Source organism: Streptosporangium sp. NPDC002721 (assembly GCF_042888905.1).
GTDB lineage: Bacteria > Actinomycetota > Actinomycetes > Streptosporangiales > Streptosporangiaceae > Streptosporangium.
Map to the genome: position 1 here is coordinate 1 of NZ_JBIAQI010000026.1, position 174,272 is coordinate 174,272.

Here is a 174,272-nt window from a genome sequence, read left to right on the forward strand (position 1 = left end):
TTCAGCGCCGATGGTACTGCACCGGGGACGGTGTGGGAGAGTAGGTCACCGCCGGACAATCGTTTCACGTAGGGCCCTCACCGTTGGTGGGGGCCCTACGTGCTTTCATGATCTGAAGAGAGAAGGGCCTCCACCGACGGTGGGGGCCCTTTTCGCGTTAGGGGCGTTGGAGGTTCTGTGGAAACGACGGCCAGCGGGCCGGCCGGAGCCACGAGATCCCGGACCCGAGACCCTAGACGTGCAGCTCGCCGGAGAGAACGGTCACCGCGTTTCCCGCGAGTTCGACGCGATCACCCCGTACGGCCGTGCGGACCACGCCTCCGCGCTGTGAGAGCTGGGCACCCACCAGTCTGTCGGAGCCGAGCTTGGCCGACCAGTACGGTGCGAGCGCGCAGTGGGCGGAGCCCGTGACCGGGTCCTCGGGAACTCCGACCCTGGGAGCGAAGAAGCGGGACACGTAGTCGGCACCGGGGCGCGAGGCCCTGGCAGTCACGATGACCCCCCGCGCGTCGACGGCCTCCAGGGCGCGGAAGTCGGGGGCGGTGGCGAGGACGGCCTCCTCGGACTCGACCTCCACGAGATAATCCCAAACATTTTTTCCTGTCCAAACAGGTTTAACTCCGAGCGCAGTGATCAGTCCCTCTGGTGGGCTCGTCGCTTGGAGTACTTTTGCCGGGAAATCCATGCTGATTAAACCGTATTTATCCCTGGTCACGGACAGGATTCCGCTCTTCGTTGAGAATTCGAGGGTTTCTGGGACCGTTCCCGTGGAATACAGCACATGCGCCGCGGCCAAGGTCGCATGCCCGCACAGGGCCACCTCGGTCACCGGCGTGAACCAACGGAGCGGGTACGGTCCGCCGTCCTCCGCTCCGAGCAGGAAGGCCGTCTCGGAGTGCCTCATCTCCGCCGCCACGGACTGCATCCAGGTGTCAGGGACCGGATTGCCGAGTACGCAGACCCCAGCGGGGTTACCCTTGAAAAATTCATCGGTAAACGAATCGACCGTGTAGACGAGCATGACGCGATGCTAGCGGCGCCGGAGATATCGGTTGAAGTTGGGTCAGGAGATCAGGCACAGTCGGGGATCAGGCAAACCAGTGCGGTAGCCGTACAAAGTGGAAATAAGCGCTGGGCGTGTCGCATGGCGAACTTCTTGTCGTCGGTTACCGTCCAAGGTGTAGGGACAGGCCGGGTACGGCGTGGTCCTGGCGAAAGGACGAGCCGATGGGGGCAGTGCGCAAGGTGGCGACCTACCTTGGCCTGGGCGGGGCCGAGAACTATGACGAGTCCTACGACTACGAGGAAGAGGTCGAGGGCGAGGAGGAAGACTGGCAGTCCGCCTCCGAGCGTGCGGCCAAGCGCTGGCGCGCGATGAACGAGCCTTCGCGGATCGTGATGCTGACACCGATGAAGTACAACGACGCACCCGTCATCGGCCAGCACTTCCGTGAGGGGCAGACCGTCATCATGGACGTCAGCGGCATGAGCACCGCCGAGGCCACCCGCATGGTCGACTTCGTCGCCGGGCTGGCGTACGGCTGCGAGGGGCGCATCGAGCGGATCGCGGAGAAGGTCTTCCTGCTGGCCCCCGCCGAGGTGGAGATCACCAACGGTTGACGCCGCGACGGCCTCGCCGGTACGGGGCCTGAGGGGCCTGAGCGATGACCGGACCCGGTACGCGTGCGAGGCCGACTCGGCACGCGTACCGATGGCGTGATCGCGCACTGCTGACAGGCCGGGTGGTAGGCCGGTCAGCCCGCTCGGGGGCCCCGGCGGAGCAGGCGGGTGAGCTCGGCCAGGTCGGAGGTCGCCGTCTTGACCCGGCCCTCCGACTCGTGGGCGTACTCGTGCAGTGCCCACACCGCGCCCTGGGCGAGCTCCCTGAGCTCGGCGAGCCGGCTGACGACGTACGCGGCGTCCGCTCGCTCACGCTGCCGCCTGCGCCACAGCCGGTAGGCGCCTCCCGCGGCCGGCAGGAGCGCGAGCGGTGCGAGGGGGAGGACGGAAAGCACGAGCGTGACCACCAGGATCACCGGGGCCAGGGCGAGCAATACGTAGGCCCCCCAGGGGCGGCCGCGGTCCGGTGCTCCCTCGGTGGCGATCCGCTCCTCGGCGGCGCCCAGCGACTCGGGATCCGGACCCTCGGGCCTGAGTGCCACCTGGTGACCGAGGATCGGCATGGTGACCGACTCGGGGGCCTCGGCCCGGGTGGCCTCGGCGAGGCTCTCGGCCGCGGCCCGCACGATGGGCGCGGCCACGTGCAGCGCGATCGCGGCCAGATAGGGGTGGGAGCCGGGGCGCAGGTCGTCGAGCAGGTGGCGGGTGAGCGACCTCACCGGCCGTTCGTGGACGCCGGAACCCGTCAGCTGGCGGAGGACGGTCAGCGGCTCGTCCTCGCTCCACACGACGGTCGCCTCGCCGGAACGGTCGGCCTGCGCGGCGGTGACGAGCGCGAGGTCGCCCAGGCCGCCGGCCGTTGCCTCCGTACGGTCGCGTGCCTCGTCGATCGTGCCGCCGTCCGTCCGGGCCACGGGGCCGCCGACGGCGCCGTCGCCTCCCCTGCTCTCGCGGGCCGAGGTGATCTCGGCGCAGCGGTCGAGCAGGTGGGCCAGCCGGGCCGCGGCATGCACGGGGGCGGCCAGCTCGGGGAGCTCGGCGAGGTCCGCGAAGTCGGCCAGGGCCGGTGACACGGCCGTGGAGGTGGAGGGCTCGTCGGGGATCAGGGCGCGCAGCCACCGGTCGGGCTCGGACGCGGGGGACGCCGCCACCGCGTCGAGCTTGCGGAGAACGAAGATCTTGCCCGCCGGGCCGTACGCCCCGCGGGCGGCGGCGAGCCAGAGGGCCCGCTGGCCGTGGGTCACCGGGTGGTCCAGGGAGAGCTCCCCGAAGGCGGTGCCGAGCCACGAGGCGTGGATCCGGTCGCCCTGGCCGGCCACGGCGAGGGCGAGGCAGAGGAAGAGCGCGGTCCGCCGCTCGTCACGCTGCGCGGCGCGTGCGAGGGGTTCGAGTGCCTCCTCGCCGCGCATGAGCAGCACGAGCGCCTCGACGGCCGGAGCCAGCCAGTGGTCGGACGCGTCCTCGAAGTCCGCCGGCGCGCCGGTGGGGACGGTGCCGGTGGCCAGATCGGTGAGGAGCGCGTCGACACGGCGGCGCTGCTCTGTCCCGGCGTGCGAGGCGTCTGTGTGTGAGGCACCCGTGTGCGAGAGCGCGGCGTGTGAGGCACCTGTGTGTGAGGCGTCGGTGTGCGAGGGCGCGGTGTTCGTACTCACGGCCGGGGTGGTGTCCGCGTCCGCGGTCGGATCCTTGTCCGCGCTCGCCGCCGGATCCGCACCCACCGTCGCGGTCAGGCCGGTGCTCGAACCCGCGCCGAGGCCCGCGGTCAGTTCGGTGCTCAGGTTCGCGGTGTCCGTGCTCACGTTCGCGGTCAGGTCCGTGCTCAAGGCAGAGAGCTCCCCGAAGTTGTGACCGATGACCGCGCCAGCGTATTGCGCTTCGGACATCCCCGCAGGGAGGCGCGCCGAACATGACTTTGCCAGACGATCGCCTTCATCTTCCCAATAAAGACGATCATCTGGTGGACAGGTTACATGCGCTCGGGAGCAGGGACGCCGAGAAGGCTCAGGCCGGTCTCCAGAACCTTCAGGGTCAGCGCGCACAGGGCGAGCCGCGAGGCGCGGGTGGCCGGGTCGACGTCGTCCTTCAGCACCGGGCAGTTCTCGAAGAACGTGGTGAAGGCGCTTGCGGTGTCGAAGAGGTAGGAGGCCGTCTTGTGCGGCGCCGAGTTCTCCGCCATCTCCTCGACGACCGCGCCGAACCCGAGGAGCTGCAGCGCCAGGGCGCGCTCGGCCGGGTGGCCCAGCACGATCGGGCCGGTCGTCTCGGCCGGGGTCACCCCGCCCCTGCGGAAGATGGAGCGGATGCGGGCCTGGGCGTACTGCAGGTAGGGGCCGGTGTTGCCGGTCAGGGCCAGCATGCGGTCGAAGTCGAAGACGTACTCACTGTCGTGGCTGACCGACAGGTCGGCGTACTTGACCGCGCCCATGCCGACGGCGTGTGCGATCTCCGTGCGCTCGGCGTCGGGGTAGTCGCTGTCCCTGAGCACCTCGGCGGCCCTGGTCTCGGCCTCGTCGAGCAGCTCCACGAGCTTGATGGACTTCCCGCTCCTGGTCTTGAACATCTTGCCGTCGGAGCCCAGCACGCTGCCGATCTGGACGTGCTCGGCCCTGACGTGGTCGGGCAGCCAGCCGGCGAGCCTGGCCGAGTCGAACACCATCGACATGTGCAGCGACTGGGTCGCGCCGATCACGTAGAGGATCCGGTCGGCCTTGAGGTCCTGGACCCGGTAGCGGATCGTGGCCATGTCGGTGGTGCCGTAGCCGTAGCCGCCGTCGCTCTTGCGGATCATCAGGGGCAGCGGCTGGCCCTCGCGGCCGGTGTAGCCAGGCGGGAAGACGCAGAGCGCCCCGTCGCTGAGGACGGCGATGCCGCGCTCCTGCAGCTCGTCGCAGACCTGGGCGAGCACGTGGTTGTACATGCTCTCGCCGGCGATGTCGTCGTCGGTCAGCGTCACGCCGAGCTGGACGTAGACCTTGTTGAAGTAGCGGACCGTGGCGTCCATGAAGATGTGCCACAGGCGCATCGTCTCGGGCTCTTCGGCCTGCAGGGTGACGACCCGGGTGCGGGCGCGCTTGTTGAACTCGGGGTCGGTGTCGAACTTCGCGCGGGCGGCCTGGTAGTAGGCGTTGCCCTCGCCGGCCTCCAGCTGGGCGACCGCGGTCTCCTCGCCGATGTCGAGCAGGTGCTCGATGAGCATGCCGAACGGCGTGCCCCAGTCGCCGAGGTGGTTCTGCCGGATGACCTTGTGGCCCAGGTGCTCGTGGACCCGGGCGAGCGCGTCACCGACGATCGTCGTCCGCAGGTGGCCGACGTGCATCTCCTTGGCCGCGTTGGGCGCGGAGTAGTCGATCACGATGGTCCGCGAGGAGGCGGCCAGGGCCACGCCGGTTCGCGGGTCGGCCAGGATCTCGGAGGCCCCCGCGGCGATCCACTCGTCGGAGAGGGTGAGGTTGAGGAAGCCGGGGCCGCTGACCTCGACGGTGCCGGGGAACGGGTCGTCCTGGGCGTCTCCGGCCCGGCCGGTGAGGTGCTCGGCGATCTCCTGGGCGACCTCCCGCGGCGCCCGTCGCAGTCGCTTGCTCAGGCTCATCGCGACGTTCGCCTGGTAGTCGGCGAACTGCGAGGGGCGGATCAGCGGGTCTGCGTCGGAGTATTCCGCACCGAAGGCGGCGGCCAGCGCCTGCTGGACGCGCTCGGTCAGTGCGAGCTGCGGGTCGGTCATGCTCCAAGGGTATCGGCTGGCCGGTCCTGAACCGATTGGATATCACCCGGGATCGGCTCCGTACGGCGGGATCGCACGATCATGAAGACGCCCGTCAGCACGACCCCGGCGGCGACGCCGAGCCCGGCCGCGGTGAGCCCGGCCGCGGGACCGCCGAGGGTGAGCGCGAAGAACTCGCGGGCGAACGGGACGGCGAGGGCGAGCGCGAACAGCCCGGCCATGGAGGCCACGAGCACCACCCGCCACCAGACGTACGGGCGGGCGACCAGGACCAGCACCCACCAGGCGGCCACGAACAGCGTGATCACCGCGGAGGTGCGGCTCTCCTCCAGGGTGGCGGACCCGCTCTGGGCGATCCAGTACGACAGGTAGACGGCGGCGGCGCAGACGATCCCGGCGGGGACCGCCAGGCGCAGCACGCGGGGCACGAAGCCGCTCCTGGCGCGCTCGTTGCTCGGCGCGAGGGCGAGGAAGAAGGCGGGGATGCCGATCGTCAGGGCGTTGACCAGCGTGGAGTGCCGGGGGGCGAACGGGAACGCGAGCCCGATGACCCCGGTGAGCAGGGAGAGCACGATCGCGTAGAAGGTCTTGGTCAGGAAGAGCCCGGCGACCCGTTCGATGTTGGCGAGCACCCGGCGGCCCTCGCCCACCACGGAGGGGAGGCTGGCGAAGCCGTCGTCCATCAGCACGATCTGGGCGACCGCCCGGGTGGCGCCACTGCCGGAGCCCATCGCCACGCCGAGGTCGGCGTCCTTGAGCGCGAGGACGTCGTTCACGCCGTCGCCGGTCATCGCGACCGTGTGCCCGCGCGACTGGAGCGCGCCGACGAACAGCCGCTTCTGGTGCGGGCTGACCCGGCCGAAGACGGTGTTGGCCTCCATGATCTCGGCGAGCTTCTCGGGGTCGTCCTCGGGCAGGGTGCGGGCGTCCACCGCGCGTTCCCCGCCGGGGATGCCCAGGGAGGTGGCGATGGCCGACACAGACTCGGGGTTGTCGCCGGAGATGACCTTGACGGTGACGCGCTGCCCGGCGAAGTAGGCGAGGGTGTCGGCCGCGTCCGGGCGGATCCGCTGTTTGAGCACGACGATGGCGGCGGCCTCGACGGTGCCGAGGTCGTCGGGGTCGCGCAGCGAGGCGACCCGGCACAGGGCGAGCACCCGCAGGCCGGTGGCGGCGAGCGCCCAGGCGTCGTCGTACTCGGGGGTGCCGGGCGGCAGGAGGACGTCGGGGGCGCCCAGGACCCAGCCGCCGTGGTCGTCGAACTCGGCGCCGCTCCACTTGCGGGCCGAGGAGAAGGGGACCTTGGCGGTGGTGGTCCAGCCGGGCGATTCGGGGTAGCGGACCTGGACGGCGCGGGCGGTGGGGTTGGGGTCGGGGTCGAGGTTGGCCAGCGCGGCCAGGGCCTCGTCGACGGGCAGGTCCTCGCGGAGTGGGCGGACCTCGTCGAGTTCCATGCCGCCCGAGGTGAGGGTGCCGGTCTTGTCGAGGCAGAGCGTGTCGACCCGGGCCAAGATCTCGATCGCGGGCAGTTCCTGGACCAGGCAGCGGCGCCGTCCCAGCCGGATCACGCCGACGGCGAAGGCGATGCTGGTCATCAGGACCAGGCCCTCGGGGATCATGGTGACGATGCCCGCGACCGTGCCGGTGACCGCCTCGCCGACGCTCGTCTGCCTGCTGACCTGGCTCCAGGTGAGCAGGGCGCCGATCGGGATGACCACCCAGGTCACGTACTTGATGAACCGGGTGACGCCCTCGCGCAGCTCCGAGTGGGACAGGCTGAACGCGCTGGCCTCCTCGGCGAGCCTGGCCGCGTAGGCGTCGCGGCCGACCCTGGTGGCGACGTAGCGGCCTCTCCCGGCGGCCACGAAGCTGCCGGACAGGACCTCGTCGCCGGGACGCTTGTGCACCGGGTCGGCCTCGCCGGTCAGCAGCGACTCGTCCACCTCCAGGCCGTCGGCGTCCGCCACCTCGCCGTCGACCAGCAGCTGGTCGCCGGGGGAGAGCAGGACGAGGTCGCCGAGCACGACCTGCCGGGGCGGGATCTCGGCGTCGGAGCCGTCCCTGCGGACCTTGACCGGGGACTCGTTGACGATGGCGAGCCGGTCGAGGGTGCGCTTGGCGCGGAGCTCCTGGACGATGCCGATGCCCGCGTTGGCGACGATCACCAGTCCGAAGAGGCCGTCCTGCCACTCCCCGAAGATCATGATCAGCACCCAGAGCGCGCCGATCACCCCGTTGAAAAGGGTGAGGACGTTGGCCCTGACGATCGCCGAGACCGATCTGCTCGACCGGCGCCTGACGTCGTTGACCTGCCCCGCGGCCACCCGCTCGGTCACCTCGGCCGAGGTCAGCCCACGGTCCGTCACCTGCTCCACGCGTTCCCCCGTCGATCTGCTGGGACTCAGGTTACGCGGGACCGGAGAACGCGATGAGTGGGTACCACACGATACGCCGGAAATGTCACTCTGGGTGAGCGGCCCGCGGGCGGGACACGGGCCGGAGGTGGCGCACGCGGGGTGCTCACCGGAGGCGGTACGGGTGCCGAGGTGTCAGGGGCGTGCCGCGGGCGGGGGCCGCCGGAGGTGGCGCGGGTGAGGACCGGCGTGGGTGGTGTGGGCGGGTCACCAGAGGCGGTGCGGGCGGGGGGTGGAGGCCAGGCGTTCGCCGATGCGGTTCACCACGCCCTCCTGGGCCAGCCTCGCCGCGAGCACGCAGGCGGAGCTCACCCCCTTGGCGTGCGAGGCGCCGTGCGCGATGACCACGGTGCCGTTCAGGCCGAGCAGCACGGCCCCGCCGTGGACCTCGGGGTCGAGCCGCCGGTGGAGCTCCCTGATGCGCCTCTTCTGCAGCAGGCCGCCCACCCTGGCCGCCCGGCTCTCGTTGATCGTCTCGCGGAGCTCGGTGAAGGCGTAGCGGACGCTGCCCTCCATGGTCTTGAGCGCCACGTTCCCGGTGAAGCCGTCGGCGACGATGACGTCCACGGTGCGGGCGAGCAGGTCGTGGCCCTCGACGTTGCCGGTGAAGTCGAGCCCCGGGGCGGCCGACAGCAGCTCGTGGGCCCGCTTGACGAGCTTGTTGCCCTTCTCCGGTTCGCTGCCGATGGTCAGCAGGCCGATCCTGGGGTGCTCGATGCCCAGCGCGGTCTCCGCGTAGGCGGCGCCGAGGTGGGCGAACTGCACCAGCATCTCCGGCTTGACCTCGGCGTTCGCCCCGGCGTCCAGCAGGACGGTCGGGGTGGGCCTGGTCGGCAGGGCGACGGCGATGGCGGGCCTGAGCACTCCCGGCTGGCCGCGGAGCCTGAGCTTTCCGGTGGCCACGATCCCGGCGGTGGAACCGGCGGAGACCACGGCGCAGGCGTCGCCCCGCCGTACGAGGTGGCAGGCGACGGCGATGCTGGACCGTGGGCGGCGAAGGCTGGCGAGGGCGCCCTCGTCCATGGCCAGGGCCTCCTCGGCGCGGACGATCGGGATCTCGGTGGTCGCGTCGTGCCGGGAGAGCGCCTCGGACAGGGGCCGGGGGGCGCCGACGAGCACGATGGAGATCCCGTGCTCTCGCACCGCCCGCACGGCTCCCGCCACGATCTCGTCGGGGGCGTTGTCGCCGCCCATCGCGTCCAGGGCGATCGGCAGGACGCCGGGAGCGTCGGTCTCTGGCAAGCGGTCACCTCGTGCGGGATGGTTTGTCCGCATCGTAGGCGGGCTTGGGACCGGATCGTCCTGTGGGGCCGATCAGGGAGTGCCGGGGAGATTCCAGTCGCTTCTCTCCCGGGAGACGATGATCTTGCCGAAGGTGGCCCGGCCGACGACCCTGATGACCGGGCCGTCCTCGTCACCCGTGCCGCCGGAGACGCCGCGCTTGGCGAACAGCGCGCCCACCTCGTCGATGACGTGGGCGTTACGGGGGACCCTGACGATCAGCTTGCCGCAGTAGGAGTTGACCTCAAGGGTGATCTCCCGGCCCGGCAGCACCGCGTCGGACAGGTCGACGATCAGCGCGCCGAAGGTGGCCCGCAGCGCGGTGTGCCGCCCGGCGATCCAGCGCCCGCCGCGCACGACCTTGCTGAAGACGGCGGCGACCTCCTGCCGCTCGGAGGCGACCCCTCGGGCGGGCGCGGTGATGTCGGGCAGGTCGCGGGTGATGGGGACGAGGTCGTCCGTCGTGACGGCGGTGTAGGCGGACGCCAGCCGGTCGGCGTGCTCGACGCTGGTCAGGCGGCCGGTGGCGAACGCCTCACCCAGTACCGCGGCCACATGGTCGCGATCGGCGTCGGAGGCGCGCAGAACGGGGTCGTAGGACGTCATGACTGCGAGTGTACGACTATTCAAGATATATCGCGATATTCACTTGAAGAAGAAATCGTGGAGATATGGAACCGCCCACAGGACGGTTTACGTCCGGTATATAAGTGTCTCCAGACGCGCGAGGGGCGGATGAGGTTTACCGCAACGGGGACAAAAACCGAGGCAAAGGATTGGTGATCTTGAGCGAAGCTTCCAAGCGCGGGTTCCGGGCGTACACCGTGAAACACCTCGACGACCTGCTGCGCAGGGGCGGTCTGGGTGACGACGAGCGGCTGCGGATCAGGGCGGTGGCGACGGTGCTGCCCTTCCGCACCAACGCCTACGTGGTGGATCGGCTCATCGACTGGTCGGCCGTCCCCGAGGACCCCATCTATCGGCTGGTCTTTCCCCAGGAGGACATGCTGCCCGAGGCGGACGTCACCAGGCTGGCGGGCCTCCTGCGGGCCGGTGCGGGGAACGCCGAGATCCAGGCGGCGGCGAACAAGGTCAGGATGCGGCTCAACCCGCACCCCGCCGGTCAGCTCGACCTCAACGTCCCGCGCGTCGGCACGGAGCCGGTGCCCGGCATGCAACACAAATACCCCGAGACGGTGCTCTTCTTCCCCAAGCAGGGGCAGACGTGCCACGCCTACTGCACCTACTGCTTCCGGTGGGCCCAGTTCATCGGGGAGCCCGACCTGAAGTTCGCCTCCGACGACGTCGACTCCCTCGTCCGCTATCTCAAGGACCATCCCGAGGTGACCAGCGTGCTGCTCACCGGCGGGGACCCCATGATCATGGGTGAGCCGGTGCTCCGCCGCTATCTGGAGCCGCTGCTCGGCATCGAGCAGCTGGAGTCGATCCGCATCGGCACCAAGTCGCTGGCCTACTGGCCGCAGCGGTTCGTCTCCGACCCCGACAGCGACGACACGCTCCGCCTGTTCGCCTCCGTGGTCGACGCGGGCAAGAACCTCGCCTTCATGGCGCACTTCTCGCACCCGCGGGAGATGGACCTCCCGATCGTCGAGGCCGCCGTCGCGGGGATCACGGCCACCGGCGCGGTCGTCAGGACGCAGGCGCCGCTGATCCGGTCGATCAACGACGACCCCGGGACCTGGTCGTCCATGTGGCGCAGGCAGCTGACCATGGGCATGATCCCGTACTACATGTTCGTCGAGCGCGACACCGGCCCGCAGGACTATTTCGCGGTGCCGCTCGCCAGGGCCTACGAGATCTTCAGGGACGCCTACGCGAGCGTCTCCGGATTGTGCCGCACCGTGCGGGGCCCGTCGATGTCGGCCACGCCGGGCAAGGTCTGCCTGGACGGCGTCGCGGAGATCGCGGGGCAGAAGGTCTTCGTGCTCCACCTCATCCAGGCGCGCGATCCGGAGCTGGTCGGACGCCCCTTCTTCGCGAGGTACGACCCGGACGCGGTGTGGCTCACCGACCTGCGCCCGGCCTTCGCCGACCGCTTCCCCTTCGAGTCTCCCCTGGAGTCGGCCGCCCCTCAGCGGCTGTCGGCCTGACCCGCCCCCGGTGGCCTTCGCCGGCCCGCGGGTGGTGCCGGAGGAGGCCCGTGGACGGCAGGGAAACCGGCCGGTGCGCACCGGCCGGTTTCCGCCGCCTCAGCGTCCGGGGCCCCGCACGGAGGTGCGACGGGCGATCTCGGCCTGGAGTCTGGCCATCTGCCAGTGCAGCTCGATGAGCTGCTCGGTCAGCTGGAGACGCGGAATCTCTGACGGGTCCTCGACGGACAGGTGGTCGATCGCGGTGGACAGCTCTCGCATCGCGCGCCCCCACTCCATGACGGCATCCTTGGATCGAAACAACGTTCGAATCATATCGGAACACCGAACACGCTGTCAGTCCATTGCCTCCCGTGTCCCGTCCCGGGACGTACCGTGGTTCCTAGTTCTGGTATTCGGGCGTCACGTATCCGCGGGCCAGGGTGTGGGCGGTGATGTTGAAGCCCACCACGGCGGGCGGGGTGTCGGGGCCGAGGCCGAGCTTCTCCACGTCGAGGGCGTGCACCGCGAAGATGTAGCGGTGCGGGGGGCCGGGCGGCGGCGCGGCGCCGCCGTAGGCGTTGTGGCTGTAGTCGTTGCGCCCGTGCACGCCCACGCCGCCGTCGCCCGCTCCCGCGCCGGCGGGCAGCTCGGTCACGTCGGCCGGGATGTCGAACAGCAGCCAGTGCCAGAACCCGCTGCCGGTGGGGGCGTCGGGGTCGAAGCACGTCACGGCGTAGCTGAGGGTACCCTCGGGGGCGCCGGACCAGCGCAGGTGGGGGGAGACGTTCTGGCCGGTGGAGCCCCAGTCGTTGAACACGTGGGTCTCCGCCAGGCGCTCGCCGTCGCGGACGTCGTCGCTCTCGACGGTCAGCGCGGGAACCCGGGGCAGGAAGTCGTACGGAATCGGTGGCCGCGTGGACACGATTCACCTCCGATGGAAGCGTCTTGTCGGTCGCTCCTCATCCTGCCCTGCGATCGGACCCGTAGTGATCGGGCGCCGTGCGTTCGGAGGGTGTGGCGTCCGGCCGTCGTCGCTGCGCGGCGGCGGCGGTGTCCGGACGTCGTGCGTGCGAGACCGCGGGCCCGGACGCCGGGGGTCCGAGGCCGTGGTGTTCGAGGCTGTGGCGTCCCGCGGGCCGGACGGTCAGGCCCTGTCGCGGTCAGCCCTTGTTGCGGTCAAGCCTTGTCGCGGTCAGACCTTGTTGTAGGCGGCGAGGACCGTCTGCGGGTCGCCGTCCATCTTGATCTTGCCCTTGTGCAGCCAGATGACCCGGTTGCAGGTCTCCTCGATCACGTCGAGGTTGTGCGCGACCAGGAAGACGGTGCCGGCCTCGTCGCGCATCTTCTTGATGCGGTCCTGGCTCTTGCGCCGGAACTCGCGGTCGCCGGTGGCCAGGGCCTCGTCGATGAGCAGCACGTCGTGGGACTTGGCCGAGGCGATGGCGAAGCGGAGCCTGGCGCCCATGCCCGAGGAGTACGTGGACATGGGGAACTGTACGAACTCCCCGATGCCGGAGAAGTCGACGATGTCGTCGTACTTCTGTTTGACCTGCGCGGGGTTCATGCCCATCGCGTAGCAGCCGAGCACGATGTTGCGCTCGCCGGTGAGCTCGCGCATCAGCGCGGCGTTCACGCCGAGCAGGGAGGGCTGGCCGTCGGTGTAGACGGCGCCGGAGTGCGGGGGCAGGAGACCGGCGATGGCGCGCAGCAGCGTGGACTTGCCGGAGCCGTTGCGGCCGACGATGCCGATGGCGTCGCCGTGGCGGGCCACGAAGGACACGCCGCGCACGGCGTGGACCTCCTTCATCTGCGGACGCCCCTGGCGCTTGACGAGGCGCATGAGGGCGTTGACGGCGTTGCCCTTCTCCGTGTCGCTGGCCGCGCCGTACACCCGGTAGATGATGTGCAGGTCGTCCACGATGACCGTGGGTGTGCCCTCGCGCTCGTCGGCGGGCGCGGGGGCGGGTTCCGGGTTGGGATGCACCCTGACGTCCGTGCTCGGCACGGCGGGCTCCTCGGCCTTCACTCGGGACAGCTCCTCGGTCAACTCAGCCACGGCCGTACTTCTCCTCGGCTCGCCAGAAGTACCAGAACCCGCCGAGCAGAGCGAACACCGCCCAGAATACGCAGACCGCCCAGATGTAGGGGCGGGCCGGGTGGGTATGCATGAGCAGGTCCCGCATGAGCTCGATGTACGCGGCGGCGGGATTGAAGTACATGATGTCGGCGACCCACTGGGGGAGACCGGCGCCGCCCGGGCCCACGACCTTGTCCTCGATGGAGAAGAAGACGCCGGAGGCGTAGAGCCAGGTGCGCATGATGAAGGGGAGCAGCTGGTTCAGGTCGCGCGCGGTGGAGCCGAACCGGGCGAGCACCAGGCTCGCGCCGATGTTGAACATGGTCTGCAGCAGCAGCGCGACCGGGATCAGCAGCCACAGCAGGGTGAGCTTCTCGCCGGTGATGAGCACCAGCCCGAACAGCACGCCCATGGAGATGAGCAGCTGCTGGAACTCCTGGATCGTGTAGGCGAGCGGAAGCGCGGCGCGCGGGAAGTGCAGGGCGCGGATGAGCGAGAGGTTGCCGGAGATCGCCCTGGCGCCGCCGCTCACCGAGCGCTGGGTGTAGGTGAAGACGAACATCCCGGTGATGAGGAAGGCCGGGTAGTTCGGGATGCCCTTGCTCGCGCCGAGGATCAGGCCGAACATCAGGAAGTAGATGGCGGCGTTGAGCAGCGGCGTGATGACCTGCCACAGCTGGCCCAGGGCAGAGTTGCTGTACTTCGAGACGTTGCGCGACGTGGCGTACGTCATGACGAAGTGTCGCCGTTCCCACAGCTGACGCAGGTAGACGAACAGACTCGGGCGTGCGATGGCACGCCGAAGTCCGTGGCGCGCGGCGAGCTTGGCCAGCGGCTCTTGCCCCTGCGCGGGGGTGCCGTTACTCGGGCCGCCCGCCTGGGGGCCCGCGATCGCGGATTCCGGCTGGCTCATGGCAAGGACTCTATTGGATGCGAGTGGATGAAGTGCCTGCGGCGGGGGTCCGCCGCACACATTGGACGGGATCTCCGGGCAACAGGTTCCAGGGCAATTGTGTGGTTCTCCACCGTGAGACCGGGTCCTCGGCGATCACGTCAGCGCAGGCCCAGGTCAGGGTCATGGAAGGGTAACGGATGCGAGCAGTACCGGCGCGGGGGTATTTTTGGCGTGACCGTTCATGTCCTACGTGTGCCTGGATGTCGTTTTCGTACACATCCGGGATCTTGACCTCGTCGAGTTGGCAGGTATGTGACGCCGAATCGGTTCATGCGTGACCGAACTGCAACATCACAGATATAAGTCGGTGTGGAGCGGTAGGGAATAGTCGCGATCGATCGGTGTGGCGTCAGCACCCGGACCGGAACAGCGGGAAGCAGGGACCACGAGATCCTCCTTCGCGGTGCTCGGGCCACGGACCCAGTGTCGACGCAAGCCTGCAAAGGGAGGATTTACCGCAATGCGTGTTACTAAGGGTGCGCGGCTCACCGCCGGCACCGCGTTGCTCGCCCTCGCGCTGACCGCGTGCGGCGGCTCGACGCCGTCGGACGGCGGAGCGGCCGCGGGCGACCAGCCCGTGCGCATGGAGCTCGGCGAGCCGCAGAAGCTCTTCTATCCCGGTGACACCACCGAGTCCGAGGGCTCCGAGGTCCTGGCCGCCATCTTCGCCCCGCTGGTCGGCTACGACGAGAACAAGCAGGTCGTGAACGAGGTCGCCGAGTCGATCGAGTCGACCGACAACACGACGTGGACGATCAAGCTCAAGCCGGGCTACACCTGGCACAACGGCGAGAAGCTGATCGCGCAGAACTACGTCGACGCGTGGAACTACGCCGCCAACCAGGACAACGTCCAGGGCGCCAACGGCTTCTTCGCCAGGGTCGACGGCTGGGCCGACCTGAACCCGGGCGAGGGCCAGACCGTCTCCACCAAGGAGATGAAGGGCCTCAAGGTCGTCGACGAGAGCACCTTCACCATCACCCTCTCCAAGCCGTTCTCGCAGTTCAAGACGATGCTGGGCTACACGGCGTTCTACCCGCTGCCCAAGGCGGCCTTCGGCCCCGACGGCAAGGTCACCGAGGAGTTCGCCAAGAAGCCGATCGGCCAGGGCTACTTCCAGATCGACAAGCCCTACAACAAGGGCACCGACCAGACGATCGATCTCACCCGGTACGACAAGTTCGCCGGGACGAAGCCGAAGTTCACCAAGCTCCAGTTCAAGCTCTACACGAGCCCGGAGACCGCGTTCAACGACCTGGCCGCCGGCAACCTCGACGTCCACGACTCGCTGCCCCCGTCGGCGATCGCGCGGGCCAAGTCCGAGCTCGGCGAGCGCTACCTGGACGAGGCGGACGCCGGCGTCGGCTACATCGGCTTCCCGCTGCAGTACAACAAGACGTACGCGAACGTGAAGGTCCGCGAGGCCATCTCCATGGCCATCGACCGCGCGACCATCGCCGACAAGGTCTTCTCCGGCACGCGCGCCCCGGCGGACGACTTCATCAACCCGCTCCTCGACGGCTACCGCGCCGGCGCCTGCGCGGCCTGCAGCTACGAGCCCGCCAAGGCCAAGGAGCAGTACGCCGCCAACAACGGCCCCAAGACGCTGGAGCTGGGCTACAACACCGACGGCCCGCACAAGGAGTGGATCGAGGCCGTCGCGAACAGCCTCCGCGCCAACCTGGGCATCGAGGTGACGGTCAAGCCCTTCGAGAAGTTCGCCTCGATCCTCGACGAGCTCGACAAGAAGACCTACGGCGGCCTGTTCCGCATGGGCTGGGCGATCGACTACCCGTCGGCGGAGAACTACCTGACCCCGATCTTCTCCACCGTCGCGATCAAGACCGGCTCCAACTACGCCGGCTGGTCGAACAAGGAGTTCGACGAGCTCCTGGCCAAGGGCGACACCGCGGCGACGCAGGAGGAGGGCCTGAAGTTCTACCAGCAGGCCGACGACATCCTGATCAAGGAGCTGCCGTACATCCCGGTGTACTTCTACCGGACCAACGCCGCGTTCTCCCAGCACGTCAAGGGCGTCAAGATCAATCTTCTCAACCAGGTCGAGTGGACCTCGGTCGAGAAGGCCAGCTGACGATCGGTTGAGGGCCGGGCGCGAGCCCGGCCCCACCGGTCGCCCGGGACGATCTCGCGGCGCCGCGCGACCCGCCGGTCCGCGAGATCGCCCCCGGGCACCTACGGGAGATACGAATGGGCCGTTACATCCTCAGGCGCCTGATCCAGTCGATACCAGTCCTGATCGGCGCCACCCTGCTCATCTACGCCATCGTGTTCGCGCTGCCCGGTGACCCCATCGCGGCGCTGGCGGGCGAGAAGCGCATGGACCCCAACATCGTCGCCATCCTGCGGGAGCAGTACCACCTGAACGACCCGTTCCTGGTGCAGTACTGGTACTACGTCGTCGGCCTGCTCGGCGGCGACTTCGGTACCACCTTCGCCGGTGTCGGGGTCGACGAGATCATGGCCGGCAAGTTCCAGGTGACCATCAACCTGGCGGCGACCGCCCTGGTGATGGAGGCCGTCATCGGCGTGGGGCTCGGCCTGTACGCGGCGCTGCGCCACGGCAGGGCCAGCGACTCGATGATCCTCGCCTCCACCCTGGTGCTGATCTCCGTCCCCACCCTGGTCACCGGCTTCGTGCTCCAGCTGCTGCTGGGCGTGAAGCTCAAGCAGGCAGGCATCGACCTCTTCCCCGTCGCGGGCGTGACGGAGGGCTGGCGCAGCTACCTGCTGCCCGGCTTCGTGCTCGCCGGGACGTCGATCGCCTACCTCACCAGGCTCGCCAGGAACAGCCTGGTGGAGATCATGCGCGCCGACTACATCCGCACCGCGGTGGCCAAGGGCCTGCCCAGGAACCGGGTCGTCGGGCGGCACGCGCTGCGCAACGCGCTGATCCCGCTGGTCACCTACCTGGGCGCCGACCTCGGCGCGTTGATGGGCGGCGCGGTGATCACCGAGACGATCTTCAACCTGCCGGGGATCGGCCAGCAGCTGTTCAGCTCCGTGTACCTGCGCGAGCAGCCGGTGGTCGTCGGCATCGTGACCGTCCTGGTGCTGATCTACATCCTTGCCAACCTGGTCGTCGACCTGCTCTACGCCGTGCTCGACCCGAGGATCCGCTATGAGTGACACTCTCGTCCCGGCCGGAGGGCAGACCGGGAACCCCAAGCACGGCAGGCCCAGGAGGGGCGCGAAGGGTGCCAAGGCGCCCAAGGCCGCGAGCCTGTGGAGCGACGCCTGGTACGACCTGCGCCGCCGCCCGCTCTTCATCGGGGCGTCCCTCCTCATCGCCGTCCTGGTCGTCATGGCGGTGTTCCCCTCGCTGTTCACCTCGGTGAACCCGTTCGACGCCAAGAACTGCAACCTGGGCGACGCCCGGCTGGGCATGGGCGAGGCCCACTGGTTCGGCACCGACAACCAGGGCTGCGACATCTACGCCCGCACCATCTACGGCGCCCGCAACTCGATCGTGGTCGGCCTGGCCACCACCGTCGTCACCGCGCTGGTGGGCGGCCTGCTCGGCCTCTTCGCGGGGTTCAGGGGCGGCGTGCTGGACACGCTGCTCTCCCGGCTCACGGAAGTGTTCTTCGCGATCCCGTCGATCCTCGGCGCCCTGCTCATCCTGGCGGTCTTCCGCACGGGCAACGTGTGGACCGTCATGCTCGCGCTGGCCGTGCTGACCTGGCCGATGACGTACCGGATCATGAGGGCGGCGGTGATCACCGCCAAGAGCCAGGACTACGTGGTCGCGGCGAGGGCGCTCGGCGCCTCCGCGTCGAGGATCATGTTCCGGCACATCCTGCCGAACGCGGTCGCCTCGGTGATCGTGGTCGCCACGATCAACCTGGGCTACTTCATCGCCGCCGAGGCCGGTCTGTCCTTCCTCGGCGTGGGCCTGCGCTCGCCCGACATCTCCTGGGGGCTCATGATCTCCGACGCCAGGGAGCGTTTCCTGGAGGCTCCGTGGGCGCTGCTGTTCCCGGCGCTGTTCCTGAGCCTGACGGTGCTGGCCTTCATCATGCTGGGCGACGCCGTCCGCGACGCCCTCGACCCGAAGCTGCGGTAGGGGGACCCGTGAAGAAGACCTCAACGTCGGTGGTGCCGTCCAGGGAGGCGCCGGGCAGCGAGCCGCTGCTCGCCGTCGACGACCTGCACGTGGAGTTCGTGACCAGGCAGGGCGTGGTCAAGGCGGTCAACGGGGTCAGCTACTCGCTGAACGCCGGGGAGACGCTCGCGGTGCTCGGCGAGTCCGGTTCGGGCAAGTCGGTGACCGCGCAGGCCATCATGGGCATCCTCGACTCCCCGCCCGCCCGCGTCCCCAGGGGCGAGATCCGCTTCCGGGGCACGAACCTGCTCGACCTGTCCGAGGAGGCCCGCACCCAGGTGCGCGGCCGGCGGATCGCGATGATCTTCCAGGACGCGCTCTCCGCGCTGAACCCGGTGTTCACCGTCGGGTCCCAGATCGGGGAGATGTTCCGGGTGCACCGGGGCGCCTCCAAGCGCGACGCCGAGAAGAAGGCGATCGAGCTGATGGACCGGGTCCGCATCCCCGCGGCCAGGCAGCGGGTGCACGACTACCCCCACCAGTTCTCCGGGGGCATGCGCCAGCGCATCATGATCGCGATGTCGATCGCGCTCGACCCCGAGGTGCTGATCGCCGACGAGCCGACCACCGCCCTCGACGTGACGGTGCAGGCCCAGATCATGGAGCTCCTGGGCGAGCTGCGGCGCGAGAGCAACATGGGCCTGATCCTGATCACCCACGACCTCGGCGTGGTCGCCGACGTCGCCGACAAGATCGCGGTCATGTACGGCGGGCGGATCGTGGAGAACGCCCTCGTGCACGACATCTACCGCAGGCCCGCCCACCCGTACGCCAAGGGCCTGCTCGACTCGATTCCCCGGGTCGACCAGAAGGGGCAGGAGCTGTACGCCATCAAGGGCATGCCGCCGAACCTGCTCGACATGCCCACGGGCTGCGCCTTCCACCCCCGGTGCCCGTACCGTCAGGACAACTGCGTCGTCGACGCCCCCCCGCTGTACGAGATCGGCCCGACGCGCGGCAGCGCGTGTCACTACTGGAGGGAGGTCCTCGATGGCAGCCACGGGTGAGCCGATCCTTGAGGTCCGCGACCTGGTCAAGCACTTCCCGCTGACCCAGGGCGTCGTCCTGCGCAAGCAGATCGGCGCGATCAAGGCCGTCGACGGGGTCTCCTTCGACCTGCGCCGGGGCGAGACGCTCGGCATCGTGGGCGAGTCCGGGTGCGGCAAGTCCACGCTGGCCAAGCTCCTGATGGCGCTGGAGCGGCCGACCTCGGGCTCGGTGCGGATCAACGGCCGGGAGATCGCCGACGCCAGACGCGGCGACCTCAAGCGGGCCCGCCGCAACATCCAGATGGTCATGCAGGACCCGTACACCTCGCTGAACCCCCGGATGACCGTGGGCGACATCATCGGCGAGCCGTTCGAGATCCACAAGGAGGTCGCCCCCAAGGGCGACCGGCGCCGCAAGGTGCAGGAGCTCCTCGAAGTGGTGGGCCTGAACCCCGACCACATCAACCGCTACCCGCACCAGTTCTCCGGCGGCCAGCGCCAGCGCATCGGGATCGCCCGCGGGCTGGCGCTCCAGCCGGAGATCATCGTCTGTGACGAGCCGGTCTCCGCGCTGGACGTGTCGATCCAGGCGCAGGTCGTCAACCTGCTGGAGCGGCTGCAGGACGAGTTCGGCCTCGCGTACGTCTTCATCGCCCACGACCTGTCGGTGGTCCGGCACATCTCCGACCGCGTCGGGGTGATGTACCTGGGCAAGATGGTGGAGATCGGCAAGGACGTCGAGATCTACGACCGGCCCGCGCACCCCTACACCCAGGCGCTGCTGTCGGCCGTCCCGGTGCCCGACCCCGAGGGGCGCGAGCGGCGCGAGCGGATCATCCTGCAGGGTGACCCGCCCTCTCCCGCCAACCCGCCGTCGGGCTGCCGGTTCCGTACGCGGTGCTGGAAGGCCCAGGAGATCTGCGCCGTCGAGGAGCCGCTGCTGCAGATCAGGCCCGGCACCGCGCACGCGAGCGCCTGCCACTTCGCCGAGACCCACGACGTGATCCACGCGTAGGGACGCGAGGAGCGGGGTCCCGGAACGGCGGAGGGCGCGGCCCCACATGGAATTGTGGGGACCGCGCCCTGTCTGCTTCACCGCTTTACCGCGGGGTGTCCGTCCTGCTGGAGGCCGTCCTGCTAGAGGATGTCGACGCCGACGCCGCCGATGCCGACAAGGCCGCCGATGCCGACGCCGTGGCCGACTCCGCTGCCGCTGCTGATGATGTTGCCACCGCCGCCGATGGTGTTGCCGCCACGGCCCCAGCCGCCGCCGCCCCAGCCGCCGCCCCAGCCGCCGCCCCAGCCGCCGCCGCTCCAGACGCTGCCGCCGCCGCCCCAGACGCCGCCGCCGCTCCAGATGTTGCCGCCGCCGCCGACCAGGACGCCGCCGCAGCCGGACGCGACGACGGTGGGGACGACGACGGGGACGACGGTGGGGACGACGACGGGCGGGCAGACGGTGGGAAGGGCGACGACGCCGCCGCAGCAGTCGACGCTGGACTTGGCGGCCTTGGAGGCCTTGGCCATCGAGGTGGCGGCGGCCTTGGAGGCCGTCGAGGAGGTGGCGGCGGACGCGGCCGCGGCCGGTGCGATGACGGCGATGCCGACACACGCGGAGGTGATGAGAAGACGACGAATCATTGTGGTTCCCCCTGGAAGGAAATCGTCGCGGCAGTTTCCGGGGCCTCTGGAACGGCCCGTCTGCACGCGGCTACTCAAAGTAACGGGAGTGAGACTATCCAGCGACATGCTTTCTAGAGGGTCAAGAATGGTCAGCTTGTGGCAATGATCGAGGGGTTGTGACCGAACGAAACTCGGTCGATCGCCGGTTCGATCCGGGCGCTTTCGACCTGTCGCGCCCCGTCGAATTCGTTAATTGCCAGCTCAGCTCGCATGTCCGGCCGGGGGAGCCTCCCGGCGGGCGGCGGGGTGGGAAGGGCCTGTTCCAGCGGGGAACCGCCGCGACGAAGCCCGCCGGAGGTGACGGGGAGAGCGACGCGTCGCCATTTTTTGAGGGGGATCGGGAAACGTCGCGGGAATTCCGTCATGTGTAATTACAGTGGAATCGGAATTCCAGCGGGAAAGACACTTCGCTGAACGGGCCGGCGCGGAGGTCGATTTCCTCTTAAATCGCGTTTGTTGCGCATTTCAGGGTGAGGGGGAGAGGCGCACGTGGGCCCCGGGCGGCAGGCCCAGCCGCTGGGAGGCGTCGCCGGAGTTGACCGCCAGCGCCACCAGCCCGGCCGAGTCGGTGAAGGCCACGACCTCCCCGGGCGGGACCGCGGCGAAGGTCTCCCTGAACGGCACCGAGATCCGCCGCCTGCCCAGCCAGACCACCAGCGTGTCTCCCGGCGAGACGTCCAGCGTCACCAGGTCGCCGGAGCCGATCGACAGCTGGGCGTTGCCGTGCCGGTCGATCGACAGCACCTCCCCCTCGACGTAGCCCTCCTGGACGGTGGAGGTGGGCGCGGGCAGCGAGACGAGCCGCTCCAGCGGGATCTCCGGGCCGAGCTCGGACGGAGGGCATCCGATCGCCAGGTGCGCCGCCACCGGGGCGAAGAGGTCGCGCCCGTGGAAGGTCGGCGAGACCGATTCGAGGAAGAGCTCCTTGTTGGAGAGCTCGTAGGCGGCACGCGCGCCCCCGCTGGCGTGGATCGCCCACGACAGCAGCCCGTTGTCAGGGCCCAGGAACATGTGGTCGCCGGCCTCGACGGCCACGGCCCTGCGCGAGCCGCCCCCGGGATCCACCACGGCGACGTGCACGCCGGGGGGAAGGTAGGCGATCGTCTGGGCCAGGATCGCCGCACCGCGCCGCACGTCCCCCGAGGGGATCAGATGGCACACGTCAATGATTCGCGACTCCGGAGAGATTCCGACGATCACGCCGTGACATGCGGCGATGTAGCCGTCTTCCAGTCCGTAGTCGGTGAGAAGGCTGATGACAGAGGTCACATCTGGTGACTGTACGTCCCCGCATCCGTCATGAACAGCGCGAAATTCCGGACTATCCTGACTTCGGGCCGCGCGTACGCGGTGTGATCATCGCGCACCCCGAGGGAGGAGGAGGCCATGGACACCGTGCCGGGTCCCGGCGACAGCGCCGCTCCGGAGCCCGTGTCGAGGGACCTCACCGACCGGGAGCGCGAGCTGCTCGCCTTCGAGCGCCAGTGGTGGCGCTACGCGGGCGCGAAGGAGCAGGCGGTCCGCGAGGCCTTCGACATCTCCGCGACGCGCTACTACCAGTTGCTCAGCGAGCTCATCGACCTGCCCGCGGCGCTCGCCCACGACCCGATGCTGGTCAAGCGCCTGCGCCGGCTCCGCGAGGCCCGCCGCCGCGACCGCGCCGCCCGGAAGATGGGCTTGCGCCGCTGATCTCCGGGTACGACCGGTCGGGCGGGCGATCGCGAGAGCGGAGCCGGTGTGACGAGCGAGACTGCGGAGAGGGCCAGGCGAGCATGACGACGAATACGTCCGACGGGCTGAAGGCGATCGCCGCCGACCCGGCGAGGGCGGTGATCGGGCTCGACTTCGACGGCACGCTGTCCCCGATCGTCGCCGATCCCGCGGCGGCGAGGATCCACCCCGGCGGGGCCGAGGTGCTGGAGCGGCTCGGCCGCCTGGTCGGCGCCGTGGTGATCGTGACCGGCCGCCCGGCGGCCACGGCCGTGGAGTACGGCTCCCTGGCCGGTGTGCCGGGGCTGGTCGTGCTCGGACACTACGGCCTCGAACGCTGGGAGGCGGGGGCGCTCGCCGCGCCGCCCGTCCATCCGGGCCTCGACCTCGCCCGCGCCGGGCTCGTCCCGCTGGTGGCGGGGATCGACGGGGTCAGGATCGAGGACAAGGAGCGTTCGGTGGCCGTGCACACCCGGCAGGCCGCCGACCCGTGGGCGACGCTCGACGCGCTGCGCGAGCCGGTCGCCGCGCTGGCCGCCGAGGCGGGGCTGGCGGTGGAGCCGGGCAAGTTCGTGCTGGAGCTGCGCCCGCCGGGGATGGACAAGGGGGTGGCCCTGGACGCCTTCCTGCGCGAGCGGGCCGCCAGGTCGGTGCTGTTCGCCGGGGACGACCTGGGGGACCTCCCGGCGTTCGCGGCCGTGCGGGCCTCCGGGCTGCCGGGCGTGACCGTGTTCAGCGGGTCGCCCGAGATCGAGGTGGAGGCCGACATCGTGGTGAACGGGCCCCCGGGGGTCCTGAAGCTCCTCACCTCGATCGCCGACGCTGTCGAGAGCGGGGCGTAGGGCGTTCGCCTCGGGGCCGGGGTCCGCACAAGCTCGGGAGTCCTCGTCGGTCCGCGCCCGCTCGGGCCGGGGTCCGCACGCGCTCGGGAATCTTCGTAGGTCCGCGCCCGTTCAGGCGGGTTCGACGGTGCCCGGGAGTCCTTGTCCGGCCGTGCCCGTTCAGGCGGGCTCGACGGCGCCCGCCCGCGGGCGTCCGCCCGCGGTGATCAGCAGCCCTCCGACGGCCAGCCCGATCAGGGCGGGGACCATGAGGAACGCCCGCTGGGTGCCGAACCCGTCGGCGAGCGCGCCCAGCAGGAACGGCCCGATCCCCACCGCCATTCCGGCGAAGACCGAGGCCATGGCCGACGCGCGGTCCCGCCGCCCGCCGGAGGCGGCCAGCACCCGCGACAGCGCCATCGGGAAGTGCAGCGCGACCCCCAGCCCCGACACGGCCAGGCCCGCGTAGGAGAACACCGGGTTCGTGCTCACCCAGAAGATCGCCCACCCGGCGGCCGCGACCAGGAGGGCGCCGAGGAACAGCACGGTCGGGGTGATCCGCAGGGCCAGCCACGCCCCGGTCAGCCGCCCGGCCGCCATCCCGGCGGTGAACGCCGCGACCGCGGTCGCGGCCACCGCCGCGGGCAGCCCGGTCTGGTCGGAGAACAGCTTGGCCGCCCACAGGTTGAAGCAGAACTCCATCGCGACGCAGCAGAACAGCACGGCCGCGGCCAGGTAGAACCGCCAGCCGAAGCGCTCCCGGGCCTCCGTGGCGACACCGCCGGAGGCACCGCCCGGCTCGGGGATCCGTACGCGCCCCATGACCAGCGCGAGCAGCGCGGCGAGCACGGGGGTCACCAGCAGCGCGGCCCGCCAGCCGAGGGCGCTCTGCGCGGCGGCGCTGACCACGAAGGGAACCCCGATGCCGACGGTCACGCAGACGGCGTTGGCCTCGCTGATCGCCGCCGGGCCCGCGGGGCCGTGGCGGTCGTCGAGCGCGGCCATGCCCGAGTACAGGGTGATCGAGGACATCCCGCTGGCGATGCCGTAGCCGAGCAGGGTGACCGGCAGCGTGGTGGGGGCCGCCGCGACCATGAGCGTGCCGAGGCTCATCCCGGCCATGCCGGTCCAGCTGACGGCCCGGCGGCCGAACCTCCCGGTCAGCCAGGGCAGGACGAGGCCGGTGACGATGCCGCCGAGGGCCATCGCCGTCCCGTGCAGCCCGGCGACCGCCTGGGACAGGCCCTGGTCGAGGCGGAGCAGCGGGAGCGCGGCGCTGAGGCCGTACAGGTAGGTGGCGAAGACGCCGAGCTGGAGGTAGATGAGCCAGGTCGCGCGGTCGCGGATCAGCCGGACGGGCGCGATCGCGGTCACTCGGTCTCCCGTACGCCAGAAAAAGTGAAATAGCCGCAAAAACTATCTCATACCGGGTTAAAAGCACCTAAGGGTTATCACCCGAGGGCGTCGAGCTGCTCGGCGAACCAGCGGTGCGGGGGGAGCGCGGTCGCCGCGGCGGCCAGCAGGACACTCCTCCTGGCGCGCTCGTCCGAGGGCATCGTCAGGCCCTCGTGCAGCGCGGCGGCCGTGGCCGAGACGTCGTAGGGATTGACCGTCAGCGCGTGCTCGCCCAGCTCGGCGGCGGCGCCCGCCTCCCGCGACAGCACCAGCGCGCTGTGCGGCGACAGGATCGGCCCCTCCTTGGCCACCAGGTTCATGCCGTCGCGGATCGGGTTGACCAGCAGCACGTCGGCCAGCCGGTAGGCGGCCAGCGAGCGGGGGTAGTCGTCGTTGACGTTGAGGATCAGCGGGTCCCAGTCCTCGGTGGCGTACTCGTCCTCGATCTCCTCGGCGCAGCGCTGGACCGCCGCGGTGTACTCGCGGTACTCGGGCAGATCGTGCCGGGACGGGTAGGCGAAGGCGAGGTGCGTGACCCGGCCGTGCCACTCGGGGTGGGTCGCGAGGAACTGCTTGTAGGCGGTCAGGCCCCGCACGATGTTCTTCGACAGCTCCGTCCTGTCGATCCGCACGATCAGCCTGCGATCGCCCACCTGGGCGCGGAGCGCGGCCATGTGGGACTCCACGTCGGGCTCCGAGGCCCTGGTCCAGAGCGCCTTGCCGTCCACGCCCAGGCTGTGGGTGCCGATCCGGCTGGTCCTGCCCGCGTGCGTGACCGTGCGTTCCCCGCGGTCGACCCGCGCGCCGAGCACCGTCTCGCAGCAGTCCATGAACGCCCCGCCCCAGCGGGCCGTCAGGAAACCCGCGTGGTCGGCCCCCAGGATGCCCTCCAGGAGCTCGGTCGCGACGTCGTCGGGGAGCAGGTTGAAGTATTCGGGCGGCGCCCACGGCGTGTGCGAGAAGTGCGCCACCCGCAGGTCGGGGCGCTCGCCCCTGAGCATGGCCGGGACCAGGCTCAGGTGGTAGTCCTGCACCATCACCCGCGCCCCGTGCGGGGCCTCCTCGGCCAGCGCCATCGCGAACGCCTCGTTGTAGGACTGGTACGACTCCCACTCCCGGCGGAACCTGGCGTCGAAGTGCGGCCTGTTGGGGATGTCGTAGAGGAGGTGGTGGACGAACCAGAGGGTGGAGTTGGCGACCGCGTTGTAGGCGCGGTGGAAGGTCGCGGGGGGGATGTCGAGCATCCGCAACGCCCCGGTGTCGTAACCCGCCTGGTCGAGCCGGCCGCCGGGCGCCAGCCGCACGGCCCCGCGGTCGCCGTCGGACAGCGCCGCGCAGACCCACAGGACGTCGAGATCCCGCGCGACCTCCGAGAGGCCGGAGACCAGGCCGCCGCCTCCCCTGCGCATGGACAGCGAACCGTCTTCGGAGAGGGTGAAGGAGACGGGGCCTCGGTTGGAGGCCACCAGGATCGCGCTCATCGATTCTCCTTGAGCGTGGAGACCCCCAAGGTTAACCGGCACCTTGCCGGGGTGTCCTCGCTCTTCAGGTCAAGGAAGGAACGGCCTTCATCGAATTGTGTCAGTTCTTGTCAGCAGGTGAAGTGATGAGCCCCGCTGTATCACCCTTTTTGTGGCGTGGAGGGAGGGTCACCATCCGCGATCCCCGACCGTAGGATGTCCAGCGACCGTGACCGCTGATGGGGGCCCGTGATGGCGCTGGACGAGATGACCGAGGAACTGGCCCGATCGGCCGCCCAAGGTGACCACCGCGCTCTCGGTGAGCTGCTGAGGCGGATCGAGCCGGCCGTGCTCAGGCACTGCGGGCGGATCCTCCCCTTCCGGCAGGACGCCGAGGAGGCCTGCCAGGACACCCTGCTCGCGGTGGCGCGCAACATCGGCCGGTTCGAGGGCCGTGCCCGGTTCAGCACCTGGCTGCACATCGTGACCGCCAACTGCGCCAGGACCACCTACCGCTCGCTGAAGCGCCGCGCCGCCGAGCAGAGCTCGGACGAGCTGCCGCTGCAGAAGCCGGACGTCGCCCGGGTGAGCGTCATCGCCGGCTCCCGGCTCGACCTGCTCGACGCGATGGAGGCGCTGGAGGCCGAGAAGCCGGACCTGGCCCAGGCGCTGGTGCTGCGCGACATCTGCCAGCTCGACTACAACGAGGTGGCCGAGCAGCTGCGTATCCCGCTGGGCACCGCCAAGTCGCGCATCCACCAGGCGCGCAAGTACGTCCAGGGCGCCCTGGGCGACGCGTACGGCTTCTGATTCCCGAGCGGTCGCCCGGTCCCTCACGGCCAGGTCGCGGTGGGTCCGGGGGGTCTTGTCCGGGAACGGCCGGTGGGAGCCGTTCGCGAACACCCTCCGCGTGGCGCGCGGCCCTGGCGACCTCACCTGATCTAAGGTGGCGTTGCCCACGTCACGTGATCAATCGATCACGAACGGTCATCTCCCCTCGCGATCCGAAGGCCGAGGTCGAGGAGAGACCACATGTCCCGCAGACACGCCGTCACCACGGCATGCGTCCTGACGGCCACCGCGCTCGCCCTGGCCGCCCTGCCGGCCGGTGCCGAACGCGAGGTGACGGGCGCCCCGGCCGTGTCCGACGCCCCGTCCGCCGCCGTCGCCGTGCCGGTCGCGTCGGCCGCGTCGGCCGCGCTGCGACCGCCGCCGGGCATGCTGGAGGCGCTTGAACGAGACCTGGGCCTCACCCCGGCACAGGCCCAGGCCCGCCTGCTCAACGAGGCCCGCCTCACCCCCGTCGCGCTGCGGATGAGCAGGAGGCTCGGCCCCGATTTCGGCGGCACCTGGCTCCGGGGAGCCAGCGCGCAGGCCCTGGTGGTGGCCACCACCAAAGTCGAGGACATCCCCGAGATCCTCGCCGCGGGAGCCCTGGCCGAGGTCGTCCCCAGGTCGCTGGACGAGCTCGCCGCGATCAAGAGGCGGATCGACGCCGGCATGCCCCCGCAGCCGCTCGTGTCGAGCGTGCGCTTCGTCGACGTGAAGAGCAACAAGGTGGTCGTCCTCTCCTCGAAACCCGAGGTGGCCCAGACCTTCGTCCGGAGCATGGGGGTGGACACGGAGGCGGTGGTCGTGCTGCCCACCACCGAGTTCCCCCTGCCCCTGTACGACCTGGTGGGCGGCAACGCCTACTACATCGGCGTCACCACCCGCTGCTCGATCGGTTTTTCCGTCCTCAAGGGCACCCAGCAGGGTTTCGTCAGCGCCGGGCACTGCGGCAGGGTGGGCGACGCCACGACGGGCTTCAACCGCGCCCCCCAGGGCACCTTCAAGGGGTCGTCCTTCCCGGGCAGCGACTACGCCTGGGTCGCGACCAACGCCAACTGGACGGCCACCCCGAAGGTGGACAACGGCGAGGGCGGCACCGTGCCCGTCGCCGGCGCCCGCGTCGCCATCGAGGGGGCCTCGATCTGCCGGTCCGGCTCCACCACCGACTGGCACTGCGGCCTCGTCCAGCAGCGCGACGCCAGCGTCACCTACCCCCAGGGCACCGTCTTCGAGCTGACCCGCACCAACGTCTGCGCCGAAGCCGGAGACTCCGGCGGCCCCTTCATCTCCATCGACCAGGCCCAGGGCATCACCTCCGGCGGCTCGGGCAACTGCGGCCAGGGCGGCACCACCTACTTCCAGCCGATCGGCGAGATCCTCATCGCCTACGACCTGGACCTGAGGACCACCGCGGGCAACCCGCCGCCGCCGGTCACGGGCACCTGCACCGGCTTCCCGAACACCTACACCGGCACCCTGACCGCCGGTCAGTCCGCCTACCAGCCGCGGGGCAGGTATTACCGGTCGACCGTCAGGGGTGTCCACCACGGCTGCCTGGACGGCGCCGACGGCACCGACTTCGATCTGTACCTGCAGAAGTGGAACGGCAGGAGATGGGGGGTCGTCGCCACCTCCGCCGGCGCGGGCCCCGACGAGATGATCACCTACACCGGTACGGCCGGTTACTACCGCTACCGGGTGTTCGCCTCGGCCGGCTCCGGCGCCTACACGCTGGGGTTCAGGGTGCCGTGACCGCTCCGGCGGGTCGCCTCCGGCGGTGATGAGCGTGTCGCCTCCGGCGGCGATGAGCGTGTCGCCTCCGGCGGAGATGAGAGGGAAGAGTGCGAGGCTCCCGCCGGGTCCGTGATCACCGAGGATCACGGGCCCGGCGGGGGCCTCGCCCGCCTTCCGGGGCGCGTGCCGGGCGCCGCGCGACCGGCGGCCCGGCTCCGGCCGTCCGCTGGATAACACGCCATGTCTCGCACAGTGAGACAGGGAGTCAGGAGGGCGGCAGGGCGAGGTAGAGTGCTTGGGACCTGCGCGTCAGGTTTCCAACTGAATATTTGCTCATCCAGAGGGGTGGAGGGACCGGCCCTGCGAAGCCCCGGCAACCATCCCGGTTCAAGACTCGTTATCTGAACGAGGTCGGCCGGGACAGGTGCCAATTCCGGTCTGCGACCAGGGTGGTCCAGACGAAGATGAGGGAAAGGCCTCGCTTCATGGCGCTCGCAACCACTGAGAACACCACCACCTCGACCGGCCGCGCCGGCGACGCGCGTGACCCGCGCTTCGGCCCCGCCGTCGCCCTCTCCTGCCGGGAGTGCGGTGCCCGCTACGACCTCGGCCCCAGCTTCGCCTGTGTCGAGTGTTTCGGGCCCCTTGAGATCGCGTACGACTTCGGGCGTGTGACCCGGGAACGCATCGCCGAGGGGCCGACCAACATCTGGCGCTACCGCTCGCTGCTGCCCGTCCCCGAGGACGTGGCCACCAAGCCCAACATGGCGCCCGGCTGGACCAAGCTCGTCAACGCCGGCAACCTCGCCCGCGAGCTGGGCATCCGCTCCCTGCACGTGAAGGACGACTCCGGCAACCCCACGCACTCCTTCAAGGACCGCGTGGTGGCCATCGCCGTCGAGGCCGCCCGCAACTTCGGCTTCCACACCCTCTCCTGCTCCTCCACCGGCAACCTGGCCGGCGCCGTGACCGCCGCCGCCGCGCGGGCCGGGCTGGACGCCTGCGTGTTCATCCCCTCCGACCTGGAGCAGGCCAAGATCGTCATGGCCTCCGTGTACGGCGGCAGGCTCATCGGCATCGAGGGCACCTACGACGACGTGAACCGCTTCTGCTCCGAGCTCATCGGCGACGAGCTGGGCGACCAGTGGGGCTTCGTCAACGTCAACCTCCGGCCGTACTACGCGGAGGGGTCCAAGACCCTGGCCTACGAGATCGCCGAGCAGCTCGGCTGGCGGATCCCCGACCAGATCGTCATCCCCGTCGCGTCGGGCTCGCAGCTGACGAAGGTCGACAAGGGCTTCAAGGAGCTGATCCAGCTCGGCCTGGTCGAGGACAAGCCCTACAAGATCTTCGCGGCCCAGGCCGAGGGGTGCTCCCCGGTCTCCGCCGCCTACAAGGCGGGCCACGACGTGATCCGCCCGGTCAAGCCGGACACGATCGCCAAGTCGCTGGCGATCGGCAACCCGGCCGACGGCCCGTACGTCCTGGACATCGCCCGCCGTACCGGCGGCGCGGTCGAGGACGTCACCGACGCCGAGATCGTCGACGCGATCCGGCTGCTGGCCAGGACCGAGGGCATCTTCGCCGAGACCGCCGGAGGCGTGGTCGTCGGAGTGCTGCGCAAGCTGGTCGCCTCGGGCACGCTCGACCCCGACGCCGAGACCGTGGTCCTCAACACCGGCGACGGTCTCAAGACCCTCGACGCGGTGGCCGCGGAGGCCCGCCCGACCGCGGTGATTCGACCTTCTCTTGACGCATTCCGTGCGGCTATCGCCTAGAAATCGTGAAAGGTACTGAATTATGAGCGTTTCTGTGCGGATTCCGACGATTCTCCGGACTTACACCGATGGTGCCGCCGAGGTGAACGGAGAGGGGGAGACCCTGCGCGATGTTCTGCAGAAGCTCGACGCGGACTTCCCCGGGATCGGTGCCCGGATTCTTGATGAATCGGGAAAGATCCGACGTTTTGTCAACGTCTATGTCGGGGATGAGGACGTCCGTTTCGTCGACAACCTCGACACGGCCACGCCCTCCGGCGCCCAGGTCTCCATCATCCCGGCGGTGGCCGGAGGCTGATTCTCCCGCGTCCGCGTGGCCCTGACGGTCCCGCGGCCCTTCCTGGGGGCGCTCACCACTCCACGGCACCCGCCCGGCTCCTGCCGGGCGGGTGTCGTCTTTTGTGACGCAGGCTCATATTTATCGGGATAGATAGGGAATGTAACCCTTAACTAACTAATAGTGATAGTGAAAGTTTGTTCTCGTACTAAAAGCTCTCGTAAAGCGGTAGTTTGGTGCTTGACTCTGTTGCCCTACCGGTTCCCACAGGTATGGTCGGAACGATCGACGTGGCGAAGTCCGTCCCGGCGATTGAGGACTTCGCGAGAGGAATGGGCGTCGTCCTTAAGACCAGTAAGAGGAGTCGCAAGTGGCGCAGGGCACCGTCAAATGGTTCAACGCGGACAAGGGCTACGGCTTCATCGCGGTAGACGGTGGTAAGGATGTGTTCGTCCATTACTCCGCGATCATGATGGATGGCTACCGTGCTCTCGAGCAGGGCCAGCGGGTCGAGTTCGAGATCACCCAAGGGCAGAAGGGCCCCCAGGCGGAGTCCGTCCGGGCGGTCTGACGTAGCCGTTTCGTGAATTCGCAGGGAAGGGCCGGTGGATCCCGCGGTTTTCGCAGTCCGCTGGATCCTCGCCGCCTGGCCCGGCTCACCACAACCGGTGAGCCGGGCCTTCGCGCGTGACGGGACGAACGGTCACGCGGGCGCGGGCCCCGCGCGGGGCGCTCTCCGGCGGGCCGACGGTGACGTGCGGCGTACGGCGACGTGACGCGAGGCATACACCCACGTGACACGGAGTTGACGTCCCCGCCTCGCGCGGCGCAGGTCAACGGATCGTGGCTTGCACTCGACAGGGTAGAGTGCTAAACAGATTCTTGGCACTCACGCATAGAGAGTGCCAATCCTGGATCGAGGCGATGGGGCCCGCCGAACGGAGTCGTGGGCCCACATGCCGTCGCGGGCGTCGGCTCGGTCCGGTGTAAGCCACCCTTTCTCTGGGAGGTTAGCCGTATGGCAGCCAAGATGATCGCGTTTAACGAGGACGCCCGGCGCGGTCTCGAGCGCGGCATGAACCAGCTCGCGGACGCCGTCAAGGTGACCCTCGGCCCCAAGGGCCGTAACGTCGTGCTGGAGAAGAAGTGGGGCGCCCCCACCATCACCAACGATGGTGTCTCCATCGCCAAGGAGATCGAGCTCGAGGACCCGTGGGAGAAGATCGGGGCCGAGCTCGTCAAGGAGGTCGCCAAGAAGACCGACGACGTCGCGGGCGACGGCACCACCACCGCCACCGTGCTCGCCCAGGCTCTCGTCCGTGAGGGTCTTCGCAACGTCGCCGCCGGCGCCAACCCGATGTCCCTGAAGAAGGGCATCGAGGCCGCCGTCGAGCGCGTGTCGGAGGAGCTGTCCAAGCTCGCCAAGGACGTGGAGACGAAGGCGCAGATCGCCTCCACCGCCTCCATCTCCGCGGGCGACCCGCAGATCGGCGAGATGATCGCCGAGGCGATGGACAAGGTCGGCAAGGAAGGCGTCATCACCGTCGAGGAGAGCAACACCTTCGGCCTGGAGCTTGAGCTCACCGAGGGCATGCGCTTCGACAAGGGCCTCACCTCGATGTACTTCGTCACCGACCCGGAGCGTATGGAGGCCGTCCTCGACGACCCGTACATCCTGGTCGTCAACTCCAAGGTGTCCGCCAACAAGGACCTGCTCCCGATTCTCGACAAGGTCGTGCAGGCCGGCAAGCCGCTGCTGATCATCGCCGAGGACGTCGAGGGCGAGGCCCTGGCCACCCTGGTCGTCAACAAGATCCGCGGTCTGTTCCGCTCGGTCGCGGTCAAGGCGCCGGGCTTCGGTGACCGCCGCAAGGCCATGCTGGCCGACATCGGCGTCCTGACCGGCGCCCAGGTCATCAGCGAGGACCTCGGCCTGAAGCTGGAGTCCACCACCCTGGACCAGCTCGGCCGGGCCCGCCAGGTCATCGTCACCAAGGACGAGACCACCATCGTCGACGGTGCCGGCGACGCCGAGCAGATCGCCGGCCGGGTCAACCAGATCCGCGCCGAGATCGACAACACCGACTCCGACTACGACCGCGAGAAGCTCCAGGAGCGTCTGGCCAAGCTGGCCGGCGGCGTGGCCGTCATCAAGGCCGGCGCGGCGACCGAGGTCGAGCTCAAGGAGCGCAAGCACCGCATCGAGGACGCCGTGCGCAACGCGAAGGCGGCCGTCGAGGAGGGCATCGTGCCCGGCGGCGGCGTGGCGCTGCTGCAGGCCGGCGCCAAGGCCTTCGACAAGCTGGAGCTGTTCGGCGACGAGGCCACCGGTGCCGCGATCGTGAAGAAGGCTCTGGAGGAGCCGCTCAAGCAGATCGCGGTCAACGCCGGTCTCGAGGGCGGCGTCGTGGTGGAGAAGGTGCGCAACCTTCCCGCGGGTGAGGGCCTCAACGCCGCCACCGGCGAGTACGTCAACCTGTTCGAGACGGGCATCATCGACCCGGCCAAGGTGACGCGTTCCGCTCTGCAGAACGCGGCGTCCATCGCGGCGCTGTTCCTCACCACCGAGGCCGTCATCGCCGAGAAGCCCGAGAAGGCCGGAGCCGCCCCCGCCATGCCCGGCGGCGGCGACATGGACTTCTAGTCCACGCGCTTTCGAAAAAGAGGCGACCCCGTAGTGCAGGGGCCGCCTCTTTTTGTTCCCGTCCTCCTTCCGCCGTGGGCCCGGGGCTAGCCGAGCTGCGCGGGCAGCGGCCGGGTGTGCAGGACGGTCAGTGAGGTGACCGCGCGGGTCAGCACCACGTAGAGGCGGGCCAGGCCGCGAGGTTCCGCCTCGACGATGTCGGCGGGTTCGGCCACGATGACGTGGTCGTACTCCAGGCCCTTGGCCAGGGAGGCCGGGATGACCAGCAGGCGGTGGTCCTCGACCGTGTCGGGGCTCAACACCCGGTGCTCCAGGTGGGCGAGGGCCTCGGAGACGGCGCCCACCGAGGCGTCGGGGACGATGACGCCGATCGACCCCTCGCGGGCGAGCGCCTCCTCGGCGGCCCCGGCCAGCGCGACGGCCAGGTCGGGCGCCGGGCGCACCGACAGCGAGCCCGCGCCGGGCCGCAGCGACCGGGGCGCGGCCAGGTCCGGGGCGACGGAGGGCAGCAGCCTGGCCGCGTAGTCGAGGACCTCGCGCGGCACCCGGAAGCCGAGGGTGAGCTCGGTGACCGCGCCGTCCTCGAAGCCGAGATGGGTGAGGACCTCCGTCCAGGAGCGGGCCGACCAGGGCGTGGTGCCCTGCGCGAGGTCGCCCAGCACGGTGGCCGAGCCGGTGCGGCAGCGCCGCCCCAGGGCCCGCAGCTGCATCGCCGACAGGTCCTGGGCCTCGTCCACGACCAGGTGGCCCAGCGGGACGGTCCGCTCGATCATGTCGGCGAGCTCGTCCATCAGCGCGCCGTCGGCCGCCGACCACTTCGCCGAGCGGAAGGACTTGGCGGGCTTCGCCCACAGCAGCAGTGCCTGCTCCTCGGCCGTGAGGTCGTCCTTCGCGGCGGCGGCGAGGAAGGCGGGATCGCCGAACAACCGGTAGAGCACCTGCTGCGGGGTCAGCTTGGGCCAGACCTGGTCCACGAGCTGCCTGACCGGCTTGGACCTGGCCACCGCGTCCTGCACCCGGTCGTCGGGCGACTCGCCGCGCTGCTCCATCCGGACGAGCACCAGGTGGGCGAGGCGCTGGGCGAGCGTGGCGCGCCCGGGGCCGTAGCGGGTGGTGCCGCGCAGCGCGGCGACGATCTCGCGGACCTCGTGGTCGGCCACCCGGTAGCGGTTGATCCCCTTGGTGAACAGCACGCCCTCGGTGGGCTTGACGACGTGCGCCCACAGGGCGCGCCGGAGCACGGGGACGATCCTCGCGTCGCCCTTGATCGTGCTGACGGCGGGGTCCTCGGGGGCGGAGTGGTCGCCGAGGATCCCGGCGGCCGTGGTCTGGTCGACCTTGACCTCGCCCAGGGCGGGGAGCACGGAGGAGATGTAGGAGAGGAACGCCCGGTTCGGGCCGACGATCATCACGCCCGAGCGGGCGAGCCGCTCGCGGTGGGTGAAGAGCAGGTAGGCCGCCCGGTGCAGGCCGACGGCGGTCTTCCCGGTGCCGGGGGCGCCCTGGACGCACACGGTCTGCCCCAGGTCGGAGCGGACGATCTCGTCCTGGTCGGGCTGGATCGTCGCGACGATGTCGCGCATCGGCCCCGAGCGCGGGCGCTCGATCTCCTCGGTGAGGATTCTGCTCTGGGTGAGGGCGGCGCCGCCCTGGTCGAGCCGCTCGTCCTCGTAGGCGGTCAGGTCGCCGCCCTGGTAGCCGAACCTGCGGCGCAGGGCGACGCGCATCGGGTCGGACGGGCTGGCCTGGTAGAAGGCCCGCGAGACCGGGGCGCGCCAGTCGATGACCAGGGGGCGGCTGGTGTCGTCGTGGACGTGCCTGCGCCCGACGTATACCGTGCCGGGGAGGTCGTCCCCCTCCTCGCGGTCGAGGCGGCCGAAGAACAGGGGCGTGCCGGAGTGGTCGGCGAGCGCCTCGACGCGCTGGTCCAGCAGCGCCTGCAGGATCTGCTGGGAGACCCAGTCTCCGGCGGCGTCGGAGGAGAGGGAGCGGGCGTGCTCGCGCATCGCGCGGAGCGCCGCCCTGGAGACGGCCAGATGCTCGCGCTCGGCGGCGAGGATGAGGGCGGGGTCGTCGGTTATGTCGGGGGCCAATTGATGTGCGGGCACGCTGAAGCGCCTCCCATTCGATAAACGGAGGTGGTGTGGTCATCGGGCAGCGAATCGACCAGCTTAGCGGCGACCCTCTCGCGTCTCAAAAGGATTAACGCCGGACTGGGGGACGGCGCCCGCGGGTATCCCAACGGTCGTGCGGATCTCCCCTGTCATACCGGTCGTGGCCAGCCTTCTGCTGGGCGCGCTCTGGGGGCTGTCGGTGTTCGCGGGCTGGGGGGTCGAGGCCTTCTGCTCCGACCCCGGTTGCGTCGACAGGCTGGGCGGGGTGGTCAGGCTGTCGTCCCTGTTCGCGGCGGTCGCTGCCTGCTGCACGGCGGCGGCCCTGCTGTCACGAGGGCCGGGCGGCGTCGGGAGCCGTTTCACCGCCCTGATGACCGCCGCGGTGGCCGCCTGGGTGATCGCGGGAGGCATTCTCTTCGCGGGCGGCCTGATTGTCCGATAGTCACCCTGATCATTCGGCGGTCACTACGATTGTTCGGTGGTGACCATGATTGTTCGGCGGTCACTTGGATTGCTTGACACTCGTTTGGATTGCTCAGTTTTCACCCTGATTGCACGGTAAGCACCCCGCCCATCCAGCAGTCACTCCGGGCGTTCGGTAGTCACTCTGCCACTCTCCGTCATTCTCCGCAGAAATAGCGAAAAAGCGAGGCAAACATGGTGACTCCCTCAGATCATGGGGGTATGTCGCCATTGGCCGCCAGGCCTAGCGAGGGGGTGGTTTGTTTGTCGAAAGCCCGCGGGATTTCGTGGACCTGACACAAAATGACGACGTGTTCGCCAGGTGGGGTCAATCTCCGGCGAGCACGTCGTCCGCGTCGATGATCTGGTACGCGTACCCCTGCTCGGCCAGGAACCGCTGCCGATGCGCGGCGAAGTCCTGGTCCACCGTGTCACGGCTCACCACCGAGTAGAACCGGGCCCCGCCCCCGTCGGCCTTCGGCCGCAGCACCCGGCCCAGCCGCTGTGCCTCCTCCTGCCGGGACCCGAAGGTGCCCGACACCTGGATGGCCACCGCCGCCTCCGGCAGGTCGATGGAGAAGTTGGCGACCTTGGAGACCACCAGGACCTGGATCTCCTTGTCGCGGAACGCCTGGAAGAGCCGCTCGCGCTCCTTGACCTTCGTCTCCCCCTTGATCACCGGCGCGTTCAGGTGCTCGCCGAGCTCGTCGAGCTGGTCGATGTACTGCCCGATGACCAGCACCTGCTCGTCCAGGTGGCGGCGGACCAGCGCCTCGGTCACCCGCGTCTTGGACGGCGTGGTCGCGCAGAAGCGGTAGCGCTCCTCGGACTCGGCCATCGCGTAGGCCAGCCGCTCCTCGTCGGTCAGCGTCACCCGCACCTCGACGCAGTCGGCGGGGGCGATCCAGCCCTGGTTCTCCATCTCCTTCCACGGCGCGTCGTACCGCTTGGGGCCGATCAGGGAGAACACGTCGCCCTCCCTGCCGTCCTCGCGCACGAGCGTCGCGGTCAGGCCCACCCGCCGCCTGGCCTGCAGGTCGGCGGTCATCCGGAAGATCGGCGCGGGCAGCAGGTGCACCTCGTCGTAGACGACCAGGCCCCAGTCGCGCGCGTCGAACAGCTCCAGGTGCCGGTAGACGCCCTGCCTGCGGGTGGTCATCACCTGGTACGTGGCGATGGTGACGGGCCGGATCTCCTTCTTGGTGCCGGTGTACTCGCCGATCTCGTCCTCGGTCAGCGAGGTCCGCTTGAGCAGCTCCTGCTTCCACTGGTGCGCGGAGACCGTGTTGGTCACCAGGATCAGCGTCGTCGCCCTGGCGTGCGCCATCGCCGCCGCGCCCACGATCGTCTTGCCCGCCCCGCAGGGGAGCACGACCACGCCGGAGCCGCCGTGCCAGAACGCCTCGGCGGCCTCCCGCTGGTAGGCGCGCAGCTCCCAGCCGTCCTCGGTGAGCGTGATCGGGTGGTGCTCGCCGTCGACGTATCCGGCCAGGTCCTCGGCGGGCCAGCCCAGCTTGAGCAGGTGCTGCTTGATGTTGCCGCGCTCGCTCGGGTGCACCGCCACGCCGTCGTCGCCCAGGCGCTCGCCCAGCAGCGGCTGGATCTTCTTGGCGCGCAGCACCTCCTCCAGCACGGCCTTGTCGGTGCTGGTCAGGACGAGCCCGTGGACGGGGTGCTTCTCCAGGCGGAGCCTGCCGTAGCGCGACATCGTCTCGGCGACGTCGACCAGCAGCGCGTGCGGCACGGGATAGCGGCTGTGGGCGATCAGCGCGTCGATCACCTGCTCGGCGTCGTGCCCGGCGGCCCGCGCGTTCCACAGCGCCAGGGGGGTGATCCGGTAGGTGTGCACGTGCTCGGGGGCGCGCTCCAGCTCCGCGAACGGGGCGATCGCCTTGCGGCACTCCCCGGCTCTCTCGTGATCGACCTCAAGAAGCAGGGTCTTGTCCGATTGGACGATCAATGGTCCGTCAGTCACAGACTTCTCCCTTGGTCACCGCTGGTCACCGCAGGGTACGGCGGATCAGCACATGGTCGCACCCGTGGACGCCCGGAGGGTCGTCCCGCGCTCCCTGTATGCAACGGACGGGAGCGCCCGGGCAGTCCCGTCCGGCCCGCCCGATCTCCCGCGCCCGCCCTTCTACCGTGTGATCACTCCTCGCGCGTACGGTTCAGCTGGGGCCGAAGGCGCCGTTGAGGCCGGCGACGATGAAGAAGGTCACGCCCAGGACGAGCAGCACGACGTTGGCGGTGACGCTGATCCAGGTCCATCTGAGCAGGTTCCGGGCGCCGCGCGGGTCGTTGTCGACCCTGCTCAGCGCGAGGCCCGACAGGACGGTGCCGATGAGCCCGCCGAGGCTCACGAAGCAGCTCAGCGCGAGCACGAGGCTGATGACCAGGGCGACGATCGCGTGCGTCCTGACGCCCTCGACCTCGCGGGACGGCGGCGCCCCGTAACCCTGGCCGTACCCTTGCCCGTACCCCTGCCCGTAGGGCTGGTCGGCGTAGCCGGGGGTCTTGCCGTAGTCCTGGGGCTGCCCGTAGGTCTGGGATTGACCGTAGCCCTGGGTCTGGCCATGGCCCTGGGGCTGGGTCTGGCCGTAGTCGGGCTGGGCGTAGCCGGGCTGGTGACCCTGCTGGGGCTGCTCGTAGCCGTACGGCTGCCGGTCGTGACCCGGGGTCTGGCCGGGGCCCGTGGCGTAGGGGCTCTTCCAGTCGTCCGGGTTGGTGCTGGGGCCTTCGGAGTGACCGCTGCTCACTGGGGATCTCTCGCTTCTGTGGAGCTCAGAACGTAACTGTCATCACGATATGAGTCGTGAGCCGTGCGCCAGGGGTGAACGGACTCGGTCGCACCCGGGCGGACGGCGCCCGGAGGAGACCAGGAGGAGGACCCTCGCGCCTCGGCGAGCGTCCTGGTGAACGACGCTGCGGACGGCGGGCCGCCGCCGGACCGTCGGCCGGGCTCGCGGCGGACCCGTTCCGGAACCGAGACTACCTCGTGCCTCCGCCCGGCACACCGGGGCCGGGTGGGCTTCCCGGTCCGATGCGGAACCGGTAAGGCCGGTGAGGGAAGTCTCACGCGATGTCGGCTATGCCGGTGATGCGGTGCAGGGCGAAGCGGTGCACGGCCGCCCGCGTCTCGTCGTAGGCGGTGAGATAGCCGCCCTCCATCCGGGCGGGTTCGAGGATCCGGCTGGTGGCGTTGCCCTGGGAGTCGAGATAGCCGATCCAGACCTGCGACCCCTGCCGGATGGCCTCGCGAAGGGCGGTGATCGTGGCGGTGGCGGGGGAACGCGGCACCTGGCCGCCGGGGGCGGCCACCGGGGCGCGGCGAGCCTGGTGCGCGGCGTCGCCCGCCCGCACGGCGCGCACGGCGGCCGCCACCACGTCGGCCTCGTGGCCGCCGAACGTGACCGGGGAACGACCCGCGGGGGTGCCCTCGGTCCGGCGGACGTCGAGCTGGGTGACGATCACGTCGCCGTCGAGCGACTCCGCCGCCGGGGCGTAACCCATCGCGCGCAGCGAGTCGACCAGTGCCGGACGGGAGGACTTGGAGGCGATCACCGTGGGGGCGAGCCGCCGCAGCCGCAGCGGGATCGCCCGCTTGTCGGCCATCACCTCGTCGAGCAGGGAGGGGTCGTCGCACCGCACGTACGCGCTCGCCGTGCCGACGCGCATCCGGCCGTGGCGCCTGGCCACGTCGGTGACCAGGTAGCTGAGCGGCTGCGGCACGGGCGTGGTCGAGTGGCGCTCCAGCATGGCCAGCAGCTCGTCGGCGCCCTGCCCGGCGTCCAGCGCCCGCCGGATCGACCGCTCGTCGAAGCGGTAGACCGTCGCGCCGCCGGTCGACTCCACCTCGGCGGCCACCGCCAGCCACCGCCTCAGGTCGCCGGTGAGCGGGCCGGGGGCGACCGCGGTCAGGTCGGCCTGCAGGAGGACGTGGTCGAGCGGCTCGGGCAGCAGCGGGAGCAGCAGGTGGGCGGCCGACAGCGGACGGCCGGCACCAACCGCGCCGGCCGGGGTCGCGGAGCCGCCGGAGCCGCCGGGGTCGGGGAGCAGGGCGCGACCGTGGGCCGCGAGCGCCCCGAGCCCGGTGACGCCGATCTGCTCGGCCTCGCGCAACGTGAACTCCACCAGCTGGTCGCGGTGACCGCCGCGGCGCCGGGGCTGCTCCCAGGCCAGGCGCTCGCGTACCGCGTCGGGGGTCGGCGCCACTCCCGGCGTCGAGGCGAGCACGCCCAGGGTCGTGGCGCGGACCTCGGCGGCGGCCGGGCGCCGCAGGTCGGGATGCAGGGCGTTGAGCAGCCGGTCGCGCTCGTCGCGCTCGCCGATGACCCCCGGCACCCGGTCCATGGCGAGCCAGGCCGTGGCCAGCAGCACCCAGCGGTCCTCGGTGGACTTCACCCGCCAGCCGTCGTAGACGGGGGTGGGCATCCAGTCGCCGTCGACGGTGCCGCTGGCCGCGATCAGCCCCGCGGCGTACGACACCTCGATGATCAGCCCGGTCACCCACTCGGGCACGTCGAGCAGGCCCGCGGTCCGCTTGAGGTCGCGCACGGCCAGGCCGCCGCTGCGGAGCACGCCGGGCGGCTCGGCGCTCCAGCGCTCGCACAGCTCCTCCACCGCGCGGGTGAACGTGAACGCCTGCCCGGCGGCCGTGCGGTCGGCGAGCCTCCGGTCGCGCTCGGTGCCCTCGGCGAGGGGCGGGAAGGGGGACAGGTCGCGGTGAACGCGCCCGCCACGCAGGAAGAGGGCGACCTCGCGGGGCAGCACCACGGTCTCCTCGCCGGTGGCGGCGAGCAGGGCCCGGGAGAGGAGCTGCTCGATCGGCGACTGCGCGGTGGCGGCCCGCACCTCACGGCGGGCGTTGGGCACCCGGCCGCTGGACGGGCCCCAGGCTAGCTCGTTCAGCGCGGACCGCGCCTGCGGCGAGACCTCCTCGACCAGCCGTCCGACGATTTCCCCGTCGCAGAGCAGCGCGGCGAGCGTCTCCTTGGTGGCGCCCCCGGAGCCTTCCGTGTCGTCCGTGTCGCCCGTGACGTCCTGGACCAGCTCGGCCAGCCGCTCGGCGGGGTGGTGCCTGAACGCCTCCGCGGCGGGCGGGCCGAGCCCCGCGGGAGCGTCAAGCACCTCCCGCACCCCGGGTGCCGGGGCCAGAGCGCGGTCGGGCCCGTAGACCAGGGCCATGGTGCGCAGCCGCTCGACCGTCTCCTTCAGGGCGCTCTGGAACGCCGGATCCGCCGGTCCGGGAAGGGCCAGGGCCATCTGGGCGCGCAGCGACCGGTAGGAGATCGGGCCGGGCAGCACGGCCAGCGTCTCCACGACCGCGAGCGCGAACCGGTCGAGCCGGTCGAGCGCCCTGCCCACCGCCGACGGGCTGCTCGCCCGCCCGGCGAGCCCCTCCAGGTGGGCGGGGACGGGGGTGATGAGCTCGGGTCGCACGGAGACGAGAGCCCGCAACCGGTCGTCGCTTCGGCCGCGCAGCCACTCGGTGAACTCCGTGCTCATTCCGCCAATGGTAGGAGGCTTGACCGACATCGCGCGGCCTGGGGGAATTCCGGGATCCCGCGAAGAGAGCGAATCGATCACGTGATGGACGGTGAATGGGGGAAGAAGCTCACGAGCGGGACGATGTCGAGAGAGGATGGCCAGTGTGATCGAGCGTGCGGACCAGCTCGTCCTTGACTACGTCAGCAAGGCGGCCGACGCGGCCCACGGCGTGCTGCCGCCGAGGCAGCGGATCGACTTCGTCGCGGTGCTGCGCAGGCGGATCGACGCCGAGCGGGCCGGGGCGGACGACCCCGTCGTCGTGGCGAGGGTCCTGGCCCGGTTCGGTGACCCGGCCGCGCTGGTCCGCCGCGAGTTACGCCGCCTGGGGAGGGAGGCGCCCTCCCCGTCTCCCGAGGACCCACCTGGACGTCCGGAGCCACGGGTTTTCGAGGATGAGTCTCAGGAGTCCGGAAGTTCTCGGGGCTTTCGAGGCTTTCAAGGTTTTCTGGGCCTTCGGGGGGCTCAGGGCTCTCGGGGTGGCGGGGGTGGCGGGGGTGGCGGGGGTGCCGGGGGTGGCGAGGGTTCTCGGGGCTCCCGGCGCTCGCGTGAGGACTCCGGTACGGTTCCCAGGCCCCGGGGGGAGACCGCCGCCAGGGCTCACGACCGCGCCGACAGCTCCTCCGACAGCTTCGCCGGTCGTGTCTCCGGCCGCGTCTCCGGCCGTCCTTCTGACCGCTCCGCCGGTCGTGTTTCCGACAGCTCCGCCGATCGCGTCTCCGGCCGCGCCGTGGATCCCACCGTCACCTCCGCCGGTCACCGGTCGGCCGCCGTGCCGCTCGCCGCCCCCACCCCGGAAGGTCCCGTTCCCGAGGACCGCGACCACCTTCAGGGGGGGTCCGTCCCAGAGGACCGCGATCCCGCCTCCGGGAGGCCCGTCCCCGAGGACCGAGACTCCACCTTTAAGGGGTCCGTCCCCGAGGGTCCCGGTTTCGCTTCCAGGAAGGCCGTTCCCGAGGATCTCGATTCCACTTACGCGGAGGCCGGTCCTATGGATCCCGATTCCATGTCGCGAGACGCGGGCCCCGGCTTGGACGGCTCCGGCCACGCGCCGGAGGGGCCGCGATCCCCGGCCACGCCTTCTTCCTCGCCCCAGCCCTCATCGGACGAGGCGGAGACGGCCGGACGTGACCCGTCGGCCGCCCGGGAGGCGGCGCCGGGGGGTTCCGGCCTTCCGCCTTTCCGCCGCTCTGTCCGGGGGCATCCGTACGCCTCGACGGGTGCTCGCCCGGATGCCGGAGAACCGGCGCGGGGCCGTCCCGCGCCGGACCGTCCCGGATCGGAGCCGGAGCCGGACCGTCCCGGATCGGAGCCGGGACCGGAGCCGGAGCCGGACCGTCCCGGATCGGAGCCGGGACCGGAGCCGGAGCCGGACCGTCCCGGACCGGAGCGCCCGGAGCCGGACGCTCCGGATGTCTCGGCCTCGCGCGCGTCCAGGTGGGCGGAGCTGATCTTCTCGGCCCGCTCGCGCCCGTCATCGGCCGCCCCGGAGGAGGACGAGCCCGACGTTCCAGCCGGTAGCAGTCGCCCGGGGAGCGAGACAGACGCCGCGGACGAGTGGGAGGACGCGGTGGAGAGCGATCCGCCGACCGAGGAGATCCCGCCCGTACAGGACCCCCTCCCGCCGCCGGTGGCGCCGCGGGAGACGGCGGAGCAGCCCCGTGAGGCGCGACAGCCCGGAGAAGCGGAGGAACCGCGGGAGAAGCGTGAGGACGCGCCGGAGGGAGGGCGTCCGGAGGGAGGGCGTCCGGAGGGAGGGCGTCCGGAGGGAGGGCGTCCGGAGGCGCCGAGTGGGAGACCGGGAGGCGCGGAGGGGCGTCCGGGGCTTCCGCCCGGTGTGGCCAGGGGGATGCGGGAGGCCGAGGAGCGGCTGGCCAGGAAGAAGGCGCGAGCCCGGCCCGACTGGCTGCGCCGGCGACGCCCGGTCCGGTCGAGGGAGGACGTCGTCCCCGGCACCCAGGACGCTCGCACGATCCTGCTGGGCCACCGGCGCGAGATGATCGGCCTGAGCCTGCTCGCCCTGGCCGGCCTGCTGATCCCCTTCCCGCTCGCCCCGATCGCGATCTTCGCGATCCCGGTGCTGGTCTGGGCCGTCGCGGTGCTCGTCGTGATCGCCTGCGAGAACTGGCACACCTCCGACAAGGCGCTCGGGCTGGCCGCCCCGATCGTGAGCTACTCCCTCGGCGGCGGGCTGGTCGCCCTCGTGAGGGCCAGGAACGACCTCGGCACGGTGATCGACGAGTTCTTCACCATCAGCGGGCTCATGTTCATGCTCGGTACGGCGTGGGCCGTCTTCTGGCTGGCCTACCGCCTGCTCAACCCCCCGGTCCCGGTGGGAAGGGGAGTCCGCAGGCCCGGGTGACGCCCGAAGGGCCGGGCCCCGGTGGGGTGGCGGACCCCTGTGATGCCGGGGGGCCTTCCCGGTCCCCGGGGGCGAGGGCGCTCCCGGTGGCTCACCGGCCGCCGAGGCCGTCAGTCGGCCGCCGGGTCCGTCAACCGAGGGCCGGGTTCCGTCGGCCGAGGGCCTGGACCGTCAACAGAGCTTCTGGGCCGTCGGCCGAGGGCCTGGACCGTCAGCCGAAGGCTTGGACCGTCAGCCGAGGGCCTGGGCCGTCGGCCGGGGCAGCAGGCCGAGGGCGAGGCGCACCCAGGAGGCGACGAAGCGGTCGCGCTCCACGCGGCCGGGAGGCTCGCCCACGGTCTCCTCGAACAGCTGGTAGTTGATCACCGCCCCGCCGAGCACGGCACCGATGGCGGACCAGTCGGCGGAGGCCCCGGCGTATTCGGGCTGGGTGCGGAACCACATGGTGATCGCGTCGAACATGGGTTGCAGCAGGCCCTCGCGCACGGTCGCGACCAGCTCGGGGAACTGGCCGAGGTCGCTGAAGAAGACGCGCGTCAGCTCCCTCTCCTCGCAGACCTTGGCCAGCCCCAGCCCGCACAGCTGGGTCAGCCGTTCCTCGACGCCGGTCGAGGTGTCGACGACGCTGAGCTCGGTCAGGGTCTCGGTGATCTGCGCCCGGGTCCTGGCGGCGTGCTCGTTCATCGCCGCGGCCAGCACCTCGTACTTGGACTTGAAGTGCCGGTAGAGGCCACCGGCGCCGGGAGACAGCCCGGAGGCGGCCTCGATCTCGGCCACCGAGGTCGCGGCGTAGCCCCGTTCGGCGAACAGGCGTAGCGCCTCGTCGATGATCCGCTCGCGCGTCGATCTGGTCATTCTCTGCCGATACCTCCTCCGTGACCTTATCCAGTGCCGCCCGGGCCGGGTCGCACCACACCGCACCACACGCGCCGCGCCGATCCCCGCCCGTGGCGAACGAATCGAGCGGACCTCGGATGGACACGGTCTCACGGGGACCGGCCCGCGAAGTCGGGTCCATGAAGGCGGGCTCACGAAGTCAGGCGCATGAAGGCAGGTCGTCCGCTCGCCTTCCGGATAAGGAAAATCCTTTCGCGAAGGCTTCCGCAGTGAGGCGTCTCACCTACAACGCTTAGGATTAGCCATGTTTAGGGTGATTTGGCATTCTTTGAGGGCTTCTCGGAGAACCTCTTCGCGAAGCGGACAAGGAAGTGGTGAGTGACCCGATGAACTCCGTGGGATTCGATCTCGATCTGACGCTCGCCGACACGCGCGCGGGCATCGCCGCCGTTTACGACGAGGTGGCGCTGCGCACCGGCGTCCACATCGACAGCGCCGCCGTGCTGGCGAGGCTGGGGCCGCCGCTGGAGTGGGAACTGGCCAACTGGATGCCCGCCGTGGAGGTCCCCGCGGCCGCCGACGTCTATCGGGAGCTGTACCCGTCGATCGCCATCCCGGTCACCACCCTCATGCCCGGCGCGCGCGAGGCCGTCGAGGCCGTACGGCGGGCGGGGGGCAGGGTCGCCGTCGTGACGGGGAAGAACGCCCGCGACGCGGCGAGCACGGTCGAGTTCCTCGGGCTTGAGGTGGACGAGGTCGCCGGGTCGGTTTTCGGGGAGGCGAAGGGTCCGGCCCTCGCGGCTTTCGGCGCCGCCGCATATGTTGGAGATCATGTCGCTGACATCGACGCGGCGCGAGCGGGGGGAGTCGTGAGCGTGGCGGTGGCGACGGGTGTCTATCCGGCGGGAGAACTGCGTGATCACGGAGCCGATGTGATCCTGGGCGATCTGACTGAGTTCGTCGAATGGTTTGACGGCTGGCGAACCCCCGCCGCTCTCGTGTAATTCGGGTCCCAATACACGGTCGCCCTCGGCGCCCGCTGGGCATAACCTACATCCATTCCTTTTCACGACAGTCTGAACGAGGTCACCCCTGTGCCGAGTGGCAAGGTCAAGTGGTACGACGCCGACAAGGGATTCGGCTTCCTCACCCGCGACGACGGCGGTGAGGTCTTCGTGCATTCTTCCGCGCTGCCCTCCGGCGTGGATTCCCTCAAGCCGGGCCAGAAGGTCGAATTCGGCGTGGCCGAGGGGCGCCGCGGCCAGCAGGCGCTCTCGGTCCGAGTGATCGACCAGCCCCCCACCCTCGCCAAGACCGCCAAGCCCAAGGGCAAGCGCAAGAAGCCCGACGAGATGGTCGTCATCGTGGAGGACCTGATCAAGTTGCTCGACACGGTCTCCACGTCGTACCAGCGGGGCAAGCAGCCCGAGGCCGCGCACGCGAAGAAGATCGCCGCCGTGCTCCGCGCCGTCGCCGACGACCTGGACGACTGACCCCGCCGCCCGCCCGTCCGCCCGATCTCGCCCACCGCCCGGCCTTGCCCTGTCCAACGCCCGGCCTCGCCCGCCGCTCGACCCGATCTCCCGTGCGGGCTCCCGGCTCCCCGGCTCGGCCGCGCGGGTCCTTCCGTGCGCCGGATTCGTGATCCGGCCGCGCGGGTCCGGGCGTCCCTCGAACGCGCGGAGACCCTCGCGGCCCAGCGTGAGCCCGGACGTGAGCCCAAGCCATGGGTTCAAGCCGTGAGCCCATGCCGTGAGCCCAAGCCATGGGCCCGGTCGCGGGCTCAGCCGTGGGGGTTGGTGAGCGGTCTGGTCCGCTTCTCCGTCGGGGGGTCCCCGTGGTGCACGACCGCGGTGGTCGTCCCGGCGGGCCGCGGCCTGGCCCACCCCTCGGGCTCCTCGTGCTCCTCCGGTGTCGCGTCCCGCGAGGGGCGCTCCCCGTTCGTCGCGGGGTGCGGCCCGGACGGGGCGGGGCGCGGGCCCCTGGCCGCCTCGACCCTGGCGTCCACCTCACGGACCCGCCTGCGGCGGCGTACCAGCAGCCAGCCGAGCGAGCCCGCCAGCACCGCGGCCATCACGGCCAGCCCCGCCGACCCGCCCGCGAACAGCGAGAGCCAGAGCCCGACCAGGCCGCCCACCACCCAGGCGATCTGCAGGAAGGCCTCCACCACCCCGAACGTGGACGAGCGCACCTCCTCGCCGATCTCGCGCTGCACGATCGCGTCCAGCGCGAGCTTGCCGAGCCCTTGGGCGAACGCGGCCACCAGCGCGACCGCCACCGCGCTCCACAGTTGGAAGACGACGGCCGCGAGGATCGTGATCGCGGTCGTCATGGCGAGCGTGCCCAGCACGATGACCTGCGGGGAGTGGTTGCGCACCCACGAGGCCACGGCCGTGCCCGCGAGCCCGCCGACCCCGGCGGCCACCGCGAGCACGCCGATGGCGACCACCGGCGGCAGGCCGGGCAGGTTCTTGTCCTGGACGAGGAAGAGCAGGTAGAAGAGCAGGAACCCGGAGTAGAGGCGGATGGCCACGTTGGCGTGCATCGCCTCGGCCACCACCGGGCCCACGTTCAGCATCGTGCGCCAGCGGGGCGGCCGCTCCTCGCCCCCGTCGTCCAGCTCCTCCAGGTCGGGGGAGTCGATGTGGCGCGGGAGCCGTACGGCCAGCACGCCCTGGAGCAGGAAGAGCACCGTCGCCCCGCGCAGCACCCACTCGGCGCCCAGCCAGGCGCTGACACCCGCGCCGATCGGCACCGCGACACCCGCCGTGACCAGCGCGAACAGGGCGACCCGTGCGTTCGCCGTGACCAGCGCGATGTCGGCGGGCAGCACGCTCGGCATGATCGCCGCGCGGGAGACGTTGTAGGCCTTCGACAGCACCAGCACGGCCAGGGCCGCCGGGAAGATCGTGAACACGTCGCCGGGGACGATCGCCGCCGCCATCGCGAAGCAGAGCAGCCCGCGGCCGAAGAGGGTCCCGGCCATCACGAAGCGCCGCCCGGAGCGGAACCGGTCGAGGACCGGCCCGACGAACGGCGCGACCACCACGAACGGGATCATCGTGATCAGCAGGTAGAGGGCGACCTGGCCGCGTGCCTCGTTCACCGGGAGCTTGAAGAGGGTCCCGGCCAGGGCCGCGGTGACCAGGGCGTCGCCGGCGCTGTGCGCGGCGGTCAGCTCGATCAGCTGGCCCAGCCCGGTGCGGCCCGCGCCCTGCGCGTGGGTCAGCCGCCGCGCGGCCCGTCCCGCCCGCTGGGTGCCGCTGACCGCGCCCCGGCCCGCCCGCGCCGTCGCCCGGCCCGCTCCCTTTCCCGCCCGTGCCGTGCCCCGGCCCGCGCGCACGGCGGCCCGGCCCGCGGCCGCGGCGGCCTCGCCGGCCCGCCGGGAGGCCTCTCCCGCCGTCTTCCGCGCCCGTTCCCACCCAGCTGCCACGTATCCAGTCATACCCGAAGGGCGGGTGAGTTGTCCGGTGCGCTAGGTCACTCCGTGGATGATGGGATGTCCACGGTGCCGTTCGCTCCGGTCATGGGCGAGAATGAACTGTGAGCGCAGTGAGCGAGCGAGCCAGTAGGGACAGCAGCCGTCGTGCTGCGAGGCTGACGGGAGACGACTCGTGAGCCGGACTCGATCCCGCGCCGTGGTCCTTGACCAGGCGTGCGTCGCGGCCGTCGACCTGGCCAGAGCCGCGGTCGAGGAGAACGTCAGACCGGGAGAGGTGGGCGACCACCTCGGGGTCGAGGGCGAGGGCGACCGCGTCGTCACCCATTACTTCGCCTGTCTCGACCGTGCCTACCGGGGTTGGCGCTGGGCCGTCACGGTCGCCCGTGCCTCGCGGGCGCGCAACGTGACGGTCAGCGAGGTCGTGCTCCTGCCCGGCGCGGGGGCCCTGATGCCGCCGCAGTGGGTGCCGTGGAGCGAGCGGCTCCTGCCCGGCGACCTCGGCGTGGGCGACCTGCTGCCCACCTCCGACGACGACGACAGGCTCGCGCCCGGTTTCACCGAGACCGACGACGACTCCGACCACCAGATGATCTTCGAGTACGGCCTCGGCCGGGCCCGGGTGCTCTCCCCGATCGGCCGCGACCGCGCCGTGCGGCGCTGGCACTCCGGCGAGTCGGGGCCGCACACCCCGCTCGCGCACGCCGCGCCCGCCCAGTGCTCCACCTGCGGCTTCTACTGGCCGCTCGCGGGCGCGTTGCGCACCGGCTTCGGGGTCTGCGCGAACGAGTACGCCCCCGACGACGGCCGGGTGGTCGCCGCCGACCACGGCTGCGGGGCGCATTCGGAGGCTGCCGTGCTGCCGCACCAGGTCGAGCCGACCTCGCCGATCCTCGACGACCTCTCCTACGACACCGCGGAGAACGGCGCGGAGCCGGATCTGGCCGGATCGGTCGACGACACCGCCTCCGAGCCGCTCGGTCACTCCTGACCCGGCGCCGGCTCGGTCACTCCGGGCCTGGCGTCGCCCGGTCATTCCTGGCCCAGCGTTGCTCGGTCCTCCTGGCCTGGCGCCGCCGGGCCGCTGCCAACCCGGGGCACCGGGTCCATCCCGCCCCGCCGCCGTCCAGGCGGCACCCCCGGCCGTCGCGGCCGGGCGCCTCTCCCGTGGCGTCCCGGCCCTCGCGGCCCGGACGCCCGGTCGTGCGGGGCTTCGACCTTTGGAAGCATCGCCTTGACTGACATCTTCGGCACCGAACGACTGCGCTCGGCCGTCCTGGCCGCCTGGGCCGCCTCGCCCGCCCGCTTCCGCGAGGACGCCAACGCGGAGGAGGACTTCGCGCTCGGCGGCTACCGTGACCGGCTGATCGTCGAGCTCGCCCAGAACGCCGCCGACGCCGCGCTCCGCGCCGGGGTACCCGGACGGCTCCGCCTCTCGCTGCGGGAGGGCGTGCTGTCGGCCGCCAACACCGGCGCCCCGGTCGACGGTGCCGGGATCGAGGGCCTGTCCACGCTGCGCGTCTCCGCCAAACGCGACGACGCCCACGCGGCCGGCCGGTTCGGCGTCGGGTTCGCGGCCGTGGTGTCGGTCTGCGACGAGCCGGTGATCGGCTCGCTGGGTTCCGGGGTCGTCCGCTGGTCCCGTGACCAGACCGCCGCCCTGGTGGCCGCCGAGCCCGAACTGGCCAAGGAGCTGGCCGAGCGCGGCGGGCACGTCCCGCTGCTGCGCCTGCCCTTCCCCGCGGGTCCGGTGGAGATCCCCGCCGGGTTCGACACGCTCGTGCGGCTGCCGCTCCGTGACGAGGCGGCCGAGGAGGCCGTACGGGCGATGCTGAGGGAGACCAGCCCCGCCCTGCTGCTCGGCCTGCCCGCCCTGGAGTCGATCGAGGTCGACGTGGACGGCGAGACGCGGACCGTCACCTCCGAGGGCTGGAAGGTCGTCTCGGCCTCCGGGCGGTTCACCCCCGAGCAGGTGGCCGAGCTCTTCGCCGACCGCCCGACCGAGGAGCGCTCCCGGCCGCACTGGCTGGTCCGCTGGGCCGTGCCGGTCACCGGTCCCGGGTCAGCCGGGTCCGGTTCCGGGGCCACCGGGGCCGGTTCCGCGTCCGCCGGTTTCGCGGGCGGCGCCCTGGGCGGCGTCCCGGACGGTTCGCGAGGGGCGGCGGCGGACGGTTCGCCGGGAGTGGCGCCGGTCGGGGAGCCCCGGCCGCTGCCGGCCCTGGTGCCGCCCGTGGTGCACGCGCCCACGCCGAGCGACGAGCCGCTGGACCTGCCCGCGCTGCTGATCGCCTCGTTCCCGATGGCCACCGACCGGCGGCACGTCGCGCCGGGTCCGCTGGCCGACTTCCTGGTCGAGCGGGCCGCCGACACCTATCTGGAACTGCTCGCAGGACTGCCCCGCACGCCCCGGCTGCTTGACCTCGTACCCGGAATGATGGGCAAGGGCGAGCTCGACGCCCGCATCCGCCGGGCGATCCTGCGCAGGCTCCCCGACGCCCCGCTGCTCCCCGCGCTCTCCCCGCCCGCCGACCCGGCGGCCGGGGCGGGCGGTTCCGGTGCCTCGCTCCTGCTCCCCGACCCCTCCGAGGCAGCCGGAGGTGGCGCCCCCCCGGCCCCGCTCCCCGACGGCGGGGAGCTGGTCGTCTCCGGGCGGCAGGCCTCCGTGGTCGCGGCCCCGGCCGAGCTGCTGGAGCGGGTCGCCCCCATGATCCCCGGGCTGCTGCCCGCGGGGTGGCCGTCCCGGCATCCGGCCGTCACCGCGCTCGGGGTCAGCCGGGTGCAGCTCTCCGACATCGTGGACCTGCTCTCCGGCGACGCCGTCAAGGACAGGGACCCGTCCTGGTGGCGGTCGCTGTACGAGGTGCTGCCCGCCGACGACCCCGAGGCCCTCGGCGCGCTGCCGGTGCCGCTGGCCGACGGACGCCTGGTCAGGGGGCCGCGCGGCACGCTGCTGCTGACCGACGGCTCCGCGCTGGACCCGGCCGTCCTCGCCCCGCTCGGGCTGCGCGTGGTGCACCCGGACGCGGCCCACCCTCTCCTGCTCAGGCTCGGCGCGGGCGAGGCCACTCCCCGTACCGTCCTGGAGGACCCGCTGACCCGCTCCGCGGTCTCGGAGTCGCTGGACAGCCCCGATTCCGAACCGGTGGCCCAGGCGGTGCTCGCGCTGGTCGACGCGGCGGGGCTGACCGCGGGCGACGCCCCCTGGCTGTCCGAGCTGGCGCTGCGCGGCGCCGACGGCGAGCTGTACCCGGCGGGCGAGCTGCTCCTCGCCGACGGGTCGCTGGCCGGGCTGCTCGACAGCGAGACGCACTTCGGCACGGCCGCGCCCGAGCTGGTGGAGCGGTACGGCCCCCGGGTGCTCGCCGCGGCGGGGGTGCTCGACGGCTTCGCCGTGGTCAACGACTCCGACGTCATGATCGACCCGGACGAGTGCGACCACGACCTGGACCGCGAGGACGAGTGGCTGGAGACCGTCCTCGACCTGCTGCCCGAGATGGCCGTGCCTCCGGTCGCCCGGGAGTTCTCCGCCGTACGCGACCTGGAGTACGTCGCCGACTGGCCCGCGGCCCTCGCCCTGCTGTCGCGCCCGCCGCTCCGCTCGGTGCTGCACCCGCTGCGGGTCCTGGTGGCGGGGGAGATCGTGGAGGTGCCGTCCTACACCGCCTGGTGGCTCTCCACGCACCCGGTGCTCGCCGGCAGGCGCCCCACGGAGCTGCGGCTCCCCGCGGGCGACCCGCTGCTGTTCGGCCTGTACGGCGACGCCCCGGCCGTCGTCGACGAGGCCGCGCTGGCGATGATCGGCGTACGGAGCACGCTGGCGGACCTGCTCGCCTCCCACGGCGGTCCCGACGAGCTGCTCGACCTGCTGGGCGACCCCGCCGTGGAGGTCGACCGCGCCCAGCTCCGCTCCCTGTGGGTGGCCCTCGCCGGTGTCGAGCCCGCCCGCGTCGGGCCCCCGCGTGCCGTGCGCGCCGTCCTCGGTGACGCGATCGTCGCCGTCGACGCGGAGGACGGCCGCGTGCTGTCCACCGGCGCCGATCTCGGGGACGGGGATGAGGGCGCGGGTGAGCCGGTCGTGGTCGAGGCGCCGGACCTGCTGCCGCTCGTCGCGGGACGGCCGCTCATCCTGGCCCCGTTCGACCTGGCCGAGGCGCTCTCGGAGCTGCTCGACCTGCCGCTGGCGGGGGAGGAGGCCGCCGGCGAGGTGACGTCCTCGGGCGAGACGCGCGACGTCCCGCCCGCCGTACGGTCACTGCTGCCGACCGCGCCCTTGACCTACGTGGAGCACGAGAGGCTGCTGGTGGACGGTGTCCCCGCGGCCTGGCGGTTCTTCGAGGGTACGGTGCACGCCTCGGGGGTGGAGGGGCTGGCGCGCGGGCTCGCCTGGGCGTCCGGCCAGTGGGGTGACCGGCTCGCGGTGGCGGCGCTGCTGCGCGATCCGGCGGCGGTGCCGCTGCTGCTCGCCGAGGCCGACCTGGACAGCTGGACCGCCTCGACCTAGACGGACGGCCGCCCGGCGCGCGGTCCCCGCGCGCCGGGCGAGAAGTCAGTCTCGTCCCCGCCGAGAGGTACCGACGGTCACAGGATCGCGGTGGTCGGCTCGATCGGCTCCTCGGGCGGGGGCGGCGAGCGGCGGTTGCGGCGGCGCACGAACCAGAGGCCGAAGAGGCCGCCGCAGATGCCCGACACGCATGTCCAGATCCACCAGCGGTACTCGGGATCCGGCTGGGCGACCAGGAGCACGATTAGGGCGACGGCCCACAGGCCCGTACCCACAAGGATCGTGAGCGTGTCGTTGGTCTTCAACGGCTGCAGATCCGGACGTCGTGGCTGGTTCACGCGATCCAGACTAGGCGACCACGTCTCACTGTTCGCAAAACGGATTACGTCAAGACGCGAATCCGTCTCGAAAGCATCACCATCGCCAGCCGGGCCTTCCGGGGAGGGAATCCCGATGTCACTCTGCGTGAGTGAAAGATGTTAAAACCCACCAAATAAGTAGGATTGACCGTTTCTTCTTCATCTCCGACCGTGGCTCGTCCGTGGGCCGGGAGGTGCGCGGCGGGTTCGCCACGTTCTTCACGATGGCCTACATCGTCGTGCTCAACCCCTTGATCATCGCCACCGTCAAGGACGCCGAAGGCCAGTTCATCGGCGACGGGAGCACGCCCAACATCCCGCTCGTCGCGGCCGGTACCGCCCTCGTGGCCGGGCTGCTCAGCATCCTGATGGGCGTCGTCGGCAAGGTCCCCTTCGCGATGGCCGCGGGCCTCGGCCTGAACGCCTTCGTCACCTACGGCATCGCCTCGCAGATGTCCTGGGAGGCGGCGATGGGCCTGGTGTTCCTGGAGGGCGTGATCATCGCGCTCCTGGTGCTGACCGGGTTCAGAACCGCCGTGTTCAACGCCATCCCGCCCCAGCTGAAGACGGCGATCAGCGTCGGTATCGGCCTGTTCATCGCGCTGATCGGCTTCGTGGACGCCGGCTTCGTCCGCCGGGTGGCGGCCGGGCCGCCGCTGGAACTCGGCATCGCGGGCTCGCTGACCAGCTGGCCGATCCTCGTCTTCGTCGCCGGTCTGCTGCTGATCGTGCTGCTGGTGGCGCGCCAGACCAAGGGCGCCATCCTGATCGGCATCATCGCCACCACCGTCCTCGCGGTCATCGTCGAGGCGATCGCCAAGGTCGGCGCCTCGGTGACGCCGGGTCAGCCGCCGAACCCCGCGGGCTGGCAGCTCGTCGTCCCCCGGCTGCCCGAGCAGATCTTCGGCTTCAACAACCCGCTGGTGCTGTTCAGGGAGTTCGACCCGCTCGGCGCCTTCGGCTCCGTCTCGGTCATCCTGGCCCTGCTGCTCATCTTCACCCTGCTGATCACCGACTTCTTCGACACCATGGGCACGATCGTGGGCGTCGGCGGGCAGGCCGGGCTGATCAGGGAGGACGGCACCCTGCCGAAGACCCGCGAGATCCTCCTCGTCGACTCGATCGGCGCGGCGGCCGGAGGCGCGGGCTCCGTCTCCTCCAACACGACCTACATCGAGTCGGCCGCGGGCGTCGGCGAGGGCGCCCGCACCGGTCTCGCCAGCGTCGTCACCGGCGTGCTGTTCCTGCTGGCCATCTTCGTCTCGCCGCTCGTCGCCGTCGTCCCCTACGAGGCCGCCGCCCCCGCCCTGGTCGTGGTCGGCTTCCTGATGATGACCGCCATCCGCGAGATCGACTTCACCGACTACGAGATCTCCATCCCGGCGTTCCTCACGATCGTCCTGATGCCGTTCACGTATTCAATAGCTACCGGAATAGGTAGTGGGTTCGTGACGTACGTGCTGATCAAGCTGGTGAAGGGCAAGGCCCGCGAGGTCCACCCGCTGATGTGGACGGTCGCGGGGCTGTTCGTGATCTACTTCGCCCTGGGGCCGATCAAGGCCCTGCTCAACCTCGGCTGAGAAGCGGGCGGAGGCCGTGGTGATCTACATATGTGATCACCACGGCCTCTGCCTGCTTGCAGGGCCCCGACAAAGTTGAAGATCTACTCGTGGTCTTGGAATCCGGTTCTTATTCGAGAGGGGCGGCTGCCGTGGTGGTGAGGTCAGTGCCTTCCCGCCCGCGCCTCGGGTGGATGATCGCCGCGCTGACAGTGTGCGTGACGCTCGTCGTCGGTTTTTGGCCTTCTGCGGATTTGGTGGGGCGCCACGATGACGTCGTCTTGGCGGTGTCGCTTGGGCAGATGAACGGTCAGCCCGTCGCCGTCACCGTGGGTGGCGGCATGCATGACGACACCATGCGGGTTTGGGACCTGACCACGCGCGAACTCATCGGCGAACCGATAGCCGGTCAGCCTTACAGTGTCGAGACGGTGGCGGTCGGGCAGGTGAACGGTCGTCCGGTCGCCGTCACCGGTAGCGTTGTCGGCACCGTACGGGTATGGGATCTGACCACACGCAAACCAATGGGCGAACCCATGACCCGCAGCCACACCGGCAGTGTCGGGGCGGTGGCGATCGGAGAGGTGAACGGCCGGCCGGTCGCCGTCACCGCCGGAGATCTGGGCACTGAAACCCATAAGAACCCTGTGCGCGTATGGGACCTGATCACGCGCGAACCCCTGGGCGAACCGATGACCGGGCACACCGGCCCCGTCTTGGCGGTGGCGGTCGGGCAGGTGAACGGTCGTCCGGTCGCCGTTACCGGCAGCGTTGACGGCACCGTGCGCGTGTGGGACCTGACAACACGCAAACCCGTCGGCGAGCCGATGACCAGCAGAACCGGTGTCTGGGGGGTGGCGATTGGAGAGGTGAACGCCCGGCCGGTCGCCGTCACCGGCAGCGAAGACCAGAACATGCGGGTATGGGACTTGACCAAGCACACGCTCATCGGAGAGCCGGTGCCGACCGGCCACACTCACGGTGTCTCGGCGGTGGCGGTCGGGCAGGTGAACGGTCGTCCGGTCGCCGTCACCGGCGGTAGCAATGACAGCGGTGACGGCAGTGTGCGGGTGTGGGATCTGGCCACGCGCCGACCCATCGGGGACCCCATGGGTTACACCAACAGGGTCTTCACGGTGGCGGTCGGATGGGTGAACGGCCAACCGGTCACCATCACTGGAGACGGTGATGGCACCGTGCGGATGCGGGACCTGAACGTTTACACGCGATGAGCCATGATCGTCGAGGACGGGACTTTGAAAGGGTCACTGTGTCGTAGGCATCCTCGATCGCGACCGGTATCGGCGCGGGCTTCGTCACCTTCGTGCTGATCAAGGCCGTCAAGGGCAAGGCCCGCGAGGTCCACCCGCTGATGTGGACGGTCGCCGGTCTGTTCGTGATCTACTTCGCGCTCGGCCCGATCAAGGCCCTGCTGAACCTCTGAGCAGCGAACCCGAGGCCGTCATGGTGATGGTGGAACCGATCGCCATGGCGGTCTTCTCGCGTTCTTGTCCGCTGTTCGGAGAGCGGAATCGCGGCGGGCGAGAGGCCGGCGGACGATGGCGGTCGCCGATGAGGTTGTGATCTCCTGGTCCCAGATCATGTCGGCAGGACGGTGGGTTCCGTCTTTCCGAAGAGGGAGGGCAGATCCACGAGGAGGACGTCGCCACGGCGGCGTGCGATCGTCACCAGGTCGGGGTGGAAGCCCTCCGGGGAGAAGACCGCCAGCCGGGTGGAGGTGACGTCATGCCCCTGCCCTCGGAGGATCTCCTTCAGCCGGTCGAGCCGTTCGAGGTCCGCGGGGCCTCGCCGTACGAGAGTGGCCTTCGCCTCCCCGAGGAGACCCACTGTGGCGCGGCCGGACCCGCGATTCAGGGCGATGACGTCGACCTCGTGCCTGGCCCGCCCGCTTTGATCGTTGATCACTGTCGAGGCGATCGTGCTCGTTCCCGCGCGGAGGGAGGAGTCAGGGTGGCGGCGGAGCCACTCGCGTGCGCATTCCTCGAAATGAGGGCCCAGGACGCGGGAGACGAAGGTGGGCTGGGATTCGCGCCACGCCTGGGCGGATCCGCCCGTCTCGACCAGGTCACGTTTCGGTACAGTGATCAGGTTGTGGAAGCGGATGATGGGATCCGCGACGGTGATCACTGGACGGCGCTCCCAGAGCGGGTCGGTCGAATAGTCGAGATAGCCCGAACTCGTCAGCATCTCCAACGGGTGGGCCAGGGACGTGCGATCGCGTTCGATCAATCCGCCGATCTTCGTCGGACTGGTGGCGCCGGTGGCGACCGCGTTGATGATCGCGTAATGGAGCGAACTCCCGGTGAACCGCGGGTCCTCCCGCAGCAGGTACTCCGCCTCACTCCTTGAGAAGAGCGCCTGACCGGGGTTGAGAACTGTCGCCGGGATCCAGGTGTCGAACTCCTGTGGGCTCTGAGGCGAAGGTGACGAGGTCAGGTTGCGGTATCCGGGAGATCCGCCGAGCGTGGCGTGCAGTCGCAGCGCGGCCGCCGGATCGTCGACGCCCCAGTGCAGCGCGGTGGTGCTCAGGTCGAACGGCTGGAGACGCATGTCGACGGCCGCCCGTCCGCGCAGCGCCTTCGTGCCGGACAGGAGATCGTTCATCACGGACATGGCCGATCCGCAAACGATCACTCGCCCGCCCTCGTGTCCGTGACCGGTCTGCGAACGGTCGTAGAGCAGTTGGAGCAGGCCGGGAAGCTCCGGAGAGTGTGTCATCCAGCAGGGCAGCTCATCGATGACCAGCAACCCGGAAGCACCGCGTCGCCGCATGGTCAGGCTGATCGCCGAATCGAGGAGAGACTCCCAGCCGGCGTCGTCGCGGAAGAGACCGGAGCTCACTCCCGCGTACCGCGCGAGGTCGTCGGCGAACCGACGTCGCGCGGTCACCGCGCCCTCTTCTGCGACAGCGGAGACGTAAAGACCGTCCATCGCATCGGCCAGGGCGCGGAGAAGGTAACTCTTGCCGACACGCCGCCGCCCCGAGAGGACTCCCAGTCGCAGGTGAGGGTCGGGATGCGTGACGAACTCGGTGAGCATGGACCACTCCGAGTCACGGGCGAGCAGCCGGGACGGTTTAAGCATCAACGTCTCCTAATTTGTATCTTTTCAAGCATACAAATTAGGGGGAGATCGTTCATGGATCACTGAACCGGCGCCTCTTTTGGCCGGGCTGTTCTTCCGGAAGATCTGGTTTGTCAGGGCGTTCCGGAAGGGGCTGTGGCGCCGCCCGACCCGGGTCGCCGGAACGTGTATTCGTGCCGGTCGAAGTCGAGGGTCCAGGCGTACCTGTCGAGGAAGGAGTGGGAGAGCAGGCCGTCGATGCGTACGCCGCCGAAGGATGACCAGGGGACGCGCCGGGTCGGGGTGGTGGCCACGAACTGGGCGTCCTGGCGGAGTGGTCCCAGGTGGATCGGTTCGTCGACGCCGAAGTGCGGGCGGGCCGCGCGGGTCCGGGGCACGCCCCAGGAGCGGTAGCGTCGCGCGGTCGTGTAGAGGCAGGCCTGGCGGGGCGGTGATCCGTCCTCCTGGCCGAGGTGGACCAGCCCGGAGTCGATGAAGAAGTTGAGGTCCTGACGGGTGCCGAAGCCGCCGCGGGCGAACATGTAGTGGTCCGCCCACAGGTAGAAGGGGATCCGGGCGAGTTCCGGCCGGTCGCCGAGGAGCGCGAGATGGTCCGCCGTCTGCCGCGGGTCGCGGCGTCGCGACAGGAGCAGGCGCCCGCGGGGGTAGTCGACGGTGGTGAGGAACCGCTGCAGCACGTTGGTGCCGATGATGACGAGGTCCTGCTCGTCGCGCAGCGTCGGCATCGCCTCCACCGGCACGTTGGTCAGGACGACGTCGCCGAGCGCCAGCTCCCCGGCCGTCCCGGTGTAGAGGTCGGTGCGGGTCGTACCGTGATGTTCCCTGCCGTTGGGGGTGAGCCGGATGCCCAGGGCTTCGGCGCGCCCGGTCCCCATGACGAGGAACGTGCCGCCGGTGTCAAGGTGGGCGTGTACGGGGTGGCCGTCGAGCGTGGCGTCCACCGCGGGGAGATAGGGCGCCAGCGGGTGGTCGGCGAAGGGGAGGACGGTCGCCTGGCCGATCTCGCTGCTCAGCGGGCGCTCCACCCGCGACACGAGGTCGGGAGGCATCGGCCGCCTCCCCCTGCGCCGCTGTACGTGCGCGTACGCCTCGGCGGGCCGGTCCAGGTGCAGCAGGGCGTGCGCGACGGGCTCGTCCAGCTCGGTGCGGGCCGGATACCGGTGGCGGAAGGCCTCGTGGTGGGCCAGCGCCCGCTCGTAGTCCCCGCGCACGTAGCTGGTCAGGAACCCGAGGTGAGCGTGCTGCCGCTCACCGGCACGGGCGGCCAGGCGTTCGGCCTCGTCGACGTCCCCGCGCGCCCAGGCCCGCCACGCGGCGCGGGCGGGCGCTCCCCGCGCGTGCCACCGGAGGGAGGCCCGGCTCATTCCCCGACCTCCCCGGCATACGGGGCATTCTCGGCATCCCAGACGTCTTCTGACCTTCCGGCCGTCTGATCGCCTCCTGCGCTCAGGTCCAGGGTGGCCGCGATGACGGTGAGGAGCGGGACCAGCGCGTGGGCGGCGAGCTCGTACTCGCCCCGCCGTGGCTGGACGAGCAGACCTGCCGCCTGCAGCCCGCGCAGGTGGTGGTAGAGATGCCCCGTGGAGGTCGTCTCGCCGAGGACCTCCTGGAGCTGTGCTCGGGTGCGGGTCGTTCCGAGCGTCGCGGTGAGCAGCGCCAGGCGTGCCGGGCTTCCGAGGCACTCCAGCACGGTGGCGATCCCCGACCGCTCGGCGTCGACGAGATCGTGGACGGGGCGTTGCTTGGCCCACAGGTACTCGCGGCCGTCGCGGCCGACGGCTCCCGCGTACGCGATCGCGCCGGTCGCCTCCACCGGTCCGGCGGCCTGGCCGTCGGCGTCGCCGATGTGCTCGCGCAGCCGGTCGAGCAACCGCAGGGGCGCGTCACCGGCCGATCCTCCGGCCGCCCGCTCCTTCCGCCGGGTGGCCGAGGCCGCCTCCAGTCGTTCCACCCGTTCCTCCAGAGCGGCGAGCCGCTGCTCCGTCGCGTCCATTCTCACGCACCCTCAGGTCACCATCGAGAGATAATTCCGTAATTTCGGAATAGCGTACATATGGCTCTTGTGGGGGTCAACGGTTCGTGTGGCGCTCGACCGCGCGCCTCGGTACGACCGGTCGCCCGCTGTCCGGCGGAGGCTCCGTGTGACAGTGGGAGCAGGGGGAGGCGGAGGGATTCCGGGCCGGGTTGGCGATCCCCTGTCCGTCTGGCACGCTGTACGGCCCGCGCCGAGAAGGAAACCCGCTGGAGGGAATCACGTGTATACGTATATAGTTAGCAAAGGTAATGACTTACGCTAATGAACAACCCCAGGAAGGACCACGTCGCGAACCTGCGCAGCGACGCCGGTCTGGCTTCGGCTCTGCGCGTGTCACTGGCACGACTGAACAGACGCCTGCGCAGGCAGGCCGCGGTGCACTCGCTGACGCCCACCCAGCTCGCGACACTCGCCGCCGTAGAACGGCATTCCGGGATAACCCCCGGCGAATTGGCCGAGCTGGAGAAGGTCCAGCCGCCCTCGATGACCCGCGTGATCGCCGCGTTGGCCGAGCGGGAGCTGGTGTCCCGTACGCCGCACCCGACCGACCGGCGACAGGTGACCGTGGGCGTGACCGAGCAGGGCTCAACCCTGCTGAGGGAGGAGCGGCGCCTCAAGGAGGCGTGGCTGACGCAGCGGCTGAAGGAGCTGACACCCGAGGAGAGGGCGACACTCCGGCAGGCGGCTCCGATACTGGAGAAGCTCAGCCGGATCTAGCCGAACCCGAGGAACCCGAGGCCCTGGCGATCCCGCGCGACGCCGGGGCGTCCGTCGCGCCGGGCGGAGGGCCGGACGCGACGCCGTGGGCGGAATCCGGCACGAGGCCGCAGGGAGAGCCGGACAGGACGCCGCGGGCGGAATCGGACACGAGGCCGGGCCGGAAGCCCGGTGTCGGGCCTGACGGTGAGCCTGACGGTGAGCCTGACGGTGAGCCGGGCAGGGGTCCGGGCCGGAAGCACAAAGGGAAGACCGGCGGGAGGACCGGGCTGAGGGCAAGGGTCCGGCGGCGGCGTGCCGCGAGGGCCGCCGCCACCGCGAACGAGCTCCAGGCCACGGAGAGCGGCACGGCCCAGCCCGTGCCCGAGACGCGGGGCGGGATGTTCCGGTCCCTGCGCGTCTACAACTACCGGCTGTTCGCGGCCGGGGGCGTGGTCTCCAACGTCGGCTCGTGGATGCAGCGCACCGCGCAGGACCTGCTGGTGCTCGACCTGACGAACGGCAGTGCCTTCGCGCTGGGCGTGACCGTCATGCTGCAGTTCCTGCCGTTGCTGCTCTTCGGCCTCTGGGGCGGCATGCTCGCCGACCGCTATCCCAAGCGGCCGCTGCTGATCGTCGCCCAGTCGCTCATGGGCCTGTTGGCGCTCACCATGGGCGTGCTCGTCGTGACCGGCTCGGCCCAGGCCTGGCAGGTGTTCGTGATGGCGTTCCTGCTCGGCCTCATCGCCTGTGTCGAGGTGCCGACCCGGCAGTCGTTCGTCGTGGAGATGGTCGGCCGCAAGGACCTGTCCAACGCGATCGCGCTGAACTCGTCGAGCTTCAACCTGGCCCGCGTGGTCGGTCCGGCCGCCGCGGGTGTCCTGATCTACGCGCTCGGCGGCACCGGCCCGATCTTCCTGATCAACGCGCTCTCCTTCGCGGGCGTGCTCGGCGGCCTGGTGCTCATGCGCACCTCCGAGCTGACCACCCCGGAACCGGTACCGAGGGCGAAGGGGCAGCTCCGCGAGGGTCTGCGCTACGTGATGGTGCGGCCCGAGCTGCTCATGCCGATACTGCTGATCGCCTTCGTCTCGCTGTTCACGCAGTCGTTCTCGATGTCGATCGCGCTCATGGCGAGCCAGGTCTTCGGGGCGGGCGCGGCCTCGTTCGGGCTGGCGTCCAGCATGTTCGCGGTCGGCGCGCTGGCGGGCGCGCTCATGGCGGCGCGGCGGGTACGGCCCAGCAGGCGGCTGCTGGTCGGCGGCGCGGTCGCGTTCGGGCTGTTCCAGATCGTCAGCGGCCTGGCGCCGTGGTACCCCCTCTACCTGGTCTCCCTCGTGCCCGCGGGCATCGCGTTGATCTCGGTGAACACCGCCGCCAACGCCAGCGTGCAGCTCGCCACCTCGCCGGAGATGCGCGGCCGGGTGATGGGGATCTACGTGCTCGTGTTCACCGGGGGAGCCCCCTTCGGCGCGCTGCTGCTCGGCTGGATCTCGGATCTGGGCGGCCCGCGCGCGGGGGTCATGGTGGGCGGTACGCTCACGCTGATCGGCTCCGGTGTGGCGATAATGCTGACAAAGATGATCAGCAGGAGGTCGCATGCGGCTGTTCGTGGGGTTGCTACCGCCACCACCGGTGCGCGATGAGCTCGTCCTCGCCCTCGAAGCCCACCGGCCGCGCTGGCCGGGGCTCCGCTGGCTGGACCCGGAGAACTGGCATGTGACGCTGTCGTTCCTCGGGGAGGTGCCCGACCCGGTGCTACCCGAGCTGCGGGCGCGCCTCGCCGACGCCGCCACGCGCCATGCGCCGCTCACGCTGTCGCTCACCGGTGCCGGGGCGTTCCCCTCGGCCGGTCGGGCGCGGGTCTTCCTGGCCGGGCTGGGGGGCGACCTCCCCGGCCTGGCCCGCCTGGCCGACCACGTGGGGAACGAGGCGCTGGAGGCCGGAGCCGGGCAGACGGATCGCCGGCGGTTCACGCCGCACCTGAGCCTGGCCCGGTGCCGCGCCGACATGGACGTGAGCCCCCTCGTGGAGGCGTTCGGGACGTTCTCCGGCGCCGGGTGGGAGGCGGGGACGGTGCACCTGATACGGAGCAACTTCAGGGGCGGGACCACCGGCGGGACCACCGGCAGGACTACAGGCGGGACCTCCGACGGGACCTCGGGCAGGGCCGAGCCTCGCTACGAGACGGTCGAGGAATGGCATCTGACGGCACGGGCACCCCGTGGGCAGAGCTAGGCTCCAGGACGTGGATCGTCCCCGTCGCTGGCTGCTGCCCACGGTGCTCGCACTGCTCGTGCTCCTCGTGGTGATCGGCGCCCTCGTGTCCTGACCGCCCGGCGGCACCGGCTGTCCGGCGGCTACCAGGCGTAGTGCTCGGGCGCCGTCCTGAAACCGGGGAAGATCTCGTCCAGGCGGACCAGGGCCTTCTCGTCCAGCACGATCTCCAGCGCCTTGGTGACGCCGTCGAGCTGGTCGAGCGTGCGCGGGCCGATGATCGGCGCGGTGACGACCTTCTGGTGGAGGAGCCAGGCCAGGCCGACGTTCGCCGGGTCCTCGCCCAGCTCGTCGCAGAACTCCTCGTAACGCTCGATCTTGTCGCGGTGCTTGTCGAGCTGCTTGGTGATCTGCTCCGAGGCCGAACGACCCTTGTCGATCTTCCGCAGGATGCCGCCGAGCAGGCCGCCCGCGAGCGGGCTCCACGGGATCAGGCCCACACCGTAGTCCTCGGCCGCCGGGATCACTTCAAGCTCCGGTGCCCGGACGATCAGGTTGTAGTGGGACTGCTCGGAGACCAGGCCGACGCTGTTGCGGCGCCTCGCGCTCTCCTGGGCCTTGGCGATGTGCCAGCCCGCGAAGTTGGACGACCCCACGTACAGGATCTTGCCCTGCTGCTTGAGGATGTCCATGGCCTCCCAGAACTCGTCGAACGGGGTGTTCCGGTCGACGTGGTGAGCCTGGTAGAGGTCGATGTGGTCGGTCTGCATCCGCTTCAGCGACGCGTCGGCGGCGCGGCGGATGTTGAGCGCGGACAGCTGGCCCTCGTTGGGCCAGTCCCCCATCGAGCCGTAGAGCTTCGTGGCGATCACCGTCTTCTCGCGGCGCCCGCCCCCCTTGGCGAACCAGCGGCCGATGATCTGCTCGGTGACGCCCTCGCCCTTCTTCCAGCCGTAGACGTTGGCGGTGTCGAAGAAGTTGATCCCCAGCTCGTGGGCGTGGTCCATGATCGCGAAGGAGTCTTCCTCCGTGGTCAAGGGGCCGAAGTTCATCGTGCCCAGGCAGAGGCGGCTGACCTTCAGGCCTGTACGGCCAAGCTGCGTGTAATCCATACGTTCACACTAGGTACCTGGAGCGCACTCCAGGCGAGCGGATTCGCGGGGAAATCCGTGCCGGCCGGACCCGCCACGCCTGTGACGCCCGCACGCACCGCCGGGGCATGATGGCTGAATGCTGAGTAAGCCGGGGGAAGTCTTGGTTCGCGTGTTCGCGGTGGCGGGCCTGACCGCGGCCACGGTCCTCACGGGCCAGGGCGCGCGAGCGGGGGCGGTACGCGAGGCGGAGGCGGTACGGAAGGCGGAGGCGGTACGCGAGGCGGGGCACGGCGTACCGGCGGGTACCGGTCGGGCGGCGGACGGCGGGGAGCGGATCCTCTTTCGCTTCAGGGACAGCCGGATCACCGAGTCGAGCGGGCTGGCGGTCTCGCCGACCGGCAAGGACGTCTACTACACCCACAACGACAGCTCCGCGGGGCCGGTCTTCTTCGCGGTCGGCCCCGACGGGCGGACCCGCGCGACCTTCACCCTGCGGGGTGCGGCCTCCCGCGACTGGGAGGGCATGGCGGCCTCCACCGACCCCCGGACAGGGCGCGGCGTGCTCTGGTTCGCCGACATCGGCGACAACCTCGAAGGGGCCTGGCCCGACATCTCCGTGTACAGGGTGGCGGAGCCCAGCGCGCTGAGCGACGCCGTCGTCCCCGCCGTGCGCTACCGGTTCCGCTACGAGGACGGCGGGCACAACGCCGAGGGGATCATGGTGCACCCCCGGACCGGCCGCCTCTCCATCGTGACCAAGCAGTTCGCCGGTGCCGTCTACCAGGCCCCGAAGCGGCTACGCACCGACAGGGTCAACGTGCTCCGCAAGGTCGGCTCCGCGCCCATCATGGCCACCGACGCCGCCTACGCCCCCGATGGGTCGAGCTTCGTGATCCGTACCTACTTCTCCGCCACGGTCTACCGCGCGCCGGGGGAGCAGATCGCCCGGGTGACGATGCCGGAGTTGCAGCAGGCCGAGTCGATCACCTACACGCGCGACGGCAGGTACCTGCTGACCGGCAGCGAGGGAAGCCGCAGCCCGGTCTACCGGGTGCCGCTGCCCGAGACGGTTCTCGGCGTGGCGGCTCCCGAACCCACGTCCGCCCGGCGCCAGGCGGCTCCCACCCCGACCGGTGCCGCCGGCGGTCCCGAGTCCACGCCGGTCGCCAGGGTGAAGGCCGACGAGGACGGCGCCGGCGCGGACACGGGGATTCCGACCTCGGCCGTGCTCCTCTGGCTGGCCATCGCCGCGGGCGCCACCGGCGTCATCACCCTGATCGCCCGCAGAACCCGCTGAGGTACGCGGACCCACTGGGGTACGCGGACCCGCCCGGGTACCCGGCCCCGTCCGGATACTCAGACCCGCTCAGATACTCAGACCCGGTTGAGTGATCCGGCGCAAGCGGACGGCAAGCCGCTTACGCCATCCTTCGGACATGCATGACGAGAGCCCGGCGCCGAGCCTCCGCTCCCCTTCGGGAGTGAGCTGCCCTGAGTGCTCCGCCCCCATCGCGGGGACGTACGAGCGCTGCCCGCGCTGCGCGCTCCCCCTGAGGGGGCCGGTGGCGGCCGAGCTGTGGCGGCTCGACGGTGCCCTCGCGGGGCTGCGCGCCCGCGAGACGGAACTCCTCGCCCGTCGCGGCCACCTGCTCGGCCTGCTCGGACAGGAACGAGCCGAGCGGGAGGGGGCCGGGCAGGAGCCGTCCGAGCGGGAGGGGGCCGGGCAGGAAGGACGGGAGCGGGAGCGGGACCTGGCCGGTGTCCGCGGCAGATCCGCCGGGCGGCCGGAGGAGGTGTCCGGGTCCGCCGGGCGACCGGGGACGGTGTCCGGGTCCGCCGGGCGACCGGGGACGGTGTCCGGCGGGCGGCCGGGGGTGGCGCCGGAGCCGGGGAAGGACTTCTCGCCCGGGGCGGTGCAGAACCTGCTGCTCGGCCTCGGCGGGCTGCTGCTGGTCGTCGCGGCCGTGGTGTTCACGGTGGTCAGCTGGGGGAGCATGAGCCTCGGCGGCCGGGCGGCGATCCTGGCCGCCGTCACCGGATTGACCTTCGCCGTGCCCGGGCTCCTGGTGAGGCGTGGGCTCGTCACCACCGCCGAGACCATCGCGATGCTCGGCGCGGCACTGCTCTTCCTGGACGGCTACGCGGCCCGGCGGACGGGGCTGGCCGGGGCCGACGGCCTGGCCGGACCGCACTACGCGGCCCTGCTGTTCGCCCTGGTCGCGCTCGCCATGGCGGGCTACTCGCGACTCCTCCCGCTGCGACTGCCGCTGCCCGTCGCGATCGTCCTCGCCCAGTTCCCGCTCCCGCTGCTCGCTCTCGACGAGACGGCGCCGTGGATCACCGCCGCGCTCGCCGCGACGGCCGCCGCCGACGCCGCCTTCCTGGTGTTCCACATGGCGTCCCGGAGCCCCGAGCCCGGCGTCGGAGCGGCGACCACGGGTTCGACGGCCGAGGGGCCGGAGAAGACCGGGCCCGGGGTCGAGGACGCGCCTGAGGGCCCGTTCGCGGACAAGCCACAGGGAGTGACCGATGACCCGGCCAAGCACGGGCGGAGCGGCGGGTCGGGGGAGGTGTCCGGTGGGCGCGAGCCGGGGAACGCGTCCGACGAGCGCGGGTCGAAGGGCGTTCCCGGCGGACGCGGGTCGGGAGACACGTCCGGTGGGCGCGAGCCGGAGGAGGTGCCCGGTGGGCGCGGGCCGGGGAACGCGTCCGACGAGCGCGGGTCGAAGGGCGTTTCCGGTGGGCGCGGGCCGCTGACGACGGTCGCGGTCTGTTTCGGTGTGGTGTGGGGACTGGGGGTGTGCCAGGGGCTCCTGGAGTCGCTCATGAAGGCGCTGAACCCGTCCGGCGCTCCGGCGATCGTCTCCCTCAGGGAGGCCCCGCTGCTGGTCGCGCTGGCCGTGATCGGGCTCGTGGTCGCGCGGGGGGTGCGCGACACCGACCGCCTCCTGGTCGTCACCGCCTTCTCGACCCTCACGCTGACGGCGGGACTGGCGGCCCTCGCCTGGCCGCTGATGGCGCCCACCTGGTGGGCCGTACCGTACACGGCGGCGGCGCTGGTCACCGTGGCGATCATGCTGTACGCGCCCGGCCTGGACGAGCACCGGGTTCGCTCGGCCGGGGCCGTCTCCGCCGGGGTGCTGGCGGCGGCCACCGCGCTCCCTTTCACGAATGATGTGATCTTCACCCTGTTCGCCCCGTTCAACCGGCTGGGCGATGTGTGGTCGGGATCTCCGGGGTTCGCCGATGCCCGGCTGATCGAGCCGTTCCCGCAGTTCCCGATCGTGGCGGGGCTGCTGGCCGTCGCCTCGGCACTGGCGGCCGCGCGGGGGCGGGCCGCCCTGGGGTTCGCCGCGCTCGCCGCCGGGACGCTCGCGGCGGCCGTCGCGCCCGTCGCCTTTGGCTGGGGGCACGCGGTGGACCTCGCGGCCCTGTCGGCGCTGGCCGTCGTCCTCGTAACCGGTATGACCCTGTCCCGTCGATCGCGATGGGCGGGGGCCCTCGCGATCGCCGCCGGTGCGGTGTCCGCGGTGGCGACGGTCACCGCGCTCGCCGAGAGATCCGGCACGTACGCGACGCTGGGCGTCCTGCTCGTCGCGTGGGGCGCGGCGGTGTTCGCGGCCCGGGTACGCGAGGTGGCGGCGTTCTCGCTGGTCGCGGGGGTGCTCTCGGCGACCGGCCTGGTGTGGGCGGTCTCCGCCGGGACCGGGTGGCTTCCCGCCGGCGACGCCCTGGCCCTGTCCCTGGCCGCCGGTGCGGTGCTCGCGGCCCTCCTCGCCCTCCGCGGCGGCTTGCCGGCCACGCCCTCGTCCGAAGGCCCACTGAGATCCCCTGAAGGTTCACCGAGGTCGCCCGAAGGCCCGCAAAGGTCCCCCGAAGGCTCGCCGAAGGGGAGCGGTGATCCACGGCGGCTCGCCGGGCTGGTGCTGAGCGCCGTGCTGGCGGTGTTCGCGGTCGTCTCCGCGCACGCCGCCGTCACCGCGGTCCTCGGTTTCCTCCGTCCCCTCGTACGGCCCTGGACGGACGTGACAGGCCCCGCGGGCGGCTATCCGCTGCTCGGGGCGGTGGTCGGCCTCGTCGCCGTGGCGGCGGTGCTGGTCTCCTGGCAGGTCGCGCGGCGCCGGGGCGCGGCCAGGGCGGTGCTGCTCGCCTGGCCCGCGCTCCTGGTGGCGCTGCCGGTGTCGGCCGCCCTGCCGTACGGGGTGGAGCTGGGATTGTTCGTCGCCGGTACCGTCCCGACGGCGTGGACGGCGGCGCGGAGCCGCGAGAACGGGCTCTTCGGCGGGGTGGCGGCGCTGTTGACCGCCTCCGTCGCGATCTCCTGGGCACTCATGAGCGAGCCCGCGACCCTGGTCGTCCTTCCTGTCGTGGCGGTGATCGCCGTGGCGGTCGTACTGGGTGACCGGGCCAGGACGAGGGTCAGGGCGGGGGCCACGGCAGGGGCGGTCCCGGTCGCGTTCGGGAAGCGGGCGGTGGCGCCGGTCGCGGCGGGGCTGGCGACGCTGCTGGCGGGCGGGGAGGCGCTGGCGGCCGGGCTGGCGCTGGACTGGCCGGTACGGCACGCGGCGTTCGGCCTGCTCGCGGTGGCCTGCGCGGCGGCGGCTCTGGCGGGCCGGTCGAGGAGGTCGCCGGTCGCGGTCGGCGTGGAGGCCGCGGGGTACGTCCTCGTGGGAGCGGGCCTGCCGCTCGCCTCGGCCGACCTGCCTCTGGCGGGTCTCGCCTGCGCCGTGGCGGGTGTGCTGATGGTCGGCACGGCCCTGCGGCCCGATCGCCGGTGGGCCGGATACGTCGGAACGGGGTTCCTGCTGCTGGCCTCCTGGCTGCGGCTGCTCGCCTCCGACGTCAGCGTGATCGAGGCGTACACGGTTCCGTTCTCGCTGGTGCTGCTGGGGTTCGGCTGGTGGCGGGCGCGCGGCGGGGAGACGTCGTCCTGGGGCGCCTACGGCCCCGGGCTCGCCTCCAGTCTGGTGCCCGGCATGCTCGCGCTGCTCGCCGGTTCGGGCTGGCTCCGGCCGCTGCTGCTCGGCGTGGTCTCCCTGGCCGTGCTGCTGATCGGCGCCCGGTTCCGGCTCCAGGCCCCGGCGGTCCTCGGCGGGCTGACCCTCGCCGTCGTCGCCCTGCACGAGCTGGCTCCGTGGATCGCGGAGGTGGTCGTGCTGGTGCCCCGATGGGTGCCGATGGCGCTGGGCGGGCTGCTGCTCGTGGTCGTCGGCGCGACCTACGAGGCGCGCCTGCGGGACGTACGACGCCTGCGGGGCGCGGTCGGCCGGATGCGCTGACCGGTCCCCGGCACCCGGGGCTCAGCCGGGGGACTGCAGGTCGCGGCGGGCGGCGTGGTCGAGAGAGGTCGCCACGTCGGGGTCGACGGGAAACCAGGTGAAAAGACCGGTCACCTGCAGAAGGCGTTTGAGGACATCCGATACCTCGGCGAGGCGCAGCCATCCGCCCGCCTCCGAGGTCAGCCGCGCGCCACTGAGAAGTATCCGCAGCCCCGTGGAGTCGCAGAAGGTGATGCCTCCGGCGTCGATGACGATTCGCGGGCGGTAGTCGGAGACCAGTTGTTCGATGGTCTCTCTGAGCAGCTCACTGGAATTACGGTCGATGTCACCCGCGACAGTGATCACGGTGCAGTCCGCGTGCCCGTGGTGATCGACGCCGATGGAGAGTTGTCTGCTCATCGCCTCGTATCTCCACCCGGTGACGCGGTCGGTTCCGGCCGCCATCCGGCCTGATCAAGGTATACCCCCCCGTGACACCGGGGTGGGCGACGGGCGGGAGACATGTGCGTAACGGCTGTGGACCCCCCTACCCGCCCACCGTCCGTTGCCCGCCCTGGGAGCCGGTACGGGAGCCCGTCTTCCGCACGACTTCCGCACGTCTTCCACGCGCTCTCCCACCCGGCCTCCACGTGATCCCCCACGCGGCCTCCCGCACGATCTCCCGTGCGAGATCACACGATCACGCGTGATCGTGTGATCTCCTGCGGATCCCCCACCCGGTCCATGCCGAAAATGAATGACCGCATCGCTATTTACTGCCCCGACATATTCGCCTATTCCTTGACCGGCCTGGACGTATTTCCCGCATAGGCAATGACGATTAAGAACCAGGCCGGTTATCCCTTCTCTTGTGGTGAGGATTACCGCTAACTTTCGAGCATGCGCGTTCTGATAACCGGAGCCTCAGGTTTCGTCGGCTCGCATGCGGTCGCCGCGCTCCTCGCCGACGGGCATGAGCCGCTTCTTCTCATCCGCGATCCGGGAAAAACGCGCGAGGTGCTGGCCTCCGTCGGGGTGACGGGGGAGATTCCCCTGCACAGGGCCGATATCCGCGACGCGGCGGCCGTGCGGGAGGGGCTCGAACGGTGCGACGCGGTCATTCACGCCGCCGCGGAAATAGGGGTGATCGGCCGGGCCGATGACCTAAACGGTACGAATGTGACCGGAGTCAAGAACGTCCTCGGGCAGGCCGTCGAACTCGGTCTCGACCCCATCGTGCACATCTCCAGCGTCGGCGTCTTCGTGCCTCCCGCCGGGCCGGTGATCACGACCGAGAGCCCGCTCGCCACCCCCAGGAACGGATACGGCAGAAGCAAGATCTCCGCCGAGCGCTACGCCAGACGGTTCCAGGATCAGGGAATGCCGGTCACGATCGTCTACCCGGCCGGGGTCACCGGGCCGCACCAACCCTCGCTGGACGCGATGGTGGAGGGCCTGCGCGCCGGTCTGGAGCAGGGCTGGCCGATCACCGCGGGCGGCGCCAACATCGTCGACGTACGGGATCTGGCCGTCGTGCTCGCCCGCTGCCTCGAACCAGGGCGCGGGCCGCGCCGGTTCATGCTGGGCGGGCACTACCTCACCTGGGCGCAGCTGGCCGACGTCTGCGACGAGGTGACGGGGAATCGCTGCCGGAGGTTCCGGATCCACCGGTCGGTGCTGCGCGGCGCGGCGGCCGTGGGCGACGTGATGAAGCTGATCAAGGAGATCGACTACCCGCTCACCAGGGACGCCGTCGAGATGATGGTCACGATGGTCCGCACGTACGACACCCCGACCCTGGAGGCGCTCGGAGTGGGCCTGCGGCCGGTCCAGGAGACCATCGCCGACTCGCTGCGCTGGCTGGCGCAGGAGGGACACCTCGCCACCGGCAAGGTCGGGAGGCTCGCGGGGTGACGCGTTTCCCACCCCGATCGCCTCATAAGGAATTCATGGTGAATTCTCGGTGGAACCCGTAGGAGACTGCGGGGGACAGGGGAACGAGCAGGGAGGATCCGGCGATGAGGGTCGGGATCGTCGGCGCGGGAATCGTCGGGCTGGCCGTGGCCAGGGAGACGGCACTGACCCACGGGGCCACCGTGACCGTCCTCGACAAGGAGGACCGCGTCGGGGCCCACCAGACCGGGCACAACAGCGGCGTCGTCCACGCCGGGATCTACTACCGTCCGGGCTCGCTCAAGGCCACGCTCTGCCGGGAGGGCGTGGCGATGCTCAGGCAGTACTGCGCCGAGCACCGCATCCCGTACGACGAGGTCGGCAAGCTCGTCGTCGCCTCCACCGGGTCCGAGCGGCCCGAGCTGCGCAGGATCGCCGAGCGGGCCCGCGCGAACGGGGTTCCGGACATCGCCGAGCTCGACGCGCTGGCCCTGCGCGAGATCGAGCCGCACGCCGTCGGCGTGGGCGCCGTGCACTCCCCGCACACCGCGATCGCCGACTTCCCCGCCGTCGCCCGGCGCCTGGCCCTGGACGTGGAGGAGAGCGGCGGCTCGGTGCTGCTGTCCCACCCGGTGCGTGCCGTACGGGAGACCGCGGGCGGGGTGAGCGTCCTGGCAGGGGAGCGGAGACTGGAGTTCGACCGGGTGATCGTCTGCGCCGGGCTCGGCACCGACACCGTCGCGCGGATGGCCGGGGTTCCCGGGGACGTGCGGATCGTCCCCTTCCGCGGCGAGTACTACGCGCTGGCCGGGAAGGCGAAAGACCTGGTCAGGGGGCTCGTCTACCCGGTTCCCGACCCCCGCTACCCGTTCCTCGGCGTGCACCTGACCCGCAGGATCGACGGCGAGGTGCTGGTCGGTCCCAACGCGGTGATGGCGCTGGCGCTTGAGGGCTACTCCTGGCGGGACGTCGACCTCGGCGACCTCGCCCGCGTCCTGGCCTGGCGGGGCACCCGGCGGCTGGCCGCCCGGCACTGGCGGACCGGGATCAGGGAGGTGGCCGGTTCGATGGGCAAGGGGTCGTTCCTGCGGGCCGCGCGCCGCTACGTCCCGGCCCTGACCGGTGACGACCTGGTCAGGACCGCCGGGGGCGTCCGCGCGCAGGCCGTGGACGGTCAGGGCGGCATGCTGGACGACTTCGCGATCGACGTGCACGGCCGCGTCGCCCTTGTTCGCAACGCCCCCTCACCGGCGGCCACGTCGAGTTTGGCGATTGCCAGGCATATTGTGGGGTTAGCCTCAGTGTTGACCAGTTAACTGCTTTCTCATGTGGGCCGGTGAAAATAAACCAGTGACCGACTCACCCGAGGCCCGCCTGCTGATCGTCGAGGACGAGCCCAACATCCTCGAACTTCTCGCCGCGAGCCTGAGGTTCGCCGGGTTCGGTGTCAACACGGCGGGCAACGGCACGGACGCCGTCGCCGCCGTCCAACGGCACCGGCCCGACCTCATCGTGCTCGACGTGATGCTCCCCGACATGGACGGCTTCGACGTCGTACGGCGCCTGCGCGGCGGTGGCAGCGACACCCCGGTGGTCTTCCTCACCGCGCGTGACGCCACCGAGGACAAGATCCGGGGGCTGACCGTGGGCGGGGACGACTACGTGACCAAGCCGTTCAGCCTGGAGGAGGTCGTGGCCCGCATCCGGGCCGTGCTGCGCCGTACCGGCTCCGGCGACCTCGTGCCCCGCCCGCCCCGGCTCACCTTCGCCGACGTCGAGCTCGACGAGGAGAGCCACGAGGTGTGGCGCAGGGGCAAGGCGGTGGCGCTGTCGCCGACGGAGTTCAAGCTGCTGCGCTACTTCATGGCGAACGCCGGGCGGGTGCTGTCCAAGGCCCAGATCCTCGACCACGTGTGGGACTACGACTTCAGGGGCGACGTCGGGATCGTGGAGTCCTACGTCTCCGTGCTCCGTCGCAAGATCGACAATGCCGAGCCGAGGTTGATCCACACCCTGCGCGGCGTCGGATACGTGCTGCGCCTACCACCGGCCTCGTGATGCTCGACGCGACTCCCCTGCGGGTGAAGCTGATCGGCGTCATCCTGGTCCTGCTCACGATCGCGCTCGCCCTCATCGGCATCGGCAGCGTCTCGATCATGCACGGCTACCTGATCGACCGCGTCGACAGCCAGATCGACCTGACCGTCGACTCCGCGCTGCGCCGCATGAACAACCGGGGTTCCGTCGCGCTGATGGGCAAGTCGATACCGTCCGACGCCAGGTTGGAGCTCCGCGGCAAGAACGACAGGACCCTCGTCCTGCTCAGCGGCATCGACGTGGAGGGCAAGCCGGGGCCGTACGTTCCTCCCGGACAGAACGACCACCCGTTCGAGAGCGGCGACTGGCGGGTCCGGGTGACCTCGCTGGACACCGGCGGAAGCCTCATCGTGGCCGTGGACACGGGCGAGGTACGGCAGATCGTCGGCCAGCTCGCGCTGGTGGAGCTGCTCGGCGGGAGCGGCCTGGTGCTGATGCTCGCCGGGGCCGGAGTGGTGATCATCCGCAGGAGCCTGCGTCCGCTGGAGGAGATCGAGCGCACCGCGGAGGCCATCGCCGCCGGAGACCTGGGCCGTCGCGTCCCCAACGCCGACCCGCGCACCGAGGTGGGCCGCCTCGGCCGGTCGCTGAACGGCATGCTCGCCCAGATCGAGACGGCCTTCCGCGCCCGTTCGGAGTCGGAGTCCTCGGCCCGCAGCTCCGAGGAGCGGATGCGCAGGTTCGTCGCGGACGCCTCGCACGAGCTGCGCACGCCGCTGACCTCGATCCGGGGGTTCGCCGAGTTCTACCGGCAGGCGCCCGGCATCGACGCCGCGCCGCTGATGCGCCGGGTCGAGTCCGAGGCGGTCAGGATGGGCCTGCTCGTCGACGACCTGCTGATGCTGGCCAGGCTCGACCAGCAGCGGCCGATGGTCATGCGCCCGGTCGACCTGCTCGCCATCGCCGCCGACGCCGTCCACGACGCCCGCATCCTCGCCCCCGAACGCGACGTCACGCTCTCGGTGGACGGCTCCGCGCTCATCGTCTCCGGCGACGAGGTACGGCTCCGCCAGGTCGTGGGCAACCTCATGACGAACGCGCTCACCCACACCCCCGAGGGCACCCCCGTACGGGTGATCCTCTCCGGCGACGACGGCATGGCCGTGATCGAGGTCGCCGACGAGGGGCCGGGGCTCACCACCGAGCAGCGTGAGCGCGTCTTCGAGCGCTTCTACCGCGCCGACTCCGCCCGGGGCAGGCGCGCCCCCGAGGACGGCGGGAGCGGTCTCGGCCTGGCCATCGTCGCCGCGATGGTCGAGGCCCACGGCGGCCACGTCGCCGTGGAGTCGGAGCCCGGCAAGGGCTCGACATTCCGGGTGATCCTCCCCCTCGCCCCCGAATCCGACTGAACCCCGTCCTCCCGGTCCGACTGAACTCCGTCCTCCCGGCCCGGCCGGATCTTGTCCTCCTGGTCCGCCTGGATGCCGCCCTCGAATTCGGCCGGATGCCGCCCTCGAACCCGCTCGGACCGCGTTTCCTGAGCCCTGCTCGGACCGCGTTTCCTGAGCCCTGCTCGGACCGCGTTTCCTGAGCGGCCGGATCTCGTTTCCGGATCGACCGGACCCGCCTGGGGCCGGTCGACTCCGCGGGTCCGGCCGGTCACCGCCCGGGTCAGGGGGTGCCGGTGCCGGGTTCCGGCCAGCTGCTGTCGGGGAACTCCCCTCCGGTCGCGCCGCCGGGCAGGACCACCCGGTCGTTCTCGGACAGCCCGGAGGTGATCTCGACGTACTGATCGCCGCGGACCCCCGTCTCCACGACCCGCTCGGCACCCCCCTGCACGGTGACCCTGGAAACCCCGTCCCTGGTCCGTACGGCCTGGACCGGGACGTAGAGCGTCTCCGCGGACTCGGCGACGGTGACCGTGACCGACGCGGTCTGGCCCACCAGGAGGTTCGCCGGGGGCTCGTCGAACGCGATCGTGACGCCGTACCTCACCAGCCGGTCGCTGGTGGTCGCGGTGGGGTCGATCCCCGTCACGGTGCCCGTGTACCTCTCCCCCCGCCGGGTGGCCAGGGTGATCGCCGCCCGCTGTCCCGGCTTCAGGCTGCCGATGTCCGACTCGGTGAACAGCGCCTCCACCTGGAGTTCGTCGAGGTTGCCGAGGGTGAGGAAGGTGCCGGTGCCCGCGCTGTCGCCGACCGCCCCGGCCACGGACATGACGGTGCCGTCGGCGGGGGCGACGATCCGCACGCCCGCGAGTTCCTCCGAGGCGTCGGTCAGCTCCGCACGGGCCTGCTTCACGCGGTCCTCGGCCTGCTCGACGGTGAGCGCCCCCCGCCCGGCTCCGCCGTCCTGCTGGGGGACCCGCTGGGTGTTCTGCCCGGTGTTCCTGTTCGGGGACGTGCCCTTGTCCGTTCCCGCGCTCGCGCTCGGCTTCGGGGTGGGGCACGTAGTGCCGGTGGGCTCGGCGGTGGCGGTCGGCCTCGCCGTTCCGGTGGGACCGCCTGTCGGCCCGGGGTGCTCGCTCGGGCCGATCGACGGGCCAGAGGGCGGGCGCGTGGGTCCGGGGTCGGCGGTCGCGGGCGGCTCGCCCCCGTGCGGCCTCGCGGTCACGGTGACCGTCGCCGTGGCCGTCACGGTGACGGTGACCGTCGGCGCCGGCTGGGGGGAGCCGTCATCTGCCCGTACGGCCGCCGGTGTCGCGGTCGGCGCCGGGGTGGCCGTGAGCGAGGCCTGGGACCGCGCCGGTACGGGAGTGGAGGTGGGGGCAGGGGAGAGGACCGGGGCCGCCGCGAAGCGGTACCCGGCGGGGACGATCCCGCCCGCGGGGACGACCTGTACCGTCCTCGCCGATCCAGCCGACGCGGATGCGGGAGAAACCTGGGACGCCGGAGACGTTGGGAGCGTGCGCGCCGATCCGATCGGCGCGGGCGCCGGGGCCGGTGAGAGTACGCGCGTCGATCCGGTCGGTGTGGACGTGGAGGGCGGCGAGAGCGTGCGCGCGGGTTCCGGTGTCCGCGTGGGGGTGTCCGTCCCGGCCGGGGCGGGCGTGGGGGTGGCGCCCGCTCCCGGGGGCCGCGTCGCGGTGGGCTCACAGCCGGTTCGCGCGGCGGACCCCGGCCGGTCGGGGTCCGTCTGTTCCCCCGCTCGATCCGCTCGATCCGCTCGATCCGTCTGATCCCCGGTCCGGTCACCTGTCCCGTCAGCCCCCGTCCGGTCGGCCCCTGACCGATCGGCCCCCGCCTGATCCGCGGTCCGATCCGTGGCCTGATCCGGGACCTGATTCGCCGTCCGGCTCCCGTCCTGGGCCCCCGTCTGCTGCCCGACCTCGGTCGTCCCCGTACCCTCCGGCGTGCTCTCAGCTGTCTCCAGCGCCTCCTCGGCCGCCGCGAGCTGGGCCTTCGCCGCGTCGTGGCGCTCGCGCGCGGGGGCGGAGCCGATCCTGGCGAGCACGTCCCCCTTGCCGACCCTGTCCCCGGCCTTGACGTAGACCCTCGTGACCGTTCCCGATCCACCGAAGGCCAGGTCGCGGGTGCCGTCGTCCACGGTGCTGCCCGCGGCCGACACGGCGGCGGTCACCGTCCCGCGCCTGGCGGAGGCCGGTTCGACCCGGGGTGCCTGCTCGGAGCCGCCGTCGAACATGACGATCGCCCCCGCGCCCACCAGGACGAGGGCGGCCAGGGCGAGCCCTCCCGCGCGCAGGTTCTTCGGGAGATGGGTCGGTCTCATGGCGGACATCCTGGACCGTCTGATTCACGGCATGCTCACAGGCTCCTGAAGGTTTGCTGTGCATCACGAGCGGTACGACACGGTCTGCAGGAAATCTTCAGCCATCGCCGGGGTGAGTCCAAGCCTGGTGCGCCAGGGTCAGGCGCTGTGAAGCTGTCGACCAAGCGCGGAGCGCTGATCGTGAACGGGACCCTGGGGGTCCTGTTGCTGGGCGGAGTGGTGATCGCCTACTCCTCCCTCGGCGGCGAGGCCTCATCCGCCGACGCCGCGGTACGGACCGTGCCGGTGACCCGTGCCACGGTCTCCGCGTCCGTCTCCGCCTCGGGGACCGTGGCCAGCGCCCGAGCCCGGTCCCTCTCCTTCGGATCGAGCGGCACCGTCGAGAAGATCTACGTCAAGGCCGGGGACAAGGTCACCGCGGGGCAGATCCTCGCCCGGCTCGACGACGACTCGGCGCAGGAGGGCTTGGACGCGGCCGCCGCCGCCCTCGACACCGCCGACGACGACACCTCGACCGCCGCGGCCTACGCCCAGTACGTCACGGCCAGGAACACCTACCGGTCCGCGAAGCGCGCGCTGGACGGCACCGTCATCAAGGCGCCGTTCGCCGGTACGGTCACCGCCGTCAACGGCACGGTCGGCGGCTCCTCGGGAGCCGCCTCCAAGGCCGCGACGAACGCGAACAACTCGGCCAACTCGGCCAGGTCCGGAGCCTCCGCCAACGCGAACGCCTCGGGCGGGTTCGTCGACCTCGCCGACACGCGCAGCCTCGAACTCGTCGGCGCCTTCACCGAGACCGACGTCACCAGGCTCAAGGTCGGCCAGACGGCCTCCATCGGGTTCGACGCGCTCACCGGGGTCACCGCCTCAGGGAAGGTCACCCGTATCCAGCCGACCGCCACCACCAGCAACAACGTGGTCCAGTACCCGGTGACGATCTCCTTCACCGAGGTGCCGGAACAGGTCAGGCTCGGCCAGACGGTCACGGTCGGGGTCGTCGTCGAGCGCGCCGAGGACGTGCTCGCCGTCTCCTCCGCGGTGGTCTCCACGGCGGGCGGGCGGAGCACGGTGACCGTGCTGCGGGACGGCCGCCAGACGCCCGTCCAGGTGGAGACCGGGATCAAGGGCGACGCGCTCACCGAGATCAGGTCCGGGCTCGCCGAGGGCGACCAGGTGGTCCGTCCGGTGGCCACGGAGACCACCCAGCAGGGCGGCGGCTTCCCCGGCTTCGGCGGCGGCGGTCGCAACGGCGGGGGCGGTGGCGGTGGCGGAGGCGGAGGTGGCGGTATCCGCCCCGCCGGGGGAGGGAACGGCCGATGACCGTCCCCGTCCTGTCCCTCACGGACATCACCAAGGTGTACGGCAGGGGAGACGCCGAGGTCCGGGCGCTGCGCGGGGTGTCGCTCAGCGTCGACCGGGGCGACTACGTCGCCATCATGGGCGCCTCGGGCTCCGGGAAGTCCACGCTCATGAACATCCTGGGCTGCCTGGACGTGCCAACCTCCGGCGACTACCGCATCGACGGCACCGACGTCGGCTCGCTGGACGAGCGCAGGCTCGCCGTGCTCCGCAACCGGAAGATCGGGTTCGTCTTCCAGTCGTTCAACCTCATCCCCCGGATGAGCGCGCTCGCCAACGTCGAGCTGCCCATGGCGTACGGCGGGGTCGGCGCCGCCGACCGGCGGGCCCGCGCCCTGGCGGCCCTGGAGCAGGTCGGCCTGTCCGACCGGGTCCGCCACGAGCCGAACGAGCTCTCCGGCGGCCAGCAGCAGCGGGTGGCCGTGGCCAGGGCGCTGGTCACCGCGCCCGCCCTCCTGCTCGCCGACGAGCCGACCGGCAACCTCGACACCGCCTCCACCGGGGACGTGCTGGGCATCCTCGACGGGCTGAGCGTCGCGGGCCGGACGATCGTGATCATCACCCACGAGGACGACGTGGCCGCCCACGCCAAGCGGGTCATCCGCCTGGTGGACGGCCGGATCGTCGAGGACCGCCGCCAGGCCCCCGTCGACGGTCCCCCGCCCCGCCTGCCGGAAGCTCCCGAGCCCCTTACGCGAGAGACCCCCGCCGACGGCCTTCCACCCGGCACGCCGGAGACCCCCGCCGACGGGCCCCCGCCTCGCACGCCGGAGGTCACCCCGTGAGCCGGCTCGAAATCCTGAGGTTCGCGCTTCGCGGGCTGGCCGCCAACAAGCTGCGCAGCTTCCTGACCACCCTCGGCATCCTCATCGGGGTGGCGGCGGTGATCCTGCTGGTCGCCTTCGGCGAGGGGGCCTCGCAGAGCATCCAGCAGTCCATCCAGCGGCTCGGCGCCAACACCCTCACCGTCTCGGCGTCCTTCGCCGGAGGCGGGGGCGGCGGAGGCGGCGGTTTCGGAGGAGGGGGCGGTGGCGGGGGCCGGGCGGCCGGGGGCCAGAACGAGGGCCCGCGTACCCAGGCCAGGCCGCTCACCCTGGAGGACGCCAGGGCGCTCACCGACCGCGAGCGGCTCCCGTCGGTGCGGAGCGTGTCGCCCGTGGTGACCGCGAACGCGGCCGCCGCCGTCCACGAGGGCTCCGGCCACACGATCGCGCAGCTCGTCGGCACCTACCCCAGCTACTTCGAGGCCACGAACAGGCCCGTGGACAGCGGCACCTACTTCGTCAACGACGACGTGCTCGCCGCCAGGAAGGTCATGGTCATCGGGCGGACCGTGGCCGAGGCGCTGTTCGGCACGGCCGATCCGGTCGGCGAGCCGGTCAGCGTCTCCGGGGTGCCGTTCACGGTGGTCGGGGTGCTCAAGGAGTCGGGCTCGGCGGGCATGCAGGACGCCGACGACGTGGCCGTCGTGCCGCTGCCCGCCGTACAGCAGAGCCTGACGGGGTTCGGCGCGCTCGGCTCGATCATCGTGCAGGCGACCGGCGCCGACACGACCGACTCCGCGCAGGCGGAGGTGACCGCCGTGCTCGACCAGCGGCACGGCATCACCCCGGCGGGCGTCGCGGACTACCGGATCCTGAACCAGGCCACCCTGCAGGAGACCGTCAGCTCGACCGTCGGGATCTTCACCGCCCTGCTCGGCGCGGTCGCCGCCATCTCCCTGCTCGTCGGCGGCATCGGCATCACCAACATCATGCTCGTCACCGTCACCGAACGGACCAGGGAGATCGGCATCAGGAAGGCCATCGGCGCGCCCAGGAGCGCCATCCTCGGCCAGTTCCTGCTGGAGGCGACGGTGCTGAGCCTGGTGGGCGGCCTGTCGGGCGTCGCGATCGCGTTCGTCGGCACCCGCTTCACGATCGCCGGGATCTCACCGGTGCTCGTACCGTCCTCGATCGCGCTCGCCCTCGGCGTCTCCGTGGGCATCGGGCTGTTCTTCGGCGGCTACCCGGCCAACCGGGCGGCCAGGCTCCGGCCCATCGAGGCCCTGCGTCACGAGTGACCCGTACGGCATACGCGGCTTAGGCAAGGAGAGACACATGGGCGGCAACGCCGACGAGACGGTCCCGGCGGGGAGAGCACTGGAGAGTTCCCCCTTCCGGGGGGACCTGGACGACGAGCTGGCGGCCAGGCCGCCGCGCCGCCTGTCGACGCTCACCCTCGCGCTGGGCGCCGGGGTGATGCTCGTGGCGGGGGTGATCGTGGGCATCCAGGCGCAGAAGGCGATGGGCGCCCCGTCCGGCGTCCCCGCGGGCGCCGTGCGGCAGGCCGGCGCGGGTCCCGGCGGCTTCGGTGGTCCCGGCGGTGTCGGCGGCGGCCAGCAGGGCCGTCGAGGTGGCCAGGGAAACCAGGGAGGCCAGGAGGGGCGGAACGGTCAGGGAGCCGGAGGCCGGGGCGGCATGACCGTCGGCACGGTGCAGCGGGTCGAGGGCGGCAAGGTCTACGTCCAGACGGCGGACGGCTCGGTCGTGACCGTGAACACCACGGACGAGACCTCCGTACGCGTCACGAAGGAGGGCGAGGTCACCGACCTCAGACCCGGCGGCGCGGTGGTCGTGCGCGGGTCCACGGCCGACGACGGCTCGGTGACCGCGACCGCCATCAACGAGGGCGCCGGACGCCGGTGAACCGGCCACCACGGCCGGCGGAGCGTTTCCCGTGAAGGTGAACCGGCCACCACGGCCGGCGGGCCGTTTCCCGTGAAACGGCGACGCGTCACTCGCCGGGCGCGAGAGACGGTTCCTGTCAGCGACGACGCGTCGCTCGCCGGGCGTGAGAACGGGCCGGTTCCCGGGAGCGGCGCTGAGACGGTTCTCAGGAAACGTTCAGCCCTGGCTGAGCTGCGTTCCAGCGAGGTGGGCGAGCCTCGGAACGTGCTGGACAGAGTGGAAGCCCGATTGCTGGTCGTGGACGACGAACCGAATATCAGGGAGTTGCTCTCGGCCAGCCTGCGCCTGTCCGGGTTCGAGGTGGTGACGGCGGTGGACGGCCGGGAGGCCGTGCACTTCGCCGAGCGCATCCGTCCCGACCTGGTCGTGCTGGACGTGATGCTGCCCGACATGGACGGCTTCGCCGTGGCGGGGCGGCTGCGGGAGATGAGCGGGCAGATGCCCGTGCTCTTCCTGACCGCCCGTGACGCCACCGACGACAAGGTCGCCGGGCTGCGGCTGGCCGACGATTACGTGACCAAGCCGTTCAGCCTGGAGGAGGTCCTCGCCCGCATCCGGGCCGTGCTGCGCCGTACCAGGGGAGACCTCGACCTCCCGGTGCGCCTGCAGGTCGGTGACCTGGAGCTGGACGAGGAGGCCCACCAGGTGTGGCGCTCCGGCGTCCCGGTGCGGCTGTCACCGACCGAGTTCAAGCTCCTGCACTACTTCATGGTCAACACCGGCAGGGTGTTGTCCAAGGCGCAGATCCTCGACCACGTCTGGAACTACGACTTCGGCGGCGACGCCGGGGTGGTCGAGTCCTACGTCTCGTACCTGCGCCGGAAGGTCGACACGGCCGAGCCCAGGCTCATCCACACCCTCCGGGGAGTGGGCTATGTGCTGCGACCGCCCCATAGTGATTGAACTTTCAGCTGATATTCAGCTTCAGCTGACCCGTTTCTGAGCTTTGTGTGTTCCAATAGACGATGTACGACCCCCGATCACCTCGGAAGCATCCGATGGGCTCGGGCTCGCCTCCAGCTGCGGGGGAGACGAGCTCGACGCGGCCCGCGGATGAGGTCCGAGGGCTGGGCCCCACCGCTTTACCGAGTTCGCCCCCGTAACCCGGTCGAGCGGTGGGGCCAAATTCGTCTGAAGGGACGTTCGCGGTTCCGGCCCGCACGGTTGGGCGCGGCCGAGCGCGCCCAGAGGGGCGTTCGCGTTCGGCCCCCACATGGTTCGCCCCGGATTCGGCCCGCACGGTTCGGCGTGGCCGAACGCGTCTAGAGGGGCCCTCGCAGGGCAGGATCGACCGTATGGGTGACAACGACGGTCTTCTGGAGACGCTGCGGGAGCTGCGGCGGCATCTCGACCGCGAGCTGTTCCCCCTCGCGATCGGCGACGTGGCGGCCGACCGCCGGGCGCTGCGCGAGCTGACCGGCCAGCTCGACGACTACCTGATCCCGCGGCTGAGCGCGATCGACGCCCCGCTGCTCGCGGTCGTCGGCGGCTCCACCGGGGCCGGGAAGTCCACGCTGGTCAACTCCCTGGTCGCCGAGGACGTCTCCGAACCCGGCGTGCTGCGGCCCACCACGATGGCCCCCACCCTGGTCACCAGTCCCGTCGACCGCGAGTGGTTCACCGCCCAGCACATCCTGCCCGGCCTGCCGCGCGTCACCGGGAGCGGCAGGGGGGAGCCCGGCACGCTCCGGATCGTCACCGCCGCGGCCGTCCCGCCCGGCCTGGCCCTGCTCGACGCCCCCGACATCGACTCGATCGTCACCGCCAACCGCGAGCTGGCCGCCCAGCTGCTCGCCGCCGCCGACCTGTGGCTGTTCACCACCACCGCCGCCCGGTACGCCGACGAGGTCCCCTGGAGCTTCCTGCGCTCGGCCAGGGAACGGAGCACGGCCCTGGCCGTCGTCCTGTCCAGGGTCCCTCCCGAGGCCATGGGCGTGGTGCGCAAGGACCTGAACCGGCTGCTGGAGACCAACGGCCTGGGCGGGACACACCTGTTCGAGGTGCCCGAGCTGGTGCTGCCCGACGAGAACGCCCGCCTGCCGCGCCAGGCCGTCCAGCCGATCGCCGACTGGCTCGTCGCCATCGCCGCCGACTCCCGTTCCCGCGCCGAGGTGGTGCGCCAGACCCTGTCCGGCGCGCTGGAGAGCCTGTCCACCCGCGTGCCCGCGCTCGCCTCGGCGGTCGACCGCCAGCACACCGGGGCCGAGGAGCTCCGCTCGATGGCGGACGCCGCCTACGCCGTAGGGCTGGCCTCTTTCGACGAGGGCATGCGGGACGGGTCGCTGCTGCGCGGCGAGGTCCTGGCCCGCTGGCAGGACTTCATCGGGACCGGCGACCTGATGCGCTCCCTGGAGAGCCGGGTCGGCAGGTTCAGGGACCGGGTCATGGCCTTCGTCACCGGGCGGCCCGCGCCCGAGAACGAGCTGCGGAGCGCCCTGGAGAGCGGGGTGGAGGCGCTGATCAGGGCCTCGGCCGACAGCGCCGCCGAGCGCCTGCTGGAGTCGTGGTCGTCGCATCCCTCGGGGCGGGCCCTCCTCGAACGCGAGGGCGTCGCCGTCGCCGGGCGTCTCGGCCGCGCCTCCGCCGACCTGCCCGCCAGGGCCGAGGAGGCTGTCAGGGGCTGGCAGTCGTACGTGCTCGACCTGGTCCGCGAGGAGGGGGCCGACAGGCGGACCACCGCCCGCGTCACCTCGTTCGGCCTCAACGGGGCCGGGCTGCTGCTGATGATCGCGGTGTTCGCCTCGACCGGCGGCCTGACCGGTATCGAGGTCGGCATCGCCGGAGGCACCAGCGTGCTCAGCCAGAAGGTCCTGGAGGCCGTCTTCGGCGACCAGGCCGTCCGCGACCTCACCGTCAAGGCCCGCTCCGACCTGCGCGCCCGCGTCGCGATCCTCCTCGGCCAGGACGCCGACCGCTTCACCGACCTGCTGGACGCCGTCCAGCCCCCCGAGGGCACCGCCCCCGCCCTCCGCGCCACCGCCGAGGCCGTGCGCGAGCACCTGCGCGAGCTCCCCGTCGCGGACCGCAGGGCCGCCCTGCCCGCGGGGTCCGTCCCGATCGCCGTGGGGGAGTCCAGGAGACCGCCCGACGGCCTGCCACGCACGACCGGGACGGGAACGGGAGAGGCGGGCCAGGCGTGAAGCTGCTGCGACGAGAGAAGACGGTCTCGCTGGACGACCGGCTGGCGGCGCTGGCACGCGCCGCCGACCTGGCCGACGGGAGGCTGGACGCCGACGCGGTCGCCGCGGCGCGCTCGGTGATCTCCCGCGCCGGGGTACGGGCGAGCCTGTCGGTCGACCACACCGCGGTCGCGCTGGCCGGTGCCACCGGCAGCGGCAAGTCCTCGCTGTTCAACCTGCTGTCGGGCACCTCGCTCGCCACGGTCGGCGTCACCAGGCCGACCACCTCGACCGCCCAGGCCGCGCTCTGGGAGGGCGCCGGGGCTGGACCGCTGCTCGACTGGCTGGAGATCCCCCGCCGCCACGAGCTCCTCGACGCCTCCGGCCGGGCCGTTCAGGGTCCGGAGCACGGGAACGGCGGGGAACCCCGGTCCCCCCGGCCCGGCACCGGCCTTCCGGCCGACGGGACACCGTACGGAGAGGACAAGGCGGGGAGCCCGTTCGCCCTGCGGCCGTCGGGTGCCTCCGGGGCGAACACGGTGAACACGGTGAACACGGTGAACATGGTGGACGGGGAGGCCGCCGGGCTGATCCTGCTGGACCTGCCCGACCACGACTCGATCGAGCCGTCGCACCGGCTGGAGGTCGACAGGCTCGTCGAGCTGGTCGACCTGCTGGTGTGGGTGCTCGACCCGCAGAAGTACGCCGACGCGGCCGTCCACGACCGCTACCTCCGGCCGCTGGCCCGGCACCGGGACGTCATGGTCGTGGTCCTCAACCAGATCGACCGGCTCTCCCCGGCCGCCGCCGAGCGGTGCCTGAAGGACCTCCGGCGGCTCCTCGACGAGGACGGGCTGACCGGTGTCCCGGTGATCGGGGTGTCCACCCGCACCGGCGCGGGCGTCCCCGAGCTGAGCTCGCTGCTCACCTCCCGGGTCGCCGACCGGCGGTCCTGGTCCGCCCGCCTCGCCGCCGACGCGGGCATGGCCGCCGACGCGCTCCTCCAGGCGTCCGGCGTCACCCCCGGCGAGTCCCTTCCCGACGCCGCGAGCGGGCCCGACGGCCTGGCGAGGCCGCTGAGGGACGCGCTGTCGCAGGCAGCCGGGGTGCCGGTCGTCGTCGAGGCCGTGGCGAAGTCCCACCGGCACCGCTCGGTCGCCGCCACAGGGTGGCCGCCCACCAGGTGGATCCGCCGCCTGCGGCCCGACCCGCTCCGCCGCCTCCGCCTGGACGCCACGAGCCGGTCCGCCGGGGAACCGGTGATACCGGGGAAGCCGGGAGAGCCGGAGGGTCTCGTCGGAAGGACGTCGATCCCCGTCGCGACCGTCGTCCAGCGCTCCCGGATGGACACCGCGATCCGCGAGGCCGCCGGAGCCGCCTCCGCGGGACTTCCCGCGCCGTGGGCCGCCGCCGTACGGCAGGCGGCGAGGTCGCACGGGGACGAGCTGGAGGACGGCCTGGACCGGGCGGTGGCCACCACCTCGCTCGGGGTCTCCAGGCGGCCCCTGTGGTGGCGGCTGGCCGGGCTGGCGCAGTGGCTGGTGCTCGCGACGATGCTCGCCGGGGGGATCTGGCTGCTCGCCCTGGTCGCACTCGACTATCTCCGCCTTCCGAGCCTCTACATGCCGACCGCGGGAGAGCTGCCCTGGCCGACCACGCTGCTCCTCGGGGGTCTCCTGCTCGGCCTGCTGATCGCGCTGCTCTCGCGGGTGGCCGCCTGGCTCGGTGGCCGCAGGCGGGCCCGCAAGGCGGCGAAGGCGCTGCGGGCGAGCGTCGACAAGGTCGGCCGCGAGCTGGTGCTGGATCCCATGGAGGAGGAGCTGACCCGGTACCGGCACTTCACCGAGGCGGTCACGGTGGCCGGGAACGGAGCCCGCGCGTAGGCGGACGGCCTCGGCCGCGTCCGGAGCCGGCGGGGTCCCGTGAGATCACGGCGACCGGCTCCACCCCTGCCTGACCCGGTCGACAACGCCCCCGCCGCCGGTTCTCGCCGACACTCCCCGCCATCCGTCACGTGCCGCGCTCGTATGCCGTACGCGAGCCCTGAAGGGGTTGCTAGGGGGCGAACAAGGGCTGACGGGGCTGGAGGGGCGCGCCACAGTTGCGGTGACGGGGGCTGGGGCGCGCCGATGACGGCGTCGTGATTCCGCGCGGGAGGTCGATCGGACGCGAGGACGTGCGTCCGCGCCCCGCGCGCATCCCCGGTGAGCCCCACACCGCCGGCACGCCACGTGCTGCCGGCCGACGGGAGGAGCGACATGCGGCGATGGAGGAGGGCGGCCTTACTACTGGCCGTCTGCGGTGCCCTCGGCACCGGTCTGCTACCGCAGGCGGCGGGCGCGGACAGGGAGGCGGGCGCGGGGGCGGCCGTCTCGGTCATCCCGGTCGCGGGACTGGAGCGACCGGTGCGGATGGTGGTGGACCGGTGGGGCGTGCCGCACATCTACGCGGACAACACCGCCGACCTGTATCTCGCGCAGGGGTTCAACGCGGCCCGCGACCGCCTGTTCCAGATCGACCTGTGGCGCAGGCGCGGCCTCGGGCTGCTGTCCGAGGTGCTCGGTCCCGCCTATCTGAAGCAGGACCAGGCGGCCAGGCTGTTCCTCTATCGAGGGGACATGGCCAAGGAGTGGGAGAGCTACGGCCCCGACGCGAAGAAGGCGGCCACCCGGTTCACCGAGGGGGTCAACGCCTACGTCGACTGGCTGAAGCAGAACCCGGAGGCGTTGCCGCCGGAGTTCCGTGAGGTGGGGTACGCCCCCGCGCGCTGGTCCCCCGAGGACGTCGTCCGGATCCGCAGCCACAGCCTGGCGGTGAACCTGACCTCCGAGGTCGACCGCGCCCGCGCCGTCTGCGCGGGCGGCATCGACGTCGACCCGCTCATGCGCAAGCTCCAGCCCGAGTGGAAGACCGTCGTGCCCGACGGGCTCGACCCGTGCGCGCTGCCCGCGGACGTGCTCGGCACCTACCAGCTCGCCACCCAGAGCGTCGTCTTCCAGAACGGCCGGGTCCGTACGGTGCCCGAACCGCCGGGCCCCGCGCTCTCGGAGGGCAGCAACGCCTGGGCCGTCGCACCGGCGCGCAGCACGACGGGCCGCCCGATCCTGGCCAGCGACCCGCACCGGGTGATGAAGGCCCCCACGCTGCGCTACATCACCCACCTGTCGGCACCCGGCCTCGACGTGATCGGGGCGGGGGAGCCCGCGCTGCCCGGCATCTCCATCGGGCACAACGGGACCGTGGCCTTCGGGCTGACCATCTTCGGCGTCGACCAGGAGGACCTCTACGTCTATCAGCTCGACCCCGCCGACCAGGGACGCTACCGGTACGGCCAGGGATGGGAGCGTTTCGGAACCGTCACGGAGAACGTGCCGGTCGCGGGGCAGGCGGCACAGCCCACCGAGCTGTCGTTCACCCGCCACGGCCCGGTGATCAAGGTCGACCGGGAGCGGAACCTCGCCTACGCCCTGCGTACGACCTGGTTGCAGCCGGGCACGACGCCCTACTTCGGCAGCATGAAGTACATGCGCGCGCGCAACTGGAACGAGTTCACCGCGGCGATGCGTACCTGGGGCGGGCCGCCGGAGAACCAGATCTACGCCGACACCGCCGGCAACGTCGGCTGGGTGCCCGGCGGTCTGGCGCCCAGGAGGATCGGCTACGACGGCCTGTTGCCGGTCCCGGGAGACGGCCGCTACGAGTGGGACGGCTTCCATGACGGCGCCCGCCTGCCCCGTTCCTACAACCCGGCCAAGGGGATCGTCGCCTCCGCCAACGAGTTCAACATGCCCGAGAACCACCCGCTGAAGGTCGGGTTCGACTCCTGGGCCTCCCCGTACCGGCACGAACGCATCGTCGAGGCGCTCTCCGCCAAGCCGCGCACCTCGGTCGCGGACTCGACGGCGCTGCAGAGCGACAAGGTCTCCATCCCGGCCCGCAGGCTGGTACGGCTGCTCGCCGGGATCGAGAGCGACGATCCGTCGACGGCTCGGGCGCTCGAACTGCTCCGCGCCTACGACGGGGTCACGAGCGCGGACTCGGCGCGGGCCGCCCTGTTCGAGACGTGGTTCACCAGCCACCTGGAACCGGCGTTCACCCGTGAGGTCCTGCCGGAGAACGTGGCACGAATGATCTTCATCCACGACCCGCTCCTGCTCTTCGACGCCATGGACGACCCGACCCGGTGGTTCGGAAGCGACGGGACGGCGGTGCGGGACCGCATTCTCCGGACCTCGCTCGCCGCGGCCTACGACGAGCTGACCCGCCGCCTCGGCCCCGACCCCGCGGCATGGAAGTGGGGCGACATCCAGAAGCTCACGTTCGGGCACCCGACCGGCAAGGACGTGGGCCCCTTCCCGCGCGGCGGCTCCTGGCACACCGTGGAGGCGTCGAACTATCTGCCGGTCACCTACGCCCCGCTGTCGGGCCCCACGTTCAAGATGGTGCTCGACGTCGGAGCCTGGGACAGGTCGCAGGCGATCAACGCGCCCGGCCAGTCGGGGGACCCGCGGAGCCCGCACTATCGCGATCTGGCGGGGTCATGGCAGCGGGGGGAGTATTTCCCGCTGCTCTACAGCCGTGCCGCCGTGGAGCTCAACGCGAAGGACCGGTTCCTGCTCACACCGCGTCGCTAGATGACTTCCGGTGACGGCACCCGGAGACGGGCCGTCGGCTGAGATCGAGCGCCTCCCGGGTGAAGGGGGACGGACTCTGGAGAGGAATTCCGGGGTCCGTCTCTCAGGAGGCGCTCATCCGCGTCCGCTCCCACTGCCGCGCGGAACCGGTCGAGGCCGGTCGGCGCGTGACGTGGGGGGAGCGCGTCAGGAGGTGAGATTCACGTAGTAGCTCGAATAGCCGTTCATGTCGATCAGCCGGGTGCCGACGAGCCTGGCGGCGGTGCTGCCGATGTTGATGCAGGAGTCGAAGGCGTTCTGGTAGACGTACATCGGGCCGTAGGCGCCGGTCCAGACGGCTCCGTTGGCTGCTTCGGCGTAGTAGGCGGCGTAGCGGTTGTTGGTGTTGAGGACGAACGCCTCGCCACCCGGGTTGATGGGCCACCAGCCCCGGGTGCCCCACTGGCCGTAGTCGCGGCAGCCGTCGGGGCTGTAGAACATGATCGCGACCCACACCTTGGAGGTGTAGCGGTTACGGAAGTGCAGTTGCATGTCTACTCCTCCGGCTCTGTGAATCGCAGGGCGAGGGGCCTGTCGTCGATCGGGTCGTCGGCCAGGGGAGGGAGATGGTCGTCGTCGGTCCTCGCGACCACGGCGGCGCGGTCGGCCGCTCCCGGCCGCTCGTCCGTCTCGCCCGTGCTGGCCGACGCCGCGTCCGAGAACGCCACCCGGGGGTCGGGAGCGCGTTCGTTGCCGTTGTCCGGCATGTGGCTCACCTACATTCGTCGAGTTCGTAGAGTGATTGCTCGATAACATACAGTCACATCCAAGGCCATGTAAAGAATCGTTTTCATTCCCACTTGGCGTCGTGGGATCGCGGCCGGTGCGGCACCGCCGAGTCCGGCTCGGGTGGGGTCTTCGTTCCTTCTGCTATAGTGCATAACGCAATATGGAGAAAGGCATCACCATGGCGCGACGCCCCGACCTGGTCGGCCTGACCGTGCTGGCCATGCTCTCGGTGCGCGCCGCTCATCCCTACGAGCTCCACCGCTTCATCGTCGACACGCACAAGGACTACGTGACGGGGCTGCCCAGGAGCCTCTACCACGCGGTCGAGAAGCTCGCCGGTGAGGATCTGATCGTCCCGGTCGAGACCAGCAGGGAGGGCCGCCGGCCGGAGCGTACGGTCTACGAGATCACCGACGAGGGGCGCGGGGAGCTGTCGACCAGGCTCCGCGCGCTCCTTGAGAACCCCGGTCCCGACCGCCGTACGTTCACCGCGGCCGTCTCCCTCATGGGCACCCTGCCGGTGCCCGACGCGTTGCGCGCCCTGCGCACCAGGGCCGCGACGGTCGAAGGGCTGCTGGCCGGGGCGGACGCCCACCTGCGTGCCATGAGGGAGAGCGGCCTGCCCGACATCCTGATGATCGAGGTCGACTACGAGCGCACGCTGAACGAGGCCGAGCTGGCCTGGGTGCGGCGCGTCGTCGCCCGCCTGGAGTCCGGGGAACTCGGCTGGTCGGGCACCGTCAAGCAGGAACTGCTGTCGCAAATACTCGACGAACCATGAGAAGGCGGCTGCCAGGGTGCGTCAACACCCTGGCAGCCGGATATCCGAACAAGGCGCCTGCCCTGTCTGGACTCGCACCCCCAGGATAGGCGCCGCGACCACGAGGAATCGCGCCATGTCCGTGAACACGGAGATCACCGGCCTGCTCACCCGCCTTGCCGAGGCGTGGAACGCGGGCGACGCCACCGCCTACGCCGCCCTCTTCACCGAGGACGCCGACTACATCGTCTTCAACGGCACACACGTCGAGGGGCGGGCGGCCGTCGAGTCCTCGCACCGCCGGCTCTTCGACGGCCCGCTCAAGGGCTCCACCATGTCCATGCCGGACGACCGGATCAAGGTCAAACCGCTGGCCGACGCGGCGGTCCTGGTGATCTCGGGAGGCGGCACCGACCTGGCGGGCGAGCTCCGCGAGTCGATCGTCTCCTTCACCGCCGTCAGCACGCCCGAAGGGTGGCGGTTCGCCTCCTTCCAGAACACCAGGGTGGCGCGGTGACGGAGAGAAAGCTGATCACCGAGGTCGCCGGGATCGTCGAGGCGCCGGTCGCCGCGGTCTTCGACGACCTGGCGGGCGCGCTGCTGCCCGACGGCAGGCGCACCGGCCGCTTCACCGTCGAGGACCTCCCCGGTCACACCTCCACCGTGGAGGTCGTCGGTCACACCATCTCCTTCCAGGGCGGCTGGTGGTACCGGGGTGAGTGGAGCGTCGAACCGCACCCGCGGGGCGCGCTGCTCGTGCACCGGGTCCTCAACGTCGCCCGGTGGATGCGGTGGGGCGTGTCACCGGCCAACCGCTTCTTCATCGGCTTCGCCGGCAGGACGCGGCAGGGGTTCGCCGAGAGTCTCGCCCGGACAGGACAGCGCCTGGGCTGTTCGACCCACCTGGCCTAGAGCCGCGTCGACGCGGTGTCGGCCGCCGATCCGGGCGGGTCACCACCGATGGACCTCCGGGAGAGGATCTCGGCCACGTCCTGACCCTTGGACCGGCACCGCGACGACAGGACGGGAGACCCGTTCTTGTCCGGCCGAGTATCTCGGCCGGACAGGGACGTCGTGTTCATGTCCTCGCGTAGGTCCGTAACCGGGTGGGCGCCGAAAAGTGTGGAGGAACGCAAGGGCTCGATAGGGGTTCGTGTCGCGGAAAGCCCGCCTTTTACTGGGCTGCGTCCCTGAACCCTGCGTTTCCCATCAGAGCGGAGCAATCGTGTCCGGACCCCTTACCGGCAAAGTCGCGCTGGTCACCGGCGGATCGCGCGGCATCGGCGCCGCCACCGCCCAGGCCCTCGCCGAGGCCGGTGCCGACATCGCCATCAGCTATGCCAGCTCGGCCGAGCGGGCCGACCAGGCCGTCAAAGACCTCCGGACCGCCGGGGGCCGCGCCTCCGCCTACCGCGCCGACCAGGGGGACAACGCCCAGGTCGCCGCCCTGATCAACGACGTCGTCGCGGACTTCGGGCGCCTCGACATCCTGGTGAACAACGCCGGCACTCCCGCGGGCGGTCTGATCGACGATCCCTCCACCGATCACCGGGCCCTCGACCGGCAGTTCGTCGTCAACGCCGGTGGGGTGCTGGCCACGATACGTGCCGCCGCCACGGTCCTGCGCGACGGGGGCCGCATCATCACCGTCGGCTCGGTCCTGGCCGCCCGTGCCGGTTACCCGGGTGTCGCCGACTACGCCGCGGCCAAGGCCGCGGTCACCGCCTACAGCAAGGCCGCCGCCCGTGACCTGGCGCCCCGCGGGATCACGGTCAACGTCGTCCAGCCCGGTTCCATCGAGACCGACATGAACCCCGCCGACGGCCCCTACTCCGACGCCCAGCGCGCGCTGAACGCCATGGGACGCTACGGCCGCCCCGAAGAGGTCGCCGCGGGCATCGCCTTCCTCGCCGGCCCCGGCGCCTCCTTCATCACCGGCGCCGTCCTGGACATCGACGGCGGCTATCTCGCCTGAGACCCGGACGTCTCGCGGGACATCCGAAGGGAATCCCCGGTCGAGGACACCGGGCACGCTCCGGGAGTCCGGATCGCGGTGATCCGGGAGTCCGGACCGCGGTGATCCGGAAGTCCGAACCGCGAAGACCCGGGAATCCGAATCCCGGGTCTTCGCGTGTCGCGAGGCCGGGCGGAAATCGCCCGGCCGCCGTCACCGGTCAACCGGTAGCCGTCACCGGTCAACCGGTAGCCGTCACCGGTCAACCGGTCGCCGTCACCGGTCAACCGGTCGCCGTCACTTGTAGCGGAAACCGTCGAAGAAGCGGCGGAAGACGCCGCCGATGCGGGGCAGGGGCTCGGCCGGCGGTGGCGCCTGCGCGCGCTGCCTGGCGATGGGCTGGTCGTAGTCGGTCCGCGCGATGGCGTCGAGGACCTGCTGCTCGTCGAAGTCCTCGGACCCCTCGATCACCGGGACGAAGCCGACGAGCATCCCGTTGCGCATCACCTGGGCTTCGAGGCCCGCGGTACCGTCGGTGTCCCATTCCGCCTCGCGCCCGTCGGGCAGTGACACGCGTATCCCGAACTGATACACCCCGACCCTCGCCAGGTGGCCGTCTATGCCACGATCGCGCAGCGCGTCAACGATCCGTCGTGCCCGGTTCTCTTCCACCTCTCCCAGGATAGGTCGGCCGGATCGCGTCCGCTCGTACGGCCGTACGGCGCGGGCCGGTGCCGCCGGGGGCGGTAGTGGTGGCGGTTTCCGGGCGGTCGCGGAGAGCGCCCGATCCGGGAGGCCGTCCTCCCGGTGGCGGGCCTGGTACGCGCCGCTGTCGCCACTGTAGGTTCTCAGATGCCTGTATTCATTGATCTTCGTCTCGGTCGCCGAGCGAACCCGGTCGCCGAGCGAACCGGTACCCCCTCCCCCCGCACTCCGGAGTAGTCCATGCCCGCAGCACTTGAGATCCACGGTCTGTGCAAGACCTTCGGCGAGAAGGTCGCCGTCGACCACGTGGATCTGAACATCCCCCGGGGTTCCTTCTACGGGCTCGTCGGCCAGAACGGCGCCGGCAAGACGACCACCCTGTCCATGGCCGTCGGCCTGCTGCGTCCCGACGAGGGCCACGCGCGGATCTTCGGCGCCGACGTCTGGTCCGCCCCGGCCACGGCCAAGACGCTGGTCGGCGTGCTGCCCGACGGGATGGCCATGCCCGAACGGCTCACCGGCCGGGAGGTGCTGACCTACCTCGGGCTGCTCCGCGGGCTGTCGCGCGAGGTCGTCGACCAGCGCGCGGAGGAGCTGCTGTCGGTGCTGGAGCTCGACGAGGCGGAGAAGACGCTCGTCATCGAGTACTCCACCGGGATGCGCAAGAAGATCGGTCTGGCCACCGCCCTGCTGCACGCGCCGAGGCTGCTCGTGCTCGACGAGCCCTTCGAGGCCGTGGACCCGGTGTCCGCCGCGACGATCAAGACGATCCTGCGCGGTTTCGTGGCCGGTGGCGGGTCCATCGTGCTCTCCAGCCATGTCATGGCCCTCGTGGAGCAGCTCTGCGACCACGTCGCGGTGATCGACAAGGGCAGGGTGGCCGCCGCGGGGCCCCTGGACGAGGTCCGGGGCTCCGGTTCCCTCGAAGACACCTTCGTCGGCCTGGTCGGCACCTCCGACGGCGGAGTGAAGGAGCTGACGTGGCTGTCGCACTGACCATGGCCCAGATGAAGGTGGCCGTTCTCCGTAACTCGATGACGGGACAGCGGGCCGGCTTCGTCGTCATGGGCGCGCTGGTCGGCCTGGTCTTCGCGGCCGGCACGATCTTCACGGCCCTCTCCTGGCCGGAGCTGCTCCCGGCCGTCTACGCCGTCTGGATGCTGGGCTGGATCTTCGGCCCGGTCTTCGCCGGTGGCGGCGACGAGACGCTCCGCCCCGAGTACTTCACGCTGCTGGGCCTGCGACCGAGCCGCCTGGCCTCGGGACTGCTCGTGGCGGCCTTCGTCGGAGTGGCGCCCGTGATCAGTCTGCTCGCCCTGAGCGGGCTCGCGGTCCTCGGCGTACGGCAGGGGGTCGTGGCCGCGCTCGTCTCGGTCCCGGCGCTGCTGCTCCAGCTCGCGATGTTCGTCCTGCTCTCCCGGGTCGCGGTCGCCCTGCTCGGCCTGGCGCTGCGCTCCCGCGTGGGCGCGGTCGGCGCCGGCCTGACCAACGGCGTGATCCTGGCGTTCCTGGGCCAGATCTGGGTCGTCTTCATGGCGCTCGGGCAGACGGCGGGGGTTCCGCCGGTGGTGGCGACGGCGGCCCGCTACCTGCCCTCCGGCTGGGGGACGGTCGCGGTCGAGGCCGCCGCGTCCGCCGACTGGCCGCGAGTGCTGGCGGCCCTCGGCGGGATGGCGGTGCTGGTCGTCCTGCTGCTGGCCGCGTGGGCGGCGCTGCTCACCCGGCGGGCCGGGGCGTCCAGGGCGGCCACGAGGGGGCGCCGGCCGATCCGGGCCACCACCGCCTCGGGCGCCGTACTCGCCAAGGAGCTGCGTACCTGGTCGCGTGACCTGGTGCGCACGCATCAGCTGACCTTCGCCCTCGCCTACGGCGTGTGTTTCGCCGTGGCGCCGCTGCTGCTGGGCTGGACGGGGATGCTGCCCTGGGCGGGACCGGTCTTCGTCGTGATGGCCGCCGCCATGTCGGCCAACCTCTACGGCACCGACGGCACCGCGCTGTGGCTCATGCTCATGACGCCCGGCGCGAGCGACGTGCGCGGCAGGCAGCACGCGTGGCTGCTCACCGTCGCGCCCGTCGCCCTCGTGGTGACGGTCTCCCTCGCCGCGGTCACCGGCGGTCCGTGGCCCATGCTGCTCGCCGTCCTCCTCGCCATGCTGGGCGGCGGCGCGGGGCTCGTCCCCCTGGTCTCTGTGTACGGGCTCATCCCCGGCACCGACCCGCACCGGCGCGGCGGCAACCCGCTGCGCTCCACGGAGGAGGACGGCGCCGTCACCGGCATGGTGTACGCGGTGCTGGCGCTGGTGGCCCTCACCGCGGCCCCCGCGGCGATCGCGACCGGGCTGTTCGGCTGGGCGGGCGTGGCCGTCGGCGCCCTGACGGGGGTTCTCTGCTACTGGTGGTTCGGGCTGCTCGCCGAGCGGAGGCTGTCCGCGAAGGGGCCCGAGCTGCTCGACACGATGCGCACCGGCCGCAGGCCCGCCCCGAAGCCGGGCGCGGGCGGACGGCTCCCCTTCGAGTCCCTGCCGCGCGGCAAGCAGATCATCATCGGGCTCTGCTTCACGTTCGGCGCGATCCCGCTGTTCCCGCAGGGACTGCTGGCCGGCTACCTCAAGGTGACGGAGAGCCCGACGCGGGCGTGGTTCCTCGCCCTCTACCTGCCGCCGTGGCTGCAGTGGCCGACGATCGTGTTCATGGTCCTGCTGGGGGTGGGCATCTACACGACGGGTGTCGTCCTCTCCTACCGCCGGAAGGAGTCTCCCGCGGTCAGCGATGGACGATGAGCCAGGTCGCGACGGCGGTGACGGTCTCCGAACGGTTGCCGATGATGTGGGGGCGGCTGCACGGGAAGGTGATGGAGTCGCCCTCGGCGAGGGTGACGACCTCCGACTCGAAGTCGACGGTCAGCTCACCCCGGGTGACGGTCCCGACCTCGTAGCCGTCGTGCTTGAGGAAGTGGCCGTGGGCGTTGGAGATCGAGCCCGGCGGATAGGTCGACTCGAAGAACTCGACGTCGGGTGACGGCGCGGGCGAGAGCCTGCGGAAGGTGATGCCGCCGCTGAGCAGGATGGGCGCGACCTCCCACGAGCGCCGGATGGCGAACCGGCCGGCGGGGGCGGCCGGCCCCGCCGGTTCGGCGCCGGCCGCCTCCGCCGTGTCGAACACGGCCGCGAGCGGCACGCCGATCGCGGACACGAAGGCGATGAGCCTGCTGACGGACGGCCGCATCGTGCCGAGCTCGATCTGGGACACCGCGCTGGGCGAGATGCCGAGCTCGCGGGCCAGGGCCCGCAGCGACATCCCCGACCGGAGCCGCAGCTCGCGGAGCCTCCGGCCGAGGTGCTCGTTCGTGATGGCCTCGATCTCCGTACCGGGTTCCGGGGTCATGGGTGTCACGGCCTCCACACCGATTGTCACAAGGCCTTTACGCGGGCGAAATCAGGGCTCGGGCGTCAAGGCATACATTGACGACAGCTGTTAAGTGACCACTTAACAGTCCACGCCACAGCTTCTGTGACGGCCCTGGCCATGGCTCGTCACCCGGTCCTGAGCGGTCGCCACGGCTCCGCCGACACGCCATTCTCGCCGATCCTCCGAAACCGATCCTCCGAAGCCGATTCCCTGAAGCCGATTCTCCGAGCCGGCCACCGGGGCCGGCTCCCCGGGCCGATCACCCGGGCCGGTCTCCCGGCACCTTCCGCCTCGGCACACCCGCGCGCGGGACACACCGGTTCCCGCACCGTACCCCCCACGGAAGCCGACAATGACCGAACACAGCGCACCGTCCCAGCCGAAACTACACGACGTCGTCGAGGCGGCGGGCATGCCCGTCGGCGCCGGGCTCGTCAAGCCCGGCTACGACCCCCGCCTCGCGAACGAGGACCTGGCCCCGCTCCGCGAGCAGACGTGGTCCTCGTACAACATCTTCGCCTTCTGGATGTCCGACGTGCACAGCGTCGGCGGCTACGTCACCGCGGGCAGCCTGTTCGCCCTCGGGCTGGCGAGCTGGCAGGTCCTGTTCGCCCTGATCGTGGGCATCGTCATCGTGAACGTGTTCTGCAACCTGGTCGCCAAGCCGAGCCAGGTCACCGGGGTGCCGTACCCGGTCATCAACCGGGCGATCTTCGGGGTGCGCGGCGCGAACATCCCCGCGATCATCCGGGGCCTCATCGCGATCGCCTGGTACGGGGTGCAGACCTACCTCGCCTCCCAGTCGCTCATCATCATCTTCCTCAAGTTCTGGCCCGCGTCGGCGTCGCTGAACGAGGGCGGCTTCCTCGGCCTGTCCCCGCTCGGCTACATCTGCTACGCCATCCTCTGGGTCGCCCAGGCGGCCGTGTTCTGGAAGGGCATGGAGGCGATCAGGCGGTTCATCGACTGGGCCGGGCCCGCCGTGTACGTCGTCATGGTCGTGCTCGCCGTCTATCTGGTGAGCCAGGCGGGCTGGGAGAACATCAGCCTCGACCTCTCCGAGGGGGAGAACCTCGACTTCGGCGCGTCGATCCCGGTCATGCTCAGCGCGATCGCCCTCGTCGTCTCGTACTTCTCCGGGCCGATGCTGAACTTCGGTGACTTCTCCCGGTACGGGAGGTCGTTCGCGGCGGTGAAGAAGGGCAACCTTCTCGGGCTGCCGGTCAACTTCCTGTTCTTCTCGCTGCTCACGGTGGTCACCGCGTCGGCGACCGTGCCCGTGTTCGGCGAGCTCATCACCGACCCCATCCACACGGTCGAGCGCATCGACACGCCGTTCGCGATCCTGCTGGGCGGGCTCACCTTCGTCATCGCGACCATCGGCATCAACATCGTCGCGAACTTCATCTCCCCGGCGTTCGACTTCTCCAACGTGAACCCGCAGAAGATCAGCTGGCGGACCGGCGGCATGATCGCGGCGGTCGGCTCCGTGCTGCTCACGCCGTGGAACTGGTACAGCAACCCGGACGCCATCCACTACACGCTCGGCATCCTCGGTGCCCTGATCGGGCCGCTGTTCGGGATCCTGATCTCCGGCTACTACATCGTGAGCCGCCAGCGGGTCTGGGTGGACGACATGTTCACCCTCGAACCGACCGGCCGCTACTTCTTCCGGGGCGGCTACAACCCCAACGCGGTCTGGGCGACGGTGCTCAGCGGGGTTCCCGCGATCGCGTCGGTGCTGGTGCCGAAGATGCTGCTCGACCTGGGGATCACCACGATCGACGTGACCTGGCTCTCCGACTACAGCTGGTTCATCGGCTGCGGGCTCGGGTTCGCGGCGTTCACCCTGCTGGAACTGATCTCGCCGAGGATCGGCGGCCTCGGCCACGACATCGAGCGGGTGTCGGACGGCACGGCCCTGGCCGGTTGATGACCCACGTCAGCATCCGGGTGATCAATCCCAACACCGCCCGGGCCATGACCGAGAACATCGGCCGGTGCGCCCGGGCGGTCGCGGCGCCGTCCACCGTCGTCACGGCCGTCAACCCGGCCATGGGCCCGGAGTCGATCGAGAGCCACTACGACGAGGCCCTGTCCGTGCCGGGCCTGCTGGCGGAGATCGCGGCGGGCGAGGCGGCGGGGGCGGACGGGTACGTCATCGCCTGCTTCGGCGACCCCGGCCTCGACGCCGCCCGCGAGCTCGCCTCGGGGCCGGTGGTCGGGATCGCCGAGGCGGCCATGCACGCCGCCACCCTGGTCGGCCGGAGCTTCAGCGTCGTGACGACCCTCGCCAGGACCACGGGCCGGGCGTGGGACCTCGCCGGACGGTACGGCTTCGCGGGCGCGTGCCGGGGGGTGCACGCCTGCGACATCCCCGTACTGGAGCTGGACGACCCCTCCTCGGACGCGCGGGGGGTGGTGACCGCCCTGTGCGCCGAGGCCGTGGAGCGGGACGGCTGCGACTCGATCGTGCTCGGCTGCGCGGGCATGGCCTCGTTCTGCGCGGACGTCTCCCGCGCCGTCGGCGTCCCGGTGATCGACGGCGTGGCCGTGGCGACCAAGCTCGTCGAGTCGCTGGTCTCCCTCGGCCTGCGGACCAGCACCCGTGGCGAGTTCGCCCCTCCGGGCCCCAAGAGGTACACGGGCCTGCTGCGGGACTTCTCCGTCTGACGTACGAGACGACACGGGGGGAGGAGACGGCTTCGGCCGATCGGTGCGTGGAGGGAGGACGATGTCGCCGGCTCGGAGCGTGCCGGTGGTACGCCTTTCACCGAGGAAACATGACACAAGGTGTCGGGTTTTCGGGCGAGCATGGCCCCACCGGCCGACGTCGACGACGGCCGTGGACCGACCCCTACGGATGGACAAGGACTTCGATGCGCGAAACGCCAGAGGAGCTCAAAGAGCTTCAGGCCCTCCTCGACGCCTCCCTCTCCCGTTCCACCTCGCACCTCCGCTCGATCATCAACGGAGAGCACACCCTGACCGCGGAGCAGCTCACCCAGGTCCTCACCGGCATGCGCACCCTCGCGCTGTCCACCGTGACGGCGAAAGGCGAGCCGCGGATCAGCGGTGTGGACGGGCACTTCCTGCACGGAAAGTGGCACTTCGGCACGGCACGCGACGCCGCCAAGGCCCGCCACCTCGCCGCCAGGCCCGCCGTCAGCGCCGCGCACCTGCGCGGTGAGGAACTGGGCGTGTTCACACACGGCACGGTGGAGATCCTCAACCCCCGGGACGGCGAGCCGGCCGCAGACTGGCCGGACCTGCTTGCGTACCTCAAGGACTTCTACAACGACGACGCCTTCGACTGGGACAACGAGGTGGTCTACTACCGGCTGCATCCGCACTGGATGACCGTCTACACCTCCGACGTCGCGAAGCTCACCGCGGCACCCCGGTCCTGATCCGCGGCCCTGTCCTCGGCTCGGTGATCGGCGTTGATTCTCATGCCTCCGGTTTCCGTCGGTGACCGATGGAGTCCTCCGGGTCGCGAGGCCGGAAGGCTTCCCGCCGGGCATCTGTTGGGTCGGTTCAGTCGAGGTCTCCGTTCTTGATGCTGTCGGCGAAGGTGTTCCACTGGTGGGGGGTGAGGACGAGGGCGGGGCCGGTGGGGTTTTTGCTGTCACGAACGCCCCGGTGGCCGTTGGGCAGGTTGGCGATCTCGACGCAGTTGCTTCCGTCTCCACCGGAGAGAGTGGATTTACGCCAGTGGGCGCTGTGGAGCTCTTGGATCAGGTCGTCCATCGCTGGATCGCCTCCTTGATCATTTTGAGTGATTCGCGCCGGGACAGGGCGTCGGCTCGGATCTCGTTGTGCCTGAATGCTAGCTCTTTCACCTCCCCGGCCCGCTCGGTTACTCGATCTCCCATGCTCTGGGAATCGATGTAGGCAACGGAAGGCTGCCCTTTGGGCATGTCCGCGATGACGAAGCTTCCGAGCAGGCCCACGGTGCTGTAAGCCGCGTACGGAAGCAGATGAAGTGAGGTATGGGAACTTTCCCCGAGTTCCAGGAGATGCCGAAGCTGGCACTTCATCACTTCTGGACTGCCTACGGGTCTGTGCAGGATGCCTTCGTCCAGCACCGCCCAGATCTTGGGAGGCTTGGGCCGCCTGAGGATTTCCTGTCGCTCCAAACGAGCCGCTACACGTTTGTCCGCCTGTTCTGGTGTGATGCCCGGTTCGTTGCTGATCAGGGCTCGCGCGTATCCCTCCACCTGCATGAGTCCGGGAATCATCGACAGTTCCCACATGTGGAGCGCCTCCGCTTCGGGCTCGAACTCCAGCCAGGAGCGGAACCAGCGGGGGACCTGTGTGGCCATGCGATCCAGGCGGTCCAGCAGGTCGACGAGCGTTGTGCCCAGGTCGAGTGCCTCGTCCATCTGGTGGGCCAGTTTCCTGGTGGGTGCCCTGTGGCCGTTCTCCAGCATGCTCAGATGGCTTACGGCGATGGGGACCGCGATGCAGAGCTGCCTTTGAGTAAATCCAGATAAAATGCGGTATTTCCTTAGCTCTCTGCCGAACTGAACGCGCGTGGATTCATGTGAATCCGTATCGAACTCTGACTCTGATTTCGGCTCCGGCTCCGGGGTGATGCTCATTTCGGTCTCCTCTCGTTACCTCTTCAGGAGTCTCCTTCATTTTCATTGCCATGGGAATGGATATGAGGTTTTCGCGGGTTCACAGTGTTGTGAACTTGCTTCGCAGGCTGTGAACCCGCGATAAGCGCAGATCGGCTTTCTCTGTGCCTCCGCGTTTGGGACCGTGTGTCTGTCGAGCCGATGCTGTCGCGGGATGTCAGTTGGTGGCTCACGTGAGAACGGGTCGGTTCAATTCGGTCGGAAGGGTAATTCCATGAAACCGGAGACGTTCAGTGAGATTTTTCTGACCAGTGATCCCAGGGCCGCTTCCAGGGCGCGGGGTGAGGTTCGTGAATGGCTGGGGGAGGGTCATCCGGCCTACGAGAACGCACGGCTGGTCGTGTCCGAACTGGTGACCAACGCTGTCCGGCACGCCCGGTACGGGGTCGCCGGGCAGGCCGGGACTTCCGGTGACGACCCGCTGATCCTGCGGTTGCTGGCGTACGGCGGCCTGCTGCGCGTCGAGGTCGTGGACGCGGGCCTGAGCGTCGAGGAACCCCGTCTCAGGGCGGACCCGGCATGCCTCCTGATGGAGAACGGCCGGGGGCTGGCCATCGTCGGCATGCTCTCGGGCGGAAACTGGGGCTACCGCTCCCACGGCCGCGAACCCGGCCGGACCGTCTGGTGCGAGCTTCCCGCGAATCCACCGCGCTCTGACGGGGGGCTCACCGGGGAAACAGCCTCGCCGCCTCCGGATGACCTCCTTCCCGGAGCGCCGATCTCCGCTCGGCGGGGGTGACGCACCGCTCCCAGCACCCATCGGGAGCCGATGAACCACCCCCGGCGGGTAGTGGCACGCGGGTTCGTCCCCCACGAAAGAACCTGCGGCATGTGCCGCTCCAGTTCCACCTCCCCCGTTGGAGCGCCCCGCCGGGGGTTCTCCCATCCCGATGCCGGAGCCCGCTCGTGAGCCTCGTCACCGGTGGTAGCCGCCGCGATGGGGTATTGACGTCGTGCTCTTGAAGAGTGTCGTACGTCACTTCGCGATGATGACCGGTGGGCCGGTTCCGCGAACGTATCGCATTCCCCGGGAAGTGGGGTGGATGGGGTAAAGCGCTTTCCGAAAACGCGCAGGTCATGGCGCATCCATGAGGCCTCCGTTGCACGAAAAGCCCCATAAGAAGCCTTAAGGACGGGGTGGGTGATATGGAGTTGGTGCTTCAGGCGGCGTTCGGGGGGATGATCGCCGCGACCGCTCTGATGGTGGTGGTCGCGGGGCGTTACTGGCGCCGTCACCGGAACCGGTGGTCCGCTTCGAAGGGGGCGCGAACGGACGACGGGGAGTTCTTGTCGCCTCGGGAACCCGAGGACCGAGGTGACGTGCGTCGCGCGGCCTCGTACCTGCCGATGATGTTCCTGGTCTCGGCGAACGTCCGCGTCACAGGGGCGGGGTACGGCGCAGTGTCGCCGCGGTGTCCTGGAGGGCGTTCAGCAGGGGGACGAGCAGGGGATGCCGCTCGGCGCCTCGGCGTACGGCGGTGAAGACGCGGCGGCCAGCGCGACCACCGCGCTGAAGCCGTCGGAGGAGTAGGCGAAGCCTGCGTACTCGCAGGCCGGTGCGATCACGTCGTGATAGAGGTTGCCCGGATAGGGGCCGATCCAGGTCTCGTTAGACAGGTCGGTCACCGTCACCCCGCTCCAGGAGATCAGAACATTCCGAGGTGGTCGAGGAGTTTGCCGGTGGCGTCGATCAGTGCGCGTGCGGCCGCTATCGCGTGGTCCGCTTCCGCTGTTTCCACCACCTCGTCGGGGAACTCCGGATATTCGAGTTCGTTGCGCCTGCGGCGCATGGTCCCGTACGGCTCGAACGTGGGGCCGAACTGCCGGATCACGGCTTGCTGGACGGCGTAGTGGCCACCGGAGGTCGTGGCCCGTAAACCCTGTTGTGCCAGTAGGCCGGCACAGGCGAAGCGCGCCGCGTCGTAGGCGAGTGTGTAGGCGGAGTTCGGATCGGCCGTTCTGAGCCCTTCGGCGCTGGCGAGGGTGGTGGTCGCCTTCTCCAGCCATCCACTGCCGTCGGTGGCCTCGCCACGGACGCGCTGGAGTTCGCCGGAGGTCAACATCCGCTCGACGTCCGCCTCGCCACGTGTCCACCGTGTCATGGGCCGGGTTTCTCCGATCGGGTGTGGATCTCGGCGGTCAGGTCGATCACGGGGGCTGACCTGATCTGCCTGATGAGGGCGTCGGCCTCCGCGTTCCAGCGGCGGGTGGAGGCGAGGACGGGATTGACCGGCGTGCCGATGCGTTCCTGAGCACGGTCGGCGGCGGCATAGAGGGCGGCACGGTCGACCTCACCGACGACGAGTATGTCAATGTCGTGGGGGACAGGTCCTGGGTTTCCGGCATGGCGGGCGGCCCACGAGCCGAAGATGAGCAGGCGCTCGGTGCCGGGAATGCCGGCGAACTCCTCGCTGATGATCGTACGAGGTCCATATATGTAGCTCAGGATCTCGGTCACGGGCCGGAACAGCGGATGGCCGGTATTGGCGCGCAGGACGTGGGAACGCCCGATCTCGGTGGCAGTGATCAATTGAGCGTCGATGAGGCGATGAACTTCGGCGTGCAAGGTTGAGGGGGCTACGCCCAGATCTCGGGCGAGAGAGGCGAGAGTCCAGTCCTGCCGGGGCCGTAGATAGACGGCGGCCAGGATCTCCGCCTGGGTCCGAGTCTTGAAGATGGGAACGATCGGCGCCGCGACGCTTCGCATGAGCCGAATATATCTTCGGTTATACCGAACATCAATCGTCGTGATGACAGCGGGCGGGTCCACGTCGCCGAGCGTGTTGGCAGAGGAAGTGATGGTGGTCGTCACGGACCTTCAGGGTGACGAGGTTCGGTCCAGGGCCGTCGCGGTGTGCCGGAGGGCGTCCAGCAGGGGGGCGAGCAGGGGGTGCCGCTCGGCGCCTCGGCGTACGGCGGTGAAGACGCGGCGCTCGGGGCCGGGGACCGGGCGGATCACCACGCCGGACAGGTCGGTGCCGCGCAGGGCCAGGCGCGGCACCATCGCCACCCCGGACCCGGCGGCGGCCAGCGCGACCACCGCGCTGAAGTCGTCGGAGGAGTGGGCGAACTCGGGGGTGAAGCCCGCGTGCTCGCAGGCCAGCGCGATCACGTCGTGGCAGGGGTTGCCCGGGTAGGGGCCGATCCAGGTCTCGCCCGACAGGTCCGCGACCGTCACCCCGCCCCCGGAGAGGCGATGGCCCCGGGGGAGCACCAGGTCGAACGGCTCGGAGTAGAGGGGGATGCGCGACAGCCGCCGGTCGTCCTCGGCCGGGGCCCCTCGGTACTCCACGGCCACGGCCGCGTCCACCGCGCCGTCCAGGACCATGGTCAGGCTCTGGTCGCCCTCGGCGTCCAGGACGCGCACCCGGATGCCGGGCTCCTTGTCCCGCAGGACGCCGACCGCGGGCGCCACGACCAGCCCGATCGCGGTGGCGAAGGAGGCCACCTTCACCTCGCCCGCGGTGCCGGCCGTGTAGGCGGCGATGTCGGCCCCGGCCCGCTCCAGCTGGGCGAAGATCTCGTTGGCGTGGTCGAGCAGGATGCGCCCGACGGAGGTGAGCCGCACGCCCCGGCCGTCGCGGTCGAGCAGCCGGTGGCCCACCTCGTGCTCCAGGGCGACGAGCTGCTGGGAGACCGCCGAGGGGGTCAGGTGCAGCGCGGCGGCGGCCGCGGTGACCGTGCGGTGGTCGGCCACCGCACGCAGGGTCCTGAGCCGCCGCGTGTCCATCACCTCTGTATTCTCGCCGAGGTCGCCCGTGAACTGCGCCAAAGACCCGTTTGGCGGTCTTTGGCGGCGCCTGACGACAGCCAAGGCCGGGGTGCCCGGCGATATGGGGTACCCGGTGATGGGCCGGAGCCGGTGTCCGGCCCCGGTGCTCGGTCCCAGGGGGTGACCGGTGGTCAGCCCCTGGCGGCGGCGAAGGCCGCCAGGGCGCGGTCGACGTCCTCGGCCGAGTGGGCCGCGGACAGCTGGACCCGGATGCGGGCCTGCCCGTGCGGGACCACGGGGTAGGAGAAGCCGATCACGTAGACGCCCAGCTCCAGCAGGCGTTCGGCCATCGCGGCGGCCTCGGCGGCATCGCCGATCATCACCGGGACGATGGGGTGGTCGCCCGGCAGGATGTCGAACCCGGCCTCGGTCATGCCGGTGCGGAACCGCTCGGTGTTGGCGCGCAGCCTCGTCCGGGCCTCGTCGGAGCCGCTGATCAGGTCGAGGACGCGCAGCGACGCGGCGGCGATCACCGGGGCGAGGGAGTTGGAGAACAGGTAGGGGCGCGAGCGCTGGCGCAGCAGCTCGCAGATCTCCCTGCGCGCCGACACGTAGCCGCCGCTCGCCCCGCCGAGCGCCTTGCCGAGCGTGCCGGTGAGGATGTCGACCCGGTCGCGCACGCCGTGCAGCTCGGGGGTGCCCCCGCCTCCGCTGCCGACGAAGCCGACGGCGTGGGAGTCGTCGACCATCACCATGGCCCCGTACCGCTCGGCCAGGTCGCAGATCTCGTTCAGCGGCGCGACGTAGCCGTCCATGGAGAAGACGCCGTCGGTGACGATCAGCCTGCGGCGGGCGTCGGCGGACTCCTTGAGCCGCGCCTCCAGCTCGGCCAGGTCGCGGTTGGCGTAGCGCAGGCGCCGCGCCTTGGACAGGCGGATGCCGTCGATGACGCTCGCGTGGTTGAGGGCGTCGGAGATCACCGCGTCGCGGTCGTCGAGCAGCGTCTCGAACACGCCGCCGTTGGCGTCGAAGCACGAGCTGTACAGGACGGTGTCCTCCTGGCCGAGGAAGGCCGACAGCCGCGCCTCCAGCTCCTTGTGCACCTCCTGGGTGCCGCAGATGAAGCGGACCGAGGCCATGCCGAAGCCCCAGCGGTCGAGGGCCTCCTGGGCGGCGGCGACCACCTCGGGGTGGTCGGCGAGGCCGAGGTAGTTGTTGGCGCAGAAGTTGAGGACCTCGCCACCCCCCGCGACCGCGATCCCGGCGCGCTGCGGGGTGGTGATCACCCGCTCGGGCTTGAGCAGCCCGGCCTCGGCGATCTCGTTCAGGGTCGTACGGAAGTCGTCGCGGAGATTGTCGAACATCAGGCGGTCCAATCCGAGATGATCTTGCTGAGGGCGTCGTGGGAACCGGACATCAGACCGTCCAGTCCAGGATGACCTTGCCGGTCCTGCCCCCGGCGGCGGTGTCGAAGGCCGCGTCGAAGTCGCGGTAGGAGAAGCGATCGGTGATCACCGGTGAGAGGTCGAGACCCTTCTCCAGCAGCACGGACATGGCGTACCACGTCTCGTACATCTCCCGGCCGTAGATGCCCTTGAGGGTGATCATCGAGGTCACGACCGTCGCGAAGTCGACGGCGAACTCCTCGGCGGGCAGGCCGAGCATGGCGATCTTCCCGCCGTGCGACATGGAGGCGATCATGTCGCGGAGCGCCTTCGGGTTCCCGGACATCTCCAGGCCCACGTCGAAGCCCTCGCGCATGCCCAGCCCGTCCATGCCCTCCCGGACGGACGTCTCGGCGACGTTCAGCGCCAGGGTGACCCCGAGCTTGCGGGCCAGCTCCAGCCGTTCGGGGCTGACGTCGGTGACGACGACGTTGCGGGCGCCCACGTGGGTGGCCACCGCGGCGGCCATCAGCCCGATCGGCCCGGCGCCGGAGATCAGCACGTCCTCGCCGACCATCGGGAACGTCAGGGCGGTGTGCACCGCGTTGCCGAACGGGTCGAAGATCGCGGCCACGTCGAGGTCGACCGGGACCCGGTGCACCCAGACGTTGGAGGCCGGGAGCGTCAGGTACTCGGCGAAGGCGCCGTCGCGGTTGACCCCCAGGCCGACGGTGCTGCGGCACAGGTGCCGCCGCCCGGCCATGCAGTTGCGGCACTTGCCGCAGACCAGGTGCCCCTCGCCGCTGACCAGGTCGCCGGGGGAGATGTCCTCCACGCCCGGCGCCACCTCGACGACCTCGCCGCAGAACTCGTGGCCGACGACGAGCGGCGTCCGCAGCGTCTGCCGGGCCCACGCGTCGAAACTCCGGATGTGCAGGTCGGTGCCGCAGATCCCGGTGCGCAGCACCCTGATCAGCACCTCACCCGGGCCGACGGACGGCTCGGGCACGTCGGCCAGCCACAGGCCCGGTTCGGCCCTCTCCTTGACCAGCGCTTTCATAGTGGATTCCCCCTCAGCTCCGACCCTACGCACTGTGCCCGGTCGCCTTCGGGGGTGTCCATCGCGGTTTTCTTAACCCCACCCACAGCATTGCTTCACGCCCGGTCCCCGGGACTTGGAGGGTTACCCAGACATCTGACCGCAAACCGACCAGGGGACCTCGGGGGAGTCAGGAGGTGGTGCGGTGGTGGTGCTCCTCCCGCGTCCCCGTACCCAGGAGGCCGTCGCCGGGCAGGTGCGCGGGCGGCGCGTTGAGCTGGCGGGGGCCCAGATCGGCCTCGGCCGCCTCGGCGACCGCGTCGGCGGCGGCCTGCTCGGCCTGCTTGCGCTCCTCGGCCGCGGCCTCGTTCACCCTGGGGGCCTCGCGGACGGCCGACGACTGCGGCAGCGCCTCGGTGAACGCCTTGGAGACGCCCTGGATCGCGGAGGTGACCTCGCTGGGGATCACCCAGAACGTGTTGTTCGGGCCCCTGGCCAGCTCGGGAAGCACCTGAAGGTACTGGTACGCGAGCAGCTTGGGGTCGGGGTCGTTGCGGTGCACGGCCTGGAAGACCTCGTCGATGGCCTGCGACTGGCCCTCGGCCTTGAGGATCGCGGCGCTCCGGTCACCCTCGGCCCGCAGGATCGCGCTCTGCTTGTCACCCTCGGCGGTGAGGATCTGCGACTGCCGCTGGCCCTCGGCGTTGAGGATCGCGGCGCGCTTGTCCCGCTCGGCGCGCATCTGCTTCTCCATCGCCTCCTTGATGCTCTTGGGCGGGTCGATGGCCTTGATCTCCACCCGGTTGACCCGGATGCCCCACTTGCCGGTCGCCTCGTCCAGCACCCCGCGCAGCTGGCTGTTGATCGTGTCGCGCGAGGTCAGCGTCATCTCCAGGTCGAGCGAGCCGACGACGTTGCGCAGCGTGGTGACCGTGAGCTGCTCCACGGCCTGGATGTAGTTGGCGATCTCGTACGCCGCCGCCCGGGGGTCGGTGACCTGGAAGTACAGGACCGTGTCGATCTCGACGACGAGGTTGTCCTCGGTGATCACCGGCTGGGGCTTGAAGGAGACGACCTGCTCACGCAGGTCGATCATCGGGTAGACCCGGTCGATGTAGGGGATCACGAAGTTCAGGCCGGGCTTCAGGGTGGTGTGGTAGCGGCCCAGCCGCTCCACGTTGCGGGCCCGGGCCTGGGGGACGATGCGCACCGAGCGGATCACGGTGAACACGGCCAGCAGGACGACGAGCAGTCCGGCTATGAGCAGAGCGTCCATGCTGTCACTCCCGTGGATACACGAGCGCGGTCGCGCCCTCGATCTCGATGACGTCGACGGTCGCCCCGGCGGGTATCACCAGGGTCTCGTCATAGGCTCTGGCGGACCATTCCTCACCGCCGATCCGCACCCGGCCGTCCCTGCCGGTCACCTCGCGCAGGACGTAGGCGGGCTTGCCCACGAGCGCCTGGATCCCGAACCGCTGGCCGCGGGGTTGCCGCATGGTGAGATGGCGCTTGGCGACGGGCCGGACCAGGGTCACCCCGGCGACCAGGGAGGCGACGAACACCACGAGCTGGAGCGGGACCGGCAGCCCGAGCCCGGCGGCGACGGAGGTGACGAGGGCGGCGCCCCCGAGCAGGCCGAGAGCGGTGGTCAGGGTGAGGATCTCGGCGACTCCCAGGGCGACCGCCAAGATCAACCAGATAACCCAAAACTCCATGCTCCGGCCTCCTGTCTGTACAACGCGCCGGACGTCCGGGAGGTTCCTCTCCCCACGGTATGTCCTCCGCCCGATCGCCGACAGGCCCGGCTCTTACACCGGCCGCCGGGGCTACCGGGCGGGCTCGATCGTGCCCGAGACCGCGCCCAGGGCGATCACGGTCCCGCCGGGTCCCGGGGCGGTCGCGGTGATCGTGACGGTGTCGCCGTCCTCCAGGAAGGCCCTGGCCGAGCCGTCGGGCAGTTTCAGCGGTTCGGTCCCGTTCCAGGTCAGCTCGATCAGCGAGCCGCGCTCGCCGGGGGCGGAGCCGGAGACCGTGCCGCTGGCGTAGAGGTCGCCGGTGCGCAGGGCGGCGCCGTTCACGGTCATGTGGGCGAGCATCTGCTCGGGCGTCCAGTACATGTCCCGGTACGGGGGCCGGGAGACGACCTCGCCGTTCACGGAGACCTCCAGCCGCAGGTCGAGCCCCCACGGCTCCTCGCGGCGCAGGTAGCCGAGCGGCTCGGGGTCCTGCGGCCTGCCCTCGACGCGCGCCTCCGACAGGGCCGCGAGCGGGGTGATCCACGGCGACACCGAGGTGGCGAAGGACTTGCCCAGGAACGGGCCCAGCGGGACGTACTCCCACGCCTGGATGTCGCGGGCGCTCCAGTCGTTGACCAGGGTCACGCCGAACACGTGGTCCTCGAACCGCCCGGCCCGGTCGCCGAGGGCCGTGGGCACGCCGACGACGAATCCCAGCTCCGCCTCGATGTCCAGCTTGGCGGACGGGCCGAAGACCCCCGCGCCGCGCTGCCCGCAGGGCCGGGTGACCGGGGTGCCGGACGCGACGACCGTCCCGGACCTGCCGTGGTAGCCGACCGGCAGGTGCCGCCAGTTCGGCTTGAGCGGCTCCTCGTCGGGGCGGAACATCCGGCCCAGATTGGAGGCGTGCTCCAGCGAGCAGTAGAAGTCGACGTAGTCGGCCACCTCGATCGGCAGGTGCAGCGTGACCTGGTCGAGCGGGACGAGGTGCGGCTCCGTCACCGCCCGGTCGGTGCTCAGCTTGTTCTGGATCAGGGCCCGGGTGTCGCGCCAGGCGGCCGGGCCCCGGGACATGAAGGCGTTGAGCGAGCCGGTGGCGAACACCTCGTCGTGCAGGGCGCCGGCCAGGTCCAGCACGTGGTCGCCGTACCGGACGCCGACGCGGGGGGTCTCCCCCTCGTGGCGGGAGAAGACTCCGTAGGGCAGGTTCTCCAGGCCCCAAGACATCACGCGCTCTCCTCTTCTGTGTCTTCTTCGCCTTCTGTGCCGGGGGCGGGCGGGCGCCGGTCTATCAGGCACAGGGCCGCCAGGTCCTCGATCGGGGTGCGCGTGTCGCACGACCCGTACGACACCAGCAGCTCCCTGGCGCGCGTCGCGGTGTCGCCGGGCACGGCCTGGGCCAGGCGTACCAGCTCGCCGACGTCGGTCAGCTTCAGCACCGGCACCGGGTCGCGCTCCTCGACGGCCGCGCAGACCGCGAGGACGAGGTTGAGGAAGCCGTGGCGGTCCACGCCCAGCACGGGGTCGAAGTGGCGGACCGCGTTGTGCAGCCCGGCGGTCGCCTTGAACGGCACGCCGTACTTCGCGCAGTGCGCGACGAGGGCGCCCAGGTCCGAGGCGCCGGGGAAGGCTCCGGCCGTCAGCCCGCCGCAGCGGAACTTCAGGCCGGGGCCGGTGCCGTCGCGCGGCAGGGAGGCGCGGTCGTCCGGGGAGACCTCCACGAACAGCCGGGCGCCGCCGGGCAGCCGCCCGGCCAGCCGCTCCGACACGCTCCGGGGGGTCTCGCCCGGCGCCTGGCGAACCTCGACCAGCTCGACGGCGACGCCGTCGAGGGACGGGACGTCGGGGGTGTCCAGGATGAGGCCGAGCCGGATCGGGAAGGTCAGGTGGTCGCGAAGCTCCGCCAGGCGTCCGGCGGGGCAGAGGAACCGGTGGGTGAGCACCGGGTCGTTGCCCGCCAGGTCGTTCCGGTGCCGCTCCAGGGCCTCGGCCATCGGCAGGCCGGTCGGCGGGAACAGCCCGGCGTCGTCGACGAGTTCCCGGAAGAGCGGCGCCGTCGTCGTGCCTGCGTCGTTCACGTTCGCACCCGTCCCTGTCCCCGTCGTCCCCGTCGTCCCCGTCGTCCCCGTCTCCGTCCTCATGCCCCTGTCCCTACCCCGTGGCGGGCCCGTGACCGTGCTCCTCGGGCCCGAGAGGTCGTGCCCGCCTTCGTGCGGGCCTCCGAGGCCGCGTCCGTGACCGTGCCCGCCTCCGGGGCGAGGGCCGGGGCCGGGGGCGCGTCCGGGGCGAGGGCCGGGGCCGGGGGCGCGTCCGGGGCGAGGGCCGGGGCCGGGGGCGCGTCCGGGGCGAGGGCCGGGGCCGGGGGCGCGTCCGTCAACGGGCCCACGTCCAGGCGTACGCGGGGTCCTCCACCGACAGCCCGGCCGGGCCCAGGTCGAGGGGGCGGAAGGTGTCGACCATCACGGCCAGCTCGCTCGTCCGCGTGTGGCCCTGTCGCACCGCCTCGATGACGGCCTCGACGGCGCCCGGCTGCGGGCCGTGCGTGAACCCCGCCGGGTGCAGCGAGACCGAGCCCACGTCGATGCCCGACCCCCTGCGCGCGGTGTAGTCGCCCCCCGCGTAGAACATCAGCTCGTCGGAGTCGACGTTGTGGTGGTTGTAGGGGATCGGGATCGCGTCCGGGTGGAAGTCGAGCGGCCGGGGGCAGAACGAGCAGATCACGAAGTTGGGACCCTCGAAGGTCTGGTGCACCGGCGGCGGGGCGTGGGTGCGCTTCACGACCGGCTCGAAGTCGTTGATGTTGAACGCGTACGGGTAGAGGCAGCCGTCCCAGCCGACCACGTCGAACGGGTGGTCGCGGTAGACCAGCCGGGTGAGCCCGCCGCGCGTGCGGACGAGCACCGGCACCTCCTCGCCCTCGGCGATCAGGGGCTCCTGCGGGGTGCGCAGGTCGCGCTCGGAGTAGGGCGCGTGCTCCAGGAACTGGCCGTACTTGGACAGGTAACGCTTGGGCGGCCGGATGTGGCCCGCCGCCTCGATGACGAACGCCGTGACGGGGCCCCGGGGCACCCACCGGTGGATCGTCCCGGTGGGGACGACGACGTAGTCGCCCTCCCCGGCCTCGATCGCCCCGTACGTCGACTCGAACCCGACCCGCCCGCTCGCGATGTAGACGCACTCGTCGCCCATGGAGTTGCGGTAGAGCCCGCTGGCCTCCTCGCTCGCGGCGTACGACATGCGGACGTCGGCGTTCCCGGCGAGCAGCCCGCGCCCGGTGACCAGGTCACCCCCGGCGGGCAGGTCCTGGGTGCGCAGGTGGCGGGGGGAGAGGGGCACGTTGGGGGTGAGGAGCCCCCGCGACGCGTCGGGCTCGACGGCCTCGGCCTTGATGATCGCCGTGGGGAGGTGGCGGTGGTAGAGCAGCGACGAGTCGCTGGAGAACCCCTCCTCGCCCATCAACTCCTCGGCGTACAGCCCGCCGTCGGGCCGCCGGAACTGCACGTGCCGCTTGCGAGGGATCTCCCCTACGACCCGGTAGTACGGCATCCGACTCTCCCGTCTCTGTCCGTTTATCGGACGCATGCGTCCTTTATACGAACAACCATCTGCCAGGGGCGGGGAGATGTCAAACGTCGTCCCGGTACGTGTCCCTCGGTACCCCGGCGCGAAGGGTTAGCGTCTCCGTCCGGGCACGCCTGTCCGGTGAAGCACGCCTACCCGGCGCCGCGGTCCGTGTCGCGGCCGGTGCCCTCCCCGTCCGGACCGGGGGTGTCCCGGCCCAGACCCCGGCGGATCGCGATCTCCACGGGTGAGTACGCGCCGTCGGCCCGCTCCAGCTCGTACGGCGCGGCCGGCATCAGCGGAGGCTGGGCCATGAAGCGCGGCCGCGCCCCATGGTGCGGTTGCGCCGCGTGCACCAGGAACGGATGGCACAGGAAGACGTCGCCCGGGGAGCCGGTGGCGAGGGCGAGCGGCCGGTGGCCGGACGCCGCCACCAGGTCGGGCGCGAGGGTCAGCCCGCTCGCCCCGTCCTCCCCGTACTTCTCCAGCACCTCCGGCACGTCGAGGTGTGAGCCGACCCGGATCCGGGTCGGGGCGTCCTCCTCGCCGACCTCGCTGAACAGGAACAGCATCAGCAGCGCCCGGCCCCGGGAGCGCAGGTTCGTGAAATACCAGCTCTCGCCCTCCGGCAGGTAGCTCCCCTCGATGTGCCAGCCCGCGTCGTCCGGCTCCTCCTCGTGCGGGAAGCGCAGCGGGAACGAGCCCAGCGAGTAGCGCGGCACCCAGCGTCCCGCGCCGACGAGCAGGTCGTACGCGTGCTGCAGGAACGGGGAGTTGGGCGCGGCGGCGAACGGTCCCTGCGCCATGTCGGCCACCCAGTGCACGGGCCGCGTCCACGTCGCCGGATCGTCCGCGTCGCAGCCGGTCTCTCGCCACAGCAGCCGCGCGCAGTCCGCGGCCACGCGCGGCGCGACGGCGCCCTCCAGTTTCACGAAGCCGTCGTGAAGGAAGCGGGATACCAGGGTCGTGTCGTCCATGTTCCCCATCGTGCGGCGACACCGGCCCCGATCGCCCGACATTCCTCGCACCGCCTTTGTCGGGTGTTCCCTGATTCTCGCGTGCCGCGTGCCGCGTGACGGAGGGGCAGGAGGTTGCGCCCCCACGGCAACCGTCTCGAATTCCTGGAACCGCGTCCCTGAGCGCGTTCAGGGACGTTCAGGGACGCTGCTGGTAGACGTCGGGGATGCCGTCCTGGTCACGGTCGGCGGTCTCGGCCTCGTGGAGGCGCCGGTAAACACGGTTGCGCAGGCGGAGGATCAGCGCCGCCACCAGCGCCGCGATCAGGGAGCCCGCCAGGACCGCCACCTTGACGTGGGCGTCGCGCTCGCTGCCGGTCCCGAAGGCCAGCTCCCCGACGAGCAGGGAGACGGTGAACCCGATCCCGCCCAGCACCGACAGCCCGCCCACGTCGACCCAGGCCAGGTTCTCGTCCAGGTCGGCGCGGGTGAAGCGGGACACCAGCCAGGTCGCGACCATGATCCCGACGGGTTTGCCGGCCACGAGCCCGACGACGACGCCGATCGCGACGGGGTCGGTCAGGGCGGTGACCAGGCCGTCCGGGCCGCCGATGCCCACCCCCGCCGACAGGAACGCGAAAACCGGCACGGCCACCCCGGCCGAGAGCGGCCGCAGGCGGTGCTCGAAGTGTTCGGCCAGGCCGGGCCCGGCGTCCGGGCCACCCGCCCGCTCGCTACGGACGACCGGCACCGTGAAGGCCAGCAGCACCCCGGCGACGGTGGCGTGTACGCCCGAGGCGTGCATCAGCGCCCAGGTCGCGACGGCCAGGGGCAGCAGCAGCCACCAGGCGCGCACCCGGCGCCGTACCAGCAGGGCGAAGACCGCCAGTGGCACCAGCGTGCCCAGCAGCGGCAGTGGCGACAGGTGCTCGGTGTAGAAGATCGCGATGATGACGATGGCCAGCAGGTCGTCGACCACGGCCAGGGTGAGCAGGAAGGTGCGCAGCGCCGCGGGCAGGTGGCGGCCGATGACCGCGAGCACGGCCAGCGCGAACGCGATGTCGGTGGCCGTCGGGATCGCCCAGCCCCTCGCCGCGCCGTCACCGGCGCCGCTGGAGAGGGTGACGAGCAGGTACAGCACGGCCGGGACGACGACACCCCCGAACGCGGCGGCGACCGGCACCGCGGCCCGCCGCGCCTGGCGCAGGTCACCGGCGACGAACTCGCGTTTGAGTTCGAGCCCGGCCACGAAGAAGAAGATCGCCAGCAGCCCGTCGGAGGCCCAGGCCGCCAGGCTCAGATCCAGGTGCAGGGCCGCGGGGCCGACCCTGACGGCGCGCAGCGCCTCGTAGGCTCCCGACCAGGGGGAGTTCGCCCAGATCATCGCCGCCACCGCACCGGCCAGCAGCAGCGCCCCGCCGACGGTCTCCCCGCGCAGGATGTCCGCGACGCGGCGGGCCTCGTCCCACGAACCCCGGCTGAACAGGCGAGGCGTTCCGGGCGAGATGTCGTTCATCGGTGCTCCACTTCGGGGTCGGGTCAGACACTGCCGACCAGACTTCCCGGCGCACCGGCGTTCACCCTACCCGCGGGCCCACCGGGATTCGGCGCGGGGGTGCCGCGCCGGGGCCGGAGGGGCTCAGGTCAGCGAGCCGGACAGCTCCGCGGCGGCGGCGGCGACCCGGGGACCCACGGAGTCCGGGTCGAGCGGGGTGAAGGTGACCACGCCCACCGACGCCTCCAGCCAGGGAAGGCCGGGCACGGGGGCGGCGACGCCCCTCGCCCCCTCCTGGAGCTGGCCCTCGGAGACCAGATAGCCGGTACGGCCCTCGCGCAGGGCGAGGATGGCCAGTCCGGCGGCACCCCGTTCCAGCGGGTGGCGGGAGCCCTCGCGGTAGGCGACGTGCATGTTCGTCCAGGAGGGTTCGACCACCGCCACGGCCAGGCCGTCGTCGCCCTCGGCCACCGTCAGGTGCGCGGTCGCCCCGACCTCCTCGGCGAGCCTGCGCAGGGTGGGGAGGGCACCCTCCCGCAGCAGCGGCTGCACGGCCCGGGCCAGGACGAGGACCCCGAAGCCCAGGTGGACCCGCCCGTCGCCGTCCCGGCGGACGAAGCCCTCGCTCTGGAGGGTGGTGAGCAGCCGGTACACCGCCGGGCGGCTCAGCTCCAGCTCCGCGGCCAGCTCCGTGGGGGTACGGCCCCGCCGCCCGTCGGCGAGCAGGCGCAGCAGCCGCAGGCCGCGCTCCAGGGTCTGCGAGGATTCGGCCGGCATCTAGGACGCCCGCTGGGCTGGAAGCATGCCCCGATTATCGCCCGGCACCCGAGATGCCCACCGGGCCGGACCCCCGCTAGCTGCAATGTCCTGGGGTCGTTTCCCTGGGATTCTCGAGGTGTGGCCATACGCTGCCTCATCGTCGATGACAGCGATCACTTCCGCACCGCCGCCCGGGTGTTGCTCGAGATGGAGGGGATCGCCGTGGTCGGCATGGCCTCCGCGAGCGACGACGCCCTCCGGCAGGCCGGCGACGTCCGGCCGGACGTCGCGCTCGTGGACATCGATCTCGGCGAGGAGAGCGGCTTCGACCTGGCCCGGCGGCTCGTGGACGCGCGGCCCGGCACCCCGCGCGTCATCCTGATCTCGACGCACGCGGAAGGAGACTTCACGGAGATGATCGCGATCAGCCCCGCCATCGCGTTCCTCCCGAAATCAGCCCTTTCCGGGGCGGCCATCCGGGAGATCCTTGAAGGGGGCGACGGCGACGGCCCCGCGCGCGTCCCGTGACGCCGGATCCGTTCCCTCTCAGCGGGCGTCGAGGAAGGTCAGCACGGCGAGGACGCGGCGGTGGTCTTCTTCCGTCCCCGGTATCCGCATCCTGGACAGGATGCTGTGCACGTGCTTCTCGACCGTGCCCTCGGTTATCCACAGCTTGTGCGCTATGCCGGAGTTGGAGCGTCCCTCGGCCATCAGGGCCAGAACCTCCTGCTCGCGCGCGGTGAGGAGCCCCAGCGGGTCGTCCCTGCGGTGGGTCCTGATGAGTTCCCGTACGAGGCTCGGATCGACGACCGAGCCGCCCTGGGCGATGCGCCCGAGCGTCTCCATGAAGTCTTCCACGCCGGTCACCCGGCTCTTGAGCAGGTAGCCGACCCGATGGCCGGTGGCGAGCAGCTCCATCGCCTCCTCCACCTCGATGTGCGCGGACAGCAGGAGGATCCCGGTCTCCGGGAACTCCTCGCGGATCACCCGCGCCGCGTCGAGACCCTCGTTGGCGTGGGCCGGTGGCATCCGGATGTCGAGAACGACGAGATCCGGCCGGTGCAGCCGGACGAGGGCGAGGATCTCCGGCGCGTCCCCGGCCTGGCCGACGACCTCGAAGCCCGACCGCGACATGAGGCTCGCCATCCCCTCGCGGAAAAGCACATCGTCGTCCGCCAGCGCTATTCGTATTCGGTCCTCGCTCACGGCTCCCGCCCTTTCGCCATGCGTTTCTCCGTTAATTCTGGATACAGAGACGGTCACGCGGGGTTAAAGGAAAAACGCCTCGGATGCCCAGGTGGCCGTACGTGCGGAGTACGGTCGGGGAAAGCTGCCAATCCCCTTCCTGGCATGCGAGTATCTTAGTCTCTATGCGCGAACGGCTTTTGTCGTTATTGCTGCGCACAAAGCGGCCACCCCTCGTGGCGGGGATCATCTGTGGCGTCCTGTGCATCGCGGCGGAAGTCCTGCTGTCCCTCTTCCTGGAGCGCGTGACGTCGGGTGACTTCCTCGGGGGGATCTATCTGCTCGGTGTTCTGCTGGTCTCGGTCGTGTGGGGTCTGGGCCCGGGGCTGGCGACCCTGGCGGGCAGCGCCGTCGCCTTCGTCCACTTCAACCTCCTGCCCGCGTGGAGCTTCTCGTATGAGGCGAGCTGGCGCTGGACCCCGCTCCCGATCTTCCTTCTCGTCGGGGTGGTGATCAGCTCGATCGCGGCGCTGGTGCGCTCGCTGAACATCCAGGCGGACGACCGTCGTCGCGAGGCGGACCTCGCCGCGCACCTGGCCCACCTCCTGTTGCGTACGAAGTACCTGGAGGCGGCGCTGCCACCGGCCTCGCGCCTCCTGGCCGGGACCCTGGGGATACCGAACCTGGAGATCCGGCTTGGGGCGGTCCCGGCGGAGGAGCACGCGGAGGTGGTGCCGCTCATGGAGAGCGGCGCCAGGGTCGGCACGCTGGTCCTGCCCGCCGGGGTGCCCGAGCCCGTACGGAGGCGTCTGCGCGAGCGGGTGGTGCCCTCCCTGGAGGCGCTGCTGAGGGCGGCCCGTGATCGCGAGAACACCGGGGCCGTCCTGGCGTCCAACCGTGACGAGATCCGCCGGATCGCGCGGGAGCAGGCGGCGTTGCGGCGCGTCGCGACACTCGTGGCGCGGGGCATCTCCTCGGTGGAGCTGTTCAACGCGGTCGCCTACGAGATGGGGTCCCTCATGAAGGCGGACCATGTGGCGATCAGCCGCTACGACCCCGGCCACGTGACGGTGCTCGGCTCGTGGAGCTGGCGGGACGGCACGGAGAAGGTGCTGCCCCTCGGCTCGCAGTGGCCGCTCAGCGAGGTGAGCGTCTCGGCCACCGTACTGAGGACGGGGCGCCCGACGCGGAGGGCGGACTACGGCCGGAACACCGGAAAGATCGCCGGTTGGGCCAAGAAGATGGGGGTCACCTCCGCCATCGGCTCTCCCATCGTCGTCGACGGCTACCTGTGGGGCGTGATGCTCGTCTTCTCCAGCGCCCGGGAGCCGAGGTTCGAGGGCGTGGAGGAGAGCATGATGGACTTCACCGAGCTGGTCGCGACCGCCATCTCGAACGCCCAGGCCCGCACCGAGCTCGCCGCCTCCCGCGCCCGCGTCGTCGCCGCGGCCGACGAGACCCGTCGGCGCATCGAGCGCGACCTGCACGACGGGGCCCAGCAGCGCCTCGTGTCGCTCGGGCTCGAACTACGTGCCGCGGAGGCCGGGGTGCCGCCGGAGATGACCGAACTCAGGGGGCGGCTGTCCCGCGCGGTCCAGGGGCTGACCGGGGTCGCGGACGACCTGCGGGAGCTCTCGCGCGGCATCCACCCGGCGATCCTCTCGAAGGGCGGGCTCGTACCCGCGCTGAAGGCGCTCGCGCGCCGCTCCGCCCTTCCCGTGAAACTCGAACTGGCCCCCGTCCCGCCCCTGTCGAAGTGCGCCGAGGTGGCCGTCTACTACACGGTGGCGGAGGCGCTGACCAACGTGGCGAAGCACGCGAACGCCTCCGAGGTGCACGTCACCCTGGACACGGCCGGGACGACCCTCCGGCTCTCGGTCCACGACGACGGGGGCGGAGGAGCCGACTACGGCAAGGGGTCGGGGCTCATCGGGCTCAAGGACCGCATCGAGACGCTCGGCGGCAGGCTGAAGGTCGTGAGCTCCGCGCAGGAGGGGACGTCGCTGTCCGTGACGATACCGGTCGTGGACGACACCGACTGTGACGACACCGGTCGCGACTGTTCCGCCCCGTGATCACCTCTCCCCGTGGCGGTGCCGTTCCGGGACGGTGGGCGGTCCCGCGCATCGGGTTCACGCCGACGATCGGTGCCGGTCGCAGCTGGTGTCAGGGGTGTTCGGGCGACCGGTGACCGGCGAGGGGGAGGCGGAGGACGAACCGCGCGCCGCCGGTGCTGGAGTCCTCCACGTCGATGGTCCCCCGGTGGGCCTCGGCGATGTCACGGGCGATCGTGAGGCCGAGCCCGGTGCCCCCTCGGTCGCGGCAGCGGGCGGTGTCCAGCCGGGTGAACCGTTCGAAGATCCTCTCCCGGTCGGCGGCGGCGATGCCGTCACCGTCGTCGGCGACGGACAGCTCGCCGTACCGGCCGTTCCGGCACACCTCGACCAGCACCGCGTGCCTGGCGTGGCGCTGGGCGTTGTCCAGGAGATCGGCGAGGAGCCGGGTGATCTCCGCGTTGACGACGTCCGCCCGTACCCCGGGGGCGAGCCGGAGCCGTACGGGGACACCGTTCTCACGTCGCGAGACCGCGGTGCGGGCCATCTCCCCCAGATCCACGGTGACGAACGCGTCAGGCGTGTTGGCCCCCACCTTCGCCAGCACCAGCAGGTCGGTGACGATCGTCTGGAGCCGGCCGACGCCCTCCAGCGCGTCTGACAGGAGTTCGTCCAGATCCGTCTCGCCGGGATGCAGCCGCGCCTCCTCCAGGAGCGTTCTGAGACCGGCGATCGGGGTGAACAGCTCGTGCGAGGCGTCGGCCACGAACCGCCGCTGCTGGGTCAGCGACCGGTCGACCCGGCTTCTGGCGCTCTCCAGCCGGTCCAGCAGGTCGTCGGTGGCCAGGGCGAGATGCTTGATCTCGTCCGCCCTCGGAAGGCCGTGAAACCCGTTGCTCAGATCCTTGGCGCGCGGCGACATGAGGGTCCGTTTCGATATGGGGCGATCAGGGCGCTTTCGTCGGCGGCGATGGAGTTTCCCATCGGTGGCTCGACGGCCCGGGGGAGCCCGCTCGCCTCTGGACAGGTGTTCACCGCATCATGATGTCGCCTCCGCCGCCCGTCGTCTGCGCTGGCAGCCCCAGTCTGGGGCTTCATGCCAGCGGGGTCCCCGGCATTCCGGCTAGCCGCAACACCCCGGGCGCCGTCCGGGCCGGGGACGCTCGTTCCGGCACGGCTCACCTCGGCACGGTGGCGGTGTGAGGCGTGACGGCCGGTACGGGGCCGGTGGGATATATCGGAATGCTGAGGATTCCTTGACTGGGGCTGTCGAGCCCATTGTGATCTGGGTAAAGTGCAGATCGATCGTTTTGACCAGCTTCCGGGGAGTTCAGGACATGCGACTTACTCTGCGCCGGGCTCTCGCCATGGGCGCCACGCTCGCGCTCGTCGGTGTCATGACACCCGGGGCCGCGTACTCGCAGGACGACCCACGCAGCTGCAACGACCTGCTGGGAGCCGACACCCCGGCCTACGTCGTGTGCCACTGGCTGGCCAAGCCGGAGGAGGCCCTCGGGGTCGCGCTGTTCTGGGGCGCCAACGACGGCGCCAACCTCAAGGAGGCCACCCCGAGCGAGGGCAAGTTCCTCGACTGCTCGGCCGCCGGGTCGGCCTGCCCGGAGCCGCCCGGTGGCGGTTCCGAGGGCGACGAGAACTCCCCCTTCCCCGAGGGGGCCGACGACGGCGGCGCGCCCGAGTGCGAGGCCGGCCAGTCGTGCTCGGTCGACGGGCACGGCGAGGGCGGCGACGGCACGGTCGCCGGGGCCGAGCAGACCGGTGCCGTCACCCCGACGCCGACCCCCACGGGCACCCAGGACCCCGCGATCGCGGCCGCGGCGCAGACTCCCGCCGGTCAGGCGATCACCGCGGCGAAGGCCGTACAGCTGAGGGTCTGGGTCGACACCGAGCTGGCCGACGACTGGAAGGCCGGCACCGAGACCTTCACCGCCGCCGTCAAGCGCATCGGCGCGCTGGCCTCGCGCCCGGAGGTGGCGGGCATCCGGTTCACCTCCCAGCTGGGCTACAACACCACGTTCAAGACCGACGAGGAGATCACCGCGTTCGTCACCGCGGCCTCCGACGCCCTCCGCCAGGCCGCGCCCGGCAAGCGGCTGGGCATCCACACGGTGGTTCCCGAGCTCGCCTGCGGCGCGAACGAGGCCTGCAAGGCCGAGATGCGCAAGCGGTACCCGCTGCTGGCCCCCGAGAAGATCGAGTCTCCCCTGATCGCGGGCCGCGTCGACCAGCTCTCCCTGGACACCGGCCTGCTGTACGGCGGCTACGACACCTGGAAGATCGACGCCGAGCAGGCCCACCTCAACCAGTGGATCCAGGTCCGCGCCCGCTCGTGGGACGTCCTGGCCCAGGTCGCCGCCGAGGAGACCGGGCTCGTCGGCCAGGTGACCGCGGACAAGGTCGCCACCCGCCTGTCGACGCCCGTCAAGGACGGTGCCGCCCAGCAGGTGAACGTGTGGACCAGCGTCCAGAACGCCCAGGGCGCCGTGAGCCGGTTGACCGCCTGGGACCAGCTGAAGAAGCTCGTCCCGATCCAGCGCCGCCTGGCCGCCGTCTACAACCCGGCCGCTCCCGAGACGGACGTGGCCGCCGACCTCAAGAAGCTCTCCGAGGTCTTCGGCCAGATCTATCTCACGACCGCCTGATCTTCCTCCCTCGCCCCCCGGCGGGCCGCCTCGGGAGTCACGCGCTCCCGAGGTCGGTGAGGTGCTCCATCGCGGTGAGGTCGATCTCCATCGCGCTCGTCCTCGGGGGCAGGCCCAGCGCCTGAACCGTACCCGCGCGCAGCTCGCCCGCGTGACCCAGCACGGCCTCGCCGACGAGCAGTTCCAGGCAGCGTCCGGGCAGCCAGGGGGCGTACTCGGTGGGCCGGGTGACCAGCCCGGCCCCCATGATGTGCGCCGCCGTACGCGCGGCGTCGACCGCGCGGGCCCACGACGACTCCCCGGTCAGGGCGGCGGCGAGGTGGCGGGGCTGGGCGGGGATGGCGGTGTTCAGCGCGTCGAGCTGGTCGTCGGTGGGACGGCGGTCCGCCCGGGGGACGGGCGGGAGGCCGCCGCCCGCGAGGGGGACGAAGACCGTCCCCTGTTCGAAGAGCGCCGGGGCGTGGTTTCCCCGGGCGAGGTTGAGCCCCAGCGCGGCCAGCAGTCCGGGGAGGAGCGTCGTGCGCAGCGACGGCTCGCGCGGGCTGATCGGGTTCGTCAGCGTCAGCGTGGCCCGGCGCGGGTCGTCGGGCGCCAGGCCGAAGGCGTCCCACGCGGCGTCGCAGACGAAGGGGAAACACGGCGTCTCGACGTATCCCGCTCCGGCCAGCGCGTGCCCGATGCGCCGCCGCAGGTGCTGCGACCGGGGGAGCCCCGCACCGGCCTCCCGCCTTCGTACGCTCCTCGCGCCGTGGCCGCGCGCCAGCGGGATGGTCTCCATGTCGGGTACGGCCCGCGCGGCCGGTACGGCTCGCGTGGTGGCCGTGATCGCGGACGTGGTCCGGGGAAAGGGTCTGGCCCGCGGCCTGCCGGGGGCGAGCTCGTCCATCCCGAGGGGGAAGCGGACGTCGCCGTCGACGACGTCGCGCATGTCCCTCAGCCCGTGCCGGAGCATCAGCGTGCGCTCGACGCCCATGCCGAAGGCGAAGGCGCCGTACCGGTGCGGATCGACGCCGCAGGCGGCCAGCACCCGGGGATGGACCATGCCGCACCCGCCCCACTCGATCCATCCCTCGCCGCCGCAGGTCCCGCACGGGTTCGCGGACGGGGCTCCGGGGGCGCCTTCCGGAGGCGCCGCGGCGGGATCCTCCTCGGCGGTGTCGCGGCAGACGGCGCACTCCACGTCCACCTCCGCCGACGGGTCGGTGTAGGCGAAGTGGTGGGTGCGGAGCCGGGTGACCGTACCCCTGCCGAACATGGAGACGGCGAAGTGGTCGAGGGTCTTCTTCAGGTCGACCATGGTGAGGCCCAGGTCGACGGCGAGGCCCTCGACCTGGTGGAACACCGGGCTGTGGGTGGCGTCGGCCGTGTCGGGACGGAAGACGCGGCCCGTACAGACCACGCGAAGGGGCGGGGGCGTGTCGAGCATCGCCCTCACCTGCACCGGTGAGGTGTGCGGGCGCAGCACGAGACCCGACCCGCGGCCGGGGGCCGAGGGGTTCTCGACGTGGAAGGCGCGTCCGGGAGCGCGGGAGGGGTGGCGGTCGTCCATGTTGAGGGCGTCGAAGGCGAACCACCCGGCCTCGACCTCGGGTCCCTCGGCGACGCCGTAGCCGAGGTCGAGGAAGACGTCGGTCATCTGCTCGGCCATGATGGTCACCGGATGCCGGGCGCCACGCGAGTCGTACGGCGCGCTCCCGGCGCGGTCGCTGGATGCGCTCCTCATCAATTGCTTCTGCCTTCTTCCTCTGTGGGGCTGTGGGGCGCTCCCCGCCCTCTCCCCGGGCGGGCGGCTCCCGGGGCGGTCAGGCGGAAGGCGAGGGCCGCCGGATCGCCTTTCGGCCGGGACGTGACGGGAAGCGAGCGGAAACGCGGACCGTGGCGACCGGACGGCCTCACGCGCGAGACGTGAGGTCGCCTTCCGGAAGGGGAGCGGTGCGCGACAGCCGTTCGGGAACACCGGCGCTCACACGTCATTCCGAGTCTTCGCTACGCTGAGCGCTTGTGTGACTACCCAAAGTTATTGCCCGGTCAATGGTGAGTCAACATGCCACCAGATCGGCGCCGGGGTGAAGTGGGGGACGGTCCGGCCACATTCGAGAGGAATCGGCGGCCGGGACGGTGAGAGGCGGGAGCGATGTGACGGGAAACGGCGAGGCCGGACCCGATCGGGGCACCCGGCCCGGATGTGGGCGGGATGTCTCGATCGGATCCGGCCCGTCGACCGGCCCGGTACCGAGGCCCTCGGATCGGGTCCGGCTTGCCGGTCCGAGGCTGAGGTGCCCGGATCGGGTCCGGTCCGTCGGCCGGTCCGGTTCTGGAGCGTCCGGACCGGGACGGGGGTCAGCCCGCCCGGGTCTGGGCGAGGTATCCGGCGAACTCCTCCAGGGAGATGAGGCCGTCGCCGTCCTGGTCGATCCTGGCGACGGCCGCCGCGGCCGCCTCGGGGGTGATCGGCTGGCCGAGCACCTCCATGAGCCTCGTCAGCTCGGGAACCGAGATGAGGCCGTCACCGTCAACATCAACGATCTTGAAAGTCGTCGCGTAGTCGTCCGCCACGATTGCATCCGCCTTCGGCAGCAGGGAAATCAGACGCCAAGCACACTAGCGGGATTCGAGGCATGCCCCCTGGCGGAAAGCGGAGGATCCCCGTCGTTCTCCCTCGTTCAGGGCGTTCCGGTCATGACGGGGGCGCCGCCGATTCGATCGGCGGCGCCCCCTCAACCCTTCGGCCTGCCCTCCGTCAGCCCCGCGTCCCGTCACGCCGCCCTCCGCCGGCATGGACGATCCGGCTGAGGACGGTCCGGCTGAGGACGGGTGGACGCGGGTGGTTCTCAGGCTCGCGCGCCGGCCATGGCCTGGCAGGCCTCGGCGCACATGCGGCACGTGTCGGCGCACTCCTTCATCGTCGTGTCGTTGCTCATGGACATGCACGCCTCGGCGCACCTGGTGGCCACCTTCGCGCACATCGCGGCCATCTCCATCGCCATCGGCGACTGGCGCATGATCATGTCCGCGCACATGCGGGTCATGTCGGCGCAGTCCATGAGCGGGCCCATCATCGCCATGTCGGCATGCTGGCCCCCCTGCATGAGGCAGTAGGTCATGGTCTGCTCGCAACGGCTGTGGCTCTCCATGCACGCATTGATGCTCTTCTGCATTTGAGGGCTCATCTTGACCGCGTGGCTCATGCTTTCTCCCCGTTTTCGTGACCGTTCTGCTTCAACGGCCGAAGATCTCGCAACAGTGTTGTGCCCCTGTCGGACGGCCTTGCCAGCCGGGGAGTTCTGCCTTTAGTCGCTGATGGCAATAGTTTTGTGCATAAATTCACCCATCGTTTGTAGGATTAGTAGGAAAAGCCGAGACGGTCACACCACCGCGCCAGAGCCCTGGCGGGCCGGAGCGGGTCCCTTCCGCTTGGGCCGTGGCGGCCCGGTGGGCCTGCGCCTCTCCAGCTCGATCGCGAGCGGCCCCGCGACCAGCGCGGAGGAGAGCGTGCCGACGACGATCCCGATCAGCAGCGCCACCGCGAAGTCGGTGAGCGAGTCACCGCCGAGCACCGCCAGCGCGGCCAGGATGAACAGCGCGCCCAGGCCGGTGTTGACCGTACGGGGAACGGTCTGCAGGATCGCGATGTTCGTCACCTCGGCGAACGGAGCCTTCGGCCGCGCCCCCCACAGCTCGCGGACCCGGTCGAAGACCACGACCTTGTCGTTGACCGAGTAGCCGATCACGGTGAGCATCGCGGCCAGGAACACCCCGTCCACCGGCTTGCCCAGCCACGCGAACGCGCCGACCACGATCGTCGCGTCGGCCACCAGGGCCAGCACCGCCGCGAGCCCGAACGTCCAGCGGAACCGGAAGGCGAGATAGGCGAGCTGCGCGGCGAGCGCGACGCCCAGCGCGATCAGCGCGTTGCGGCGCAGCTCGTCCCCGAGGCTCGGCCCGACGAGCTCGTCGCGCTCCTTGGTGACCTGGGCACCCCCGCTCTCCAGCGCGCTCTCGATCCGCACCACGTCGGCGGGAGCGATCTGACCGGCCCGTACGGAGATGTCCTCGCCGGAGGACTGCACCACCGCGTTGGGGAACCCGGCCTCGCTGACGAGCTCGCGGGCGGCGTCGGCGGTCATCGGGGTGCTCGTGGAGTACTCCACGAGCCTGCCCCCGGTGAACTCCACGCCGAAGTCGAGTCCCCGCACCGCGACTCCCGCCACGGACGCGGCCACCAGCACGCAGGTGACCAGGAAGTACACCGCGCGGCGGCCCATCAGGTCCGGCTTGCGCGCGTTGAGCCAGGTGCGGACGCGCCCGATGTCGGACAGGCCGGTGAGCCGGGGCCGCGAGGACACGGCCTGGAGGCTCACCGCCCACTGGGCCAGGACGCGCGTGATGACCATCGCGGTGATCAGCGAGGCGATCACGCCGATGCTCAGCGTGACGCCGAAACCGCGTACCGGACCGGAGGCGAGGAAGAACAGCAGCCCGGCGGCGAGCAGCGTGGTGATGTTGGAGTCGGCCACCGCGCTCCACGCGTTGCGGAAGCCCTTCTCCAGCGCGCCCCTGAACCCCGGTTCGGCCGCGTACTCCTCCCGTGCCCGTTCGAAGACCAGCACGTTGGCGTCGACCGCCATGCCGATCGCCAGGACGAAGCCCGCCAGTCCCGGCAGGGTGAGCGTGGCGCCGAGACCCACCAGCGCCGCGTACGAGATCAGCGCGTAGCAGGCGAGCGCGAAGGCGGCGATGAGGCCCACCAGCCGGTACGTCACGACGATGAACAGCGCGGTGAGCGCGATGCCGATGACCGCGGCCTGGGCGCTGGCCGTGATCGCGGCGGCGCCGAGCGTGGGGCCGACGGTCCGCTGCTCGACGATCTCGACGGGTACCGGCAGCGAGCCACCCTTGATCAGCAGAGCGAGGTCGGCGGCCTCCTCCGAGGTGAAGGTACCGGTGATCTGGGTGGAGCCGCCGGGCAGGCCCACGTTGCACGCCACGTCCTCGTTGACCTGGGGTGAGACGATCACCTTGGAGTCGAGCACGATGGCGACCCTGCGTTTGGGGTCGCCCGCCTGGTTGCAGGCGGCCTGGCCGGTCAGCTCGGCCCACTCCGCGCGTCCACTGTCGCGGAAGTCGACGGTGACGAACCAGCCGCTGCCCTGCTGGGCGTCGATCCCCGCCTCGGCCCCGCTGACGCCCTCACCGGTGAGGGCGGCCGGTCCGATGTGCAGCGAGCCGCCGCTCTCGTCGGGCAGGATCTGCTCGCCCTTCCCCGGCTTGGTCCCGGCCGCGGGCTCGGGGACGCCGAGGACGGGGTGGAAGGTGAGCTGCGCGGTCTTGCCGATGACCTCGGCGGCCTTCGTCGGGTCCTGCACGCCCGGCAGTTCCACGATGATGCGCCGCTCGCCCGAGCGGGCCAGCGGCGCGTCCGCCACGCCCAGGCCGTCGGCCCGGCGGCGGAGCACCTCAAGGGTGCGGTCGGTGGCCGCGGCGTCGGCCTTGACGGTCGGTGAGTCCCTGGTCTCCAGGACGAGCTGGGTGCCGCCGCGCAGGTCGAGGCCGAGGCGCGGGGACATGGTCAGGGCGATGAACAGCGAGGTGGCGATGACGGCGAGCGCCGCCACCGCGCGTACCACCGGGGCACGCGACATGGGAGCCTCCACAGGCTGGGGAACTGTCCTCGGGGGTGCCGGAGGGGCCTTTCCGGAACGCCGGCGTGCCTCGCGTACGGCGGCCTCCGGGCACCCGCGGACGTCCGGGCGCACAGGCACTCGGACGTCCGGGCGCGCGGTGCTCAGACGTGCGGGCCCTCGGACGCGCGGGTGTTCAGGCGCGGGAAGGGCGGTTTCCGGTACGGGAAGTCCTTCGGCGAAGGAAGGCGCCTCCCGGCCGGCGAAGGCCGTTCTCCGATATGGCGAGGGCCCGGAGTGGCTCCGGGGCGGTTCAGCCGGCCGTGGAGGCGGGCGGCGCGCGCCCCGGCCTGACGAGCAGGGCCGCGAGCGGGCGGGTGTCGTCGTCGCGGGCCGGGTGCGAGGCCGGGCCGGAGGCGAGGGACAGGTGCCTGAGGTCAGCCGGCGGGGTCGCGAGCGGGTGGCCGCCCCCGCCCGCCAGGCCGATCCCGGTGGCGGAGAGGCCGCTGACGAGGGCGTTCCTGTGCCCGCCGTCGAAGGCCGGGCGGGACAGCCGCTGGTGATCGCCGGGGGACTGGGCGACGGCGGGATGGCGCAGGAGGGCGGCGGCGCCGCCCCCGCCCAGCCCGCCGGAGACGAGCAGCGGCAGCAGCAGGGCGAGCAGCCAGCCGAAGGGCGCGCCGCGCCTCAGCTGTCGCATGGTCTCCTCCTGGCCGTCCCGTCCACCGTAGCGCGCCGAAGGCTTGTCGATCTCTCCCGCGTCGGCCCAATGTCCGCGTTGTCTCATAAAAACGTCAAGGGAGGGTAGTGCGCACGCATGCGACTCACCTATACGGCCGATCTGTGGTGGAAGAACGCCGTCGTCTACTGCCTGGACGTCGAGACCTACAAGGACGGGAACGGTGACGGCATCGGCGACTTCCGGGGCCTGACCCAGCAGATCGACCACCTGGACCGGCTCGGGGTGACCTGCATCTGGCTGATGCCGTTCTTCCCCAGCCCCAGCCGCGACGACGGCTACGACATCAGCGACTTCTACTCGGTCGACCCCCGGCTGGGCACCCTCGGCGACTTCGTGGAGTTCATGCGCACCGCCAGGGACCGGGGCATGCGGGTCATCGCCGACCTGGTGGTGAACCACACCTCCGACGAGCACCCCTGGTTCAAGGAGGCCCGCTCCAGCCGCGACTCCCCCAAGCGCGACTGGTACGTCTGGCAGGACGAGCCGGGACCCGTCGACCCCAAGTCGATCGTCTTCCCGGACAAGGAGGACAGCCTCTGGGAGCTGGACAAGAAGACGAACCAGTACTACTACCACAGCTTCTACAAGTTCCAGCCCGACCTGAACACGGCGAACCCGCAGGTCCGCGACGAGATCGCGCGTATCCTCGGCTTCTGGATGGAGCTCGGCCTGTCCGGCTTCCGGGTGGACGCGGTGCCGTTCCTGATCGAGGGCATCGGCGGCGACCCGCACGAGTTCCTCGCCGACCTGCGCGCCTTCATGAACCGCCGCGACGGCACCTCGATCCTGCTGGGCGAGGTCAACCTGCCCTACCCGGAGCTGATGAAGTTCTTCGGCGACGCCGACAACGGCGACGAGGTCACCATGTGCTTCGACTTCATCGCCATGCAGCGCTTCCACCTGTCGATGGCCCGCCAGAACCCCGAGGCCCTGGCCGAGGCCCTGCGCGACCGGCCGGAACCGCCCGACGACTCCCAGTGGGCGATGTTCGTCCGCAACCACGACGAGCTGACCCTGGACAAGCTCACCGAGGCGCAGAAGCACGAGGTCTTCGACGCCTTCGGCCCCGACAAGAACATGCAGCTGTACGACCGGGGCCTGCGCCGCCGCCTCCCCCCGATGCTCGGCGGCGACATGCGGCGGCTCAAGCTGGCCTACAGCGTGCTGTTCTCCCTGCCGGGCACGCCGGTGCTCTTCTACGGCGAGGAGATCGGTCTCGGCGAGAACCTGAAGGCCGAGGGCCGGATGGCGGTCCGGATCCCGATGCAGTGGTCGGCCGGGGGCGGCTTCTCGCCCGATCCCAAGACCGCCGTCCCCTCGCCCACCGGCAAGTTCGGCCCGCGCAACGTCAACGTCGCCGACCAGCGCCGCGACCCCGACTCGCTGCTCAGCTGGACCAGGCTCCTGATCGAGCGCTACCGGGAGTCGCCCGAGCTGGCCTGGGGCACCTACGAGATCCTGGACGCCGGTGACGTGGCCGTGCTGGCCCACCGGGCCGACGCCGAGGGCGGCACCGTGGTCGCCGTCCACAACTTCGCCGACCGCGAGGCGAAGGTGGACCTCGTCCTCGAAAAGCTCGACGGCTGCGAGGTGCTGGTCGACCTGCTGGTGGACGGCACCCTCGACCTGCCCGCCGACGGCCGGGTGAAGTTCACGCTGGAGCCGTACGGCACCCGCTGGCTCCGCGCCTCCGTCCCCAACGCCGCACCGGAGGACACCTCGGCCAAGAGCGGGTGAGCACCGGGAAAGACCTCGCCCGGGAGCGGGGGACACCGGGAAAGACTCCGGCCGGGAGCGGGTGACCCCGCCCGGAGATCACCCCGGAACGCGTCCGGGGTGCCCGTCCGGCGCGGGCTCCCGCTCCCCGGGCCAGACGAGCATCGCGAGCTCGGCGATCCGCTCCAGGTCCCGCCGGGTCGCGCCGTCGCGGGCCTGGGTGGACATGCCCTGGACGGTGGCCGAGTAGAACAGGGCGAGGGCCTCGGGGTCGGTGCCCTCGGGGAGCAGGCCCGCCGCCACGTCCGAGGCGATGCGCGCCGCGAGCGCGGCCTTGCCCGCCTCCCTGATCCCGCGCATCGCCTCCCGCACGTCGGCCGACTCCGGGCCGACGTTGACCGCCGCGCTGAAGATCATGCAGCCTGGCGGGTGCCCGGGGTCGGTGTAGTCGATCGCGGCCTCGCGCAGCGTCCTGGCGATCGCCGCCCGCGCGGTCGGCTCCTCGGCCAGCGCCCGCGCGGAGAAGTCGTACCTCCTGTAGCGCTCGACGACCTCGTCGAACAGCTGCCGCTTGTCGCCGAAGGTGGCGTACAGGCTGGGCGGCCGGATGCCCATCGCGGCGGTGAGGGAGGCGATGGAGGTGGACTCGTAGCCGTGCCGCCAGAACTCCAGCAGCGCTATCTCCAGCACGGCGTCGCGGTCGAAGGCTCGCTTCCTGCTCACCGGAGCATTGTATAGCGGTCGCTAAAAAACCCTGCTACGGTTCCGTTTTGTAGCGATCGCTAAAAATACGGGAGGCGATGTGAGAACCGCGTTGGTGACGGGCGCGAGCAGGGGGATCGGCAGGGCGATCGCCCTGCGGCTCGGGCGTGAGGAGGTCCGGGTGGCCGTCCACTACGCCGAGGACGAGACGGCGGCGGGGGAGGTCGTGACGGCGATCACCGAGGCCGGGGGAGAGGCGTTCCCCGTCCGGGCGGAACTCGGCGTGGAGGGGGACGTGGAGACGCTCTTCGCCGCCCTGGAGAAGGAGGTGGACGGGCTCGACATCCTCGTCAACAACGCGGGGATCATCCTCCCCGGCGGCATCGCGGAGGTCACGCCCGAGGCGTACGACAGGATGTTCGCCGTCAACGTCAGGGCGCCGTTCTTCATCATCCAGCGGGCGCTGCCGCTCATGCGCGACGGCGGGCGCGTCGTCACCATCACCTCCGGCGTGACCAGGATGGCCTTCCCCGAGAGTCCCGCCTATGTCGCGACCAAGGGGGCGATAGAGGTGCTGAACCGGACGCTGGCCAAGGAGCTCGGCCCGCGCGGGATCACCGTCAACTCGGTCTCGCCGGGCATCACCGACACCGACATGAACGCGGGCTGGCTGCGCGGCGACCCGCGGGCACAGGAGTACGCGGCCGGGGAGGCCGCCCTCGCCAGGGTCGGCGCCCCGGAGGACATCGCCGACGTCGTCGCCTTCGTGGTCTCCGACGACGCCCGCTGGGTCACCGGAACCGTCCTCGACGCCACCGGCGGCTCCGGGCTCTGACGGGGCCGGGTCCCGGGCTTCGACGGAGCCCGGGGGCGTCCTGCGGCTCGGTGGCCTTCCTCCGGCCGGTGAGGAGCGTGAGCCGGGGCCCGGCCGTCGCGGCCTCGACTTTCCCCCGACACGGCCCCGTGTCGATGAACCGTCCGGACGAAGCGTGTTGGATGTCCAGCACACGGATCAGCTCGTGGACGGGGAGCCGGACAGGAGCCGGACGGGAGCCGGACGGGGGCGCGCCCGCGTGCCGGCCGACCGTCGAGGCCCGTTGATCGTAAAGACCCGCTCGCCCGGCGGCCCGTACCGCCAAGATCGGAGAGAACGCAGTGACAGCCACAGCCGCGGCGCAGCCGCAGACCTCGGAGTCGTTCCTGGCCGGGCCGCTGCCCGCGTACGTCTACGACCTGGTCGAGCTCGGCGCCCACGTCAGGGCCGTCCGCGCCGCGCTGGGGGACGTCGAGCTGTACTACGCGGTGAAGGCCAACCCCGACCCGGAGCTGATGCGGACGCTCGCCCCGCACGTCGACGGCTTCGAGGTCGCCTCGGGGGGCGAGCTCGCGCACGTGCGGGAGCACTTCCCGCACGTGCCGGTCGCGCTGGGCGGGCCGGGCAAGACGGACGCCGAGCTGTTCGGCGACGTGACCCGCCTGCACGTCGAGAGCCCCGGCGAGCTGCGCCGCCTGCTCGCCTCGGGCCGCCCGGCGGACGTGCTGCTCCGGGTCAACCTGGACCTCCCGGTCGAGGGGGCCTCGCTGGCGATGGGCGGCGGCGCCACGCCGTTCGGGATGGACCCCGCCGGGATCGCCGAGTGCGTCGCCCTGCTGGAGACCCAGGGGGCCGTACGGCTGCGCGGGATCCACGCCCACCTGGCCAGCGGGCTCGACGCGCCCCGGATGCTGGAGCTGGCCGCGGCCGTCCTGGACTACGCGCGGACGCTGGGGGTGAGCGAGATCAACCTTGGCGGCGGCATGGCCGTCTCCTACGCCGACCCCGGCGACCGGTTCGACTGGACGGCCTACGGCAGGGGCCTCGCCGCGCTCCGGCGCCCCGGCGAGACGCTCCGGATCGAGCCGGGACGCTCGCTGACCGTCTACTGCGGGAGATACGTGACGCGCGTCATCGACGTCAAGCGCGTCCACGGCGAGCTGTTCGCGGTCGTGGCGGGCGGGACCCACCACCTCCGCACCCCCGCCACCAAGGGCCACGACCAGCCCCTGGTGATGACGGAGGCCGGTGAGCCGATCACGATCGTCGGCCAGCTCTGCACCCCCAAGGACGTCCTGGCCCGCCGGGTCCCCATCGCGCTCAAGCCCGGCGACCTGGTGGAGTTCACGATGGCGGGCGCCTACGCCTGGAACATCTCCCACCACGACTTCCTGATGCACCCGAAGCCGAGCTTCCACTATCTGAGCCGGTAGGGCCGCAGGCCCGGACCCGAATACGGAAACACCTGCCGATACGCATATGCTGCGCATCGTCGTTCTCATGTGTCAGGCAGTGTGCAGAGCGTTCAGAGCGTTCGAAGCGTCGAGAGGGAGAAGCTCACCGTGTACAAGGAGTTCGCGATCGAGGCCGTGGTCTGGGTGATCCCCGTCGTGGTGCTGCTCGGGCTCGCTTTCATGATCACCAACCCGTAGGGCCACGGAGGGTCAGCGCTCGGCCAGGACGATCACCGAGTCGCCGGGGCCGAGGCGCAGCGGTCGCGACTTGTCGGGGTTGATGACGACACCGAAGTGGGGGGCCTCGTTCACGCGGTCCGCCAGGCGGTAGCCGATCGCGGTCTCGCCCCGGCGCCGGGCCGACTCGATCACCGAGGCGAAGTCGACCGGCGCCCCGGAGCGGACGTACCGCTCCGCCGGGCGCGGGTAGATCTCCGAGCCCCCCGAGTCGAAGAGCTGGCCGAACACGTCGGCCAGGTGCCGGTTCTCGGCGAGCTGGGCGAGCAGCAGGCCGATCACCGTGTCGCTGATCACGATGTCGTCGGCCCTGGTGACCTCGGCGAGGCTCCGGTTGTTCTCGTCGTGCATCTCGCTGACGATGGAGTAGCGCTCGCCGAGCGAGGACTGCATGTCGCGCAGCTGGAGCAGGGTCATCAGGGTGCGCGTGTCGGCGTGGCCGGGGCTGTAGCGGTCGTCGGAAAGCACGATCACGTGCTGGTAGAGGCCCAGGCCGAGCGAGTCCAGCGCGTAGCGGTCGGAGGTGTCGCACTCCTTGACGTTGACCGTGAGGTTGCCCAGCCCCTCGAAGCCGTTCGCCGTGTCGGGGTGGTCGGAGGCGATGTCCAGGACCGAGCCGGGCGCGACGTAACCGTCGAGATAGCGGACGATCTGGCGGCCCCGGCCGTTCCAGTTGAGGATCAGGGTGCGCTCGGCGCTGCGCTCGGTGTGCTCGACCATGACGATCGACTCCTCGTCGGCCGCGGGCATGCCCTTGGCCAGGTGGATCATCGAGTCGTCGTGGGCGATCACGATGATCTCGTCGGAGCCTGAGATCACGGTGTCCATGGGCGGGTTCAGCATGGCCGCCCCGTCGCGGCGCAGCCCGATCACCGTGGCGGTCTGGTAGGCCGGGAGCACCTCGCCGTACGTCATGCCGGTGAAGTCGGGGTCGGAGCGCAGGTAGATCTCCCCGTCGCTGAAGTCGAGCAGGTCCATGCAGACCACGGACATGCCCGACTGCCGCGACGACTGCACGATGAGCCGGGAGGCCGTGTCGTCGGAGTCGACGAGGTGGACGTCGGGGCCGCCCGCGAGACGGGCCGCGGCCATGTTGGAGCTCTCGGCGATGGCCGCCACCACCGGCGGGTGGCCGCCGGGCCGCTTGGCCAGCGCGAGCAGCGTCTTGATGACGTGCGCGTCGGGGTCCTCGCCCTGCGGGGAGAGGACGACCACCGAGCGGGCCTCGGACAGGTTCATCAGGTCGAGGTCGGTCGGCTCGGCGGGCCGCCCGGTCCGGCAGACCAGCCTGGTCCTGCCGGTGTCGCCCGCGAACTGCCGGATCTCGTCCTCCATCGCGATCTTGTCCTTGTCGGCGAGGATCGCGATGACCGACCTGCGGTCGCTCGCGTGCGCCTGGACCAGCTCGCTGATGATCGTGAAGACCTGCTCCGACCAGCCCAGGACCACGATGTGGCCGTTCTCGATGATCCGGGACCTGCCCTTGCGCAGCTCCTCGAACCTGCTCTTGAGGTCGTTGGACAGGACGCCGACCAGGGCGCTCACGATGAAGATCCCGCCCAGCGACGCGATGAACATCAGCGCCACGAACGGCGCGCTGCCGGTGTCGCTGGCCACCTTGCCGGGGCTCAGCGTGCGCATCAGCGTCATCCACAGCAGGCCGGGGGCGCCGTGGTGCTTGGCGGCCTCGTGCGGGGTCAGCCACAGTCCGAGCGCCGTGACCAGCAGGATCAGGCCGAGGGAGATGAGGGCGAGCCATCCCATCAGCGCTGTCGTGCCCCGCGACATGGTGTTGTCGAACCAGTAGCGCAGGCGTTCCCTGAACGTCGCCCTCAACACGGAATTTCCCCCCGTCGGTAAAGCCGAGTCAACAACTGTACAAAAACTACAGGTCACTCAGAGGAGGGAGGGGTGAACGGCTCGGCTGGCCACCGGGTTCGATCGCCCAACGGGCGATAGCGCGGGCTCTGGTGAAACATGTATCTAAACGCGGCGCTTTGTACTTTTTTATGCCTACAAGTCCGGCTGTGTCGGGCTTGCGGCGACCTCACCTCGTACGGGCACTGTTCGTGCGCAAGGGTTGACAGTAGTTATCGCTGATGTAACTATCGCAAAAATCTTACAAATATCTGAAAATAGATTCGAGTAACTCGAATGAAGAGCGGTAGGAAATCAGCAAGCGTCGACAAGGCATTTGAGCTCATCAGTGCCGTGTCCGGAAGCGGCCGATCCGGAATGACCCTGGGCGAGCTCGCGGCACACACCGGTGTCGCCGTCAGCACCGCTCATCGCTACGCCATCTCGCTCCTGGAACTGGGCGTTCTGGAGCGCGACGCCGCCGGAGCCTTCCGGCTCGGCGTCACCCTCATCACCCTCGCCGGGCGCTACCTGGAGGAGGACGGGCTGCGCGCCGCGGCCCAGCCGTACCTGGCCGAGCTGGTCGAGATCAGCGGGGAGACCGTCCACCTCGGGGTCCCGGTGGGCCACCACATCGTCTACGTCGACAAGGTGGAGAGCGCCAAGTCGGTACGCCTGGTCTCCCGCATCGGCAGCCGCGTGCCGCTGCACTGTACCGCGATGGGCAAGGCCGTCCTCGCCTTCCTGGACGAGCCGCGCCGCGCCGAGATCCTCGCCGTGCGGACGGAACCCCGCACGCCCAGAAGCCTCACCGGCGACGCGCTGCTCGCCGAGCTCGACTCCGTACGCGACCAGGGCTTCGCGATCGACGACGAGGAGAACGAGGAGGGGGTGCGCTGCATCGGCCTGCCGATCATGAACGCCTCCGGCCGCCCGGTGGGGGCGTTCAGCGTGTCGGCACCGGCCGGGCGGTTCAGCCTCGGCGACTGCCACCGCCTGGCGCCGGTCGCGCTCGGGATGGCCGCGGACATCGGCCGCCGCATCGGCTACGCCGCCCCCGGGACCCGCAAACTCGCCTGATCCCGCTTTTCCGCGTTCCCAGACTCACAACGCACGGCTCGCATGGAAGGAAGTGCAACGAATGTCCGCTGTCACCTCGCCGGACGCCTCCGTCATCACCGTCCGCAACCCCGGCACCGGCGAGCAACTCGGGGAGGTGGAGGCGGTGAGCGCGGAGCGGGTGGCCGCGGTGGTCGAGGCCGCCCAGGAGGGCCAGCGGGCGATGGCGGCCATGCCCGCCCACGAGCGCGCGGACCTCCTGCGCCGGGTCGCCGACCTGATCGAGGCCGAGCGGGTGGAGCTCGCCACGCTGCTCGCCGCCGAGAACGGCAAGCCCGTGCAGCAGACCCGCGGCGAGGTCGACGCCGCGATCCGGATCTTCCGCGGGTACGCGGGTGAGGCCACCAGGCTCTTCGGCCGCCAGATCCCGCTCGACGCCGTACCCGGCCTGGAGCGGCACCTCGCGGTGACGATGCGCGAACCCCTCGGCGTCGTCGCGGCGCTGGTCCCGTTCAACTACCCGGTCGAGCTGTACGCGCACAAGGCGGCCGCGGCCCTCGCCGCGGGCAACGCCGTCGTCGTCCAGCCGCCCGCCCGCTGCCCGCTGTCCCTGGTCAGGGTGGCCGAGCTCGTCGAGCGGGCCGGGGCGCCCGCCCACGCCCACCAGCTGGTCACCGGGGGCGTCCCGGTCTCCCAGGCGCTGGCGCAGCTTCCGGGGATCGCGGCGGTGAGCCTCACCGGCAGCACCGCGGCGGGCCGCGAGCTCGCCCGCCTCGGGGCCGCGACCCTGAAGAAGGTCTTCCTGGAGCTCGGCGGGAACGACGCGCTCATCGTCTGCGACGACGCCGACGCAGAGGAGGCCGCCCGCGCCGTCGTCCTCGGCCGCCTGGCCAGGGGGAACGGGCAGATCTGCTGCGCGGTCAAGCGCGTCTACGTACAGGACGGCATCCACGACGCCTTCGTCGAGTCCCTGCTCGGCCAGACCGCGAAGCTCGCCGTCGGCGACCAGCTGCTGGAGGAGACCGACGTCGGCCCCCTCATCGCCGAGGAGGCCGCCGAGCGGGTCGAGGCCGCCGTCGGCAGGCTCGTCGGGGAGGGCGCCAGGCTCGCCGCCGGGGGCGGCAGGCGCGGCGCGTTCGTCGACCCGGTCGTGCTGGTCGACGTGCCCGCCACGAGTCCCACCTTCGCCGAGGAGATCTTCGGCCCGGTGGCGCCCGTCGCCCGCTTCTCCGACCCCCTCGACGCGGTGCGGATGGCCAACGAGTCCCCGTACGGCCTGCACGCGGCGGTCTTCACCCGGGACGTCTCGCGGGCGTTCACCATCGCGCGGCGCCTCGACGTCGGCGGGGTCGTCGTCAACGGCTCGACCGCGCTGCGCGCCGAGAACCTGCCGTTCGGCGGTACCAAGGACACCGGCGGCTACCGCGAGGGCCTGCACGAGACCGTCCTCGACTTCACCCGGCAGAAGACGGTCGTCGTCATGGAGGCGTTCGGATGAGCCTGGAGCTCCGGGGCGTCCGCAAGGACTACGGCGGCGTCGAGGTGCTGCACGGGGTGGACCTCCTGGGCCACCCCGGCGAGGTCCTCGCCGTGGTCGGCGCGAACGGAGCCGGAAAGTCGACCCTGATCAGGATCCTCGCCGGTGCCCAGCCCATGAGCGCGGGCGAGATGTGGATGGACGGCGAACGGGTCGAGCTGCGCTCGCCGCACGACGCGCACGCCCGGGGCATCCGCACCGTCTACCAGGAGCTGACGCTGGTACCCCAGCTGTCGGTCACCGAGAACCTGCTGATGGGGCACTTCCCCAGGAAACGCGGCGGGCTCATCGACTGGGCGGCGGCGCACGCGCGCGCCGGGGAGCTGCTGGAGGGCATCGGCTTCGGCGCGATCGACCCGCGTACCGTCGCGGGCCGCCTCACGGTGGCCAGGCAGCAGATGGTGGAGATCGCCAAGGCGCTGGTGGACGAGCCGCGCGTGCTGGTGCTCGACGAGCCCTCGGCGGTGCTGGCCGGAAGCGACCTGGAGTCGCTGTTCGCGCTGATCAGGCGGTTGCAGGAGCGCGGCGTGCTGATCGTCTATGTCTCCCACCGGCTCGCGGAGGTCCTGGAGCTGGCCACCTCGATCGTGGTGATCAAGGACGGCAGGATCGTCGAGACGACCGAGCCCGCCCGCACGGACGAGAACGAGCTGATCCGCCTCATGGCGGGCCGCCGCCTCGAACAGATCTACCCCGACCGGCGTACCGGGCACGGTGAGATACGGCTCAGCGTCTCCGGGCTCACGCGCGGGGGCGAGTTCGAGGACGTCTCGTTCTCCGTACGCTCGGGGGAGATCGTCGGGCTGTTCGGCCTGGTCGGCTCCGGCCGCAGCGAGCTGGCCCGATGCGTCTTCGGCGCCGAACCCGCCTCCGCGGGCGAGGTGCGGGTCGTCCACTCCGGGGCTGGTTCCGCGTCTGCGTCCGGGTCCGCGTCTGCGTCCGGGTCCGCGTCTGCGTCCGGGTCCGCGTCTGCGTCCGGGTCCGGGTCTGCGTCCGGGGCCGTTTCCATCGACCGGGCGCGCGGACGGTCCGGTGCCGTCGGGTTCCGTACGCCGGCCGAGGCCATCGCGGCCGGGCTCGCGCTCGTCACCGAGGACCGCAAGCGCACCGGCCTGGTGCTCGGTATGAGCGTGCTCGACAACATCACGCTCACGACCCTGTACTCGGCCACCCGGGGCCCGCTGATCGACACGGGCCTCAGGCGCAGGAACGTCACCGACATGATCGACCGGCTGGGCATCCAGCCCCCGGGGTGCGCCTCGATGCCGGTGGTCAACCTCAGCGGCGGCAACCAGCAGAAGGCCGTGCTCGCCAAGTGGCTGCTGGCCGAGCCGCGCGTGCTCATCCTCGACGAGCCGACCCGCGGCGTGGACATGGCGGCCAGGGTCGACATCTACCGGATGATCGACGACCTCGCCCGGCAGGGGCTCGCCGTCCTGCTCATCTCCTCGGACCTGACGGAGGTGCTCGGCGCCACCGACCGGGTGCTCGTGATGAACCAGGGGCGCATCACCGGTGACCTGCGCTCGGACCAGACCACGGAGGACGAGATCCTCGCCCACTCGATCGGACTCACGGCATGACCCGTACAACCCCAGCCCCGGCGGCCCCGGCTTACGGCAGGTTCCCCAGGCTGGTCCTGGCAGGCCGGGACCTCACCGCGCAGGTCGCGTTCGTCACGCTCATCGTGGCGCTCGTCGCGGTGGCGGCGCTCACCTCCGATACCTTCCTCACCCCGACCAACCTCACCAACCTGCTCAAGCAGATGGTCACCACCGGCCTGCTGGCGTACGGCATGCTCGTGGTGATCCTCACCGGCGGCATCGACCTGTCGGTCGGGTCGGTGGTGGCCTTCTCCGGCATCGTCACCGCCGGGCTCGTCTCCGACCTGCCCATCCCGATGGCGACGTTCGCGGGCATCGCCTGCGGGATCGGGTTCGGGCTGGTGAACGGCGTGCTGGTGGCCCGGTTCGGGCTGGCGCCCTTCGTGGTGACCCTGGCGGCGCTGACCACGATCAGGGGTCTGGCGTTCGTCTACTCCGAGGTGCCGATCACCCCCGAGGACCCGGCGTTCCTCACGCTCGGCTCGGCGATGCTCGGCCCCGTCCCGCTGAGCACCGTGATCATGCTGGCCGTGTTCCTCGCGGGCGGCCTGTTCCTGACGCGCTTCCCGGCTGGTCGCTCCATCGTCGCGATCGGCGGCAACGCCGAGGCCGTGCGGCTCGCGGGCATCAACGTGCGCAGGCACGTGATCCTCGCCTACACGATCAGCGGCGCGTGCGCCGGTCTGGCGGGCGTCATCCTGGCCAGCCGGGTGGGCATCGCCCAGCCGAGCGTCGGGGTCGCCTTCGAGCTCGACGCGATCGCCGCGTGCGTGATCGGCGGGGCGAGCCTGGCGGGCGGGCGCGGATCGGCGAGGGCCACCTTCGGCGGCGTCCTGGTCCTCGTACTGATCAACAACCTCCTCAACCTGTACGGCGTGCAGAGCTTCTGGCAACAGGTGCTCAAGGGACTGATCATCATCGCCGTCATCCTCGTCCAGCGCGCCAACCAGGCGCGTGCCTGACGTACCCGCTCCACGACACCCCCCGAGGTATACCGAAATGAACGTCAGAAAATTCAGTGGCCTGCTGGCCACCGGCCTTCTCGCCCTCAGCCTCGCCTCCTGTTCCTCCAGCGGGAGCGAGCCCACCACCGCCGCCTCCGCCTCCGGCGACGGCTCCTACACGATCGGCGTCGCCAACTTCATGCTGAGCGGCCCCTACTTCAGCGGCATGGACAAGGCGATCGCCGCCCAGGCCAAGAAGAAGGGCAAGATCGAGATCATCAGCACCGACGCCAACGGCGACGCGGCCAAGCTCGCCTCCAACGTCGAGGACCTGCTGAGCAAGAACGTCGACGCCATCATCATCTCCGGCGGCCCGCTGGAGTCGGCGCCCGCGGCGCTCAACGCGGCCAAGACGGCGAACAAGCCCGTGGTCCTGGTGGACCGCAAGTTCCAGACCGGCGAGTACACCAGCTGGATCGGCCCGGACAACAAGGCGATCGGCGTACAGAACGGCCAGTTCCTCGCCGAGAAGCTGCCCAAGGGCGGCAAGGTCGCGATCATCAAGGGCGGCCCCGCCGACAACAGCATCGGTCTGGCCCGTACCGAGGGCGTGAAGTCGGTGCTCGGGAGCACCGCGGGCATCACGCTCGTCGAGGCCCCCGACTTCGGCAACTGGGGCTCCGACGGCGGCCTGACCGTGATGGAGAGCCTGCTGGCGACCAACCCCGACCTCGTCGCGGTGTTCTGCGAGAACGACGCGATGTGCCTGGGCGCGCAGCGAGCCATCGCGGACGCGGGCAAGTCCGAGCAGATCGTCATCGCGGGCGTCGACGGCCAGGCCGAGGCGCTCAAGGCGATCCTCGACGGGACCAACTACCTGGTGACCGGCCTGAACGACGCGGACATCATCGGCGCCAAGGGGCTGGACCGGGCGGTCGAGATCCTGGGCGGCGCCAAGGTCGAGAAGGACACCGTGGTGCCCTCCCCGAGGGTGACCAAGGACAACGCGGCCGAGTTCCTCGACCCGAAGGGCGGCTTCTGACCCCGGGCCGTCCGGGGGGACGGCCCGTGGAGCACGGCCGGTCGTGAACGGCGGCGGGGTGGCGGTCGGCGACGCCACCCCTGGTCGCCCGGCACCGGAACGGAGGTGCGAACACCCGCGAGGGCGCGGGTCGCGTTCAGGCACGAGCAACGCCTTACTCGTCGAGTGAAAGGCACGTAACCCATGCGAAGAAACGTCAGAGGGGCCGCGCGCAAGGCGGCCCTCGCCGCGGTCACCACGACCGTCGTGGCACTCACCTCGTTCGGGGTCAGCACCCCCGCGACAGGCGAGACCGCCGCCGCACCGGCCGGGACCCGTAATCCCGGTCCGAGCGCCCCGAGCACTCAGAGCAGTCCGAGCACCCCGAGCACCCCGAGCACTCAGAGCAGCCAGAGCACCCCGGCCACTCCGAAAGCGCAGGCCAAGGCGGGCGCGGAGAGCAAGGCGGGCGCGGCGAAGAGCGCCGCCGCCTGGACCCTGCTGCACTCGGAGAACTTCTCGTCTCCCATCAACACGGGCAACGCGCCATGGGTGAGGGAGAACCACACCACCCCGTTCGACACGATCATGGACGACTCGGGCCAGTGGTACCGCAACGACTACGGGCCCGCCTGGACCACCGCGTTCAACTCCTTCGCCACCTACCGCAAGGAGTTCCCGGTCGGCCAGGGCGGCTGGCTGACGGCCTCGCTCTCGGCCCGTGACTGGAACAAGGACGGCGTCATCGAGTCGCCGCCGTCGATCACCACCGCGACGGTGGGCGGCGCTCCGGCGGCGGTGCTGAACGTGCCCGACCACACCGGCGGGGCGATCTTCCGGCCCACCAACAAGCTGCCCGACCAGTATCGCGTCGAGTACAAGCTCAAGACCATCGACTTCGGCGGCAAGCGGAACGGCTCGATCGAGTACGACGGCAAGGTCAACGGCTACGGCACCCAGGGATGCAAGACCCAGCACCCGTGGGGCGAGGGTTCCCGGAGCCCCGGCTGGAGCGGCAACGCCGCGGCGCCCTACTGCGAGTGGCAGGACGTGCGGTCGGGCCCGTACGGCTACAACGGCTTCCACTTCATGTCGATCGTGGACTTCGCCAACCCCGCGCCGAGGAACAACCACTTCTGGCACTATCGCCGCAAGGTGCTGATGGACTCCTTCTCCCAGCACCCCGACCGGGTCGGCGGCGGCACCGGCGGGCGGGTCTGCAACTCCAACACCAACCAGTACTACAACTACCGCGACGGCAACTTCAACACGGTCAACATGTGGATCAGCGGCCTGCCCAACTGGACGCCGGGACCCGGCGGCCTCGCGGGCAACTCCCAGTGGTTCATGACGAGCTGCTCCGGCGGCGTGGCCGAGCAGCAGCTGTCGTCGGCGGCCGAGCTCCAGCCCGAGCTGATGCCCAACCAGTCCTACACCTTCGCCATCGAGCGCGACGCCACCGGCTACGTCCTGGAGGCGAGCGGCAACTTCGCCAGGGTCGGGCAGAAGACGATCCGCTTCCACCGTCCCTTCATCGTCAACAACGCGCCGATCTGGCACTACAACGTCAAGCCCGAGGAGTACGACGGCCGCTACAACGCCACCCTCGTCCAGAACGACGTGAACGGCAGCGCGTCGTGGCCGAACCAGTGGCCGGCCGGGTCCCAGTACCCCGACTACTTCGTGATCGGCGACCTCTACACCAACGTCTACGAGGGCAGCGCGAGCCTGACCGACATCCGCCTGTACGTCCCCGAGACGACGCAGCCGGTCACCAACCTCGCGCTGAACAAGCCCGCCACCGCGAGCAACCAGTGCGCGGCCAACGAGGCTCCCGCCAAGGCCGTCAACGGCAGCTGGACGGCCGGGAACTCCGACAAGTGGTGCGCGCTGGGCGCCGGCAAGTGGCTCCAGGTCGACCTGCAGTCGAACACGCAGGTGGGACGGTTCGTGCTGCGCCACTCCGGCGCGGGCGGCGAGAAGACCGCCTGGAACACCCGCGACTTCGACCTCCAGGTCAGTACCAACGGCACCACCTGGACGAACGTCGTGAGCGCCCGGGGCAACACCGCCAACGTCACCACCCACACCATCACACCCGTCACCGCCCGGTACGTCCGGCTCAACGTCATCACCCCGACCAACGACAGCGACACCGCGGCCCGCATCTTCGAGCTGGAGGCCTACGCGAGCTGACGAACGAGCGCGCGCCGCGGCGGGAGCCCTTGCCGCGGCGCCGCGTTCGCCGGGTGTGAGCGTCCGGGCGGGTATGAGCACCCGTCCGGACGCCGGATGAGAGGTCCGAATCCGGCCGGAATTGCCGGTCTGAATCCTGCCAGCCCGGGATCGCGTGCCCGCCATAGCTTTGCTCGCGTGCAGGGCCCCCGCCTCCGTACGGGGCCCGACGACGAGAGGGCTACTCCATGGACCTGCAGCTTTCCGGCCGTGTCGCGGTCGTCACCGGTGCCTCCAAGGGCATCGGCCTGGCCGTCACCCGTACCCTGCTCGACGAGGGGGCCCGTGTCGTGGCCGCCTCGCGCAGGAGCACCCCGGAGCTGGACGCGCTCGGCGGCGCCGACCTTCTCCACGTACCGGCGGACCTGACCGACCCCGAGGCGCCTGCCCTGGTCGTGGCGCGGGCCGTGGAGACGTTCGGCGGGCTGGACATCCTGGTGAACAACGCCGGTGGCCCGCCGCCCGGCGCGGCCCTGCCGCGCTTCTCGTTCCTCACCCCCACGGACGACGACTGGCGGGCGATGTTCGAGTTCAACCTGTTCTCGGTCGTACGGGCCGTCCGTGCCGCCGTCCCGGTGATGCTCCGGCGGGGCGGCGGCGCGATCGTCAACGTTTCCTCGGGCGGCGCCCGGCTGCCGGCCCCCATGAACGTCGACTACAACGCGGCCAAGGCGGGCCTGAGCAATCTCACCAAGGCGCTGTCGGAGGAGTTCGCGCCGCAGGGGATCCGGGTGAACACCGTGTCACCGGGGCCCGTCCGGACGGCGTGGTGGACCGAGGAGGGCGGCGCGGCCGACATCATCGCCGCGCAGGCGGGAACCGATCGCGACACCGTGCTGGACAGCGTCGCGGTGGAGATGATGAGGCTCACCACCGGCCGTCTCGTCGAGCCGCGGGAGGTCGCCGACGTGGTCGCCCTGCTCGTCTCGCCGCGCTCGGCGAGCACCACCGGAGCGGACTTCGCGGTAGACGCCGGTTTCCTCAAGGAGATCTGACAAACCCGGCTCCGGTTCCCGGCGGGGACCGGCCTTCCCGAGGTCACGTGAGTGTCGGTGGCCACCCGGCGCTGTCCCGTCCCGTCCCGTCCCGCCGATTCTGTCGTGGGGGGATGCGAGACTTGCGCCACCGCGCCGCGTGTTCCCGCGAAGCCGGACTCCCACGAAGCCGGATTCCCGTGACGGGGTGTTCCCGCGCCAGGGATTCTCCGAGCCGAGGGGTTCCCCGTGGCGAGGGGTTCCCCGCACCGCCGGGCGCCCGGCCGCCCGTTCCGTAAGGAGGCATCATGACGACCCCGCACTCGGACGACGTCCTCGTCGACATCCCCGCCAACATCGGGCGTCCCGCGCGCGGGGCCCTGGCCGAGGCCGGTTACACGACGCTCGCCCAGGTGGCCTCCCTGACCGAGCGGGAGCTCCTGCGGCTGCACGGCGTGGGCCCCAAGGCCGTCCGCCTCCTGCGCGAGGCCCTCGCCGAACGCGGCCTCGCCTTCGCCGACCGGGAGGCCTGAGCCCCCGCCGGCCGGGAGGCCTGAGCCCCCGCCGGCTGGGAGGCCTGAGCTCCCGCCGGCTGGGAGGCCTGAGCCCTCGCCTTCACCGGCCGGGAGGCGTGAACCCTCGCGGGATGACATCCCCCGGTCTGATTCGCCGTCTCCGGAATCAGACCGGGATCCGATGTGGCCGGGCCAGCCGGTCGGAGATCGTGGCCGTCATGCTGACGTCAATCGCCATCGCCCTGACGCTCCTCGGCTCGGGCGTACAGGCGCCGAAGACAGACCCCCTCGACTGGAGCGCCTGCCCGGGTGACAAGATCGGGATGGAGTGCGCCGACCTGCGGGTCCCCGTCGACTGGCAGAAGCCCGACGGGCGCGAGATCACCCTGAAGCTGGGCCGCCTGAAGGCGACCGGCACCTCCGAGGGCTCCGTCCTGATCGCCTACGGCGGCCCCGGCGGGCCGGGGATCGCGATCACCCAGTCCCAGAACTCGTGGAACGGGCTCCGTGAGCGCATGGACATCGTCACCTGGGACACCCGGGGCTACGGCGAGCAGTTCCGCGGCCTGAGCACCGGCCTGCCGTGCACCTGGACACGCGTCCCGCTGCCCCCGTTCCCCGAGGACGACGCCGACTTCGGGCGGCTCTCCGACACCAACCGAGGCTACGCCGAGGCCTGCCGCAACCAGGATCCCGAGTTCTTCGCCAACATGAGCTCGGCCGACAACGCCAGGGACATGGAGGCGATCAGGAAGGCGCTCGGCGGCGCGAAGCTCAACTTCTACGGCGCCTCCTACGCCGGGTTCTACGGGCAGGACTACGCCCGCCTCTTCCCCGGCCAGGTGCGCACGATGGTGCTCGACGGCACGTGGAACCACAGCGCCGCCGACTGGGCCGGAGAGATGGAGGCGATGGCCCGGAGCAACGAGGAGGCCCTCGGCCGCTTCTTCGACTGGTGCGCCGCCGCCGGGAAGTGCCGCGACGTGCCCGCGAGGTGGCGCAAGCTGGTCGCCGGGGCCGACCGCGCGCCGATCCCCGCGAGAAAGGCCGGGATCGCGTACGACGGACGCGACCTGCAGGCCTTCGCGGTGAGCGCGGCCAGGGGCGGCGCCGGGGCGTGGCCGGAGCTGGCGCGGGACATCCGCGCGGCCGCCGGCGGTGACGCCTCCGGCTTCGTGCCCGAGCGCGGCGCCCGCTACCCCGACCAGTCGACCGGCGTCACCGAGTGCGTCGACTGGCCCCGTCCCGCCGGCCGCGCCGAGTTGGAGGCGATGATCGCCCGGCTGCGTAAGGTCGCGCCCAACGCGGGAACCGCCAACACCCTGGCGACCGGGACCCTCGGCTGCGTCGGCTGGCCGGTGAAGGTGACCAACCCGCCCGCCCCGTTGCCGAAGGGCCTGCCGCCCATGCTCGGCGCGGGCGCCTGGGGCGAGTCCGACGCCGTCCAGCGGGTGCTCGGGCAGGTGCCGGGCAGCGTCACCGTCCGCCACGAGGGACCCGGCCACACGCTCTACGGTTTCAACCCCTGCGCCCGCGCCCACATCGACCGCTACTTCACCGACCGCGTGCTCCCCTCGGCGGGGACGAGGTGCTGACACGCCGGAGGGCGGTCCTCAGGGGCCCGCCGCCCCGGTCCCGGACAGGGGCGATTCCTGATTTGTGATGTTTCGTACCATTTCTCGTGAAGAAGGCAGGTAACAAACGAGGGGCCCCGGCCATTTCCCGGTGTCAGAACAACACATCCGACACGAAGGGGGCGGGCGGTGACGGACGACTCGCAGCGGTTCACCAGCATGTACGACGAGTGCCGGCAGCGTGTCTGGGCCTACGTGGTCAGCAGGGCGGGACGGCAGGTGGCGGACGAGGTGGTGAGCGAGACGTTCGCGATCGCCTGGCGGCGGCTGGAGGACGTGCCGGAGCCGGCCCTGCCGTGGCTCCTCGGGGTGGCCCGCAACGTGCTGCGCGACAACGTCCGGGCGGAGGTCCGGCGCGACGCGATCAGCGCCGAGCTGCGGACCTGGATCGAGGACGACGTCGCCGAGCAGGTCGCGGAGCGGCTCAGCGTGCTCAAGGCGCTGACGGAGCTGTCGGAGGACGACCGGGAGCTCCTGATCCTCACCGCCTGGCAGGGGCTCTCCCCCCGCGACGCGGCGCGGGTCGTCGGCTGCTCCCCGACCGCGTTCCGGGTACGGCTCCACCGCGCGCGCAAGCGGCTCAAGCGGGAGATGGACACCGCCGCGTACCCCGGACCCCGGATGAGGAACCTCAGCGAGGAGTGGTCATGAACCCCATCGATCAGCTGCGGGCCGCACGCCCCGGGCACCTGGGGGACACCCCGGTCGATCCGCGTACCCGGGCCGCCGAGCTCTCCCGCGCCATGGCGGGGCCCCGGAGAGCACCGGCCAGGCGCGGGGTCGTCCGCCCGGGGTGGGGCCTCGGCCTCGCCGGGGCCGCCGCGGCCGTGACCGCGGTCGCCGTCACGATCTCCGCCACCGGCGGCACGGTCCCGGACGCGTCCCCCGCCCGCCCGAACCCGGACCTGGCGATCTCCGGCCCGGAAGTCCCCGGTTCGACGGCCTCCGGCCCGGCGAGTTCCAGCTCGGCGAGTTCCAGCCCGACGGCCTCCGCCTCGCGGGTCGAGCTCTCCAGCCGGTCCATCCTGCTCGCCGCCGCCCACGGGGCCGCCCGCCAGCCGGACACGACCGGCGCCTACTGGCACACCGCGTCGGTGACCCGGATGTTGTCCGAGGCGGCAGACGGGGACTACACCGTCGTCGAGCTGGCGAGGAACGAGGGCTGGACCCCGCTCGCGACCGGCGGGGAGCAGTGGTTCCGTACGCGGTCACTCGGGGCGCGGCCCGCGAGCCCGGACGACGAGGCGGCCTGGCGGCGGGCCGGTTCGCCGACCAGGATCAAGGTCGAGGTCCCCGGCAAGCAGGGGAGCGGCGGATACGGCGGGTACGTCGTCTCGACCGAACCGGGAGAGGCGAAGGACGACCGCTCCCCGCTCGTCGACGGGGACAAGGTGTTCTGGCTGGGCCGCAACGTCACCATGAAGGACCTGCGTGGCCTGCCCGACGACCCCGGCGCTCTCAAGGCGTGGCTGCTGCGCGCGTACAAGGGGACCGGCACCGAGGCGGACACCCCGATGTCGTCGGACGCCTGGCTGTTCTCCGTCGCGATCGGGCTGATCACCGAGATGCCGGTCACCCCGCGGGTGCGCGGCGCCGCCTTCCGGATGCTGGCCGACCTCAAGACCGCCGAGGTCTCCCGCGACGTCACCGACGCGGAGGGCCGCACCGGCAGCGCGGTCGCCATCGAGGAGCGGGTCAGGGGGAAGGCGGACGCCAAGGGCCCCGAGGGAGTCCTGCGGAACCGCCTGATCTTCGACGAGGCGACCGGCACCGCGCTGGCCAGGGACAGCGTCGTGGTACGGCCGGGTGGCCTGCAGGCTGGATTCGAGCCGGGCACGGTGTGGCACTCCCAGACCATCCTCGAAGCCGGCTGGACCGACGAGAAGCCCGCGTCCTGAACCCCTGACCCGCCGTACCCCCGGGGGCGTACGGCGGGTCGGGAATTGACATCTCCCGTCCGGTGTCCTCATCATGAACGAGCATTCATGAACAAGCGTTCATAGCAGGGATGTCGCGATCCGGAGCCGGGGAGCCGTTCGGGACGTCCTGGACTCCACGGGAGGGACTCGATGCTTTCCATCGTCAACACCGAGCAGGCGGAAGCGTGGAACGGCTACGAAGGGAGCCACTGGGCCGATCACCAGGCCCGGTACGACGCCGTGAACAGCGGGTTCAACGACCACCTGCTCGCGGCGGCCGCCATCGGTGACCGGGACCGCGTGCTCGACGTCGGATGCGGCAACGGGCAGGTGACGCGCCTCGCCGCCGGGCGGGCGCGACTCGGGCGGGCCACCGGGATCGACCTGTCGGCGCCGATGCTGCGGCGGGCGCGTGCCAGTGCGGCCGAGGAGGGGGTCGCCAACGTGGCGTTCGAGGAGGGCGACGCCCAGATCCACCCCTTCCCCGCCTCGGGCTTCGACGTGGCCGTGAGCCGGTTCGGGATCATGTTCTTCGCCGATCCGGTCGCCGCGTTCGCCAACATCGGCCGCGCGCTGCGACCGGGCGGGCGACTGGCCGTCCTGTCCCTGCGGAGAATGGCGGACAACGACCTGGACATCGTCTTCGCGGCGATGGCCGAGCACCTGCCGCCGAGCCCCACCCCGGCCGGGCCCGGTTCCGCCGGTCCGGAGTCGTCGGCCGGTCCGGAGTCGCTGGCCGACCCGGTCCGCGTCCGCGAGGTGCTCACCGGCGCGGGCTTCGAGAAGGTGACCTCCACGCCGGTCGACGCGCCCCAGGTGTGGGGCAGGGACGCCGTCGACGCGGCCGGTTTCCTCGGAGCGTGGGGTCCCGTCCGCTTCACCCTCGGCCAGGTCGGCGAGGACGCCGCGGCCCGAGCCCTCGACGCGCTCACGGCGGCACTGCGGCCCTACGAGGAGCCCGACGCCGTACGACTGCGCGGCGCCGCCTGGCTGATCACCGCCACCCGCCCCTGACCGTCACCCACCCCGGAGCGCGCCTTGAACGATCATCCGTTCCCAGCGGTCACTACGATGCGATGTGATGTCCCCGAGAAAAGCAGCGGCCCTGCGTGACGGCGAGGGCGATCAGAGCCTGCGCGAGCACCTGGTCGCCGCCGCCGTACGCCTCATGGCCCGGCGCGGCACCGCGGGGCTCACCGTGCGAGACATCGCCCGCGAGGCCCGGGTCGCCGACGGTGTGCTGTACAACCACTTCGAGGGCAAGGAGGAGCTGCTCGCGCTCGCCCTGCACGCTCACGTCCGGAGCGTCGAGCGCGGGCTGGGCGAGCGGCCCACCAGGGCCGGAAGCGGCACCGTCGAGGACAACCTGCGCGCCTACGTCACCCAGGGGCTGGCGCTGCACGCCGCGATCCTGCCCTCCTTCGCGGGCCTGGTCGGCCGCCCGGAGGTTCTCCTCCGGTTCGCGAACCTGCCCAACCCGACGGCGGGCGGCCGGGGACTGCGCGCGGACCTGGCCGCGTACCTGCGCGCCGAACGAGACCTCGGCCGCCTGGCCCCGGAGGCCGACGCCGAGGCCGCCGCAACCATGATCATTGGCGCCTGCCACGAGCTGGTCCTGCCCCACCTGTTCGGCGGTGGCGCGGCGACCGCCCTGGAGGTCCCACCCGGGTTCGTCGAGGACCTGGTCACCACCGTTCTGAACGGCATAGGCCCGGCCCGTACTCCCTGAAGCCGATTCCCGGCGCGGCGATACCGGCGCCGTCGAATATCCGGTGGGGAAGGAAACGAAAATTCGACGGCCGGAGGGTCTTCGGAAAACGGGACGCCTCTCCTGTGCCGGTCGCCCGGCATGGCGAGACGTCGTTCTCGCGGTTCCGGACCCGATCGTCCGGGGTTCTTCCGGGGGGCAGGGAAGAGCATTTTCTGATTTCACCCGCCCTCGCGAGTTGTGATAACTAATTTCATAGATCTTTTTCTGACGATCCCGGCTGGGAAATGCCGGGAGGCGGGAGGCCCGTGAACACCGAGGGATGGGCGGTCAGCGTTCCCCGAGGGTATCGCGTCGGTGACTGGAAGGTCGGCAAACCCATCGCCACGGGGAGCTGGGCGAGCGTCTACCTGGGAGTTCGGGACGGGATTCCGGACGGGCTCCGAGACGGGCTTCGAGACGGTGAGGGCGCGACACGCGCGGCGTTGAAATTCCTGCCCACGGGCACGGTCACCCGGCGCCAGCTGAAATATCTCACGGACATGACGCAGCGGGAAATACGCCTGCACAGCAGGCTGCGGCATTCCCGGCTGATTCGGCTACGCGAAACGCTCGTTGTCGACGACAGTGAAAATCCCGAACTCGACGGCGCGTGCGTTCTGGTCATGGACCTGGCGGAACGTTCGCTGGCCGATCTGATTCGAGGGGGAAGCGCCGTTCCCGACGCGCCGAGGCTGATCGCCGAGATCTGCGAGGGAATAGCGCACATGCACGCCGAGAGGTGGGTGCACGGGGACCTCAAGCCCAACAACGTGCTCGTGATGGCCGACGGCTCGGCGCGTCTGGCCGACTTCGGCCTGGCGACCGAGATGGACGGGACCCACGGTTACCTTCCCCCGATGGGGTCGGTGGACCACGTGCCCCCGGAGCGCTGGGGTGAGCCCCTGACCGAGCGTGGACACGCCGTATGGGCCTCGGCCGATGTGTGGGCGCTCGGTGTGACGGCATGCCAGCTGCTCACCGGCCATCTTCCCTTCAGTGCCCCGACCGCCCGCGCGCGCTACGTCGCCGCCGCCGAGTACGCGGCCGGCGAGCGGCCCCTCACGCTCCCGGCCTCGTTGCCCGAGGCCTGGCGTTCCTGGGTGGCCGACTGCCTGGCCCCCGACGCGAGGCTCCGGCCCAGCGCGGCCCGCCAGCTCTACCGGGCGCGGGTGCTGGCCGGCACCGTCGAGGCCTCGCCCCGGCGGACGGGCATGCGGACGGCGGGAGCGATGGCCGCGGCCCTGCTGGTGCTGGCCGGTGTCTCGGGGGCCGGGATGGTCGACTCCTCCGTGGCCGATCCGTACGGACGCTGGTTGCGCTCCGACTCCGACATCCCCCCGGAGTACCGCGCCCTGATCGTCGAAGCCGGGACGATGTGCGACGAGCCGGGTCTGAGCCCGGCCCTGATCGCCGGAGTCCTGAAGGCGGAGAGCGACTTCGACGCGGAGCTGTTCGACGCGGCCAACAACGAGTACGGCCTCGCGCGCTGGACGCCGTCCGTGCTGCAGTACTACCTGCCCGTCGACCGCCGCGGCGTCGTCCCCACCCCGCCCTTCTCGCCCGAGGACACCATCCCCGCCGTCGGCCGCTACATGTGCGTACGGCTCCCCCTGATGGCCGGGGTGCCAGGAGATCCCGGCCTGCTGGGGGCCGCGGCGTTCCGCTCCTCCGACGACGTGGTCCGCGAGGAGAACGGGGTCCCCGAACGCATCCGGCCGTTCGTCGAACGGGTGCGGAAGCACCGGGCCGAATACGAGCCGTGATCGCACGGGGAGACCGGGCGCCCACTCGTACGGAGACCGGGCGCCGGTCGTGCCGTACGGAAACCCCGGTCATGCCCGTACGGGAGACCGGGGCGAACGGCCGCGCGCGCGGAGGGCCGGGCCGGGTGGGTGCGCGGAACCGGGCCGGGCGTCAGCCGCGACGATCACGTGCTCAGCCGCCGCAGGTGCTCCTCCCGCACCAGGTCGAAGCGGAGCGCGACGGAGACCAGCGCGGCGCGTTGCCAGTCGGCCTTGCGCGAACCGGACGACGGTTTGACGCGCAGTTTCGTACGCGCCAGATAGTCGATGTGGAAGTTGACCGCGGTGCGGGTCAGTCCCGCGCAGCCGGGGACCTCGCGCAGCCGTTCCAGCACCTCCGGCACCGTCGGGATGATCGAGGACGCGCCGTCGCGGAGGCGCGGCTCGCAGAGCGCGACCAGCACGAGAAAGTACTTCGCCGTCTCGTCCAGGGAGAAGCCGGAGATCGTCGGCTCGCCGACCGCCAGGGTCTCGGGCGCGTCGGGGTCGATGAAGCTGTGCTGCGAGGCGAACACCAGGAAGGAGCAGGCGCCGCCCGCCACCGGGAGCACCACGCGGGCGAACTCGAACGGCACGGGCGCCGCCACCCGCCGCGGAGCCACCTTGAGGAACTCCCCTCCGCCCTCGGGATTCTCCACGACCAGAGTGGAGTCATGGCTGAGGTTGGTGAGCAGCCAGTAGTCCTCCATGGCGCAGATGATCCCGGCCCGCCGGGAGACCCCCGGATTGTCCAGCAGGAAGTCGACCGGGACGCCCGCCGTCCCGCGACCGAAAGTGATCTCGCGGCCCGGGGAGAGCTCGATGACGGCGGGTTCGGCGCTGGAGCCCTCGGCCTGCAAGAGGATCGTCCGCATCCACCACGCCCTCACAGCACCCTGGAAGCTTGCAGGTTCACAGGACCCCAGCCTATGCCGAACGATGTTCGTGTCAGCGCTGGATCACGGGGGCCCAGCGTATCGGCGGTCGTCATCACCGCGTCGCGAAGGAATCGCGCTCGTCCCGAGCCAGTGTGAAGTCCTTCCGCGTCGAGACGTCGAGACGGGGGCTGGTCCCAGGGGAGGGACCGGCTCCCCTGTCCGGCACCTGGAGTACCCGGAGCACCCGGATTGCCCGGGAATTCCGCGACGGGCTCGTGACCACCCTCAGCCTGCCGGACGATCGCCCGCGCGACCGGCCCGGGGGAGCACCTGACCCGAGCAGTCCTGACCCAGGGCCCTGGCTCAGGCGGTCCGGTGGCTTAGGCGGTCCTGACCTGAGCGGCGGGAAGAGCGAGCTTGGTCAGGCCGAAGCCGAGCTGGCTGTACAGCTCCAGCTGGTCGAAGTACTCGCGGTGCGTCACGATCAGGTCGTCGGCGACGTGAGCCATACACGAACCGCGGATGGTGATGCGACGTTCGGTTCCCTCCGCCTCGCGTCCGTCGGGCAGGAGGAAAGGCCCCATGTGAGTGCCGGTGAGCGTCCATTCCGCGACCACGGGATTGTCGCAGGGAGTCTCCAGCCAGGTCGTCAGGTGAAGGTCGGGAAACCCCTTGAAGAACTGCTCGTAGACCCAGGTGATCTGCTCACGCCCCTCCGCTATGCCCGCCGGTGAGACGAGGACGGCGTCCGGGCTGTAGAACTCGACCACCCAGTGCAGATCATGAGCGTTGACCGCTTCGGACAAATGGCTTTTGATCTTTCGTGCGTTGGACATTAATACGGCCCTTCGCTGGTACGAGGCGAGACGTCGGCTCGCCGAGGATCCCGACCTGGTCGGGATGGCATACGTCGCGGCGCTCAGGTGACATCGGGTCGGGCCATGGCCCCGACGGCGCTTTCCCAACGCTACCCAGCGAGGAGTCAGCCGCCGGTTCGGATGGCGTCGTATTCGCTCCATGGAAGGTGCCACGGCCTCCCAACCACCCCATAACGGTGCAAGCAAGGCAAAAAGGATCGCGAACATCGAGCGCCGACCGGCGAGTGACGATCCTCCGGGTTCGTTCAACCTCGCGATCAGCCCTACCGGCACCCGGCCTTCCCGGTGGGAAACCCGACGAACTTGCTAAACGGAGCACCCTCCGTTAGCGTCGGTCCAAGCGAAGCGGAGTGTCCTCCGTTTCAACGGGCCATCGCGAAAGAGCCCATACGTCACACCGAACCCGGCCGTACCGGCCTCGACGTCCCGGAGGGGATCACATGACCACATCAACCCCGCAAACCCCGCTCGGCACGGGGTACGGCCCCGCGACGACCGCGAGCGAGATCGTCGCCGGAGCCGACCTCACCGGCAGGACCGCGATCGTCACGGGCGGCTACTCCGGCCTCGGCGTCGAGACCGTCCGCGCGCTGCGCACGGCCGGGGCGTCGGTCGTCGTCCCCGTACGGAACCGCGAGAAGGCGGCCGAGACCCTCGCGGGCGTCGACGGCGTCCAGCTCGAACCGATGGACCTCCAGGATCCCGCGTCGGTCGACGCGTTCGCCGACCGCTTCCTCGGCGAGGACCGGCCGCTGCACATGCTGATCAACAGTGCCGGGATCATGGCCGTCCCGCTCTCACGCGACGCGCGCGGCTACGAGTCCCAGTTCGCGACCAACCACCTCGGCCACTTCCAGCTGACGCTCCGGCTCTGGCCCGCGCTGCTGCGCGCCGAGGGCGCCAGGGTGGTCGCGGTCTCGTCGTGGGGACACCGCGAGTCCGGCATCGTCTGGGACGACATGCACTTCGAGCGCCGCCCGTACGACCCGATGAGCGCGTACGGCCAGTCGAAGACGGCCAACAACCTCTTCGCCGTCGAGCTCGACCGGCGCGGACGCGACCACGGCGTCCGGGCCTTCTCCCTGCACCCGGGCAGGATCCTCACCCCGCTCGTCCGGTACACCGACCCGGAGATCCTCCGGCGGATGGGCATGATCGACGAGAACGGCGAGCCGATCGTCGACCCGGCACGCAACAAGAAGAGCCCCCAGCAGGGCGCCGCGACGAGCGTGTGGTGCGCCACCAGCCCGCAGCTCGACGGACTCGGCGGCGTCTACTGCGAGAACTCCGACATCGCCCCGCTCGTCCCCGACGGTGACGACCCCGTCGCCCTCGCCGAGGAACGGGTGCGAACCCAGCAATCGCACGCCTTCGGCGTCATGCCCTACTCGATCGACCCGCACTCCGCGACCCGGCTGTGGGACCTCAGCGAGAAGCTCACCGGCATCTCCCTCTGAAAGGCGCCGCGCCCGGAAGGCGTGGCACCGAGGAGCGCGGCGGCCGGAGGAGTGGTCCTCAGTCGTAGAAGAACAGCTCAAGATCCTCGATGGTTCCCGGCCCCGTCAGGAATTCCTCGGCCTTGGCGACCTCGTTTTCCGGTGGCGGTTTGCCCTCGACGAGTTCGTTCAACCACATCTCGCCCTGCTCGCCGATCGCATAGATACCGGACAGCAGTTCGGCCATGCCCGCGGGGTGTGGCGGGTTGTGCCCGACGACGGGTTGGAGTTTCCATCCACCTGCCTGGGCGGCCAACCGGAGCACACCGGCCCAGTTGGCGATCCGCCCGGTACGCACATGCCACGAGTCCTCGGTGAACGGGGCCATCCGTCCGTCATGGAGAGGGTTGGTGGCGACCATGATGTCCTCGATCACCTGACGTTCCAAGGCGTTGCGAACCCAGCGCCCGTCCTGCGATTCCTTGATGGCGGCGGACCACCACGTCCATGCGCCGTCGAGCCGGTCCGCGAAGCTGTCCATGCCGGCAAGTTTCCTATTTCCTGTAACGCGACGCCGCAGGTTTTCGGGAAGGTCGATCACTGGCCAAAGCGACAGGGGTCAGGTCATGTCGTACTCATCGACATCCAGGGCGGCACCGGTGGCGGTCAGGAAGCGCAGAACGTCGAGGTCGAGGTGCCAGCCGAGCAGGGCGGGCTCCTGAAGTGCTTCTGGGTTCATGGTGTTCGAGAGGGGCGTCCGGGGATCGTCCTCGTGATCGTTGAGATAGCGCACGACCTCCAGGACCGCGCCGCCGTATTTCGCGTCTTCAATGCTTTCGGCGTCTTCGGCGTCTTCGGCGTCTTCGGCGTTTTCAGCGCGAAGACGTGCGGCGAGCTCGGCGATGCGGTCGGTATGGGGCCGGAGCCGCTCCAGAACATGAGACACCTGCTCGTCGACAGACAGGCCGGGCTCGCGGCATACGACCTTCCAGGCGTGGCTGATCGGTCTGACCGGTTCGGCGCCGCGGCTTCCCCTGACCGTGATCTCGTCAGGTTCGATGCCCAGCCACCTCGCCATCTCCTCCGCGGAGGTGTGTCGGCTGAACAACGCGAAATAGACATACTGGCGAACGCGCATTCCGTGACATTAGGCGGTTCTGCCCAGTCGTGATCGATCGATCCTGAGGGTGGCGGCGCTTCTCCAGGCCCGCGCCGCCACGCCGGTCTGTCAGGTGAGCTCGAACCAGATGACCATTCCGGTGGGGTCGCGGTGGAAGCCCCATCGGGTGGCGAGGTCGTTGACGAGCAGGAGGCCCCGGCCACCGGTGGCGTCCGCCCGGGGGTTCCCGGTGTAGGGGATCCGGGTGAAGCCGGAGTCCTGGACGGTGATGATCACACCATGGGAGAGGAAGGCCACCGTGACGACGAACTCCCCGGTCCGGTTGCCCGCTCCGACGCCGCTCGCTTCGATGTCGGCCGTGTCGTCCAGTTCGGCATCGGCCGGTTTCGTGTCGTCGGGTTCGGCGTCGATCGCTTCCGTGGCGATCGACTGCCGGAGTGTTCGACGGCGTTGGTGGCGAGTTCGCTGGTGAGAAGCACGGCGTCGTCGCGGAGCGGGTGGTCGTCACCGAGGATCTCGGCGACGAAGTGGTAGCCCTCCGGGCTGCTCCCCTCCCCGAGGTCGGTGCCTGAGAGAGTGAACATGCCGTACTGCACGTAGACCTCGTCGTCGATGCTGCGGAGCATGCGCGCCATGTGCGTCCCTCAATAGATCCAACCCCGGCCGGTCGCGGGTAGCCTGCCGCACACGTCCGACAAAACCACGCACACCCTCGACCGGCCTGCCGAGCAGCGTGTGGTCAGCGTGGGCGGCTGAGGGCGGCCTCGGCCAGATCCGTCCATTGCCCGGCCGAGGAGTGGGGCACGACCACCCAGTCCTTCATCTCCCTGCCCTGACCCGAGGGGTCGAACAGGCACGCACCGGTCAGCTGGAGCGCGGCTGCGTGTTCGGGGGTGTCCCTGACCAGCCGGAACACCATCGCGCCGTCGCGCTGCAGGCTCGCGAACACCTTCCCCGCCTGATCCTTGAGCGCGGGACTCCCCATCATCTTGGAGATCCCCACACCCAGGTCGGCCAGCTCGGCGCCGACCCGCTTGAAATCCTCTTCCGCGCTCATCGTCAGTCGGTCCCCAACTCCATGGCGGCGTGGTCGAGCGGCTCGTCGTGGCCGGGGCCCCTTCCGCGCGACGCGATCGCCTCGGCCCCGCCTTCCGGTAGCACGGCGATCAGGCTAGTCATCCCGGTGGCGCCGATCAAGGCCGGACGCGGGGCGCCGGCCATGCCGAGTCCCGCCGCCGGATCGACGGTGTTCGAGAGGCGCCGCGGAGGATTCTCCCCGCTGATCCCCGTCCGTACCCGAGCGGCTACCCCGGCACGATCGGCGATACTGACCACGATGCTGATGACAAACCTGCGCGTTCCCGACCCCCACCCCAGCGAGTGGCCGTTCACCCTGCCCCCGGTCGCGCACCTGGTCGACGGTGTCGAATTGACCGCCCCGGTGACGTTCCTGGTGGGGGAGAACGGCTCGGGGAAGTCCACGATCGTCGAGGCCGTCGCCGACGTGTGCCGGATCAACTCCGAGGGAGGGAAGGCCGGGACGAAGTACTCCAGCAGGGGGCCCGCGACCACCCTGCTCGGCGAGGTCCTGGACGTCGAGCTGACCTCGCTCGGGCTGCGGCTCATCCACGGTCCCCGGCTCAAGAGGCGAGGGTTCTTCCTCCGCGCCGAAACCCTGTTCAACCTGGGGAACAATGTGTCCGGCCTGTACGGCTACTGGGAGGAGGACCTCGCCGAGCAGTCACACGGTGAGGGGTTCTTCACGGTTCTCGAACGGATGGTGACCGGTCCCGGCCTGTATTTGATGGACGAGCCGGAGGCGGCCCTGTCGTTCACCTCGTCCCTGCGGCTGCTCAGCCTGATGAACCGGGTGCGCGGCGAGGGCGGCCAGATCATCTGTGCCACCCACTCGCCGATCCTCGCCAGCCTGCCCGGCGCCCAGATCCTCGAACTCGACGACCACGGCATCCACACCACCGAGTGGGACAAGCTCCAACTGGTCGACCACTGGCGCCGCTACCTGGCCAAACCCGAGCTCTACCTGCGCCACGCGCTGGACCAGGGCGACGGCTGACCCCGGCCTTACCACCAGGAGCAGCACCTGCCGAGGCCTGCGCGGCTGGCCGACAGCGCCGGACGAGCCTGAAGACGCCGAAATCGGGTGACGCCGACGGGACGGCGATGTGCAGGTCATCAAAAACGCTGAAGCCTTCCAGAGGCCACACGGGGCGCCCGCTCGTGGCGAACGGGATGATTCCCAGACTGACCGAGGGCAGAGCGGCCATGGCGATCAGGTGGCCGAACTGCCCGGCCATCACCTCCGCGTCGCCGACCTGGTAGTGCAACACCGACTGCTCGACCAGGACGGCGAACCTCGCACCGGAGTGGAGCACCTTCTGACGCTCCATCCGGACGGCGACCGCCTGCTCGATGTCGTCGGGAATCTCCCGGAAGACCGTGATGGCTCCCATCAGCGCCGTCGCGTAGCCGGGAGTCTGGAACAGGCCCGGGATCAGGAGCGAGTGATAGAAGCGGAAGTGACGGGTCCGCTCGTACAGGGGGATGGAGGATTTCTGGAGCCGTCTGAGGCCGGTGCGCTGGACCCGCCGCCATTCGACGTACATCGAGGAAACGGCTCGCGCGGAGGCGATCAGATCTCTCGCCTGCTCGGCGGCCCCGCACACTTCGCACCAGGTCCTGATGTCCTTGTCGGACGGCGAGGTCCTGGCGTTCTCGATCCGGGACGTCTTCGACTCATGCCACCCCGCCGCCAACGCCAGCGCCCGGGCGGACAGGCCCGCGTCGAGGCGGATCTCACGAAGACGCCCGGCCAGCGCTTCCCGGGCCTGCCGAACGCTGGACGACGGTGACGAGGACATGACGATGCGGCCGAGGGAGCGGCAGGTCAGGCGGGACGATAGTCGCGGTGGTCGGCGGCGCGTTCCCAGACCCGTTCGAAGGACTCGACACACAGCTTCACGACAGCGAGCTTCTCTGTCATCTCGTCCTGGACGAACTCCCCGTTGCCGGCGAAGTGACTGAGCCGGACCAGGCGGCCGTCGAAAACCCAGAAGTCGTTGCCGGGAAGCGCCAGGTCCGAAGCCCGGCGCCGAGGCAGCCACCGCACGTGTTCACCGGCCGCGATGTTGGAGAAGGTGACGTCGTACTCGAACCGGACGTAGTCGCTGACCGGCTCGGACACGACACGGGCGCGACGCACCTCGACGCCGCGGGCGACGGCCTCGGCGATCACGCTGTGAAAGGAGTTCCACCACTCGTCACGGTTCGCCGGATTCTCACGATGGCCGGACCGCCAGCTCGCGAACCGGCGCGAGCCGGGATCGTAGACATCACGCATCTCCAGATGGACCGCCGAGCGTTGGGTGCCGGAGATCAGCTCACTGAACGCCGGGACCGGAGCCGTCTCCATCGCGTGCCTCCAGAACGAACGGGATCATCCGTACAGGGAATCGTATGACCGTCTCGTTCTCGGGGACGGCGCCGATCTCCGCCTGAGTCTTCACATCGGTGATCTTCCAGCCTTGAAGGATGAGATCTCCGGTCGCCTCGTCGAGCCACACCGTGGGCGAGTGGTCGTTGTCGCTGCCGGGGTCCTTACCGATGAACCGTAGCCCCATGATGATCTCCATGTGTCCGGGTATGCACGGACTTGCAGAATCGACCTTCACCCGATGCGGTGAACCGGTCAAAAATCTCGATGTGCCGACCGCTGTTCTGACCGGAGCTGGACAGCCTCACCGAAGCACGCCAGTCTGGCTCCCAATGCGGCAGGGCCGAGTCGACCCCGCTGCGTAACCGACTGCCCATCAGTGAATTCGTGAATTCCATGAGGCGCTCACCACCGTGTGGATGGCCGCCATCGGGGCTCAATCGCGGAGCGAAGAGCGCAAGCGGCTTCGTCGGTTGAGGACGTGGCGGCGCGGCTTCTCCAGGTTCGCGCCGCCACGCCGGTTCTGTCAGGTGAGTTCGAACCAGATGACGGTCCCGGTGCCGTCGCGGTGGAAGCCCCAGCGGGTCGCGAGGTCGTTGACGAGCATCAGTCCCCGGCCGCCCGTGGCCTCCAGCCCGGAGTTCCTCACGCAGGGGATCCGCGCGGAGCCGGGGTCCTGGACGGTGACCAGCACGCCGTACGGGACGAAGGCCACCGTGACGACGAACTCCCGTGGCCGCTCGACCGGTCCAGCGTCGGCGATTTTGGGATCGACCGGTTGGGTGGGGTGCTCGACGGCGTTGGTGGCGAGTTCACTGGTGAGAAGCACGGCGTCGTCGTACAGCGGGTGGTCGTCCCCGAGGATCTCGGCGACGAAGTTTCGCGCGGACCTGACCTGGTCGCGGGTGGCTCCGAACCGTTGAGAGATCACCGGAGAGCTGGCGGGTACGTGACCCGCGTGACCCGCGTGACCCGAGGGCGTCGACCATCCGGGCACGTGGCCCAGGTGCGGCGACCATACCGCTCCCGCCTGGTCCGGACCTGCCTGGGCCGGTTCCGTGGCGTCGTCGGCTGTCGCCCGGAACCGGTCAGCGAACGCGCCGACGAGCACGGAAAGGAGTCGCCCTGCCATTCCCACCACCCCCCTTCCTCGTGATCGCGATGCTCTTCCCGCCCTCGGCGTCCCTTTCCGCGACTCTGACGTCCTCGGTGCCGCCGACACCTTCGGACCGCGGCTCTGGAACGGCCGTTCGGCGGCCCGTCCCAGGAAGAGGACGCCGTGGCCGTTCACGCTGTTCGGGGGCGAGGTGGGGACGGAAGTCCTCGACGTGCCGCATCCGCGCGACCAGCTCGGAGAGGGTGCCGGCCTCGATCAGTCCGACGCGCTCCCGGCACCAGGCGGGGGAGAGCACCCACCAGCGTTCGGTGGCCTTGCCGTACCAGAGACACCAGCCGGTGAACCGAAGCGTCGGCGCACCGGTGTCGCCTTCCCCTTCCCCGGGCTCGAAGGAAAGGTCTTCCGTTGTTTCGGCGGTCGCTTCGACGGGTGGCGGGCTCATGCCGTCACCCCTTTCCGGTACGCCTCGCGCTTGCCCGGCCAGGGCCGTACACCCGGCGACTCCCGTCCGTACGACGGCTGTCCGTGCGGCGGCGCGCCCATCGCGGCCGGTCGCGCGTGGCGTCCCCTGCCTGCGGGAGAACCCGCGAAGGGACGGCTCGTCGGGCGCGCGGTCACGGTGGTGAACGGGTTCGGCGCGGTGGGTGCGGTTTGCACCGGGGGCACGGCCGAGGGCAGCCGACCGCACAGCCCGAGGCGGCGCCGGGCCGTCATGCGGGTACGGACCTGGACCGGGGTGGGCTGCTCCCACAGATGACCGGGCCGATGCGGCAGGCTGGCGGCGTCGTGCGCGTACGGGGGATGACCGCACCAGCGACAACCCAGAGGCGAGGGCGGCTGCTCAGCATGCCAGCGGATCCTGACGATCCTGACGGTTCTACTAGGGTTGGCCATGGGTCGCACCTTCCTGTGCGATCAAGGCTCTGCCGGGTGACGCTACTCGCCCGGCAGGGCCGTTTTTGTGATGACCTTGAGCTCGCTGGTCGTGCCCATCTGTGTGTTGTTGGATGGGTCGATCCCACTTGGCGGCCTGGCAAGGACTTACGGCGCCCACCATTGGTAAACCGTCTGGAGTGTCTTCTCCAGAGGGGATTGGGTGATGTCACCCGCGTTCTCGGGAACGAGTTTCTTCAGCTGATCGAGGGCACGTACCGAGTCGGTGCTCATGGTGTCCATCTCTCACGATCCGGCCTGCTCAAGGTGCTGACAGCACACCGCACGACCTGATTTGCTCGCAACGAACAGCAAAACAGCAGGGAGTATGCGCATGGCTACTGAGAGGAAAGGGGGTCGCGGGCGGCCGGCCAAGGTCCTCGACCCCGAATCGTCACTGCTCGCCGCGCTGGGCTCCAGAATGCGCGAGCTACGCAAAGCACGCTCGCTCACGCTGATGGAGCTCGGCGAGTTGACCGGATACTCCTGGCAACACATCGGTGCCGTGGAGCGGGCTTCGGTCGCCCCTTCTGAATCCGTGGTCATCGCGTGCGATGCCGCACTCGGCGCGAACGGGACGCTCAACGGCATGTTCCCCGGTGTCATCCGAGAACAGGCCCATCTACGTCACCGCAGCGAAGCCGCGCGGAGACCCGTCCCGGAGACGCCGGATCCCGGTATCGACTGGGGGCGACTCAGCACGTGTGGCAAGCGCGCTTCGGCGATCACCTCCACCGTGGTAGAGGACATCGAGGTGATCACCATTCACCAGCGCCGCCTCTACCACGAGCTGACGTCGACCGAGATGCTCGTCCCGGTCGATGGCCACCTCGCTCTTCTGCTCTCACTCTTGGAAGCCCCCGCCCCCGGCCGACTGCGGCGGCGAATCGCCCACGCGGCGGCGGAGGCCGCCGGGTTCGCGGCGTGGATCCGGTTCGACCTCGGCGATCACTTCACGATGGGACACCGGTACGCCACCGCTCTGGACGCCCTGGGCGAGGCGGGCGACAAGGGACTTCGGTCCTACGTCAGCGCCTACCGATCCGTCACCGCGGACGCGGCCGGGCGGGCCGACGAAGCCGTGCACCACGCCTCAGTGGCTCTGGACACGGCCGGTCGCTCGGTTACCCGCGTGACGAGGTCCTGGCTACATGCCGTGAGTGCCACCGCCCACGCCCACGCGGGTGACAGCCGGACCGCTCTGGCCGAACTCGACCAGGCGAACGGAGCCCTGGCACGGGCCGGTGAAGAGCGGGACGAATGGATGTACGACTTCGACCGTGAGCGACTTCTCGGCTACGAGGGTGACTGCCTGCTGGAACTCGGCCGCTACGCCCAAGCCGCCCGTTCCTTCGAGGACGCCATCGGTGGCGTTCCCACCACATGCGTACGCCGCAGGGCAGAACTCACCGTGGACCTGGCACGGGCACGACTCGGAGAAGGTGAATCCGACGAGGCCGTACGGCTGGCCCAGGAAGCCGTCACCGTATTCGCCAGACGCGGATCAGTCGCCGGAATGTCCCGAGTCCGACGCTTCCGCGATCACGCGGCGAACAGGCAGCCCACGGTTGCTCGCGAACTGGACGACTTCGTTCGATCATGGCAAGAGTGAGCCCTATCTCCGCCGAACTTGTTGCTAGCGCCACCATCTCCTATGACGCCGTCCAAGCAGTCGGTGAGACCATCTACTGGATTGAAGGGCGGCCGAGCGGAGATGTGCTCGTACGTTGGACCGCCGCCGACGGCCGCCAGGACGTGCTGCCAGAGGGATTTCACGTCGCCTCCCACGTACATGAGTACGGCGGAGGCGCCTACCTGGCCACTGAGCGGGATGTGTGGTTCTGCAACGCTGTCAACCAGCGGATCTACCACGTACGCGACCATCTGCACCCTGTACCGGTGACTCCCGCTCCCGCCTCGCAGGGAGCCCTCCGCTACGCCGACCTCCGCCTCCTGCCGGGTACGGACAATCTGGTCTCCGTCCGGGAGCGACACGAGGAAACCCTTGTTCACAATGAGCTGGTCGTCCTGCCCGGTGACGGATCCGCCGAGCCGACGGTCATCGCGTCCGGCGACGACTTCTACATGTCCCCGGAGCCCAGCCCTGACGGGAGACAACTGACCTGGGTCTCATGGAACGCCCCGCTCATGCCCTGGGATGGCGCCCGGCTCTGGCTGGCCGACATCCGGCCTGACGGCACCCTCACCGGTACGAGGTTGGTCGCGGGAGGGGACGACGAGTCGGTGTGCCAACCGCAGTGGAGCGGCGACGGGGTGCTGCACTTCGTCTCCGACCGCTCCGGCTGGTGGAACCTGTACGTCTGGCGCGACGGCCGTACTGAACCGGTGATCACGGGGAAGTTCGAGGTCGCGGCGGCTCCCTGGGAGTTCGGCTACCGCACCTACGTACTCCAGGATGCCCAGGTCACGGCCATCATCCAGCAGGGGCCGTCGCATTCCTTGGTGACAAGGCGCCTCGACGGCGACCTTGAACGGCTAGCTGTGCCGTACACATCGATCAAGCCCTATCTGGCCATGGCGGGACGGAACATCGCCTTCATCGGCTCCAGTCCTATGCGGTTGCCTACGGTGGTGCTGGCTGAGCCTGACGGTTCTATTCATGAGCTCACCTCGGCCGACGTCAACCTTGACCTGACATTGCTCGTTCGGCCGGAGCCCTTCACCTTCGGTACTCGCGACGGAGGTGAAGCGCATGGCCTCTACTACCCGCCGTTGGAAGAGAGTGATCAGTCTCCGCCGTTGCTCGTACGGGCTCATCCTGGGCCGACGACGAACTGGCCACTGCGGTTGGACCTTCACGCGCAATATTTCACGAGTCAGGGCTTCGCTGTCGCGGACATCGACTACCGGGGGAGCACCGGGTACGGCCGCCCGTATCGGTTGGAACTTCGTCATCGGTGGGGGATGGTCGACGTCACCGATTGTGCCGACGCTGCCTGTCACCTGGTGTCCGTCGGTCGTGCGGATTCTGGGCGGATGATGATCTGGGGTGCTAGCGCCGGAGGCTACACCGTTCTGCGCGCCCTGACGGTCACCGATGTGTTCGCGGCAGGGATTGCCAGATCGGCCGTGGTCGACCTTGAGAGTTGGAGCGAGGTCGCACCGAAGTTCCAATCGAAACATGCACAGTTGCTCCACGCTGAGACTCCCGACGGAGGGGGTGAATTCGAAGACAGGATCAAGCATCCGCTTCTTCTGGTCCATGGGGACGAGGATCGGGTGACTCCGCTTGAACAGGTGCGGACCCTCGCACGGCACTGGGCCTTAGGCTCATCTTTGGTCATCGTCGAGGGAATGGGGCACACCCTGCGGAAACCTTCTCACGTTCGTCGCATTCTCCGCGCGGAGCTGGAGCACATTCGATCAACGTAGATGGCGTCCGCCGGAGAGAAGAGCTGTGCAACGGACCGCTCGAGGGTGAAACGCGACTCCACCGAACTCGGGACAGACCAACTTGCTGGGGCCCTGCCTTTTAGGCAGGTATCTACACCGACAAGATCAACTTCCGAGTGCGTCATGGACAGCCTTTCGGGCTTCTGCGGGCAGGCGCCGGTACGCCGTCCAAGCACGTTCTAGGGGGGTTGAACCACGGCGGCCTCGTTCGATCCAACGGGCGAGACGGCGCAGCTCGTGTGGATCAAGAGCCTTGATGTTGGCGAGCACCTCATCCGCGTGAACAGGGGCGCCGAGCTGGCCGGCGCGGCAGCGCTTACACTCAGTGACAAGCATTACCTCTTCGCTGCCGCCCGGGAGGACGGTCTCCACACGAGTGACTGAGAGCACCGCGGTCTGGTTGGAGTCGTCGAGGTACGGTTCGCCGCCGGAGATCCCGCAGACTGTACACATGTAGTCGTCGCGCTGCAGGACAGCCTGCTTCTCTTTGGCTGAGATCGCCTTGTTGGGAGCGGCGGCACGCCGGGCGGCGGGGTCCCAGACCAGCACTCCCGCCTTAACGAAACGCTGGTCCTCTGCTGTGAGCGTTGCGTCCTCGGTGTTGGTGAGGATGACCCAACCGTAGTCGCGAAGGTCGCGTACGCGCCGGTCGACCTGTGAGACGCCGGGAAATGCCTCGCGAAGCTGGCCTTTGGTGAATGTGTTACCCTCACCGACCACCTGCGTGAGCCAGAGCGCGGCCTTGACCATGGTCCCAGCCTTGTACTCGATGTCGTTCCATGCGTGGGGGGCCATGTGTCTTGACTCCGTCTTCTCCGGGCCGAGGGCGCAGCCTTAAAGCCATGCCAGGCGTTTTGTCAATGCTCTATATCATGGTGCCTGAAGTCCTACATGTTCAGGCCGCCTTGGAGGCAACATCATGGCTGTGAGATTCGGTGTTCCTCCCGAGGGCGAGAGGATCCGTAGCTTGGTTGAGGAGCGCCTCAGGCAGGCTACGTCCGAAGACGGCGCAAAGCTCACGGTTGACTGGCGCGGTGAGCAGAGGCACCTCCGTGTGATCTCGATGCCTGTCGACATGCTCTACTTCAACCCGGACACTCACCGGATCCGAGCCCAAAGGACCTTGGACCCTGAACGTAATCGGATCTTGGAGGAGGACCCCTGGGGTGAGGTGGCCCAGACTTACCTTGCCGACCTTCTGCGGCAGAAGCCTTCCAATCCGAACCAAACAGATCCCGACTACACCGCGCTGGTGGACGAGCTCGACAGCTTCGGGCAGAAGGAACCAGGGATCATCAGCCCCGATGGCATCATCGTCGATGGAAACACACGCTGTGCTGCTTTGAAGGACCTCGGGGTCAAAGATATTCGCGTTGGTGTGCTTCCTTCTGACACTTCTCGCCGGGATATTAATAGTGTTGAGCTCGCGTTACAGCTCCGGAGGGATAAACGTCGGGACTACTCCTATATCAACCGCCTCATCGCGATTGAGGAGGAGCTCGCCAGCGGACGGCGTGAGGAAGATGTGGCCCGCGATTTCAACATCAAGCCGGGCACTTTACGGCAAGACCGCTGGGTCTACCAGATGATCAACGAAGCAATTGAGCGTAGCCGTACCAGCAGCGGTCTCGGCCTTCGGCTAGTCGACTTCGAGGATCACCAGGAAAAGCTCAGAGAGTTGCAGCGCGACTTCACAAAGAAGGCTGCTACTGACCCTGAGGCTGCTGAGCAGCTCAAAGAGTCGAGGCTGGCGATGGTTGTCCTCAATTACCCCAAGACCTCTCTGCGCTTGGCGGAGGGAGACTTCCATAGTCGTTACCTCGAAGAACGTCTGCCGGCGCAGCTCCGCCCGGCCGTACAGGAGTCGAGCTCAGTCGCGATTCCAGGGCTTCCAGGTGTTGCCGTCCCGGACGCCACCGCCGCCGCCAAGGCGGTTCGTGCGCTCACCGACCAGCTGCTTCAGGCAGAAGCGACCAGGCTGGCAAGGGACAAATTGGAACCGCAGGCGGTGGCGGAGGCCGACAGTCTGATCAGATTGGCGCGCAAGTCGTTCGACGTGGGGGTGAAGCTAGCCGGCCAGAACGCCCAGCTTGAGAAGCGCAAGATTGCTGTTCAGGAACGATTGACTGATGCTGCTGATTACGTGAAGCAGTGCGCTGCGGAGTTCGCTGAGGCCAAAGCGAAACGTGCCCTGGACGAGGACGCTTTCGATGATGCGCTGCTGGAGTTGCGTGACAGCCTCGCGCGGTTGGCCAGGCAGGCCGGCCGAACGTTCAGCTCGCCAGGCGATGGTGTCGAGTGGCTGCTCGCAGCGACGCGGGAAGACTGATGCCGCAGAATGCATCGAAGGCTAGCCTAGAGATCGGTTTCGGCGATGGTGTTGCTAAAGCGCGCCTACGTGCTAGAAGTGGCCGTGAGGATGATCTGAGACGGCTAGCGCTCAAGTTCCGCACAGGTGTCCAGCGTATGTCGGGTGTACTTGAGGTCGATGTCGATGATCTCCTTGTGAACCTCATCGCCCTCGCGGCTTGGCCCGAACCAGCAACGGTCGTTTGGGATCGGCAGCTTGCGGCCTTGGCGACCGACTCCGCGGCTGATGCCCAAGCCATGGGCGAAAGAATCGACAGCGCCAGTCTCCCGACCGAGGTAGCGCCGGAGGATGTGCTCCAACTCCTGGGGCCTTCCTGGAGGGGTGACCTGACCAACTTCCAGCTTCGCGATGTTGCGCGGCTTCTGTCACTCAGGCATGGGGCTAACTTCTCGGTGCCTGGAGCCGGCAAGACCCGCGTCGGACTCGCAGTCTTCCACGCCCTGCGAAACAAAGGGATCGAACGCCTCCTGATCGTCGGGCCGAAGTCCTGCTACGAGTCGTGGCGCTTCGAGAACCAGCATTGTCTTGCCGATCCGCTGCGTATGGAGGTCTACGGGAAGGAAAATGATCCGTCCGCCGATGCGTTGATCGTCAACTATGAGCGGCTTCGGTTTGATGGCGTGGCCAATGACCTCGGCCAGTGGCTGTCGGCGCGACCATCGATGCTTCTGCTCGACGAGGCGCACCGAATGAAACTGGGAGCTGACGGGGCATACGGCGCGGCCTGCCTGGCGCTCGGTCCGAGAGCCAGGCACCGACTCATCCTCACTGGTACGCCGGCACCCAACGGACCTAAGGACCTGGAGAATCTCTTCGGGTTCGTGTGGCCCGGTCACGGGCGTCAGAAGGTCATCCAGGCGGTCGGAGGTGGAGATCTCGTCAAGGCGAGCCAAGTACTCCGCCCTTTGTTCACCAGGACGACCAAGGGAGAACTTGGGCTTCCACCAGTAACAATCAGCCTGCGAACTGTGGCAATGCCGCCGTTGCACAAGGAGATCTACGAGGCGCTGCTGGGCCGGTTCTCGGCGCGGGCTGCAGGATCCGAGAACAACTTCCTTGCTCTCGGGAAAATCGTCGTCTACATGCTCATGGCCGCGACTAGTCCAGCCCTCCTTGCAGTCGGCGCGACTCGTTACGAGCCGCTCGCCTACCAGGTGCCGCCGCTGGTAGTTCCCGAGAACTCACCGCTGTCGGCACTGATGCGGGACCTGCCCAGCTACGAGATGTCTCCCAAGTATCAGGAAGTGCTTGCAATCATCGCTGACAATGCTTCAAAGGGGCGCAAGACGCTCGTCTGGTCGACGTTCATTCGAAGCCTTAATACCTTAAGTCGTATCCTCGGTGAATTCCAGCCGGCCATCGTGCACGGAGGTGTGGAGGATCGGGAAGCAGAGATATCGCGGTTCAGGGAAGACCCTAACTGCATGGTCCTGCTTTCCAACCCCGCAACCCTCGGCGAGGGCATTAGCCTCCATCACGAATGCCATGATGCCGTCTACGTTGACCGCGACTTCGCGGCCGGCCGTTTCCTGCAGAGCCTTGACCGCATTCATCGGCTAGGCCTCGCGCCGGATACTCAGACTCGAATCACTGTCCTGGCTTCCGAAGGCACTATCGATGAGGTTGTTGAATATCGCCTAGCGGAAAAACTTCTTTTTATGGGGAGTATCCTCGACGATCCTACCGTACGAGAACTCGCAGATCTCTACGAGGAACCACCCGTCGGTGGCGAGCTCGACCAGCGCGACCTTCAGGCTCTGATGGGCCACCTCCGTGCCGCTGCTGCCTGAACCTATACTTCGCGCGGCTGTTCGCTGGCTGGAGATGCTTCCCGCCAGCGGATACAAGCGGTGTCGCGCGCTCTTCTCGACACATTCGGACTTCAGTGACGCCACCCCGACTCAGTACGATGTCGCCTACTCATGGCTCAGCGAGATGGGGTTGCTCAGCGAGGAGCATGGGCATGAACTGATTCCGCAGCGGATATTCGAAGCTGTACTTCCCGACCTTCCTTGGTTCCGGGACGCAGATGTACTTGTTCAAAGCCTCGACGAACTCCCGGATGACGCCCTCCGAGCAGCAGAGGCTCTCGGCCTCGATAGCATGCAGGCGTTTCAGTGTGTCCACTCTCTATGGGGAAAAGTCGATGTCGAGCAGCGGACACGGATCGGCGCGATGGGTGAAGCAGCTCTGATTGAACTGCTGGAGAACTCAGTAGCGGCACACATGGATCACGTGTCTCAGCACTCGGACGGTTACGGGTACGACATCGCAGTTGAGGGCGGAGCCTGCAAGCTGCACGTTGAGGTGAAAACAACGCTCCGCCGACGCCATCTGACTGTTTTTCTCTCCCGGCATGAATACGAGACCATGCTTCATGACCCTGCATGGCAGCTCGTCGCCGTCCGTCTTTCTGATGATCTGAAAGCCGAGGCGGTTTGCTCGGTACGCGGAGAGTGGATCAGACAACACGTACCTCACGATCGTTCGGTCAGCGGGCGATGGGAATCGTGCCGCCTTAGTATTCCGCCGGATGAGATGGTCAGTGGAATCGCGAGGCTCGCGCCGCTTTTCACTCTGGATAGATCGCCGATAATCGAAGGTAGTGCAGAGTGGTAGCCATACGAGGAGATGATCGATCGTCAATCATCGCTACGTTGTGATCGTGATCACACGAGCAAGATTCACGTAAGGTGCCGACGACTCAATCAGCAGTCGATGGGGTTCCATCGGCTTGGCTCCACATACGCTCGAACTCGGCCCTGCTGATCACCGATGGGGAGAAATTGTCCTGCAGACCGATCTCCTCCGGAGGATCGATCGGAACTTCTGAGAGTCCAGTCATCCTGGTCTCCGTGTCCGTGTCAGCCCGTTCCAGCCGACCGTCACGGAACACTTGAACTTTGCGCGTCTCGTAGCCTTCGTCATCGACCTCGCTGTACAGCTCTACCGGTTCTTCGGGGAAATTGTGCTGCCACTGCACCCTAAGGTGCCAGACCATCATTCGACCCCCAGCTCACAATCCGACCTACAAGGTCAAGCGCTTTGTGGCCCGGGATGAAGAAGACGTTCTCCCTTCCATAGACGACCTCAAGCCCGGTCACGTCCACCTCAATATAATGGGTGAAGCGTCGAAACGCATAGGGAACACGCATGAAGCGGAAAGACAGTTGCTGTGCTGACAGGGTGCCGGGTGGGATATCCGACACGTACTGCCCGTCGCCGTAGCGGGCGTCTTTTGGATTGTGTGCTCGCAGTGAGGGGTTCAGCCTAAAGCTCTTCAGGATCGCCGCCAGGTTGGTGGCGTTTGTGTAGTGCCACATGGTTCTGTGTCCGTGTAAGGCTTGACCGGAGTCTCGCAGCTCTGTTTCCTGAATCCTCTGTTCGACTGCCATGTCCTACATGGAACCAGTATCTGGAAATTTGTGTGGCTGCGTTCTCGGAAATTCAATTGCAGAATATTGAGGGAAATTGCACCGTCATGGGTGCCGGTCGCTCAGCGGGCAACAGTTCGGAGAGGCGCCTGCGGTGCCGACCAGGGCCCCGCGACTCGTGCCCGCCGGTCCTGTCGGATCTGCAAGAAAATGCAATGGAAAATGAGGGCAATAGCCGGAATTTTCCGATGTAGGTATGGAATGATCGTTCTGATCCGCATCTACCCCCCTACGAGAGGGTCTGCTGTCGTGCCTAACGATGTCGCAGATGTAGAGTCACTTCCTGAGTGGTCCAGGCTTGTCGCCGAAGCAGTCAGCCTCTCGGGTCGCAAAGGCAGCACGATCGCAGCCCGCTCGGTGCAGGTTGCTAAGGTGTTTTCGGAGCTCGACAGCGATCTCGAGGGCGGCTGCCTGGACGAGTTCCTTCTCAGTCGCATGCGCAACGGCAAGATCCAAAAGCCTCGCTGGGAGAAGCTGATCTTGCTGAAGTTGACACTGCTCTACCTCGACGATCGTTCATGTTCGGACTTGCCTGCGCGGCGCGAAGCGGCTCTGGCTGAAGCGGTTGTCTTCGCCAAGCGGGTCCTGGCCACTGCGGTGCCTCAAACAGCAAAAGGAGCGGCTGGCTCCCGCCGCCCGGACGCGCGTCATGAGCGCACAGTGGAACTGCTCGAAGCGTACGGCGAGGATCTTCTTCGACAGGTAGGTGAGAGCGGCACGGGCGAGGCTGAGGCTAAGCTTGCGCTCCTCCATCAGCTCGGCGGAAACAGTGACGATGCACGCTACTGGTCGGGTCAAGCCTTCGCGGTGGACCCCAATTATGTGCATGCGTCATCGCAGCAGGAGTTATTTTCTCGGGCGCATTACTATGCCACTGGATACCAGCGTGCGTTCGAACCTAAGATCGCCTACCTGTACTGGAAGTATGCTGCAGAATCCGGAGACGGGATTGCGGCCTTTAGGCTCGGTCAGATGGCTGAGTTGAAAGGAGATTTGGAGGATGCGGCGAACTGGCGTCGTATCGCTGACAGTCTCGGATATTCAAGTCAGGATCAGTATGGAAATCCTTGATCCGATAATGCTTAACGGCGCCCGTTCCTAGATCGACAGGAGCCGACTTCAATCGAGATCGAAAGCCAAGCGCTGCTCGGTAACGAGCGGGATGGGGCGCCGTATGGGAGGGGGGGTAGAGCCTCCCCTCCCATACGGCGACCTCGTCTTGAGCTTCTCTAGCTGATCCGGGTTCGATGTTGCTCGAACTGGTCGTGGCGAATATGATCCTCCTGGCCAAGGAAGGCTTTGAATTGGCCAAGCTTGTAAGCGGTCGGTGCCTTACCGTTGCTGATCTCGATGTGGAAATCACGTCTGAGGAGGCTGATCCTGCGCTCTAGCTCATGGGACTCCAGGGCAAGTTTGGTTGCACGGGATATCTGGGCGGCAGTCATGAAGTCGCCCTTGTCGCGGAGTACTCGATAGATCGGGTCGTGCGCTGCATCTAGATCACGTTCACGCCGTTCGGCTGTACGGTTAAGAGCAGCAGCAATAGCGATTCCGAGAATCTTGGCGACTGGCGGCGGGAAAGCATTGCCAATCTGGCGGTAGTTGGATGTTTTCTTACCAGTGAAGACCCACTGGAATTCCTGATTGTCCCACCCTTGGATCCGGGCGACCATCTCACACGTAAGTTTAGGTCCCACAGGGAACTCATCATCTGGGTCTGGAGCGCGATTGGCGACTCCGAGTGCGTCTACGCCAATCTCTGCCCAGGCGCGTTTTGCTCGGCTAGGGCCGAGATCTGCACCGCCATGCTTCTTGGAGCCACCGACGATAGTAGGTGCAATGCTGTTAGCCTTCTCTGCCCACTTCTCCGCACCCTTCCAGCCATTGGCGGAGATGAGAGGCAGCAAGGTTTCGCCGACCGTTGGGGGCTTTCCGATGGGATCGGGCCAGTGGAAGTGAGTAAAGTCCTCTGCTGCCATCGCAACAAGTACGAACCGGGGGCGTAGTTGCGGGACGCCATAGTCGGAAGCATTCAATAGACGCCATTCGGCGGCATAGCCGAACTCGCGAAGTCGATCAAGAACGTGCTGACGATAGCCGGCGAAACGGGGCATACTCAGTCCGCGGACGTTCTCCAGCAAAAGAGCACGAGGCCGGACGGTCTTGACCTGCTCGACCGCCCACGCAAAAAGATCGCGCTCATCGGTGGCACCCAGTTGCCTGCCTGCAATAGTGAACGGAGGGCATGGGACCCCGCCGGCGAGGAGGTCAATGGGGCGGCGGTCTGGCTTCGGAGCGTAGTTAGCGGGATTCCAGACGTTGAGGTCCGCGACGTCTCCCTGAGCTATGTTCCAATCGGGCCGATTGTGACGCAGCGTGTTGACCGCGTTCTCATCCAACTCGATGGCAAGTTCATGCTCAAAGCCGGCCTTCTCAAGTCCGAGGGCTTGGCCGCCTGCTCCAGCACAGATCTCGATGACACGGAGCGGCTCAGTCACGGGGGCCTCTTTCGGTTCCTGGATGCAGCGCAGACGAGTTGCCAGCTGTATCTTCGCCTGAAGAACAGTGAATCGTGTGCTTACCGGTGTGGATGTGTCTGACAGTCAGAGGGATCGAGCTCGCAAGCAGGCCCACGAGCGTGGCCTCTATCCGGCCCCGCTCAATGAGGGTCGGTCGCGGAACATGCAGGCTAACCGCAGGACGGGCACCAAGCCAGAGGTGGCGCTGCGCAGTGCACTTCACCGGCTTGGCTACCGATACCGCAAGGATCTTCGAATTGATCTTGAAGGGCTGAGGGTGCGGCCAGACATCGTCTTCACGGCGCGGAAGATCGCGATCTTTGTGGATGGATGTTTCTGGCACGTATGCCCTCAGCATGGTCGGCCGCCGACCACCAACGAGTGGTACTGGACACCTAAGTTGCGGCGGAACATGGAGCGCGACCGTGCTGCTGACGCTGCCTTGCAAGCTGCGGGCTGGCAGGTGATCCGCTTGTGGGAGCACGAACCGCTGCCTGCCGCTGTGGAGGCAGTGGTGGCTGCGTATAGATACCAGTCCGAACACACGAGCGACTTTAGCGGAACCGACTGATAGGAACGTCCAGGCGCCTGCAAGCTACTGAGCAAGAAAGCTAGAGAGGGTATCGGGTCAGAGAGGGCACCCCGCCTGGAGGAGGATGTTCCCGCAGGGGGCGCCACCAGTCGCCAGATTCGGGAGTCTGATGACACACCGCCGGTGTCCGGGGTATGAGGGGCACCTGATGTTCAGAGGTCTGCCTCGGTTAGGGCCCTATCGAGGGTAAGGGCAATATTCTGATAGAGATCGCGTTGGCTGGAGCGGTTTATTTGCTCCCACACCGCTGGGGCAGCGGGGCCGAGCAGTTCTTCCGCGTGGCCTGCGCACAGCACCCGGACTTTGCGGCGCCAACCAAATGACTTCGCTCCGCACACGGCGGGCTGGCCGCACACCCAGCACCACTTCTTGGGAGCCGGAACCCGTTCCAAGCCACCGGATCGCCCTACCGGATCCATGTCATCAGCGTCTCCCGGGCGCGTACGCGGTGGTTGCGTCCACGGAGGTGGTGTACGAGTTTCCCTAGGTAGCAGGCGTGGCGCCGTGAAATGAGGACGGCCATCGCGTGATCCTTCGAGTGC

At 70.2% G+C, this 174,272-nt stretch carries 153 protein-coding genes, 1 pseudogene and 1 riboswitch; of the genes and pseudogenes, 80 read left to right on the plus strand and 74 right to left on the minus strand.

The genetic code is table 11. The features are described 5' to 3' along the window. Positions 1-232: 232 nt before the first annotated feature. Positions 233-1,021 (minus strand): PhzF family phenazine biosynthesis protein, encoded by a 789-nt coding sequence (locus ACFYWM_RS32405; RefSeq protein ID WP_389921528.1) that lies wholly within the window; start codon positions 1,019-1,021, stop codon positions 233-235. Positions 1,022-1,227: 206 nt separating this feature from the next. On the opposite strand from ACFYWM_RS32405, the gene ACFYWM_RS32410 reads away from it, so the two are divergent. Further along, complete coding sequence (locus tag ACFYWM_RS32410) at positions 1,228-1,620, plus strand: cell division protein SepF (protein WP_389921530.1); 393 nt, start codon at positions 1,228-1,230, stop codon at positions 1,618-1,620. Between the two features lie 134 nt (positions 1,621-1,754). On the opposite strand, the gene ACFYWM_RS32415 is transcribed toward ACFYWM_RS32410, so the two are convergent. The 5 genes from ACFYWM_RS32415 to ACFYWM_RS32435 all read right to left on the minus strand — a co-directional run bounded on the left by ACFYWM_RS32415 (position 1,755) and on the right by ACFYWM_RS32435 (position 9,642). Next, positions 1,755-3,443, minus strand: coding sequence for a hypothetical protein (locus tag ACFYWM_RS32415; protein WP_389921532.1), 1,689 nt, complete (start codon positions 3,441-3,443; stop codon positions 1,755-1,757). Between the two features lie 143 nt (positions 3,444-3,586). Continuing rightward, complete coding sequence (gene argS, locus ACFYWM_RS32420; RefSeq protein WP_389921535.1) at positions 3,587-5,341, minus strand: arginine--tRNA ligase; 1,755 nt, start codon at positions 5,339-5,341, stop codon at positions 3,587-3,589. Then, entirely contained in the window at positions 5,338-7,716 is a 2,379-nt protein-coding gene (locus ACFYWM_RS32425; RefSeq protein ID WP_389921538.1) for an HAD-IC family P-type ATPase, read from the minus strand. The genes argS and ACFYWM_RS32425 overlap by 4 nt, the downstream gene beginning before the upstream one ends. Positions 7,717-7,962: 246 nt before the next feature. Beyond that, positions 7,963-8,997 carry a phosphate acyltransferase PlsX gene (gene plsX / locus ACFYWM_RS32430; protein ID WP_389921540.1) on the minus strand — a complete coding sequence of 345 codons (1,035 nt, stop codon included), beginning with the start codon at positions 8,995-8,997 and terminating at the stop codon, positions 7,963-7,965. A 72-nt stretch (positions 8,998-9,069) separates the two neighbouring features. Continuing rightward, positions 9,070-9,642: a DUF1707 domain-containing protein gene (locus ACFYWM_RS32435; protein ID WP_389921543.1), complete on the minus strand. Its 573-nt coding sequence runs from the start codon at positions 9,640-9,642 to the stop codon at positions 9,070-9,072. A gap of 173 nt (positions 9,643-9,815) precedes the next feature. On the opposite strand from ACFYWM_RS32435, the gene ACFYWM_RS32440 reads away from it, so the two are divergent. Beyond that, positions 9,816-11,147 carry a KamA family radical SAM protein gene (locus ACFYWM_RS32440; protein WP_389921546.1) on the plus strand — a complete coding sequence of 444 codons (1,332 nt, stop codon included), beginning with the start codon at positions 9,816-9,818 and terminating at the stop codon, positions 11,145-11,147. A 99-nt stretch (positions 11,148-11,246) separates the two neighbouring features. On the opposite strand, the gene ACFYWM_RS32445 is transcribed toward ACFYWM_RS32440, so the two are convergent. From ACFYWM_RS32445 to ACFYWM_RS32460, 4 genes are all read right to left on the minus strand, one after another. After that, positions 11,247-11,426, minus strand: a complete 180-nt coding sequence (locus tag ACFYWM_RS32445) for a hypothetical protein (RefSeq protein WP_329086969.1) — start codon at positions 11,424-11,426, stop codon at positions 11,247-11,249. 103 nt (positions 11,427-11,529) lie between these two features. Further along, positions 11,530-12,051, minus strand: coding sequence for a YbhB/YbcL family Raf kinase inhibitor-like protein (locus tag ACFYWM_RS32450; RefSeq protein WP_389921549.1), 522 nt, complete (start codon positions 12,049-12,051; stop codon positions 11,530-11,532). 270 nt (positions 12,052-12,321) lie between these two features. Beyond that, on the minus strand, positions 12,322-13,185 hold the full coding sequence (locus ACFYWM_RS32455) for an ABC transporter ATP-binding protein (protein WP_389921551.1): 864 nt from the start codon (positions 13,183-13,185) through the stop codon (positions 12,322-12,324). After that, positions 13,178-14,119 (minus strand): ABC transporter permease, encoded by a 942-nt coding sequence (locus ACFYWM_RS32460; protein WP_389921554.1) that lies wholly within the window; start codon positions 14,117-14,119, stop codon positions 13,178-13,180. Before ACFYWM_RS32460 ends, ACFYWM_RS32455 begins: the two co-directional genes overlap by 8 nt. Before the next feature lie 502 nt (positions 14,120-14,621). Here ACFYWM_RS32460 and ACFYWM_RS32465 point away from each other — a divergent pair. The 5 genes from ACFYWM_RS32465 to ACFYWM_RS32485 all read left to right on the plus strand — a co-directional run bounded on the left by ACFYWM_RS32465 (position 14,622) and on the right by ACFYWM_RS32485 (position 20,288). Then, complete coding sequence (locus ACFYWM_RS32465; RefSeq protein WP_389921557.1) at positions 14,622-16,253, plus strand: ABC transporter substrate-binding protein; 1,632 nt, start codon at positions 14,622-14,624, stop codon at positions 16,251-16,253. Between the two features lie 116 nt (positions 16,254-16,369). Then, complete coding sequence (locus ACFYWM_RS32470; protein WP_389921560.1) at positions 16,370-17,308, plus strand: ABC transporter permease; 939 nt, start codon at positions 16,370-16,372, stop codon at positions 17,306-17,308. Further along, the gene (locus ACFYWM_RS32475) at positions 17,301-18,245 is read left to right on the plus strand and encodes an ABC transporter permease (protein WP_389921563.1); all 945 of its coding nucleotides are present in this window, start codon (positions 17,301-17,303) and stop codon (positions 18,243-18,245) included. Before ACFYWM_RS32470 ends, ACFYWM_RS32475 begins: the two co-directional genes overlap by 8 nt. Before the next feature lie 8 nt (positions 18,246-18,253). Continuing rightward, positions 18,254-19,291 carry an ABC transporter ATP-binding protein gene (locus ACFYWM_RS32480; RefSeq protein ID WP_389921566.1) on the plus strand — a complete coding sequence of 346 codons (1,038 nt, stop codon included), beginning with the start codon at positions 18,254-18,256 and terminating at the stop codon, positions 19,289-19,291. Further along, entirely contained in the window at positions 19,275-20,288 is a 1,014-nt protein-coding gene (locus tag ACFYWM_RS32485) for an ABC transporter ATP-binding protein (protein ID WP_389921569.1), read from the plus strand. Before ACFYWM_RS32480 ends, ACFYWM_RS32485 begins: the two co-directional genes overlap by 17 nt. A 122-nt stretch (positions 20,289-20,410) precedes the next feature. Here ACFYWM_RS32485 and ACFYWM_RS32490 read toward each other — a convergent pair whose 3' ends face one another. Beyond that, positions 20,411-20,914, minus strand: a complete 504-nt coding sequence (locus ACFYWM_RS32490; protein ID WP_389921571.1) for a hypothetical protein — start codon at positions 20,912-20,914, stop codon at positions 20,411-20,413. Between the two features lie 507 nt (positions 20,915-21,421). Next, a complete protein-coding gene (locus ACFYWM_RS32495) occupies positions 21,422-22,225 on the minus strand; it encodes an S-adenosyl-l-methionine hydroxide adenosyltransferase family protein (RefSeq protein WP_389921574.1) in 804 nt (267 codons plus the stop codon). A 117-nt stretch (positions 22,226-22,342) separates the two neighbouring features. Here ACFYWM_RS32495 and ACFYWM_RS32500 point away from each other — a divergent pair, with 117 nt between their 5' ends. Together ACFYWM_RS32500 and otsB are read left to right on the plus strand one after the other, a co-directional pair. Then, positions 22,343-22,645 (plus strand): DUF3263 domain-containing protein, encoded by a 303-nt coding sequence (locus ACFYWM_RS32500; RefSeq protein ID WP_389921576.1) that lies wholly within the window; start codon positions 22,343-22,345, stop codon positions 22,643-22,645. Positions 22,646-22,728: 83 nt separating this feature from the next. Continuing rightward, positions 22,729-23,508, plus strand: coding sequence for a trehalose-phosphatase (otsB, locus tag ACFYWM_RS32505; protein WP_389921578.1), 780 nt, complete (start codon positions 22,729-22,731; stop codon positions 23,506-23,508). A gap of 159 nt (positions 23,509-23,667) precedes the next feature. Here otsB and ACFYWM_RS32510 read toward each other — a convergent pair whose 3' ends face one another. Continuing rightward, a complete protein-coding gene (locus tag ACFYWM_RS32510; RefSeq protein ID WP_389921581.1) occupies positions 23,668-24,861 on the minus strand; it encodes an MFS transporter in 1,194 nt (397 codons plus the stop codon). Between the two features lie 77 nt (positions 24,862-24,938). Then, positions 24,939-26,363 carry a trehalose-6-phosphate synthase gene (locus ACFYWM_RS32515; RefSeq protein ID WP_389921584.1) on the minus strand — a complete coding sequence of 475 codons (1,425 nt, stop codon included), beginning with the start codon at positions 26,361-26,363 and terminating at the stop codon, positions 24,939-24,941. 231 nt (positions 26,364-26,594) lie between these two features. Here ACFYWM_RS32515 and ACFYWM_RS32520 point away from each other — a divergent pair, with 231 nt between their 5' ends. The 6 genes from ACFYWM_RS32520 (at position 26,595) to groL (ending at position 33,606) form a co-directional block, all read left to right on the plus strand. Continuing rightward, the gene (locus ACFYWM_RS32520) at positions 26,595-27,152 is read left to right on the plus strand and encodes an RNA polymerase sigma factor (protein WP_389921587.1); all 558 of its coding nucleotides are present in this window, start codon (positions 26,595-26,597) and stop codon (positions 27,150-27,152) included. A 222-nt stretch (positions 27,153-27,374) separates the two neighbouring features. Then, a complete protein-coding gene (locus tag ACFYWM_RS32525; protein ID WP_389921589.1) occupies positions 27,375-28,925 on the plus strand; it encodes a S1 family peptidase in 1,551 nt (516 codons plus the stop codon). A 312-nt stretch (positions 28,926-29,237) separates the two neighbouring features. Continuing rightward, positions 29,238-29,378: riboswitch (SAM riboswitch) on the plus strand. A gap of 14 nt (positions 29,379-29,392) precedes the next feature. Continuing rightward, on the plus strand, positions 29,393-30,685 hold the full coding sequence (gene thrC, locus ACFYWM_RS32530) for a threonine synthase (RefSeq protein ID WP_389921592.1): 1,293 nt from the start codon (positions 29,393-29,395) through the stop codon (positions 30,683-30,685). Positions 30,686-30,707: 22 nt separating this feature from the next. Next, positions 30,708-30,983 (plus strand): MoaD/ThiS family protein, encoded by a 276-nt coding sequence (locus tag ACFYWM_RS32535; protein WP_389921594.1) that lies wholly within the window; start codon positions 30,708-30,710, stop codon positions 30,981-30,983. 349 nt (positions 30,984-31,332) lie between these two features. Then, a complete protein-coding gene (locus tag ACFYWM_RS32540; protein ID WP_012895270.1) occupies positions 31,333-31,533 on the plus strand; it encodes a cold-shock protein in 201 nt (66 codons plus the stop codon). A gap of 447 nt (positions 31,534-31,980) precedes the next feature. After that, on the plus strand, positions 31,981-33,606 hold the full coding sequence (groL, locus tag ACFYWM_RS32545) for a chaperonin GroEL (protein ID WP_389921597.1): 1,626 nt from the start codon (positions 31,981-31,983) through the stop codon (positions 33,604-33,606). An 86-nt stretch (positions 33,607-33,692) separates the two neighbouring features. Here groL and ACFYWM_RS32550 read toward each other — a convergent pair whose 3' ends face one another. Then, positions 33,693-35,714, minus strand: coding sequence for a HelD family protein (locus ACFYWM_RS32550; RefSeq protein WP_389921599.1), 2,022 nt, complete (start codon positions 35,712-35,714; stop codon positions 33,693-33,695). A 166-nt stretch (positions 35,715-35,880) separates the two neighbouring features. On the opposite strand from ACFYWM_RS32550, the gene ACFYWM_RS32555 reads away from it, so the two are divergent. Further along, positions 35,881-36,162, plus strand: a complete 282-nt coding sequence (locus ACFYWM_RS32555; RefSeq protein ID WP_389921602.1) for a hypothetical protein — start codon at positions 35,881-35,883, stop codon at positions 36,160-36,162. Positions 36,163-36,510: 348 nt separating this feature from the next. Here the strand turns inward: ACFYWM_RS32555 and ACFYWM_RS32560 are convergent, their stop codons facing one another. The 3 genes from ACFYWM_RS32560 to ACFYWM_RS32570 all read right to left on the minus strand — a co-directional run bounded on the left by ACFYWM_RS32560 (position 36,511) and on the right by ACFYWM_RS32570 (position 41,687). Continuing rightward, the gene (locus ACFYWM_RS32560; protein ID WP_389921605.1) at positions 36,511-38,157 is read right to left on the minus strand and encodes a DNA repair helicase XPB; all 1,647 of its coding nucleotides are present in this window, start codon (positions 38,155-38,157) and stop codon (positions 36,511-36,513) included. A 193-nt stretch (positions 38,158-38,350) separates the two neighbouring features. Then, positions 38,351-38,938, minus strand: a complete 588-nt coding sequence (locus ACFYWM_RS32565) for a hypothetical protein (RefSeq protein WP_389921607.1) — start codon at positions 38,936-38,938, stop codon at positions 38,351-38,353. Between the two features lie 316 nt (positions 38,939-39,254). Beyond that, on the minus strand, positions 39,255-41,687 hold the full coding sequence (locus tag ACFYWM_RS32570) for a helicase-associated domain-containing protein (RefSeq protein ID WP_389921610.1): 2,433 nt from the start codon (positions 41,685-41,687) through the stop codon (positions 39,255-39,257). Between the two features lie 1,888 nt (positions 41,688-43,575). On the opposite strand from ACFYWM_RS32570, the gene ACFYWM_RS32575 reads away from it, so the two are divergent. Further along, positions 43,576-44,088, plus strand: a complete 513-nt coding sequence (locus ACFYWM_RS32575) for a hypothetical protein (protein ID WP_389921614.1) — start codon at positions 43,576-43,578, stop codon at positions 44,086-44,088. Positions 44,089-44,319: 231 nt separating this feature from the next. Here the strand turns inward: ACFYWM_RS32575 and ACFYWM_RS32580 are convergent, their stop codons facing one another. Beyond that, positions 44,320-44,943 carry a TetR/AcrR family transcriptional regulator gene (locus tag ACFYWM_RS32580; RefSeq protein WP_389921616.1) on the minus strand — a complete coding sequence of 208 codons (624 nt, stop codon included), beginning with the start codon at positions 44,941-44,943 and terminating at the stop codon, positions 44,320-44,322. Between the two features lie 356 nt (positions 44,944-45,299). On the opposite strand from ACFYWM_RS32580, the gene ACFYWM_RS32585 reads away from it, so the two are divergent. Both ACFYWM_RS32585 and ACFYWM_RS32590 read left to right on the plus strand, forming a co-directional pair. Further along, on the plus strand, positions 45,300-45,929 hold the full coding sequence (locus ACFYWM_RS32585; RefSeq protein WP_389921619.1) for an HAD family hydrolase: 630 nt from the start codon (positions 45,300-45,302) through the stop codon (positions 45,927-45,929). A gap of 90 nt (positions 45,930-46,019) precedes the next feature. Further along, complete coding sequence (locus ACFYWM_RS32590) at positions 46,020-46,418, plus strand: cold-shock protein (protein ID WP_344744291.1); 399 nt, start codon at positions 46,020-46,022, stop codon at positions 46,416-46,418. Positions 46,419-46,708: 290 nt separating this feature from the next. Here the strand turns inward: ACFYWM_RS32590 and ACFYWM_RS32595 are convergent, their stop codons facing one another. After that, a complete protein-coding gene (locus ACFYWM_RS32595) occupies positions 46,709-48,358 on the minus strand; it encodes an MFS transporter (RefSeq protein WP_389921623.1) in 1,650 nt (549 codons plus the stop codon). Between the two features lie 181 nt (positions 48,359-48,539). Here ACFYWM_RS32595 and ACFYWM_RS32600 point away from each other — a divergent pair, with 181 nt between their 5' ends. Together ACFYWM_RS32600 and ACFYWM_RS32605 are read left to right on the plus strand one after the other, a co-directional pair. After that, positions 48,540-49,355 carry a DUF3027 domain-containing protein gene (locus ACFYWM_RS32600; RefSeq protein WP_362696095.1) on the plus strand — a complete coding sequence of 272 codons (816 nt, stop codon included), beginning with the start codon at positions 48,540-48,542 and terminating at the stop codon, positions 49,353-49,355. A 243-nt stretch (positions 49,356-49,598) separates the two neighbouring features. Next, on the plus strand, positions 49,599-52,865 hold the full coding sequence (locus ACFYWM_RS32605; protein WP_389921626.1) for a sacsin N-terminal ATP-binding-like domain-containing protein: 3,267 nt from the start codon (positions 49,599-49,601) through the stop codon (positions 52,863-52,865). A gap of 77 nt (positions 52,866-52,942) precedes the next feature. Here the strand turns inward: ACFYWM_RS32605 and ACFYWM_RS32610 are convergent, their stop codons facing one another. Next, positions 52,943-53,203 (minus strand): DUF2530 domain-containing protein, encoded by a 261-nt coding sequence (locus ACFYWM_RS32610; RefSeq protein WP_389921629.1) that lies wholly within the window; start codon positions 53,201-53,203, stop codon positions 52,943-52,945. 131 nt (positions 53,204-53,334) lie between these two features. Here ACFYWM_RS32610 and ACFYWM_RS32615 point away from each other — a divergent pair, with 131 nt between their 5' ends. Both ACFYWM_RS32615 and ACFYWM_RS32620 read left to right on the plus strand, forming a co-directional pair. Further along, positions 53,335-54,804, plus strand: a complete 1,470-nt coding sequence (locus ACFYWM_RS32615) for an NCS2 family permease (protein WP_389921633.1) — start codon at positions 53,335-53,337, stop codon at positions 54,802-54,804. A 173-nt stretch (positions 54,805-54,977) separates the two neighbouring features. After that, positions 54,978-56,015 carry a WD40 repeat domain-containing protein gene (locus ACFYWM_RS32620; RefSeq protein WP_389921636.1) on the plus strand — a complete coding sequence of 346 codons (1,038 nt, stop codon included), beginning with the start codon at positions 54,978-54,980 and terminating at the stop codon, positions 56,013-56,015. Between the two features lie 367 nt (positions 56,016-56,382). Here ACFYWM_RS32620 and ACFYWM_RS32625 read toward each other — a convergent pair whose 3' ends face one another. From ACFYWM_RS32625 to ACFYWM_RS32635, 3 genes are all read right to left on the minus strand, one after another. Continuing rightward, on the minus strand, positions 56,383-57,888 hold the full coding sequence (locus tag ACFYWM_RS32625) for an ATP-binding protein (protein ID WP_389921638.1): 1,506 nt from the start codon (positions 57,886-57,888) through the stop codon (positions 56,383-56,385). 113 nt (positions 57,889-58,001) lie between these two features. Beyond that, complete coding sequence (locus ACFYWM_RS32630) at positions 58,002-59,252, minus strand: retropepsin-like aspartic protease (protein ID WP_389921641.1); 1,251 nt, start codon at positions 59,250-59,252, stop codon at positions 58,002-58,004. Then, a complete protein-coding gene (locus ACFYWM_RS32635; RefSeq protein WP_389921643.1) occupies positions 59,249-59,881 on the minus strand; it encodes a helix-turn-helix domain-containing protein in 633 nt (210 codons plus the stop codon). Before ACFYWM_RS32635 ends, ACFYWM_RS32630 begins: the two co-directional genes overlap by 4 nt. Before the next feature lie 303 nt (positions 59,882-60,184). Between ACFYWM_RS32635 and ACFYWM_RS32640 the strand changes: the two genes are divergently transcribed. From ACFYWM_RS32640 to thpR, 3 genes are all read left to right on the plus strand, one after another. After that, the gene (locus ACFYWM_RS32640) at positions 60,185-60,640 is read left to right on the plus strand and encodes a MarR family winged helix-turn-helix transcriptional regulator (protein WP_389921645.1); all 456 of its coding nucleotides are present in this window, start codon (positions 60,185-60,187) and stop codon (positions 60,638-60,640) included. Positions 60,641-60,999: 359 nt separating this feature from the next. Then, entirely contained in the window at positions 61,000-62,265 is a 1,266-nt protein-coding gene (locus ACFYWM_RS32645; RefSeq protein ID WP_389921649.1) for an MFS transporter, read from the plus strand. Beyond that, the gene (gene thpR / locus ACFYWM_RS32650; protein ID WP_389921651.1) at positions 62,219-62,857 is read left to right on the plus strand and encodes an RNA 2',3'-cyclic phosphodiesterase; all 639 of its coding nucleotides are present in this window, start codon (positions 62,219-62,221) and stop codon (positions 62,855-62,857) included. Before ACFYWM_RS32645 ends, thpR begins: the two co-directional genes overlap by 47 nt. A 122-nt stretch (positions 62,858-62,979) precedes the next feature. Here the strand turns inward: thpR and ACFYWM_RS32655 are convergent, their stop codons facing one another. Further along, positions 62,980-63,948 carry an aldo/keto reductase gene (locus ACFYWM_RS32655; RefSeq protein WP_389921654.1) on the minus strand — a complete coding sequence of 323 codons (969 nt, stop codon included), beginning with the start codon at positions 63,946-63,948 and terminating at the stop codon, positions 62,980-62,982. 118 nt (positions 63,949-64,066) lie between these two features. Between ACFYWM_RS32655 and ACFYWM_RS32660 the strand changes: the two genes are divergently transcribed. Together ACFYWM_RS32660 and ACFYWM_RS32665 are read left to right on the plus strand one after the other, a co-directional pair. Next, a complete protein-coding gene (locus ACFYWM_RS32660) occupies positions 64,067-65,227 on the plus strand; it encodes a hypothetical protein (RefSeq protein ID WP_389921657.1) in 1,161 nt (386 codons plus the stop codon). A 139-nt stretch (positions 65,228-65,366) separates the two neighbouring features. Further along, complete coding sequence (locus ACFYWM_RS32665; protein WP_389921659.1) at positions 65,367-69,209, plus strand: SCO7613 C-terminal domain-containing membrane protein; 3,843 nt, start codon at positions 65,367-65,369, stop codon at positions 69,207-69,209. Positions 69,210-69,230: 21 nt separating this feature from the next. On the opposite strand, the gene ACFYWM_RS32670 is transcribed toward ACFYWM_RS32665, so the two are convergent. Then, complete coding sequence (locus ACFYWM_RS32670) at positions 69,231-69,608, minus strand: STAS domain-containing protein (RefSeq protein WP_389921662.1); 378 nt, start codon at positions 69,606-69,608, stop codon at positions 69,231-69,233. A 480-nt stretch (positions 69,609-70,088) separates the two neighbouring features. Here ACFYWM_RS32670 and ACFYWM_RS32675 point away from each other — a divergent pair, with 480 nt between their 5' ends. The 4 genes from ACFYWM_RS32675 to ACFYWM_RS32690 all read left to right on the plus strand — a co-directional run bounded on the left by ACFYWM_RS32675 (position 70,089) and on the right by ACFYWM_RS32690 (position 74,527). After that, positions 70,089-71,102, plus strand: coding sequence for an NAD-dependent epimerase/dehydratase family protein (locus tag ACFYWM_RS32675; protein WP_389921665.1), 1,014 nt, complete (start codon positions 70,089-70,091; stop codon positions 71,100-71,102). A 104-nt stretch (positions 71,103-71,206) separates the two neighbouring features. Next, complete coding sequence (gene lhgO / locus ACFYWM_RS32680; protein WP_389921668.1) at positions 71,207-72,397, plus strand: L-2-hydroxyglutarate oxidase; 1,191 nt, start codon at positions 71,207-71,209, stop codon at positions 72,395-72,397. A 34-nt stretch (positions 72,398-72,431) separates the two neighbouring features. Continuing rightward, positions 72,432-73,139: a response regulator transcription factor gene (locus tag ACFYWM_RS32685; protein ID WP_389921671.1), complete on the plus strand. Its 708-nt coding sequence runs from the start codon at positions 72,432-72,434 to the stop codon at positions 73,137-73,139. Next, positions 73,139-74,527 (plus strand): ATP-binding protein, encoded by a 1,389-nt coding sequence (locus tag ACFYWM_RS32690; protein WP_389921674.1) that lies wholly within the window; start codon positions 73,139-73,141, stop codon positions 74,525-74,527. The genes ACFYWM_RS32685 and ACFYWM_RS32690 overlap by 1 nt, the downstream gene beginning before the upstream one ends. A 262-nt stretch (positions 74,528-74,789) precedes the next feature. Here ACFYWM_RS32690 and ACFYWM_RS32695 read toward each other — a convergent pair whose 3' ends face one another. Continuing rightward, positions 74,790-76,847 (minus strand): efflux RND transporter periplasmic adaptor subunit, encoded by a 2,058-nt coding sequence (locus ACFYWM_RS32695; protein ID WP_389921676.1) that lies wholly within the window; start codon positions 76,845-76,847, stop codon positions 74,790-74,792. Between the two features lie 147 nt (positions 76,848-76,994). Between ACFYWM_RS32695 and ACFYWM_RS32700 the strand changes: the two genes are divergently transcribed. From ACFYWM_RS32700 to ACFYWM_RS32735, 8 genes are all read left to right on the plus strand, one after another. Beyond that, entirely contained in the window at positions 76,995-78,167 is a 1,173-nt protein-coding gene (locus ACFYWM_RS32700) for an efflux RND transporter periplasmic adaptor subunit (protein WP_389921679.1), read from the plus strand. Next, entirely contained in the window at positions 78,164-78,991 is an 828-nt protein-coding gene (locus ACFYWM_RS32705; protein WP_389921681.1) for an ATP-binding cassette domain-containing protein, read from the plus strand. The genes ACFYWM_RS32700 and ACFYWM_RS32705 overlap by 4 nt, the downstream gene beginning before the upstream one ends. Continuing rightward, positions 78,988-80,268, plus strand: coding sequence for an ABC transporter permease (locus ACFYWM_RS32710; protein ID WP_389921684.1), 1,281 nt, complete (start codon positions 78,988-78,990; stop codon positions 80,266-80,268). The genes ACFYWM_RS32705 and ACFYWM_RS32710 overlap by 4 nt, the downstream gene beginning before the upstream one ends. Before the next feature lie 37 nt (positions 80,269-80,305). Further along, a complete protein-coding gene (locus tag ACFYWM_RS32715; protein ID WP_389921686.1) occupies positions 80,306-80,893 on the plus strand; it encodes a hypothetical protein in 588 nt (195 codons plus the stop codon). Positions 80,894-81,139: 246 nt separating this feature from the next. Continuing rightward, positions 81,140-81,838 (plus strand): response regulator transcription factor, encoded by a 699-nt coding sequence (locus tag ACFYWM_RS32720; RefSeq protein WP_350969699.1) that lies wholly within the window; start codon positions 81,140-81,142, stop codon positions 81,836-81,838. Between the two features lie 392 nt (positions 81,839-82,230). Further along, entirely contained in the window at positions 82,231-84,075 is a 1,845-nt protein-coding gene (locus ACFYWM_RS32725) for an ABC transporter (RefSeq protein WP_389921689.1), read from the plus strand. After that, complete coding sequence (locus ACFYWM_RS32730) at positions 84,072-85,937, plus strand: GTPase family protein (RefSeq protein ID WP_389921692.1); 1,866 nt, start codon at positions 84,072-84,074, stop codon at positions 85,935-85,937. Before ACFYWM_RS32725 ends, ACFYWM_RS32730 begins: the two co-directional genes overlap by 4 nt. Positions 85,938-86,312: 375 nt before the next feature. Then, positions 86,313-88,688, plus strand: a complete 2,376-nt coding sequence (locus ACFYWM_RS32735) for a penicillin acylase family protein (RefSeq protein WP_389921695.1) — start codon at positions 86,313-86,315, stop codon at positions 88,686-88,688. Positions 88,689-88,874: 186 nt separating this feature from the next. Here the strand turns inward: ACFYWM_RS32735 and ACFYWM_RS32740 are convergent, their stop codons facing one another. Both ACFYWM_RS32740 and ACFYWM_RS32745 read right to left on the minus strand, forming a co-directional pair. Beyond that, positions 88,875-89,219 carry a DUF1036 domain-containing protein gene (locus ACFYWM_RS32740; RefSeq protein ID WP_389921698.1) on the minus strand — a complete coding sequence of 115 codons (345 nt, stop codon included), beginning with the start codon at positions 89,217-89,219 and terminating at the stop codon, positions 88,875-88,877. A gap of 2 nt (positions 89,220-89,221) precedes the next feature. Further along, positions 89,222-89,434 (minus strand): hypothetical protein, encoded by a 213-nt coding sequence (locus tag ACFYWM_RS32745; RefSeq protein WP_389921700.1) that lies wholly within the window; start codon positions 89,432-89,434, stop codon positions 89,222-89,224. A 200-nt stretch (positions 89,435-89,634) separates the two neighbouring features. Between ACFYWM_RS32745 and ACFYWM_RS32750 the strand changes: the two genes are divergently transcribed. The 4 genes from ACFYWM_RS32750 (at position 89,635) to ACFYWM_RS32765 (ending at position 92,191) form a co-directional block, all read left to right on the plus strand. Beyond that, a complete protein-coding gene (locus ACFYWM_RS32750) occupies positions 89,635-90,237 on the plus strand; it encodes a PadR family transcriptional regulator (RefSeq protein ID WP_389921703.1) in 603 nt (200 codons plus the stop codon). A gap of 115 nt (positions 90,238-90,352) precedes the next feature. Continuing rightward, entirely contained in the window at positions 90,353-90,733 is a 381-nt protein-coding gene (locus ACFYWM_RS32755) for an SgcJ/EcaC family oxidoreductase (protein ID WP_389921705.1), read from the plus strand. After that, positions 90,730-91,128 carry a hypothetical protein gene (locus ACFYWM_RS32760; RefSeq protein ID WP_389921708.1) on the plus strand — a complete coding sequence of 133 codons (399 nt, stop codon included), beginning with the start codon at positions 90,730-90,732 and terminating at the stop codon, positions 91,126-91,128. The genes ACFYWM_RS32755 and ACFYWM_RS32760 overlap by 4 nt, the downstream gene beginning before the upstream one ends. Before the next feature lie 313 nt (positions 91,129-91,441). Further along, complete coding sequence (locus ACFYWM_RS32765; protein WP_389921711.1) at positions 91,442-92,191, plus strand: SDR family NAD(P)-dependent oxidoreductase; 750 nt, start codon at positions 91,442-91,444, stop codon at positions 92,189-92,191. A gap of 276 nt (positions 92,192-92,467) precedes the next feature. On the opposite strand, the gene ACFYWM_RS32770 is transcribed toward ACFYWM_RS32765, so the two are convergent. Next, on the minus strand, positions 92,468-92,842 hold the full coding sequence (locus ACFYWM_RS32770) for a hypothetical protein (protein ID WP_389921714.1): 375 nt from the start codon (positions 92,840-92,842) through the stop codon (positions 92,468-92,470). 273 nt (positions 92,843-93,115) lie between these two features. Between ACFYWM_RS32770 and ACFYWM_RS32775 the strand changes: the two genes are divergently transcribed. Both ACFYWM_RS32775 and ACFYWM_RS32780 read left to right on the plus strand, forming a co-directional pair. Further along, on the plus strand, positions 93,116-93,871 hold the full coding sequence (locus ACFYWM_RS32775; protein WP_389921716.1) for an ABC transporter ATP-binding protein: 756 nt from the start codon (positions 93,116-93,118) through the stop codon (positions 93,869-93,871). Beyond that, entirely contained in the window at positions 93,856-95,655 is a 1,800-nt protein-coding gene (locus ACFYWM_RS32780; protein WP_389921719.1) for a hypothetical protein, read from the plus strand. Before ACFYWM_RS32775 ends, ACFYWM_RS32780 begins: the two co-directional genes overlap by 16 nt. On the opposite strand, the gene ACFYWM_RS32785 is transcribed toward ACFYWM_RS32780, so the two are convergent. Then, complete coding sequence (locus ACFYWM_RS32785) at positions 95,639-96,259, minus strand: helix-turn-helix domain-containing protein (RefSeq protein ID WP_389921722.1); 621 nt, start codon at positions 96,257-96,259, stop codon at positions 95,639-95,641. The two genes, ACFYWM_RS32780 and ACFYWM_RS32785, sit on opposite strands and share 17 nt — an antisense overlap. A 376-nt stretch (positions 96,260-96,635) precedes the next feature. Between ACFYWM_RS32785 and ACFYWM_RS32790 the strand changes: the two genes are divergently transcribed. The 3 genes from ACFYWM_RS32790 to ACFYWM_RS32800 all read left to right on the plus strand — a co-directional run bounded on the left by ACFYWM_RS32790 (position 96,636) and on the right by ACFYWM_RS32800 (position 99,693). Then, positions 96,636-98,216, plus strand: a complete 1,581-nt coding sequence (locus tag ACFYWM_RS32790) for an NCS1 family nucleobase:cation symporter-1 (protein ID WP_389921725.1) — start codon at positions 96,636-96,638, stop codon at positions 98,214-98,216. Continuing rightward, positions 98,216-98,956, plus strand: coding sequence for an aspartate/glutamate racemase family protein (locus ACFYWM_RS32795; RefSeq protein ID WP_389921728.1), 741 nt, complete (start codon positions 98,216-98,218; stop codon positions 98,954-98,956). The genes ACFYWM_RS32790 and ACFYWM_RS32795 overlap by 1 nt, the downstream gene beginning before the upstream one ends. 206 nt (positions 98,957-99,162) lie before the next feature. Then, complete coding sequence (locus ACFYWM_RS32800; protein WP_389921730.1) at positions 99,163-99,693, plus strand: pyridoxamine 5'-phosphate oxidase family protein; 531 nt, start codon at positions 99,163-99,165, stop codon at positions 99,691-99,693. 127 nt (positions 99,694-99,820) lie between these two features. Here ACFYWM_RS32800 and ACFYWM_RS32805 read toward each other — a convergent pair whose 3' ends face one another. Continuing rightward, positions 99,821-100,033, minus strand: a complete 213-nt coding sequence (locus ACFYWM_RS32805) for a DUF397 domain-containing protein (RefSeq protein WP_389921732.1) — start codon at positions 100,031-100,033, stop codon at positions 99,821-99,823. Next, a complete protein-coding gene (locus ACFYWM_RS32810) occupies positions 100,021-100,887 on the minus strand; it encodes a helix-turn-helix domain-containing protein (RefSeq protein ID WP_389921735.1) in 867 nt (288 codons plus the stop codon). Before ACFYWM_RS32810 ends, ACFYWM_RS32805 begins: the two co-directional genes overlap by 13 nt. A 253-nt stretch (positions 100,888-101,140) precedes the next feature. Here ACFYWM_RS32810 and ACFYWM_RS32815 point away from each other — a divergent pair, with 253 nt between their 5' ends. Further along, complete coding sequence (locus ACFYWM_RS32815; RefSeq protein WP_389921737.1) at positions 101,141-101,665, plus strand: ATP-binding protein; 525 nt, start codon at positions 101,141-101,143, stop codon at positions 101,663-101,665. Between the two features lie 689 nt (positions 101,666-102,354). On the opposite strand, the gene ACFYWM_RS32820 is transcribed toward ACFYWM_RS32815, so the two are convergent. The 14 genes from ACFYWM_RS32820 to ACFYWM_RS32885 all read right to left on the minus strand — a co-directional run bounded on the left by ACFYWM_RS32820 (position 102,355) and on the right by ACFYWM_RS32885 (position 115,590). Continuing rightward, positions 102,355-102,552, minus strand: a complete 198-nt coding sequence (locus ACFYWM_RS32820; RefSeq protein WP_389921739.1) for a hypothetical protein — start codon at positions 102,550-102,552, stop codon at positions 102,355-102,357. A 20-nt stretch (positions 102,553-102,572) separates the two neighbouring features. Continuing rightward, on the minus strand, positions 102,573-103,028 hold the full coding sequence (locus tag ACFYWM_RS32825; RefSeq protein ID WP_389921741.1) for a hypothetical protein: 456 nt from the start codon (positions 103,026-103,028) through the stop codon (positions 102,573-102,575). Continuing rightward, the gene (locus ACFYWM_RS32830; RefSeq protein WP_389921744.1) at positions 103,025-103,738 is read right to left on the minus strand and encodes a hypothetical protein; all 714 of its coding nucleotides are present in this window, start codon (positions 103,736-103,738) and stop codon (positions 103,025-103,027) included. The genes ACFYWM_RS32825 and ACFYWM_RS32830 overlap by 4 nt, the downstream gene beginning before the upstream one ends. Before the next feature lie 6 nt (positions 103,739-103,744). Further along, positions 103,745-104,656 (minus strand): LysR family transcriptional regulator, encoded by a 912-nt coding sequence (locus ACFYWM_RS32835; protein WP_389921920.1) that lies wholly within the window; start codon positions 104,654-104,656, stop codon positions 103,745-103,747. Between the two features lie 173 nt (positions 104,657-104,829). After that, the gene (locus tag ACFYWM_RS32840; protein WP_389921746.1) at positions 104,830-106,002 is read right to left on the minus strand and encodes a glycine C-acetyltransferase; all 1,173 of its coding nucleotides are present in this window, start codon (positions 106,000-106,002) and stop codon (positions 104,830-104,832) included. Between the two features lie 52 nt (positions 106,003-106,054). After that, the gene (tdh, locus tag ACFYWM_RS32845) at positions 106,055-107,083 is read right to left on the minus strand and encodes an L-threonine 3-dehydrogenase (protein WP_389921750.1); all 1,029 of its coding nucleotides are present in this window, start codon (positions 107,081-107,083) and stop codon (positions 106,055-106,057) included. A 169-nt stretch (positions 107,084-107,252) separates the two neighbouring features. Continuing rightward, positions 107,253-108,338, minus strand: coding sequence for an SPFH domain-containing protein (locus ACFYWM_RS32850; RefSeq protein WP_389921754.1), 1,086 nt, complete (start codon positions 108,336-108,338; stop codon positions 107,253-107,255). A gap of 4 nt (positions 108,339-108,342) precedes the next feature. Beyond that, positions 108,343-108,780: an NfeD family protein gene (locus ACFYWM_RS32855; RefSeq protein WP_389921757.1), complete on the minus strand. Its 438-nt coding sequence runs from the start codon at positions 108,778-108,780 to the stop codon at positions 108,343-108,345. Between the two features lie 111 nt (positions 108,781-108,891). After that, a complete protein-coding gene (fahA, locus tag ACFYWM_RS32860) occupies positions 108,892-110,028 on the minus strand; it encodes a fumarylacetoacetase (protein ID WP_389921759.1) in 1,137 nt (378 codons plus the stop codon). Then, the gene (locus tag ACFYWM_RS32865; RefSeq protein WP_389921762.1) at positions 110,028-110,879 is read right to left on the minus strand and encodes a hypothetical protein; all 852 of its coding nucleotides are present in this window, start codon (positions 110,877-110,879) and stop codon (positions 110,028-110,030) included. The genes fahA and ACFYWM_RS32865 overlap by 1 nt, the downstream gene beginning before the upstream one ends. A gap of 295 nt (positions 110,880-111,174) precedes the next feature. Then, complete coding sequence (locus tag ACFYWM_RS32870; RefSeq protein ID WP_389921764.1) at positions 111,175-112,347, minus strand: homogentisate 1,2-dioxygenase; 1,173 nt, start codon at positions 112,345-112,347, stop codon at positions 111,175-111,177. Positions 112,348-112,514: 167 nt separating this feature from the next. Continuing rightward, positions 112,515-113,339, minus strand: coding sequence for a phytanoyl-CoA dioxygenase family protein (locus ACFYWM_RS32875; protein ID WP_389921767.1), 825 nt, complete (start codon positions 113,337-113,339; stop codon positions 112,515-112,517). A gap of 178 nt (positions 113,340-113,517) precedes the next feature. Further along, complete coding sequence (gene nhaA / locus ACFYWM_RS32880; protein ID WP_389921771.1) at positions 113,518-114,834, minus strand: Na+/H+ antiporter NhaA; 1,317 nt, start codon at positions 114,832-114,834, stop codon at positions 113,518-113,520. 123 nt (positions 114,835-114,957) lie between these two features. Next, a complete protein-coding gene (locus tag ACFYWM_RS32885; RefSeq protein ID WP_389921774.1) occupies positions 114,958-115,590 on the minus strand; it encodes an IclR family transcriptional regulator in 633 nt (210 codons plus the stop codon). A gap of 120 nt (positions 115,591-115,710) precedes the next feature. On the opposite strand from ACFYWM_RS32885, the gene ACFYWM_RS32890 reads away from it, so the two are divergent. Continuing rightward, positions 115,711-116,100 (plus strand): response regulator, encoded by a 390-nt coding sequence (locus tag ACFYWM_RS32890; protein WP_389921777.1) that lies wholly within the window; start codon positions 115,711-115,713, stop codon positions 116,098-116,100. Positions 116,101-116,118: 18 nt separating this feature from the next. On the opposite strand, the gene ACFYWM_RS32895 is transcribed toward ACFYWM_RS32890, so the two are convergent. Next, positions 116,119-116,778: a response regulator gene (locus ACFYWM_RS32895; protein WP_389921780.1), complete on the minus strand. Its 660-nt coding sequence runs from the start codon at positions 116,776-116,778 to the stop codon at positions 116,119-116,121. Between the two features lie 164 nt (positions 116,779-116,942). Here ACFYWM_RS32895 and ACFYWM_RS32900 point away from each other — a divergent pair, with 164 nt between their 5' ends. Continuing rightward, positions 116,943-118,832, plus strand: coding sequence for a DUF4118 domain-containing protein (locus ACFYWM_RS32900; RefSeq protein ID WP_389921782.1), 1,890 nt, complete (start codon positions 116,943-116,945; stop codon positions 118,830-118,832). A 91-nt stretch (positions 118,833-118,923) separates the two neighbouring features. Here the strand turns inward: ACFYWM_RS32900 and ACFYWM_RS32905 are convergent, their stop codons facing one another. Next, entirely contained in the window at positions 118,924-119,733 is an 810-nt protein-coding gene (locus ACFYWM_RS32905; protein ID WP_389921785.1) for a sensor histidine kinase, read from the minus strand. A 415-nt stretch (positions 119,734-120,148) separates the two neighbouring features. On the opposite strand from ACFYWM_RS32905, the gene ACFYWM_RS32910 reads away from it, so the two are divergent. Beyond that, entirely contained in the window at positions 120,149-121,471 is a 1,323-nt protein-coding gene (locus ACFYWM_RS32910) for a hypothetical protein (RefSeq protein WP_389921787.1), read from the plus strand. A 37-nt stretch (positions 121,472-121,508) separates the two neighbouring features. Here ACFYWM_RS32910 and ACFYWM_RS32915 read toward each other — a convergent pair whose 3' ends face one another. The 5 genes from ACFYWM_RS32915 to ACFYWM_RS32935 form a co-directional block, all read right to left on the minus strand. Further along, on the minus strand, positions 121,509-123,194 hold the full coding sequence (locus ACFYWM_RS32915; RefSeq protein WP_389921789.1) for a hypothetical protein: 1,686 nt from the start codon (positions 123,192-123,194) through the stop codon (positions 121,509-121,511). A gap of 617 nt (positions 123,195-123,811) precedes the next feature. Further along, positions 123,812-124,027, minus strand: coding sequence for an EF-hand domain-containing protein (locus ACFYWM_RS32920; protein WP_362871798.1), 216 nt, complete (start codon positions 124,025-124,027; stop codon positions 123,812-123,814). A gap of 275 nt (positions 124,028-124,302) precedes the next feature. Next, the gene (locus ACFYWM_RS32925) at positions 124,303-124,605 is read right to left on the minus strand and encodes a ferredoxin (protein WP_389921793.1); all 303 of its coding nucleotides are present in this window, start codon (positions 124,603-124,605) and stop codon (positions 124,303-124,305) included. Positions 124,606-124,836: 231 nt separating this feature from the next. Continuing rightward, positions 124,837-127,113, minus strand: coding sequence for a protein translocase subunit SecD (gene secD / locus ACFYWM_RS32930; RefSeq protein ID WP_389921796.1), 2,277 nt, complete (start codon positions 127,111-127,113; stop codon positions 124,837-124,839). A 292-nt stretch (positions 127,114-127,405) separates the two neighbouring features. Next, positions 127,406-127,792 (minus strand): hypothetical protein, encoded by a 387-nt coding sequence (locus ACFYWM_RS32935; RefSeq protein WP_389921798.1) that lies wholly within the window; start codon positions 127,790-127,792, stop codon positions 127,406-127,408. A gap of 117 nt (positions 127,793-127,909) precedes the next feature. On the opposite strand from ACFYWM_RS32935, the gene ACFYWM_RS32940 reads away from it, so the two are divergent. Continuing rightward, positions 127,910-129,571, plus strand: a complete 1,662-nt coding sequence (locus tag ACFYWM_RS32940) for an alpha-amylase family protein (protein WP_389921801.1) — start codon at positions 127,910-127,912, stop codon at positions 129,569-129,571. 78 nt (positions 129,572-129,649) lie between these two features. Here ACFYWM_RS32940 and ACFYWM_RS32945 read toward each other — a convergent pair whose 3' ends face one another. After that, on the minus strand, positions 129,650-130,273 hold the full coding sequence (locus ACFYWM_RS32945) for a TetR/AcrR family transcriptional regulator (RefSeq protein WP_389921803.1): 624 nt from the start codon (positions 130,271-130,273) through the stop codon (positions 129,650-129,652). 79 nt (positions 130,274-130,352) lie between these two features. Here ACFYWM_RS32945 and ACFYWM_RS32950 point away from each other — a divergent pair, with 79 nt between their 5' ends. The 3 genes from ACFYWM_RS32950 (at position 130,353) to ACFYWM_RS32960 (ending at position 132,718) form a co-directional block, all read left to right on the plus strand. Continuing rightward, positions 130,353-131,087 (plus strand): SDR family oxidoreductase, encoded by a 735-nt coding sequence (locus tag ACFYWM_RS32950; RefSeq protein WP_389921806.1) that lies wholly within the window; start codon positions 130,353-130,355, stop codon positions 131,085-131,087. A 320-nt stretch (positions 131,088-131,407) separates the two neighbouring features. Next, a complete protein-coding gene (locus ACFYWM_RS32955) occupies positions 131,408-132,499 on the plus strand; it encodes an alanine racemase (protein ID WP_389921808.1) in 1,092 nt (363 codons plus the stop codon). A gap of 81 nt (positions 132,500-132,580) precedes the next feature. Then, a complete protein-coding gene (locus ACFYWM_RS32960; RefSeq protein WP_389921810.1) occupies positions 132,581-132,718 on the plus strand; it encodes a hypothetical protein in 138 nt (45 codons plus the stop codon). 12 nt (positions 132,719-132,730) lie between these two features. Here the strand turns inward: ACFYWM_RS32960 and ACFYWM_RS32965 are convergent, their stop codons facing one another. Next, complete coding sequence (locus ACFYWM_RS32965) at positions 132,731-134,596, minus strand: potassium transporter TrkA (protein WP_389921813.1); 1,866 nt, start codon at positions 134,594-134,596, stop codon at positions 132,731-132,733. 315 nt (positions 134,597-134,911) lie between these two features. Here ACFYWM_RS32965 and ACFYWM_RS32970 point away from each other — a divergent pair, with 315 nt between their 5' ends. The 14 genes from ACFYWM_RS32970 (at position 134,912) to ACFYWM_RS33035 (ending at position 151,569) form a co-directional block, all read left to right on the plus strand. After that, positions 134,912-135,694: an IclR family transcriptional regulator gene (locus ACFYWM_RS32970; protein ID WP_389921815.1), complete on the plus strand. Its 783-nt coding sequence runs from the start codon at positions 134,912-134,914 to the stop codon at positions 135,692-135,694. 61 nt (positions 135,695-135,755) lie between these two features. Further along, positions 135,756-137,171 (plus strand): aldehyde dehydrogenase family protein, encoded by a 1,416-nt coding sequence (locus tag ACFYWM_RS32975; RefSeq protein WP_389921818.1) that lies wholly within the window; start codon positions 135,756-135,758, stop codon positions 137,169-137,171. Continuing rightward, a complete protein-coding gene (locus ACFYWM_RS32980) occupies positions 137,168-138,793 on the plus strand; it encodes a sugar ABC transporter ATP-binding protein (RefSeq protein ID WP_389921821.1) in 1,626 nt (541 codons plus the stop codon). Before ACFYWM_RS32975 ends, ACFYWM_RS32980 begins: the two co-directional genes overlap by 4 nt. Further along, positions 138,790-139,776, plus strand: a complete 987-nt coding sequence (locus tag ACFYWM_RS32985; protein WP_389921824.1) for an ABC transporter permease — start codon at positions 138,790-138,792, stop codon at positions 139,774-139,776. The genes ACFYWM_RS32980 and ACFYWM_RS32985 overlap by 4 nt, the downstream gene beginning before the upstream one ends. Before the next feature lie 37 nt (positions 139,777-139,813). Beyond that, on the plus strand, positions 139,814-140,800 hold the full coding sequence (locus ACFYWM_RS32990) for a substrate-binding domain-containing protein (RefSeq protein WP_389921826.1): 987 nt from the start codon (positions 139,814-139,816) through the stop codon (positions 140,798-140,800). Positions 140,801-140,983: 183 nt separating this feature from the next. Beyond that, positions 140,984-142,975 (plus strand): discoidin domain-containing protein, encoded by a 1,992-nt coding sequence (locus ACFYWM_RS32995; protein ID WP_389921828.1) that lies wholly within the window; start codon positions 140,984-140,986, stop codon positions 142,973-142,975. A 227-nt stretch (positions 142,976-143,202) separates the two neighbouring features. Continuing rightward, the gene (locus ACFYWM_RS33000; protein WP_389921830.1) at positions 143,203-144,009 is read left to right on the plus strand and encodes an SDR family NAD(P)-dependent oxidoreductase; all 807 of its coding nucleotides are present in this window, start codon (positions 143,203-143,205) and stop codon (positions 144,007-144,009) included. Between the two features lie 287 nt (positions 144,010-144,296). Beyond that, on the plus strand, positions 144,297-144,521 hold the full coding sequence (locus ACFYWM_RS33005) for a helix-hairpin-helix domain-containing protein (RefSeq protein WP_389921833.1): 225 nt from the start codon (positions 144,297-144,299) through the stop codon (positions 144,519-144,521). Positions 144,522-144,721: 200 nt separating this feature from the next. After that, complete coding sequence (locus tag ACFYWM_RS33010; RefSeq protein ID WP_389921836.1) at positions 144,722-146,098, plus strand: alpha/beta fold hydrolase; 1,377 nt, start codon at positions 144,722-144,724, stop codon at positions 146,096-146,098. 168 nt (positions 146,099-146,266) lie between these two features. Next, the gene (locus tag ACFYWM_RS33015; RefSeq protein WP_389921839.1) at positions 146,267-146,788 is read left to right on the plus strand and encodes an RNA polymerase sigma factor; all 522 of its coding nucleotides are present in this window, start codon (positions 146,267-146,269) and stop codon (positions 146,786-146,788) included. Beyond that, positions 146,785-148,035 (plus strand): CU044_5270 family protein, encoded by a 1,251-nt coding sequence (locus ACFYWM_RS33020; RefSeq protein WP_389921842.1) that lies wholly within the window; start codon positions 146,785-146,787, stop codon positions 148,033-148,035. The genes ACFYWM_RS33015 and ACFYWM_RS33020 overlap by 4 nt, the downstream gene beginning before the upstream one ends. A gap of 171 nt (positions 148,036-148,206) precedes the next feature. After that, a complete protein-coding gene (locus ACFYWM_RS33025; protein ID WP_389921845.1) occupies positions 148,207-149,070 on the plus strand; it encodes a class I SAM-dependent methyltransferase in 864 nt (287 codons plus the stop codon). Positions 149,071-149,137: 67 nt separating this feature from the next. Further along, positions 149,138-149,785, plus strand: a complete 648-nt coding sequence (locus ACFYWM_RS33030; protein ID WP_389921847.1) for a TetR/AcrR family transcriptional regulator — start codon at positions 149,138-149,140, stop codon at positions 149,783-149,785. Between the two features lie 266 nt (positions 149,786-150,051). Further along, complete coding sequence (locus tag ACFYWM_RS33035) at positions 150,052-151,569, plus strand: serine/threonine-protein kinase (RefSeq protein WP_389921850.1); 1,518 nt, start codon at positions 150,052-150,054, stop codon at positions 151,567-151,569. A 164-nt stretch (positions 151,570-151,733) separates the two neighbouring features. On the opposite strand, the gene ACFYWM_RS33040 is transcribed toward ACFYWM_RS33035, so the two are convergent. Continuing rightward, entirely contained in the window at positions 151,734-152,462 is a 729-nt protein-coding gene (locus ACFYWM_RS33040) for a winged helix-turn-helix domain-containing protein (RefSeq protein WP_389921853.1), read from the minus strand. 383 nt (positions 152,463-152,845) lie between these two features. Then, entirely contained in the window at positions 152,846-153,301 is a 456-nt protein-coding gene (locus ACFYWM_RS33045) for an ester cyclase (RefSeq protein WP_389921855.1), read from the minus strand. Between the two features lie 482 nt (positions 153,302-153,783). Between ACFYWM_RS33045 and ACFYWM_RS33050 the strand changes: the two genes are divergently transcribed. Next, the gene (locus ACFYWM_RS33050; RefSeq protein ID WP_389921858.1) at positions 153,784-154,800 is read left to right on the plus strand and encodes an oxidoreductase; all 1,017 of its coding nucleotides are present in this window, start codon (positions 153,784-153,786) and stop codon (positions 154,798-154,800) included. A 58-nt stretch (positions 154,801-154,858) separates the two neighbouring features. Here ACFYWM_RS33050 and ACFYWM_RS33055 read toward each other — a convergent pair whose 3' ends face one another. From ACFYWM_RS33055 to ACFYWM_RS33080, 6 genes are all read right to left on the minus strand, one after another. Continuing rightward, a complete protein-coding gene (locus tag ACFYWM_RS33055; protein ID WP_389921861.1) occupies positions 154,859-155,320 on the minus strand; it encodes a hypothetical protein in 462 nt (153 codons plus the stop codon). A gap of 78 nt (positions 155,321-155,398) precedes the next feature. Further along, entirely contained in the window at positions 155,399-155,917 is a 519-nt protein-coding gene (locus tag ACFYWM_RS33060) for a DUF4279 domain-containing protein (RefSeq protein WP_389921864.1), read from the minus strand. A 90-nt stretch (positions 155,918-156,007) separates the two neighbouring features. Continuing rightward, positions 156,008-156,175, minus strand: a complete 168-nt coding sequence (locus ACFYWM_RS33065) for an ATP-binding protein (protein WP_389921866.1) — start codon at positions 156,173-156,175, stop codon at positions 156,008-156,010. After that, the gene (locus ACFYWM_RS33070) at positions 156,172-156,534 is read right to left on the minus strand and encodes a hypothetical protein (protein WP_389921868.1); all 363 of its coding nucleotides are present in this window, start codon (positions 156,532-156,534) and stop codon (positions 156,172-156,174) included. Before ACFYWM_RS33070 ends, ACFYWM_RS33065 begins: the two co-directional genes overlap by 4 nt. A 104-nt stretch (positions 156,535-156,638) precedes the next feature. Continuing rightward, the gene (locus ACFYWM_RS33075) at positions 156,639-156,956 is read right to left on the minus strand and encodes a hypothetical protein (protein ID WP_389921870.1); all 318 of its coding nucleotides are present in this window, start codon (positions 156,954-156,956) and stop codon (positions 156,639-156,641) included. A gap of 2 nt (positions 156,957-156,958) precedes the next feature. After that, entirely contained in the window at positions 156,959-157,234 is a 276-nt protein-coding gene (locus ACFYWM_RS33080) for a hypothetical protein (protein ID WP_389921872.1), read from the minus strand. Between the two features lies 1 nt (position 157,235). Here ACFYWM_RS33080 and ACFYWM_RS33085 point away from each other — a divergent pair, with 1 nt between their 5' ends. After that, on the plus strand, positions 157,236-157,973 hold the full coding sequence (locus tag ACFYWM_RS33085) for an AAA family ATPase (RefSeq protein WP_389921874.1): 738 nt from the start codon (positions 157,236-157,238) through the stop codon (positions 157,971-157,973). 133 nt (positions 157,974-158,106) lie between these two features. On the opposite strand, the pseudogene ACFYWM_RS33090 reads toward ACFYWM_RS33085, so the two are convergent. From ACFYWM_RS33090 to ACFYWM_RS33115, 6 genes and pseudogenes are all read right to left on the minus strand, one after another. Next, positions 158,107-158,778: pseudogene (locus ACFYWM_RS33090) on the minus strand (DUF5753 domain-containing protein); the annotation flags it as partial. A 26-nt stretch (positions 158,779-158,804) separates the two neighbouring features. Beyond that, positions 158,805-159,329, minus strand: coding sequence for a DUF6879 family protein (locus ACFYWM_RS33095; RefSeq protein WP_389921876.1), 525 nt, complete (start codon positions 159,327-159,329; stop codon positions 158,805-158,807). Then, positions 159,298-159,549: a hypothetical protein gene (locus tag ACFYWM_RS33100; protein WP_389921879.1), complete on the minus strand. Its 252-nt coding sequence runs from the start codon at positions 159,547-159,549 to the stop codon at positions 159,298-159,300. Before ACFYWM_RS33100 ends, ACFYWM_RS33095 begins: the two co-directional genes overlap by 32 nt. A 327-nt stretch (positions 159,550-159,876) precedes the next feature. Beyond that, complete coding sequence (locus ACFYWM_RS33105) at positions 159,877-160,281, minus strand: ATP-binding protein (protein ID WP_389921881.1); 405 nt, start codon at positions 160,279-160,281, stop codon at positions 159,877-159,879. A 157-nt stretch (positions 160,282-160,438) separates the two neighbouring features. Then, the gene (locus ACFYWM_RS33110) at positions 160,439-160,909 is read right to left on the minus strand and encodes a hypothetical protein (RefSeq protein WP_389921884.1); all 471 of its coding nucleotides are present in this window, start codon (positions 160,907-160,909) and stop codon (positions 160,439-160,441) included. Further along, entirely contained in the window at positions 160,906-161,361 is a 456-nt protein-coding gene (locus tag ACFYWM_RS33115; RefSeq protein WP_389921887.1) for a hypothetical protein, read from the minus strand. Before ACFYWM_RS33115 ends, ACFYWM_RS33110 begins: the two co-directional genes overlap by 4 nt. Positions 161,362-161,734: 373 nt before the next feature. Here ACFYWM_RS33115 and ACFYWM_RS33120 point away from each other — a divergent pair, with 373 nt between their 5' ends. Beyond that, entirely contained in the window at positions 161,735-163,012 is a 1,278-nt protein-coding gene (locus ACFYWM_RS33120; protein WP_389921890.1) for a helix-turn-helix domain-containing protein, read from the plus strand. Then, the gene (locus ACFYWM_RS33125; RefSeq protein WP_389921892.1) at positions 163,009-164,793 is read left to right on the plus strand and encodes a S9 family peptidase; all 1,785 of its coding nucleotides are present in this window, start codon (positions 163,009-163,011) and stop codon (positions 164,791-164,793) included. Before ACFYWM_RS33120 ends, ACFYWM_RS33125 begins: the two co-directional genes overlap by 4 nt. A gap of 126 nt (positions 164,794-164,919) precedes the next feature. On the opposite strand, the gene ACFYWM_RS33130 is transcribed toward ACFYWM_RS33125, so the two are convergent. Next, complete coding sequence (locus ACFYWM_RS33130; RefSeq protein WP_389921897.1) at positions 164,920-165,609, minus strand: hypothetical protein; 690 nt, start codon at positions 165,607-165,609, stop codon at positions 164,920-164,922. Between the two features lie 172 nt (positions 165,610-165,781). On the opposite strand from ACFYWM_RS33130, the gene ACFYWM_RS33135 reads away from it, so the two are divergent. The 3 genes from ACFYWM_RS33135 (at position 165,782) to ACFYWM_RS33145 (ending at position 169,804) form a co-directional block, all read left to right on the plus strand. After that, positions 165,782-167,143, plus strand: a complete 1,362-nt coding sequence (locus ACFYWM_RS33135) for a ParB N-terminal domain-containing protein (RefSeq protein ID WP_389921901.1) — start codon at positions 165,782-165,784, stop codon at positions 167,141-167,143. 137 nt (positions 167,144-167,280) lie between these two features. Further along, a complete protein-coding gene (locus tag ACFYWM_RS33140; RefSeq protein ID WP_389921904.1) occupies positions 167,281-168,975 on the plus strand; it encodes a DEAD/DEAH box helicase in 1,695 nt (564 codons plus the stop codon). Continuing rightward, a complete protein-coding gene (locus ACFYWM_RS33145) occupies positions 168,959-169,804 on the plus strand; it encodes a protein NO VEIN domain-containing protein (protein WP_389921907.1) in 846 nt (281 codons plus the stop codon). Before ACFYWM_RS33140 ends, ACFYWM_RS33145 begins: the two co-directional genes overlap by 17 nt. A gap of 85 nt (positions 169,805-169,889) precedes the next feature. Here the strand turns inward: ACFYWM_RS33145 and ACFYWM_RS33150 are convergent, their stop codons facing one another. Both ACFYWM_RS33150 and ACFYWM_RS33155 read right to left on the minus strand, forming a co-directional pair. After that, positions 169,890-170,168 (minus strand): DUF6881 domain-containing protein, encoded by a 279-nt coding sequence (locus ACFYWM_RS33150; protein WP_389921909.1) that lies wholly within the window; start codon positions 170,166-170,168, stop codon positions 169,890-169,892. Between the two features lies 1 nt (position 170,169). Then, complete coding sequence (locus ACFYWM_RS33155; protein ID WP_389921912.1) at positions 170,170-170,580, minus strand: HYD1 signature containing ADP-ribosyltransferase family protein; 411 nt, start codon at positions 170,578-170,580, stop codon at positions 170,170-170,172. Positions 170,581-170,820: 240 nt separating this feature from the next. On the opposite strand from ACFYWM_RS33155, the gene ACFYWM_RS33160 reads away from it, so the two are divergent. Then, positions 170,821-171,690 carry a hypothetical protein gene (locus ACFYWM_RS33160; RefSeq protein ID WP_389921915.1) on the plus strand — a complete coding sequence of 290 codons (870 nt, stop codon included), beginning with the start codon at positions 170,821-170,823 and terminating at the stop codon, positions 171,688-171,690. Between the two features lie 158 nt (positions 171,691-171,848). On the opposite strand, the gene ACFYWM_RS33165 is transcribed toward ACFYWM_RS33160, so the two are convergent. After that, the gene (locus tag ACFYWM_RS33165) at positions 171,849-173,117 is read right to left on the minus strand and encodes a DNA cytosine methyltransferase (RefSeq protein WP_389921918.1); all 1,269 of its coding nucleotides are present in this window, start codon (positions 173,115-173,117) and stop codon (positions 171,849-171,851) included. A gap of 94 nt (positions 173,118-173,211) precedes the next feature. Between ACFYWM_RS33165 and ACFYWM_RS33170 the strand changes: the two genes are divergently transcribed. After that, entirely contained in the window at positions 173,212-173,709 is a 498-nt protein-coding gene (locus tag ACFYWM_RS33170) for a very short patch repair endonuclease (protein WP_389921923.1), read from the plus strand. The last annotated feature ends 563 nt before the right edge of the window (positions 173,710-174,272 follow it).

Coding starts and splice junctions, on each gene's coding strand:
- ACFYWM_RS33025 (WP_389921845.1), top strand. CDS start 148,207: ATGCTTTCCATCGTCAACACCGAGCAGGCGGAAGCGTGGAACGGCTAC.
- ACFYWM_RS32815 (WP_389921737.1), top strand. CDS start 101,141: ATGAAACCGGAGACGTTCAGTGAGATTTTTCTGACCAGTGATCCCAGG.
- ACFYWM_RS32925 (WP_389921793.1), bottom strand. CDS start 124,605: ATGGAGAGCCACAGCCGTTGCGAGCAGACCATGACCTACTGCCTCATG.
- ACFYWM_RS33100 (WP_389921879.1), bottom strand. CDS start 159,549: ATGGAGATCATCATGGGGCTACGGTTCATCGGTAAGGACCCCGGCAGC.
- ACFYWM_RS32735 (WP_389921695.1), top strand. CDS start 86,313: ATGCGGCGATGGAGGAGGGCGGCCTTACTACTGGCCGTCTGCGGTGCC.
- ACFYWM_RS32870 (WP_389921764.1), bottom strand. CDS start 112,347: ATGCCGTACTACCGGGTCGTAGGGGAGATCCCTCGCAAGCGGCACGTG.
- ACFYWM_RS33000 (WP_389921830.1), top strand. CDS start 143,203: ATGGACCTGCAGCTTTCCGGCCGTGTCGCGGTCGTCACCGGTGCCTCC.
- ACFYWM_RS32460 (WP_389921554.1), bottom strand. CDS start 14,119: ATGAGCCAGCCGGAATCCGCGATCGCGGGCCCCCAGGCGGGCGGCCCG.
- lhgO (WP_389921668.1), top strand. CDS start 71,207: ATGAGGGTCGGGATCGTCGGCGCGGGAATCGTCGGGCTGGCCGTGGCC.
- ACFYWM_RS32465 (WP_389921557.1), top strand. CDS start 14,622: ATGCGTGTTACTAAGGGTGCGCGGCTCACCGCCGGCACCGCGTTGCTC.
- ACFYWM_RS33060 (WP_389921864.1), bottom strand. CDS start 155,917: ATGCGCGTTCGCCAGTATGTCTATTTCGCGTTGTTCAGCCGACACACC.
- ACFYWM_RS32990 (WP_389921826.1), top strand. CDS start 139,814: ATGAACGTCAGAAAATTCAGTGGCCTGCTGGCCACCGGCCTTCTCGCC.
- tdh (WP_389921750.1), bottom strand. CDS start 107,083: ATGAAAGCGCTGGTCAAGGAGAGGGCCGAACCGGGCCTGTGGCTGGCC.
- ACFYWM_RS33160 (WP_389921915.1), top strand. CDS start 170,821: ATGATCGTTCTGATCCGCATCTACCCCCCTACGAGAGGGTCTGCTGTC.
- ACFYWM_RS32835 (WP_389921920.1), bottom strand. CDS start 104,656: ATGGACACGCGGCGGCTCAGGACCCTGCGTGCGGTGGCCGACCACCGC.
- ACFYWM_RS32695 (WP_389921676.1), bottom strand. CDS start 76,847: ATGAGACCGACCCATCTCCCGAAGAACCTGCGCGCGGGAGGGCTCGCC.
- ACFYWM_RS32970 (WP_389921815.1), top strand. CDS start 134,912: ATGAAGAGCGGTAGGAAATCAGCAAGCGTCGACAAGGCATTTGAGCTC.
- ACFYWM_RS33115 (WP_389921887.1), bottom strand. CDS start 161,361: ATGGCCAACCCTAGTAGAACCGTCAGGATCGTCAGGATCCGCTGGCAT.
- ACFYWM_RS32840 (WP_389921746.1), bottom strand. CDS start 106,002: ATGTTCGACAATCTCCGCGACGACTTCCGTACGACCCTGAACGAGATC.
- ACFYWM_RS32690 (WP_389921674.1), top strand. CDS start 73,139: ATGCTCGACGCGACTCCCCTGCGGGTGAAGCTGATCGGCGTCATCCTG.
- fahA (WP_389921759.1), bottom strand. CDS start 110,028: ATGTCTTGGGGCCTGGAGAACCTGCCCTACGGAGTCTTCTCCCGCCAC.
- ACFYWM_RS32630 (WP_389921641.1), bottom strand. CDS start 59,252: ATGAGCCGGGCCTCCCTCCGGTGGCACGCGCGGGGAGCGCCCGCCCGC.
- ACFYWM_RS32520 (WP_389921587.1), top strand. CDS start 26,595: ATGGCGCTGGACGAGATGACCGAGGAACTGGCCCGATCGGCCGCCCAA.
- ACFYWM_RS32790 (WP_389921725.1), top strand. CDS start 96,636: ATGACCGAACACAGCGCACCGTCCCAGCCGAAACTACACGACGTCGTC.
- ACFYWM_RS32825 (WP_389921741.1), bottom strand. CDS start 103,028: ATGACACGGTGGACACGTGGCGAGGCGGACGTCGAGCGGATGTTGACC.
- ACFYWM_RS32670 (WP_389921662.1), bottom strand. CDS start 69,608: ATGAGCAGACAACTCTCCATCGGCGTCGATCACCACGGGCACGCGGAC.
- ACFYWM_RS32500 (WP_389921576.1), top strand. CDS start 22,343: ATGGACACCGTGCCGGGTCCCGGCGACAGCGCCGCTCCGGAGCCCGTG.
- ACFYWM_RS32675 (WP_389921665.1), top strand. CDS start 70,089: ATGCGCGTTCTGATAACCGGAGCCTCAGGTTTCGTCGGCTCGCATGCG.
- ACFYWM_RS32755 (WP_389921705.1), top strand. CDS start 90,353: ATGTCCGTGAACACGGAGATCACCGGCCTGCTCACCCGCCTTGCCGAG.
- ACFYWM_RS32470 (WP_389921560.1), top strand. CDS start 16,370: ATGGGCCGTTACATCCTCAGGCGCCTGATCCAGTCGATACCAGTCCTG.
- ACFYWM_RS33055 (WP_389921861.1), bottom strand. CDS start 155,320: ATGGACAGCTTCGCGGACCGGCTCGACGGCGCATGGACGTGGTGGTCC.
- ACFYWM_RS33045 (WP_389921855.1), bottom strand. CDS start 153,301: ATGTCCAACGCACGAAAGATCAAAAGCCATTTGTCCGAAGCGGTCAAC.
- ACFYWM_RS32665 (WP_389921659.1), top strand. CDS start 65,367: ATGCATGACGAGAGCCCGGCGCCGAGCCTCCGCTCCCCTTCGGGAGTG.
- ACFYWM_RS32745 (WP_389921700.1), bottom strand. CDS start 89,434: ATGCCGGACAACGGCAACGAACGCGCTCCCGACCCCCGGGTGGCGTTC.
- ACFYWM_RS32445 (WP_329086969.1), bottom strand. CDS start 11,426: ATGGAGTGGGGGCGCGCGATGCGAGAGCTGTCCACCGCGATCGACCAC.
- ACFYWM_RS33120 (WP_389921890.1), top strand. CDS start 161,735: ATGGCTACTGAGAGGAAAGGGGGTCGCGGGCGGCCGGCCAAGGTCCTC.
- thpR (WP_389921651.1), top strand. CDS start 62,219: ATGCGGCTGTTCGTGGGGTTGCTACCGCCACCACCGGTGCGCGATGAG.
- ACFYWM_RS33010 (WP_389921836.1), top strand. CDS start 144,722: ATGCTGACGTCAATCGCCATCGCCCTGACGCTCCTCGGCTCGGGCGTA.
- ACFYWM_RS32875 (WP_389921767.1), bottom strand. CDS start 113,339: ATGGACGACACGACCCTGGTATCCCGCTTCCTTCACGACGGCTTCGTG.
- ACFYWM_RS32940 (WP_389921801.1), top strand. CDS start 127,910: ATGCGACTCACCTATACGGCCGATCTGTGGTGGAAGAACGCCGTCGTC.
- ACFYWM_RS33020 (WP_389921842.1), top strand. CDS start 146,785: ATGAACCCCATCGATCAGCTGCGGGCCGCACGCCCCGGGCACCTGGGG.
- ACFYWM_RS32775 (WP_389921716.1), top strand. CDS start 93,116: ATGCCCGCAGCACTTGAGATCCACGGTCTGTGCAAGACCTTCGGCGAG.
- ACFYWM_RS32900 (WP_389921782.1), top strand. CDS start 116,943: ATGCGCGAACGGCTTTTGTCGTTATTGCTGCGCACAAAGCGGCCACCC.
- ACFYWM_RS32725 (WP_389921689.1), top strand. CDS start 82,231: ATGGGTGACAACGACGGTCTTCTGGAGACGCTGCGGGAGCTGCGGCGG.
- ACFYWM_RS32715 (WP_389921686.1), top strand. CDS start 80,306: ATGGGCGGCAACGCCGACGAGACGGTCCCGGCGGGGAGAGCACTGGAG.
- ACFYWM_RS32515 (WP_389921584.1), bottom strand. CDS start 26,363: ATGAGCGCGATCCTGGTGGCCTCCAACCGAGGCCCCGTCTCCTTCACC.
- ACFYWM_RS32985 (WP_389921824.1), top strand. CDS start 138,790: ATGACCCGTACAACCCCAGCCCCGGCGGCCCCGGCTTACGGCAGGTTC.
- argS (WP_389921535.1), bottom strand. CDS start 5,341: ATGACCGACCCGCAGCTCGCACTGACCGAGCGCGTCCAGCAGGCGCTG.
- ACFYWM_RS32475 (WP_389921563.1), top strand. CDS start 17,301: ATGAGTGACACTCTCGTCCCGGCCGGAGGGCAGACCGGGAACCCCAAG.
- secD (WP_389921796.1), bottom strand. CDS start 127,113: ATGTCGCGTGCCCCGGTGGTACGCGCGGTGGCGGCGCTCGCCGTCATC.
- ACFYWM_RS32620 (WP_389921636.1), top strand. CDS start 54,978: ATGATCGCCGCGCTGACAGTGTGCGTGACGCTCGTCGTCGGTTTTTGG.
- ACFYWM_RS32405 (WP_389921528.1), bottom strand. CDS start 1,021: ATGCTCGTCTACACGGTCGATTCGTTTACCGATGAATTTTTCAAGGGT.
- groL (WP_389921597.1), top strand. CDS start 31,981: ATGGCAGCCAAGATGATCGCGTTTAACGAGGACGCCCGGCGCGGTCTC.
- ACFYWM_RS33110 (WP_389921884.1), bottom strand. CDS start 160,909: ATGAGCCCGCCACCCGTCGAAGCGACCGCCGAAACAACGGAAGACCTT.
- ACFYWM_RS32810 (WP_389921735.1), bottom strand. CDS start 100,887: ATGAGCATCACCCCGGAGCCGGAGCCGAAATCAGAGTCAGAGTTCGAT.
- ACFYWM_RS32660 (WP_389921657.1), top strand. CDS start 64,067: ATGCTGAGTAAGCCGGGGGAAGTCTTGGTTCGCGTGTTCGCGGTGGCG.
- ACFYWM_RS32705 (WP_389921681.1), top strand. CDS start 78,164: ATGACCGTCCCCGTCCTGTCCCTCACGGACATCACCAAGGTGTACGGC.
- ACFYWM_RS33130 (WP_389921897.1), bottom strand. CDS start 165,609: ATGGCCCCCCACGCATGGAACGACATCGAGTACAAGGCTGGGACCATG.
- ACFYWM_RS32885 (WP_389921774.1), bottom strand. CDS start 115,590: ATGCCGGCCGAATCCTCGCAGACCCTGGAGCGCGGCCTGCGGCTGCTG.
- ACFYWM_RS33140 (WP_389921904.1), top strand. CDS start 167,281: ATGTCGGGTGTACTTGAGGTCGATGTCGATGATCTCCTTGTGAACCTC.
- otsB (WP_389921578.1), top strand. CDS start 22,729: ATGACGACGAATACGTCCGACGGGCTGAAGGCGATCGCCGCCGACCCG.
- ACFYWM_RS33075 (WP_389921870.1), bottom strand. CDS start 156,956: ATGAGCGCGGAAGAGGATTTCAAGCGGGTCGGCGCCGAGCTGGCCGAC.
- ACFYWM_RS32975 (WP_389921818.1), top strand. CDS start 135,756: ATGTCCGCTGTCACCTCGCCGGACGCCTCCGTCATCACCGTCCGCAAC.
- ACFYWM_RS32800 (WP_389921730.1), top strand. CDS start 99,163: ATGCGCGAAACGCCAGAGGAGCTCAAAGAGCTTCAGGCCCTCCTCGAC.
- ACFYWM_RS33070 (WP_389921868.1), bottom strand. CDS start 156,534: ATGGCGCGCATGCTCCGCAGCATCGACGACGAGGTCTACGTGCAGTAC.
- ACFYWM_RS32750 (WP_389921703.1), top strand. CDS start 89,635: ATGGCGCGACGCCCCGACCTGGTCGGCCTGACCGTGCTGGCCATGCTC.
- ACFYWM_RS32795 (WP_389921728.1), top strand. CDS start 98,216: ATGACCCACGTCAGCATCCGGGTGATCAATCCCAACACCGCCCGGGCC.
- ACFYWM_RS32785 (WP_389921722.1), bottom strand. CDS start 96,259: ATGACCCCGGAACCCGGTACGGAGATCGAGGCCATCACGAACGAGCAC.
- ACFYWM_RS32905 (WP_389921785.1), bottom strand. CDS start 119,733: ATGTCGCCGCGCGCCAAGGATCTGAGCAACGGGTTTCACGGCCTTCCG.
- ACFYWM_RS32535 (WP_389921594.1), top strand. CDS start 30,708: ATGAGCGTTTCTGTGCGGATTCCGACGATTCTCCGGACTTACACCGAT.
- ACFYWM_RS33050 (WP_389921858.1), top strand. CDS start 153,784: ATGACCACATCAACCCCGCAAACCCCGCTCGGCACGGGGTACGGCCCC.
- ACFYWM_RS32850 (WP_389921754.1), bottom strand. CDS start 108,338: ATGGACGCTCTGCTCATAGCCGGACTGCTCGTCGTCCTGCTGGCCGTG.
- ACFYWM_RS32935 (WP_389921798.1), bottom strand. CDS start 127,792: ATGCGACAGCTGAGGCGCGGCGCGCCCTTCGGCTGGCTGCTCGCCCTG.
- ACFYWM_RS33005 (WP_389921833.1), top strand. CDS start 144,297: ATGACGACCCCGCACTCGGACGACGTCCTCGTCGACATCCCCGCCAAC.
- ACFYWM_RS32485 (WP_389921569.1), top strand. CDS start 19,275: ATGGCAGCCACGGGTGAGCCGATCCTTGAGGTCCGCGACCTGGTCAAG.
- ACFYWM_RS32490 (WP_389921571.1), bottom strand. CDS start 20,914: ATGATTCGTCGTCTTCTCATCACCTCCGCGTGTGTCGGCATCGCCGTC.
- thrC (WP_389921592.1), top strand. CDS start 29,393: ATGGCGCTCGCAACCACTGAGAACACCACCACCTCGACCGGCCGCGCC.
- ACFYWM_RS32435 (WP_389921543.1), bottom strand. CDS start 9,642: ATGACGTCCTACGACCCCGTTCTGCGCGCCTCCGACGCCGATCGCGAC.
- ACFYWM_RS32740 (WP_389921698.1), bottom strand. CDS start 89,219: ATGCAACTGCACTTCCGTAACCGCTACACCTCCAAGGTGTGGGTCGCG.
- ACFYWM_RS32915 (WP_389921789.1), bottom strand. CDS start 123,194: ATGAGGAGCGCATCCAGCGACCGCGCCGGGAGCGCGCCGTACGACTCG.
- ACFYWM_RS32575 (WP_389921614.1), top strand. CDS start 43,576: ATGCGGGAGGCCGAGGAGCGGCTGGCCAGGAAGAAGGCGCGAGCCCGG.
- ACFYWM_RS33155 (WP_389921912.1), bottom strand. CDS start 170,580: ATGGCAGTCGAACAGAGGATTCAGGAAACAGAGCTGCGAGACTCCGGT.
- ACFYWM_RS32805 (WP_389921732.1), bottom strand. CDS start 100,033: ATGGACGACCTGATCCAAGAGCTCCACAGCGCCCACTGGCGTAAATCC.
- ACFYWM_RS32625 (WP_389921638.1), bottom strand. CDS start 57,888: ATGCTTAAACCGTCCCGGCTGCTCGCCCGTGACTCGGAGTGGTCCATG.
- ACFYWM_RS33030 (WP_389921847.1), top strand. CDS start 149,138: ATGTCCCCGAGAAAAGCAGCGGCCCTGCGTGACGGCGAGGGCGATCAG.
- ACFYWM_RS33035 (WP_389921850.1), top strand. CDS start 150,052: ATGCCGGGAGGCGGGAGGCCCGTGAACACCGAGGGATGGGCGGTCAGC.
- ACFYWM_RS32980 (WP_389921821.1), top strand. CDS start 137,168: ATGAGCCTGGAGCTCCGGGGCGTCCGCAAGGACTACGGCGGCGTCGAG.
- ACFYWM_RS33040 (WP_389921853.1), bottom strand. CDS start 152,462: ATGCGGACGATCCTCTTGCAGGCCGAGGGCTCCAGCGCCGAACCCGCC.
- ACFYWM_RS32655 (WP_389921654.1), bottom strand. CDS start 63,948: ATGGATTACACGCAGCTTGGCCGTACAGGCCTGAAGGTCAGCCGCCTC.
- ACFYWM_RS32580 (WP_389921616.1), bottom strand. CDS start 44,943: ATGACCAGATCGACGCGCGAGCGGATCATCGACGAGGCGCTACGCCTG.
- nhaA (WP_389921771.1), bottom strand. CDS start 114,834: ATGAACGACATCTCGCCCGGAACGCCTCGCCTGTTCAGCCGGGGTTCG.
- ACFYWM_RS32995 (WP_389921828.1), top strand. CDS start 140,984: ATGCGAAGAAACGTCAGAGGGGCCGCGCGCAAGGCGGCCCTCGCCGCG.
- ACFYWM_RS32640 (WP_389921645.1), top strand. CDS start 60,185: ATGAACAACCCCAGGAAGGACCACGTCGCGAACCTGCGCAGCGACGCC.
- ACFYWM_RS32910 (WP_389921787.1), top strand. CDS start 120,149: ATGCGACTTACTCTGCGCCGGGCTCTCGCCATGGGCGCCACGCTCGCG.
- ACFYWM_RS33085 (WP_389921874.1), top strand. CDS start 157,236: ATGCTGATGACAAACCTGCGCGTTCCCGACCCCCACCCCAGCGAGTGG.
- ACFYWM_RS33095 (WP_389921876.1), bottom strand. CDS start 159,329: ATGGAGACGGCTCCGGTCCCGGCGTTCAGTGAGCTGATCTCCGGCACC.
- ACFYWM_RS32635 (WP_389921643.1), bottom strand. CDS start 59,881: ATGGACGCGACGGAGCAGCGGCTCGCCGCTCTGGAGGAACGGGTGGAA.
- ACFYWM_RS32410 (WP_389921530.1), top strand. CDS start 1,228: ATGGGGGCAGTGCGCAAGGTGGCGACCTACCTTGGCCTGGGCGGGGCC.
- ACFYWM_RS32855 (WP_389921757.1), bottom strand. CDS start 108,780: ATGGAGTTTTGGGTTATCTGGTTGATCTTGGCGGTCGCCCTGGGAGTC.
- ACFYWM_RS32570 (WP_389921610.1), bottom strand. CDS start 41,687: ATGAGCACGGAGTTCACCGAGTGGCTGCGCGGCCGAAGCGACGACCGG.
- ACFYWM_RS32525 (WP_389921589.1), top strand. CDS start 27,375: ATGTCCCGCAGACACGCCGTCACCACGGCATGCGTCCTGACGGCCACC.